The sequence below is a fragment of the Reyranella sp. genome, from assembly GCF_965229815.1.
Lineage (GTDB): Bacteria > Pseudomonadota > Alphaproteobacteria > Reyranellales > Reyranellaceae > Reyranella.
Map to the genome: position 1 here is coordinate 1,629,718 of NZ_CBDDJN010000006.1, position 228,168 is coordinate 1,857,885.

At 69.1% G+C, this 228,168-nt stretch carries 205 protein-coding genes, 1 tRNA gene and 2 pseudogenes (2 of these 208 cut by a window edge); 78 read left to right on the plus strand and 130 right to left on the minus strand.

Annotation, left to right across the window (positions count from 1 at the left end; all coding sequences use genetic code 11):
• Both ACO073_RS19160 and ACO073_RS19165 read left to right on the plus strand, forming a co-directional pair.
• On the plus strand, positions 1-426 hold the 3' portion of the coding sequence (locus ACO073_RS19160) for a class I SAM-dependent methyltransferase (RefSeq protein WP_421999377.1). Its footprint begins 243 nt before the window's first position; the window shows 426 of its 669 coding nt (coding positions 244-669); its start codon lies beyond the left edge, outside the window; its stop codon occupies positions 424-426.
• An 87-nt stretch (positions 427-513) separates the two neighbouring features.
• Entirely contained in the window at positions 514-798 is a 285-nt protein-coding gene (locus tag ACO073_RS19165; protein ID WP_421999379.1) for a hypothetical protein, read from the plus strand.
• 67 nt (positions 799-865) lie between these two features.
• Here ACO073_RS19165 and ACO073_RS19170 read toward each other — a convergent pair whose 3' ends face one another.
• Positions 866-1,219: a hypothetical protein gene (locus ACO073_RS19170; RefSeq protein ID WP_421999380.1), complete on the minus strand. Its 354-nt coding sequence runs from the start codon at positions 1,217-1,219 to the stop codon at positions 866-868.
• Between the two features lie 881 nt (positions 1,220-2,100).
• Between ACO073_RS19170 and ACO073_RS19175 the strand changes: the two genes are divergently transcribed.
• Positions 2,101-3,249 carry an adenylosuccinate synthetase gene (locus ACO073_RS19175; RefSeq protein WP_421999382.1) on the plus strand — a complete coding sequence of 383 codons (1,149 nt, stop codon included), beginning with the start codon at positions 2,101-2,103 and terminating at the stop codon, positions 3,247-3,249.
• Positions 3,240-3,938 carry a DUF7002 family protein gene (locus ACO073_RS19180; RefSeq protein ID WP_421999384.1) on the plus strand — a complete coding sequence of 233 codons (699 nt, stop codon included), beginning with the start codon at positions 3,240-3,242 and terminating at the stop codon, positions 3,936-3,938. Before ACO073_RS19175 ends, ACO073_RS19180 begins: the two co-directional genes overlap by 10 nt.
• Before the next feature lie 17 nt (positions 3,939-3,955).
• On the opposite strand, the gene ACO073_RS19185 is transcribed toward ACO073_RS19180, so the two are convergent.
• The 5 genes from ACO073_RS19185 to ACO073_RS19205 all read right to left on the minus strand — a co-directional run bounded on the left by ACO073_RS19185 (position 3,956) and on the right by ACO073_RS19205 (position 10,827).
• The gene (locus ACO073_RS19185; RefSeq protein WP_421999386.1) at positions 3,956-5,332 is read right to left on the minus strand and encodes a hypothetical protein; all 1,377 of its coding nucleotides are present in this window, start codon (positions 5,330-5,332) and stop codon (positions 3,956-3,958) included.
• A gap of 170 nt (positions 5,333-5,502) precedes the next feature.
• The gene (gene guaA / locus ACO073_RS19190; protein WP_421999387.1) at positions 5,503-7,053 is read right to left on the minus strand and encodes a glutamine-hydrolyzing GMP synthase; all 1,551 of its coding nucleotides are present in this window, start codon (positions 7,051-7,053) and stop codon (positions 5,503-5,505) included.
• Positions 7,054-7,232: 179 nt separating this feature from the next.
• The gene (locus ACO073_RS19195; RefSeq protein ID WP_421999389.1) at positions 7,233-8,408 is read right to left on the minus strand and encodes an acyl-CoA dehydrogenase family protein; all 1,176 of its coding nucleotides are present in this window, start codon (positions 8,406-8,408) and stop codon (positions 7,233-7,235) included.
• Positions 8,409-8,719: 311 nt separating this feature from the next.
• Positions 8,720-9,283, minus strand: coding sequence for a GNAT family N-acetyltransferase (locus ACO073_RS19200; protein WP_421999391.1), 564 nt, complete (start codon positions 9,281-9,283; stop codon positions 8,720-8,722).
• The gene (locus ACO073_RS19205; protein ID WP_421999392.1) at positions 9,280-10,827 is read right to left on the minus strand and encodes a methyltransferase domain-containing protein; all 1,548 of its coding nucleotides are present in this window, start codon (positions 10,825-10,827) and stop codon (positions 9,280-9,282) included. Before ACO073_RS19205 ends, ACO073_RS19200 begins: the two co-directional genes overlap by 4 nt.
• Before the next feature lie 131 nt (positions 10,828-10,958).
• Here ACO073_RS19205 and ACO073_RS19210 point away from each other — a divergent pair, with 131 nt between their 5' ends.
• Together ACO073_RS19210 and ACO073_RS19215 are read left to right on the plus strand one after the other, a co-directional pair.
• A complete protein-coding gene (locus ACO073_RS19210; protein WP_421999394.1) occupies positions 10,959-11,951 on the plus strand; it encodes an SGNH/GDSL hydrolase family protein in 993 nt (330 codons plus the stop codon).
• 24 nt (positions 11,952-11,975) lie between these two features.
• Positions 11,976-13,214: an adenylate/guanylate cyclase domain-containing protein gene (locus ACO073_RS19215; protein WP_421999396.1), complete on the plus strand. Its 1,239-nt coding sequence runs from the start codon at positions 11,976-11,978 to the stop codon at positions 13,212-13,214.
• Positions 13,215-13,398: 184 nt separating this feature from the next.
• Here ACO073_RS19215 and ACO073_RS19220 read toward each other — a convergent pair whose 3' ends face one another.
• From ACO073_RS19220 to ACO073_RS19235, 4 genes are all read right to left on the minus strand, one after another.
• The gene (locus ACO073_RS19220) at positions 13,399-13,944 is read right to left on the minus strand and encodes an REP-associated tyrosine transposase (RefSeq protein ID WP_421999398.1); all 546 of its coding nucleotides are present in this window, start codon (positions 13,942-13,944) and stop codon (positions 13,399-13,401) included.
• Between the two features lie 78 nt (positions 13,945-14,022).
• Positions 14,023-15,483 (minus strand): IMP dehydrogenase, encoded by a 1,461-nt coding sequence (gene guaB / locus ACO073_RS19225; protein WP_421999400.1) that lies wholly within the window; start codon positions 15,481-15,483, stop codon positions 14,023-14,025.
• A gap of 269 nt (positions 15,484-15,752) precedes the next feature.
• Complete coding sequence (locus tag ACO073_RS19230) at positions 15,753-16,397, minus strand: RlmE family RNA methyltransferase (RefSeq protein ID WP_422002180.1); 645 nt, start codon at positions 16,395-16,397, stop codon at positions 15,753-15,755.
• Positions 16,398-16,452: 55 nt separating this feature from the next.
• Positions 16,453-17,532 carry a Ppx/GppA phosphatase family protein gene (locus tag ACO073_RS19235; protein ID WP_421999401.1) on the minus strand — a complete coding sequence of 360 codons (1,080 nt, stop codon included), beginning with the start codon at positions 17,530-17,532 and terminating at the stop codon, positions 16,453-16,455.
• A gap of 160 nt (positions 17,533-17,692) precedes the next feature.
• Here ACO073_RS19235 and ACO073_RS19240 point away from each other — a divergent pair.
• A tRNA-Gln gene (locus ACO073_RS19240) sits at positions 17,693-17,766 on the plus strand.
• Between the two features lie 41 nt (positions 17,767-17,807).
• Here ACO073_RS19240 and zwf read toward each other — a convergent pair.
• The 3 genes from zwf to aspS all read right to left on the minus strand — a co-directional run bounded on the left by zwf (position 17,808) and on the right by aspS (position 24,060).
• The gene (gene zwf / locus ACO073_RS19245; RefSeq protein ID WP_421999403.1) at positions 17,808-19,274 is read right to left on the minus strand and encodes a glucose-6-phosphate dehydrogenase; all 1,467 of its coding nucleotides are present in this window, start codon (positions 19,272-19,274) and stop codon (positions 17,808-17,810) included.
• Between the two features lie 164 nt (positions 19,275-19,438).
• Entirely contained in the window at positions 19,439-22,162 is a 2,724-nt protein-coding gene (locus ACO073_RS19250) for an MGH1-like glycoside hydrolase domain-containing protein (protein ID WP_421999405.1), read from the minus strand.
• A 92-nt stretch (positions 22,163-22,254) separates the two neighbouring features.
• On the minus strand, positions 22,255-24,060 hold the full coding sequence (gene aspS, locus ACO073_RS19255; protein WP_421999407.1) for an aspartate--tRNA ligase: 1,806 nt from the start codon (positions 24,058-24,060) through the stop codon (positions 22,255-22,257).
• A 134-nt stretch (positions 24,061-24,194) separates the two neighbouring features.
• Between aspS and rnd the strand changes: the two genes are divergently transcribed.
• Positions 24,195-25,352, plus strand: coding sequence for a ribonuclease D (gene rnd, locus ACO073_RS19260; protein WP_421999409.1), 1,158 nt, complete (start codon positions 24,195-24,197; stop codon positions 25,350-25,352).
• 20 nt (positions 25,353-25,372) lie between these two features.
• Here rnd and ACO073_RS19265 read toward each other — a convergent pair whose 3' ends face one another.
• Together ACO073_RS19265 and ACO073_RS19270 are read right to left on the minus strand one after the other, a co-directional pair.
• Positions 25,373-26,863 (minus strand): exopolyphosphatase, encoded by a 1,491-nt coding sequence (locus tag ACO073_RS19265; RefSeq protein WP_421999411.1) that lies wholly within the window; start codon positions 26,861-26,863, stop codon positions 25,373-25,375.
• Positions 26,864-26,933: 70 nt separating this feature from the next.
• Positions 26,934-29,099: an RNA degradosome polyphosphate kinase gene (locus ACO073_RS19270; RefSeq protein WP_421999412.1), complete on the minus strand. Its 2,166-nt coding sequence runs from the start codon at positions 29,097-29,099 to the stop codon at positions 26,934-26,936.
• Positions 29,100-29,217: 118 nt separating this feature from the next.
• Between ACO073_RS19270 and ACO073_RS19275 the strand changes: the two genes are divergently transcribed.
• On the plus strand, positions 29,218-29,742 hold the full coding sequence (locus ACO073_RS19275; protein WP_421999413.1) for a SixA phosphatase family protein: 525 nt from the start codon (positions 29,218-29,220) through the stop codon (positions 29,740-29,742).
• Positions 29,743-29,883: 141 nt separating this feature from the next.
• Here ACO073_RS19275 and ACO073_RS19280 read toward each other — a convergent pair whose 3' ends face one another.
• From ACO073_RS19280 to ACO073_RS19300, 5 genes are read right to left on the minus strand one after another with little or no spacing between them, the layout of a single operon-like run.
• Positions 29,884-30,663 carry an SDR family oxidoreductase gene (locus ACO073_RS19280; protein ID WP_421999415.1) on the minus strand — a complete coding sequence of 260 codons (780 nt, stop codon included), beginning with the start codon at positions 30,661-30,663 and terminating at the stop codon, positions 29,884-29,886.
• 10 nt (positions 30,664-30,673) lie between these two features.
• Entirely contained in the window at positions 30,674-31,135 is a 462-nt protein-coding gene (locus ACO073_RS19285) for a DUF2147 domain-containing protein (protein WP_421999416.1), read from the minus strand.
• A gap of 21 nt (positions 31,136-31,156) precedes the next feature.
• Positions 31,157-31,846 (minus strand): hypothetical protein, encoded by a 690-nt coding sequence (locus ACO073_RS19290; protein ID WP_421999417.1) that lies wholly within the window; start codon positions 31,844-31,846, stop codon positions 31,157-31,159.
• On the minus strand, positions 31,843-32,925 hold the full coding sequence (locus ACO073_RS19295) for an AI-2E family transporter (RefSeq protein WP_421999419.1): 1,083 nt from the start codon (positions 32,923-32,925) through the stop codon (positions 31,843-31,845). Before ACO073_RS19295 ends, ACO073_RS19290 begins: the two co-directional genes overlap by 4 nt.
• A 22-nt stretch (positions 32,926-32,947) precedes the next feature.
• A complete protein-coding gene (locus ACO073_RS19300; protein ID WP_421999421.1) occupies positions 32,948-34,036 on the minus strand; it encodes a DUF2066 domain-containing protein in 1,089 nt (362 codons plus the stop codon).
• 84 nt (positions 34,037-34,120) lie between these two features.
• On the opposite strand from ACO073_RS19300, the gene purM reads away from it, so the two are divergent.
• The 3 genes and pseudogenes from purM to ACO073_RS19315 form a co-directional block, all read left to right on the plus strand.
• Positions 34,121-35,209, plus strand: a complete 1,089-nt coding sequence (gene purM, locus ACO073_RS19305) for a phosphoribosylformylglycinamidine cyclo-ligase (protein WP_421999423.1) — start codon at positions 34,121-34,123, stop codon at positions 35,207-35,209.
• Positions 35,197-35,847 carry a phosphoribosylglycinamide formyltransferase gene (gene purN, locus ACO073_RS19310; protein ID WP_421999425.1) on the plus strand — a complete coding sequence of 217 codons (651 nt, stop codon included), beginning with the start codon at positions 35,197-35,199 and terminating at the stop codon, positions 35,845-35,847. The genes purM and purN overlap by 13 nt, the downstream gene beginning before the upstream one ends.
• Before the next feature lie 31 nt (positions 35,848-35,878).
• Positions 35,879-36,088: pseudogene (locus ACO073_RS19315) on the plus strand (aa3-type cytochrome c oxidase subunit IV); the annotation flags it as partial.
• Between the two features lie 76 nt (positions 36,089-36,164).
• Here ACO073_RS19315 and ndk read toward each other — a convergent pair.
• Positions 36,165-36,587 carry a nucleoside-diphosphate kinase gene (gene ndk, locus ACO073_RS19320; RefSeq protein WP_421999426.1) on the minus strand — a complete coding sequence of 141 codons (423 nt, stop codon included), beginning with the start codon at positions 36,585-36,587 and terminating at the stop codon, positions 36,165-36,167.
• Between the two features lie 116 nt (positions 36,588-36,703).
• Here ndk and ACO073_RS19325 point away from each other — a divergent pair, with 116 nt between their 5' ends.
• Positions 36,704-38,614: an ABC-F family ATP-binding cassette domain-containing protein gene (locus ACO073_RS19325; RefSeq protein WP_421999428.1), complete on the plus strand. Its 1,911-nt coding sequence runs from the start codon at positions 36,704-36,706 to the stop codon at positions 38,612-38,614.
• 2 nt (positions 38,615-38,616) lie between these two features.
• Here the strand turns inward: ACO073_RS19325 and ACO073_RS19330 are convergent, their stop codons facing one another.
• On the minus strand, positions 38,617-39,837 hold the full coding sequence (locus ACO073_RS19330; protein ID WP_421999429.1) for an MFS transporter: 1,221 nt from the start codon (positions 39,835-39,837) through the stop codon (positions 38,617-38,619).
• A gap of 180 nt (positions 39,838-40,017) precedes the next feature.
• Between ACO073_RS19330 and ACO073_RS19335 the strand changes: the two genes are divergently transcribed.
• Positions 40,018-41,055, plus strand: a complete 1,038-nt coding sequence (locus ACO073_RS19335; protein ID WP_421999431.1) for a cyclase family protein — start codon at positions 40,018-40,020, stop codon at positions 41,053-41,055.
• A 10-nt stretch (positions 41,056-41,065) separates the two neighbouring features.
• The gene (locus tag ACO073_RS19340; RefSeq protein WP_421999432.1) at positions 41,066-42,163 is read left to right on the plus strand and encodes an FkbM family methyltransferase; all 1,098 of its coding nucleotides are present in this window, start codon (positions 41,066-41,068) and stop codon (positions 42,161-42,163) included.
• A 219-nt stretch (positions 42,164-42,382) separates the two neighbouring features.
• Here the strand turns inward: ACO073_RS19340 and ACO073_RS19345 are convergent, their stop codons facing one another.
• Positions 42,383-42,835 carry a DNA polymerase III subunit chi gene (locus tag ACO073_RS19345; RefSeq protein ID WP_421999434.1) on the minus strand — a complete coding sequence of 151 codons (453 nt, stop codon included), beginning with the start codon at positions 42,833-42,835 and terminating at the stop codon, positions 42,383-42,385.
• A gap of 19 nt (positions 42,836-42,854) precedes the next feature.
• Positions 42,855-44,348, minus strand: a complete 1,494-nt coding sequence (locus tag ACO073_RS19350) for a leucyl aminopeptidase (protein ID WP_421999436.1) — start codon at positions 44,346-44,348, stop codon at positions 42,855-42,857.
• Between the two features lie 155 nt (positions 44,349-44,503).
• On the opposite strand from ACO073_RS19350, the gene ACO073_RS19355 reads away from it, so the two are divergent.
• From ACO073_RS19355 to ACO073_RS19370, 4 genes are all read left to right on the plus strand, one after another.
• Positions 44,504-45,835: a UDP-glucose dehydrogenase family protein gene (locus ACO073_RS19355; RefSeq protein WP_421999438.1), complete on the plus strand. Its 1,332-nt coding sequence runs from the start codon at positions 44,504-44,506 to the stop codon at positions 45,833-45,835.
• 11 nt (positions 45,836-45,846) lie between these two features.
• Entirely contained in the window at positions 45,847-46,431 is a 585-nt protein-coding gene (locus tag ACO073_RS19360) for an NUDIX hydrolase (RefSeq protein WP_421999440.1), read from the plus strand.
• Between the two features lie 151 nt (positions 46,432-46,582).
• Entirely contained in the window at positions 46,583-47,428 is an 846-nt protein-coding gene (locus tag ACO073_RS19365; protein WP_421999441.1) for a phytanoyl-CoA dioxygenase family protein, read from the plus strand.
• Between the two features lie 149 nt (positions 47,429-47,577).
• The gene (locus tag ACO073_RS19370) at positions 47,578-48,213 is read left to right on the plus strand and encodes a hypothetical protein (protein WP_421999443.1); all 636 of its coding nucleotides are present in this window, start codon (positions 47,578-47,580) and stop codon (positions 48,211-48,213) included.
• Positions 48,214-48,221: 8 nt separating this feature from the next.
• Here ACO073_RS19370 and ACO073_RS19375 read toward each other — a convergent pair whose 3' ends face one another.
• The 3 genes from ACO073_RS19375 to ACO073_RS19385 all read right to left on the minus strand — a co-directional run bounded on the left by ACO073_RS19375 (position 48,222) and on the right by ACO073_RS19385 (position 51,775).
• Positions 48,222-48,977 (minus strand): class I SAM-dependent methyltransferase, encoded by a 756-nt coding sequence (locus ACO073_RS19375; RefSeq protein WP_421999445.1) that lies wholly within the window; start codon positions 48,975-48,977, stop codon positions 48,222-48,224.
• Positions 48,978-49,045: 68 nt separating this feature from the next.
• The gene (locus tag ACO073_RS19380) at positions 49,046-50,623 is read right to left on the minus strand and encodes a hypothetical protein (RefSeq protein ID WP_421999447.1); all 1,578 of its coding nucleotides are present in this window, start codon (positions 50,621-50,623) and stop codon (positions 49,046-49,048) included.
• Positions 50,624-50,644: 21 nt separating this feature from the next.
• The gene (locus tag ACO073_RS19385; protein ID WP_421999449.1) at positions 50,645-51,775 is read right to left on the minus strand and encodes a tetratricopeptide repeat protein; all 1,131 of its coding nucleotides are present in this window, start codon (positions 51,773-51,775) and stop codon (positions 50,645-50,647) included.
• Between the two features lie 441 nt (positions 51,776-52,216).
• On the opposite strand from ACO073_RS19385, the gene ACO073_RS19390 reads away from it, so the two are divergent.
• Positions 52,217-53,074 carry an ABC transporter permease gene (locus ACO073_RS19390; protein ID WP_421999451.1) on the plus strand — a complete coding sequence of 286 codons (858 nt, stop codon included), beginning with the start codon at positions 52,217-52,219 and terminating at the stop codon, positions 53,072-53,074.
• On the plus strand, positions 53,064-53,900 hold the full coding sequence (locus tag ACO073_RS19395) for an ABC transporter ATP-binding protein (RefSeq protein WP_421999453.1): 837 nt from the start codon (positions 53,064-53,066) through the stop codon (positions 53,898-53,900). The genes ACO073_RS19390 and ACO073_RS19395 overlap by 11 nt, the downstream gene beginning before the upstream one ends.
• Before the next feature lie 19 nt (positions 53,901-53,919).
• Here the strand turns inward: ACO073_RS19395 and ACO073_RS19400 are convergent, their stop codons facing one another.
• The 13 genes from ACO073_RS19400 to ACO073_RS19460 form a co-directional block, all read right to left on the minus strand.
• Entirely contained in the window at positions 53,920-54,927 is a 1,008-nt protein-coding gene (locus tag ACO073_RS19400; RefSeq protein WP_421999455.1) for a phosphotransferase family protein, read from the minus strand.
• Positions 54,902-55,507: a hypothetical protein gene (locus tag ACO073_RS19405; RefSeq protein ID WP_421999457.1), complete on the minus strand. Its 606-nt coding sequence runs from the start codon at positions 55,505-55,507 to the stop codon at positions 54,902-54,904. Before ACO073_RS19405 ends, ACO073_RS19400 begins: the two co-directional genes overlap by 26 nt.
• Complete coding sequence (locus ACO073_RS19410) at positions 55,504-56,379, minus strand: SDR family oxidoreductase (RefSeq protein ID WP_421999458.1); 876 nt, start codon at positions 56,377-56,379, stop codon at positions 55,504-55,506. Before ACO073_RS19410 ends, ACO073_RS19405 begins: the two co-directional genes overlap by 4 nt.
• Positions 56,380-57,393, minus strand: coding sequence for an NAD-dependent epimerase/dehydratase family protein (locus tag ACO073_RS19415; RefSeq protein ID WP_421999460.1), 1,014 nt, complete (start codon positions 57,391-57,393; stop codon positions 56,380-56,382).
• Between the two features lie 24 nt (positions 57,394-57,417).
• Positions 57,418-58,038: an SIS domain-containing protein gene (locus ACO073_RS19420; RefSeq protein WP_421999462.1), complete on the minus strand. Its 621-nt coding sequence runs from the start codon at positions 58,036-58,038 to the stop codon at positions 57,418-57,420.
• A gap of 67 nt (positions 58,039-58,105) precedes the next feature.
• On the minus strand, positions 58,106-59,629 hold the full coding sequence (locus ACO073_RS19425; protein WP_421999464.1) for a PfkB family carbohydrate kinase: 1,524 nt from the start codon (positions 59,627-59,629) through the stop codon (positions 58,106-58,108).
• Positions 59,630-59,651: 22 nt separating this feature from the next.
• Entirely contained in the window at positions 59,652-60,644 is a 993-nt protein-coding gene (locus ACO073_RS19430; protein WP_421999466.1) for an SDR family oxidoreductase, read from the minus strand.
• 54 nt (positions 60,645-60,698) lie between these two features.
• Complete coding sequence (locus ACO073_RS19435) at positions 60,699-61,364, minus strand: class I SAM-dependent methyltransferase (protein WP_421999467.1); 666 nt, start codon at positions 61,362-61,364, stop codon at positions 60,699-60,701.
• The gene (locus tag ACO073_RS19440) at positions 61,352-61,777 is read right to left on the minus strand and encodes an LIC12192 family sporadic carbohydrate cluster protein (RefSeq protein WP_421999468.1); all 426 of its coding nucleotides are present in this window, start codon (positions 61,775-61,777) and stop codon (positions 61,352-61,354) included. Before ACO073_RS19440 ends, ACO073_RS19435 begins: the two co-directional genes overlap by 13 nt.
• Entirely contained in the window at positions 61,777-62,586 is an 810-nt protein-coding gene (locus ACO073_RS19445; RefSeq protein WP_421999470.1) for a sporadic carbohydrate cluster 2OG-Fe(II) oxygenase, read from the minus strand. Before ACO073_RS19445 ends, ACO073_RS19440 begins: the two co-directional genes overlap by 1 nt.
• Positions 62,583-63,530 (minus strand): transketolase family protein, encoded by a 948-nt coding sequence (locus ACO073_RS19450; protein ID WP_421999471.1) that lies wholly within the window; start codon positions 63,528-63,530, stop codon positions 62,583-62,585. Before ACO073_RS19450 ends, ACO073_RS19445 begins: the two co-directional genes overlap by 4 nt.
• A 3-nt stretch (positions 63,531-63,533) precedes the next feature.
• The gene (locus ACO073_RS19455; protein ID WP_421999473.1) at positions 63,534-64,394 is read right to left on the minus strand and encodes a transketolase; all 861 of its coding nucleotides are present in this window, start codon (positions 64,392-64,394) and stop codon (positions 63,534-63,536) included.
• Positions 64,395-64,603: 209 nt separating this feature from the next.
• Complete coding sequence (locus ACO073_RS19460) at positions 64,604-66,169, minus strand: hypothetical protein (RefSeq protein WP_421999475.1); 1,566 nt, start codon at positions 66,167-66,169, stop codon at positions 64,604-64,606.
• 359 nt (positions 66,170-66,528) lie between these two features.
• On the opposite strand from ACO073_RS19460, the gene ACO073_RS19465 reads away from it, so the two are divergent.
• The 8 genes from ACO073_RS19465 to ACO073_RS19500 all read left to right on the plus strand — a co-directional run bounded on the left by ACO073_RS19465 (position 66,529) and on the right by ACO073_RS19500 (position 73,179).
• On the plus strand, positions 66,529-67,113 hold the full coding sequence (locus ACO073_RS19465) for an SIS domain-containing protein (RefSeq protein ID WP_421999476.1): 585 nt from the start codon (positions 66,529-66,531) through the stop codon (positions 67,111-67,113).
• Positions 67,107-68,183: a glycosyltransferase family 2 protein gene (locus tag ACO073_RS19470; protein WP_421999478.1), complete on the plus strand. Its 1,077-nt coding sequence runs from the start codon at positions 67,107-67,109 to the stop codon at positions 68,181-68,183. Before ACO073_RS19465 ends, ACO073_RS19470 begins: the two co-directional genes overlap by 7 nt.
• On the plus strand, positions 68,180-69,160 hold the full coding sequence (locus tag ACO073_RS19475) for a GHMP kinase (protein ID WP_421999480.1): 981 nt from the start codon (positions 68,180-68,182) through the stop codon (positions 69,158-69,160). Before ACO073_RS19470 ends, ACO073_RS19475 begins: the two co-directional genes overlap by 4 nt.
• Positions 69,161-69,168: 8 nt before the next feature.
• Entirely contained in the window at positions 69,169-69,885 is a 717-nt protein-coding gene (locus ACO073_RS19480; protein ID WP_421999481.1) for a sugar phosphate nucleotidyltransferase, read from the plus strand.
• Positions 69,882-70,904: a lysylphosphatidylglycerol synthase transmembrane domain-containing protein gene (locus ACO073_RS19485; protein WP_421999483.1), complete on the plus strand. Its 1,023-nt coding sequence runs from the start codon at positions 69,882-69,884 to the stop codon at positions 70,902-70,904. Before ACO073_RS19480 ends, ACO073_RS19485 begins: the two co-directional genes overlap by 4 nt.
• A 112-nt stretch (positions 70,905-71,016) precedes the next feature.
• Positions 71,017-71,823, plus strand: coding sequence for a TylF/MycF/NovP-related O-methyltransferase (locus ACO073_RS19490; protein ID WP_421999485.1), 807 nt, complete (start codon positions 71,017-71,019; stop codon positions 71,821-71,823).
• A gap of 10 nt (positions 71,824-71,833) precedes the next feature.
• Positions 71,834-72,400, plus strand: a complete 567-nt coding sequence (locus ACO073_RS19495; RefSeq protein WP_421999486.1) for a class I SAM-dependent methyltransferase — start codon at positions 71,834-71,836, stop codon at positions 72,398-72,400.
• Between the two features lie 113 nt (positions 72,401-72,513).
• Complete coding sequence (locus ACO073_RS19500) at positions 72,514-73,179, plus strand: class I SAM-dependent methyltransferase (protein WP_422002182.1); 666 nt, start codon at positions 72,514-72,516, stop codon at positions 73,177-73,179.
• Positions 73,180-73,185: 6 nt separating this feature from the next.
• On the opposite strand, the gene ACO073_RS19505 is transcribed toward ACO073_RS19500, so the two are convergent.
• The 10 genes from ACO073_RS19505 to ACO073_RS19550 all read right to left on the minus strand — a co-directional run bounded on the left by ACO073_RS19505 (position 73,186) and on the right by ACO073_RS19550 (position 84,991).
• On the minus strand, positions 73,186-73,887 hold the full coding sequence (locus ACO073_RS19505; protein WP_421999488.1) for a transaldolase: 702 nt from the start codon (positions 73,885-73,887) through the stop codon (positions 73,186-73,188).
• A 14-nt stretch (positions 73,888-73,901) separates the two neighbouring features.
• On the minus strand, positions 73,902-74,444 hold the full coding sequence (locus ACO073_RS19510; protein WP_421999489.1) for a D-glycero-alpha-D-manno-heptose-1,7-bisphosphate 7-phosphatase: 543 nt from the start codon (positions 74,442-74,444) through the stop codon (positions 73,902-73,904).
• Between the two features lies 1 nt (position 74,445).
• Positions 74,446-75,420, minus strand: a complete 975-nt coding sequence (locus tag ACO073_RS19515) for an NAD-dependent epimerase/dehydratase family protein (RefSeq protein ID WP_421999491.1) — start codon at positions 75,418-75,420, stop codon at positions 74,446-74,448.
• A gap of 151 nt (positions 75,421-75,571) precedes the next feature.
• Positions 75,572-78,355: a hypothetical protein gene (locus tag ACO073_RS19520; RefSeq protein ID WP_421999492.1), complete on the minus strand. Its 2,784-nt coding sequence runs from the start codon at positions 78,353-78,355 to the stop codon at positions 75,572-75,574.
• Positions 78,355-79,329, minus strand: a complete 975-nt coding sequence (locus ACO073_RS19525; RefSeq protein WP_421999494.1) for a Rieske 2Fe-2S domain-containing protein — start codon at positions 79,327-79,329, stop codon at positions 78,355-78,357. The genes ACO073_RS19520 and ACO073_RS19525 overlap by 1 nt, the downstream gene beginning before the upstream one ends.
• A gap of 1 nt (position 79,330) precedes the next feature.
• Positions 79,331-79,933, minus strand: a complete 603-nt coding sequence (locus ACO073_RS19530) for a class I SAM-dependent methyltransferase (protein ID WP_421999496.1) — start codon at positions 79,931-79,933, stop codon at positions 79,331-79,333.
• A gap of 126 nt (positions 79,934-80,059) precedes the next feature.
• Entirely contained in the window at positions 80,060-82,435 is a 2,376-nt protein-coding gene (locus tag ACO073_RS19535; RefSeq protein WP_421999498.1) for a hypothetical protein, read from the minus strand.
• A gap of 33 nt (positions 82,436-82,468) precedes the next feature.
• A complete protein-coding gene (locus ACO073_RS19540) occupies positions 82,469-83,260 on the minus strand; it encodes a glycosyltransferase (RefSeq protein WP_422002183.1) in 792 nt (263 codons plus the stop codon).
• Between the two features lie 122 nt (positions 83,261-83,382).
• Positions 83,383-83,643: a hypothetical protein gene (locus ACO073_RS19545; RefSeq protein WP_421999500.1), complete on the minus strand. Its 261-nt coding sequence runs from the start codon at positions 83,641-83,643 to the stop codon at positions 83,383-83,385.
• On the minus strand, positions 83,579-84,991 hold the full coding sequence (locus ACO073_RS19550; RefSeq protein ID WP_421999501.1) for a hypothetical protein: 1,413 nt from the start codon (positions 84,989-84,991) through the stop codon (positions 83,579-83,581). Before ACO073_RS19550 ends, ACO073_RS19545 begins: the two co-directional genes overlap by 65 nt.
• A gap of 303 nt (positions 84,992-85,294) precedes the next feature.
• On the opposite strand from ACO073_RS19550, the gene ACO073_RS19555 reads away from it, so the two are divergent.
• Together ACO073_RS19555 and ACO073_RS19560 are read left to right on the plus strand one after the other, a co-directional pair.
• The gene (locus tag ACO073_RS19555; RefSeq protein ID WP_421999502.1) at positions 85,295-86,311 is read left to right on the plus strand and encodes a lysylphosphatidylglycerol synthase transmembrane domain-containing protein; all 1,017 of its coding nucleotides are present in this window, start codon (positions 85,295-85,297) and stop codon (positions 86,309-86,311) included.
• A 56-nt stretch (positions 86,312-86,367) separates the two neighbouring features.
• Entirely contained in the window at positions 86,368-87,087 is a 720-nt protein-coding gene (locus ACO073_RS19560; RefSeq protein WP_421999504.1) for a class I SAM-dependent methyltransferase, read from the plus strand.
• 39 nt (positions 87,088-87,126) lie between these two features.
• On the opposite strand, the gene ACO073_RS19565 is transcribed toward ACO073_RS19560, so the two are convergent.
• The 6 genes from ACO073_RS19565 to ACO073_RS19590 form a co-directional block, all read right to left on the minus strand.
• The gene (locus tag ACO073_RS19565) at positions 87,127-87,855 is read right to left on the minus strand and encodes a TylF/MycF/NovP-related O-methyltransferase (RefSeq protein ID WP_421999506.1); all 729 of its coding nucleotides are present in this window, start codon (positions 87,853-87,855) and stop codon (positions 87,127-87,129) included.
• Positions 87,856-87,937: 82 nt separating this feature from the next.
• The gene (locus tag ACO073_RS19570) at positions 87,938-89,086 is read right to left on the minus strand and encodes a class I SAM-dependent methyltransferase (protein ID WP_421999507.1); all 1,149 of its coding nucleotides are present in this window, start codon (positions 89,084-89,086) and stop codon (positions 87,938-87,940) included.
• A gap of 25 nt (positions 89,087-89,111) precedes the next feature.
• A complete protein-coding gene (locus ACO073_RS19575; RefSeq protein ID WP_421999508.1) occupies positions 89,112-90,224 on the minus strand; it encodes a DegT/DnrJ/EryC1/StrS family aminotransferase in 1,113 nt (370 codons plus the stop codon).
• Position 90,225: 1 nt separating this feature from the next.
• Positions 90,226-91,368: a DegT/DnrJ/EryC1/StrS family aminotransferase gene (locus tag ACO073_RS19580; RefSeq protein WP_421999510.1), complete on the minus strand. Its 1,143-nt coding sequence runs from the start codon at positions 91,366-91,368 to the stop codon at positions 90,226-90,228.
• A 14-nt stretch (positions 91,369-91,382) separates the two neighbouring features.
• Positions 91,383-92,621 (minus strand): methyltransferase domain-containing protein, encoded by a 1,239-nt coding sequence (locus ACO073_RS19585; RefSeq protein ID WP_421999512.1) that lies wholly within the window; start codon positions 92,619-92,621, stop codon positions 91,383-91,385.
• A gap of 109 nt (positions 92,622-92,730) precedes the next feature.
• Positions 92,731-94,368, minus strand: a complete 1,638-nt coding sequence (locus ACO073_RS19590) for a tetratricopeptide repeat protein (protein WP_421999514.1) — start codon at positions 94,366-94,368, stop codon at positions 92,731-92,733.
• A 181-nt stretch (positions 94,369-94,549) separates the two neighbouring features.
• On the opposite strand from ACO073_RS19590, the gene ACO073_RS19595 reads away from it, so the two are divergent.
• Both ACO073_RS19595 and ACO073_RS19600 read left to right on the plus strand, forming a co-directional pair.
• Positions 94,550-95,635: a hypothetical protein gene (locus ACO073_RS19595; protein ID WP_421999516.1), complete on the plus strand. Its 1,086-nt coding sequence runs from the start codon at positions 94,550-94,552 to the stop codon at positions 95,633-95,635.
• Entirely contained in the window at positions 95,632-96,849 is a 1,218-nt protein-coding gene (locus ACO073_RS19600) for an HAD-IIIA family hydrolase (protein WP_421999517.1), read from the plus strand. Before ACO073_RS19595 ends, ACO073_RS19600 begins: the two co-directional genes overlap by 4 nt.
• On the opposite strand, the gene ACO073_RS19605 is transcribed toward ACO073_RS19600, so the two are convergent.
• Both ACO073_RS19605 and ACO073_RS19610 read right to left on the minus strand, forming a co-directional pair.
• Complete coding sequence (locus tag ACO073_RS19605; protein WP_421999519.1) at positions 96,803-97,774, minus strand: aldo/keto reductase; 972 nt, start codon at positions 97,772-97,774, stop codon at positions 96,803-96,805. The two genes, ACO073_RS19600 and ACO073_RS19605, sit on opposite strands and share 47 nt — an antisense overlap.
• A gap of 4 nt (positions 97,775-97,778) precedes the next feature.
• Positions 97,779-99,812 carry a B12-binding domain-containing radical SAM protein gene (locus ACO073_RS19610; protein ID WP_421999521.1) on the minus strand — a complete coding sequence of 678 codons (2,034 nt, stop codon included), beginning with the start codon at positions 99,810-99,812 and terminating at the stop codon, positions 97,779-97,781.
• Positions 99,813-99,928: 116 nt separating this feature from the next.
• Here ACO073_RS19610 and ACO073_RS19615 point away from each other — a divergent pair, with 116 nt between their 5' ends.
• On the plus strand, positions 99,929-100,909 hold the full coding sequence (locus tag ACO073_RS19615; RefSeq protein ID WP_421999522.1) for an NAD-dependent epimerase/dehydratase family protein: 981 nt from the start codon (positions 99,929-99,931) through the stop codon (positions 100,907-100,909).
• Positions 100,910-100,970: 61 nt separating this feature from the next.
• Here ACO073_RS19615 and ACO073_RS19620 read toward each other — a convergent pair whose 3' ends face one another.
• The 5 genes from ACO073_RS19620 to ACO073_RS19640 all read right to left on the minus strand — a co-directional run bounded on the left by ACO073_RS19620 (position 100,971) and on the right by ACO073_RS19640 (position 105,932).
• Complete coding sequence (locus tag ACO073_RS19620; RefSeq protein WP_421999524.1) at positions 100,971-102,059, minus strand: alpha-ketoacid dehydrogenase subunit beta; 1,089 nt, start codon at positions 102,057-102,059, stop codon at positions 100,971-100,973.
• The gene (locus ACO073_RS19625) at positions 102,059-102,985 is read right to left on the minus strand and encodes a thiamine pyrophosphate-dependent dehydrogenase E1 component subunit alpha (RefSeq protein ID WP_421999525.1); all 927 of its coding nucleotides are present in this window, start codon (positions 102,983-102,985) and stop codon (positions 102,059-102,061) included. The genes ACO073_RS19620 and ACO073_RS19625 overlap by 1 nt, the downstream gene beginning before the upstream one ends.
• Before the next feature lie 69 nt (positions 102,986-103,054).
• Positions 103,055-103,840 carry an SDR family NAD(P)-dependent oxidoreductase gene (locus tag ACO073_RS19630; protein WP_421999527.1) on the minus strand — a complete coding sequence of 262 codons (786 nt, stop codon included), beginning with the start codon at positions 103,838-103,840 and terminating at the stop codon, positions 103,055-103,057.
• Positions 103,841-103,954: 114 nt separating this feature from the next.
• On the minus strand, positions 103,955-104,995 hold the full coding sequence (locus ACO073_RS19635) for an alpha-ketoacid dehydrogenase subunit beta (RefSeq protein WP_421999528.1): 1,041 nt from the start codon (positions 104,993-104,995) through the stop codon (positions 103,955-103,957).
• Positions 104,982-105,932: a thiamine pyrophosphate-dependent dehydrogenase E1 component subunit alpha gene (locus ACO073_RS19640; RefSeq protein ID WP_421999530.1), complete on the minus strand. Its 951-nt coding sequence runs from the start codon at positions 105,930-105,932 to the stop codon at positions 104,982-104,984. The genes ACO073_RS19635 and ACO073_RS19640 overlap by 14 nt, the downstream gene beginning before the upstream one ends.
• Positions 105,933-106,126: 194 nt before the next feature.
• Here ACO073_RS19640 and ACO073_RS19645 point away from each other — a divergent pair, with 194 nt between their 5' ends.
• Genes ACO073_RS19645 through ACO073_RS19655 form a run of 3 tightly spaced genes read left to right on the plus strand, consistent with a single transcriptional unit; the run spans position 106,127 to position 108,764 of the window.
• Positions 106,127-107,146 carry a GDP-mannose 4,6-dehydratase gene (locus ACO073_RS19645; RefSeq protein ID WP_421999532.1) on the plus strand — a complete coding sequence of 340 codons (1,020 nt, stop codon included), beginning with the start codon at positions 106,127-106,129 and terminating at the stop codon, positions 107,144-107,146.
• Positions 107,147-107,204: 58 nt separating this feature from the next.
• A complete protein-coding gene (locus ACO073_RS19650) occupies positions 107,205-108,221 on the plus strand; it encodes a kinase (RefSeq protein ID WP_421999534.1) in 1,017 nt (338 codons plus the stop codon).
• Between the two features lie 12 nt (positions 108,222-108,233).
• Positions 108,234-108,764 carry a dTDP-4-dehydrorhamnose 3,5-epimerase family protein gene (locus ACO073_RS19655; protein ID WP_421999536.1) on the plus strand — a complete coding sequence of 177 codons (531 nt, stop codon included), beginning with the start codon at positions 108,234-108,236 and terminating at the stop codon, positions 108,762-108,764.
• Positions 108,765-108,782: 18 nt separating this feature from the next.
• Here the strand turns inward: ACO073_RS19655 and ACO073_RS19660 are convergent, their stop codons facing one another.
• Together ACO073_RS19660 and ACO073_RS19665 are read right to left on the minus strand one after the other, a co-directional pair.
• Positions 108,783-110,063 carry an AGE family epimerase/isomerase gene (locus ACO073_RS19660; protein ID WP_421999537.1) on the minus strand — a complete coding sequence of 427 codons (1,281 nt, stop codon included), beginning with the start codon at positions 110,061-110,063 and terminating at the stop codon, positions 108,783-108,785.
• A complete protein-coding gene (locus ACO073_RS19665; RefSeq protein WP_421999539.1) occupies positions 110,011-110,997 on the minus strand; it encodes an FkbM family methyltransferase in 987 nt (328 codons plus the stop codon). Before ACO073_RS19665 ends, ACO073_RS19660 begins: the two co-directional genes overlap by 53 nt.
• Positions 110,998-111,239: 242 nt before the next feature.
• Here ACO073_RS19665 and ACO073_RS19670 point away from each other — a divergent pair, with 242 nt between their 5' ends.
• From ACO073_RS19670 to ACO073_RS19685, 4 genes are read left to right on the plus strand one after another with little or no spacing between them, the layout of a single operon-like run.
• The gene (locus ACO073_RS19670) at positions 111,240-112,511 is read left to right on the plus strand and encodes a peptidylprolyl isomerase (RefSeq protein WP_421999541.1); all 1,272 of its coding nucleotides are present in this window, start codon (positions 111,240-111,242) and stop codon (positions 112,509-112,511) included.
• On the plus strand, positions 112,508-113,506 hold the full coding sequence (gene pdxA, locus ACO073_RS19675; protein ID WP_421999542.1) for a 4-hydroxythreonine-4-phosphate dehydrogenase PdxA: 999 nt from the start codon (positions 112,508-112,510) through the stop codon (positions 113,504-113,506). Before ACO073_RS19670 ends, pdxA begins: the two co-directional genes overlap by 4 nt.
• A gap of 13 nt (positions 113,507-113,519) precedes the next feature.
• The gene (gene rsmA, locus ACO073_RS19680; protein ID WP_421999544.1) at positions 113,520-114,347 is read left to right on the plus strand and encodes a 16S rRNA (adenine(1518)-N(6)/adenine(1519)-N(6))-dimethyltransferase RsmA; all 828 of its coding nucleotides are present in this window, start codon (positions 113,520-113,522) and stop codon (positions 114,345-114,347) included.
• Between the two features lie 24 nt (positions 114,348-114,371).
• The gene (locus tag ACO073_RS19685; protein WP_421999546.1) at positions 114,372-115,175 is read left to right on the plus strand and encodes a lysophospholipid acyltransferase family protein; all 804 of its coding nucleotides are present in this window, start codon (positions 114,372-114,374) and stop codon (positions 115,173-115,175) included.
• Here ACO073_RS19685 and gmk read toward each other — a convergent pair.
• The gene (gene gmk / locus ACO073_RS19690) at positions 115,150-115,800 is read right to left on the minus strand and encodes a guanylate kinase (protein ID WP_421999548.1); all 651 of its coding nucleotides are present in this window, start codon (positions 115,798-115,800) and stop codon (positions 115,150-115,152) included. The two genes, ACO073_RS19685 and gmk, sit on opposite strands and share 26 nt — an antisense overlap.
• A complete protein-coding gene (locus ACO073_RS19695; RefSeq protein WP_421999549.1) occupies positions 115,790-116,674 on the minus strand; it encodes a YicC/YloC family endoribonuclease in 885 nt (294 codons plus the stop codon). Before ACO073_RS19695 ends, gmk begins: the two co-directional genes overlap by 11 nt.
• A gap of 108 nt (positions 116,675-116,782) precedes the next feature.
• Between ACO073_RS19695 and ACO073_RS19700 the strand changes: the two genes are divergently transcribed.
• Positions 116,783-117,535, plus strand: a complete 753-nt coding sequence (locus ACO073_RS19700) for an SDR family NAD(P)-dependent oxidoreductase (protein ID WP_421999551.1) — start codon at positions 116,783-116,785, stop codon at positions 117,533-117,535.
• A 15-nt stretch (positions 117,536-117,550) separates the two neighbouring features.
• Here ACO073_RS19700 and ACO073_RS19705 read toward each other — a convergent pair whose 3' ends face one another.
• Together ACO073_RS19705 and ACO073_RS19710 are read right to left on the minus strand one after the other, a co-directional pair.
• On the minus strand, positions 117,551-118,750 hold the full coding sequence (locus ACO073_RS19705) for an acyl-CoA dehydrogenase family protein (protein ID WP_421999553.1): 1,200 nt from the start codon (positions 118,748-118,750) through the stop codon (positions 117,551-117,553).
• Positions 118,751-118,760: 10 nt separating this feature from the next.
• On the minus strand, positions 118,761-119,474 hold the full coding sequence (locus ACO073_RS19710; protein ID WP_421999555.1) for a VWA domain-containing protein: 714 nt from the start codon (positions 119,472-119,474) through the stop codon (positions 118,761-118,763).
• A 176-nt stretch (positions 119,475-119,650) separates the two neighbouring features.
• Here ACO073_RS19710 and ACO073_RS19715 point away from each other — a divergent pair, with 176 nt between their 5' ends.
• A complete protein-coding gene (locus ACO073_RS19715; RefSeq protein WP_421999557.1) occupies positions 119,651-120,652 on the plus strand; it encodes an SGNH/GDSL hydrolase family protein in 1,002 nt (333 codons plus the stop codon).
• Positions 120,653-120,658: 6 nt separating this feature from the next.
• Entirely contained in the window at positions 120,659-121,897 is a 1,239-nt protein-coding gene (locus ACO073_RS19720) for an alginate O-acetyltransferase AlgX-related protein (RefSeq protein ID WP_421999559.1), read from the plus strand.
• On the opposite strand, the gene ACO073_RS19725 is transcribed toward ACO073_RS19720, so the two are convergent.
• The gene (locus ACO073_RS19725; protein ID WP_421999561.1) at positions 121,894-122,910 is read right to left on the minus strand and encodes an FkbM family methyltransferase; all 1,017 of its coding nucleotides are present in this window, start codon (positions 122,908-122,910) and stop codon (positions 121,894-121,896) included. The genes ACO073_RS19720 and ACO073_RS19725 overlap by 4 nt on opposite strands.
• A gap of 137 nt (positions 122,911-123,047) precedes the next feature.
• On the opposite strand from ACO073_RS19725, the gene ACO073_RS19730 reads away from it, so the two are divergent.
• Together ACO073_RS19730 and ACO073_RS19735 are read left to right on the plus strand one after the other, a co-directional pair.
• A complete protein-coding gene (locus tag ACO073_RS19730) occupies positions 123,048-123,503 on the plus strand; it encodes a thermonuclease family protein (protein ID WP_421999563.1) in 456 nt (151 codons plus the stop codon).
• A gap of 92 nt (positions 123,504-123,595) precedes the next feature.
• Entirely contained in the window at positions 123,596-124,855 is a 1,260-nt protein-coding gene (locus ACO073_RS19735; protein ID WP_421999564.1) for an MFS transporter, read from the plus strand.
• Here ACO073_RS19735 and ACO073_RS19740 read toward each other — a convergent pair.
• Positions 124,770-125,720 carry a division plane positioning ATPase MipZ gene (locus ACO073_RS19740; protein WP_421999566.1) on the minus strand — a complete coding sequence of 317 codons (951 nt, stop codon included), beginning with the start codon at positions 125,718-125,720 and terminating at the stop codon, positions 124,770-124,772. The genes ACO073_RS19735 and ACO073_RS19740 overlap by 86 nt on opposite strands.
• A 26-nt stretch (positions 125,721-125,746) precedes the next feature.
• The gene (locus ACO073_RS19745) at positions 125,747-127,873 is read right to left on the minus strand and encodes a molybdopterin oxidoreductase family protein (protein WP_421999568.1); all 2,127 of its coding nucleotides are present in this window, start codon (positions 127,871-127,873) and stop codon (positions 125,747-125,749) included.
• 46 nt (positions 127,874-127,919) lie between these two features.
• On the opposite strand from ACO073_RS19745, the gene ACO073_RS19750 reads away from it, so the two are divergent.
• Positions 127,920-129,116 (plus strand): hypothetical protein, encoded by a 1,197-nt coding sequence (locus tag ACO073_RS19750; RefSeq protein WP_421999570.1) that lies wholly within the window; start codon positions 127,920-127,922, stop codon positions 129,114-129,116.
• Between the two features lies 1 nt (position 129,117).
• Positions 129,118-130,761: an AMP-binding protein gene (locus ACO073_RS19755; RefSeq protein WP_421999572.1), complete on the plus strand. Its 1,644-nt coding sequence runs from the start codon at positions 129,118-129,120 to the stop codon at positions 130,759-130,761.
• 16 nt (positions 130,762-130,777) lie between these two features.
• Here the strand turns inward: ACO073_RS19755 and ACO073_RS19760 are convergent, their stop codons facing one another.
• The 4 genes from ACO073_RS19760 to ACO073_RS19775 all read right to left on the minus strand — a co-directional run bounded on the left by ACO073_RS19760 (position 130,778) and on the right by ACO073_RS19775 (position 138,212).
• Entirely contained in the window at positions 130,778-131,344 is a 567-nt protein-coding gene (locus ACO073_RS19760) for a type II toxin-antitoxin system VapC family toxin (protein WP_421999574.1), read from the minus strand.
• A gap of 1 nt (position 131,345) precedes the next feature.
• The gene (locus ACO073_RS19765) at positions 131,346-131,693 is read right to left on the minus strand and encodes a hypothetical protein (RefSeq protein WP_421999575.1); all 348 of its coding nucleotides are present in this window, start codon (positions 131,691-131,693) and stop codon (positions 131,346-131,348) included.
• A gap of 144 nt (positions 131,694-131,837) precedes the next feature.
• Positions 131,838-133,274: a DUF3987 domain-containing protein gene (locus ACO073_RS19770; protein ID WP_421999577.1), complete on the minus strand. Its 1,437-nt coding sequence runs from the start codon at positions 133,272-133,274 to the stop codon at positions 131,838-131,840.
• A 657-nt stretch (positions 133,275-133,931) separates the two neighbouring features.
• Positions 133,932-138,212: an autotransporter domain-containing protein gene (locus tag ACO073_RS19775; RefSeq protein WP_421999579.1), complete on the minus strand. Its 4,281-nt coding sequence runs from the start codon at positions 138,210-138,212 to the stop codon at positions 133,932-133,934.
• A gap of 618 nt (positions 138,213-138,830) precedes the next feature.
• On the opposite strand from ACO073_RS19775, the gene ACO073_RS19780 reads away from it, so the two are divergent.
• The 5 genes from ACO073_RS19780 (at position 138,831) to ACO073_RS19800 (ending at position 143,843) form a co-directional block, all read left to right on the plus strand.
• Positions 138,831-140,726: an autotransporter outer membrane beta-barrel domain-containing protein gene (locus ACO073_RS19780; RefSeq protein ID WP_421999580.1), complete on the plus strand. Its 1,896-nt coding sequence runs from the start codon at positions 138,831-138,833 to the stop codon at positions 140,724-140,726.
• Positions 140,727-140,796: 70 nt separating this feature from the next.
• A complete protein-coding gene (locus tag ACO073_RS19785; RefSeq protein WP_421999581.1) occupies positions 140,797-141,042 on the plus strand; it encodes a type II toxin-antitoxin system Phd/YefM family antitoxin in 246 nt (81 codons plus the stop codon).
• Entirely contained in the window at positions 141,039-141,425 is a 387-nt protein-coding gene (locus ACO073_RS19790; protein WP_421999583.1) for a type II toxin-antitoxin system VapC family toxin, read from the plus strand. The genes ACO073_RS19785 and ACO073_RS19790 overlap by 4 nt, the downstream gene beginning before the upstream one ends.
• Before the next feature lie 491 nt (positions 141,426-141,916).
• Complete coding sequence (locus ACO073_RS19795) at positions 141,917-142,687, plus strand: ferredoxin--NADP reductase (RefSeq protein WP_421999584.1); 771 nt, start codon at positions 141,917-141,919, stop codon at positions 142,685-142,687.
• A gap of 154 nt (positions 142,688-142,841) precedes the next feature.
• The gene (locus tag ACO073_RS19800; RefSeq protein WP_421999585.1) at positions 142,842-143,843 is read left to right on the plus strand and encodes a DUF808 domain-containing protein; all 1,002 of its coding nucleotides are present in this window, start codon (positions 142,842-142,844) and stop codon (positions 143,841-143,843) included.
• A 136-nt stretch (positions 143,844-143,979) separates the two neighbouring features.
• On the opposite strand, the gene ACO073_RS19805 is transcribed toward ACO073_RS19800, so the two are convergent.
• From ACO073_RS19805 to ACO073_RS19885, 17 genes are all read right to left on the minus strand, one after another.
• On the minus strand, positions 143,980-144,363 hold the full coding sequence (locus ACO073_RS19805; protein ID WP_421999587.1) for a DoxX family protein: 384 nt from the start codon (positions 144,361-144,363) through the stop codon (positions 143,980-143,982).
• A 211-nt stretch (positions 144,364-144,574) separates the two neighbouring features.
• Positions 144,575-147,070 carry a TonB-dependent siderophore receptor gene (locus ACO073_RS19810; protein WP_421999588.1) on the minus strand — a complete coding sequence of 832 codons (2,496 nt, stop codon included), beginning with the start codon at positions 147,068-147,070 and terminating at the stop codon, positions 144,575-144,577.
• A gap of 117 nt (positions 147,071-147,187) precedes the next feature.
• Positions 147,188-148,153, minus strand: a complete 966-nt coding sequence (locus tag ACO073_RS19815) for a FecR family protein (RefSeq protein ID WP_421999590.1) — start codon at positions 148,151-148,153, stop codon at positions 147,188-147,190.
• Positions 148,154-148,257: 104 nt separating this feature from the next.
• On the minus strand, positions 148,258-148,776 hold the full coding sequence (locus ACO073_RS19820; protein ID WP_421999592.1) for a sigma-70 family RNA polymerase sigma factor: 519 nt from the start codon (positions 148,774-148,776) through the stop codon (positions 148,258-148,260).
• Between the two features lie 162 nt (positions 148,777-148,938).
• Positions 148,939-151,413, minus strand: a complete 2,475-nt coding sequence (locus tag ACO073_RS19825; RefSeq protein WP_421999594.1) for a TonB-dependent receptor — start codon at positions 151,411-151,413, stop codon at positions 148,939-148,941.
• Between the two features lie 114 nt (positions 151,414-151,527).
• Positions 151,528-152,544, minus strand: coding sequence for a FecR family protein (locus ACO073_RS19830; protein WP_421999595.1), 1,017 nt, complete (start codon positions 152,542-152,544; stop codon positions 151,528-151,530).
• A gap of 105 nt (positions 152,545-152,649) precedes the next feature.
• Entirely contained in the window at positions 152,650-153,144 is a 495-nt protein-coding gene (locus tag ACO073_RS19835; RefSeq protein ID WP_421999597.1) for a sigma-70 family RNA polymerase sigma factor, read from the minus strand.
• A 176-nt stretch (positions 153,145-153,320) separates the two neighbouring features.
• Positions 153,321-155,786, minus strand: a complete 2,466-nt coding sequence (locus ACO073_RS19840; protein WP_421999598.1) for a TonB-dependent siderophore receptor — start codon at positions 155,784-155,786, stop codon at positions 153,321-153,323.
• Positions 155,787-155,904: 118 nt separating this feature from the next.
• Positions 155,905-156,900, minus strand: coding sequence for a FecR family protein (locus ACO073_RS19845; protein WP_421999600.1), 996 nt, complete (start codon positions 156,898-156,900; stop codon positions 155,905-155,907).
• Positions 156,901-156,987: 87 nt separating this feature from the next.
• Positions 156,988-157,500, minus strand: coding sequence for a sigma-70 family RNA polymerase sigma factor (locus ACO073_RS19850; protein WP_421999601.1), 513 nt, complete (start codon positions 157,498-157,500; stop codon positions 156,988-156,990).
• A 184-nt stretch (positions 157,501-157,684) separates the two neighbouring features.
• Entirely contained in the window at positions 157,685-158,110 is a 426-nt protein-coding gene (locus ACO073_RS19855) for a hypothetical protein (RefSeq protein WP_421999603.1), read from the minus strand.
• A 107-nt stretch (positions 158,111-158,217) separates the two neighbouring features.
• Positions 158,218-160,689, minus strand: a complete 2,472-nt coding sequence (locus ACO073_RS19860) for a TonB-dependent siderophore receptor (protein ID WP_421999605.1) — start codon at positions 160,687-160,689, stop codon at positions 158,218-158,220.
• Between the two features lie 137 nt (positions 160,690-160,826).
• Positions 160,827-161,822, minus strand: coding sequence for a FecR family protein (locus tag ACO073_RS19865; protein ID WP_421999607.1), 996 nt, complete (start codon positions 161,820-161,822; stop codon positions 160,827-160,829).
• A gap of 102 nt (positions 161,823-161,924) precedes the next feature.
• Positions 161,925-162,437 carry a sigma-70 family RNA polymerase sigma factor gene (locus ACO073_RS19870; protein ID WP_421999609.1) on the minus strand — a complete coding sequence of 171 codons (513 nt, stop codon included), beginning with the start codon at positions 162,435-162,437 and terminating at the stop codon, positions 161,925-161,927.
• A gap of 157 nt (positions 162,438-162,594) precedes the next feature.
• Positions 162,595-163,344 carry an SDR family NAD(P)-dependent oxidoreductase gene (locus ACO073_RS19875; RefSeq protein ID WP_421999611.1) on the minus strand — a complete coding sequence of 250 codons (750 nt, stop codon included), beginning with the start codon at positions 163,342-163,344 and terminating at the stop codon, positions 162,595-162,597.
• A 13-nt stretch (positions 163,345-163,357) separates the two neighbouring features.
• Positions 163,358-164,335 carry a Bug family tripartite tricarboxylate transporter substrate binding protein gene (locus tag ACO073_RS19880; RefSeq protein WP_421999612.1) on the minus strand — a complete coding sequence of 326 codons (978 nt, stop codon included), beginning with the start codon at positions 164,333-164,335 and terminating at the stop codon, positions 163,358-163,360.
• A gap of 27 nt (positions 164,336-164,362) precedes the next feature.
• Positions 164,363-165,421, minus strand: a complete 1,059-nt coding sequence (locus ACO073_RS19885) for a LacI family DNA-binding transcriptional regulator (protein ID WP_421999613.1) — start codon at positions 165,419-165,421, stop codon at positions 164,363-164,365.
• 112 nt (positions 165,422-165,533) lie between these two features.
• On the opposite strand from ACO073_RS19885, the gene ACO073_RS19890 reads away from it, so the two are divergent.
• Positions 165,534-167,186 carry a flavin-containing monooxygenase gene (locus ACO073_RS19890; protein ID WP_421999614.1) on the plus strand — a complete coding sequence of 551 codons (1,653 nt, stop codon included), beginning with the start codon at positions 165,534-165,536 and terminating at the stop codon, positions 167,184-167,186.
• Complete coding sequence (locus ACO073_RS19895; RefSeq protein WP_421999616.1) at positions 167,183-167,713, plus strand: VOC family protein; 531 nt, start codon at positions 167,183-167,185, stop codon at positions 167,711-167,713. Before ACO073_RS19890 ends, ACO073_RS19895 begins: the two co-directional genes overlap by 4 nt.
• Before the next feature lie 34 nt (positions 167,714-167,747).
• On the opposite strand, the gene ACO073_RS19900 is transcribed toward ACO073_RS19895, so the two are convergent.
• The 10 genes from ACO073_RS19900 to ACO073_RS19945 form a co-directional block, all read right to left on the minus strand.
• Positions 167,748-167,936 (minus strand): hypothetical protein, encoded by a 189-nt coding sequence (locus ACO073_RS19900; protein ID WP_421999617.1) that lies wholly within the window; start codon positions 167,934-167,936, stop codon positions 167,748-167,750.
• Positions 167,926-169,095, minus strand: coding sequence for a PepSY-associated TM helix domain-containing protein (locus tag ACO073_RS19905; protein WP_421999619.1), 1,170 nt, complete (start codon positions 169,093-169,095; stop codon positions 167,926-167,928). Before ACO073_RS19905 ends, ACO073_RS19900 begins: the two co-directional genes overlap by 11 nt.
• A 6-nt stretch (positions 169,096-169,101) precedes the next feature.
• Complete coding sequence (locus tag ACO073_RS19910) at positions 169,102-171,576, minus strand: TonB-dependent siderophore receptor (protein ID WP_421999621.1); 2,475 nt, start codon at positions 171,574-171,576, stop codon at positions 169,102-169,104.
• Positions 171,577-171,709: 133 nt separating this feature from the next.
• On the minus strand, positions 171,710-172,732 hold the full coding sequence (locus ACO073_RS19915) for a FecR family protein (RefSeq protein WP_421999622.1): 1,023 nt from the start codon (positions 172,730-172,732) through the stop codon (positions 171,710-171,712).
• Positions 172,733-172,854: 122 nt separating this feature from the next.
• Complete coding sequence (locus ACO073_RS19920; RefSeq protein ID WP_421999624.1) at positions 172,855-173,358, minus strand: sigma-70 family RNA polymerase sigma factor; 504 nt, start codon at positions 173,356-173,358, stop codon at positions 172,855-172,857.
• 69 nt (positions 173,359-173,427) lie between these two features.
• The gene (locus ACO073_RS19925) at positions 173,428-174,129 is read right to left on the minus strand and encodes an O-methyltransferase (RefSeq protein WP_421999625.1); all 702 of its coding nucleotides are present in this window, start codon (positions 174,127-174,129) and stop codon (positions 173,428-173,430) included.
• A gap of 64 nt (positions 174,130-174,193) precedes the next feature.
• On the minus strand, positions 174,194-176,677 hold the full coding sequence (locus ACO073_RS19930) for a TonB-dependent siderophore receptor (RefSeq protein WP_421999626.1): 2,484 nt from the start codon (positions 176,675-176,677) through the stop codon (positions 174,194-174,196).
• A gap of 229 nt (positions 176,678-176,906) precedes the next feature.
• Positions 176,907-177,875: a FecR family protein gene (locus ACO073_RS19935; RefSeq protein ID WP_421999627.1), complete on the minus strand. Its 969-nt coding sequence runs from the start codon at positions 177,873-177,875 to the stop codon at positions 176,907-176,909.
• 75 nt (positions 177,876-177,950) lie between these two features.
• On the minus strand, positions 177,951-178,463 hold the full coding sequence (locus ACO073_RS19940; protein WP_421999628.1) for a sigma-70 family RNA polymerase sigma factor: 513 nt from the start codon (positions 178,461-178,463) through the stop codon (positions 177,951-177,953).
• A gap of 72 nt (positions 178,464-178,535) precedes the next feature.
• Positions 178,536-179,048: a hypothetical protein gene (locus ACO073_RS19945; protein ID WP_421999630.1), complete on the minus strand. Its 513-nt coding sequence runs from the start codon at positions 179,046-179,048 to the stop codon at positions 178,536-178,538.
• A 72-nt stretch (positions 179,049-179,120) separates the two neighbouring features.
• On the opposite strand from ACO073_RS19945, the gene hemP reads away from it, so the two are divergent.
• Positions 179,121-179,300 carry a hemin uptake protein HemP gene (gene hemP / locus ACO073_RS19950; RefSeq protein WP_421999632.1) on the plus strand — a complete coding sequence of 60 codons (180 nt, stop codon included), beginning with the start codon at positions 179,121-179,123 and terminating at the stop codon, positions 179,298-179,300.
• A gap of 48 nt (positions 179,301-179,348) precedes the next feature.
• Here the strand turns inward: hemP and ACO073_RS19955 are convergent, their stop codons facing one another.
• From ACO073_RS19955 to gcvA, 3 genes are all read right to left on the minus strand, one after another.
• On the minus strand, positions 179,349-181,106 hold the full coding sequence (locus ACO073_RS19955; RefSeq protein WP_421999634.1) for an ABC transporter transmembrane domain-containing protein: 1,758 nt from the start codon (positions 181,104-181,106) through the stop codon (positions 179,349-179,351).
• A 278-nt stretch (positions 181,107-181,384) separates the two neighbouring features.
• Positions 181,385-182,989: an ABC transporter substrate-binding protein gene (locus ACO073_RS19960; protein ID WP_421999636.1), complete on the minus strand. Its 1,605-nt coding sequence runs from the start codon at positions 182,987-182,989 to the stop codon at positions 181,385-181,387.
• Positions 182,990-183,105: 116 nt separating this feature from the next.
• Entirely contained in the window at positions 183,106-184,026 is a 921-nt protein-coding gene (gcvA, locus tag ACO073_RS19965; RefSeq protein ID WP_421999638.1) for a transcriptional regulator GcvA, read from the minus strand.
• A 126-nt stretch (positions 184,027-184,152) separates the two neighbouring features.
• On the opposite strand from gcvA, the gene ACO073_RS19970 reads away from it, so the two are divergent.
• Together ACO073_RS19970 and ACO073_RS19975 are read left to right on the plus strand one after the other, a co-directional pair.
• A complete protein-coding gene (locus ACO073_RS19970; RefSeq protein ID WP_421999639.1) occupies positions 184,153-185,043 on the plus strand; it encodes a TauD/TfdA dioxygenase family protein in 891 nt (296 codons plus the stop codon).
• A 13-nt stretch (positions 185,044-185,056) separates the two neighbouring features.
• The gene (locus ACO073_RS19975) at positions 185,057-186,412 is read left to right on the plus strand and encodes an LLM class flavin-dependent oxidoreductase (RefSeq protein ID WP_421999640.1); all 1,356 of its coding nucleotides are present in this window, start codon (positions 185,057-185,059) and stop codon (positions 186,410-186,412) included.
• 318 nt (positions 186,413-186,730) lie between these two features.
• Here the strand turns inward: ACO073_RS19975 and cyaY are convergent, their stop codons facing one another.
• Positions 186,731-187,030 carry an iron donor protein CyaY gene (gene cyaY, locus ACO073_RS19980; RefSeq protein ID WP_421999641.1) on the minus strand — a complete coding sequence of 100 codons (300 nt, stop codon included), beginning with the start codon at positions 187,028-187,030 and terminating at the stop codon, positions 186,731-186,733.
• Complete coding sequence (locus ACO073_RS19985) at positions 187,027-187,533, minus strand: hypothetical protein (protein WP_421999642.1); 507 nt, start codon at positions 187,531-187,533, stop codon at positions 187,027-187,029. Before ACO073_RS19985 ends, cyaY begins: the two co-directional genes overlap by 4 nt.
• 237 nt (positions 187,534-187,770) lie before the next feature.
• Between ACO073_RS19985 and ACO073_RS19990 the strand changes: the two genes are divergently transcribed.
• The 4 genes and pseudogenes from ACO073_RS19990 to ACO073_RS20005 all read left to right on the plus strand — a co-directional run bounded on the left by ACO073_RS19990 (position 187,771) and on the right by ACO073_RS20005 (position 191,705).
• Positions 187,771-188,553, plus strand: a complete 783-nt coding sequence (locus ACO073_RS19990) for a hypothetical protein (protein WP_421999643.1) — start codon at positions 187,771-187,773, stop codon at positions 188,551-188,553.
• 135 nt (positions 188,554-188,688) lie between these two features.
• Positions 188,689-189,201 carry a hypothetical protein gene (locus ACO073_RS19995; protein WP_421999645.1) on the plus strand — a complete coding sequence of 171 codons (513 nt, stop codon included), beginning with the start codon at positions 188,689-188,691 and terminating at the stop codon, positions 189,199-189,201.
• A gap of 117 nt (positions 189,202-189,318) precedes the next feature.
• Positions 189,319-189,531 (plus strand): annotated as a pseudogene (gene rpmE / locus ACO073_RS20000) (50S ribosomal protein L31); the annotation flags it as partial.
• Positions 189,532-189,668: 137 nt separating this feature from the next.
• Positions 189,669-191,705, plus strand: a complete 2,037-nt coding sequence (locus tag ACO073_RS20005; RefSeq protein ID WP_421999647.1) for a molybdopterin-containing oxidoreductase family protein — start codon at positions 189,669-189,671, stop codon at positions 191,703-191,705.
• Between the two features lie 12 nt (positions 191,706-191,717).
• On the opposite strand, the gene ACO073_RS20010 is transcribed toward ACO073_RS20005, so the two are convergent.
• On the minus strand, positions 191,718-192,029 hold the full coding sequence (locus ACO073_RS20010) for a putative quinol monooxygenase (protein ID WP_421999648.1): 312 nt from the start codon (positions 192,027-192,029) through the stop codon (positions 191,718-191,720).
• 197 nt (positions 192,030-192,226) lie between these two features.
• Here ACO073_RS20010 and ACO073_RS20015 point away from each other — a divergent pair, with 197 nt between their 5' ends.
• Positions 192,227-192,997: a gamma-glutamyl-gamma-aminobutyrate hydrolase family protein gene (locus tag ACO073_RS20015; RefSeq protein ID WP_421999649.1), complete on the plus strand. Its 771-nt coding sequence runs from the start codon at positions 192,227-192,229 to the stop codon at positions 192,995-192,997.
• On the opposite strand, the gene ACO073_RS20020 is transcribed toward ACO073_RS20015, so the two are convergent.
• On the minus strand, positions 192,994-194,418 hold the full coding sequence (locus ACO073_RS20020; protein WP_421999651.1) for an MFS transporter: 1,425 nt from the start codon (positions 194,416-194,418) through the stop codon (positions 192,994-192,996). The genes ACO073_RS20015 and ACO073_RS20020 overlap by 4 nt on opposite strands.
• A 163-nt stretch (positions 194,419-194,581) precedes the next feature.
• Between ACO073_RS20020 and ACO073_RS20025 the strand changes: the two genes are divergently transcribed.
• The 4 genes from ACO073_RS20025 to ACO073_RS20040 all read left to right on the plus strand — a co-directional run bounded on the left by ACO073_RS20025 (position 194,582) and on the right by ACO073_RS20040 (position 198,812).
• Entirely contained in the window at positions 194,582-196,171 is a 1,590-nt protein-coding gene (locus ACO073_RS20025) for an ABC-F family ATP-binding cassette domain-containing protein (RefSeq protein WP_421999652.1), read from the plus strand.
• Positions 196,172-196,221: 50 nt separating this feature from the next.
• Positions 196,222-197,271: a bifunctional transcriptional activator/DNA repair enzyme AdaA gene (locus ACO073_RS20030; RefSeq protein WP_421999654.1), complete on the plus strand. Its 1,050-nt coding sequence runs from the start codon at positions 196,222-196,224 to the stop codon at positions 197,269-197,271.
• On the plus strand, positions 197,264-197,788 hold the full coding sequence (ogt, locus tag ACO073_RS20035) for a methylated-DNA--[protein]-cysteine S-methyltransferase (protein WP_421999656.1): 525 nt from the start codon (positions 197,264-197,266) through the stop codon (positions 197,786-197,788). The genes ACO073_RS20030 and ogt overlap by 8 nt, the downstream gene beginning before the upstream one ends.
• A 79-nt stretch (positions 197,789-197,867) precedes the next feature.
• Positions 197,868-198,812 carry an LLM class F420-dependent oxidoreductase gene (locus ACO073_RS20040; RefSeq protein WP_421999658.1) on the plus strand — a complete coding sequence of 315 codons (945 nt, stop codon included), beginning with the start codon at positions 197,868-197,870 and terminating at the stop codon, positions 198,810-198,812.
• On the opposite strand, the gene ACO073_RS20045 is transcribed toward ACO073_RS20040, so the two are convergent.
• A complete protein-coding gene (locus ACO073_RS20045) occupies positions 198,790-199,749 on the minus strand; it encodes an alpha/beta hydrolase (protein ID WP_421999660.1) in 960 nt (319 codons plus the stop codon). The two genes, ACO073_RS20040 and ACO073_RS20045, sit on opposite strands and share 23 nt — an antisense overlap.
• Positions 199,750-200,038: 289 nt before the next feature.
• Between ACO073_RS20045 and ACO073_RS20050 the strand changes: the two genes are divergently transcribed.
• Positions 200,039-200,350: a hypothetical protein gene (locus tag ACO073_RS20050; RefSeq protein ID WP_421999662.1), complete on the plus strand. Its 312-nt coding sequence runs from the start codon at positions 200,039-200,041 to the stop codon at positions 200,348-200,350.
• 72 nt (positions 200,351-200,422) lie between these two features.
• Here ACO073_RS20050 and ACO073_RS20055 read toward each other — a convergent pair whose 3' ends face one another.
• From ACO073_RS20055 to cysG, 5 genes are all read right to left on the minus strand, one after another.
• The gene (locus ACO073_RS20055) at positions 200,423-201,394 is read right to left on the minus strand and encodes a ferritin-like domain-containing protein (RefSeq protein ID WP_421999664.1); all 972 of its coding nucleotides are present in this window, start codon (positions 201,392-201,394) and stop codon (positions 200,423-200,425) included.
• A 75-nt stretch (positions 201,395-201,469) separates the two neighbouring features.
• Positions 201,470-201,913, minus strand: a complete 444-nt coding sequence (locus ACO073_RS20060; RefSeq protein WP_421999665.1) for a DUF934 domain-containing protein — start codon at positions 201,911-201,913, stop codon at positions 201,470-201,472.
• Positions 201,900-203,591 carry a nitrite/sulfite reductase gene (locus tag ACO073_RS20065; RefSeq protein WP_421999667.1) on the minus strand — a complete coding sequence of 564 codons (1,692 nt, stop codon included), beginning with the start codon at positions 203,589-203,591 and terminating at the stop codon, positions 201,900-201,902. Before ACO073_RS20065 ends, ACO073_RS20060 begins: the two co-directional genes overlap by 14 nt.
• Positions 203,584-203,898: a DUF2849 domain-containing protein gene (locus ACO073_RS20070; protein WP_421999669.1), complete on the minus strand. Its 315-nt coding sequence runs from the start codon at positions 203,896-203,898 to the stop codon at positions 203,584-203,586. Before ACO073_RS20070 ends, ACO073_RS20065 begins: the two co-directional genes overlap by 8 nt.
• On the minus strand, positions 203,898-205,235 hold the full coding sequence (cysG, locus tag ACO073_RS20075; RefSeq protein ID WP_421999671.1) for a siroheme synthase CysG: 1,338 nt from the start codon (positions 205,233-205,235) through the stop codon (positions 203,898-203,900). The genes ACO073_RS20070 and cysG overlap by 1 nt, the downstream gene beginning before the upstream one ends.
• Before the next feature lie 301 nt (positions 205,236-205,536).
• On the opposite strand from cysG, the gene ACO073_RS20080 reads away from it, so the two are divergent.
• Positions 205,537-205,980, plus strand: a complete 444-nt coding sequence (locus ACO073_RS20080) for an Hsp20 family protein (protein WP_421999673.1) — start codon at positions 205,537-205,539, stop codon at positions 205,978-205,980.
• 198 nt (positions 205,981-206,178) lie between these two features.
• Here the strand turns inward: ACO073_RS20080 and ACO073_RS20085 are convergent, their stop codons facing one another.
• The 4 genes from ACO073_RS20085 to ACO073_RS20100 are packed head-to-tail and all read right to left on the minus strand — an operon-like array spanning position 206,179 to position 210,762.
• On the minus strand, positions 206,179-207,111 hold the full coding sequence (locus tag ACO073_RS20085; protein WP_421999675.1) for a fumarylacetoacetate hydrolase family protein: 933 nt from the start codon (positions 207,109-207,111) through the stop codon (positions 206,179-206,181).
• The gene (locus ACO073_RS20090) at positions 207,108-207,446 is read right to left on the minus strand and encodes a carboxymuconolactone decarboxylase family protein (protein WP_421999677.1); all 339 of its coding nucleotides are present in this window, start codon (positions 207,444-207,446) and stop codon (positions 207,108-207,110) included. The genes ACO073_RS20085 and ACO073_RS20090 overlap by 4 nt, the downstream gene beginning before the upstream one ends.
• Positions 207,447-207,472: 26 nt before the next feature.
• Complete coding sequence (locus tag ACO073_RS20095; RefSeq protein WP_421999678.1) at positions 207,473-208,420, minus strand: VOC family protein; 948 nt, start codon at positions 208,418-208,420, stop codon at positions 207,473-207,475.
• 11 nt (positions 208,421-208,431) lie between these two features.
• A complete protein-coding gene (locus ACO073_RS20100; protein ID WP_421999680.1) occupies positions 208,432-210,762 on the minus strand; it encodes a xanthine dehydrogenase family protein molybdopterin-binding subunit in 2,331 nt (776 codons plus the stop codon).
• Between the two features lie 203 nt (positions 210,763-210,965).
• Between ACO073_RS20100 and ACO073_RS20105 the strand changes: the two genes are divergently transcribed.
• Both ACO073_RS20105 and ACO073_RS20110 read left to right on the plus strand, forming a co-directional pair.
• Positions 210,966-212,018, plus strand: a complete 1,053-nt coding sequence (locus ACO073_RS20105) for an alcohol dehydrogenase (RefSeq protein ID WP_421999681.1) — start codon at positions 210,966-210,968, stop codon at positions 212,016-212,018.
• A 10-nt stretch (positions 212,019-212,028) separates the two neighbouring features.
• Positions 212,029-213,003, plus strand: coding sequence for a class I SAM-dependent methyltransferase (locus ACO073_RS20110; RefSeq protein WP_421999682.1), 975 nt, complete (start codon positions 212,029-212,031; stop codon positions 213,001-213,003).
• A 59-nt stretch (positions 213,004-213,062) separates the two neighbouring features.
• Here ACO073_RS20110 and ACO073_RS20115 read toward each other — a convergent pair whose 3' ends face one another.
• Positions 213,063-213,815, minus strand: a complete 753-nt coding sequence (locus ACO073_RS20115; RefSeq protein ID WP_421999684.1) for a TlyA family RNA methyltransferase — start codon at positions 213,813-213,815, stop codon at positions 213,063-213,065.
• Position 213,816: 1 nt separating this feature from the next.
• Positions 213,817-214,275 (minus strand): VOC family protein, encoded by a 459-nt coding sequence (locus ACO073_RS20120; protein ID WP_421999686.1) that lies wholly within the window; start codon positions 214,273-214,275, stop codon positions 213,817-213,819.
• 35 nt (positions 214,276-214,310) lie between these two features.
• Here ACO073_RS20120 and ACO073_RS20125 point away from each other — a divergent pair, with 35 nt between their 5' ends.
• A complete protein-coding gene (locus ACO073_RS20125) occupies positions 214,311-215,054 on the plus strand; it encodes an SDR family NAD(P)-dependent oxidoreductase (RefSeq protein ID WP_421999688.1) in 744 nt (247 codons plus the stop codon).
• A gap of 61 nt (positions 215,055-215,115) precedes the next feature.
• Positions 215,116-215,778, plus strand: a complete 663-nt coding sequence (locus ACO073_RS20130) for a peroxiredoxin (RefSeq protein WP_421999690.1) — start codon at positions 215,116-215,118, stop codon at positions 215,776-215,778.
• A 90-nt stretch (positions 215,779-215,868) separates the two neighbouring features.
• On the opposite strand, the gene dxs is transcribed toward ACO073_RS20130, so the two are convergent.
• From dxs to ACO073_RS20145, 3 genes are read right to left on the minus strand one after another with little or no spacing between them, the layout of a single operon-like run.
• Positions 215,869-217,782, minus strand: coding sequence for a 1-deoxy-D-xylulose-5-phosphate synthase (gene dxs / locus ACO073_RS20135; RefSeq protein WP_421999691.1), 1,914 nt, complete (start codon positions 217,780-217,782; stop codon positions 215,869-215,871).
• Positions 217,783-217,809: 27 nt separating this feature from the next.
• The gene (locus ACO073_RS20140) at positions 217,810-218,718 is read right to left on the minus strand and encodes a polyprenyl synthetase family protein (RefSeq protein WP_421999693.1); all 909 of its coding nucleotides are present in this window, start codon (positions 218,716-218,718) and stop codon (positions 217,810-217,812) included.
• 11 nt (positions 218,719-218,729) lie between these two features.
• Positions 218,730-218,984: an exodeoxyribonuclease VII small subunit gene (locus ACO073_RS20145; RefSeq protein ID WP_421999695.1), complete on the minus strand. Its 255-nt coding sequence runs from the start codon at positions 218,982-218,984 to the stop codon at positions 218,730-218,732.
• Between the two features lie 263 nt (positions 218,985-219,247).
• Here ACO073_RS20145 and ACO073_RS20150 point away from each other — a divergent pair, with 263 nt between their 5' ends.
• Together ACO073_RS20150 and ACO073_RS20155 are read left to right on the plus strand one after the other, a co-directional pair.
• Positions 219,248-220,177, plus strand: a complete 930-nt coding sequence (locus ACO073_RS20150; RefSeq protein WP_421999697.1) for an IclR family transcriptional regulator — start codon at positions 219,248-219,250, stop codon at positions 220,175-220,177.
• A gap of 88 nt (positions 220,178-220,265) precedes the next feature.
• The gene (locus ACO073_RS20155) at positions 220,266-220,742 is read left to right on the plus strand and encodes a PaaI family thioesterase (protein WP_421999699.1); all 477 of its coding nucleotides are present in this window, start codon (positions 220,266-220,268) and stop codon (positions 220,740-220,742) included.
• A gap of 123 nt (positions 220,743-220,865) precedes the next feature.
• On the opposite strand, the gene leuD is transcribed toward ACO073_RS20155, so the two are convergent.
• Both leuD and leuC read right to left on the minus strand, forming a co-directional pair.
• Complete coding sequence (gene leuD, locus ACO073_RS20160; protein ID WP_421999700.1) at positions 220,866-221,495, minus strand: 3-isopropylmalate dehydratase small subunit; 630 nt, start codon at positions 221,493-221,495, stop codon at positions 220,866-220,868.
• Positions 221,496-221,505: 10 nt separating this feature from the next.
• The gene (leuC, locus tag ACO073_RS20165; RefSeq protein ID WP_421999702.1) at positions 221,506-222,915 is read right to left on the minus strand and encodes a 3-isopropylmalate dehydratase large subunit; all 1,410 of its coding nucleotides are present in this window, start codon (positions 222,913-222,915) and stop codon (positions 221,506-221,508) included.
• A gap of 92 nt (positions 222,916-223,007) precedes the next feature.
• On the opposite strand from leuC, the gene ACO073_RS20170 reads away from it, so the two are divergent.
• The 3 genes from ACO073_RS20170 to ACO073_RS20180 all read left to right on the plus strand — a co-directional run bounded on the left by ACO073_RS20170 (position 223,008) and on the right by ACO073_RS20180 (position 224,436).
• On the plus strand, positions 223,008-223,862 hold the full coding sequence (locus ACO073_RS20170) for a helix-turn-helix transcriptional regulator (RefSeq protein WP_421999703.1): 855 nt from the start codon (positions 223,008-223,010) through the stop codon (positions 223,860-223,862).
• A gap of 64 nt (positions 223,863-223,926) precedes the next feature.
• Positions 223,927-224,196, plus strand: coding sequence for a hypothetical protein (locus tag ACO073_RS20175; protein ID WP_421999704.1), 270 nt, complete (start codon positions 223,927-223,929; stop codon positions 224,194-224,196).
• Between the two features lie 36 nt (positions 224,197-224,232).
• Positions 224,233-224,436 carry a hypothetical protein gene (locus ACO073_RS20180; protein WP_421999706.1) on the plus strand — a complete coding sequence of 68 codons (204 nt, stop codon included), beginning with the start codon at positions 224,233-224,235 and terminating at the stop codon, positions 224,434-224,436.
• A 7-nt stretch (positions 224,437-224,443) separates the two neighbouring features.
• Here the strand turns inward: ACO073_RS20180 and ACO073_RS20185 are convergent, their stop codons facing one another.
• From ACO073_RS20185 to ACO073_RS20195, 3 genes are all read right to left on the minus strand, one after another.
• Positions 224,444-225,235 (minus strand): 2-keto-4-pentenoate hydratase, encoded by a 792-nt coding sequence (locus tag ACO073_RS20185; RefSeq protein ID WP_421999708.1) that lies wholly within the window; start codon positions 225,233-225,235, stop codon positions 224,444-224,446.
• A 97-nt stretch (positions 225,236-225,332) separates the two neighbouring features.
• Positions 225,333-227,582 (minus strand): 3-hydroxyacyl-CoA dehydrogenase NAD-binding domain-containing protein, encoded by a 2,250-nt coding sequence (locus tag ACO073_RS20190; protein WP_421999710.1) that lies wholly within the window; start codon positions 227,580-227,582, stop codon positions 225,333-225,335.
• 94 nt (positions 227,583-227,676) lie between these two features.
• Positions 227,677-228,168, minus strand: partial view of an acetyl-CoA C-acetyltransferase gene (locus ACO073_RS20195; RefSeq protein WP_421999712.1) — the final stretch only. Its footprint extends 720 nt past the window's final position; only the last 492 of its 1,212 coding nucleotides appear in the window; its start codon lies beyond the right edge, outside the window; its stop codon occupies positions 227,677-227,679.

Genomic DNA, 228,168 nt, shown 5'->3' on the forward strand with positions numbered 1-228,168 from the left:
GATCTCGCCCGAACCATCCTGCCCCACCAATCACGAATTGTCCTGCAACAGGGTTATATCGACGACGCGCCGCCCGGTCCCTTCGACGGCGCCACCTGCCTGCTGACCCTGCACTTTCTCGAGCGCGCCGAGCGGCTGAAAGCCCTGCGCGCTTTGCGAAGTCGCATGCGCCCCGGCGCCCGGCTCGTTGTCGCGCACCACAGCTATTCCTCCGAAGGCGGAGCCCGGCCCTGGCTTGCGCTGTCGATCGCCTTTGCCGATCGGCCCGCCCACAATCTCCCGCGCGCTCATGCGGCGACAGAAATGATGCGCCTGCCGATCCTCTCGCCGGACGAGGACGAGGCGCTGCTCTGCGATGCAGGCTTTTCCGAAGTGTCGCTCTTCTACGCTGCGTTCAGCTTTCGCGGCTGGGTGGCGATCGCATAGGGTTGTCGGCGCCCGCCGGAACGCATCGCCGAGGCCGAGCGCCGCTTCGGCAAGCTCCACATCGCCTGCAACAACGCCGGCGTGCCGATGCACGGCACCAAGCTGGTCGACGTGCCGGTGGCCGACTGGGCCTTCGTGATCGGCGTCAACTTGAGTGAAGGTGGCGACCTCGAGACCGCGACTCTCCGACTGCCATCTGCGCGGTCAACGTTGGAACCAAATTTCCTTCACGATTTGGAGACTGCGCTTGATGCTATGGGCCGCGTACCTTGGACGACACTGAATGCGCTCAAAGGCGATGCAGACGTGCTCAAGAGTATCGACAAGGTACAGCAGATGCTGGCGTCGCTGCGCAAAAATCTGGTGGGATAATTTGGGAGTAATTGCGTGTCTTACTGCCTCGCGAGACCACGCCGCGACGCCAATAGTACGGGGAAATTCAACGCTTCTCTGTCAGTTCATAGTAGCGTTTCAAGAAGTCCCGCTTGGCAATTGGCGGGGGGAGAAATCGAACCTGGATAGGCGCAGGCACCACACCAGCGGCAGCGGCCCAGGAATTCGTCCCGGGAGGCATAATCTGTTCCTGTTCTGCGGCCAGCACTTGAAGATCGGCGCCTTTAATCGCAGACACGCTCGTTTCGTCGATGCCCAAGCGATGAAAAATTGCGGCGCCCACGTCACGCTCAATCACCTTGTATTCAGGCAGCAGCTGTTTAAGCGGACGGGTTATGTCACCCAAGAAGGCTTCCGCCGCGTCATGAAAGAGAGCCTCCATAGCGAACTCAGGCACCATGTCACTAACAAGGAGGCTATGCTCTGCAACGGAGTAAAAGTTCCGACACTGCCCTGCATAACGGCAAACGTGTGCCAACCCATGCGCGATGTCTTCAATCGTGAATTCACTATTCCATGGGTCCAACAAATCGAAACCAGCGCCGCTATGGAGAGTCATAATTGGGCCGTTTCCGTACGCGACTGCAACTACATGCTTCCGTCCCGAAATTCTGCTTCTCCTCAGCCTCTGATCTGGCGGTGCAGTCATGGCACTCCCTTCCTAGAGAGTGGTCGAGGGTTTCGTGACCACATTCTTCTGCCTCCATTCAATCTAGAACATACGCACCCACCGGAGTCGATGTGGAAAGCGTCGCCGAAGGTCAGGCAGCTTGTCACTATGGCGCACTCGCGCGTATGATGATGTAATAATTCAACCTAGGAAGCGCAATGCGGGCATTGTTCGTACTTTCGGGTCCCATCGGTGTGGGTAAATCTGAGTTCGCGCGAGCACTGGCGACAATGCTCCCGATCCACCGCGTATCCACTCGCCAGTACCTAGTTGACCATACGGGCGTTCCGAGCGAGCGCGGCCCACTGCAAGAAGCGGGAGCACGCCTCGATCGAGAAACCGGCGGTCGATGGGTGGCTGACGCAGCGAGGCAAGCGGCGGCGGCTTGTCCTGCCGATGCCCTTCTCCTTCTCGATTCAGCGAGGATCCCGGGACAGGTCGAGGCACTACGGGCCACTTTTGCCGACAAAGTGTTTCACGTCCATCTGGTCGCCGCCGAAGATGTACTTCGTGCAAGGTACGCCGCGAGGCGACACGACGTAGTCGAATATGCGACGTATGATCAAGCCCGTGCTGATCCCACGGAGGCAGCAGTCGGCGCCTTGGGGCCAATGGCCGACATAACGCTGCAAACGGACACAGCGGCCTCGGATGAATTGGCGCGTGTAGCACTTGCACTCGCGGATATCCGCCCGATTGGAGGGTGTGAGCGACTCGTAGATGTCTTCGTGGGAGGCCAGTACGGAAGCGAAGGCAAAGGAAACATATGTTCATTCCTTGCGCATCGTTACAACGTCTTGGTGCGAGTGGGAGGACCTAACGCCGGACACTTTGCGCCTGCCCCGTTATATAAGTACGTGCAACTCCCCTCCGGAACGGGCGCAAATCCGGAGGCGAAAATCCTGATCGCCGCCGGCTCAACTATATGGCTGCCACAACTAATGACGGAAATACGCGACCACGGCTTACGGCCGGACAGATTGGTAATAGACCCGCAGGCCATGATAATCGACGAGGAAGACAGGCGCATCGAGGGCGCGACTGTTGCCTCTATCGGGTCTACCCGGCAAGGCGTCGGATCTGCATCTGCAAGAAAAATCATGGGTCGTGGTAACACACCGGCTTTTGGTCCCCCCGTCGTTCTCGCGAAAAACGTGAACGAACTCGGCGAATTCGTGCGCGATACAAAGGAAGAGCTTGAGCGGGCGTTAGAACAACGCAGCAAAGTGATGCTCGAAGGAACTCAAGGAACCTCACTAAGTATTCATCACGGTTTCTACCCGCATGTCACGTCGAGAGAGACAACGGCCTCAGGTTGCCTCGCCGACGCAGGCATAGCTCCACATCGAGTGCGCAAGATTGTTATGGTCACCAGGACATATCCCATTCGCGTCGGAGGACCCTCCGGTCCAATGGGAACGGAAATTGACCTACCTACGATCGCACAGCGTTCGGGTATCGCGCTTGAGACGATGCGTACCGTAGAGAAAGGCACAATTTCGGGAACTCAGCGGCGCATCGCCGAGTTTGATTGGATGCAGCTTAGGCGATCATCGCTGTTAAACCGGCCAACAGACATCGCCCTAACCTTTGCTGACTATCATGGAATTGCGAACAGAGGCGCGAAGACATTCGCCGGTCTGTTGCCTGAAACACGAGAGTTCATCGACCGCATAGAGCGTGTCTCTGATGCGCGTGTCTCGCTCGTGTCGAAGGAGTTTGCAGCCGACGGGGTCATAGACCGGGACGGATGGCAGTGAAGGTGGAGGACCTGATATCGAAGTACCCACGCCTCTGGCATATGGCCGAATTTGGAAGTTGGCCGGCGATTGAGGCGAGAGGCCTTAGGAGTACGCGCGCCCTACTGGATGATTATGATATTCATGGAACGCGACGAAAGCAGTTGCTGTCCGAACGGCGTCCTGCATGTGTCATGCTCGAGAAGAAGGGGCTTCCAACGGCAGTCTTGAGAGACCAAATCCCTATGACGGACAAGAAGCTGGAGAACTGTCTGCAAGGTGGTCTCACGCCGTCCGATTGGTATGAGTTGCTAAATTCGCATAGCTTCTTTTGGCTGTCCCGCAACAGAATCTGGACCCTTCTGCAGGCGAGAGCGTACCGCGATCTTCGGCAAACAGTCCTTACTGTCGACACAGAAAGCCTGGTCCTCGCCTATCAGAAGAATATCTGGCTAAGCCCGATTAACAGTGGCGCAACCCTGTTCAGCCCGCAGCCCCGAGGCCCCGCGACATTTCAAAAGATAGAAGACTTTCCCTTTGAACAGCGAAGAAAAACGCGCTCGCTCCACGCCAATGTCGTCGAACTTCTTGTCCAACATTCTGTCCCCGATATTCGCGACTATGTACTGGCGGTTCACACGGTAAAGGGAGATGAAATTTTAGAAGAGATATGGCGGAGTCCACGGGCGACCGCGGCGGACCATCCTTGAATAGGGCGCAGCGACGGTCATGCTGTGACCTCTTCGCTTCTTGCAAGCCGGGCAGGTTTCGCTGCTTTCCTAGTTAGATCTGCCATGTGGCTTGTAAAGCCAATATCTCCGACAAGAACGATCCCAGCTCCATCGGGCAAAGACTCGAGAGTATACCGGAGCGCTTCCAAGCCTAGCGCGACATCAAAATTAATCCAGCTGGATGGGTCTCCGGGCACCAATATGTCCTTGCTGGTAGCTGTACCTCCGCAATGAAGCTGCACTATCCAAGCTCGCTCACCATCGTGGACCCATTCGAAGCGAACCTCGCCCAGGTATTGGGTCAGCCGAGAATAGATGGCACTCACATCTCGCGTTACCGACGTTGGAAGTATCTCAGGGCCGTCAAGCCCGAGCATGAATCGATCTCCCTCACCGTGACGCCCTTCGATGAGGAGTTCGCTCGATGCCGTGACGATGGCTGCTCCAGAAAATGCGGCTGGAACCGCGGACTGACAGAGGACAGACCTAATCGAAGTTCCTTTCGGATCTTCCGCTGCCAACAGCGCGAACGGATCGGCCCAACCCTTGACCGTAGTATATAGCCCAGGAAGAGGCTCCGCCGGGCACGTACGCGTCCACACTTCAAGAGAGCCGGTATCCGACCCAAATTGAAACGGCCTTACGCGTCGAGATATGACCAAGGTGCGAGGAACAGGTACACCTAGATACGTGGCAACGAGCAGGCCAAAGGCTTTGTCTCCGATGTGCCGACTAAACCGATTAGGCCAGGTGAATGCAGGCTTCGGCTCACCGGAAACACCTGCTTCCTTTTCCCACAAGAGCGTATGCGTTTGCCGCCAACCCCTTGGTTTTGGATGAACGCTGAACTCCAAACGTCCACCCGGCATGGATGACAATTCTGGCGCAAATCCATAGACGTTGCTCAGCATGTCAATGCCAAGGGCATAGGGCAGTGACGCTACCCCAGGCTTCTCAACGCATCGAGGAGTGTCGTCCGGCGCAAATTCGACTACATTGCCCTGCACCACGCCAGACACACCTCCATCGGCGACATCAATTGTTTCATTCACAATTAGGCAAAGGCCCGCCTTCGCAAGCCTCGCCATATTCATGAGCACCTCGTCTACAGAACCGATGCCGTAGACAAATTCCTGGCTACGTGGGCTGTTTGGGGCAAAGCTTCGAACGTTAACCGTTCCATCAGGGCTTGAGCTCAATAGAGCAGCGACCGCTGCCGCAGGATCGGAGAATTTATAGTTCGGAGGATGACCAGCGACTCTGCAGTAGGTTTGAAGGAGCACATTACTTTCAGTCGGACGAAAGCTTGCGAACTGAGCAACGTTGCCGCTCTCAGCCAATACGTCCAAGACCTCATCCTTGTAGAAAGGCATCGCTTCAATAAACCCTGTTTGGCATGCCTGCTGCGGAGCCTCGAAGAGCGATGCAGAGGCATCTGCTGCGCACCAAGTATGGCCGCTGGACCGAGTGGAGGCACGCAAATGTGCGCGGTTCTATCCACACGTTACGCGGGTTCCACAAGCGACCCAGCAAGGTTGTTCTACTATTCCCACTCGATCGTGCCCGGTGGCTTGGACGTAATGTCGTAGGTCACCCGGTTGATCCCGCGCACTTCATTGATGATGCGGTTGGCGACGCGGCCGAGGAAGGCGTGGTCGAACGGGTAGTAGTCGGCGGTCATGCCGTCGGTCGAGGTGACGGCCCTGAGCGCACACGCCTGGTCGTAGGTGCGGCCGTCGCCCATCACACCCACCGTGCGCACCGGCAGCAGCACGGCGAAGGCCTGCCAGATCTCGTCGTACAGGCCGGCCTTGCGGATCTCGTCGAGATAGACCGCATCGACCTGGCGCAGCAGGTCGAGCTTGTCCTTGGTGATCGTGCCGGGGATGCGGATCGCGAGGCCCGGGCCCGGGAACGGATGGCGGTTCACCAGGCTCGGCGGCAGGCCGAGTTCGCGGCCGAGCGCGCGCACCTCGTCCTTGAACAGCTCGCGCAGGGGCTCGACCAGCTTCAGGTGCATGCGCTCGGGCAGGCCGCCGACATTGTGATGGCTCTTGATCGTGACCGAGGGGCCGCCGGTGAAGGAGACCGATTCGATCACGTCGGGATAGAGCGTGCCCTGGGCCAGGAACTCGGCGCCGCCGACCTTCGAGGCGTGCTCCTGGAAGACGTCGATGAACAGCGCGCCGATCGTCTTGCGCTTCTGCTCGGGGTCGGTGACGCCGTCGAGCGCCTTGAGGAACAGGTCCGACGCGTCGGCGTGGATCAGCGGGATGTTGTAATGGTCGCGGAACAGGGTCACGACCTCGTCGGCCTCGTTCAGGCGCAGCAGCCCGTGGTCGACGAACACGCACTGGAGCTGGTCGCCGATCGCCTCGTGCAGCAGCACGGCCACGACCGATGAATCGACGCCGCCGGAGAGGCCGCAGATCACCTTGCCCTGGCCGACCTTGGCGCGGACCTCGGCGATGGCGCGGTCCTTGAAGGCGTGCATCGTCCAGTCGCCCTTGAAGCCCGCGATGCCCAGCGCGAAGTTGCGCAGCAGCTTGGCGCCGTCGGGCGTGTGCATCACCTCGGGGTGGAACTGCACGCCGTAGAAATGGCGCTTCTCGTCGGCGATGGCGGCGAAGGGGGCGTTCTCCGAGGTGGCGATGATCTCGAAGCCGGGCGGCAGCTTGGTGACGCGGTCGCCGTGGCTCATCCAGACCTGCTTGCGGTCGCCCGGCTGCCAGACGCCGTCGAACAGGGCGGAGGGCTTGCGGACCTCGAGCTCGGCGCGGCCGAACTCGCGATGGTGGCCGGCCTCGACCTGGCCGCCGAGCTGCTGGGCCATGGTCTGCTCGCCGTAGCAGATGCCGAGCACCGGGACCTTCGCCTGGAAGATGGCCGGATCGGCCGCCGGCGCCTGGCCCTCGATCACCGAGGCGGGGCCGCCGGAGAGCACGATGGCCCGGGGATCGAACTCGGCGAGCTTCTTCTGGTCGACGGTCTGGAAGGGGTGGATCTCGCAGTAGACCCCGGCTTCGCGCAGGCGCCGGGCAATCAGCTGGGTAACCTGGGAACCGAAATCGACGATCAGCAAACGGTCGGCCATGGGGGGATATACGGGAAGCACCCGGCGGGGTTCAATCGGGGAATCTTTGGGGGTGGCCCCCTCACCTAACCTCTCCCCCCTGAGGGGGAGAGGAACATGAAGGGGAGAGGAACATTCTTCCCCTCTTCCTCCTCTCCCCCGCGAGGGGGAGAGGTTGGGTGAGGGGGCGACCGGGAGCGTCAGCCCCAGCGGGGCTGCTCGCCGAGGTCGATGCCGAGCGCGGTCTTGGCGACGATCTCGTGGACCAGCATCGAGTTTGCCGGGTGGAAGCGGCCGCAGCGGGCGTCGCGGAAGAGCCGCTCGAGCTCGTTGGCGCGGAACATGCCGGCGCCGCCCGAGACCTCCATGGCGCCGTCGACGACCTTCCAGCAAGCCTCGACCGCGTGGTGCTTGGCCGACACGATCTTCGACGGCCAGGCGGCGCCATGGTCGACGCCCTCGACCCAGTCGCGGGCGACCTGGTCGAGATGGGCGGCCACCGGATCGAAGGCCAGCACCATGTCGGCGACCGCGTGCTGGACCTCGGGATGGTAGGCCATGCCGCGGCTGACCGCGAGCGCGGTCTTGCCCTTCACCGCCGCGGTGGCGAGGTCCAGCGCGCGCTGGGCGACGCCGCAGTAGATGTTGCCGAAGCCCAGCAGCGCCCACGCGAAGACCGCCAGGACGAAGGGATCGGCGGTGCCGGCGGGCAAGGTGCGGGCGATGTACTTGTCGGGCACGAAGGCGCCGTCGAGCTTGACGTCGTCGCTGCGCGTGGCGCGCATGCCCATCGTGTCCCAGGTCTCGACGATCGTGTACCCCATGCTGTCGCGCGGCAGGAAGCCGTGCACGATCTGCGGCCCGTTGGGCGCGTCGGCCCACAGCCCGTGCAGCCCGTAGCGCGTCCATACCGGCGCCAGGCTGCCGAACATCTTGTGGCCGGTGAAGCGGAAGCCGCCGTCGACCTTCTCGGCCTTCGCCGTCGAGAGCAGCACCGGCAGGTCGTTGCCGCGCTCGGCATGGCCGGCGGCGAAGATCTCGCCCTTCATGGCCTCGCGCAGGATCCATTCCAGCGACCTGTCGCCGGCCCGCCAGAGGTCGGCGGCGACGCCGATCCAGTAGAGGTGCATGTTGATGCCGAGCGCGGTGGCCGGCGCGTGGTAGGCGAGCCGCCGCTGCTCGCGTCCGACCTCGGCCAGGGTGAAGCCCTGCCCGCCCATCTCCTTCGGAACGTTGATGGTGAGATAGCCGGAGCGGCGCAGATCCTCGAAGTCCTCGGTGAAGAACCGGTTGTCGCGGTCGTAGGTGCCGACTCGGCCGGCGAAGCCCATGAGCGTGGTGGCGGAAAGCGTTCCGTTGGTGACGATGCTGTCCATGCGATGCCTCCTGTGGCTGCGGGACAGAGGGGGTCCGGTTGAAGAAGTCCCTGCCTTCGCCCCTCCGCCCACATCGGGGATGTTCGCCGCGCAAAGGGGCCAATCAAGGGCCGCGCCGCATCAGCGGGAAAACAGTTGCCGGAATGCTACAGGGCTGTCGCACTCTTCCGTTGCGGACCCAGCGCGTGAGTGAGCCCCTCACCTAACCTCTCCCCCTATCGCGGGAGAGGAACATGAAAAATGGAGATGGCCGACTCATGCTCCTCTCCCCCTTGGGGGAGAGGCTGGGTGAGGGGTTGACGCCCTCTTGCTCAGTCGGTCGCGAGTTTTCGGCGCACGAGGGGAGCGTCGAGGTCGCGCCAGGCGTAGGCGACCTCCTCGACGTCGCGGCCGGCGAGCGTGTCGGTGCGGTCGCCGACTCGCTGGCCGCCCATGCCCTCGTAGAAGAAGCGCGTGGGATTGTCGGCCAGCATCCAGAGCACGGCGGTGTCGCAGCCGTCGGCGCGGAGCTGGCGGAACAGCGCGTCGAGCAGGCGGCGGCCGAGGCCCTGGTTCTGGAAGTCGGGCTCGACGTAGAGCGTGTAGACCTCGCCCACCCGCACCTCGGTGCCGTCGAGCCGCTCGGGCGGATCGCGCACGGGACCGCAGGAGCCGAAGCCGACCACGCCCATCTCGGGATCGTCGGCGACGAAGATGCCGCGCGCCTCGCGCGGATCGGCGAGCAGGCGCTGCCACCAGGCCGACTGGCGAACGTCCGACATCTCCGTCAGCATCGAATCGGGCAACAGCCCGGCGTAGGTCGCCTGCCAGGTCTCGACATGGACGCGGCCGATCGCCGAGGCGTCGCCGGCACGGGCGCGGCGGATCACCGTCACGGCGCACGCTCCGGCGGGTCCACGGGCTCCGGGGCATCAGCGGCGGGCTCGTCGGATGGGGGCTCATCGGATGCGGGCTCGTCGGATGCGGACGCTTCGGATGCGGGCGCTTCGAATGCGGGCGCCTCGCTCTCCGTCCCGCCTTCCGGCTCCCAGTCGGTCCCCTCGCCGGCCAGCGCGGCGAAGTCGGTATCGACCACGACTTCCGGCTCGCCTTCCAGCGGCGGCGCCTCCCGCTGCAGCACGGCGGCGAAGAAGCCGTCGGTGCCGTGCGCCAGCGGCGACAGGCGCAGGTACGGGCCGGCCTCAAGCGCCGGCGGCGGCGGCTCGTCGCGCGCGTCGCGCCAGACCTCGGCCACCGGCACGGCGGCAAAGCCGGGATGGCGCTCCAGGAAGGACGCGATCTGGCGCTCGTTCTCGGCCGGCAGGACCGAGCAGGTGGCGTAGACCAGCCGGCCGCCCGGCTTCACCAGCCGCGCCGCGGCGTCGAGGATGGCGGCCTGCTTGGGCACCAGCTCCTCGAGGTCCTGCGGGGCGAGCGTCCAGCGGCCGTCGGGATTGCGCCGCCAGGTGCCGGTGCCGGTGCAGGGCGCGTCGACCAGCACGCGGTCGAAGGCGCCGCCCTGGCGCTTCAGCCATTTGCGGTTGTCCGGCGTGAGCGCCCGGCGCTCGACATTGTGGGCGCCGGCGCGGCGCAGCCGCAGCGCCGAGCGCTCCAGCCGGCTCTCCAGCACGTCCATGGCGACGACGCGGCCCCTGTTGTTCATGCCGGCGGCGATCGCCAGGGTCTTGCCGCCGGCGCCGGCGCAATAGTCGGCGACCTGCATGCCCGGCCGGGCGTCGACCAGCAGGGCGACGAGCTGCGAGCCCTCGTCCTGGATCTCGACCAGCCCGTTCTTGAAGGCGTCGCCGGCCACCACCGACAGGCGGCGGCGCAGGCGCAGCCCGTCGGGGGCGAGCTTCATCGCCTCGGTGTCGACGCCCTCGTCGGCCAGCGCGCGGCGCGCCTCGGCCGGCGTCGCCTTCAGCCGGTTGACGCGCAGGTCGACCGGCGGCGGCGTGTCGAGGGCGGCGATCTCGCGGCCCCAGGCCTCGCCGTAGGCCTCCCTGAGATGGGGCGCGACCCATTCCTGGACGTTGAGCCGCACCCAGTCGGGCTGGTCCGGATGGGGCAGCGAATGGCCCTCGAGCTGGCGCAGCGCGCGCGCCTCTTCCTCGTCGAGCAGGGCGGGCCGATAGCGGCCGCCGTCGTAGAGCGCGTCGATGTCGGCGAGCCTCAGCCCCTCGGTGAGCATCAGCTCGGCCGCGACCACCAGCCGGCCCGACAGTTCGGGCGCCCGCGCGCGTTCCAGCCACCAGCGCAGCTGGCCCCAGCGGCGCAGGAGGCCCCAGGCGCGGTCGGACACGGCGCGGCGGTCGCCGCCGCCGATGAAGCGACGCTGGCGGAAGTAGGCGTTGGTGACGAGGTCGGCCGGCCGCTCGGCCTGGCTGACGATCTCGTCGATAAGTTCTATGGTGGCGGCAACCCGCGCGCCCGGCGTCACGTCGATCCCTCTCTCTCGTCCCTGCCGCTACGATGAAACCGCCCGCCGCGCAACGTCCCTCTCCCTCACGGTCGCGGCATGAAGGCCTGAAGCGGGCCGGTCTGATCATAGGCGCCGTCCTTGTCGGCTTGATGGCGCTGGAGATCGGGCTGCGCGCCAGCACCTGGGGCTATCTCTTCGTCTGGCCGAACTTCGTGCTCGAAGCGCGCAGGGTCCTGGCCGAGCAGGATCGCGGCCGCTACGTCCACGACGACCGGCTGGGCTATGTGCCGCGGCCGGGCCATGCCGAGCCCGGCCTGACCATCGAGGCGGACGGGCGGCGGCGGACCGGCGATGCGGCAGGCGGTCCGCCGATCCTGGCGGTAGGCGATTCCTTCACCTTCGGCGCCGAGGTCGAGGACGGCCAGACCTGGCCGGCGCTGCTGCAGCAGATCACCGGGCGGCGGGTGCTGAACGGCGGCGTGAGCGGCTACGGCTTCGACCAGATCGTGCTGCGCGCCGAAGCGCTCGCGGCGAAGGACCGGCCGGCGGCGATCGTCGCCGCCTTCATCGCCGACGACATCAGGCGGACCGAGATGCGCCGCCTGTGGAGCGCCGACAAGCCGTATTTCGTGCTGGAGGACGGCAGGCTCGCGCTGCGCGGCGTGCCGGTGCCGCCGCGCGCCGATCCGCGCACGACGCTCTCCTTCTGGCAGGCGACGCTGGGCTATTCCTACCTGTTCGACTTCGTCCTGCGCCGGCTCGACCTGCTGCACGACTGGTTCGGCGACCATGTCCGCGTCCAGGCGCCGGGCAGCGGCGAGGCCCTGTCGTGCCTGCTGGCCGGCCGGCTGGCGGCGCTGCAGAAGAGCGCCGGCGTGCCGGTCCTGGTGGTGGCGGAGTACGATCCGGTCGTGTGGGACGATCCCGCCTTCGCCGCCGAGCAGCGCCGCATGACCGGCGGCCTGCTGGCCTGCGCGGCGAAGGACGGGCTCGCGACGCTCGACACGTTCGACGCTCTCGCCGCCACCGGCCGGCCGCGCGGCCTCTACGTCACCTGGCACATGAGCGAGGCCGGCAACCGGCTGGTCGCCGGGCTGATCGCGGCGAAGCTCGACGCAATGCTGGCGGAGAAGCCGCGATGAAGAGGTCGTGGTGAGCGCCCCGTCATGAGCGGGCGTCCGCCCCTCGCCCGCTGGCTGGCGCGGCGCGGCGAGGCGCTGCTCGACTGGGCGGGCCGGCTCGGCGCCGACGCCGCCGACGGCAACGAGACGGGGCTGCAGAAGCGGCTGGCGGTCGCGCTCTGCGTCGGCACCCTGCCCTTCACCGCGGCCTGGAGCGCGCTCTACTTCGCGGCCGGCGTGCCGCTGGCGGCGGCGATCCCGGGCGGCTACACGCTGTTCACCCTGGCCAACACCGCGCTGTTCGCGGCCACCCACAATCTCGCTTTCTACCGCTTCACCCAGCTGTTCACGATCCTGATCCTGCCCTTCGGCGTGATGCTGGCGCTGGGCGGCTTCGCGCCGTCGAGCGTGGTCGTGCTGTGGGCGGCGCTCTGCCCGCTGGTCGCCCTGCTGGTCGAGGAGCTGCGCAAGACCCTGATGTGGATCGTGGGCTACCTCGTGCTGCTGGTGGCGAGCGCGCTGGTCGAGCCCTACCTGCCGCAGCGCGACCTGCCGCCGGCCTTCGTCGCCTGGTTCTTCGTGCTGAACGTCGGCACCGTGGTGCTGGTCGTGTTCGGCCTGCTCTACTACTTCGTCGGCCGACGCAACTTCTTCCAGGAACGCTCGGAGATGCTGCTGCTGAACATCCTGCCGCGCGAGATCTCGGAGACGCTGAAGGCGGGCCCGCGCACCATCGCCGAGCAGTACGACGAGGCCAGCATCCTGTTCGCCGACGTCGAGGCCTTCACGCCGATGGCCGCCGGCATGAGCCCGCTGCACCTGGTCGAGCTGCTGAACGAGGTCTTCCAGTGCTTCGACGCGCTGGTCGAGCGCCACGACCTCGAGAAGATCAAGACGATCGGCGACTGCTACATGGTGGCCGCGGGCGTGCCGCGCCGCCGCGCCGACCATGCCGAGGTACTGGTCCAGCTCGCCCTCGACATGCAGGCCGCGGTGGCCAGCCAGGAGTTCGGCGGCCGCAAGCTCGCCTTCCGCATCGGCATCAATTCCGGCCCCGTGGTCGCGGGCGTCATCGGCAAGCGCAAGTTCATCTACGACCTGTGGGGCGAGGCGGTGAACATGGCGAGCCGCATGGAAAGCCACGGCCTGAGCGGCGCCATCCAGATCACCGACCGCACCTGGCGCCTCGTCCGCGACCGCTTCGACTGCACGGAAGGCGGCACCATCGACGTCAAGGGCGCCGGCCCCACCAAGGTCTGGCACGTGGTGGGGCGACGGGGGTGAGCCTTCGCCCGGAGCGCGCAGCTCCAGTGGCGCATCATCCTTCGGTGGGCCGCATCTCATGACGCGTCACAGACGCCCCTCCAGCAGTGAGTCTTCGCTGGGGGCGCGCCACTCCAGTGGCGCGTCATGGGTTTCCGGGTCCGCGAGGAAGACGCGCCACGGAGTGGCGCGCCCCCAGCGGGCGTCATGTCTTGAAGCGTGCGCTGCCCCAAGGCCAAAGGCGAGGCTCGGTGACCAGGCCCACCTTGACTGGATTGAGATCGATGTAGCTTTCGGTCGCCGCGAAGTGGGCCTCGTTGCGGATGAAGCGGTCCCAGTACTCGGTCTGCCAAAAGGCACCCGTCCGGCGCAGCAGCCGGTTCCCCTCGCGGGCGGTGAAGCGCTTCCAGGAGCCGACGATCGGCCCCAGCGGATGACCGGGCGAGACGCTCGGCATCGCATGCACATGGTTCGGCATGATGGTCCAGGCATGCAACCGGTAGCGCTCCCCTTCGAAGATCAGCAGCGCCTGCTCCGCGAGAGTCGCCACGCGGTCGTCCCGAAGCCAGCAGGCGCCCCATCCGCGATCGAGGAGAGCGTGCCGCATGCTTTCAGGTCGAGCGGCCTGCCGTAGGCGCAGAACCGCCTCCCGCGGCAGGCTGTCGGCCAGCCGGAACGTCACGAACTGGACGACGTCCTGGGAGTCGAAGTGCGGGAGGTATCCGCGCGAATGCCAGCCCTTGTGGCTCACGTCGTGCGCTCGTGGTTGCCGGGATGACGCGCCACGGAGTGGCGCGCCCCCAGCAAGACGAGGCGACGAGCGAGCTTGTTACATCCCGCCGCGGTAGTTGGGGGCTTCCATCATGATCTCGACGTCGTGGACGTGGCTCTCGCGCAGGCCGGAACCGGTGATGCGCAGGAACTGGCAGTTCTGCTGCATCTCCTTCACCGTCGCGTTGCCGGTGTAGCCCATGGCGGCGCGCAGGCCGCCGACCAGCTGGTGGATGATGTTGCCGACAGGGCCCTTGTAGGGGACGCGGCCCTCGATGCCCTCGGGCACCAGCTTGAGCGCGCTCTGGACCTCCTGCTGGAAGTAGCGGTCGGCCGAGCCGCGGGCCATGGCGCCGATCGAGCCCATGCCGCGGTACGACTTGTAGGAGCGGCCCTGGTAGAGGATGACCTCGCCCGGCGCCTCGTCGGTGCCGGCCAGCAGCGAGCCGATCATCGCGCAGTCGGCGCCGGCGGCGATCGCCTTGGCGAGGTCGCCGGAATACTTGATGCCGCCGTCGCCGATCGCCGGCACGCCGGCGGCGCGGCAGGCCTCGGCCGCCTCGAGGATGGCGGTGAGCTGCGGCACGCCGACGCCCGCCACCATGCGGGTGGTGCAGATCGAGCCCGGGCCGATGCCGATCTTGACGGCGTCCGCACCGGCATCGATCAGCGCCTGGGCGCCCTCGCGCGTGGCGACGTTGCCGGCCATCACCTGGGTGTAGTTGCTGAGCTTCTTCACGCGCGTGACGGCGTCCAGGACGCCGCGAGAGTGCCCGTGCGCGGTGTCGACGACGATCACGTCGACCTCTGCGTCGATCAGCTGCTGGGCGCGGCGCAGCCCGTCCTCGCCGACGCCGGTGGCGGCGGCGGCGCGCAGCCGGCCCTTCTCGTCCTTGGCCGCGCCGGGGAACTTGTTGGCCTTCTCGATGTCCTTGACGGTGATCAGGCCGATGCAGCGATAGTTGCCGTCGACCACCAGCAGCTTCTCGATCCGGTACTGGTGGAGCAGCCGCTTGGCCTCGTCCTGGCTGGCGCCCTCGCGCACCGTCACCAGCCGGTCCTTGGTCATCAGCGCCCGCACCGGCTGGGCGGTGTCGGTGGCGAAGCGGACGTCGCGGTTGGTGAGGATGCCGACCAGCTTGCCGCTCGCCTCGACCACCGGGATACCCGAGATGCCGTGCCGGGTCATGAGGGCGAGCGCGTCGGCCAGCGTCTGGTCGGGATGGATGGTGACCGGGTTCACCACCATGCCGGATTCGAACTTCTTGACCTTGCGCACCTCGTTGGCCTGGGCCTCGGCGTCGAGGTTCTTGTGGATGACGCCGATGCCGCCGGCCTGGGCCATGGCGATCGCCATCGGCGCCTCGGTGACGGTGTCCATGGCGGCCGACATCAGCGGGATGCCGAGCTCGATGGTGCGCGTGAGCTTCGTGCGGGTGTCGGTCTGGCCGGGCAGGACCGCCGACGCAGCCGGTTTCAGGAGAACGTCATCGAAGGTGAACGCGTCCTGAAACTTCATGCCAACCTCCGGGCCGGAGAAACAAAAACGGCGGCCCGTCCCTCCGAAAGAAGGCGGCCGCCGGGTTGGCGGCGCTTTGTACACGATGTGCGGACGGGCGCAAGCGCAACGTGTGGAGGAAACACAGTCATGCGTGCGGCGCCGGTCAACGGCAGGAAACTGACAATCCAGGCCATGGCCGTGACGCTATCGGAGCGCGGATCTCCCGGTCCGCATCATGAGCCTGAGCGGACCTGGAGGTCCGCGCTCCCCTGAAGGGACGCTCCCGGCTACCCCCGGAAGCCGGTCGCGACGACGTACATCTCGGCCGAATCGGCGCGGCTGGCCTCGGGCTTCACGTGCTTCACCTTGGCGAAGTCGCGCTTCAGCCGCTCGAGCAGCGTGCGCTCCGTGCCGCCACGCAGCACCTTGGCGACGAAGGCGCCGCCGGGCTTCAGCACCTGGCGCGCGAAGTCGTGGGCGGCTTCGGCCAGCCCCATGATGCGCAGGTGGTCGACCTGGGTCTCGCCCGTGGCGGCGGCGGCCATGTCGCTCAGCACGACGTCGGCCGGGCCGCCCAGCAGCTCCTCGAGCAGCCCCGGCGCGTCGTCGTCGTAGAAATCCTTGGCCAGCACCGTGGCGTGCGGCACCGGCTCGACCGGCGTGAGGTCGATGCCGACCACCGTGCCGCCGGTCTGGTGCGGCCGCACGCGCTCGACGGCGACCTGGGTCCAGCCGCCGGGCGCCGCGCCGAGGTCGACGATGCGGCCGCCCGGCTTCAGGAAGCGGAACTGGTCGTCGAGCTGCAGCAGCTTGAAGGCGGCGCGCGAGCGGTAGCCGCGCTTCTTCGCCTCGGCGACGTAGGGATCGTTGAGCTGGCGCTGCAGCCAGCGCTGCGACGAGGTGGTGCGGCCGCGCGCGGTCTTCACGCGCACCGTCGCCCGCCGTCCGGTCGGCTTGCTGGGCGGCCGGCCGGAGGAGCCGCCCGACTTACGCGTCACGGCAGCGGAAGGGATCGGCGTCGCGGTCGGCCTGCCGCATCAGGTCCATCAGGACGCCCTCGCGCAGGCCGCGGTCGGCGACCCGCACCACGGGCGCCGGCCATTGCCGGCAGACGGCCTCGAGGATGGCGCCGCCGGCCAGCGCCAGGTCGGCGCGATCGTTGCCGATGCAGGGGATGCCGGTGAGCTCGACGACCGACTTCTCGGCGAGCTCGTCGCAGATGCTGAGGATCGTGTCGCGGCCGATCCGCGAGCCGTCGACCAGGGTGCGGTTGTAGCGCTTCAGGCCGAGATGGTGGGCGCTCACCGTCGTCACCGTGCCCGAGGCGCCGATCAGCTGGACCTCGCCGCGGGCGATGGCGTCGGCGATGCCGTGGCGGGCGCAGAACGGCCGCAGGTCGGCCCGGATGCGCTCGACCATGTCGTCGTAGCAGGCGCGCGACACCCGCTCCTCGCGCGGCGTGCCGCGGACGCAGGACTCGGTCAGGGTGACGACACCCCACGGCACCGAGGTCATGTCGAGCAGCTCGGTGGCGACGCCGCCCAGCCGGCCGGCATGGCCGCGCACCCGGATCCAGCTCACTTCGGTCGAGCCGCCGCCGATATCGACCAGCAGGGCGTGGGGGATCGCGGCGTCGAGCAGGTTCTCGCAGCTCGCGAGCGCCAGCCGCGCCTCCTCGGCCGGCGGGATCACCTCGAAGTCGAGGCCGGTGCGGGTCTTCACCGTCGCCAGGAAGTCGCCGCCGTTGCACGCGCGACGGCACGCCTCGGTGGCGATGTGACGGGCCCGGCTGACCCGGTGGCGCTCGATCTTGGACGCGCAGACGCCCAGCGCCTGCAACGTGCGATCGATCGCGTCACCGCACAGCGTCCCGTTCAGCGCGACCCCCTCGCCCAGCCGGACCGGCCGGGAGTAGGAATCGATCACCTCGTAGCCCTCGATCGACGCCTTGGCCACCAGCAGGCGGCAGTTGTTGGTGCCGAGATCGATGGCGGCGAAGGTGTGCGCGAACCGGCCGCTGTGCCAGCCTCCCTTGTTCCCCGCGTGAGGGGTGGATTCCCCGGCCATCTGGAACTCTTTCCTTGGGACAATGGTAACCCACCCTGCGGGCCGGGGCGAGCCCACTGAGCCCGACCCTTGCAAACCCGGCCCGGCATCGTTAAATCCGACGCGCCGGCCCGGTCCGGCGATTCCAGCGGCAGCCACTGCCCACGCACGCGGCGGTCCTTGGGGGATAGTTTAATGGTAGAACAACCGGCTCTGACCCGGTTAGTCTAGGTTCGAATCCTGGTCCCCCAGCCAACCTTCCCACAGATCTTAGAGAAACGACCCCCGCGCGGGCCTCAGCCGCCCGTGCTGTTGGGATCGCGCCAGGCCCTTTCGAAGGGCAGGCGCCAGGCATGCGGCGCGATGAGCTGGTGGATCGATTTCGGCCCCCAGGAGCCCGGCTGGTAGAGCCGCACCGGCGGCGGCGCCTCGAGCAGCGGGGTCGAGAGTTCCCACAGCCGCTCGATGCCCTCGGCGGTCGTGAACAGCGTGTGGTCTCCGCGCATGGCGTCGAGGATCAGCCGCTCGTAGGCCTCCAGCACGTCGCCCAGCCAGTCCGTGTCGTGCATGGAGAACTGCATGCTGAGCTTGTCGAGGCGCATGCCCGGTCCGGGACGCTTGCCGTAGAACGACAAGGACATCTTCGAGGTGTCGGCGAGGTCGAAGGTGAGATGGTCCGGCCCCTGCGCGCCGACGCCCGAGCCCGCCGGGAACATGCTCTTGGGCGGCTCGCGGAAGGCCAGCGAGATGATGCGCTGCCCCTCGGCCAGCCGCTTGCCGGTGCGCAGGAAGAACGGCACGCCGGCCCAGCGCCAGTTGTCGATGGCGCACCTGAGCGCGATGAAGGTCTCGGTATCGGATTCGGGATCGACCCCCTCTTCCGACCGGTAGCCGGCATACTGGCCGCGCACGACATTCCTCGGATCGATCGGCGACATGCTGCGGAAGACCTTGTTCTTCTCCTCGCCGATCGGCTGGGGCTCGAGCGAGGTCGGGGATTCCATCGCCACGAAGGCCAGGATCTGGAACAGGTGGGTCACGACCATGTCGCGGAAGGCACCGGTCGCCTCGTAGAAGGCCGAGCGCATGGCGAGCCCCAGCGTCTCGGGGACGTCGATCTGGACATGGTCGATGAAGTTGCGGTTCCAGATCGGCTCGAACAGGCCGTTGGCGAAGCGGAAGGCCAGGATGTTCTGCGCCGCCTCCTTGCCGAGGAAATGGTCGATGCGGAAGATCTGGTCCTCGGTGAAGACCTCGTGCAGCCGCCGGTTCAGCGCCACGGCGCTGGCGAGATCGGTGCCGAACGGCTTCTCCATGACGATGCGGCTGCGCGGCACGAGCCCGGCCTCCGCGAGCAGGCGCACGGCCGACAGGGCGGCGGCCGGCGGCACGCTGAGATAGTGCAGCCGCCGCGCCTCGTCGCCCAGCGCGGCTTCGGCCTTCTCGACCGCTTCCCGCAGCGCGGCGGGGCCGGCCGACATGGGAACGTAGTCCAGCAGCTCGGCGAACGAGGCGCCGTCAGCGCCGTCGGTGGAGCGACTCGCGAACTCGTCGAGCGCCGCGCGCGCCAGCTTGCGGAAGCCCTCGGCATCCATCTCGTCGAGGGACACGCCGATGATGCGCGTGCCCGGGATGAAGCCCGAGCGGCAGAGGTGGAACAGGCCGGGCAGCAGCTTCCGGCGCGACAGATCGCCGGTGGCGCCCACCAGGACGACGACCTGGGGATTGCGCGGACCCACTCTCGAAGCATTCTTCGCCAGCATGGTGCCTCACGGGAGTTCCGGGACGGGACGGTCGGCGCAGCGCGCGACACGCCCGGCAGACCATCGAACCACCCCTGACACGGAATCGGCGTCAAGACCATGGCAGCGCCGGGACACCGCCATGACTGCCGGCGCCGCGATTCAACACAGGCCGGCGGTGTGGTTCAGCCCTGCCGGCCGAATGTGACGTCGCTTCCGCCCGCGAGGAACGAGTCGCCGTCCACCTTGCCGAAAAGCTCGATCAGGGAGCCGACGATGCCGGTCCATCCGGTCTGGTGGCTGGCGCCGATGCCGGCGCCGTTGTCGCCGTGGAAGTACTCGTAGAACAGCAGATTGTCGCGCCAGTGCGGGTCGGTCTGGAACTTCTCCGATCCCCCGAACACCGGGCGGCGCCCGTCGGCGTCGCGCAGGAAGATCGAGGCCAGCCGGTTGGCGATGTCGCGGGCCACCTCGAACAGGTTCATCTCGCGGCCCGAGCCGGTCGGGCACTCGATGCGGAAATTGTCGCCGTAGTAGAGGTAGTAGTGCAGCAGGGCGCGGATGATCAGCACGTTGACCGGTACCCAGACAGGCCCGCGCCAATTCGAGTTGCCGCCGAACATGCCCGAATCCGATTCCGCCGGCAGGTAGGCGACCCGGAACTCCTGGCCGCCGGCCGAGAAGACGTAGGGATGGTCGGCATGATGGCGCGAGAGCGCGCGGATGCCGTGGGGGCTCAGGAACTCGTCCTCGTCCAGCACCCGCGAGAGGATGCGCCGCAAGCGGCGCTCGTCGGCCAGGCCGAGCAGCCCGCGCCCGCCGACCCCGTGATGGCCGGGGCCCGTCGCATGGATCGTCTCGCGCAAGTCCGGCATGCGGTCGAGCCAGTGCAGGATGCCGGAGATCAGGCGCGGCAGGCGCTCGCGCTGCGACGGCTCGATCACGGTCGTGGCGCAAATCGGCAGCAGGCCGACCATCGAGCGCACCTTGAGCCGGGTCGCGCTGCCGTCGGGGAGGCGCAGCACGTCGTAGTAGAAGCCGTCCTCCTCGTCCCACATGCCGGCCGGGCCGAGCGTGTTGATGGCGCGGCCGATCAGCAGGAACTCGACGGCGTAGTTCGCCGCCAGCTCCTCGTAGGTGGAATCGTGCGCGGCGAGTTCCGACGCGATCTCGATCATGTTCTGGCAGAACAGCGCCATCCAGGCCGTGCCGTCGGCCTGCTCGAGATGGCCGCCGGTCGGCAGCGCGGCGCTGCGGTCGAACACGCCGATATTGTCGAGCCCGAGGAAGCCGCCCTCGAACAGGCTGCGGCCGAACCGGTCCTTGCGGTTGATCCACCAGCCGAAGTTCGCCGCCAGCCGGCCGAACAGGCGCTTCAGGAACTCGCGGTCGCCCTCCCCGCGCAGCGCCTGCTCCGTGCGATAGAGGAAGATCGCCGCCCAGGCATGGACCGGCGGATTGACGTCGCCGAAGTTCCATTCGTAGGCCGGGATCTGCCCGGTCGGATGGACGTAGGTCTGGCGCAGCAGGAGATCGAGCTGGTCCTTGGCGAAGTCGATGTCGACCGAGCCGAGCGCGACGGTGTGGAAGGCGAGGTCCCAGGCCGCGAACCAGGGATACTCCCACTTGTCCGGCATCGAGATGACATGGTCGCCCAGCAGGTGGAACCATTCGCGATTGCGGTCCGGCGCCGCGCCGCCCTCCTCGCTCCGCTCCTTCAGCCAGAGGTTCGTGTCGTAGAAATAGTACTGCTTGCTCCACAGCATGCCGGCCATCGCCTGGCGCAGCACGAGGGCGGCATCCTCGCCAACGTGCGACGGCGTGACGGCCCGGTAGAAGGCGTCGGCCTCGCTGCGGCGGCGTTCGAAGAGCTGGGTGAAGGTCCTGCCGAACGGCTCGTCCTGGCTCTCCCCGGCCGCCGCCGCGCGGAGGCGCAGCCGGATCACCGCGGTCTCGCCGGCGCCGACATCGATCCGGTAGTGCGCCGCCGCCTTGGTCCCGGTGCCGGCCGGATTGACGGCGTCCCCCCGGCCGTCGACGACACAGACGTGGAAGGCGTCCTTGACCCAGGGCGAGGCGTTGGGCGTGCCGAAGAGCCGCTCGTTGTTGCTCTCGTTCTCGGTGAAAAGAAGCGCGGGCTCACCCTCGCAATGAAGGATGAAGCGGCCGAGCTCCGCCTCGCTGGCCTCGACGGCGACGGCCGGCCCCTCCAACCGCCGCAGGACCGGCTTCTCGCGGTCGGGCCACCAGCTCCAACTGTTGCGGAACAGCAGGGTCGGCAGGACGTGCAGCGACGCGGGCTCGGCGGCGCGGTTGCTGACGCTGATCCGGACCAGGATGTCGTCCGGCGCGGCCTTGGCGTACTCGACCGTCACGTCGAAGTAGCGGTCGCCGTCGAACACGCCGGTGTCGAGGAGCTCGTATTCCGGGTCGTGGCGTCCGCGCTGGCGGTTGGTGTCCACGAGATCGGCGTAGGGAAAGGCGTCCTGCGGGTACTTGTAGAGGTACTTCAGGTACGAATGGGTCGGCGTGGAATCGAGGTAGAAGTAGTACTCCTTCACGTCCTCGCCGTGATTGCCCTCGCTGTTGGTCAGGCCGAACAACCGTTCCTTCAGGATCGGGTCGCGTCCGTTCCACAGCGCGACCGAGAAGCACAGGCGCTGATGGTCGTCGCTGAGACCGGCGATCCCGTCCTCGCCCCAGTGATAGGCCCGCGAGCGGGCCTGGTCGTGGCTGAAATAGTCCCAGGCGTTGCCGTCGGCGCTGTAGTCCTCGCGGACGGTCCCCCACTGGCGCTCGCTGAGATAGGGCCCCCAGCGCTTCCAGGCCGCCCTTCCTTCCCGCGCCTCGCGCAGCCGGGTCTCCTCGACCGTCAGCCGTTTCGTCGGACCCCGCTTGCGAGGCGGCATGCACCCTCTCCCCAGGCAAACCTGCGCCGGGCGAAGACTAGTACGGAACGCCGAGGGGCTTGAAGGGCGTCGGCGTCGCGGCCGCCGCCCGGTCAGTCCTTCTTCGGCGGCGGCAGGCGCAGGCCGATATGCAGCTCGCGCAGCTTCTCCGGCGGCAGTTCGGTCGGGGCCTCCATCATGAGGTCGACGGCCTGCTGGTTCATCGGGAAGGTGATGACCTCGCGGATGTTGGGCTCGTCGGCCAGCAGCATGACGATGCGGTCGACGCCGGGCGCCGCGCCGCCGTGCGGCGGGGCACCGTAGCGGAAGGCATTCAGCATGCCGCCGAAGCGCTGCTCGACCACTTCCCTGCTGTAGCCGGCGATCCCGAAGGCCTTGAACATGATGTCCGGCTTGTGGTTGCGGATCCCGCCCGAGCAGAGCTCGATGCCGTTGCAGACGATGTCGTACTGCCAGGCCTTGACGGTCAGCGGATCCTGCGTCTCCAGCGCCTCCAGCCCGCCCTGCGGCATGGAGAAGGGGTTGTGGCTGAAGTCGATCTTCTTGGCCGTCTCGTCGTACTCGAACATCGGGAAGTCGACGATCCAGCAGAACTCGAACGTGTTCTCGGCGATCAGGCCCATCTCCTGCCCGACCTTGGTGCGGGCAAGGCCGGCGAACTTCCAGGCGGCCTCCGGCTTGTCGGCGACGAAGAACACGGCGTCGCCGTCGCGCGCGCCGGTCAGCTCCTTCAGCTTCTCGAGCCGCTCGCCGGCCACGAACTTGGCGATCGGCCCCTTGCCCGCCCCGCCCTCGAGCACGATGTAGCCCAGGCCGGGCTTGCCCTCGCCCTGGGCCCAGGAGTTGAGCTTGTCGAAGAAGCTGCGCGGCTGGGCGGCCGCGCCCGGCGCCCGCAGCGCCCGCACGACGCCGCCCGAGGCGACGATGCCGGCGAAGACCTTGAAGTCGGAGCCTGCGAAGACCGCACCGGCGTCGACGATCCTGAGCGGGTTGCGCAGGTCGGGCTTGTCGGTGCCGTAGGTCAGCAGCGCCTCGGCATAGGGGATGCGCGGGAACGGGAACGACGTCACCTTGCGCGGCGTGTCGCGGCCGAAGCCGGCGAACTCGTCGAACACGCCGTGCAGGACGGGCTCGATGGCCGCGAACACGTCGTCCTGGGTGACGAAGCTCATCTCGAAGTCGAGCTGGTAGAACTCGCCCGGCGCGCGGTCGGCACGGGCATCCTCGTCGCGGAAGCAGGGCGCGATCTGGAAGTAGCGGTCGAAGCCCGACACCATCAGCAGCTGCTTGAACATCTGCGGCGCCTGCGGCAGCGCATAGAACTTGCCGGGATGCAGGCGGCTCGGCACGACGTAGGAGCGCGCGCCCTCGGGGCTGTCGGCCGTCAGGATCGGCGTCTGGAACTCCATGAAGCCCTGCTCGATCATGCGCCGGCGCAGGGACGCGATGACCTGGCTGCGCAGCATGATGTTGCGGTGGAGCTTGTCCTTCCGCAGGTCGAGGAAGCGGTACTTCAGCCGCAGCTCCTCCGGCGTCGTGTCGTTCTCGATGTGCACCGGGATCGGCAGGGTCTCGGCCATCGACTGGACGACCATCTCGGCGGCGTCGAGCTCGACGGCGCCCGTGGCCAGCCGGGGGTTCACGGTCGCGGCCTCGCGCGCCACCACCTTGCCGGTCACCGTGATCACGCTCTCGTTGCGCACCGATTCGGCGATCTTGAAGACGGGGCTCGCGACGTCGACCACCACCTGGGTCACGCCATAGTGGTCGCGCAGGTCGATGAACAGCAGGTTGCCGTGGTCGCGCTTGCGCTGCACCCAGCCCGACAGGCGGGCCTGCTGGCCGACATGCTCGGGCCGCAACTGGCCGCACGTATGGGTTCGGTAGACGGAGGACATCGCGCTTTTTCCGGGTTTTACGGGGCGGCAAAAGGCACGGAACACGCTGCCAAGTCAAGCAATTGGCCGTTTCCGTCCCCATTCCCGGCCGCTGCCTTTGCCCCTCCCCGCCATGCCCGCTATAGATCGGTCAAATGAAGCTCATCACCACCACCGAGGAATTGGCGGCTTTCTGCGCGCCGCTGGCCGATACCGAGTTCATCACCGTCGACACCGAGTTCATGCGTGAGCGGACCTACTGGCCGAAGCTCTGCCTGGCGCAGGTGGCGGGGCCGGAGGACGCGGCCGCGATCGACGCCCTGGCCGAGGGAATCGACCTCGGCCCGCTCGACGCCCTGATGGCAAACCCCAAGGTCCTCAAGGTCTTCCATGCCGCCCGGCAGGACCTCGAGATCTTCTACCTGCGGAACAACACGGTGCCGCAGCCGCTGTTCGACACCCAGGTCGCCGCCATGGTGTGCGGCCACGGCGAGGCGGCGTCCTACGAATCGCTCGCCACCCGGCTGGCGAAGGCCAAGATCGACAAGTCGAGCCGCTTCACCGACTGGAGCCGCCGGCCGCTCAGCGAGCGCCAGATCGCCTATGCGCTGTCCGACGTCACCCACCTGCGGGTCGTCTACGAGAAGCTGAAGCGCCAGCTCGACAAGACCGGCCGCTTCTCCTGGATCGCCGAGGAAATGGCCGTCCTGAACGATCCCGGCACCTATCGCGCCGATCCCGAGCAGGCCTGGCGGCGGCTGAAGCCGCGCGGCGCCTCGCCGCGGCTGCTGGCCACCCTGCGCGAGGTCGCCGCCTGGCGGGAGCGCACCGCCCAGCGCATCGACATCCCGCGCCAGCGCCTGCTGCGCGACGAGCAGCTTCTCGAGATCGCCAGCCACGCGCCGCGCGACGCCGAGGAGCTGGCGCGCACGCGCGGGCTCGGCCGCGGATTCGCCGACGGCTGGCAGGGGCGCGAGCTGATCGAGGCGCTCGAGCGGGCCCGCGCCCTGCCCGATTCCGACCTGCCGACCCGCGACAAGGCGCCCGAGCAGTTGCGCGCGCCCGGCCCCGTCGTCGACCTGCTGCGCACCCTGCTCCGGCTCAAGGCCGAGCAGGCCGGCGTGGCCGGCCGGCTGGTGGCGAGCGCCGACGAGCTCGACCGGCTGGCCGCCGGCAAGCGCGACCTGCCGTCCCTGAAGGGATGGCGCCGCGAGGTGTTCGGGGCCGACGCGGTCGACCTGATCGAGGGCCGCCTGGCGCTGGCGCTGGCCGGCGAGCATCCCAAGCTGATCCCGCTCGCGCCCGCCGCCTGAGGCGGCCGGACGATCCGGCATCAGCCGCGCGAGATCACCGGCTTCAGGCCGAACGCCTCGGCGGCACTCTCCAGGCGCCGCGCGGTGACGTCGCCCAGGCTGGCGCTGGCATCGGCCGGCACCGTCAGGCGCAGCTCGCGGTCGGTGCGGCCGAGCGCGATACGCGGCAGCAGGCCCGGCGCCCCGCCGCTCAGATTGTAGGCCAGCCGCAGGCAGGCGCCGAGGCGGCGGGCGAAGCTGCGGCCGCGGCTGTCCGACAGATGCAGCGCCGTATCGAGCATCGCCGCCTTGGGATCGCTCTTGTAGCGATAGGCCAGGGCCATCGCGAGCACCGCCCGTTCGCGATGGCTCATGCCCGGCGCCGGCAGATGGAGGACGCGGACATAGGCCTGCTCGGCGCGGTAGTCGGGATGGTCGTTCCACGAAATGTCGCTGAGATGGCAGGCGGCGGTGCGCAGCACGCGATCCGTGGGGGTCTCGTCGCCGAACACCGGGCTCAGCCAGTCGAAGATCTCGGCCGGCGCGAGGTCGAAGCGACGCCACCCCTCGCCCTGCTCCTCGGCGAAGGCGATCAGCGGATGGCGGGCCCGTTCGGCCTCGCTCAGGCTCGAATAGTAGAAGCCCTCGCGCAGGCCGAAGGCCGAGAAGACCACGGACCTCGGCTTGATCGTCGCCAGCAGGCGATCGAGCGCGAGGCAGGCGAGCGGCAGCGTGTCGGTGCGGCGGCGCGACACGCCCGGCATCTTCTCCAGCGACTTGGCGCTCTGCACGGCGATCAGGCGGGCCACCGCCCGCGCCTCCTCGGCCGCGATCTCGTAGTGATGGATGATGTGCAGCGGATAGCCCGCCTGCTCCATGTGGAGCCGCGCGAAGGAGCGCCACGCGCCGCCGACGGCATAGAAGGTGGAGCCGGCATGCTCGCGCAGCCACGGCACGCCGTCGACGGCCTCGACCACCATGCGCTTGGGATCGCCGCGGCCCGACGACATCAGGCGCAGCGGTCCGACCGGCAGCGTCGTCGAGTTGCCCAGCGCGCCGTCGCCCAGCGCCACCAGCTCGAGGCTGCCGCCACCCAGGTCGCCCATGACGCCCGAGGCCTCCGGAATGCCGCAGATCACGCCGTAGCCCGAGAACCGCGCCTCGTCCTTGCCGCTCACCGTGTGGGCGTGGATGCCGGGCCGCCGGGCGAGCTCGCGCATGAAGTCCTCGCCGTCCGCGGCGTCGCGCACCGCGGCGGTGGCCAGCAGGTCGAGCGACGTCACCTTCATGTTGTGGGCGAGCGTCGTGAAACGGTCGATGTTGGCCAGCGCCAGGCGCACGCCCTCGGGATTGAGCCGCCCGGTGGCGTCGAGGCCGCGGGCGAGGCCGCACAGGACCTTCTCGTTGAACACCGGCAGCGGCGCGCGGCTGGCGCGCTCGTAGACGACGAGACGGATCGAGTTGGAGCCGACGTCGATGATGCCGACCCGGCCCCGGGTCGCGCGGAGGTCCACGGTTGTCTCGCCGTCCATGCGCGTCCCCTCTATCCGAAAGCGCACGGAATTGCAGCGCCGAATCGACCGCGACGCGACGCCGCTGCCGTCAGGAGCTCAGGACCAGCCGGGGGACCGCGCCGCTCAGCTTCAGCGCGCTGCCGCGGCCCGACAGGGAAGGATTCGTCATGAAATACTGGTGGGCGATGAACGGCTCCTTGCTCACCGCGCGGCGGCTGTACGAACCGTCGGACGCCATGATCCAGCTCTGGCCGTCGTCCTTGAGGTTGGCGACCATGATCTGGTCCAGCACCTGCTCGTGCACGGTCGGGTTCTCGACCGGGCAGAACAGCTCGACCCGGCGGTCGAGGTTGCGCGGCATCCAGTCGGCCGAGGACAGGAACACCTTGGCCTCCGGCGAGGGCAGCGGCTTGCCATTGCCGAAGCAGATGATGCGGGCATGCTCGAGGAAGCGGCCGATCATGCTCTTGACCCGGATGTGCTCGCTGAGGCCGGGCATGCCGGGGCGCAGGCAGCAGATGCCGCGGACGACGAGATCGATCTGGACGCCGGCGTTGGACGCGGCATAGAGCCGGTCGATCAGCTCGGGGTCGACCAGCGAATTCAGCTTCGCCCAGATGGCGGCCGGCCGCCCGGCGCGGGCGCCGGCGATCTCCGCATCGATCAGCTCGTAGAGCCTGGGCCGCAGCGTCACCGGCGCGAAGGCGATCTTCTCCATCTTCTCGGGCCGCGCGTAGCCGGTCATGTAGTTGAACAGGCGCGCGGCATCGCGGCCCATCGCCGGGTCACAGGTGAAGAAGGACAGGTCGGTGTAGATGCGGGCGGTGATCGGGTGATAGTTGCCGGTGCCGAAATGAACGTAGGTGCGGATCGACTGGGCCTCGCGGCGCACCACCATCGAGACCTTGGCGTGGGTCTTGAGGTCGATGAAGCCGTAGACGACCTGCACACCGGCGCGCTCGAGGTCGCGCGCCCAGCGGATGTTGGCCTCCTCGTCGAAGCGCGCCTTGAGCTCGACCAGCGCCGTCACGGTCTTGCCGGCCTCGGACGCCGCGATCAGCTCCTTGACGATCGGCGAATCGGCCGAGGTCCGGTACAGGGTCTGCTTGATCGCCACCACCGCGGGATCGCGCGCCGCCTGGCGCAGGAACTGCACCACGACGTCGAAGCTCTCGTAGGGATGGTGGACGACGATGTCCTTGGCGCGGATCGCCGCGAAGCAATCGCCGCCGAAGTCGCGGATGCGCTCGGGGAAGCGCACGGCATAGGGCACGAACTTGAGGTCCGGCCGGTCGTCGACGATCACCGCCTTGACGTCGCCGATGTTGAGCATGCGGTCGAGGTGGAAGACGTGGACCGTTTGGGTCTGGGCCGGGACCTCGAGCTGGTCGAACAGGAAGTCGCGCAGCTCGGCCGGCATGGCGCTGTTGACCGAGATCGAGATCAGGTCGCCGCGGCGACGACGCTTGAGCGCGCTCTCGTAGAGCAGCACCAGGTCCTCGGCCTCCTCGTTGATCTCGACGTCGCTGTCGCGGATGACGCGGAAGAAGGCGCGCTCGATCACCTCGTAGCCGGGAAACAGGCGCGGCAGGTAAATGTCGACCAGATCCTCCAGCGACAGGAAGCGCACGCTCGCGCCCGGCAGCCGCACGAAGCGGTCGACCTGCGGCGGCAGCGGCAGCAGCGCCATCAGCGGCCGCCGGTCGTCCTTGCGCTGCAGCTTGAGGATGGCCGAGAAACCCCCGTTGGGGATGAACGGAAAGGGATGCGCCGGATCGATGGCGAGCGGCGTCAGGATGGGGAAGACCTGCTCGATGAAGTACTGGTCGAGCCAAGCCCGCTCCGTCTCGCTGAGCTCGGACGGATCGAGGACGGTGATGCCGGCCTCGCGCAGCTCGTCCTGCAGGGCCGCCCACACTTCCTGCTGGCGGTCCATCAGCGTCGACGCCCGCTGGCGGATGGCGGAGAGCTGTTCCGCCGGCGTCATCCCGTCGTCGCTGAGCAGGGTGCCGCGGGTCGGCAGCATGTCGACCAGTCCGGCGACCCGGACCATGTAGAACTCGTCCAGATTGTCGGCCGAGATCGACAGGAAGCGCACGCGCTCGAGCAGCGGATGGCGCTTGTTGCTCGCCTCCTCCAGCACCCGCATGTTGAAGGCCAGCCACGACAGTTCGCGATTGATGAAGCGCCGCGGGCTGTCGGGTGCTATCGCAAGGTCGGTAGCCTGAGTGGCGGTGGGACTGGAAGCGTCCATCGCATGCCCCTGCAGGGCACCTCCCGATTGGTTCACGCGTACCGTACCGCCACCGCATGACCATGTCATGGCAATTCAATAAGTGTCTGTCATACAACGATTTTCCAGAGTCCGGCCGGTGAAGACGATCCTCCTCCTCCGACACGCAAAATCCGCCTGGAGCGACCCTCGCCTGGAGGATCACGAGCGGCCGCTCAACCGGCGCGGCGAGCGCGCCGCCGACGACATGGCCGACCACGTGGCCCGACGCGGGCCGCGACCCGACCTGATCCTGTGCTCGACATCGATGCGGACCCGCCAGACCCTGGCGCCGATCGTCAAGAAGATATCGACGCCGGCGCCACCGATCGTCCTGGAGAAGAACCTCTATCTCGCGCCGGCGGAAACGCTGCTCACCCATCTGAGGGCGGCGCCGGACACCGCTTCCACGGTCATGCTCATCGCCCACAATGACGGGATCTGGCAGCTTGCCGAGGCCCTGGCCGGGCGCGGTCCGGCCGAGGCCCTGGCGCGCCTGAAGGAAAAGTACCCGACCGGCGCCCTGGCGACCCTGCGGGTCGCCGACCGGCCGTGGCGGGAGCTCGCCCTGGGCTCGGCCGAGCTCGTCGCCTTCGTCCGCCCGCGCGACCTCAGGGTGGGCTGAGGGTTGCCTGATGCGGGCTCGGTGTCATCCCGAGCGCCGCGAGGGACCTTTGGTTCGGCTTCAAAGGCCCCCTCCCTTCGGCTCCGCTCAGGGCAGGCGCTCCGGCTCGGGATGACAGTGACGAACAGCCTATCGCCGGTCCTAGTAGGTCCCGGGGTACTGGCCGCCGTCCATCAGCAGGTTCTGACCGGTAATGTAGCCGGCGTGCACGCTGCACAGGAAGGCGCAGGCGGCGCCGAACTCCTCGGCCGTGCCGAAGCGTCCGGCCGGGTTCGCCTTGGCGCCCGCCGCGTATTCGTCGTCGTAGCTCTTGCCGCTCTTGGCGGCGCGCGCCTTGTAGGTGCCGCGCAGGCGGTCGGTGGCGAAGGGTCCGGGCAGCAGCCCGTTGATCGTAACGCCGTGGCGAATGGTGACGCGGGCCACGCCGGCGACGAAGCCGGTGAGGCCGCTGCGCGCGCCGTTGCTGAGGCCGAGGATGTCGATCGGCGCCTTCACGGAGCTCGAGGTGATGTTGACGATGCGGCCGAAGCCCCGCTTCATCATGCCGTCGACCGATGCCTTGATGAACTCGATCGGCGTCAGCATGTTGGCGTCGATCGCCTTGATCCAGTCGTCGCGGTTCCAGTCGCGGAAGTCGCCGGGCGGCGGGCCGCCGGCATTGTTGACGATGATGTCGGGCTCGGGACAGGCGGCCAGCACCTCCTTGCGGCCCGCGTCCGTCGTGACGTCGACGGCGATCGGCGTCACCTTCACGCCGGTCTTCTTGCGAATCTCCTCGGCCGTGGCGTCGAGCTCGCTCCTGGTGCGGGCGTTGATCACGAGGTCGACGCCTTCCTGTGCCAGCGCCATGGCGCAGCCCTTGCCCAGTCCCTTGCTCGCCGCGCAGACGATCGCCTTGCGGCCCTTGATGCCCATATCCATTGCGTTTCTCCTAGTTCACCCGTGTCCAGTATTGCGTCTCGCCGAATATCGGGTTGCCCACGAACCCGCGCAGACGCAGCCTGCCGTCGGTTTCGAGGCTGACATTGGCGCTGTACACCTTGCCGTTCTCGCCGTTGTAGATCTTGCCGTCCTCGAAGGACCTGCCGTCCGTCGACGGCTTGAAGCCCCACATGATCGGCATGCCGATGACCTTGCGGGTGCGCTGCGCCGGGTCGGGATTGCGGTAGTCGGTGGCCGCGTCGGGTGCCACGGGCGCGCCGTTCGGCCCCTTGGGATTGACCAGCCCGACGACGGTGCCGCAGAGGGCGCCGGTGGCAGCCTGCGCACAGGGGGCCAGCCGCACATGCGCGAGGCCCGACTGGGTGAGCCAGACGCCCATGACGGAGGCCTGCTGGGCCGACGCGCCGGGGATGGCTGTCGCCAGTGCGACGGCGACGAGCGCCTTCTTCATTCGAATCCTCCCTGTGCGCCTTCAGGAGCGGGCCGACAGCTCCGCCAGAACGTCGGCCGCCAGGCGGCGGTCGATCTCGCGCCGCTCGACGAGCGCGCGACGGTCCAGCGCCGCCACCACCAGGCGGGCCGCGTCGGCCGACCGCTCCATGTGCGACACGAGATAGTGCACGACGCCGGCGCCGGCATGCAATTGCCGATCGGCCAGCTGCTTCAGGATGAGCGAGCCCAGCAGCTCGTCGTCCGGCGCCGCGACGCCAACTGCCGGGGCCGCCCGCAGTCGCGACGCGAGATCGGGCAAGGAGATCGTCCACTGGGCGGGCAGCGCCGGCGCCGTCAGCAGCAGGCTGCCCCGCCGTTCCCGCGCCAGATTGTAGAGATGGAACAGGGCGCGCTCGGGCGCCCGATGGGCCTCCTCGACAACCAGCGCCGGCGAGCCCGCCAGCAGTTCCGCAAGGTCGGCGACGCTCCGCCCCTCGAGGCCCGGCCCGTCCGTCCAGCCTGCGGCGGCCCGCGCCGCCCAGATGTGCGCCAAGTGGGTCTTGCCGCTTCCCGGCGGACCGCCGAGCGCCAGGGCAGGCGCGGGCCAGTCCGGCCAGCGGTCGATCCAGGCCAGCGCTTCGCGGTTGCCCGGCGTCACGACGAAGTCGGCCCGCTCGTAGGTCGGCGGCGGCAGGGCCAGATCGAAGGTGAGCTGGCTCGGCACGCTCACACCGGCTCGTCGCCGCGATAGAGGTCGCTGTCGCGGTAGCGGCCGAGCAGGTAGCGGACCACGACGCCCAGCACCGCCGCAATCGGCACCGCGACGAGGACGCCGACGAAGCCGAACAGGCTGCCGCCGGCCAGCAGCGCGAACATGATCCACACGGGATGGAGCCCCACCCGGTCGCCGACCAGCTTGGGCGACAGGACGTTGCCCTCCAGCATCTGGCCCAGGATGAAGACGACAGCCACCTTGACCACGCCCATCCACTCGGGCGGGAACTGCACCAGCGCCATGCCGAGCGCCATCACCGCGCCGACGAAGGTGCCGACGAAGGGGATGAAGGAGATGGCGCCGGCGATCAGGCCGATCACCAGGCCGAACTGCAGCCCCACGACCGACAGGCCGATGGCGTACATCGCACCCAGCGAGATGCAGACCAGTGCCTGGCCGCGCACGTAACCGGCGATGGCGTCGTTCGATTCGCGGGCGAGGTGCCGGATCGTGTCGGCATGGTCGCGGGGCAGCGCATCGTCGATGGCGGCGAGCAGCCTCTCCCAGTCGCGCAGCAGGTAGAACGTGACCACCGGCGTCAGGAACAGCAGCCCGAGCAGGTTGACCAGGGCGATGCCGCGCTGCGCCACCTGCCCTGCCACGGCGCCGAGGAAGGTCAGCACCTGTCCCGCCCGCTGCGCCACCTCGGACTGGAGCTCCTGCAGGCTGAGCGGCGGCAGGTCGAACCGCTCGCGCAGCGGGTCGATCAGCGGCAGGACATGGCTGGCCAGCTTCACCGTGTAGTCGGGCAGGTTGAGGATCAGGGACTGGAACTGGCCGAACAGCGGCGGCAGGATGGCCATCGCCACGCCGATGGCGATCAGCACGGCGACGATCGTCACCCCCGTCGTCGCCCAGGTGCGCGACAGGCCGAGCCGCTGCAGGCGGGTCACGATGGGATCCAGGAAATACGCGACGACGATGCCGACGACGAACGGCAGGAGGATGTCGTTCAGCAGCCACAGCAGCACCAGGAAGAGGGCGGCGATCGCCACCCAGAAGCGCCACCGGGCAGGTTGACCCGTCGCGCTCATCCGGAGCTCCCGGGAGCGGCGTTCACCGCGCCTGCAGCCGCCACTTGTCCCCTTCCCTGTCCAGCGACAGTCCGGCCTGCGCCAGCACGCGCTGGAGATCCTCGGTCGTGCCGAAATAGTCGAGCCGCAGCTCGGCCCGGTCCGCTTCGAGGTTGCGCACAGCGACGTTGCGCAGCGCCGGCAGGCCGCCCAGCCGCTGACGGATCTGCACCCAGTCGGCCAGGGTGCGGATCGGCACGGTGACGTCGATCGAATCCTGCGCATCGCGACGCACGACGGCGACCTCGCGCCACTGCTCGTCGAGCCGGGCATGCATCTGGCGGGCCGCGTCGGGCAGCTTGGCGGCGTCGGCCACCGTGGCGGCGGGGATCTCGCTGCGCGCGCCCGTCTGGGTGTCGTAGCGCAGCCCCTTCACCGTCAGGGGACCGCCCTCGCGCGGACCGTCGACCACCGCCACGACGATGGTCGGGGCGTTGTAGCGCGCGTTGAGGCGCGCCAGCGCCGACACGTCGCCGATATAGAGCTGCTCCGCCGTCACCGCGCCCTGGTCGGCCCGGTCGCCCCGCACCACCGTCACGGGCACGGCGCTGCCGGTCGTGTCCAGCCCGCGCCAGGCCTCGCGCCAGGGATTGCGCTCGTCGAGAGGCTCGACGCCGGACTGGTCCTTCCACAGCGGCACGACCAGCGCCGCCCGCGGCACCGTCTCGGACACCCGGGCGCCCGACCCGCCCAGCCACGCCTTCACCTGGTCGGGCTGGAAGACGACGTTGAGGGTCGCGCTGTAGCGGCCCGGGGCCGGCCGCTCGCGGACGAACTCGATGCCGCGCACCATGCCTTCGAGGTTGGCGTCGGACGGAATCGACACCCGGGCACGGTCCTGCGGCGCCACCAGGCGGTCGACCAGCATCTGGGCCGCCTTGCGACGGCCCTCCGCCAGACCGATCTGGCGCGCCTGCAGGGGGTCGCTGCCCGTGACGTCGACGTCGACGCCGGTGACGGTGTAGTTGCTGTTCTCCTGGGCCGAGACGCCCCCGGCGAAGGACAGCGACGCCGCCACGAAGGCGGCGGCCAGGAAGAACCAGCGGGTGGAAAACCTGCGCGCAGGCGGCATTGCGGGGGTCCGGTTTTTGGCTATGTTCGCGCCACCTATCTACCACGAACGAGCCCGGCTTGAAGCCCGACGACGCCCCGACCCATGAGTGACCAACAGGGCCACAATCGCCCGCCGCTGACCTACAAGGACGCCGGCGTCGACATCGATGCAGGAGACGATCTCGTCGAGCACATCAAGCCGCTGGCGCGCGCCACGAACCGGCCGGGCGTGATGGGCGGCCTGGGCGGCTTCGGCGGCCTGTTCGACCTCAAGGCGGCGGGCTTCAGCGATCCGATCCTGGTATCGGGCACCGACGGCGTCGGCACCAAGCTCAAGGTCGCGATCGAGGCGGCCATCCCCGACACGGTCGGCATCGACCTGGTGGCGATGTGCGTGAACGACATCGTGGTGCAGGGCGCCGAGCCCCTCTTCTTCCTCGACTACTATGCGAGTGGCCGCCTCGTCGTCGACACCGGACGCCGGCTGGTCGCGGGCATCGCCGAAGGCTGCCGCCGCGCCGGCTGCGCGCTGGTCGGCGGCGAGACCGCGGAGATGCCGGGCATGTATGCCGACGGCGACTACGATCTCGCCGGCTTCGCCGTCGGGGCCGCCGAGCGCGATGCGCTTCTGCCGCGCGCCGACATCGCACCGGGCGACGTCGTGCTGGGCCTCGCCTCCAGCGGCGCCCATTCCAACGGCTACTCGCTGGTGCGCCGCATCGTCGAGCGCAGCGGCCTCGCCTACGACGCCGCCTCGCCGTTCGGCACGGGGACGCTCGGCCAGGCGCTGCTCGAACCGACGCGCCTCTACGTCAAGCCGCTGCTGGCGGCGATCCGCGCCACCGGCGCCATCAAGGGGCTGGCGCACATCACCGGTGGCGGCCTGCCCGGCAACGTGCCGCGCTGCCTGCCGGACGGGCTGCGCGCCCGCCTCGATGCGCGCCAGTGGACCGCGCCGGCGATCTTCTCCTGGCTTCGTTCCGTCGGCCAGGTGCCGACCGACGACATGCTGCGTACCTTCAACTGCGGCCTGGGCATGATCGTGGTCGTGGCCGCCGCCGACGCGGCACGCGTGGCACAGGCCCTGACCGATGCCGGCGAGAGCGTCCGCGAGGTCGGCACCATCGAACGCGGCCCCGACGGCGAGGCCGGCTGCGTGGTCGATCACGCCGACAGCCTATGGCGAAGCTGAAGGTCGGCATCCTGATCTCGGGGCGCGGCAGCAACATGGCCGCGCTGATCGAGGCGGCATCGGCCCCCGACTATCCCGCCGAGGTGGCCTGCGTGGTGAGCAACGTCGCCGACGCCGCCGGCCTCGCCGCGGCGCGCGCCGCCGGCATTCCGGCCACCGCCCTCCCGCACAAGGGCTACCCCGACCGCGAAAGCTTCGACCGCGCGGTGTCGGCCGAGCTGGAGAAGCACGGCGTCGGGCTGGTTGCGCTGGCGGGCTTCCTGCGCATCCAGAGCCCGTGGTTCGTGGCGCGCTGGCAGGACCGGCAGCTCAACATTCACCCCTCGCTGCTGCCATCCTTTCCCGGCCTGCGCGTCCAGCAGCAGGCGCTCGATGCCGGCGTGAAAGTGAGCGGCTGCACGGTCCACTTCGTCACGGCCGATCTCGACGGCGGCCCGATCATCGCCCAGGCCGCCGTGCCGGTGCTGGCCGGCGACACCGCGGACACGCTCGCAGTCCGGATCCTCCGGCAGGAGCATCGCCTCTATCCGCTGGTCGTGCGCTGGTTCGCCGAAGGCCGCCTGTCGGTGAGGGACGGCCGCGCCGGGGTCGCGGGCGTGGCGCCGGGCGCCACCCTGCTCTTCTCGCCCGAGCCCTAGTTCGCTATAAGCGAGCCAGCATTCACGAGGAACAGACATGGCCGACACGCAGGACGACTACCCCGCGCACCTCCACACCTACCAGGCGTTCAACAAGCTCTGCCTGTTCGGGATCCTGTTCGTCATCCTGGTGCTGGCCTGCATGGGCCTGGGCCTGGTCGGCAACGTGCCGGTGCTGGCGCTGCTGCTGGGCATCGGCGGCACGATCGCCCTCCTGGTCGGCGCCGCCGTCCTCGACTGACGCCGGTCGCCCCGACCGGACACAGCAAAGAAAAAGCGGCCCGCGGGCCGCTTTTTTGTGCCTCGACAGGATCCGTTCAGCCGACGATCTCGGAGCCCGCGAAGAAGTAGGCGATCTCGATCGCGGCATTCTCGGCCGAGTCCGAGCCGTGCACCGAGTTGGCCTCGATCGACTCGGCGAAGTCCTTGCGGATGGTGCCGGCGGCGGCGTTGGCCGGGTTGGTGGCACCCATGATCTCGCGGTTCTTCGCGATGGCGTTCTCGCCCTCGAGGACCTGCACGACGACGGGGCCGGAGGTCATGAAGGTGCAGAGATCGTTGAAGAACGGCCGCGCCTTGTGCACGCCGTAGAACTGCTCGGCCTGCTGGCGGCTCATCCAGATGCGCTTCTGGGCGACGACGCGCAGGCCGTTCTCCTCGAACCGGGCATTGATCTTGCCGGTCAGGTTCCGGCGCGTCGCGTCCGGCTTGATGATCGAGAAAGTGCGTTCGACGGCCATAAATCCCTCTTGGGCAGCGTACTTTGTGCGTGTGGGGGCGCCTTATAGACGCGGGGTCCGGCACCGGCAAGCCGGTTGGAGGGCGCACCCTCCGCGTGCTAAAGGCCGCGACCCCCATGCTGCACGTCAACGACCTTTCCTTCCGCCACGGCGAGCGCGTCCTGTTCGATCGCGCCTCGGCGGCCATATCCGACGGCTGGAAGGTCGGTCTGGTCGGCCGCAATGGCGCGGGCAAGTCGACCCTGCTTCGCCTGATCCAGGGCCAGATCGAGGCCGACGGCGGCAACATCAACATGACCGGCCGCATGCGGGTGGGGGCGGTGCCGCAGGACCCGCCGGGCGGCGATATTCCCGTCATCGACGCCGTGCTGGCGGCCGATGTCGAGCGCACCTCGCTGCTGGCAGAGGCCGAGACCTGCCACGACGGGCTGCGGCTGGCGGAAATCCACGCAAGGCTGGACGAGATCGGCTCGGCGTCGGCGCCGGCGCGGGCCGCCTCGATCCTGCATGGGCTCGGCTTCGACAACGAGGCACAGGCACGGCCCTGCGGCGAGTTCTCCGGCGGCTGGCGCATGCGCGTGGCGCTGGCCGGCACGCTGTTCAGCGACCCCGACCTGCTGATCCTCGACGAGCCGTCGAACCATCTCGACATCGAGGCCATGCTGTGGCTCACCGAGCACCTGCGGCGCTTCCGCCACACGCTGCTGATGGTCAGCCACGACCGCGACCTTCTGAACGACGTGTGCGACCACATCGTCCACATCGACCAGCAGAAGCTCGTGACCTACAGCGGCAATTTCGACCGCTTCGAGCGCACCCGCGCCGAACGGCTGGAGCACGATGCCGCGCAGCAGGCCAAGATCGCCGCCCAGCGCAAGCACATGCAGGCCTTCGTCGATCGTTTCAAGGCCAAGGCCAGCAAGGCGCGCCAGGCGCAGTCGCGCATGAAGATGATCGAGAAGCTGGGACCGGTCGCCTCGGTGCCGATCGACGAGAAGATCGCCTTCAGCTTCCCGCCGCCCGACCAGCTCGCCTCGCCGATCGAGACGCTGGACGAGGTCACGGTCGGCTACGGCGACGGCCCGCCGATCCTGCGCAAGATCGACCTGCGCCTCGACATGGACGACCGCATCGCCCTGCTCGGCCAGAACGGCAACGGCAAGTCGACCTTCATCCGCCTCCTGTCCGACCGGCTGCAGCCGCGTGAGGGCCGGGTGCGCAAGCCCTCCAAGCTGCGGGTCGGCTACTTCTCGCAGGACCAGGAAGAGAGCCTCGACTACGAAGGCACGCCGTTCCAGCACATGGCCAACGCGCTCGGGCCGGGCGCCGGGGAAACCAAGGTGCGTGCCCAGCTCGGCCGCTTCGGCTTCAGCCGCGACCGCGCCGACCTCAAGGTCGGCCTGATGTCGGGCGGCGAGAAGACGCGGCTGTTGCTGGCGCTCGCCACCCGCAGCGCCCCTCACCTGCTGCTGCTCGACGAGCCGACGAACCATCTCGACATGGACGCGCGCGCCTCGCTGGTCGATGCGATCAACGACTTCGACGGCGCCGTCGTGCTGGTGAGCCACGACACGCATCTGGTGAAGATGGTCGCCGACCAGCTCTGGGTGGTGGCCGGCGGCAAGGTCACGCCGTTCGACGGCGACATCGACGACTACCAGAGCGCGCTCCTGCGCGAGCGCTCCGGCGGCAAGGGCGGCAAGACGGGGAAACGCGAGCGCGAGGCCGCGGCCCCCGTGGAGGCCACGCCCGAGCCGGCCCCGAAGAAGGAGCAGCGCAAGCAGTCGGCGGATTCACGGGCCCGGCGGGCCCCGCTCAAGAAGACGCTCGACACGCTGGAGAAGAGCATCGCCAGGCTCAACAAGCAGCGCAGCGACATCGAGGCCCGGCTAGGCGCCCCGGAGACCTACAGCGACCCGTCGGTCAATGTCGCCGACCTGCAGCGCGAGAAGGTGCGGCTGGAGCGCGAGATCGCCCATGCCGAGCACGAGTGGCTGGTGACGCAGGAAGCCTACGAAGCGGCCTGAGCCTACTCCGCCGCGGCGGGCGCGACGGTCGGCACCGTGTTCTGGCGAATCGCCATGACCAGGCCGGCATTGATCACGTAGAGCGTCACGGCGATCCAGAAGATCGCGCTCGGCACGCCGTGGGTCATGAGATAGCCGAACACCGGCGGCGCGAGGAACGAGCCGACGTCGAGGCCGGAATAGACGAAGCCGAAGACCTTGCCCGACGCGCCCGGCGGGGTCGCGCTGCGCACGATCATGTCACGCGACGGGCCGGTCACCCCACCGGCGGCACCGGCCAGGGCCAGGAGCGGCAGCAGCAGGCCGGCCGGCACGGTCTGGGTGGCGATCGGCAGGGTGAGCGCGCCGGCGACCAGCAGCCCCCAGGTGGCGACGCGGTCGTGGCGGCGCACCCGGTCGGCGAAGAAGCCCCCGACCAGGACGCCGGCCGCCGAGCCGACGATGAAGACGATGAGGCAGAGCGCGGCGAAGTTCTCGCTGACGCCGAACATGGTGGTCCAGGCCGGCACGGCGAACTGCTGGATGCCGACCGTGTTGGCGGCGATCAGCGCGAAGTAGACCAGGCAGAGCAGGATGGCCGGCTGCAGGAAGATCGCCCTCAGCGAAACGCCGGCCTGCGCCGCGGCCGCCCGGACCTTGACCCGGTGGTCGACCAGGGTGGTTCGGTGGGACGCGACCAGGACGGCCAGGATCAGGCCGGGCAGCGCGCCGATCACCGCCGCCCCCACCCAGCCGAACATGCTGTCGAGGAAGTACATGACGGGGGCCGCCGCCCAGCCGAGCGAGCCGCCCACGCCATGGATGCTGTAGGCTCGTCCCAGACGGCCCTGGTCGACCGAGGCGTTCAGGAGCGCGAAGTCCGCCGGATGGAAGACCGAATTGCCGATGCCGGCGAAGACCGCGATGGCCGCGAAGCCGACGAAGGAGTGCGCCAGGGAGACGAGCGCCAGGGCGATCGCCACCGTGGCGAGGCCGAACGACAGGATGGGGCGTGCGCCGAAGCGGTCGACGGCAAACCCCGCCATGGTCTGGCAGATGCCGGACACGCCGTAGAAGATGCCGCCCAGCAGGCCGATATCCTCGAACTCCAGCCCCGCCTCCTGGCGCACGATCAGGAGCATCGTGACGAAGGCGAGCTGGTAGTAGTGGCTGGCGCCGTGGGCGGCGCCGATCAGGCTGATGACGCGGACGTCGCGGGACGCGGGAACGGCGGCAACGGACATGGCGGCGGATCATAGTCCATACCGGGGGGCCGCGTCGGCGGAATTCCGCGCAGGAGCCATGCGCCCGGAATGTTGCGCTGCACTGCGATGCCGCAGCGTATCGCGGCACGACGGGCCGCGAGCGGTTCCCTCCGACCGAGAGCCGCTCTAGTCTCCCCGCCCTCTGAAGGGAGATCTGCAATGAAGCGCTGGAAGCACCGCCCCGAGGGCTCGACCTGGGGCGACTGGGGCGACGACGATCAGCTCGGCCGGCTCAACCTCATCACGCCGAAGAAGGTCCTGGAGGGCATCGCCGAGGTCAAGGAGGGCCTCTCCTTCTGCCTCTCCCTGCCCCTCGACCTGCCCGGCGGCAACGTGCTGAACGCGCGCCGCCTCCCGCCCGTCCTGTCGCCGACCGGCGACGAGAACGGCTGGCGCTTCAACTTCCACACCAGCTCGATCAACCCGCTGTTCGTCGACGTGGCGAGCGACGACCGCGTGATCCTGACGCTGCAGTACTCGACCCAGTGGGACACGCTGGCCCATGTCGGCGGCTTCTTCGACGCCGACGGCGACGGCGTGCCCGAGCCGCTCTACTACAACGGCTTCAAGGCCGGCACCGACGTGGTCGGCCCGCAGCCCGATGCCGGCCGCGACGGTTGCGGTCATCTCAGCTACGCCCACAAGCTCGGCGTCGAGAACATGGCGGCCAAGGCGATCCAGGGCCGCGCGGTGCTGGTCGACCTCGAGAAGCATTTCGGCCGCGACCACCACCATGTGAGCTACGACGACTTCCGCAAGGTGCTGGAGGCCGACAAGGTGGTGGTCGAGCCGGGCGACATGCTGCTGCTCTACACCGGTTTCACCGACGAGATCGTCAAGATGAACAAGAAGGTCGATCCCGCCCGCGCCCATGCAATGTGCAGCGTGCTCGACGGCCGCGACCAGCGCCTGCTGCAGTGGATCACCGACAGCCAGATCTCGGCGCTGATCGCCGACAATTACGGCGTCGAGGCGGTGCCGGCCCTGCCCGGCCCCGACAGCGCCGAGCACCCCTCGCTGCCGCTGCACAATCACTGCCTGTTCAAGCTCGGCCTGAACCTGGGCGAGATCTGGTGGCTGAAGGACCTGGCGCTGTGGCTGCGCGACCGCAAGCGCTCCCGCTTCCTCCTGACGGCGCCGCCGCTGCGCCTGCCCGGCGCGGTCGGATCGCCTGCAACGCCGGTGGCGACCGTGTAGTCTGGCCGGCATGGCCCTGCCGTTCGCGGCGCTCATCGCCGAAAGACTCGGGACGGACCCGTTCAGGCTGCTCGACATCGGCTGTTCGGGCGGGATCGATCCCGTCTGGCGCTCGTTCGAGCCGCACCTGCAGGCGATCGGGATCGACGCCAGCGTGACCGAGTGCCGGCGGCTCGCCGAGCAGGAGCGCAACCCGGCGGTCGCCTACGTGGCGGCCTTCGCGGCGCGGACCGCCGACAAGCCGGTCGACATCTCGGCCGGTCCGGCGGCGCCGCTGATCATGCGCATGCGCGACCGGCTGAGCTTCATGCGCACGCGCGAGATCCGCGAGGCGCGGCTCCAGTCGGCCTCGACCGAGGAGCAGCTGCGGCACAATGCCTGGGAGATGACCGGCCTCGCCGACCCGGCCCGGCCCGTCGTCGCCCCCGACCTGCTGGCCGAGCGCGGCTGGACCGACCTCGACTATCTGAAGCTCGACGTCGACGGCGCGGACTGGGAGATCCTGCAGTCCTTCGCCGGCCGCTTCGAGCCGCTCGGCGTCGTCGCCGTCCAGCTCGAGGTCAACTTCATCGGCACCGAGGGACCCGACGACCACACGTTCCACAACACCGACAGGTTCATGCGGGCGCAGGGCTTCGATCTCTTCCGGCTCGACGTGCGCAGCTTCTCGACCCGCGCCCTGCCCGCCCGCTACATCTGGCCGACACCGGCCGAGACCGTGTCGGGCCGTCCCTTTCAGGGCGAGGCCTACTACGCGCGCGACGTGCTGGCCCCGCACCGGGCGGCCGAGGCCGCCCGGTTCGACGCCGTCAAGCTGGCCAAGCTCGCCGCGGTCCTCGCCGCCTGGGACGTGCCGGACGCCGCCGCCGAGCTGCTGCTGGCGCGGCGGGCCGCGCTGGCGCCGCTGGTCGACATCGACCGCGGCCTCGACCTGCTGGCCGCCCAGACGCAGAAGCAGCGCCGCCGCCCGCTCGGCTACCGCGACTACATGGCCTCGTTCGAAGCCGACCTGCCCGGCTTCTATCGCCCCGAGGGCCCGATCCCGATGTCGGAGCGGCTGAAGTCGGCCTGGCGCGGCTGGTGGTACCCGCGCGAGAAACGGCAGTAGGGTCGCGACATGCGTTTGCTGGGAGCGCGCCGCTCCAGTGGCGCTCTTCCTCATGGCTTCGAAACCCCATGAGCGGCACAGAGTGCCGCGCTCCCAGCCGTGAGCCTTCGCGAGAGGCGCTCGTGATGTCTCATCGGAGCGCGGACCTCCAGGTCCGCTCATCTCATGAAAGCGGACCTGGAGGTCCGCGCTCCGTCAGGAGTGGCACCGGCGGTCGGATCAGGCCTTCTTCTCCCAGCCGCCGGCCGGGGTCTGCTGCCAGTAGACGACCGTGTGGCCGGCCGCCTTGTAGGCCTTCCAGCGCTCGCGCGAATCGGCAACCGCCGCCTCGTCGCGGCCGTCGAACAGCTCGAAGCAGCGGCGATAGTCGGCGACCCGCTCGGAGCGGGCGCGGTCGGCAACGAACAGGAAGCCGGCGCCGTTGGGATTCTCGTCGAGATGGGTCAGCCAGACCGGCTGGCGATCGGCCTCGCCGTCGCGCGCCGCGCCGTGCGGCAGGAACCCGTCGGGATCGTAGGTCCAGAGATGGGTGTTGAGCGCATCGACGCGCTCGGGCGAACCCAGCATCACGACGGCGCGCTCGCCCGCCTGCAGGGTCTTCGCCAGCAGGCGGGGCAAGGCATCCTCGAGCGACGAGCGGGTGAGGTGATAGAAATTGACCTCTGTCGCCATCCGCCCGTCCCCGCCTCCGTCAGCGCTCGTAGGTCTCGGCGATCCAGGAATCGAGCAGCCGGACGCCGTAGGCCGTGGCGCCCTTGGGCGTCGTGCTGTCGCCCTTGTTCGACCAGGCCACGCCGGCGATGTCGAGATGCGCCCACGCCACGCCGTCCTGCACGAAGCGCTGCAGGAACTGCGCCGCGGTGATCGAGCCGCCGTCGCGGCCGCCGCCGACGTTCTTCATGTCGGCGATGTCGGAGTCGATCAGCTTGTCGTACTTCGGGCCGAGCGGCATGCGCCACAGCTTCTCGCCGATCGCCGCGCCGGCGGCGCGGAGCTGGTTGGAAAGCGGCGTGTTGTTGGAGAACATGCCGGCACGCTCGTGGCCGAGCGCGACGATGATGGCGCCGGTCAGCGTCGACAGCTCGACCATGGCCTGCGGCTTGAACCGCTCCTGGGCGTACCACATGGCGTCGCACAGGATCAGCCGCCCCTCGGCATCGGTGTTGATGACCTCGATGGTCTGGCCCGACATGCTCTTCACCACGTCGCCGGGCCGCTGGGCGTTGCCGTCGGGCATGTTCTCGACGAGGGCGCAGATTCCCACGACGTTGACCCGCGCCTTGCGGGCGGCGAGCAGGCGCATGGCGCCCGTGACGGCGCCGGCACCGCCCATGTCCCACTTCATGTCTTCCATGCCGCCGGCGGGCTTCAGCGAGATGCCGCCGGTGTCGAAGCACACGCCCTTGCCGATCAGGGCGATCGGCTTCTGGGTCTTCGGCCCCTTCATCCAGCGCATGACCAGGAGCTGCGAATCGCGAACGCTGCCCTGCCCGACGCCCAGCAGCGCATGCATGCCCAGCTTCTTCATCTGGGCCTCACCCATGATCTCGACCTGGAGGCCGAGCTTGGCGAGCGCGCGCGCGCGCCGCGCGAACTCCGCGGGATAGAGGACGTTTGCCGGCTCGCTCACGAGGTCGCGTGCGAAGAACACGGAATCGACGATCGGCTCCAGGCGGCCCCAGGCGCGCTTTGCCTCGGCGGGCTCGGAGACGTAGACGGTCATCTTCTCGAGCGACAGCTTCTGCTCGGGCTTGTCCTTGGTCTTGTAGCGGTCGAAGCGGTAGTTGCGCAGCCGAGCGCCCAGCGCGATGCGGGCGGCGATCTCGGCCGGCGACAGCCGGCAGCCCTTCACGGAATCGACCACGACGCTCGCGGCCTTCTGGCCGCTGGCGTTGGCCTCCGCCGAGAGCAGGCCACCCATCGATTCGGCGGCCCGGGCATCGAGGTCGTTGGGCTTTCCGACGCCCAGCAGGGTGACGCGCGCCAGCCGCGAAGACGGCGCCAGCAAGGTCAGCGACTGGCCCTTGGCGCCGGTGAAGCGGCCGGACGCCATGGCTCGGCCGAGCGCCCCGCCGAGCGCCTTGTCCACCGACTGTGCGCCCGCAAGAAGCTGCTTGTCGGCCGCGACCATTGCCGCAACGTTGCCAGAAAAGGCCTTCGGAATGGCCAGAAATTCCACTTTCATTCGATTCCCCGATGATAACGCGCCGGTGAGGAGGATATTTCCCCGCTGCGACGCGGCGGCGCAAGCCGCATCTCGCCATGGCAAAACCCGCAAGATTCGGGTGGCGTCCGATGGCGGCCGACAGTATCAGTACCGGCCCCCGAATGGACAAGGAAATGACTGCAGCAACCCTTCCCCGCGTGTCGGTCGTCGGCCTCGGCAAGCTCGGCGCCCCGCTGGCCGCCGTCCTGGCCAGCCGCGGCTTCACGGTCATCGGCCTCGACGTCAGCAAGGTCCTGGTGGACTCCCTCAACGCCGGCAAGATGCCGATCGTCGAGCCGCAGCTGAACGAGCTGATCGCCGCCAACAAGGAGCGGCTCTCGGCCACGATGGACCCCAACGAAGCCATCCAGAAGAGCGACGCGACCTTCGTGATCGTGCCGACCCCGTCGGACAGCACCGGCTTCTTCTCGAACCGCTTCGTGCTGCAGGCGATGGAATCGCTGGGCAAGGCGCTGCGCGGCAAGAAGGGCTACCACATGGTCAACATCACCAGCACGGTGATGCCCGGCAGCACCGGCGGCGAGATCAAGGACGCGCTCGAGGCGGCCTCGGGCCGCAAGGTCGGCGCGGATCTCGGCCTCTGCTACAATCCGGAGTTCATCGCGCTCGGCAGCGTGGTGCGCGACATGCTCTACCCGGATTCGATCCTGATCGGCGAGAGCGACACCAAGGCCGGCGACATGCTGCAGACCATCTACCTGCAGATGTGCGAGAAGAAGCCGCCGGTGCAGCGCATGAACTTCGTCAGTGCCGAGCTGACCAAGATCTCGGTGAATACCTACGTCACGACCAAGATCTCCTACGCCAACATGCTGGCCGACATCTGCGATCGCCTGCCCGGCGCCGACGTCGACGTCGTGACCAAGGCGCTGGGCGCCGACACCCGCATCGGCTCGAAGTACCTCAAGGGCGCGATGGGCTATGGCGGCCCCTGCTTCCCGCGCGACAACGTCGCCTTCGCAGCCCTTGCCCGCAAGATCGGCGCCCGCGCCGACGTCGCCGAGGCCACCGACCGCATCAACAACCACCAGATCGAGCGGCTGACCGCGCTGGTCGGCAAGTTCGCCAAGGCGGGCACGCGCATCGCCCTGCTCGGCCTCTCCTACAAGCCGCAGACGCCGGTCGTCGAGGAAAGCCACAGCGTCAAGCTGGCGGCTAAGCTCGCCGACGCGGGCTACATCGTCTCGGTGCACGATCCGCTGGCCCAGGACGCCGCCCTGGCGGTGCTGGGCGACAAGGTCGTCGGCGCCTCGTCGTTGGAAGGCGCGGTCCGCGGCTGCGACCTGCTGATCGTCGCCACCGGCTGGCCCGAGTACAAGGCGATCGACCCGGCCTGGTGCAAGCGCGACGGCCAGCGCCTGACCATCCTCGACCTCTGGCGCACCCTGCCGGCCGAGAAGTTCGAGGCGGTGGCGGACGTCCTCTACCTCGGGTCGGGGCGCTAGCCCCGCGCGCCATGGCCGATCCGGACGGGAAGCGGCCATGGCGGGTCCTGAACACCGCCTATCCGGTCGCCGACCGCTGGCTGCGCCTGCGCACCGACCTCGTCCAGACGGCGGGCGGAAGGCGCCTGTCGCTACCGCCGGTGATCGAGCATCCGGACTGGGTCGACGTGGTGGCCCTCACCCCCGACGACACGGTCGTGCTGGTCAGCCAGTACCGCCATGCGGTGGGCGAGGTCCGCATCGAGTTCCCGGCCGGTACCGTGGAAGCCGGCGAACCGCCCCTCTCGGCCATCCGGCGGGAATTGCTGGAGGAAACCGGCTACGCCAGCGACGACTGGCACCTGCTGGGCTCGGCGCCGGTCTGTCCCGCCGTCCAGGACAACCGGATCTTCTCCTACCTCGCCCTGGGCGCCCGGCGCGTCGCCGACCAGACCCTCGACGCGGGCGAGGCGATCCGCGCCTTCGAGATGCCCCTCGATCAGTTCCTGGCGGGCGTGGAGGCCGGCGGCATCGAGCTGCCTGCCCTCCAGCTTGCCGGCCTGTGGTGGCTGCGGGCCCGCCTCGGAGGGCGTAGCGGACGCGGACCTTCCCCTTGAGCGCCTCGTCGCCCGTCGCTGCGACAAGGAGAGCCTGCGCCGAGAGGCCGACACTCGGGTTCACGCCGCGCTGCCGACTCTTTGTCGCCTTGCCGTGTCTGAAGCTCCGGTGGCACCATGAATCCGTCACGAACGTCCGGGTCAGTCGTCGATGAAGACTTCATACGAAGAGAGCGGATTTCAGTTGTTCCGGGGCGCGTGGCCTCGCGAGGAGATCGGCGCCCTGGGCGACATGGCCTACGACCTGCTGACGCCGTATCGCGGCAAGATCCTGAGGCAGAACGGCCAGCTCGAGTTCAACCAGTTCCTCCCCCAGGACGGCTATCAGCACTGGGGGACCGATCACGGCAGCTACACCGTGCTGATCTCGAATCCGATCCTGAACGGCCACATCTCGCTTCCCGAAGGACTCGAGCCTCTTTCACAGGGCTTGCGCAGGCTCATCACGTCGCCCGCGCTGTTCGAGCGGTTGCACGGGCTGGATGGCGCCAAGCACTACACCGTGCATCAGACGATCCTGTTCATCGCCTCCCAGACGACCGGCATGCATCTCGACAGCTGGTCGGTCGACACCGCTCCCCACGGCTTCTCGCACACCGTCTGGATCCCGCTGCAGGACATGACGCAGGAATCGGGCGTGCCATGCGTCGTCCCCTGGCCACGCGACAAGGTCGTCACCGAGGCGGAGCTCGGCCTCTCGTCGGACCTTTCCTTTGGCGAGCGGTACGATCGCTACCAGACGGCATTGGCGAAGAGGATCGCCGACAGTTCGCCCATCATCGTCACCTCCTTCATGCGCCAGGGCGACTTCATGGCCTGGTCGTCCCTGACGCCGCATTGCACCCTTCCGTCGCGGCCGCGCTATGCGCGACGCGTCTCCCTGCAGCTCCTGCTCCGGCCATCCCACATGCGATGGGGCAACTTCGCGACGCAGCCCGCGGAGCTGACGCCGGACCGGGCCGAGAAGGTGTCCGATCGCTTCTCGTTCATCGTCTGAAAGTGGACGAATGCTGCCGCCGTCTGCTAATAGGCCCGCGGCGCGTTCCCGAACGCACAGTCGATGGCACGCCACCTGCGTAGAGGTTGACGATGGGCATCGGCCCTGACCTGTTCCGTCGATACCTGGATTGGCATCGTGAAGGCTGGTTGAGCAAGGGCGACGGGGTCCTCGATCTCGGCGCCCAGGAGCTCGTGTGCGGCTCTGCGCCGGACTACATCAACCGCTTCGTGACCGAACTCGGAGGCCAGCCGTTTGCCGAGGACCATCTGCGGCGCATCGCCGATGGCGGCTACGCGGGCGAGGTTCTCATGCGGGCCGGCCTTCGCTACGCCTCGATCGACTACAAGGAGTTTCCGTTCACGATCCGGCTCGACCTCAATCGCGACGGCCTGCCGCCCGAGCACCACGGGCGGTACCGCCTGGTCACCAACCACGGCACGAGCGAGCACATCCTCAACCAGTGGAACGTCTTCCAGACGATGCACGACGCCGCCGTCGAAGGCGCGCTGCTGTTTCACTGCGTGCCCTTCTGCGGCATGTTCGAGCATGGCATCGTCAACTACAATGCAAAGTTCTGGTGGGCCCTGTCGGAAGCCAATGCCTACCGGATCGTGAAGATGTGGACGTGGAGCGACGGCGAGCCGACGCCGGTCCCGGAAAGCTTCGTGAGCCAGATCGACGATATCGCTTCCCTGCGGGCTTCGAGCGCGACGATCTCGGTGCTTTTCCAGAAGACGAGAAACCAGCCCTTCGCGGGCCTGATCGATCCCGCCTTCCGCTGAGCTCTCGCCTATAGTCCGAAGGCCGAGCGAATCCGCTGCAGCACGGAGGGCGATGCGTGCACGGCGGCGGGTTGCGGCGCAGCCACCGGCGTCGCGGGCGCCGGCTCGGCCGCCGGACCTGCCGCGGGTTCCGCGGCCACCGCGGCGCGGCGCTGGAGCGCGATGTCGCAATACAGTCCCTGATCGAGCGCGAACCCGACGACCTGCCAGCCGCCGTTCACGACCATGTCGTTGACGACCGGAACGATGCCGTAGTTGGCATGATTGTGGTCGATCAGCATGTAGTCGTTGAACACCAGATAGCCGGAGTCCTTGATCATCTGCGCGCCGAGCTCGGCGTCGGCCTTGACGAAATCATAGTTGTGATTGCCGTCGATATAGACCAGGTCGAAGGAATGGTCGGTGTGGCCGCGCAAGGTCTCGCCGCTCGCCCCTTCGACGACGGTGACGACGTCGCCATGGACCGCCATCTCGCGTTCGTAGAACTGGCGATGGGTCAGGCCGTCGAAGAGCTGATGGCCCGTCATCCCGTTCCAGTCCTGCTCGAGATGCCCGGTGAAGATATCGAAGGCCAGGAACTGGCGCGGCTGCAGGAGCTCGACAAGGATCTTCGAGAACGCGGCCCGCCAGACGCCGATCTCGGCAACCTTGCCGCCCTTAGGCACGGGCAGCCCGGCAATCTGGTCGTAGCGATTGGCGAAGAGCCGCGCGCCGCTGACATGTTCGGCCCGGATCGCCGGGTATGCGGGCCACCGGCTATCCATTGCGCTCTCCAAAGGCCATTCTCGAAGTCTCCCCCATCGTCCACGCGCGTCCCGGCAACAAACCCGCCTCAGAGGGCGTGGCGGCCGCGGAACTTCAGGACCTTGCCCTTGAGCGACTCGTCCTCGCGCGGCAGCCCGGCGAGGACCTGGCTGCAGAACGGGTTGATGTTGGCGCCCACGTAGTTCGTGAAGGCACTCCAGAACTTGTTGTAGATCACGTTGACGCCGATGATGCGGCGCGCCACGCGCCGGCCGGCCGGCCGGGTCTCCGCTTCCGTCGAGGCGGCCCGCTTGAACAGCCGCTCGACGACCTTGAGGCGCTTGCGGTCCACCGGGCTCATCGGACGGCCGGTGCGCACAGGCTCGGTCGCGGTCTGGGTGGCCAGGCCGAACTCGAATATGAACAGCTCGGCGACGCGCAGCTGGTCCGCGAAGGCGCCGCGCTGGACGCCCTCAAGCCCCTCCGGCATGCCCTCGCACTCGTCGGGCAGCAGGATCGGTCCGGTGAAGCCCATGGCCTTCCAGGCCCTGGCGAAGCCGGTCACGAAGTCGGGCCGCGCCGCCACCATCATCACGGCGGTGCTGCGCGGGAAGGTCAGGACCTGGTCGCAGACGAAGGGCAGCGTGTGCGGCAGGTCGTAGGTCAGGTCCTCGAACAGCTGCCATTCCAGGCTGGTCTCGACGAACGGCGCGGTGGCCGGCTCGATCGCCGTCGCAAGGCCGGTCGTGAAGCGCTCGTAGGCGGTGTCACGGTCGAGCCGGACCTCCTCGATCTCGACGTCGGGCAGGCCCCAGGACTCCGCCTGCTTGGGCACGTAGGGCGACGCCACGTTCCAGATGTAGCGGTCCTGGTCGTTCATCCGGGTCGCCCGGCCCTTGTTGTTGGCCGCGGCGACGCGCGTGTGGTCGCAATGGTAGCCGAAGACCTTGTCGATCAGCGTATCGACGCGCCCGCGATAGAGCGCCAGCCGCGCCGCCAGGTTGGAATCGCAGTGCCAGCCGAGGATCATCTCCTCGTCGAAGCCGTGGATGGCGAACATGTCGTCGCGCAGCGCCGCCTGGAAGTCGCCCAGCGCGTCGTACTTCATGGGCATGTAGTTGTGCACGACCTGGTTCAGGTGGAAGCGCACCGCCCACTCGCGCAGCTTCGCGAGGTTGCCGACGGGATCGCGGCGGTCGAACGCCGCTTCCCACAGCATCTCCGGGATCTCGAACCGCGGCACCTGGTAGAAGCCGTCGCCCAGGCCGCCCAGGATGTCGCTGAGCGATTCGTTCTCCTGGCGCGGGACCAGCAGCATGTCGGTGTTGGTGTAGAGGATCCACCGGTTGCGCGGGTTCGAGCGCCGCAGCGCCACGTTGCGCGACTGCGCCTCGAGCGCGACCAGGTGGGTCTTGAGGCGCAGCTGGGCATGCTGGTCCGGCCGCAGGCGCAGGATGCGCATGACCTTCTTGGCCTTGTCGGTCAGCGTGTCGTGGATCGCCTCGGGAAAGGTCGGGTGATCGTCCGGCGTGTTGTAGTCGACGAACAGGATCTCGTCGTCCGGGTCAGACATCACCTCGGCCAGCGCGTTGAAGCTGATGGCGGCGCGCTTGTGGAGGTTGTAGCCGTGGCTGTCGTTGCGGCCGTAGAGGATGACGGAAAACATGGGTCCTCGCGTTGGCCCGGGCTAGGAGCCGAGCCGTGCCAGTTCGTTGCTCGCGGCGGCGAATTCGATCATGGCCGGTGGCGCCCCGTCGACGACCTCCCGCCAGTGGCGGCGGGCGGCTGCCGGATTGGCGCCCGCGGCGAGCACGCCGAGCTGGAAAGCGGCCTCGGCGCGCCGTCCGGCCGTCGTCGCCTGGCACATGACCGTGTCCTCGGTGGCCCGGCCGGCATGGTGAGCCAGCAGCACGCCCGGCCAGCGTTCCGGACCGTCGGTCGCGGGCTCGGCGGTCACGCCGGCCAGACGGGCGGCCGACAGCCTATAGAGCGGCCAGTACGGGTTGCCGGGTTCCTTGGCTGCCGCCAGCCCGAACTCGTGGAAGGCCGCACCGTAGTTGGCCTGGCGCATCGCCACGCAGCCGCGGGCCGCCGACGCGGTCGGCGACAGGAGCTCGAGCTGGCGCCGCCAGTCCTCGTTGGCCTCGGCCACCCGGCCGAGCGCCATACGCGCGATGCCGCGGCTGTTCAGGGTTTCGACGTCCTTCGGATGCGCGGTGAGGACACCGTCGAAGATGGCGATCGCCTCCTCGAAGCGACCGAGCGCCAGCAGCGCCTCGGCCTTCAGCGCCAGCGCCTCGCCGAGGTCGGCCTTGACCTTGAGCGCGCGCTCGTAGCTGTCGAGCGCCTCGGCGGCACGGCCGCGGACCAGCAGGGCATTGCCGTGGGCCAGCTGCGGCAGCACCTTGCTGCGGACATTGCTGCGCACGAGCTCGTAGGCCTCGATCTCGAAGGCGAAGTAGCCGCGCCGGCGGAAAAGATAGCGGCGGTCGGCGGCGCCCGGCGGCAGGTCGGCCAGCAGGCGTCGGGCCCGCTGGTACTCGACGCGCGCCTCCTCGGTGCGGCCCTGGGCGTCGAGCAGCTCAGCGCGCGCCATGATCGCATCGGCGAAATCGGGCAGCACGGCCAGCGCCCGGTCGAAGGCCTCGAGGGCGGCCTGGGACTGGCCGCCGCGCATCTTCACCAGGCCGTCGCGAAAGTGGCCCCGGGCGACCTGCTCATCGTCGCCGGCAACGTCCGTCACCGTCAGGGGGGCGGGCCGCCGCCACAGCCGGGCCATCGGGGCGATCGCCGCCCGCAATATGCCGCTGTCAGCCACGGGAGGAGGCTCCCGGGGCGAGCCGGCCGGCGCGTCGCGCCTGGCGGCAAGGGGCGTCGGCTCTGGGAGGGGTCTTGCAGGCGGTCAAGATGGCACTTTCACCGTTCTGGTGCTTGGGGGGCGGGCAACCGGAGTCCGGGCAGGCGTCCCGCTAGCCCAACCGGTCTGGAGCGTCAAGCTTCGCCCGGCACTCGCACCGGGCGGCACAAGATGGCAGAATCGCGACGGAATTTCCCGGGGCCGCACCGGTGGAAAACCGGTGCCGGCCTCCCGGGGGCGCTACCTCACCCGGTCGCGCTGTGCTATGCGACTGCCGCAAACCGTCCCCCTCCCGCCAACCCGAACACGCCATGCCCCGCTGCGGCGAGAATTGCCCCTTCCCCGTCAATGACTGACCTCGATCATCAACGGCGTCTTCCCGATTCGCGCATCATGCATATCGTGGACGGGAAGTACGTGGACCCGCGCGACTACAATGCGGTGCAGCGCGTCGCCCGCTTCATGATCCGGCCGTTCGTCGACGGCTGGCACCATCGCGACCTGATCGCGGCCATCCTGCGCCGCGAGCTGCGCGAGCGCTTCAGCGGCTCGATGGCCGGCTGGGTATGGGCGGTGACCGCCCCACTCATCTCGCTGGTGACCTATACGCTGGTGTTCGGCGGGTCGGGCCAGCTGCCCAACGGCAAGACGGCGGCTTCGTCGATCGACTACGCGATGTTCATCTTCGGCGGCCTGGTCGCCTTCAACTTCTTCACGGAGATGGCGTATCGCGCCCCGTCGCTGCTCCACGAGTACGCTCACTACATCAAGCAGACGATGTTTCCCGCCGAGATGCTGCCCATCATCTCGACGTTGCGGGCCATGACCTACGCGACGATCGGCCTGGCGGTCATGCTGCTCTGCCAGATCGTCTTCCAGGGGTCGCTGCACGTGACGGTGCTGCTGCTGCCGCTGTGGTTCATTCCCTTCCTGCTCTTCCTGATGGGCATAACCTGGCTGCTGTCGGCGATGGGCGCCTTCACCCGCGACACCGCGTACCTGATGATGACGATCGCCCCTGTGCTGATGTTCGCGACGCCGGTCTTCTTCTCGCACGAGACGCTCAGCCCCAACATCAAGCTGCTGATGTACGCCAACATCCTCACCGGCTTCATCGAGATCATTCGCGACCTCGTCGTCTTCGGCAAACTGCCCGACGGCCTGGTCGTCGCCTGGACGATGTTCGTCTCCCTGTTCATGTTCTGGTTCGGCTACTGGTTCTTCCGCCGCCAGCAGGACGCGATCGCCGATGTCATCTGACCCCGTTTCGGCCGCCGCCACGGCCTCCGCCGGCGTGACGCCCTCGCCGATGTCGTCGGACACGGAGGTCGTGATCCGGGCCCGGCACCTGGCCAAGGCCTACAAGCTCTACGACAGCCCGAAGGACTGGGTGAAGCAGCAGCTCGTCGGGAGTGAGCGCAACCCCTACTACAAGTCCTTCTGGGCCCTGAAGGACATCAGCTTCGAGGTCCAGCGCGGCAAGAGCCTCGGCATCATCGGCCGCAATGGCTGCGGCAAGTCGACCCTGCTGCAGATCGTCTGCGGCATGACGCGCCCGACCAAGGGCGAAATCTGGGTGAAGGGACGCGTGGCGCCGGTCCTGGCGCTCGGCGCCACCTTCGACCTCGAGGCGACGGGCCGCGAGAACGTGCTGATCGGCGGCGCGGTGCTCGGCCTGAAGCGCCACGAGATCCTCACCAAGTTCGACTCGATCACCGATTTCGCCGGCATCGGCGCCTTCATGGACCAGCCGCTCAAGCTCTACTCGATCGGCATGCGCATGCGCCTGGCCTTCGCGATCTGCGCCCATATCGACGCCGAGATCCTGATCGTCGACGAGGCGCTGGCCGTCGGCGACCTCGCCTTCCAGAAGAAGTGCGTCGACTGGATCGACAATTTCCGCCGCACCGGCACCCTGCTCTTCGTCAGCCACTCCACGGCCGACCTGTCGCGCCTGTGCGAGAGCGCCCTGTGGATCGACAATGGCCGCGTCCGCGAGGCCGGCAACGTCAACGACGTGAGCCGCGCCTACCGGCGCGCCACGATGCTCGAGAAGGACAACATGGCCCGCTTCTCGGCGGCCTGAAAGGCCGCCGGCGCGCCGCTCAGGCCCCGAGTTCGGCCATCACCGCGCGGGCCTTGCCGATCTGCTCTCGTCGCGCCTGCTCCCAGGTCCCGAGCGCCGCGTTGCTTTCCTGGCGGTGGCGCCAGCGCTCCGGCAGGAGCTCGCCCAGGATGATGGCGCACCAGCGCAGGCCGTAGAGCGGCAGCAGCGCGGCAAGGCGTTCGGCCTCGGCATGGCGGCGGAAGTGTCCGAGCAGCGCCTCCCGGTAGGCGGCCTTCTGGCCGGCCGACAGCCGCATCCCCGGATGCATCACGAAGTTCGCGATGCTTGTCAGCGGATCGTCCCAGCCGAAATACTCGAAGTCGAGGAACCGAAGGCGGCCGTCGGGGCCGCGCAGCGCATTGTGGATGCCCATGTCGGACGGGATGAGCGTGCGGAACTCCGGGGGGAGATCGACCGAGAAATCGAGGCCGAGCCGCCGGTAGGTCGCGTCCGCCGCCTCCCGGTAGCGGCCGAGCGCCGGCACCAGCACTCCGTCGAAGAAGGCGGCGAATTCCGGGACCTCGTGCTTCACCGCCTCGAGGCGGGCGTAGCGCCGCTCGATCTGGGCCACGATACGGGGGCCCGACAGGCAGGCCTCGGAAGCTTCCCCTATCTCCGACCGGGCCCGCGCGTCGATGACGGCATCGAGCGCGATCTGGAAGCCCGCGAAGTCGGCGACGTCGCGGTCGCTCGCCTCGGCGACCGCCTCGCCCTCGAGCCAGGTCAGGAGCGCGAAACGCTGCTCGGGCGCCACCGCCGCGACCCGCGGCGTGCGGTCGATGTTCTGGCGCTCCATGAAGCGCAGCGCGTTGACCTCGGCCTCGAGACGGTTGCGGTTGTCGGCCGCCGGATACTTCTTCAGCGCGAAACCGCCTGAGCGGCACTGGACGCGGAAGATGCGGCTGTTCCCGCCGCGCCGGATCTCGGACATGCCGGTGACGGGCTCGCCGCACAGGGCGCGCGCCACGTCCCGGATCTCGTCAGGAAGGACGGTGGAGGGCGTCACGAATCTCGTTCCACGATGGATATTGCTCGAAGGGACAGTGCGGATCGCGGCCGAACAGGATCTTGCGGCAGCCCGCCGGCATGGCGTCGTGCCCAAGCACCTCGGCCAGGTCGTCGATGAAGACGTCGCAACCCAGCGCGCCGATGCGGCGGACCTTGTCGTCCCGCGTCGCCTCGAAATGCACCGAACCCCGGTCGAGACCGAGGCCGGCGGGGGCGAAGAAGCCGTTGTCCTCCATCCAGCGCAGCGCGGCGACGCGGAGGTCGGTGTTCTGCGGATCGTGATGGGCCTTCTCGGTCTTGTGGCTCACGATGACGATCCCGTCGCCCCGCCGCCGGCAGGAAGCGAGGAAGTCGGTCACGCCGTCGAACAGACTCGCCGCGTCGATGCGCCTTCCATAGACCAGCCCCTGCAGGCGCTCCCAGAGATAGCCGTCCGCGCGATCGGCCAGCAGGGCGCGCTTCACCTCGACCTTGTTGCCCTGGAAGGCGGCGGGGAGCAGCCCCTCCTCCCGGCCGACGCGCGAGAACGCGTGGTCGTAGCAGATCAGCGTGTTGTCGAGATCGAGGCCGACCTTCATCGCGGAAAGCCCTCGAAGAGCGCATCGAGGATGTCGCGGGCCCGCTTGGCCGGCAGGCCGAGCGAACGGCCGATCTTGTCGCAGCCGATCGTCACGTAGCGGTGGCGGAAGATCGACGGCACCTGCGCCTCGGTGACGTCCTGCCCCTCGACGAGGTCGAGCGGCAGATGCCGCTTCTCGGCCATCAGGCGGGCCGCATCGAAGTAGCCGATCGCGTCGCTCGATCCGGTGTGCCAGATGCCGCGATGGCGTGCCTCGGCAAGGCGCCACGCCGCCTCGGCGACGTCGGCGACCATGACCGGCGACAGCGCCATGTTCGTGGCGGCCTGGGCCTTCCTGCCCTGGGAGAGCGCCTCGAACCAGCCCTTGAAGACGCCGACCGGACGGTCGGCCAGGACCTTGGTGGGGCGAAGGATGGCGGCCGGCAGGTCCTCGCGGGCGATCGCCTCCTCGACGGCGAGCTTCTGCCGGCCATACTCGTTCTTGGGGGCCCTCGGCGCGTCCTCGGCCGGCGCCGGCGTCTCGCCGTCGAACACCTGGCTGCTCGACAGGAACACCATGTGGACGCCGCGGTCGGCCAGCCGCCGCGCCAGCGCCAGCGTGTTCTCGACGTTGATGCGGCGCGAGCCGTCGGGATCCTGCTGGCAGGCCTGCATGCTGGTGACGGCAGCGCAAAGGAAGGCCATCCGGTAGTCGGCGCGCCCGAGCGGCGCGAAGTCGGGATCGCTCAGGTCGAACGGGAGGCCCGCGCCAGGCCGGCGCGACGTGGCGTCGACCGCCATCCCCATCTTGCGGCAATGCTCCTGCAGGGCGGAGCCGACGAGACTGTCGCCTCCGACGACGAGGGCACGGCCGCTGTCAGCTTGCGCCATCTACTGGAGATTTACCTTCTGCATCGTCTTGATGTTGAAGTAGCGCGGATCCTCGAGCGAGTCGGGCAGCTTGCCGTCCTTGAACGCCTTGATGAGGTCGACGACGGCGTCCTCGATCGAATGGGCGGCCTCGAAGCCGAGCTCGTCTTTGATCTTCTTCGACGACACGTGATAGGAGCGCATGTCGTTGGTGTTCTGCACCTTGAGCTTGACGTGCGGCCCGACGTTGCGCTGGACCATCTCGGCGAGCTGCATGACCGAATGGTTCTCGTATCCCGCGTTGTAGACCTTGCCGTTGACCTTCTCGTCCGGCGCCTGCAGCAGCAGCATGTAGGCGTCGGCCATGTCCTCGATATGGATGTTGGGGCGGAGCTGCGCGCCGCCGAACACCGAGACCTCGCCCTTGTGGACGCCGAGGTTGGTCAGGATGTTGACCACGACGTCGAGCCGCTGGCGGGGCGAGTAGCCGCACACGGTGGCCGGACGGATGGTGACGGTGGTGAAGCCGGGCGCCTTCTCCTGCTCGAGCAGCACCTCGCACTCGGCCTTGAACTTCGAGTAGTCGGTCAGCGGCTCGAGCGACAGGTCCTCGGTGACCTCGACGCCGTCCTTGATGCCGTAGACCGACGAGGACGAGGCGTAGACGAAGCGCTTGACACCGGCGGCCTTCGAGGCGCGCACCAGCGGCACGAAGGCATCGAGGTTGATCGAGCGGCCGAGGTCGGGGTTGAGCTCGAACGACGGGTCGTTCGAGATGCAGGCGAGGTGGATGGCGGCGTCGCAGCCCTCCAGCGCCCGCTTCACCACCTCGGGATCGCGGATGTCGCCCTTGACCTCGCGCAGGTTGGGACCCCGGCTCGGCTTCAGCACGTCCTCGCCGTACATGAAGAGGTCGAGCACGGTCACCTTGTAACCGGCCTCGATCATCTTCGGCACCAGGATGGAACCGACATAGCCTGCGCCGCCCGTGACGAGGACACGATCGAGGGCGGGGTTCTTCTTGTAACGACTCATGGATGTGCCAGCTTCCTGTTCAGCTCAAGCGTTCGCGACGGCGCGGCCGTCCTTCGCCCATTCCATGCTGTAGTCGAGGATCGCATGGCAGAGGGCGAGGTGGCCGATCTCGACATAGCCGTAGGCTCCGGAATCGAGAAAGACGTTCATGTCTCCGGTCCTGCGCAGGGGATTGTCGGGCTTGAAGCCGCTCAGCGTGAGAACGGTGCAGCCGAGCCTGCGGGCCGCCGTGACGGCGCCCAGGATGTTGGGCGAGCGGCCGGACGAGCTGATCGCCACCAGCATGTCGCCCTGGCGTCCGTGGAACTCGATCTGCTTGGCGAAGACGTGCTCGTAGCCGTAGTCGTTGGCGAGGCAGGTCAGCATGCTGCCGTCGTTCATGGCCCAGGCGCGCAGGCCGCCATTCTTGCTGTAGTCGGTCGCCATGTGGCTGGCGATGCCGGCGCTGCCACCGTTGCCGGCGAAGATGATCTTGCCGCCGGCCTCGGTGACCCGGCGGGCCGCGCCGACCGCCCACTCGACCGCGAAGTCCAGGGCGACCTCCTTGCCGTTTGCGTCCGTCGCGATGGCGCTGCGCATCACCGACGACAGGACCTCGACATAGTCACCGATCAGCCCTGCAGCCGAAGCCTTGTGCTGCCTCACGAGTCACTCCCCGACAGGATTCGCAACGCGACTGAAAATACCCGGCCACAAAACGCCTTTTCCCCTGTCATTTCAAGAGCGTCGACAGGTACTTCAGGATCTCGGGCTTGGTGATCTGGTGTCGCTGGCCGACGATCCGGACCTTCATCGCGCCCACTGCATTGCCTATGAACGCCGCCAGGAAGGGATCGCTGCCACTGGCCAGCAGCGGGGCCGCCACGGCGAAGAAGGCGTCGCCCGCGCCGATCGTGTCGATCGCCTCGCCGGTCAGGGCCGGGATCCGCTTCACCCCGGCCTGCGGCGTGTAGACGATGCTGCCGAGCTTGCCGTGGGTGATGACGAACGTGTGGCAGTCGATGCGCTTCTCGAGCTTCTCGCGCACCACGGTCTCGATGGGCGCGTAGCGCTCGACCGCGGCCAGCCGGGCCTCCGGCTCGTCGATGCAGATGAAGTCCGCCCGCGGATACTTGGTGATCAGGTTGAAGCCGCGGTTGGCGCTGTTGGTCTGGGCGTTGACCGCCAGAAACTTGGCCTTGCGGCAGACGATGTCGACCAGCGCCGAATCGATCATGCCGTGGCCGAAGTCGTTCACGATCACCGCGTCGTAATTGGCGATGTTCTTCTCGACCCAGCCGTTGAGCGCCGCCTGGTCGGGCGGCGTCAGGTCCTCGTCGGTGATGTAGGCGACCTCGATCAGCTTCTTCACGTAGGCCGGATCGACCAGCCGGCTCTTCACCGTGGTCTGCCCGCCCGCGCGGTAGAAGGGCACGAGATTGATGTTGGGATGCAGGCTGGAGCGGATGAAGTCCTCGCGGCTGTCCTCCTTCCCCAGCAGGGTGACGAGGTCGACGCTCTCGCACATCTGCCCGACCAGGTTGGCGGTCGCGATCGCCCCGCCGGCGAAGATCTCGCGGCTGCGATACTTGGTGGCGATGATGTTTTCCTTGGCCGGCTTGCCCAGCGGCTCGACGTAGATGTACTCGTCGAGGATCGTGTCGCCGATCACCAGGCAGCGCCGGCCGCCGACGCCCATGACCTGCTTCGTGACGTCCTCGACCGAGATGCGGGTGCGCAGCTCCTTGAGGTAGGCCGCCGCCTCCTCGGGATAGAGCTGGAGCACGCGGTTGGAGAGGTTTGACGAGCTGAAGGTGATGTCCTCGGTATAGAGGATCTTGCCGCCGTGCTGCTCGACGGCCATCCGCTCGGTCTTGATGCGGCCGGTGACGTCGGCCTCCTCGTCGGCATACTCCGAGCCCTTCAGGTAGAGGCTGGGCTTCACCGTCTCGATGACATGCTCGGCGCCCGGGTTCGGCGAGATGCCGACATAGTCGACGCATTCCAGCGCCGCCACCATCTCGGCGCGCAGCTTCTCCGGGAAGACCGGCCGGTCCGGTCCCTTGTTGACGTGCCGGTCCGTCGTCAGCGTGACGAACAGCAGGTCGCCGTGGTTCTTGCCGATGTCGAGGTGCCTCTTGTGGCCGACATGGAGGATGTCGAACACACCGTGGGCGAGAACGACCTTCTTGCCTTTGGCCTTGGCTTCCGACGCGATCTGGCCGAGTTGCTCGAGCGTCTTGACCTTGTCCATCATGTACCGCGAAACCCCCAGACGCCTAAGATCGGCCGAGATAGGCGAACCAGTCCTTGGTCGCCTCGGCAATAGACTCGGGCGTCCAGACCGGAGCGTCCCGCCAGTAGTCGATCACCTTGAGCATGTTCTGGACGCCCTGCTCGATAGGCACGCGCGATGTCCAGCCCAGTTCCTGCTTGATGCGAGTCGTGTCGGCGAAGGTGCAGTCGGGCTCGCCCGGACGCTTCGGGATGTGGACCGTGGCCGGGGCCTCGAGAAGCTTCGCCAGGTAGTTCACCGACACGGGCTTGTCGCTGCCGACGTTGAGGCACAAGCCTACCTTGGCCGAGTCGGCGGCGCAAACCAGGGCATCAACGGCGTCCGACACGTAGGTGAAGTCGCGGGTCTGCTCGCCGTCGCCCACGATGGTCAGCGGCTTGCCGGCCAGCAGCTGGGCCAGAAACACGCCGAACACGGCGCCGTAGGTGCCGCTGGTGCGGGCGCGCGGCCCGTAGATGTTGAAGAAGCGAAGCGAGATCGCCGGCAGGCCGTAGACCTGGGCCCAGTGCATGACCTCGCACTCGCCCAGCCACTTGGTCAGGGCATAGGGGTACTGCGGACGGATCTCGGAGGATTCCGGGGTCGGATAGGTGTCCGGGATGCCGTAGCAGGACGACGAGGCGACGTAGACGAAGCGCTTGATCCCCGCGGCGCGGGCCGCCTGGAGGGTCACGAACGTTCCCACCACGTTGGCCCGGAAGTAGCCTTCCGGGTTGACGATCGACGGCACGATGTCGGCCAGGGCGGCGAGATGGAAGACCCGCTCGACCCCCTCCATCGCCTTCTTCATGGCCGCCGGATCGGCGACGTCGGCGACCTGGACCTCGAGGCGCGGATTGCCCTTCTGCTGCTCGAGGTTGCGCGGTTTGCCGACTTCCATGTTGTCGACCACACGGACCGATCGCCCGGAGGCGAGCAGCCGGTCGGTCAGGTGGGAGCCGATGAAGCCGGCTCCGCCAGTCACCAGATCAAGCATCAGTGGGGCATCCAATCGTGGAATTGTCTGGGGTGGTCGCCGTCGGTCGCCGGTTCATTCGAAGAAGATGAAGCCCCAGTCGCCCTGGTAGCCGCATTGCCGGTAGATCCATTCCCAGTTCTCGACGTCGTGGAACGATTCGCAGGTGAGCTGCCAGTACAGCAGGTTCATGCGCTCGCGCTCGTTGCGGAACGATTCGACCATGATGTATTTGCCGCGCCCCTTGCCGACCCGCTCGATCTCCTTCACCCCGTCGAACAGGGTCTTGATCGGCAGGTTGTGCAGGGTCCCCAGCGAGACGACGTAGTCGAACGAGTTGTCGGCGTAGGGCAGCGAGACCGCGTTGCCGACCTTGAGGAAGGGCTTCACCTCTTCCTTGGCATTGGCGATGGCGTACTCCGAGACGTCGATGCCCTCGACGTGGATGCCCGGCACGGCGCGCGTGAACTCGTGCAGCAGGAAGCCCTTGCCGCAGCCGACGTCGAGCACGCGGTCGCCCGCCTTCAGCCCGTAGTGCTTGGCCATCGCTTCGGCGATCGGCAGCCAGCGACCGTCGTAGCGGTAGCCGCCATAGCCGTACTGGCGCTCGCCGTCCCAGTAGTCCTGGCCGTACTTCTTGGCGACCTCGGCGCAGGACGCCTTGTCATGCTGCACGACGCGCCCGACATAGTCACGCTTGGTCCGGTTGTGCAGGGCACCGATGAAATCTACATGAGCCATCGTTCGATCTCTTGATACTCCAGGGCCCTGCAGATGTCCGAGGTCTGCAGCACGTTCTCCCAGCGCTCGGCGTCCGCCTCGTCCCGCAGGACGAAGCCCTCGACGGCGGCATGCAGGACGCAGCCGGCGTCCAGCAGCCGGGCATACACGCGCTGCCGCGCCGACGCCTCCTGCGGCAGCATGAACATCGAATAGAGGATGACACCGTCGACCGAGGCGAGGTCGTCGAGCACCTGCTCCAGGATCAGGTAGCAGCCGGGCATCGCGTACTCGGTGGCGCTCAGCAGATAGTGGAGCTTGCGCCGCGCCGCATAGTCGCGAATCACCAGGTTCTGGATGTGCTGCGGCGCCCTGTGACCCTCGACGGCCCGACTGAACACGTAGCCGCGATACCCCTTGTCGTTGCCGGGCATCAGGCCACCGACGGCAGCCTGTAGCCCGCCCCGATCCGGGTCGCGGGGCGGACCAGGATCGGCTCGAAGAACTCGCCGAGCTTCTTGTCGTGGTAGGGCGAGAAGATGCTCTTGAAGCGGCAGTTGCTCGACCAGCGGGTCTCGGGCTCGCGGTTGACGACGTTGCCGTGCATGACGTTCTGGGTGAACAGCAGCACGTTGCCGTAGGGAATGTCGAGCCAGGTCAGGTCCGGCTCGATGGTCCGGTAGAGCGCCTCCGCCGACTTGAGCTTCAGCTCGCCCATGCGCGCCTGGTACTCGGAGTCCTTGTCGCGCGGCAGGATGTACATGGTCTTGGTGCCGAAGACGTTGACGTACGGCACCCAGAGCACGACCTCGTAGGGCGAATCGCCGGCCCAGACGTCGGCATGGACCGGGAGCAGCGAGCTGTCGTCGTTGGGCAGCTGGATGCTGAGATTGATCCGCAGCTGCATCGCGAGCTCGTTGCCCACCAGGACCTCGAGGGCGCGCCGCGCGGTGTTGAAATACGCGAGCCGCGTCCACGGCTCCTCGTTCATCTCGCGGATGACGGCGAGCCTCAGGTCGTTGAGGCGCTGCACGTCGACCTTCTCGTGGATCCGATCGAGGAAGGCGCCCTTGTCCTCGGCCGGCGGCAGCTTGAGATACGAGGCCGTGATGTCGGCGATGAGGTCGCGGATGCGGTCGAGATCGCCCCGCGATTCGGCCGGCTGGATGACATAGCCCTCGCGCACGAAGGACTCCGCCATCCCGAGCTCGTCGTCCCGCCAGAAGGTCGGCAGGTTGCTCACGCCGCGCTCCTGGCGCGTGCCGCTCGGACGGTCTCGGCGATGCTCCTGGCGTCGAAGCCGAAATGCTCCATCAGCTTCTGCTGGCTGCCATAGTGCTCGGCGAAGCGGTCGGGTATGCCCAGCCGCTTCACCGGCGGCATCGGGACGGAGAGATTGTCGGCCAGCGCCTCGAGGACGGCGCTGCCGAGGCCGCCAACGACGCTGTGCTCCTCGACGGTGACGATCAGCCCGGTGCGGCCGGCCGCGCCGACGATGGCCTCGACGTCGAGCGGCTTCACGGTATGGACGTGCAGCAGGCGGCAGCGGACGCCCTCGGCGGCCAGCGCCTCGGCGGCCTTCAGCGCCTGGGTGGTCGCCACGCCGGTGCCGATCAGGAGCACGTCGGAATCGCCGGTCTGGCCGTCGATCATGTCGATCGCCTTGCCGATCGCGAAGCCGCGCTCGGGCTTGCTGATGACCGGATCGCCGCCCTTGCCCAGGCGGATGTAGATCGGATGCGGCCAGTCGAGCGTCGCCTCCATGAGTCGGGACATCTCCTCGGCGTCGCAGACCGCGGTCACGGTCATCCGCGGCAGGGCGCGCATGATGGCGATATCCTCGATCGCCTCGTGCGTCGGGCCGAGCGGCGCGTAGACGTAACCGCCGCCGTTGCCGATCAGGCGCACCGGCAGGTCGTGCAGGCAGAGGTCGATGGCGACCTGCTCGTAGCAGCGGCGCGTGATGAACGTCGCGATCGTGTTGACGTAGGGGATGTACCCGTCCATCGCCATGCCGGCCGCCATGCCGATGACGTTCGCCTCGGCGATGCCCTCCATGTAGTAGCGGGAGGGAAATTCCTTCTTCATACCGCCGAGCAGGCCGGGCGAGAGATCAGAACCGATGAAGACGACGCGCTCGTCGCGCTTGGCGAGCGTATGGACCATGTCGAGGCTGCGCTTGCGCATGGTTCAGCCCGCCAGTGCCGAGCGGATCGCCGCCCGGTCGCTCTCTGATAGGTCCGACTTGTGATGCCAGGAGGCATTGTTCTCGGCGACCGGAATGCCCTTGCCCTTGACCGTATGGCAGATGACCGCCCGCGGCCGGTCACCGGCCCAGGCTGCGGCCTCGCGGAACACCCGGCCGAGCTCGACCACGTCGTGACCGTTGCACTCGAACACCTTGAACCCGAAGCTCGTCCACTTGTCGGCCAGGGGTTCCATGTTCTGGATCTCGAACACGCTGCCGGCGGACTGGATCTTGTTGTAGTCGATGATCGCCGTCAGGTTGGACAGGCGATGCTTGTCGGCACAGGCCGCCGCCTCCCAGACCGATCCCTCGTTGATCTCGCCGTCGCCCATCAGGACATAGACCTTGCTGTCGCGCCCCGACATGCGGGCCGCCAGCGCCATGCCGATTCCGATCGACAGGCCGTGGCCGAGTGCCCCCGTGCAGGCCTCGACGCCCGGCACCACCGTCTCGGGATGGCCGCCCAGGAACGAGCCGAAGTGGCAAAACCGGTCGAGCTCGCCGATGTCGAAGAAGCCGCGGTCGGCCAGGACGGCGTAGAGCGCCAGGCAGCCATGGCCCTTGCTGAGGATGAACCGGTCGCGGTCGCGCCAGTCCGGACGGGCCGGGTCGTGGCGGAGGAAGTCGTCGTAGAGGACGCGAATGATCTCGACCAGCGACAGGGCGGGCCCGACGTGCCCGCGGCCACCGTTCTCGATGGCGCGAAAGATGAGGGTTCGCAGGAAGCGGCTGCGGTCGTCCAGGGGCGCTTGCTGGACCGAATCGAGGTCCGTCGCATAATTGAGCGCTGTCTGATGCTTCATGCCAACAGTCATCTTTCGGGTCAGGTCCGTGCGCACGTCTCTAGCACGGCTCGCGACGAGGGGGGAACGAGGTTTGGCAGACGCCATACAGAAACCACACGGGGCTGTCCATGCCCGCTCCGATGCCCGCCGAATCAGCGCATGCGCAGTCCGCCGGCGCCCGTCACCCCGGCCACGGTGGCCCGGCAAATGCATCGTCGCGAATGCTTCTAAGCAACCCTGCCCTGCGGGATCCGGGCCCGCCACCGCAGCATCGCGGCGGCCGCCGCCCAGCAACCGCCGAAGGTCGCCAGGATGAACACCAGCAGGAGCGAATCGGAGATCGTGTGGGCCGAACCATAGGCCCACATGTTGGGAAGAAAGGACACGACGAACGCCCCCAGGACGGTCATGAAGGGTGCCCTGAACTCGCGCGCACCGATCGCCGGAAAGGCCACGACGAGCAGCCCGGCCAGCAGGGTCGCGCCCAGCAGTGCGACCAGCCAGGCCTCGACCGGCACCCGTTCCACGACGTTCGTGAACACCGCCCAGATCTGGATGGGTTTCCAGTAGAGGTAGAGGGCGATCGTCTCCTTGGGATGTCCCGCGACCAGCCCGAAGAACACCCGCCGCATGATGTTGTCGTGGAGCCTCATCTTGAAGGTCTTGGTCCACGGCGAAAGGTAGTCCTGCTCGAGGTGGATGAACTTCCGCTCCTTGAGGTAGGCCAACGCCGCCTTGTAGCCCAGCGAATCGGCGTGGGCGGCGGCCCCGTCGACCACGCCGGTCAGGGGCCAGAAGTCCGGCGACGTGTTGAGGCCGAGGAACGCCGAATGCCAGGCGCCGTGATAGGGCAGGACATCGTCGGTGAAATAGACGGGATGAAGCTTGGAACTGGTGTAGAGCCAGTTGGCGGCAATGCCCGCCAGGACCAGCACGAAAGGCCACTTTACGGCGAGCCTGGCGAGCGACGGGAGGCTGCGCTCGTCCGCGCTCCGGCGCCAGGTCGACCAGGCGAGCAGGAGCGTCAAGCCGGCCAGGAAGAGGACGGCCCATAGCGCAGTCCCGCGCATCTTCATGGCAAGGACCAGGATGGCCACCTGCAGCGCGGCAAGGGCGAGCGCCACGAGATTGAGCCGGCACCTGTAGATCAGCAGCAGGGCCAGATGCAGCGTCGGCACGAGGGCGAGCGTGGAACCATGCCGCATCCCCCAGAAGGTCGGCATGTCCACCGAGAAGACGCGGCTCTGCAACTCGATGATGAACGCCGAGACGCTGCAGACCATCAGCACCTGCGCCAGCGGCCGTCCCCAGAACTGCAGCGAGAAGGCCAGGGTGCTGAGCGTCAGCGCGGCGAAGAACAGGAAGTAGAGCGATTCGATCCTGAAGCCGAACGTGGCGAAGGCGACCTTCATGAAGTCCACGATCCCCACGTCGTCGTAGACCATGGTCCTGAGGCCCCCGTCGAAGACGAAGACCGGGGCAAGCGAACCGAGCCTCGTGGCGTTCTCGATCCCTTCGTTGATGAGCGCGCCGTTGCGGAGGTTCGGCTGGATCCGCGGGTCGTTCGCCCCGCTGGCACCGCGGCTGATCGGCTCCTCCAGCGCTTCCAGGACCTTGTAGTGAGTGAGGTAGCCGTCCAGGCCGTAGACCAGCTCGGATATGGCGACCGCGATGGCGTTCTCCTCCGACTGCGGCCCGAAGCTCAGGGCCTTGTCCATCCCGCGCTGCAGGCCGATCCAGCAGGTCAGGCCGATCGCCAGGAGGGCCAGGCCGGTCGTGACGTACGGAAACAACCTGGCCGGGAGGGCGTTGAAGGACCGGACGTGAGAACCGGGTTCACCGATAGCCGAGTCCATTGTCAGGTATCCCTCCTCAACGCGCTGACAGTGTGCTACTTCAACCCGACGAAGAACACCACCGGCGGGCTCATGGGCCTTCATGGCAGGGCACGGCAGAGCCAACGATATAGCAACCTGGAATTGCGTGCCTCGCATACCTTCAATCCGTCCGCCCTGCCCCGGCGTCTCCGGCCGGATCGCGACGAGCCTACCGCCGTTCTCGCCCCAACCAGGCCCGAGCTTGGCCCGGCGGCCTTGGTGGCGCCGCGACCAGCGGCTTTCGAATGCGACGATTCGTACGTAGGGTTTCGCCCATGAGCTTCACGCAGACATTCCTCCGCCAGGTCGGCGAGATCGCCGCCAGCATCGACGTCGCCGCCGTCGACGGTATCGTGGACGGGATCGCCGACGTGCGCGGCCGCGGGGGACGCCTCTTCATCCTCGGGGTCGGAGGAAGCGCGGCCAACGCATCGCACGCCGTGAACGATTTCCGGAAGCTTTGCGACGTCGAGGCCTATGCGCCGACGGACAACGTCTCCGAGCTCACCGCGCGCACGAACGACGACGGGTGGTCGAGCGTGTTTGCCGCCTGGCTGAAGACCAGCCGTGCCAACGACAAGGATGCGATCCTCGTCCTGTCGGTCGGCGGCGGCGATCGCGAGCGCAATGTCAGCCCGAATCTCGTCGAGGCGCTGGACGAGGCGCTCCGGCGAGGCCTCGCCGTGTTCGGGATCGTCGGGCGCGACGGCGGCTACACCGCCAGGGTCGCGCATGCCGTCGTCAAGATCCCCGTGGTCGATGCCGGCCTGGTGACGCCCCACAGCGAGGCCTTCCAGGCCGTCGTCTGGCACTGCCTGGTGTCGCATCCGAAACTGATGGTCAACCGCACAAAATGGTAGAGCAGCCGGCCGAGCCCACGATCCTGGGCGCCCCCCGGAATGGTTCATCGGACGCGGCAGACGCGAACCCGCCCGACATCTCCCTCGTCGTCCCCGTCTTCCGCGAGGAAAAGAGCATCCGGATCTTCCTGGCGCGCGTGGAGCCCATTCTCGCGTCCATCGGCAGCTACGAGATCCTGTTCTGCTACGACCCCTCGCCCGACCGGACGAAGGAGGTGATCCTCGAGGAGATCCTGCGCAATCCCAGGATCCGGCTGCTCAGCTTCAGCCGCCGCTTCGGCCAGCCGGCGGCCGTCATGGCGGGCCTGCATCATTGCGTCGGGCGCAGCTGCGTCGTGCTCGACGTCGACCTGCAGGACCCGCCCGAGCTCATCCCCCAGCTCCACGAGAAGCTGCGGCAGGGCTATGACGTCGTTCTCGCCAAGCGGCGACGGCGGAGCAAGGAACCGGCGGTCCGGCGCCTCATGTCCTTCGTCGGATACCGGGTGATCAACGCCCTCTCGGATGTCGAGATCCCGAAGGACACCGGCGAGTTCCGGATCATGAACCGCCGGGTGATCGACGAACTCTGCCGGCTCAAGGAGGGACACGGCTTCCTGCGCGGCCTCGTGGCGTTCGTCGGCTTCAACCAGACCTTCGTCGAGTTCGATCGCAGCGAGCGCGCCGTGGGGGACAGCAACTACCCGCGATACTTCGGCTCGATCCGCATCGGCCTCAACGGCATCATCGGCTTCTCGACGGCCCTGCTCACGGGCACGCTCTTCGCCGGGCTCGCCATCGCGGGCGGGGCCCTGCTCATCGGTCTCTACGTCGCCGTCGAGAAGCTGGTCTTCGCCAAGGACTATCCGCTCGGCCTGCCGACGATCACCCTCCTGATCGCCCTGCTGGGGGGCGTTCAGCTCGTGGCGATCGGCATCCTCGGCGAGTATATCGGCCGCGTGTACGACGAGGTCAAAGGCCGGCCGTCCTACATCGTCGACCGCTTCTTCAATCCGCCCGCTCCGCCGCCGCCCGCGCAGGTCGCCCACGGTGACAAACCGTCGGCCACCGAGCCGGAGATCCGGTCGTGATCCTGACGCGCACGCCCCTCAGGATATCGATCGCCGGCGGCGGCACCGACCTGCCCTCCTACTACCGCCGCTTCGGCGGCTCGCTGATCTCGGCGGCGATCACCAAGTACATCTATGTCGGCGTCAACCAGACGTTCAGCCCGGGCTACCAGGTCAAGTACTCGAGGTTCGAGCACGTCGACACGATCGACGAGATCCAGCATCCGATCGTCCGCGAGGCGCTGCGCCGGCACGGCACGCCGCCATCGATCGAGATCATCAGCCTGGCCGACATCCCTGCAGGGACCGGCCTCGGCTCGTCCGGCACTTTCGCGGTGGGCCTGCTGCGGGCCCTCCACGCGGCCAAGCGCGGCTACGTCACGGCCGAGGCCCTGGCGGAGGAGGCGTGCCACATCGAGATCGACGTGCTGCGACATCCGATCGGCAAGCAGGACCAGTACATCGCCTCGTACGGCGGCGTCACCTGCTTCGAGTTCAACCCGGACGACAGCGTGACGGCGTCGCCGCTCGCGATCTCCAACCAGACGTTCACCGATCTCGAGGAGAACCTGCTCCTGTTCTTCACGGGCTACTCGCGCGCCGCGACCGACATCCTGTCCGACCAGGACAAGCGCACGACCGGCAACGACGCCGCGATGATCGAGAACCTGCACTACGTCAAGCAGCTCGGGGCGGAGATCAAGGTCGCCCTGGAGCAGGGCGACACCCACGAGTTCGGCCGGCTGATGCACGATCACTGGGAGATGAAGCGCAAGCGCTCGGCGAACATGTCCAATGGCGACATTGACCGATGGTACGAGGTGGGCCGCGACGCCGGTGCCATCGGAGGCAAGATGGTGGGCGCCGGCGGCGGCGGCTTCCTCCTGTTCTACGCCACCGACCGCACCCGCCTCCGGGCCGCCATGGCCCGGGAGAACCTGATGGAAGTGCCGTTCCGCTTCGACCATGACGGCTCCACCACCATCATGAGGGACTAGGCCGGACGATGCAGAGTGTGATCCTGGCCGGCGGCCTCGGCACGCGGCTGCAGGCCATCACCAAGGAGATCCCCAAGGCTCTCGTGCCGGTCCGGGGCCGGCCCTTCGCCGCCTACCAGCTCGACTGGCTCGCACGGCAGGGCGTCACCGAGGTCGTCTACTGCATCGGCTACAAGGGCAGCCAGATCGTCGACTTCGTCGGCGACGGAAGCGCCTGGGGCCTGCGGGTCAGCTACGCCGACGAGGGCCGCGAGCTCCTCGGCACCGGCGGCGCCCTTCGGCATGCCCTGGCAACGACCGGACTTCGCCCCTCCTTCTTCGTCCTCTACGGCGATTCGTTCCTTCCCATCGCCTACCCGCCGGTCCTCGAGCGGTTCGCGCGCAGCGGCAAACCGGCCCTGATGACGGTCATGCGCAACGACAATCGCTGGGACCGCAGCAACGTCGTCTACGATCCTCCGCTGGTGGCGCTCTACGACAAGCACTGCGACGAGCGTGTCCGCGCCACGATGACGCACATCGACTACGGCCTGCTGGTTCTGTCGAGCAACCTCGTCGAGACGGAGATCCCGAAAGCGGCCGTGGTCGACCTCGCCGACGTCCTGGGCAGGCTCAGCCGCCGGGGTGCGCTCGCGGGATACGAGGTCGCCCAGCGCTTCTACGAGGTGGGATCGCCGACCGGCCTCGCCGACTTCACCCGCTATGCCGAACAGGAAGGGCTGTGACCGCGGCGGCGCCGGAGCAGGCCCGAACCGAGACCGCGCGGGATGGCGCCGCGCCGCAGGCCACCGCGTCGGTCCGCTGGCGCCTCGCCCTCAAGGTCGCGCTTTCCGCGCTCATCCTGGGGCTGCTGCTCCACACCATGGACCTCGGGAGGCTGTCCGTCCTGCTGGCGGGGGTCGATCCCTGGCTGGCCTGCCTCGCCATCGTGGTCCTCATGACCGTCCCCGCGATCAGCATCCCGCGCTGGCGGGCCATTCTCTCCAGCCTCGGAGAGGAGCTCCCCACGCCGACCGTCGCCCGCGCCCTCTATGTCGGCGCGTTCTTCAACCAGGTCCTTCCGTCGTCGGTCGGCGGCGATGCCTGGCGGATCTGGTTCTGCACGCGGGCCGGCGTGCCGCTCGGCGTCGCCGCCAACAGCGTGCTGATCGAGCGGCTCGTCGGGCTGGTGGCCGTGGTCCTCTGCTTCTGCCTGACCATTCCGGTCCTGCTGGGCCGCGTCGGCGACCATCCGGCGCGCTGGCTGCTCTGGCTGATGCTCGCCGGCTGCGTCGGTGTCCTGCTCGGCCTCGCCGTCCTCGCCGCGATCGCCGGCCGGCTCGACCGGAGTCCGCTGCTGAGGCCCCTCGCCTCGCTGGGCCGCGCCCTTTCGACCGTCGCCCGGTCCTCGCATGTCGGCCTGCTTCTGTGGACGGGCCTCCTTGGCCAGGCCGCGGCGATCCTCGCCTTCTACCTGGTCAGCCGCGGCGCCGGCGCCCCGCTCACCCTCGTCGACTGCGCCGTCACCCTGGCGCCGGGCCTGCTGATCGCGCTGGTCCCGGTGTCGCTCGGCGGCTGGGGCGTGCGGGAAGGCGCTTTCGTCCTGCTGCTCGGCTTCTACGGCATGAGGCCCGAGCAGAGCCTCGTCGTCTCCGTACTCTTCGGCCTCGCCCTCCTGGCGGCGTCCATGCCCGGCCTGGTCCTGTGGCTCCGCCTGCCCGCCGCCGCGTCGCGCCGGACGGATCCGTCGCCGGACCGGCGATGAACCGGAACCCGCCATCGTTTGTCGCCGTCGAGCGGTCCATGTTAGTCAAAAGCGCGCAGGACGGATGTCGTTGGCCGCGCCCCGATCGTCGGGTCCAGGAGTAGCGGACTTCATGTGGCTTTCGAACCTGATGTCTTCGGTCACCCGCGCGGTCGCCATCGAATCCCTCGGCCTGCTGGCCCGTATTCCCGGCATGGCCGCCGCCCTCCCCGAGGGCAGGCTGCGCCGGCTGCTCGCGACGGCCGCCATTCCCGATCTCAAGTACGAGGGCATCTATAGCCAGTCGGCCTACGCGCCGTGGCTCGCCGACGTCGACTTCCGCACGGCGCTGAACGCCATCCGGCGCAACACGCTGGTCGACGAGTACCGGTGCTGGGAACTGTGGAGCCTGGTCGGCCAGCTCCGCGACCACGAAGGAGACATTCTCGAGGTCGGGGTCTGGCGCGGGGGGACCGGCTGCCTGATGGCCCGGCGCAGCCAGCTCGACGGCAACGGGGGCAAGGTGCATCTCTGCGACACGTTCGAGGGCGTCGTGAAGGCCGGCAGCCGGGATTCCAGCTATGTCGGCGGCGAGCACGCCGACACCAGCCTGGAGGAGGTCCAGTCGCTGGCCCGCCGGATGGAGCTTCCCAACGTGCTCGTGCACAAGGGCATGTTTCCCGACGACACGGCGCACGAGATCGGCAGTAACCGGCTGCGGCTCTGCCACATCGACGTCGACGTCTACGAATCGGCGAGCCAGACCTTTGCCTGGGCCTGGCCGCGACTGGTCGTCGGCGGCGTCATCGTGCTCGACGACTACGGATTCTACTCCTGTTCGGGAGTTACCCGCTTCGTGAATCAAATGATTGGACAAAGCGACAGGGTTGTAATCTACAACATCAGCGGACACGCGATCGTCGTGAAGCTGGCCGACTGAGGATTCCATCGTGACCCCCTTGCCCTCGTCCACATTGCGCAAGCTCGAGATCGGCTGCGGGCAGCGCCCGACCCCGAACTACATCCACAACGACGTGAACGCCTTCGAGGGCGTGGACATCGTCGGCGACCCCTGGGAGATCGACTTTCCGGACGGCTCGCTCGACGAGGTGCTGGCGCTGGGCGTCGTCGAGCACCTGACCTATCAGCAGGTGGCCGAAACGTTCCGCAACGTCCATCGCATGCTCGAGCCCGGCGGCTCCTTCTACTTCGACGTCCCCGACGTCCCGGTCTGGTGCGGCTACGTCGTCGACCATTTCGCCGGCCGCGAGATCCCGTTCACCATCGACCATGTCTTCGCGACGCTCTACGGCTGGCAGCGCTGGCCGGGCGACGAGCACAAGTCGGGATGGTGGCAGACCCGCCTCGACGAGGAACTCCGCGCGGCCGGCTTCAACGACCTTAAGTACGGCGTCAATCTCCTGCTCGACAAGGGACACTCGCGGAACCGCTTCATGCGGCCCCACGACGCCCACATCTACTGCTGCGCCACCAAGCTCGTCGGCGCGGCCGCCTAGCCCTCGGGACGGCCCCGCTGTACGCCTACAACAACCGCTTCTTCGAAACGGCCGACCGGACCGCCGCGATCTCGGCGGACCATGTCATTCGCCACCTGGCCGAGCTGGTTCCCATCGAGAGCGTCCTCGATCTCGGCTGCGGCCGGGGTGTCTGGCTGTCGGTCTGGCTGGAGCACGGCGCCCGCCTGGTCCAGGGCGTCGACGGCCCCTATGTCGACCAGGACAGGCTGCACATCGCGAAGGATCGGTTCCTGGCCCGCGACCTCTCGCTCCCCCTCGACGTCGGCCGTCAGTTCGACCTCGTGGAGAGCCTGGAGGTCGCCGAGCACATTCCCGAACAGGCGGCCGACACGTTCATCGACAGCCTGACGCGCCATGGCCGGCTCATCCTGTTCTCCGCGGCGACGCCGGGACAGGGCGGCGAACACCACGTCAACGAGCAGCCGCCGCGGTACTGGCAGGCCAAGTTCGCCGCGCGCGGCTTCCAGCTCTTCGATTTCCTGCGGCCCAGGCTCCGGGCCAACAAGGCCGTGTATCTCTGGTACCGGCACAACGTGTTCGTCTACGCCCACGAGTCCATCGTGGACTCCCTGCCCAAGGCATTGACCCAGACACGCGTGCCGCCGGGACAGGCTCCGGCCGAAACCCTTCCCTACTGGGCGCGCCTGCGCAAGGCGGCCGTCCGTTGCTTGCCCCGACCGATGGTCGACCGGCTGGCGCGATCGACACACATGATGCGCAACGGCCTCAGCGCTCTTCGCGCCGACCGGCCGTCGTAACGCCCCCTAGAGGCGATAGCCCGCGGCCGCCGCGTCGCCGTGGAACATCTTGACAGTGTCCAGCGAATATTCGTCGAGGTTCCGCCCGAGCAACGGCAGCTTGCCGAGGATGTCGGCGGTCACCGTGATGATGTGGCAGCCGATCTCGCTCGCCTGCACCAGGTTCAGCAGTTCCCGCGGGCTCGCCCAGATGAGCTCGATGGTCGGCGATGGCCGGACGATCTCCAGCGCCTGCCGCATCAGGGGGACGGGATCGATGCCGGTGTCGGCGATGCGCCCGGCGAAGATCGAGATGTTGCTGGGCGCCCCGCCATGCAGGCTTTTCGCCAGCGTCTCGACCTGGGCCAGCGTCATGACCGCGGTCACGTTGACCCGGACGCCCGACTGCGAGAGCCGCCGCGCCAGGTCGGCGGCCGATACGCCCCGCGTGTTGGTCACCGGCACCTTGACGTAGACGTTGCTGCCCCAGCCCGCGAGCGTGCGCGCCTGGCGCTCCATCTCGTCCAGTTCGTCCGAGAAGATCTCGAAGGAGATCGGGCGGTCCCCGACGAGGTCGAGCGCGGAGCGGGCGAAGGCGGCGTAGTCCGACACGCCGGCTTTGCGCATGAGCGTCGGGTTGGTCGTGAAGCCGCGAATGGCCGGGTTGGCGCAAAGCGCCTCGAGGGTCGGCAGGTCCGCGCCATCGGCGAAAATCTTGGTCCGCAGCATCGTCCTCGCCCCCGTCATTTCTCCGGCCGGCCCTGGCTGACGATCCAGGGTACGGCCTCAAGCAAGCTCGCCACCGTGAGATTCGCCGGCGGCTGCGGCCGTTGTCCATAGCCCCCATCGACGAACACCGTCGCGCAGCCTGCCGCTCGCCCGGCCTCGATGTCCTTGTCGCGGTCGCCGACCATGATGCTGCTTGCCAGCTCGATATCGTGCGCGCCGGCGGCCGCGAGCAGCATGCCAGGCCTGGGTTTGCGGCAGTCACAGCCATGATGGTCGTCGTGCAGGCACATGAGGAGATCGTCGAGCGCCAGCCGGTCACGAAGCTCCCGATTGAACCGTTCGACCATCTCCAGCGACTGGCGGCCGCGCGCCACATCGGGCTGGTTGGTCACGACGATCAGCTTGAACCCCTCCCGGCGCAGTGTGGTGCACGCTTCCTCGACGCCCGGCAGGATCGCGAACTGCTCGAAGGTCTGGGGTGGCCGGGGGACACCGTCGACGACGGAGACGCGATTGAGCACGCCGTCCCGGTCCAGGAAGACGGCACGGGCCGCCATGCTACAATTTGCCCGCACGAAAGTCGTCGACCATGCTCGACATGGCGGCGCGAAGCGCTTCGCGGGAATTGCGGCTGCATCGCCAGCCGGTCCGGCGGATCCGCTCCGTCGCCAGGCGGATGACCGGCACGTCGCCCTTCCAGCCACGATCGCCGCCGGCATAGGACAGCGTCACGCTGCCCGGAGCGAGCCCGACGCATTCCATCGCCAGCTCGGCGATTTCCGTGACGGTGATGTAGTCGCCGGTCGCGACGTTGAACACGTCGTAGGCAGGGTCTGGTTCGGCGTGCGCCGCCAGCACCGCGTCGATGACGTCGCCGACATGGATGTAGCTCTTGCTCTGCCGGCCGTCGCCCAGGATCGCGAGCCTCGTCGGATCGTCGAGCAGCCGTCTCACGAAATCGAATCCCACGCCGTGGGTCTGATGGGGCCCGACCACGTTGCCGAAGCGGAAGGCCCTGCCCCGCAGCCCGAACATGAAGCAGTAGGCGCTGATCAGCGCCTCGCCGGCGAGCTTGCTCGCGCCGTAGGTGGAGATCGGAGCGCCCACCGCATGCTGCTCGCTCGCCTCGGTCTCGCCCATGTCGCCGTAGACGCCGCTGCCCGACGCATAGAGGATCTTGCCCGTCCCCGTCCGGCGCATCGCCTCGACGACCTGGTGGGTGAGGCAGGTGCCCTCGTAAAAGTCGACGTCCGGCTCGGTCGCCGCCTTGGCGATGTCCGGGTTCGAGGCGAGGTGAATGACCGTCTGGTGACCCTTCATCGCCTCGGTCAGGGCGGCCAGGTCCTTCACGTCCGCCTTGACGATCGAGAAGCGGGGATCGCCGACATGCCGCTCGACGTGCCAATGGCGTCCCGACGAGAAATTGTCGTAGACGGTCACGCCTTCGGCCTTGCCGTCGTCGAGCAGGCGGTCGACGAAATGGCTTCCGATGAAGCCTGCGCCTCCCACGACGAAGTATCGCTGCAATTTCACTGGACGGACCGTCGGCGCTCTCCCCGCGAGAGCGCTCCACTTCTAGAGATTCCGCCGGCTGGCGTCCAGCGCGCGCCCCGCCGGGGCCGGCACCGGCGGTTGCAACGGGAACGATCGCGCGACCGGACCCGCGCCTTCATGCCAGCGCCCTTCATATGCCGTTTCGCCGCAGTGCACCCTGAATGAGCGCGACCTCTTCGGCATAGGCGGTCGACGGCGCATACGGGACCCGTGCGCAGGGGAAGAACTGCCGGTGCGGGAAGAAGCGCCGGTGGACGGCATAGTCGTACCGGTGGGCCTCGATGAACGACTTGATGGAGAAGCCGCCCTCCAGATAGGCGTTGCGGGTCGGCGGCGCTCCGAAATGGGCCAGCGTCGCCTCGCGCCCGTCCTCGATGATCTTCAGACGGCCGTCGCCCTGCAGGAGGCGGGGCAGCGTGGCGTAGTCGACATTCTCGTGATGGAGATGGAACGGCCGCGCCAGCATGCGGGCGGAGACCGAAAGCGGATGCATGTAGACCGAATGGATCGCCATGCCGTCGGCGAACGGCCAGACCAGCTCGCGGGGATGGGCGCAGAACTGGATGTTGTCCGGGTTCATGACCATCGACCGGAAGTAGCGGTCCGGCCGCTCGGCGGCGCCCTCGATCAGCGCCTCGCCCGAGACCTCCAGCACGTCGGGCCGACGGCCGGGCTTCGCGTCCAGCCACGCCTTCATCGAGGCTTCGTCGCATTCGAGGGCCCCGATCGAGGCGCCGTCCCAGTCGGTCAGGTACGCACTGAAGTTGGCCAGCGTCTCGGACGAGTACACGCAGTCGATCGGCAGCAGATAGAGATCCGCCGCGAGGGCCTTGGCGAGGAAGATGTTCTGATGGTCGAGGAGGCCGTAGAAGAAATAGAAGTTGTACCCGTCTTCCTCGCGCCGCCGCAGGAACTCCGCCGGAAAGCAGGTGAAGACCGGCTCCGCGACCTCCTTGAGGCGCGCGAATGCCGGATGGGTGATCATGCGGTCGCGATCGGCCTCCGTCGTCACGATCGACACGACCGCGCTGCCCTTCTTAGCCAGCGCCGGAATGTTCCCCGGCGCGAGCAGCGACGGCAGGCAGTAGTTCATGAACTTGTCGACGAAGCTTTCGCCCCAGACGATCGTTCCGACGACGGAGACGTGCCGTCTGCGGAAAGTCACCAGCATTCTCTTGGCGTGCGCCTCGTTGACGGTCCTGAGGCTGCTGGTCAGGGACAGGAAGTCGTCGATGAAGGCCGTGCCGGCCCCACCCGACCGCGCGAGGGCCACCGCGTCCTCGAAGGAATCGAAGTTGAGCGCCGCGCGGATCAGGTCCCGGCGCTGCGCATCGTCGAGCGCGACATCGGCCGACCGGGCCATGGCCAGGATGCGACGGCCCTCGGCGATCACGGACGCCATGTCGTCGATGCCGTAGTCCGACATCTCCAGCTGGTGCAGGGTGCTCAATGCCGTGAGCGCCTGCCCGGCCTTCGGTGCCGAGGCCATCTTTGCGAGCGGCTCGAAGATCGACGCCATCCGGGTCGCCAGCTCCGGCCGAACCTGCCACGGCGCGGGCTGGGCGCGCACGACCGGCAGCGACACCGGCTGGCGGAAATAGTCGGCCTGACGGGGACGCAGCGAATCGAGCATCCCCTCGGTGAAATCGGCGAAGTCGATGTCGGCTTCGCTCTTCACGTCCTTGTGGTTGCCGAGATCGACGATGGCCAGTCCATCGTCCCGGCCCGCGAAGTGCGGCTGCGACGCGGCCGGCAACATCCGGTCGACGTCGGTCGACGGCTTCATGAAGAAACGGTCCGGCATCCGCTCGAGCGCGCGATACGACAGGAAGGCGATCTCGTGCTGCGTGCTGTGAAGCTCGACGCCGTTCTCCTGCTCCAAGGCCAGCTGAAAATGCGCCATCGGTCCGCCGAAGTAGCCATTGTCGCGGATCACCTTCAGCCCGTCGACCGGCTCCCGGCCGTGCAGGCCGATGCCCATCAGCTCTGCCGGCGGGACGACGAGCGACTTGTTACGCCAGAACGGCGCCAGATGCTCGCGCACCTGCTGTTTCATTGCATAGACCGACGCGAGCAACACTGCGTCGACCCCGCGCCGCCGCAGCCGGGAAAGCCCGTCGAAGTAGCCGGTTCCATACAGCCCGTTGGGATTGATGCCGTGGAAGTCAGCCCTCTGGCGCCTCGCCTCGAGCAGCAGCAGGCATTGCAGCGCGCCCAGCAGCCATTCGGTCTCGGGTCCCGGCACGCCCTCGGCGCGCCGCGCCAGATCCTCCGGGATCGGCCGGTAGACGATGTCGCAGGGAAGCGCGTAGCCGTCGAAGCGCGCCTGCAGCCCGGCCAGGTCGTGTTCCCGATGGAAGACGTGAAGGGCCACGGCGCGCTTGCGGCACAGCGCCTTCAGGTCGTCGCCATTGAGCGACGACACGCCGAACTCGAAGAAGTTCTCGGTCGACGGACCGTCGAACAGGACGACGCCGAGGAGGGCCGGAAGCCGTCGGCCAAGCCAGTCATACTCGCGCGCTCCGCCGGCGATGCTGGCGACGTAGCGCATGAAGGGGGACTTGCGTCGCTCGGCGGCGGCTCGATCGGCGGCCTCCAGGGCGTCGACGAGGTAGCGTACCAGTTCGAGCAGGAAATGGCCGCGCACGTCGCCTTCGAGGAAGCCTTCCTCGGCAAGGACGCCGTAGATGCGCAGGAAGCTCCGGAGGTCGCCCGTCTCGTGCAGGAGCTGACGGATGCAGAAATCCTTCAGCTGCGGCATGACCTGGACGGGATCGGAAGTCTCGTCGTAGCCCACGGCATGCCGCCACCACTCCGACGCGCCGCCCTTCATGGAGGCCTGCACGGCAACAAGGTAGAGGTCGAAGATTTTCTGGCGCCGCCTTTCCTGCGGCAGCCATTCGACGTCGCGCATCAAGATGCCGTCCGTCGGACGGCCGTTGTCCAATCCGCCTGCGCCGTCTTCTCGCTGAGTGCGACGGGTTCGATCCTGAGCTCGCTGCCGGTCACGACGAAGCGATGGAACGGACCGGCGAATGCCGACGGCCCTTCGCTCAGGGGGAACCGGACGATCGGTCCGAACCGGCGCCCGTGCCAGCAGCACGACAGGCTGCTCGCCTTGAATTCCTTCTGGTCGAGGCAGGCGCCCTCGTGCGGGCACATGCGCGGGAAGATCTCGATCACATCGTCGCGCCGCACGACCTGCAAGCCGTAATTGTCGCTGCGGCCGAACAGGATCGGCACGCCGGGGGACAGCGATGCGAGCGGGATCGAGGCCGGCTCCGGCACCGCGACCTGCTCGGTCGGGACGACGTGGCGGGCGGTGAGGTCGAGCGTGTCCTGGAACGGGTAGCTCGTCATGGGCAGGCGCATGCCCCAGCGCCGAAGCTCACCGCGGCGGTCCCGCATCGGAACGTCGCCCTCCATGAGGACGTGGTAGTTCCGCGTCAGCAGCCACTTCAGGACCGGGAAGACGATCGGCAAGAGCAGTCTCGGCGCCCCGATGCCGTAGGTCGTCGTCACCCTGACGCGATGATCGGCGAGCGGATCGGCCACGACCTCGCTGGTCAGCAGCACGTTGAGGAAGGAATCGTGGAAGAACAGCCGGTTCTCGGCGAGCTGCAGCGCGAGATGGGTGAGCGGGAAATTCAGGCCGAACAGCCTCTGCATCACCACGCAGCTCTGCACGTCGTCGCTGATGTGGGAATAGAAGATGTCGAACGTGTTGTGCACGACCTTCAGGTGCGCCAGGTCCTTGTAGTTGAACACCACGTCGATCACGTCGCCGCCGGTCTCCAGCACCAGGTTGAAATAGCGGAACCGGTAGTTGGTCCGCGCGAACGAGGCGGCGAACTTCGCCTGGCTTTCGACTGTCCAAGAAGGCTTCACGTCACGATCCCTTCCGGGCGATCAGCAGCAGGTTCGACGGCCAGCCGACGAGCGACACCGTCTCGATGCGGAAGCTGCCGATGCCCGCAGCACGGGCGGCAGCGCCGAACGACGATGCCGACATCAGGTTGAGGTTCGCCTCGTCGGCGAAGAAATCCCGCCCGAGGCCGCGCAGGATGCCGCGGAACGTCGACGGCGGCAGCCAGTGGATCAGGGGCAGCACCGTATGGACCTCGATCGGGAACCAGCGGTTGGGCGTCGTCACGAAGATGCCGCGCCGGGCGACACGCCACAGTTCCTTGAGGAACGCGACCTGCTGCTGCTGGCTGCCGACATGCTCGATGACGGCGCTGGAATGCACGTAGTCGTAGCTGCCATCGTCGAACGGCAGGTCGCGGGCGTCGGCCTGGACGAAGCGGACGCCGGGATAGGCTTCCTCGAGGAAGGAGGCATCCTCCAGCCCGGCCGCGACGATGCGATCCTTGTGGGGATACCACGCCTCGAAATAGTTGGAATGGTCGTGCAGCCGGTCGCTGGTGACCCCGACATCGAGCATCTGGTCGTCGCGCGAGGGCGCGAGGGCGCTGACGAACCGCTCGAACATCGCCCGGCGTTGACGCTTCGCGACCCGGGTCGGCAGAGAACCGGGACTCGCATCGCCCCAGATCGCCGTATCCGCGCTGTCTCCCCTTTCAGTCATCCCTGTCCCGCCTTCCGGCACCCTCGAGTCTCACTTCGGCCGCTCGATGTCGTGCCCCCAGCGCTTGCCCTTCACGACCTCGTCGTGGATGCGCCGTCCGACATGGCTGAAGGCTGGCCCCTCGCCGCTGCAGTCCGGCGTGTTCGGGCTGTCCTTGAGAGCCTTGCGATATTTGTCCACCCACTCCTGCGAGAGCGGCGCGATGCCGGGTCCCTTCCAGGTCAGCAGGGCATCCGTGCCGTCGCTCCACTTGACGCCAAGATAGTCCCGGATCGTGTCCGGGGAAAAGAGCGGCGTGCAGATCATCGGATCGCGGATGTCGCGCCGCGTGGCGATGAAGAAGTAGTGGAGCCCTTCTTCCTGCAGCACCTTGCGCGCGACCTCCGGTGATCCGTACAGGATCTCGGTACGGCGGGGCGACAGCCGCGACGAGATGTGCGATTCGGCCCGGCAGCCCGGCAGCATGCAGTAGGTGTGGACGTTGAAGGTCCACAGCCGCCGGCCCGGCCCGATGCTCTTCCAGGCTTCGTGCATGCCGGGATAGATCGCCGTCGAATCGGGCAGCGCCGGCCAGCCCGACTGGTCGCGATAGGCGTCGAATATGCTGTAGCGGCCGTCGGCGAAGCGGATGGCCGTGGCCATCACCACCGTCAGCGTCTTCTTCTGGCTCTCGTAGGCCTGCACGAGGGTCACCGCGGCAAGCGCCACCGGGACGACGGCGCCCAGCACGATGCGCCCCACCCCCCGCCAGTCGGCCCCGGCCAGGGCGAATTGCCAGGCGATCGCCGCCAGCGCGATCGTGAGCGGCAGCATGAACGAGCTCGCCCGGACGTAGGACACCGGCTCCGACGCGCCGACCGTGATCGTGACCGCGCCGATCGATGCCACGAAGGCGAGCACCAGCGCCCCGGCGACGCGGTTCGAGGCGTCCGCGGCGGTCGCGTCCGCCGTCGCGCGCCGCCGCAGCACCGCCCGCCCGACCAGCCAGGCCGCGAGGCCTGCCAGGCCGCCCCAGGCAAAGGTCGCCAGGATGTCTAGGCGCGAGGCGTTGCGCACGAAGTCGAGCATGTCGAAGCCGCGGAAGGACACGCCGCGCGCCACCGCGTCGGTCCGCCGGTAGGCGGCGTTGACGATGTCGTACAGGATTCCCGCCTTGTCGAGTGCGTGGAAGTCGATGATCGGCCACCAGATCTCGAGCCCGATATCCGACGGGATGGAAGTGGTCACGTAGTTCAGCACGAGGACCGACGCCAGTCCGCAGCCGGCGGCGACGGCAAGGCCGAAGAAGCTCCTTGCGCTGGCCCGGTCGAGGAAGAAGAACACCACGGTCGCCACGACCGCGAACAGCCCGACGATCGCCGCGGAGATGACCAGCAGGTAGGGCGCGATGACCGCGCACGCGGCCGCCGCCGCCCACCAGGCGCGCCGCTCCAACCCCGTGGCGCGGACCATGCCGACGCTCATCCAGAGGATGCCCAGGAGCAACGGAGCGTTGAGCTCGTGCGGCTTCTGGAAATGCCCCCAGCCTCCGTTGGCCGCATAGAAGCCGGTTCCGAGCGTATGCACGTCGAGGGCGAGGTAGAGCGCCACGGCCACCCACGGCCAGACGGTTCGCGAACAGAACCGGTCGACCAGCGAGAACAGGGCGAGCGCTCCCGCGCAGGCGAAGCAGAAGGCGACGAGGGAGGGCGCCAGCGCGTCGCTGAGCAGCATGCCCAGGAACGTCACGCCGAGGCCCTTCGAGTAGTAGTATTGATACCAGAAGTCGTTGAGCCAGATGTCGTGGCGTTCGACCACCAGCGTGTAGAACTGCGAGTAGTGCTGGTAGTAGTCGTGGCCCCCCTGCGGATAGAGCCCCTTCACCAGCAGCAGCGCCGCGCCGCAGACGAACACCAGGACGACCATCGCCGCCGCGAGGATCGCCTCGGCCGTCGAGCTCTCGCGCAGGAAGCGGCCGATCGACGTCCGTGCCTCGCCGCACGCCGCCACGAAGTCGCGGCACGACAGGGCCATGACCGGCAGCGCGGCCGCGACCGCGATCCAGCGCCAGTACAGTCCGAGATAGCCCGCCGCGAGCATGACCACGGTGACGACCGCGGCACCGGCAAAGAACCCCAGGGCCAGGCGCTCGTGGAGCGGGATGCCGGCCACGGTTGCGCGGCCCGCGGCCGCGCCCAGGAAGACCTGGCCGACATAGGCCAGCAGCCAGAAGAAGTACCCTGCGAACACCACGCGCAGGGCGTTGTAGAGCGCGCTGTAGCCGGTCTCGAAGAAATGCGCGTCGTAGAAGTCGACCAGCCCGAAGAAGGCGAGGACGGCCGCGAAGCCGCCGACGAACGCCAGCTGGCCGATCAGCGACGGGCGCGCGCGCGAGCCTTCCGCCGACGGTTCGCTCTCAACGTTCATGATCGCCGGGCCGGGTCGCGGGATCGGCCGGCCCTAGCCGACGCGCTGCGAGTTCGAGACGACACCGCGCGCCGAGACCTCCGCCGTCCACGGCTCCGACGATCCCGCGAGGCCTCCGTCGATGCGGCCGTAGACCCGGTTCGACATCCGGCGCAGCCAGATCTCGCTCAGCGTGTGCGTGACCGACAGCAGGTTCCGCAGGGTCAACGCGTTCGACGAGCCGGCGCGCCGCTCCTGCGCCGACAGGGCGACTTCCTTGTAGGTCGCCCCCTGCCCCAGCAGCAGGCAGAGGATGTAGGCCTGGAAGCCGAAGCCGCGCGTGTCCGGGTGGTAGCGCATGACGTTGAAGCGCCGGTGGATCGGCAGGCCGTTGTAGTAGTGCAGCCTGTTGCCGCTCAGCAGGTTGACGATCGTGGTGTAGGCCGTCGACACGATGTGCCGGAACATCGGCTTGTCCTGCACGTGCTCGTAGTACGGAATGATGATGTCGGCCTGCCCCAGCGGCTTCAGGACGGCACGCAGCGTCGACACCATCTCCGAATTGTCGCCGCAGATCGCGCGGTGGTAGCGGCCTTTGCCGATGAAGGTCGAATCGATGTAATTCTGCGCCCAACCCTTGTTGCGGCTGTTCTGCCGGAAGACGATGTCCATCTCGGGATGCCGTTCGATGTAGTCGCGGACCAGCTCCGGCGACCGGTCGCGCGAGCCGTCATCGATGATCACGACATCGTAGCTGAGGCCCGTCTCCTCCATCGCGGTCTTCACGGTGTCGAGCGTGGCCACGATGAACTCTTCTTCGTTGTAGCACGAGACGAAGAAGGTGATGTCGTACCTGTCCGCCGATGTTGCCCGCGGCGATGTCGGTGGCGTCGTGGAAGCGCGCGGCGGCGGGACTGATGGTGAACCTGTCGCTCATCGAGACCTCTCCACTGGCGAACGGCTTTGCCTCACGACGGGCTTTCCTGCGGCCGACGATCCGGTTCCTGCGATGCCTCGGCGACGCCGAATCGCGCGATGATCGTGCACACGTCCTGGGCGACGTCCGTGTACATTGTCCAACCGTTCAGGCGGCACGGCAACATCTGCGGCTGGTCGAAAAGCCCCTTCTGTACGGGATAGGTGTAGTCGTGGCAGCGCAGGAAGTCATCGACGGTGAACGGTCCACCGATCGTCTCGTAGCGTCGTCCCGCGGCGGTGAAGTTGTTCACGTAGGCCTGTCGCGGGTCCATGACCTTGATCGTCGCCGGGCTCGAGAACATGCGCGGAATCATGCCGTAGTCGACGTTGGCGAAGTGCTTTCGATTGTACTTCGCGAGGCCCGAGGCACTGGTGAACAGCGGATGGATGAACACGGAGTGGATCTCGACCCCCGCCCTCGACCGGCCAGAACAGCTCGCGCGGATGCTTGCCGAAATCGACATTCTCGCTCGCCAGCACCTGCGAGCGGAAATAGTGGTGGGCGTGCTCGACGGCCAGCGTCGCCAGATCCTCGGTCGAGATGAGGATCGCCCCCTCGTCGCCGAACCGGCTGTCGAGCGCCGGCAGGAACGTCTCGGTCTCCGCCACGATGTTGCCGCCGCCGCAGCATTCGTAGCCGAGGCGCCGGTAGTTCGCCATGTTGTTCAGCGATCCGTCTGCGACGATGGCGTCGACGGGAATCATGAACAGGTGAGAGCGCGCGCCCTGCGCGAAGTAGATCGAGCAGTGATCGAGCATCCCGTAGAGGATGTAGAAATGCTGGACCAGGTGACCCTGCCTGAGGATGCCGATCAGCTCGGGCGGAATCAGGGTGAACTCGACGTCGGCGTAGCGGGCCAGCTCGTGGAACACCGGATGCTCGCGCATGCGGCGCTCGCCGTCGGCGTCAGTCACGATGCTCATCACCAGCCGGCCCTGGGTCCTGAGCGCCGGCACGTTGCCCGGCGAGAGCATCGAGCGGAGATTGTACTTCAGAAAGTTGCCGACATACTCCGCTCCCCAGACGATGCATCCCATGGTGAAGATGTCCTCGTCGGGATGCCGGGCGCGATAGGCCTCGCCGCGTCGGCGGTTTTCCTCGTACTGGCGCTCGCAGAACTCGGAGAAGGTCTTGACCTCGGGTCGAAGCGGCAGGTCGAACCGCCGCACGAGATGCAGCAGCTCGGAAAACAGGCCAAGCCGCAGCATGCTGACCCAGAGCCAGTCGAGCGCCTGGTGCTCGGCCTCCGTTCCCTCGTAGACCACCGCGTCGCGCAGGATGAGCCTGCGAAGCTCCTTGACGCGCCTTTCGACCTCGAGCGTGCACCCGTCGTTCACCTCGATCTTGATCAGGGCGTCGGTGTCGCTCGCGAGGCTGCCGAGGCTCGGCGGTGGGGTTGGCGCGGCCGCTTCGATCGGCTCGCCGCGATCCTGATTCAGTCCCAGAAGCGAGCGGATCTGCCGGATCAGCTTCTCAACGAGCGCAAGCACACTCCACCGCCCCTGTCGGCCTTCGTTCGCGGAATTTGCGGCATTGTCCGACAGCCAACCACATCCCTGAGAGTCTCGATGCCTGGGTCCGCCCAGGGCGTCCGGCACCGCCAGCCACCCCGTGCTCCCGCCGCCCGTCCTCGTTCGAGGCGCGCGAACCGGTAGCTTCGCCAAGCATGGGCAGACGGTTGCACTACCATCGCGCCGGGCAGGGGGCAAGCCGGCCGCCCCGGCACCGCTCCCTCGACGCCGCGAATCAGCGGCCGGTGCGCCAAGAAGCCGCTGTTTCCCGCGTGGCGCGTATTGTTTGATGGCGACCGTGGCGCTTTCAGTGGAATCGGCTATCATTCGATGGCCGCGCCTCGGCCGGCCAATCTGCATGCTTTTCGAGGCAATGAACCGCAACCTGCGATGTTGAGCGACGAGGGCAATGCCGCGATGGCGGGCGACGGGGCAACCCGGACGACGCAGCGGCGCAGGGGAGCCGGTCTCGTCACGATCGCCAAGGTGGCGGTGACGCTCCTGATCCTCGGATACATCGGCTCGACCGTCGACCTGTCCGCCGCGGTGAGGCGCGTCGCCACCCAGAACCTGCCGCTGGTGGCCCTGGCGGGATTCATCCTGGTGGTGCAGGTCGGGCTCGGCGGCACGCGCTGGTTCATCATCCTTCGCTCCCTCGGCGCCCGCCCCCCGCTGTTGGAGACCCTGAAGCTCTTCTACGTCTCCATCTTCTTCAATGCGTGGGTGCCCGGCGGCATCGGCGGCGACGTCATGCGCGCCTGGCTGTCCTACCGGAGCCAGATCGGCGCACAGACGGCCGTCACCTCCGTCATCCTCGACCGCGTGGCCGCGCTCGTCGCCGTCGCCGTGCTCGTGCTGCTGACAGCGCCTCCCTTCCTCGCCCGCGCCGGCGTCTCGATGACCATGCTGGCGCCGATCCTGATCTCGATGATCGGCCTGGTCGGCATCGTCGTGGCCGCACAATTCGAGCGGTTGCCCACGCGATGGCTGCGGTTCCGCCCCCTGCGGCTGCTGGCCGACCTGGGCGGCTCCGTCCGCTCGGTGTTTCTGCGACCGGCTGCCTCGTTTCCGCTGGTCGCCGTCGCGGTCCTCAGCCAGACTGCACTCGGGGTCGCCACCTACGCGATGGCCGTCAGTCTCAACATGAACATCTCGTTCCTCGAATGCGTCGTCCTGATGCAGCCCGTCGCGCTCGTGGGCAACCTGCCGATCACCGTCGGCGGCTGGGGGGTTCGCGAAACGGCGATGATCACCCTTCTCGGCCTGGTCGGCGTGCCCGCCAGTGCCAGCCTCGTGCTGTCGGTGCAGCTCGGCCTGCTGCTGCTCGTCGTCGCCCTGCCCGGCGGCCTGCTGTGGCTGGCGATGAAGCCGGCGGCGTCCCGTCCGGCCGCGACATCGCCGCCGTGAGCCACGCGTTCGTCATGCCGGGCCGGCCTGCCGCTTTTCAAAGGTGAACTGCTTCCATGCTGGTGACCAACTTCCACGTCAAATACGTGCTCTACAAGATCGTGTGCGCGTTCTACCAGCTGGCGGATGTCGGCCGCGTGCATCCTGCCCGGGAACGCACGCTGCGCGCTCTCGACCGCACGGTCGACTATGTCGAGCGTGCCATGCCCGACGCGCTGGGCTTCGAGAACCAGCGCGAGCTGACCGCCTTCGCCCTCTCGGAGACCAAGGTCGAGGGTCACTATCTGGAGTTCGGCGTCTTCACCGGCGGCACGATGCGCTTCATCGCCAAGCGCATCGGCGGCCGCAAGATCCACGGCTTCGACAGCTTCGAGGGCCTGCCCGAGGGCTGGGGCGGCTTCAACCTCGGCCGCAAGGCCTTCGATGTCGGCGGCCGCCTGCCGCGCGTTCCGTCGAACGTCGAGCTCCATCGCGGCTGGTTCGACGCGACGCTGCCGGCCTGGGTCGCGGCCAACCCGGGGCCCGTGGCCTTCATCCACGTCGACTGCGACCTCTACAGCTCGACCAAGACGATCTTCGACCTGCTGGGCGACCGGATGGTTCCCGGCACCACCATCCTGTTCGACGAGTACTTCAACTACCCGAACTGGGAGAAGCACGAGTTCAAGGCGTTCCAGGAGCTCGTGGCGGAGCGGCGCATGAAGTACACGTACCTCGCCTATGCGCGCCAGCAGGTCCTTGTCCGCATCGATTCGATCGGCGGCGCGGACGGCTGAGCCGCGTCGCGCGCCGGCCGCCCGCGAGGCCGCTTCCGATCAGCGGTGCAGGATGAACTTGCGCCCGACGATCGAGTACGGTCCCCAGTCGGTGTAGCGGACCTTGTACTTCGCCGTGTAGTCGGCCCACGCCTTCTGCTCGCCGAAGTCCGGCGACCCGCGATTGCAGTACCAGTCGTCGAAGAAGACCGCACAACCGTCCGAATAGGTCTGCTTGCCCAGCAGGTACTCCAGCACGCTCGCCGTGCTCTCGTAGAGATCGCAATCGACGCTCACCAGGGCGAAGCGCAGGTCGCCCGACAGCTTCGGCAGGGTCTCGTTGTACCAGCCGGGCACGACCCTGACTCGGTCGCCGCCCATGATCGCCGCGCATTCTCCGTGCAGCTCCTCGGCCGTCAGGCCGCGCGCCACGCCGGGCCCCCAGACGTTGGTGGCGACGTGGGGCGAGGCCGCGTCGACGGCGTTGCTGGTCTTGGGAAATCCCTCGAAACTGTCGAACAGGTAGAGCAGGCGCTGGTCGATGCCGTGCATGCGCTCGGACAGCGCGTAGCGGTGGTCGCCGTCGACCATGGCGTGGGCGATCGTCTTCGCCGTCGAGCCCGACATGGTGCCGAACTCGGCGACATGGCCGGGAACGGCGCTGATGTAGGCATATTCCACCCCCAGCGTGAGGGCCTCGAAGGCCAGGCGTTGGCCCAGCCCCGTCTCCGGCCGCACGACGCTGCGGACAGGCTCATCGGGCGATGCGGTCGGATCGGTCGAAGTCATTGCGCTCGTCGTTCAGGTGGGTGGATGGGAACACGCCGCAACCTAGTGCAGGCCCGCCGCCGGGGCCAGCTTCCCGGGCGGCTCAGATCGGCCGGTTCGAGGCGACGAAGCGGAAGTCGATCGGCAGGTCGCGCCAGCGGTCCATGATCTTCTCGGCGACCGCGACCGACATCGGGATGAAGACCAGCGCGCCGGGCGGCACCTGTGCCGGCGACAGGATCGGCAATCCCGTCAGCGTATGCCCGACACGATGGGGATCCTCGTCGACGAAGAAATCGACGGCGCCGGCGAGCTCGAGCTTCATCCAGCAGGCCGCGATCGACGAGCCCATGATGCCGAACGGCCGCTTCTCGGCGGCGGCCGCGCGGCCGGCCGACCTGACCTCCTCGAGCAGCCGGAAATAGAACAGGCACCGCTCCTTCGCGGCGCTCGCATCCGCGGCGGCGGCGGCGCGCGCGGTGCCCTGCGGCGCCAGGACGGCCACCAGCTCCTTGGGCAGCAGGCGGGAGGACAGGAGCTCGGCGTTGAGCCCCGCCCGGTCGACGACATAGGACAGGCTCTGCTCGTCGAAGTGCGTGCAGTGGTCGGCGATGACGAGATCGATCGAGTTCTGCCGCAGGTCGGGCGACGCCACGAGGATGCGCCCGTTCGGGCCGAGGCGTCCGGAGATGTCCTGCAGGAACGCCGCCGGATCGCGCACATGCTCCAGCACGTGCGACACCGAGACGACGTCGAACGTCCCCTCGTAGCCGGGTGCGGGACCGCTGTAGAAGGCTTCCACGCCGGGCAGGGCCAGAACGGTGTCGCGCCAGGTGTCGACCAGCTCGTAGCCGGAAAGCGTCCAGTCGGGCCGCAGGGCGTGGAAGCTCTTGAGCAGGTTGCCGTTGGAGCAGCCCATGTCGAGCAGCCGGCCCTGCCGCGGCAGGTCGACGAGATCGAGGAAGTTGCGCAGCAGGATCATCGACCGCGGGCCGCTGCCCTTCGCGGTGTCGAAGATCATCGGCTCCGCGCCGTGGCTCTGGTGGTTGATGTCGTAGCTGGCATAGATGCCGTCGGCCATCGCCTGCCACTCGGCCGTCACCGCCTTCTGCACGGTGGAGCAGTTCAGGCACAGCAGGTACTCGGCCGTGCCGACCACCGGCTGGACGTCGGACGACACCAGCCGGAAGGGCATTCCGTCCTGGGGGAGCCTGTCGACGTTCGACGAACCGCAGACGTGGCAGCGGGTCACGGCAAGCCTTTCCCCGCCCTGCCCGTCACTGCCTGACAAAGGCCAGGACCTCGTTCGCCACCGTCTCGACGTCGGCCTCGGTCATGTACTGGTTGACCGGCAGGGTGAGGATCCGGTCGGCCTGCCGCTCGGTCATCGGGAAGTCGCCCATCTCGTGGCCGAGCGACTTTGCGGCCGGCTGCAGGTGGATCGGCACCGGATAGTGGATCGCCGTCTTGATCCCGATGCTCCTGAGATGCGCCTGCAGCTCGTCGCGCCGGTCGACCTGGATGACGAACGTGTGGAAGGTGTTGAACTCCTCGTTGCGGCACGACGGCACGTAGACGCGCTCGTCGCGCAGGAGCTTCTGGTAGAGCGCGGCGTTGGCGCGGCGCTTGGTGATGACGTCCGGCAGCTTGTCGAGGCGATAGCCCAGCACCGCCGCCTGCAGCGTATCCATGCGCGAGACCAGGCCCCATTCGTCGATGGTCTGCCGGTCGGCCATGCCGTGGGCCCGCAGGCGGCGCATGCGATCGGCCGCCGCGCTGTCGTTGGTCGTGACGAAGCCGCCGTCGCCCAGCGCATTGAGGTTCTTCAGCGGATGGGCCGAGAAGCAGCCGAAATGGCCGATCGATCCGGCCAGCCGGCCCTTGTACATCGAGCCGATCGCCTGGGCGGCGTCCTCGATCACGACGAGGCCGTGGCGCTCCGCGAGATCCATGATCTCGTCCATCTGGCAGACCCGGCCCGTCAGGTGGACCGGCATGATCGCCCTGGTGCGCGGGGTGATCGCGCGCGCGACCTTCTCCGGGTCGATGTTCTGGTCGGCCAGAACGTCGGCGAAGACCGGCTTGGCGCCGACCTGCACGATCGTCGCCGTCGAGGCCACGAAGGAGTTGGGTGGCGTGATGACCTCGTCGCCCTCGCCGATCCCCGCCACCTTCATGGCGAGGAACAGCGCGTCGGTTCCCGAGTTGAGCGCCACCGCCTCGCTGGTGCCGCAGTACTCGGCCAGCCGCTTCTCGAGCAACGCCAGGTCGTCGTGCGTGCCCACGAACGAGCCCTTGAGCACCACCTGCTCGAGGATGCGCTTCAGGTCGTCGAGCTGCTCGCGGCCCTGGGCCGGAAGATTGACGTAGGGAATGTCGTGCTTCGCCATCTCAGGCCTCATAGAACTCTTTGACCGTCTGCACGGTGTAGGCGAGCTGCTGCTCGGTCAGGTGCTCGTGCGCAGGGAAGGATATCATTGTGGCGGCGTGGCGGTCCGTCACCGGGAAATCGCCCTTCTTGTAGCCGTATTGGCGCAGCCCCTCCTGCTGATAGAGCGGCACCGGATAGTGGACCTTCACCTCGACGCCGGCCTTCTTGCAGTGCGCCACCAGCTCGTCGCGGCGCTCGGCGAACACGATGTAGAGGTGGAACACCAGCTTCCGGTTGTTGAAGCGCTGCGGCAGCCTGATGCCGGGGATCTTGCTCAGCTCACTGTCGAGGTAGGCCGCGTTCTTGATGCGGGTGTCGGTGATGAAGTGGACCTGCGGGATCAGCCAGTTGCCGACCACCGCCTGGATCGAATCCAGCCGCGAGTTGCAGCCCATGCGCACCACGCTGTCGCGCCCGGCGAGGCCGTGGTTGCGGAGCTGGCGCAGCTCGGTGGCGAAGGCGTCGTCGTCGGTGACGATCATGCCGCCGTCGGACCAGACGTTGAGGTTCTTGAGCGGGTGCAGCGAGAAGGCGCCCGAGCGGCCGTACGTGCCGGAATTCCTGCCGTCGATGTTGCCGAGGATGCACTGGCAGGAATCCTCGACGACCGGGAGGTCGTGCTGCTTCGCGATCTCCATCAGCGCCGGCATGTCGGTCATCTGGCCGGCGAGATGGACCGGCACGATGGCCTTGGTCTTCCTGGTGATCCTGCTCTCGACCTGGCTCACGTCCATGCAGAAATTGTCGGTGCAGTCGACGAAGACGGGCTTGGCGAAAAGCTCGCCGATCGCGCCGACCGTGGCGATGAAGGTGTTGGCCGTGGTGATGACCTCGTCACCCGGGCCGACGCCCAGCGCCTTCAATCCGAGCTTGATGGCATCCGTGCCGGAGTTGACGCCGATGGCATGGCGCGTGCCGATCATGGCGGCGAACTTGCCCTCGAACTCGGCGACGGGCTTGCCGAGCGTGAAGTCGCCGGTCGGGACGAACTTGCGGAACAGGTCGAGGATCTCCTCGATATTGTCGGCACTGAACTGCTTGGGCAGGTAGGACCACTGAACCTTGTAGCCGTTGGGCTGGGGTGGCAGGTCGATACGCGACATCGTCAATTCTTCCTTCACTGGGGGCCCATGATGCTGCGGCGCGCCTCGGCCACGCTCTGCAGCGTGTCACGGGGCGAGAACAGGCTGACGAAGACCGGCTCGCCGGCCGCCGCCGCCTCGACCTTGCCGCGGACCTTGAACTCGTTCTCGGAGCCGACCCCGAGCAGGCAGAGCAGCTTGTCGTCGACCGAATCGGCGACCCGCGCCAGCGCCCGCACCGCCCGGTCGGTTCCCGGCATCAGCCGGTCCTGGATGTCGTCGCGGTCGTCGACCACGAGATCGATCATCCCGGCGATGCCGCTCGCGGACGCCACCAGGCACGATCGCGGCGCCGCCCCGTACATCATCACCTTGTACCCCCTCGCCCGGGCCAGCGACACGAGCTCCCGGATCGCGTCGCCCTGCCGGCGCAGACGGTCGGCGAAGCCGCGCAGCAGCTCGAGCGTCGCCGCCGGGTCGGGCGGCGCCTCGGCGCGCGCCGGCCGCTCGACCATCTCGGCGACGAAGGCGAAGGACCCGCCGCCGAACACGTACTGCCGGCGGTCCAGGATGGCGAACCCGAAGCGCTGCAGCAGGTACTCGGCCAGCGCCTGCGTGTAGTAGCCGACATGCTCTTCCCAGAGGATCGCCGGGCTGCCCAGGCGGAGGCCCTGCTCGACCTCGGGCAGCTCGAGCACCAGGAGGCCGCCGGGCCGCAGCAGCGCCCGCACGGCCCCGAAGAACTCCTCGAGATCGCTGACATGCTCGACGACGTGGCGCATGTAGGCGGCGTCGAACGGCCCGCACTCCGCGACGATCCGGCCGGCCGCGTCGCGGTCCAGGAAGGACGCATAGACCTTCTGGCCCTGGGCGCGGGCGAGCTCGGCGGCGACCCGATTCGGCTCGACGCCGACCACCGGCCCGTAGCCGGCGCGTCCCAGCGCGGCCATGAGCGCACCGTCGTTGCAGCCGATGTCGATCACCTTGCCGGGATCGCGGCGGGCGATGGCGGTCGTGATCAGGTCGTCGAGATGGCGGGGCTTCTGGAAGCCGGTCGTGTAGGTGTCGGCCTGCTCGTAGATCAGGTGGGCCGGGATCGGATCGACGATCTGCAGCAGGCCGCAGTCCTGGCAGGCCTCGAACACGACCGCGAAGCGCGGATCGGGATCATCGGCCCGCTTGCGCAGGTAATGGGAGATCGGAAGATCGTCCAGCTGGAGGAGTGGAAAAAACCGGGTTCCGCCACACAGACAACAACGCCTCTCCTTGCTCATCGCCTGACCTTATGATCGTCCCGCGGGCGGCCTGGAAGAGGCACATGCCGCGCCGGTCGTGCCTGCCCCGGCTGGCTCGCACGCATCGTTCCCGTTCTCCGCACCCGGCCTATTTGCCACTCCGCCGGGCCTCGCACAACCAGCGACTGGACAGCGACCAGGAGCTGCGGCGAGGCCGGCCGGCCTCCATCGCCGACGCTCCCTCGACGATGTCGCCGATCAGGGCCGCGGCTTCCGTCTCGGCCTGCCGCCAGGCCTCGGGCGGTGCGTCCCCGAACCGGATCGGCGAGCGGAAGAGCCAGCCGCGCAGCCGCCCCCAGTAGCCCCACAGCCACAGGGAGGCCATCGGGACGGACAGCGACGAGGCCGCGCCGGGCGGCTCCAGGATGGGGTCGTCGTCGATGCTGAAGCAGGCGATGCTGGCATCGGTGACGAGATGGATTCGAGAGGCCTGCAGCGACGTTCGGTCGAGGAAGCGGCTGTCGACGGGGTCGATCGTCAGGCGCAACGGATGGTCGAAGGAAGCGGGCCGGAGGCAGAACGGATGGTAGTGGTTGCCGTGCACCAGCAGCCCCTGCTCCCCGACCCGCCAGGCGACGCGCAGCGGCGGATCGAGCCGGCGCTCCGCATCGGCGAAGTTGCCCGCCGGGATGTGCTCGACGTAGAGGCGCTCGCAGCTCTCCGACGTCAGGCACAGCGTGCCGTCGGGCTGGCGGAACCGCTCCTCCAGGAGCGGCCGGACGGACGTGCCCGGCATCTGGACGGCATGGACGAGCACGGCGTCGGCGGTCGCCATCAGTCCCGCCATGCGCGGCAGGGCACCGTCGCTCAGGACGGCGTCGGCGATCAGGCAGCTCACCAGGGCGTCGGTCCGCCGCCCGGCGGCGAGCGCGGCGTAGTGGGCGCAGGACATCAGCGCGAACTTGCAGTTGCGCGCGTAGTAGAAGGCGAGCGATTCCTGCGAATAGAAGACCGGCTGCTGCCCGTAGCAGGCCTCCATCAGCGCCGGATAGTCGACGAGCTCGCGGCCGTAATGCACGACATCCACGGTCGCGTGTTGCAGCAGACGGTCGAACAGCGGATCGGCGTGCAGCGACTTCTCGACCTCCTCCGTCGTGAACAGGACGACGTGCACGTCGTGACCGGCCGCCATCGCCGGCAGATTGCCGGGCGACAGCAGCGTCGCGCAGAGATAGCGGAGGAAGTACGAGCCGTGCGCCTCGCCCCAGACCGGGAGAGCCAGCACGAACGGCCGTCGCGCGCTTCGCCGGCCCTCGATCGCGGCGGCGATCCGGTCGACCCAGCCGTCGTAGCCGTCGAGGAGGCGCACGATGAAGCGGGCGAAGGCATCGTCCGGATCGACCTCGAGGACGCTGTCGAAGAATGCCCGGACGTCGTCGGGCCGACCGTGCCGCAGCAGCGTGATGGCCGCGTGGTGGCGGACCAGCGCATGGCGCGGGTCGTCGGCATGGGCCTCGCGCAGGACGGTCAGCGCGTCGTCGTGCCGGTTCGCCTTGTCGTACATGGTCGCGAGCTGGATCGCGACCGCCGGATCGCGGCCCAGTCCCCAGGCCCGCTCGACCTTGTCGATCGCCTCCTGGACGCGCAGGGGCTCGGCCGCCCACAGGGCGCTGCCGTCGCGCAGCAGCCGTCCCGCGACGAGCGCCGACGCCCGGCGCGACAGCCAGTCGATCGGCCGGCTCCCGGGAAACAGATCGGCCAGTCGGGACCTCTCCGCCGCGCTCATCTAGATTTGACCATTCTGTGCGGAAGGTGCCACTATGCCTTGAGTTGGCAGGCTCGGCCAAGGGTGCGACGGATCGACATGAGACGTCCGATGAGACCCTCGATCAGACTGGCGGCATTTACGGTCGCGGGGCAAATCCCGTATATCCCTGACGGTCGTCTAGTCATTTGAGCAGTTCATCGTGAACGCGGCACGGCCCTACGTCTCTTTCGTTTCGTACTTTCGCAACGACAATTATACCAGCGATTTCGACTTGCGCGTCAGGCGGGCGACGGCATTTCTCGCCCGTCAGCTCCAGAAGGCGTCGATCCCGGCCGAGATCATCCTGGTCGAGTGGAATCCGCCCGCCGGCCGTCCGCTGATCGTCGACTCGCTGGGCCCCCTGCCCCAGGGCGATTGCGTCCAGGTCCGCGCGATCGTCGTGCCGGGCGCACACCACGCGCCGTTCGCCGGTGCCGACGAGTGGGGCATGAATCCCGCCGCCGCCGCCAATGTCGGGCTGCGGCGCGCGCGCGGCGCGTTCGTGTCGCCGAAGGCCGCCGATTCCTACCTGTCGAACGAGCTCGTATCGGTCCTCGCGCGGCGCGACCTGAGCGAAGACGCCATGTACCGCTGCGACCGGCTCGACGTGGTCCTGTCGAGCGACGACCTCGACCGGCTCGACGATGCGGCGCTGCTCGCACGGCTGCAGAGCGTCGAGAGCCATCGCCACGAGCGCCTCGCCCGGCTGCCGCAATGGCACGTTCGCGATCTCCACACCAACGCCTGCGGCGACTTCCTGCTGATGAGCCGCGGCATGTGGCACACGCTGCGCGGCTTCCCGCTCGACGGGACCATCCTCTCGCTCGACTGCGATTCGCTGATCATGCACGCCGCGGCCGCGCTCGGCATCCAGGAGGTCTGCCTGCCGCCCGCCTGCTGCGTCTACAAGGGCATCCACGCCCATCTCTTCTCCAACCGCATCACGCAGGTCTTCACGCCCTGGCAGGCCAAGCTGGACGCAATGCTCATGCGCGCGCGCTGGTGGCGGATGCTCACCGTGACCCGCGGCGCCTTCAACTACCCCAAGCGCAAGGTGCGCGGCGTCGAGAGCGTCGTGGCGCCGTCGATCGAATGCAACTTCGTCAAGCGCGCCGAGGCCTGGGCGCAGGGCGTCGTTCCGGAGCTCCATCAGCCGGAGAACTGGGGCCTGGGCGACCAGCCCCTCGACGAGCGCATCGTCTGCCGCGCCGCCTGGGATGCGCCGAGCGGCGTCGCCGCGCAATGAGCGTCGAGCAGGCCGTCTTCCTCGTCGGTGGCCTCGGCACCCGGCTGCAGGCGCTCACGGCGTCCGCGGCCAAGCCCGCGCTCGACGTCGGCGGCCGGCCCTTCCTGGACTATCTTCTCGACGAGGCGAGCCGCCATGGGCTGCGGCGCGCCCTGCTGCTGTGCGGCTACCGCGCCGACGAGATGATCCGCGCCTATCACGGCCGCGTCGTGCGCGGCATGCGGATCGAGGCCGTCGCGGAGGCCGAGCCGGCCGGGACGGCCGGCGCCCTCGCCCTCGCGGCCGACCTTCTCGACGAGGAGTTCTTCCTCGTGAACGGCGATTCGCTGTTCGACTTCAACTGGCTGGCCCTCGCGGCGCCCGACGGCCCGCGGCGCGGCCTGGCGCGCATGGCCCTGGCGGCCGGCGTCGCGGGCAGCCGCTACGGCCGCGTCGGCCTCGACGGCGGCGCCGTGCGCAGCTTCCTGCCCTCGGGCCCCTCCGATCATCCCATCAACGCCGGCGTCTATCTGATGCGGCGGGGCATCCTGACCCGGATCGACCGCATGCCCTGCTCCCTGGAGCGCGACGTGCTGCCGGCGCTGGCCGCCGAGGGGCTGATCGAGGGCTGCGTCGTCGAGGCGCCCTTCATCGACATCGGCGTGCCCGAGGATTTCGCGCGGGCGCAGCGCCTCGTGCCGCGGCTCCTGCGCCGGCCCGCGGCCTTCCTCGACCGGGACGGCGTGCTGAACGAGGATACGGGCTACGTCCACCGCAGCGACCATTTCCGCTGGGTCAACGGCGCCCCGGAGGCAGTGCGCTGGCTGAACGATGCCGGGTACTTCGTGTTCATCGTGACCAACCAGTCCGGCATCGCCCGCGGCTACTACACCGAGGACCATGTCACCGACCTGCATGCCTGGATGAACCGCGAACTGGGGAAGCACGGCGCCCACTTCGATGCCGCCGAGTACTGCCCCTACCATCCCGAGGGAACGGTCGAGCGCTATCGGCTGGTGTCGGACCTGCGCAAGCCCGGCCCCGGCATGCTGAGGAAGCTGCTGGCGGAATGGCCGATCGACGCGTCGCGCTCGTTCATGGTCGGCGACCGCACCACCGACGTGGAGGCGGCGGCGGCGGTCGGCATTTCCGGCCACCTGTTCAGCGGCGGCAACCTGCTCGACTTCGTCAGGCCGCTGACGGCCCGGCGACGAAGAACTTCCGACGACGATTGATCTCGAGGACGGCGGCGACCGCCTCGGCCGGGAGCGGGCCGAGCGCGCTCGCCGCGGCATTGGTGTCGGCCTCGGCCGGCGTCAGGATGCCGGGGATCGTGCTCGAGAGCTCGCGGAAGGCGAGGCAGAAGCGCAGCGCCGCCTGAACGGCCGCCGCCCCGGGCGCGGCGCCCACCGCGGCCAGCAGGTCGCGCGCCCCGTCGATCCATTGCGCGAGCTGGACCTCGGGCCAGGCGAGACGGTGATCGCCGGGCGGGAAGCGCGTCTCGCGCGTGATCGTGCCCGACAGGAAGCCGAAGCAGAGCGGCGTGCGGCCGATGAATCCCGTGCCGCGGCGCGCGACCTCCCCGAACAGGCCATCGAGGGCGCGGACGTCCATCATGTTGAAGTTGGCCTGGAGGACGGGCACGTCCATCGCCTGCAGCGCCGCCAGCGCCTCGGCCGGTCCCTTGGCCGACAGGCCCCAGGTCCGGATCTTGCCGGCGCTGCAAAGCCTCGCCAGGACGTCCTGCAGGTCGTCGGCCTGCAGCGCCTCCAGCGGCGCGTTGTGCAGGAACAGGACGTCGACCCGGTCGCTGCCGAGGCGGCGCAGGCTGCGCTCGACCGAGGCGACGACCGCGGCGCCGGAGAAGTCGGGCGGCCGGTCCCACGACTCGTAGCCGGCCTTGGTCGCCACGACGACCCGGTCCCGGACGCCGCGGAACGCCTCGCCGATCAGGGCCTCGCTGTGCCCGTCGCCGTAGGCCGCCGACGTGTCGAAGAAGGTGATGCCGCGCTCGTGGGCCCGCGCCAGCGCCGCGAGCGACGTGGCGTCGTCGGTATCGCCGTAGGACGTGCGGTCGGCGGTGCGGCCGCCGATGCCCCAGCCGCCGAAGCCGATCTCCGACACGGCGAGACCGGTCCGGCCGAGGGGACGCTCCTGCATGCGCTCAGTAGTGGCCCGCGAGCTCGGGCGTGATGGCGGCGGCGCGCGGCGCGTAGAGATAGGCGCCCTTCTTGTTGCCCCACCACACGATTTCCCGGCACCACTTCTGGAAGTCGTCGTAGGGCCGGCTGGTGCGGTCGACCTCGACCTCCATGGCCGCTTCCGCGAGCACCGCCGGCTCGCCGCCGCGCACCCGGTGCCAGTAGTCGATCAGGTTGTGGCGCAGGCGCAGGCTGACATTGCCCTTCACGAAGGGCTGGTGGACCAGCGCGTGGTTGAGGCGGATCGCCTCGTCGAGAATGTCCATCGGCAGGTCGGCGGCGCGCGCGCGCACGGTCTCGGCGAGCAGGCGTCCCGCCTCGGCGTAGAAGGAGTCGAACTCCCCCTTGGCCGTCAGCTCGACGAAGATGAACTCGTCGGCCGGCCAGTAGATGCCGAGATACTCGCGGGAGTACACGTACTCGGCCCCGCCCTGCTGGATCGAGTGGGCTTCCTTGTGGAAGAACTCGTTGATGCCGGCGATCAGCGGGTAGCGGGCGGGATCGGCGGCCATGAAGGCCTCGATCATCTCGCGGTAGGAGATGCCCGAGATGCCGTGCGCCAGGATCAGCGGGATCTGGAACAGCTTGTCGAAATGCAGCAGCGCGGTCATCCAGCAGAAGACGCGGGTGCGCCGCCAGTCGGCGGCCGGCATCGCGGCCGTCGCCACGACGAGGTCCTGGACCTCCGGCACGTCGTCGTCGAGCTCTATGCGCTCGCCGTGGATGTTGATGATCTTCGATTCGACCGTGACCATGCCGAACCGCGCCTGGTAGGCGGGGTCGCCCATCTCGGCGTTGGGCAGGATCGACAGGTTGTTGAACTGGATGCGGTTGTGCTGGCCGTTCTCGATCAGCTGGTCGACGCCCTTCACGAACGACTCGTAGGTCTCGCCGGGCAGGCCGAGGATCAGGTCGGAATAGGTCTCGACCTTGTCGCGCGTGAACCGCCGCTGCAGCTCCATGTAGGTGCCGAGCGAGATGTTGTCGCGCTTGATGGCCTCGAGCGTCTTCATGTCGACGCTCTGCATGCTGAGGGCCACGCCCTTGTTCAGACCGGCGTCGGACAGGATCTTCTGGGTCTCGTAGGCCCGTTCGGTCGCGTTCTTGGTGTTCTGCACCGACAGCGCCACCGGAAAGCCGGTGTCGCGCTTCACGTTGGCCACGTAGTTGGCGATGTCGACGTCGCGCTTCTGGATGCCGAAGTTGGCGTCGCAGCAGAAGATGTACTCGACCTTGTTGGCGGCGAACCAGTCGACCTCGCGGTAGAGCCGCTCCTCGCCGAACTTGGTGACCTTGGCCGCCGTCGCCGAGCCCCAGTCGCAGAAGGTGCAGCGGAAGGGGCAGCCGCGGTTGGTCTCCCACAGGCCGATCCAGCTCTCCTGGGGATTGGCCGCCATGATGGAGGCGAACGCGCCCTCCAGGAACGGCGAGGGGATCTCGTCGAGGTCGCGCACCCGGTCGATGTTGGGATTGCGCACGAAGCTGCCGTCCGGCCGGACCATGCTGACGCCGGGCAGCGCCGCCCAGCCGTCCCGGTCGGGGAAGGCCTCGAGCAGTTTCAGGAACGTCCGTTCGCCCTCGTTGTGGACGGCGAGGTCGATCTGCGGATGGGCCCGCAGGAAAGCCTCGGGCTGGTCCGGCACGTGCGGCCCGCCGAAGACGATGGCGATGTCAGGCCGCGCCGCCTTCAGGCGGCGGGCGATCTCGAGCGAGATCCGGCCGTTCCAGACGTAGGTGCTGAAGCCCACGAGATCCGCGCCCTTGAGCGCCTCGACGGCGTCGGCGATGCGGACCCGCTTGTAGAGCGGCGGCAGGAAGTCGTAGCGGCCGGCGTCGGGGGCCATCTTCTGCACATAGGTCTGCAGCAGGGCGACCGAGTACGGCAGGTAGTTCTGGCCCGAGAAGGAGTTGTTGATCTGGACCAGCCCGACTCGGACCCGCTGGCGTCCTGCTGGGGTCTCTCCGGCGGATGGCATCGGATCGGCGCGACTGGACATTGCCATAGACCTAAGCCCCCCGCCCCGATTGTGCAATGCCATAACCGTTGGCAATCCCTTGAGTTAGAAGGCCTTATCGTGGTTTCTCGCAGTCGGCGGACGGCGACGGGCGGAGCATGGATTTCACAGGAAAGAATGTACTAATCGCGGGCGGGGCCGGTTTCATCGGCACCAACCTCGCCCTCGCGCTGGCGGGCCGCGGGGCGCGCCTGCGCCTGACCGTTCACGACAAGCCCCTTCAGGCCGCCATCCCGGGGGCCGAGGTGATTTCCGCCGACCTGCGCCGACCGGAGGATTGTGCCCGGGCCGTGCAGGGAATGGACCTCGTTTTCCTGTGCGCGGCCCACACGTCGGGCGCCGCCGTCATCCGGGCGACCCCCCTGGTCCATGTCACGCCCAACGTGCTCATCAACACGCTCATGCTGGAAGCCGCGCACCGCGCCGGCGTCGGCCGCTTCTGCTTCGTGTCGAGCGGCGCGGCCTACCCGCCGACCGGCGACCGGCCGGTCGCCGAGGACGAGATGTTCGACGGCGACCCGCACGAGGTCTACTTCGCGGCCGGCTGGATGAAGCGCTACGCCGAGATTTTGTGCCGGACCTACGCCGAGAAGATCGCCCGTCCCCTGCCCTGCGTCGTGGTGCGGCCGTCCAACGTCTATGGCCCCTACGACAAGTTCGATTTCGCGGTCAGCCACGTGACGGCGGCGCTGGTCCGCCGCGTGGTCGAACGCCAGTCGCCGCTCGAGGTCTGGGGCACCGGCGAGGACATCCGCGACCTGATTTACGTCGACGACTTCATCGAGGGCCTGCTGGCGGCCGTCGCGGCGGAGCAGCCCTACCTCGCCGTCAACATCTGCGCCGGCCAGGGACATTCGGTGAAGCAGATCCTGCAGACGATCCTGAAGGTCGACGGCTACGACCGCGCCGACGTTCGCTACGACCCGTCGCGGCCCAGCACCATTCCCGTGCGTCTCATGGACAACAGCCTCGCACGCGAGCAACTCGGCTTCGAGGCAAGGACGCCGCTGGAGGAAGGCCTGCGCCGAACGCTCGCCTGGTATCGGAACAAGCGACTTCGGATTCCTCTCCCCCGCTAGGGTCCCGCTAGGGGGAGAGGAACTCGAGAATGATCGTGGCCAGCGGTGATGCTGGCACCCTCTAGAACGGACCGCGGAAGCGCTTGTAGCCCTCGGTCATCGAGCGCTCGACCGGGAGGTCGATGCCGTGGCCGGCGCCGCGGACCTGGGTGAGGATCGCGTCCACCGTCTCGTGCTGGCTCGGATAGTAGATGTCCTCGAGGCTCTTCGCGGTCGGGCACGGCGCCGGCGCCATCCCGAGCAGCGAAGGTGGCTGGCGCAGCAGGCCGGGGTCGCGGACGACGAGCTGGCGGCAGACCTCGGCCGCGACGCCGTACTCCAGCCACGACGTGTCGGCGACGACCAGGCGGCCGGTCTTCTTGACGCTGGCGGCGACGAGATCCCAGTGGGGATGGCTGATCGAGTTGAGGTCGATGACCTCGACCGACACGCCAGCCTTGTCCTCGACATACTGCGCCGCCCGCAGGGCCTCGAGCACCATCACCGAGGTCGCGACCACGGTGACGTCAGCGCCTTCGCGCGCGACGTAGCTGGTGAGCGGCACCGGCCGGGTCGCCTCGCCGACGGTGAAGTCGAGATTGTAGAGCAACCGGTGCTCGATGCTGATCACCGGCCCGGGATGGCGGGCGATGATCGCCGGGTACATGTCGAGGATCGCCTGGCTGGTCGACGGCATGACCACGGTCAGGCCGGGATAGTGGGCGAAGGTCGCCTGCGGGCTCTGCGAATGCTGCGCGCCCTGTCCCCAGCTGCGGCCGACGACGATGCGGATCAGCATCGGGCAGCTCATCAGCCCGCCGAACATGTAGCGGTACTTGGCGGCGAGGTTGAGGATCTGGTTCATCGCCAGGAAGGCGAAATCGGCGCGGATATGCGTGGTGATCGGATAGTCGCCGGCCAGCGACGCGCCGATCGCGATGCCGGTCATGCCCTCTTCCATCAGCGGCACGTCGAAGACGCGCGCCGCGCCGTACTTCTCGGCAAGGCCCGTGGTCGAGCCGAAGATGCCTTTGAAGTCGTCGACGCCCTGACCCATGATGAAGGCGCCGGGATGATCGGCCAGCGCCGCATCCATCGTCTCGAGCAGCGCGCCGGCATAGGAGAGCACGCGGCCGGCGGTTGCGCCGTGCTTGCGAAGGACCGCGCCCATCAGATCACGTCCGCCAGCAGTTCGACCCGCCCGGGCGCGGCGCTCGCCTCGGCGAAAGCCACGGCGGCGTCGATCTCGGCCTCCAGTTCCGCCGTGAGCGAGGCCGCGAGCGCGGCATCGACGATCAGCGGGTCGCGGCGCTTCCAGGCATCGACCGCGTCGCTGGTGCGGTAGTTGAAATGGAAGTCCTCGCCGACGCCGACATGCTCCTTGTAGCGCGACGTGGCGATCTCGAGCACGAACGGCGCGCCGGCCCGCACCGTCGCGGCGGCCTCGAGCGTGGCGCGGCGGACCGCCAGCATGTCCCAGCCCTCCTCGACGCGGCGGCCCGCGATGCCGAAGGTCGCCGCATGCTCGACGAGCTTGTACGACTGGCGGATCGGCCGGTGGCTGTGCACGGCGAGGCCGTTGTCCTCGCACACGAACAGCACCGGTACCTTCATGATCGCGGCGAAGTTCAGGCTCTCGTGATAGACGCCTTCCTCGGTCGCGCCGTCGCCGAACACGGCGACCGCGATCCGCGGGATACCGCGACGCTTGAAGCTCAGCGCCGCGCCGACCGCATGCGGGATGGTGCTGGCGACGACCGCCGACGAGCCCATCAGGCCGACCTCGGGCGCCGCGAGATGCATGGATCCCGCCTTGCCGCCCGAGATGCCGCCCTTGCGTCCGTAGAGCTCGGCGAACATGGCGTCGAGCGGCCCACCCTTGGCGATATAGAAGCCATGGCTGCGGTAGGTCGCGAACACGAGGTCGTCGGGCAGCAGCCCGTCACAGACGCCGACCGCGACGGCCTCCTGGCCGATCGACAGGTGGACGGGGCTCTGGATCTTGTCCGAGGGGTAGAGGGCAATGATGCGTTCCTCGACCAGCCTGATCAGCAGCGCCGTCCGGAACAGCCGGCGATAGATCGCTTCATCCTTCACAGACAGACGCTCCCCGGGCTTGGTCTGGGCAGCCGACAGCTAACGGAGGCCGCGCGATCTGGCAATTGCTCAAAAGGCGCGGCTCTGGCCGCCGTCGACGGTGATGTTGGCGCCGTTCACCAGGCTCGCTTCGGTGGAACACAGGAAGGCCACGACGGCGGCCACCTCCTCGGGGGTTCCGAGGCGGCCCAGCGGGTACAACTCGTCGACCACGCGCTGGAAGCGCTCGGGATCCCGCTTCTTTTCCTCCTCGAAGCCCGTGCCCGGAATATAGATGCCGCCCGGAGCCACCGAATTGAAGGTGATGCCCTCGCGCACCAGGTAGGTCATCGACGACAGCGACTTCATCAGCCCGGTCTCGGCCGCCTTGGCCATCGTGAACCACGGCCGGCCGGCGCCTTCCTTGCCACCGTAGATCGAGGTGATGGCGACCACCCGGCCCCATTTGGCCCTGCGCATGTGGGGCAGGCAGCGACGGGTGAAGCGCACGGCCGCCATGGCGTTCTTCTCGTAGACCTCGCTCCACACGTTGAGATCGGTGTCCTCGACGATCTCCTTGCCCCAGCGTCCGCCGCCGCCGACGTTGTTCACCAGGATCTGGACGCCGCCCCATTCGCGATCGACGACGTCCATCACCCGATCGGCCGCATGCTCGTCGAGCATGTCCGCCGCGACGGCCAGCAGCTTCACGCCATGGGTCTTGAGCTCCGCAATCGCCGCATCCAGCCGCGCTTGAGAGCGCGAGCAGATCGCGACATGGCAGCCTTCCTGAGCGAGGCGCTTGGCGCAGGCCAGCCCAATGCCGTGACTGCCGCCCGTCACAAGGGCGAACTTTCCGGAGAGGCCCAGCTCCATCTAGGACGCCCCGCGTCGAGGATCATGCTCTTCCGGACCGCGAGCCTCCGGCTCGCCCCGGCGCCCGAGCGGGCCGGAGGCTCGCGGTCCGAACGAGGATGAGCGGCGCATGACCTAGAAGGGTCCCTTGAAGCGGCGCTCGTGGCTGAAGAAGTCCTCCTTCTCCAGATTCGCCGGCTCGAGGCCCAGCATGTCCTCGACCGCGCGCACGATGGTCCGGGCATTGGGATAGAACTCGTTCTCGAGCTCGCGCACCGTCGGCGCCGGCGTGTGGGCGAAGCCGATGCGCTTCACCGGCGCCTTCAGGCTGCCGAAGCACTTCTCGTGGATGCGCGCCGACAGCTCGGCGCTGAAGCCGCTGTCGACCCAGTCGCAGTCGGCCACGATGCAGCGGCCGGTGCGCCGGACCGACTCCACGATCAACCCTTCGTCGAGCGGCGCCAGGGTGCGCGGATCCACGAGCTCTAGCGACACGCCGCGCTTGGCGAGGATGTCGGCGGCGAGCCGGGCCTCGACGTTCATCCACGACAGGCCGACCACCGTGACGTCCTTGCCCGGCCTCAGGATGCGCCCCACGCCCAGCGGCACCTCGTAGGGTTCCTCCGGCACCTCCTCCTCGGCCCAGTACAGCCAGCGATGCTCGAAGCAGATCACCGGATTGTCGTCGCGGATCGCCGCCGTCAGCATCCCCTTCATGTCGGAAGGCGTCGTCGGCGCGATCACCTTCAGGCCCGGGATGTGGGTGAAGTTGGAGAACAGGCTCTTGGAATGCTGCGCGCCCTGGCCCCAGCCGCGGCCGATCACGGCGCGCACCACCAGCGGCACCTTGAGACGGCCGCCCGTCGAGTAGGTGTAGTTCGACACCATGTTGATCAGCTGGTTGGTCGCCAGGATCATGAAGTCGACGCGGATATGCACATGGATGGGCCGCAGCCCGCGGATCGCCGCGCCCAGCCCGAAACCGGTCATCGCGTCCTCGGAGATCGGCGTGTCGAAGCAGCGCTCGGCGCCGAACTTCTCCACCAGGCCCCTGGTCGTGCCGAAGATCGACGACCAGGTGGGCACGCCGATGCCGTAGACGAACACGCGCTCGTCGCGTTCCATTTCCTGCGCCATCGCCTCGCGGATGGCGCCGGCGTAGTCAAGCTTTCTCATGGAACACACCTGCGTGCAGCCGCTCGGGCGTGGGGATCGGCGCCTGCGACGCGCGCTTCACGCTGGCTTCGATGGCCCGGTCGATCTCGTCCTCGATCGCCGCGATCGCAGCCTCGCCGAGCTGGTGCTCGGCCAGGCGCGCCCGCTGCAGCTTGAGTGCATCGCGGCTGATCCAGTCGCGCTCCGTCGCGGCCTGGTCGCGGTAGCCCCAGTTCCAGTCGGTGCCGATGCCGACATGCTCGAGGTATCGGCAGCACTTGATGTCGAGGAAGGCCGGGCGGCGATCGCGATGCGCCTTCTCGGCCGCGGCGCGCGCGAGCGCGTAGACGCTCTCGACGTCGGCGCTGTCGTCCTCGTAGGCATCGCACCCGAACGGGCGCACGGCCTCCGCCAGCGTCGTGGCGGCCGCGTGATGGGCGCCCCGCGGCGTGTCGACGGCATAGCCATTGTCCTCGCAGACGAAGAGGACGGGCAGGCGGTAGAGGGCGGCGGCGTTGATGCTTTCCCAGAACACGCCGGCATCGGTCGCGCCGTCGCCGAAGAACACCACCGCCGTGCGACCGGTTTTCAGGCGCAGGTTGGCGAAGGCCGCGCCGACCGCAACGGGGATCTGGGTGGCAACGACACCGCTCGACAGCAGGTGCCCCTTCTCCGGGGCCGAGAGGTGCATCGATCCGCCCTTGCCCTCCCCGGTGCCCGAAGTGCGGCCGTAGAGCTCGGAGAAGAACAGGTCGGTGTCGTGCGTCTGCGCCAGGAACGCGGCATGGCTGCGATAGGACGCGAACACGTCGGCCTTGCCCTCGAGCGCCGCGCAAACGCCGACGGGCACGAATTCCTGCCCCATGGACATGTGCATCGGCGTCCGCATGAGGTTCTCGGGATAGTGCTTGACGATGTACTCTTCGGACCGTCGAGCCAGGAAGAGGCTCCTGAACAACTGTACCGCTGTGGCTTTGGGAAGGGGCTCGCGGGCAGAACTCATCGTGATTGTCGTTGTTTTCGGGTCGCCCGGACCATAGAGACGTCCGACTTTCAAGGCAATGTCGGGCGCGGCCCGGCGGGCCCGGGGTGGCCTTTTGCCATGGCCTCGACTAAGTAGACCGCGACACCGAGGCAGGACTGACGGGGAAGATGGCCGGCCGGCGCGCGCTTATCACTGGCATCACGGGAATGGTGGGCTCCCACCTCGCCGAGTTCCTGCTGGACAGGACGGACTGGGACGTCGTCGGCATGTGCCGCTGGCGCAGCCCCCTCGACAACCTGGTCAACGTCGCGCACCGCATCAATTCCGGCGACCGCGTCTCCCTGCTCTACGGCGACCTGCGCGACACGCTGTCGATCCAGAAGGTGGTGGCCGACGCCCGGCCCGACTACGTCTTCCACCTCGCCGCCCAGAGCTTCCCGCGCACCAGCTTCGACTCGCCGATCGACACCATGGACACCAACGTCCAGGGAACCGTGCGCGTCCTCGACGCGCTGAAGCAGCATGCGCCGAAGGCGGTCATCCACGTCTGCGCCTCTTCCGAGGTGTTCGGGCGGGTGCCGAAGGAGAAGCTGCCGATCGACGAGGAGTGCACGTTCCACCCGGCCTCGCCCTACGCCATCTCCAAGGTCGGCACCGACCTGGTCGGCCGCTTCTATGCCGAAGCCTACGGCATGACGGTGATGACCACCCGCATGTTCACCCATACCGGCCCGCGGCGCGGCGACGTCTTCGCGGAATCGACCTTCGCCAAGCAGATCGCCATGATCGAGCACAATCGCATCCCGCCGATCGTCAAGGTCGGCAACCTGCAATCGCTGCGCACCGTGGCCGACGTGCGCGACGCGGTGCGCGCCTACTACATGCTCGTCACCGTCGATCCGACGCCGGGCGCCTACTACAATATCGGCGGCACCCACTCGTGCACGGTGAAGGACATACTCGACACGCTGATCTCCTTCTCGCCGGCGCGGGACGCGATCAAGGTCGAGGTCGATCCCGACCGCCTGCGCCCGATCGATGCCGACCTCCAGGTGCCGAACACGTCGAAGTTCCACGCCCATACCGGCTGGACACCCGAGATTCCCTACGAAAAGACCCTGCGCGACCTGCTCGACTACTGGCGTGGCCGCGTGTCGACCGAAGGCAACCGTTTCCTGACGCGCTGAGGCGTCGGAGAGGCAAACCGGACGGGCTCCCAGAAAGGCTGATGACCCCAAGATGCTGATGGCAATCTCCCGTACGCCGTACCGGGTGTCATTCTTCGGCGGCGGCACGGACTACCCGGCCTGGTTTCGCCGCCACGGCGGCGCGGTCCTTTCGATGGCCATCAACAAGTACTGCTACATCGGGACCGGCTTCCTGCCACCCTTCTTCGGCATCAAGCATCGCATCATCTGGTCCCACATCGAGGCGGTGAACGCGGCGGCCGAGATCCAGCACCCGGCGGTGCGGGCCGGGCTCGCGACGCTGGGCTACGACGACGACGAGGGCATCGAGCTCTTCCACCAGGGCGACCTGCCGGCGCGATCGGGCATCGGCTCGAGCTCGGCGTTCGCCGTCGGCCTGGTCAACGTGCTGACCGCCATGCGCGGCCGGACGCTCGACGCGCACGAACTCGCCGTGAGCGCGATGGACCTCGAGCAGAACAAGCTCAAGGAGGCGGTCGGCTGCCAGGACCAGATCGCCAGCGCCTATGGCGGCATGAACATCATCAAGTTCGAGCGCGACGATTCCTTCTCCGTGACCCCGCTCGGGCTGAGCGAGGCCCGCCGCGACGACTTCGAGAAGTGGCTGATGCTCTTCTACACCGGCTCGAGCCGCCTTTCCTCGGACTACGCGAAGAAGCTGATCAACAACCTCGAAGCCAACGCCCGCCACATGAAGCGCATGCGCGAGATGGTCGAGGCCGGCGCCGAGATGCTGCATGGCGGCCGGATCGAGGAGTTCGGCCGGCTGCTGCACGAGAGCTGGAAGCTGAAGCGCGGCCTCGCCAACGGCACGAGCACCACGACGATCGACCGCATCTACGACGACGCCCAGCGCGCAGGCGCGATCGGGGGCAAGCTGCTCGGCGCCGGCGGCACCGGCTTCATGGTGTTCGTGGTGCCGCCGGATCGCCAGCCGGCGGTCGCCAAGGCGCTGTCGGACCTGATCACCGTGCCGGTGTCGGCCGACTTCACCGGATCCACCATCATCTACAGGAAGGAAGAGCTGCTCGGGATGGGCCGCTCCGCCACTTGACAGGGGGCAGGGATGGAAGTCTTCACGACCAAGCTCGAATCGGTTCTTCTGATCAAGCCGCCGACGGTGTTCGAGGATTTCCGCGGTCATTATGTCGAGACCTACAATCGCAAGGCCTACTTCACGGCCGGCATCCCCATCGAGTTCATCCAGGACGACATCTCGGTCTCGCATCGCCACGTGCTGCGCGGCATCCATGGCGACACCAAGACCTGGAAGCTGATTTCCTGCCTGTACGGCAGCTTCTACATGGTGGTGATCAACAACGATCCGACCTCGTCGCAGTACCGCCAGTGGGAGGCGTTCACGCTGTCCGACACCAACCGGCTGCAGGTCCTGGTCCCGCCCAACTTCGGCAACGGCCACCTCGTGATGAGCGAGCGCGCGATCTTCCACTACAAGCAGAACACCGAGTACGACCGGGCCGGTCAGTTCACGCTGCTGTGGAACGACCCGGCGCTGAACATCTGGTGGCCGGTCAGCGACCCGATCGTCTCGGAGCGCGATCAGGGACGGACGCCCGACCCGCGCCGCGCGGGCTGACCGGCAGCCGTCGCCGGTTCAGGCGGTCGGGATCGGCCCGTCTTCCAGCTTGATCGGATGCCCGACCGTCGGAGGGCGAGAGGCGCCCGCTGCAGCCAGCTCGTCGACGGCGCCCACCAGGTGGTAGAGCGTGCTCGCCGGCATGAACTGGCTCAGTGTCCGGCCGTCCTCGTCCCGCCTGTCGATCCAGCCGCCGGCCGGCTGCCGCGTCAGGAACCGCTGCCGCAGGACGGCGGCCAAGGCCGCGGCACGCTCCGCCGCCTCGATGCGGCCGTGGCGGGCCTCGACGACGTGGGCGCGGATCGCCTCGGTGAGCGGCCAGATGCGGCGCAGGCGCCCGGGCCTCGATCCGTCGGCCAGCACCTGGTCGACGACGAGGCCGCCGGAGTCGACGCCGAAGCGGACGGCATGGTCGTACAGCGCGTCGACAAGAGCCTGCACCGGCCGGCCGGTCGCCCCCTCGTAGCGGCGCAGCAACCAGATCCATTCGTGATGATGGCCCGGCTCGACGAGCCGGCCTTCGATGCCATCCGCCGGGTCGAGGCCGGCCGTGAAGTATTCGACCACGACACCCTCTCTGGGGCGGAAGAAGCGCGAGGCGAAGAGCTCGAACAGCTCGTCGACCCAGCGACCGTGCCGTGCCTCCCCCGAGACCTCGAAGAGGGCGAGCGCACCTTCGAACAGGTGCATGTGCGGGTTCTGCCGCCGCGGGCCCGGCGTCTCCGGGAGCTGCTCGACGAATCCGCCGCCCTCGCGCGCCCTCATGCGCGTCTCGATGAAGGCGAGCGTCTCGTCGGCCAGAGCGATCGCCTCGGTCCGGCCGGTCGCCGCGACATGGGAGGCGATGGCCAGCAGGACGAAGGCATGGGCATAGAGGTCGCGGCGCGGGTCCCTCACCGCCCCGCTGGCGTCGATCGAGAACGCCCATCCGCCCTCGCCGTCGCGGGCGTGAAAATCGCGGACCATGGCGGCGAAGCCGCGCTCGGCCACGGGGCCGGCGTCGGCGTACCAGCCGCGCCGGGCCGCCAGCGCGAAGGCATGGACCTGCCGGGCCTGCGACATCAGCCGAAGGGGCGCCTCCGCCAGGGGCTCGCCCTGCAAGGTCAGTCGCTCCGCGAACCGCCCCGTTGCCTCGTCGAACCCCGCCGTCGCCCACAGCGGCAGGGCGGCGTCGGCCAGCCAGTCGACCAGCGCCGTTGACGCTCCATCGAGGCCAGGCCCGGTCCAGGACGTGCGTGAAGGTGCCCTAGAGGGCGGCGACGATGTCGGCAACGCGCTCGCTCGGGATGGCCACGACATTGGCGGACAGCGGATCGCCGTCGCACCGCGCCTCTAGGCGTCCCGTCCTCGGGGAGAACACGAAGATCTCGTAGCCGAATTCGTGGCGCAGCGTGCCGATCAGCGAATCCGCGCAATTGCCCTGCGCCCGCAGCGCCTTGTCGTTGACCTCCAGGAGCATCAGCGGCCGCATCGTTCCCAGCACGGTGGGCGCGCCGGCGATGACCCGGGCCTCGGCGCCCTCGACATCGATCTTGACGAAATCGACGCGCGGCAGCGACAGCCGCGCCGCCACCGCATCGAGCGGCTCGATCGACACGCGCTCGAGACTGGCGCGGACGACGTCGTCGTGAGCGAAGCTGCCCAGCGTGTTGTGGCCGGCATGGACCCCGTGCGCGAGATGCAGGTCGGCCAGTCCGGATGCCGCGCCGATCGCCGCCGGCACGACGGTGACATTGTCGAGGCCGTTGCGGCCGAGATTGCGCTGCAGATGGGCCCGCTCGCGCGAGCTCGGCTCGGCGGCGATCACGCGCCCCGTCGGTCCTACCCGCCTCGCGGCGAAGATCGTGTAGTAGCCGTCGTTGGCGCCGACATCGATGAAGACCATGCCGGGCTTCAGGACCCGGTCGAGGAAGGCGAACTCGTTGGGCTCGAAGGAGCCGCACACGTAGAGGCAGAGGCTGTTGTCGTTGCCGAGCGTCAGGTCCACCGTCGTGCCGCCGTGCCAGCGCACCGTGATCGGCACCGCCAGCTCCTTCTCGCGGGCGGCTTCCCACAGGGCGCCGCGCCGGCAGGCCAGCCAGCGGCGCTGCTCGTAATATTCCTCGGCGAACATCCAGCCCGGCCGCGGCCGCAGCCGCGGCACACCGGGCGCCAGGAACGCGGCATAGCTCGACCCGATGGAGGGAGCATTGACGATCAGCCACCGGCCGAGATTGTCCAGATGATAGCCCACGCCGGAGCAGATTCGGTCCCAGGCGCTGGGGGCATTGATCGATCGGCGAGCAGTCGTCATTCGTCGGATCGTTGCCCCTGTCTTGTCCCTGTCCCAAGCCGTGCGTGTTCGGCTAAACCACTGGCTGGCAAGCGTCAAGCGCGCCCGTATCTTGCCATAGTCCACCGCTAAGGCACTCCACTTCCGTTGCGGCATGAAGGTCGCGGCATATAATGACCAACCCTCTACCAACTGCCGGTGCAATGTCCGCGCTGATTACCCGACTGACGGTGGCACTCCTCGTCGTGCTGCTTCCCTCCCTCGCTTCCGCGCAGGGCCTGCGTGTGCTGGCGCGTGTCAACGACGATGCCATCACCGACTTCGACCTCTCGCAGCGCGTCCTGTTCGCCATTCGCACGACGGGCCTGCAGGACAGTCCCGACCTGCGCCAGCGCATGGCGCCGCAGGTCCTGCGCCAGATGATCGACGAGCGCCTGCAGCTCCAGGATGCCAAGCGGCTGGGGCTCAAGGCGTCCGATGCGGAGCTACAGCAGCGGCTGAACGACATCGAGCGCGCCGCCGGCATGGCGCGCGGCCAGTTCCGGCAATATCTCCAGAGCATCGGCGTCCCGCCCGAGATCGCCCTTCAGCAGATCGAGGCCCAGATCGCCTGGACCAAGATCGTGCGACGCAAGGTCCGTCCCCAGGTCGACGTCTCGGAGGCCGAGATCGACGACACGCTGAACCGCGTGCGGACCAACGTCGGCAAGACCGAGTATCGCGTGGCCGAGATCTTCGTGCCCATCGACCGGGCCGACCTGGCCGACGAGGCCAAGCGCAACATCGACCGCCTGGGCGACCAGGTGCGCCGCGGGGCGCCGTTCGGCGCCGTTGCCCAGCAATTTTCCCAGGGCGCGACGGCCCAGGCCGGCGGCGAGCTGGGCTGGGTCCTTCCCGGCACGCTCGATCCGCAGCTCGATGCGGCGCTCGGCCGGCTGCAGCCGCGGCAGGCGTCGGAGCCGATCCGCACCACCGCCGGCTGGCACATCCTCTACCTGATCGACAAGCGGCAGTTCGCGGCCGCGCGGCCCGACGACGTGCGTCTCAATCTCACCCAGATGACCCTGCCGCTGCCGGTCAACGCCACGCCCGACGAGGTCGCGAGGGCCACGGCCGATGCGCAGAAGGCGGTCGCCGGCGTCCGCAGCTGCAGCGACCTTCACGCCCGCTCGCACGAGCTCAAGGGTGCCACGTCGGGCGATCTGTCGGGCATCAGGGTCGGCGATCTCCAGGCGAACCCGCAGATGTACGAGCAGATCCCCAGGCTCAGCGTCGGGGGGACGGCCGGTCCGTTCCGCGTCGCCGAGGGCCTGCAGGTCGTGGCGCTGTGCAGCAAGGTGGGCAGCGACGGCCTCCCGACCCGGGATGCCATCTCGCAGCAGCTTCTGATCCAGAAGCTCGATGCGGCCGGCCGCCGCTACATGCGCGACCTGCGCCGCCAGGCGACCATCGACATCAAGCAGCCCCAGCAATGAGCCCCGCCGCGCCGCTCGCCGTCACCATGGGCGAGCCGGCCGGGATCGGCGGGGAACTGACCCTCAAGGCCTGGGCGCGGCGCCGCTCCGGTGACCGCCCCTTCTTCGCCCTGGACGATGCCGCACGGCTCGCGGACCTCGCCCTCAAGCTCGGGCTCGACGTATCCGTCCGCGAAGTCGATCGTCCCGCAGACGCCGTCAAGATGTTCGCGTCGGCCCTGCCCGTGCTGCCGGTCCGGCTGCGCGCGCCGGTGCAGCCCGGAAAGCCCGACCCCGCCAATGCGCCGGCCACGCTCGAGGCGATCGAACGGGCCGTGGAGCTCGCGACGGCCGGCCAGATCGCCGGCATGGTCACCAACCCCATCCAGAAGAAAACCCTGCAGGACGCGGGCTTCCGCCACCCCGGGCACACCGAGTACCTGGCCGAGCTGGCGGGTGGCGTCGACGTCGCCATGATGCTCGCCTGCCCCGAGCTGCGGGTCGTGCCGGTTACGATCCACCTGTCGCTGGCCGAGGCTGTGCGCGACCTTGACGCTGACAAGATAGTCCGTGCGGGACGCCTCACCGCGGCCGGTCTCAGGACGCTTTTCGGAATCGATCGTCCCCGCCTCGCCGTGGCCGCGCTCAACCCGCATGCCGGCGAGCAGGGCGCCATGGGCGACGAGGAACGGCGCGTGATCGCGCCGGCCATCGAGACGCTTCGGCGGGAGGGAATCGAGGTCAGCGGACCGGCGCCGGCCGATACGCTGTTCCACGCCGCGGCGCGGACCGCCTACGACGCCGCGATCTGCATGTATCACGACCAGGCGCTGATCCCGATCAAGACCGTGGACTTCGCCGGCGGCGTCAACGTCACCCTGGGACTGCCCTTCGTGCGCACCTCGCCCGACCATGGGACCGCGCTCGACATCGTCGGCACGGGTCGGGCCGATCCGACGAGCCTGATCGCGGGGCTGCGCATGGCCGACGACATGGCCCGCCGGCGCGGCACCTGACCGGCGCGCCGGCATGGACCCGCTCCTGCACCTGCCGCCGCTGCGGGAGGTCATTGCCGACCACGGGCTCGACGCCCGCAAGCGCCTTGGCCAGCACTTCCTGCTCGACATCAACCTGACCCGCCGCATCGCCCGCGCCGCGGCGCCACTGGCCGGCGGCACGGTGATCGAGGTCGGGCCGGGCCCCGGCGGGCTCACGCGCGCCCTCCTGCTGGAGGGAGCGGACCGGGTCGTCGCCGTCGAACTCGACCCGCGGGCGATCGCCGCGCTGGCGCCGCTGCAGGAGGCCGCCGGCGGACGGCTCACCCTGGTCGAGGCCGACGCGCTTTCGGTCGACCTGGCAGCGCTCGGCCCGCCGCCGCGCCGCATCGTGGCCAACCTGCCCTACAACGTCTCGACGGCCCTTCTGGTCCGCTGGCTCCATCGGGCCGACGACATCGCCGACATGGTGCTGATGTTCCAGAAGGAGGTGGCCGAGCGTCTGGTCGCGGTCCCCCGCACCAAGGACTACGGACGGCTGTCGGTGCTGACCCAGCATGTCTGCTCGGTCAGCCGGCTGTTCGACATTGCGCCCTCGGCCTTCGTGCCGCCGCCCAAGGTTGTCTCGACGGTCGTGCGGCTGACGCCCCGGCTCCGGGACCAGCGAGCCCCGGACCTCGCGCCCCTGGAGAGGCTGACCGCCGCGGCCTTCGGCCAGCGCCGGAAGATGCTGCGCAGCTCGCTCGCCGGGGCATTTGCCGATCCGACCGCCGTCCTGGGCGGGCTCGGCCTGGCCGCGACCGCCCGGGCCGAGGAGCTTTCCGTCGCCGACTTCACCCGGCTGGCCGAGATTGACAAGTGAGCACTCACTCACTATAGTCGGGGCATGATCCGCTCCCTGGCCTTCAATCTCTATTTCTACACCCTCACGGTCCTGACGATCCTGGCCGGCCTTCCCCTGCTGGCGATCCCGGGGCCAGCGCCGCTGCGCGGCCTGCTCCATCGCTGGGCGCGCGCCGTCGTCTGTGGCATGCGCGTCATCGGCGGCATGAGCATCGAGATCCGCGGCCGCGCCAACCTGCCGGCGCGCGGACCGGTGCTGCTGGCCAACAAGCATCACAGCGAGGCCGACGGCATGGTGCTGGCCGCCCTGATCCCCGGCATCGCCTTCGTCGCCATGCAGGAGCTGTTCCGCGTGCCGGTGCTGGGCAGCCTCCTGCACCGCCTGCAGATGATCCGGGTCGACACGTGCGGCGGCGGCCGCGAGCGCGAGAAGCTCGCCCAGTTCGCCCGCCGCGCCTACGACAGCGGCCGGCATATCGCCATCTATCCCGAAGGCCATCTCATGGCGCCGGGCGAGCGCGAGCGCTACCGCTCGGGCATCTTCTATCTCTATCGCGACCTCGACCTCGCGGTCGTGCCGGTCGCGACGTCTCTCGGCCTGCTGTGGAACCGCCGCGACTGGCGCAAGCGGGCCGGCCGCTGCGCGATCGAGTTCCTGCCGCCGATCGCGACTGGCCTCGACAAGGACACCTTCATGCGCCGGCTCGAGGACACGATCGAGGCCGCCAGCGACCGGCTGATCGCCGAGTTCTCCGGCCGGCCCTGCGTGCCCTCGCAGCTCGTCCTGCGCTCGCAAGGCCAGACCGGCATCGGACAGCCGGTCAGCGCCCCTCGCGCAGCCCTTTGACGAACACCGAGAGGCCGACCTGGCGCTCGCGCTTCAGACGCTCGGCCGTCAGGATCGCCTTCAGGCTGGTCAGGCTGGTGCCGATGTCGCTGTTCACCACGACGTAGTCGTACTCCGCCCAATGACTCATCTCGTCGGCCGCCTTCATCATACGCAGCGCGACGGTATCCTTGGAATCCTGGGCCCGCGTCAGGAGCCGCTTCTCGAGGTCGCGGGTCGACGGCGGCAGGATGAAGACCGTGACCAGGTCGGCCCGGCCCTTGTCGCGCAGCTGCTGGGTGCCCTGCCAGTCGATGTCGAACAGGACGTCCATGCCGGCGCCCAGGATCTCGTCGACCGGCCCCCGCGGCGTTCCGTAGTAGTTGCCGAACACCTCGGCATACTCGAGGAACTCCCGGCGCTCGATCATGCCGCGGAAGGTCGGCGGATCGACGAACCGGTAGTCGACGCCGTCGCGCTCGCCCGGCCGCTTCTGGCGCGTCGTGCACGACACGCTCAGCCGGATCTGGTTGTCGTTGTCCAGGAGCTGCCGCGACAGCGTGGTCTTGCCCGCCCCCGACGGCGAGGACAGGACCAGCATCAGCCCGCGCCGCTGGATCGCCGAGGTGCCGTTGTCATTCGACATTCTGGACCTGCTCCCGCAGGCGCTCGATGGCGCCCTTCAGATCGATGCCGATGCGCGTCAGCTCGATGTCGGCGGACTTCGAGCACAGCGTATTGGCCTCCCGGTTGAACTCCTGGCAGAGGAAGTCGAACTTGCGACCGACCGGATTCTGCGGCTGCGCCGTCGCCAGCAGCGTGCGCGCCTGGGCGATATGCGCGGCGAGGCGGTCGAGCTCCTCCCGCACGTCGGCCTTGCCGACCAGCAGCGCGACCTCCTGGGCGAAGCGTTCCTCTGACAGCGCCGGCGCGCGCTCGAGCAGTTCCCCCAGCTGGCTCTCGAAGCGCGCCCGGATGATGCCGGTCTGCGCGGCCGCCCGTTCGGCCGCGCGCCCGCACAGTTCCTCGATCTCCGCGACATGCCGGTCGATCACGACGGCGAGCGCCTCGCCTTCCGCCGCGCGCGCCGCGGCCAGCGCCTTCAGCACCTCGTCCAGCGTGCCCGAGATCGCGCGGTCCAGCGCCGACAGCGCATCCTCGCTCTCCGCGCCGACCTCCTCCTCCTCGATCACGCCGCGGACCCGCAGCAGCCCGTCGGCCGACGGCGCGGCGGCGCCCGTGGTCCGGCGGACCTCGTCGACCATCCCTGCCAGCTCGGCCAGCAGGGCCCGGTTGATGCGCAGCGGATTGCCGCGCTGCTCGCTCGCGATCGTGAGGGTGAGGGAAACGTTGCCGCGCTTCAGGCGGCCGCCGACCGCGGTGCGCGCCGGATTCTCCAGACGGTCGAAGCCCGCGGGCACGCGGCAGCGAATCTCGAGGTTCCGACCGTTGACGCTACGCGCTTCCCAGACCCAGCGCCGCCGTTCATCCGCTCCCTGCGCCCGGGCGTATCCCGTCATGCTCGCGATCAAAAAAGACTCCCCGATACCCGCCACTGGCTGCGCCGCGGCGCGGCACTCTAGTATCCGGTCCCGTCGCATACAACGCGCCCGCCCGAAGGTTATCCCATGAAGCGTTTCACCAGCATCGTCATCACCGGCGCCTCGAGCGGAATCGGCGAGGCCCTGGCCGTCGACTATGCCGGCCCCGGCATCGCGCTTGCCCTGACCGGCCGCGATCGCGAGCGCCTCGACGGCGTCGCCGCCGCCTGCCGCGCCAGGGGCGCCACTGTCGTCGCGGAGACGGTCGACGTCGTCGACCGCGCCGCCTTTGCCGACTGGCTGGTCGCCTTCGACGACGCCCATCCGGTGGATCTCGTGATCGCCAACGCCGGCGTGTCGATCGACAAGGACAATTCGTCGCTCGGCGACTTCTCGATCATCCGCAAGACCTTCGACATCAACGTCGGCGGCGTGCTGAACACGGTCGAGCCGCTGCTGCCGCGGCTGCAGGCGCGCCGGCGCGGCCAGATCGGCATCGTTTCCTCCCTCGCCGGCTTCATCGGCCTGCCCTACTCGGCGTCCTACAACGCCTCCAAGGCCGCCGTGCGGGTGTGGGGGGAGAGCATCCGCTACGTGCTGCGCAAGGACGGGATCGGCGTCAGCGTCATCTGCCCGGGCTTCGTGGTCAGCCGCATCACCGCCAGCGCGCCCTTTCCCATGCCGTTCATGATGAGCGGCGCGAAGGCGTCGGCGATCATCCGCGCCGGGCTTGCGCGCGACCGCCCGCGCATCGCCTTCCCCTTTCCCACCAAGGCGGCGGTCTGGCTCGGCCAAGTGCTGCCCGGACGGTTGACCGCGCGCCTGCTCGGCGCCGCCTGAGCGAGCCCGTCGCGATCAGGCCGGAGGCAGCGTCACGTACGGCGAAGCGGCCACCGTCCAGCGGGCCGGCGGCTCCTGCCGGAAGATCTGCCGCAGATGGACCTCGTCGGGCCCATCGGCGATGCGCAGCAGACGGGCCATCGCGAAGGCGCGGTGGATGGGCACGTCGTCGCTGCCGCCCATTGCGCCGAAGATCTGAATCGCCCGGTCGGCGACGCGCTGGGCCATCTCCGGCACGGCGACCTTGGCCATCGACACGTCGCGCCACGCCGCCTGGTGGCCCTCGGCGTCGAGCCGCTCGGCCGTGCGCAGCACCAGGAGCCGCGCCTGCTCGACGTCGATGCGCGAGCGGGCGATCGCCTGCTGGGTGGCGTCGTAGTCGATCACGGCGCGGCCGAAGGCGCGGCGCTCGGCGGCGCGCGCCATCATCAGCTCGATCAGCACCTCGCAGGTGCCGATGGCCCGCATGCAGTGGTGCAGGCGTGCCGGACCGAGCCGCACCTGCGCGGCGGCGAAGCCCTCGCCTTCGGCCCCCAGCAGATTCTCCGCCGGCACGCGCACGTCCTCGAAGGCGAGCTCGGCGATCGGCGCGATGCTGTCCTCCCAGCCGAGGAAGCGCAGCTCGCGCACGACGCGCAGGCCCGGGGACGGCATCGGAACGATGACGCAGGAATGCCGCCCGGTGCGCGCCGCCTCCGGGCGCGACACGCCCATGACGATGACGAAGGCGCAGTCGGGATGGGCGGCGCCGGTGATGTACCATTTGCGCCCGTTCACCACCCACGACCCGCCGTCGCGGCGCAGGGTCGTGGCGATGTTGGTGGCGTCGGACGAGGCCACGTCCGGCTCGGTCATGCCGAAGGCCGACCGCATCCGCCCGTCCAGCAGCGGCTGCAGCCAGCGCTCGTTCTGGGCTGGCGTGGCCGCGTGCTGCAGCATGATCATGTTGGGCACGTCCGGCGCCTGGCAGTTGAACACCTCGGGCGCCCACGGCAGGCGGCCGGTGATCTCGGCGATCGGCGCGAAGGCGCGGTTGCTCATCCGGTCCGGCAGGCCGAGGTTCCACAGGCCGGCCGCCCGCGCCCGGTCGCGCAGGCCGGCGAGGAACGGCACAGGCCCGCGCCGGTGGGCCACATGCTCCGACCAGGCGCGATGGCGCGGCAGGATCTCGCGATCGAAGAACGCCGCGACCTCGGCGGCCAGGGTGTCGGTCATCGATCCATCGTCACTTCATCTGGCGGGTCAGGAGTGCGGCCGCCCCGCCCTGCTGCTGACCGTATTTCAGGAGCGCCGACCGGCCGCCGGCGGCATAGGCCGCGACCGCGCCCAGCAGGCGCTTCAGCTGCTCGGGGCTCGACCGGTCGAACACGCAGTGCGCGCCGCCGGTCAGCTTGGCAATCTGCGGAAAGAGGCGCGAGGCCACGCGGTCGTTGCCCTCCTGGAAGACGAATACGGGAAGGCCGATCAGGCCGAGCTTCCCGGCCTCGTGGCCGATCTCGTCGACATCCTCCTCGCAGCAGTCGCCGACGAAGACGACGGCATCGACGCGGCTCTCGCGCCGCTGCTCGGCGGCGTAGCGCAGCAGCCGCGCGATCTGGGTCCGCCCGGCGAGGCAGCGCACGGCGCCCATCAGGCGGGCGAGCTCGCGGCCGTCGCTCGTCCAGCGGCTCACCTTGAACTCGTCGAAGCCGCGGTAGAAGGCGAGCCGAACCTCGAGCCCGCCGATCTCGCCGGCCGCCAGGAACATCTCGCCCTGCTGGGACGAGGCGAGGTCCCAGGTCGGCTCGCGGCTCGCCGTCGCATCCATCGCGAACAGCAGCCGCCCGCGGCTCGCGTCGCCGGATTTCGGCGGCAGGCGTGCAACTTCGCGCGTGAAGGCATCCACCGCCGAGGGGGCGCCGGCGTCTCCGGTACTGGGTAGGTCGGGTTTCCTGGCCACGTCTGTCCGCTCAGCCTCGAACGCCATGCAAGGAAAGAAGCACTACCTTGTCAATCGGTTGTGACGCGAGGGCGCACGCCCGGTGCCGGTGACGCCGCGGACGGGACAGGCTATGAGAGGCGCCCATCCTCCGGCCGCCGGGCCGCTTCGACCGGGTCTTCCGACGACAACGATCAATGAAAGTCGCGTTCAACATCTGCCTGATCCTCGCTGCGTCGTTCATCTGCCTGCTTGGCTTCGAGGCGCTGACCCGCCTGGTTCTCGACGACGGCATGCTCTACGAGCTCGAAATGTGGAAGTACGCGCGCGAGGTCAAGGTGCGCGACCTGCAGCCCGACCTCGGCCATCGCCACCGGCCCAAGGCCGACGCCCAGCTCATGGGCGTCGACGTCCGCACCGATTCGCACGGTCTGCGCGGCGCCGAGATCCCGGCGACCACGCAAGAGGGCGTGGCGCGCATCGCCTTCGTCGGCGATTCGACGACCATGGGCTGGGGCGTCGCCGAAAAGGACACGTTCGCCCGCCAGGTGCTCGACCTGCTGGCCAAGGCCGGCCGCAAGGTCGACGGCTTCAACCTCGGCGTCGGCAACTACAACACGCTGCAGGAACTGACGCTCTTCAGGGAGGTCGGCGCGGGGCTCAAGCCGGACGTGGTCGTGCTGTCGTACTTCATCAACGACGCCGAGCCGATGCCCAACTACGCCGAGAACGGCTGGCTCACGGAGCATTCCGCCGCCTGGGTGGTGCTGACCTACCGCGTCGATTCCGTCTTCCGCCAGTTCGGCGACGTGCCCGACTGGCGGCACTACTACCGCAACCTTTACGAACCCAAGGCGCCGGGCTGGCTGGTGACCCAGAAGGCGCTGGCCGACTTCGCCGTCGAGGCGAAGAAGATCGACGCCAAACTGCTGGTGTTCAACATCCCCGAGCTGCGCGAGCTCAAGCCCTATCCCTTCGCCGACATCACCGACAAGGTGCGCAAGGTCGTCGAGGCCCAGGGCGTGCCCTTCTACGACCTGCTGCCGGGCATGGAGAACCTCGATCCCCGGACGCTCTGGGTCACGGTGCCCGACCCGCATCCCAACGCCAATGCCATGACCGCGATCTCGAAAGACATGGTAGCGCGACTCCTGCCCGTGCTCGACGAGCTCTGCCGCACCAAGGGCAAGGGCTGCTGACCGGCCGTGGCCGCGGGAACAGCGAGAAGGCGCTGGTTCTGGGCGGTCTACGCGGTCCTGCTGGCCGGCCTCACGCTTGCCTGCATGGAGGCGGCCGCCTCGTTCCTGGTGCCGTCCTGGCCGGCGCGCGACATCCGGCCGATCGCCGTTACCTCCACGCCGACCATCACCTACAATGACTGGGCGCTGCGCGACCGCCCGCGCACCTTCCCGTGGCCGCCGGGCGTTCGCTTCCGCTCGGTGCTCGTCGGCGACAGCTTCCTCGAGGGTGCCTTCGTGCGGGCGCCGCTGTCGGCCTTCGTCGAGCAGCGCTGGACCGACGCCGGCCACACCGGCATGGAGGCAATCAACTTCGGCGTCTCGGCCACCGGACCGCCGCAGTACTATTACCGCATCCGCGACGTCGCGCTGAGGCTCGAGCCTGACGTCATCCTGCTGGCCGTCTATGCCGGCAACGATTTCCTGGCCGAGCCCTACGGACGCTGGATCCCGCCAGCGATCGCCGAGCTTCCCCTGCCCTCGCTGCTCGGCGCCGTGGCGCCGCGCAGCACCTGGTTCGTCGTCAACCGGCTCGGCCTCTCCGAGTTCGGCGGCGCCAACAAGCCGATCGAGGGCGAATTCGAGCAGCTGAACGCCTGGCTCGAGCTGCCGCCGGCCGAGCGCCTCGACAGGCTCGCCGGCCACATGCACCGCCACTACTTCCCGAAGCTGCCGGAGGCGACGATCCGCGAGATCCTGTCGCGTGGCGGCGAGCGCTTCTGGGCGGCCTTCGACAAGCGGCGGAAGGATCCCGAGTTCCTCGCCGGCTGGCTGCTGTCCGGCATGATCGACTGGGAGACCGGCACCTGGACGATGCCGCGCGATGCCGCCGAAGCCGACCGGCTGGACGGCAGGCGCATGGTCGACGAGACGCTGAGCTGGCTGGTGGCCGCCCACCGGCTGGCCGCGGCCAACGGCGTCAGGCTGATCGTCGCCCTGATCCCGGTCGGGACCGTCGATCCGGACTATGTCGACTTCTGGCGGCCATGGCCCAAGTACTTCAGCACCTCGCTCAGCGCCGATGCCCGCCATCGCGCGCTGGCGGCGGCGCTCGGCCGCTCGTCCGTGCCGTTCATCGACCTGCGCGACGTCCTCGCGGGCCGGCGGGGCACCTACAGGATCGCCGACGGCCACTGGACCGAGCGCGGCACCGAGATCGTCGCCGACCGCGTCGCCCGCGAGCTCCTGAAGCTGGCGCCGAACTAGGTCGAGGGAACGGCGACGATGTTGGCCGACGGGCTGCCGTCCGGCGCCATCGGCACGACCTCGCCCGTGCTGTCCGAGAAGACCTCGATGCGGTAGCCGAGCTCCCGCAGCGTGGCGAGCAGGGCATCGGTGCTCGCCCCCTGCCCCTTCAGCGCGCCGTCGTTGGCCTCGATCAGCAGGATCGGCCGGTGCGCCGCGAGCAGGGCGCGGCCGCCCGACAGGACCTTCACCTCGGCGCCCTCGACGTCGATCTTGATCACGTCCACCTTGCCCAGGGCCAGTCGCGCGGCGAGGGCATCGAGCGTCTCGACCGCGACCTCCTCGACCGCCACGGCATCGACATCGTCGTAGGTGAAGGCGCCCAGCGTGTTGTGACCGCCATGCAGCCTGGCGGCGATCTGCAGGCGCGCCGATCCCGGCCGGTCGGCCAGCGCATGCGGCACGACGGTGACGTTGCCGATGCCGTTGCGGCGGAGATTGGCCTCGAGGCTGGCGCGCTCGCGCGAGCTCGGCTCGACGGACACGACGCGTCCCTGGCGGCCGACCCTGCGCGATGCGAACAGGGTGAAGAGTCCCTCGTTGGCGCCGATGTCGACGAAGGTCATGCCCGGCCGCACCACGCGGTCGAGGAAGGCGAACTCGTTGGGCTCGAACGAGCCCGCGACGAACAGGCACAGGCTCTGGTCGTTGCCCAGCGTCACCTCGACGCGCGTGCCGCCGTACCAGGCGACGGTGAGCGGGAAGACGAGCTGCCGCTCCAGCGCGAACTCCCACAGCGCACCGCGGCGCAGCGCCATCCACCGGCGCTCGACGAAATACTCGCAAGCGAAGGTCCAGCCGGGGAAGAGGCGCGGCCGCCCGCGCCGGCCGGCCAGGACCCAGGCATAGACCCGGGCAGCCGCTGGCGCGCGCACGAGAAGCCGTCGCCCCATGTCGTCCAGATGCTTGCCGATCTTCCAGCAGCGGTCCGCCCACCATTTGCTGAGACCGGTCGTCGAAGCGGCGCTGTTCATTGAAGGATGCAGAGTTGTTTGGAGGCCTCGACCAGGGTCGCGGGGACCCTAGCAGAGAGACGAATGCATTGCCTCGCGCGATTTAGTCCGTATCTTGCGACGTGACTCGCAAGCCGTCGCGCGGGTCGGGGAGGCCCTTGGGCACCGCACGTCTCATCGCTGCCGTCTCGCTCGTCGGGCTGTCGCTGCCGGCCGTCGCCCAGGACGCGACCGGCTCCGATGTCGTGCGGCTGAACGGCGCGACCTGGCGGCTGCACGGCATAGAGCTTCCCGCGCCCGGCCAGACCTGCGCCGACGGCTGGAAGGCGGGCGAGGCCGCACACAAGGCGCTGGACGAGATGGCCGCCAGCCGCAAGCTCGACTGCCGCAACACGGGCAAGGACCAGTACAGCCGGCCCGTCGCGACCTGCACCCTGGACGGCGAGGATCTGGGCACGCTGCTCGTGCGCCGGGGACTCGCCTGGGCGTCGCTGCGCCGCACCTGGCGCTACGTCCTCGACGACTGGATCGCCTGGTTCAACGGCGCCGGCGTCTACGGACACAAGTGCGAGTCTCCCGCCGACTGGCGCGCCCACCACAAGAGCGGCGGCTGAACTAGCGCCTCGACGCGGCACGTTTCGATGCTTTGACGCCATGGCGGCGCCCGCCTAAGGTTCGCGCCGCGCCACGCGCCAACAAACGAAGCATGACCGGAAACGCCCCGACCGTCGCAACGCTGTTCCTGCGGGTCTTCCTGCCGTTCGCGTTCGCCTATTTCCTTTCCTACATCTTCCGCGGCGTGAACGCCGTCATCTTTCCGTACCTCGAACGCGACGTCGGCCTGTCGGCGGGCGATCTCGGCCTGCTCACCTCGGCCTTCTTCCTGTTCTTCGCCGGCTGCCAGCCCGTGCTGGGCGTCATGCTCGACCGCTACGGGCCGCGCCGCGTGCAGACCTTCCTGCTGGTCATGGCCGCGGCCGGCTCGGCGCTGTTCGGGCTCAGCCTCTCGCTCGGCGAGCTGGTGGTCGCCCGCGCGCTGATCGGCCTGGGCTTCGCCGGCGGGCTGATGGCGGCAATCAAGGCGATCACGCTCTGGTATCCGCCCGAGCGCTGGGGCCTGATCACCGGCTTCCACATGATGGCGGGCGGGCTGGGCTCGATGGCCGCGACCCTGCCGGTGCAGTGGTCGCTCTCGGTGATGAGCTGGCAGGGACTGTTCTTCTGGCTGGCCGGCGTCTGCCTGCTCACCGCCGCGATCCTGTTCACCGTCGTGCCCGACCGCGCGGCATCGTCGTCCGGCGGCACGCTCGGCGAGCAGTTCCGCATCACCGGCACGGTGCTGACCAACGGCTTCTATTGGCGCATCCAGCCGCTGCTCTCGATCCAGCAGCTCGCCTTCATCGGCTGCATCACGCTGTGGATCGGCCCGTGGCTGCGCGACATGGGCGGCATCGCCGACAAGGAGGCGCGGGCCGACATCCAGCTCTGGACCACCGCCGTGATGACGCTGGGCTTCGCGCTGAGCGGCGTCGTCTTCGGCGCCTTCCAGCGCATCGGGCTGAGCGGCTTCGCCACGGCCGGGATCACCAGCCTGCTGTTCGCCCTGGTGTGCGGCTGGCTCGCCTTCCTGCCCGGCTTCCATCCGGCGCTCGCCTGGATCCTGTTCGGCTTCCTGGGAGCGCTTCCCATCCAGTACATGCCGCTGATGGTGCAGTCCTTCCCGGCCCACTATGCCGGGCGCGTCAGCACGTCGAGCAACCTCGTCGTCTTCAGCGTGATCTTCGCCGGACAGTGGGCGATCGGAAAGATCGTCGACCTGTGGCCGCGCACCGCCACCGGCTATGCGCCCGACGGCTACACCTGGGCATTCGGCGCCCTGTTCATCCTGCAGCTTGCTGGTCTGGCGTGGCTGGTTCTGTGGCGGGCTCAGCCGATGGCGCGTCCGCATCTCGTCGCGGCAGATTGAGCGCCGCCACGAGGTCGCGCACCTCCTGCCGGGCCGCGACGTGGCTGAGCGTCAGCGACGGGCTGCCGTCGGCGCGCCGGCCGCTGCCGCGCTTGAGGTCGAGCAGGGTGAGGCCGTTCAGGAACAGCTCCTTGTAGATGACGCGCTCGCTCAGTCCCGCGGCGACGCGGAAGCCGATGCGGCGCGACAGCGAGTCGAGCACCGAGGCCATGTCGCGCTTGTTGCGCGCGGCCAGCGACGACAGGCGATTGCGCATCACCACCCAGTCGACCGGCCGGCCGCCCTGCACGGCGCGGATCTGGCGCTGCTTCCAGACCTGCTCGGCATAGATCGACGGGCGCACGACCTTGAGCGTGTCGGGATCGACGCGCGCCAGCAGGTCGAGGTCGATGAAGCTGTCGTTCAGCGGCGTCAGCAGCGTGTCGGCCCAGGTATGGGCGAGCCGCGACAGGTAGGTGTCGCTGCCCGGCGTGTCGATGACGACGAAGTCGACCGTGTCGATCACCCGTTCGAGCGCCGCCTCCAGCCGGGTGCGCTCGTCCGCCTGGGCCTCGGCGCGCTCGGGCAGGGTCGAGAGCGGCACCGCGGCATGGATCGGCATCGGCAGGTCGATGCCCTTGCGCGCGGCGAAGGCGGTGCGGTTCTCGATGTAGCGGCCGAGCGTGCCCTGGCGGGCGTCGAGGTCGAGCGTGGCGACGCGCGCGCCCTCGCCCAGCAGCGCCACCGCGATGTGCAGCGCCGTCGTCGACTTGCCCGAACCGCCCTTCTCGTTGCCGATCACGAGGACGTGGGCGCGCTCCGGCGCCGGCGTGCTCTGCGCCTGGGCGATGCTGGGATTGGGGGCGGGTCGGAAGTCTTCGTTCATTGCTGCAAAATGAAGATGGAGCGAGGTCACGCCGGCTTGCGGATCCAGACGGCGGTGTCGTGGAACACCGCGCCGCCGTTGGGCCAGCCGGGATCGGCGGAGGTGAGCGCGTTGATGCCCATGCCGGTCTCGAAATTGCGGTTGGGCCAGATGCCCTCGACCACCACGACGCCCCTCTGCTGCCCGGCCCGGGGCCGGCAGTGCACGATGGTGGCGCCGCGGTCGTTGCCGATCTCCAGCCGGTCGCCCTCGGCGAAGCCCAGCGCCGCGCAGTCCTCGGGATTCATCATCACCGTGGGCCTGCCCTCGCGCTTCTGGCTGCTCGCCGTCTCGGTGAAGGTCGAGTTGAGGAAGGTGCGCGCGGGTGCGGCGACCATGCGGAAGGGCCGCTCCGGCGTCGGCCCGTCGATCACGTCGAAATGGTCGGGCAGCACCGGCATCTCCTTGCCGCGCGGGCCCCAGGCCGCCCAGTCGGGCTTGAAGCGGAACTTCTTGTCCGGCCAGACGAAGCCGTCGAGGAAATGCGAGGTCTCGAAGCCGAGATGGAAGTCCTGGCCGCCCTTCCGCCAGTTGGTCTCGGCATCCCACATGCCGGATTCCTTCAGCGATTCGTCCATGATCTCCCACGGGGTCATGTCGAAGCCGCGATGCGTGGCCCCCAGCCTTTTGGCCAGCTCGGCGATCACAAAGTGGTTCTCGCGGCATTCGCCCGGCGGCTCGATCACCGCCTTGGTCACCTGGAAAAAGGTGTGGCCGCTCGCCGTGTAGAAGTCGTCGTGCTCGAGGAACATGGTGGCCGGCAGCACGATGTCGGCGAAGGACGCCGTCTCGGTCAGGAACTGCTCGTGCACGCAGGTGAACAGGTCCTCGCGCGCGAAGCCCTTGTGGACCAGCTCGAGCTCGGGACAGACCATCGCCGGATTGGTGTTCTGGATCAGCATCGCCGTGACCGGCGGCCCGTCCTTCAGCGCCTCCCGGTCGCCGGTCAGGATGGGGCCGAGCCGCGACTGGTCGAGCTCGCGGATCGAGGTATCGACCATGTCGAGCCCCTCGATCAGGGTCTTCTTGATGGGATACATGCCGCTGTGGCCGTAGAGCGCGCCGCCGCCCTTGTGCTGCCAGGCGCCGGTCACCGCCGGCAGGCAGGTCACGGCATGCATGTTGGCCGCCCCGTTGCGCGTGCGGCTGAACCCGTGGTGGCAGCGGATGAACGCGGCCTTGGCCTGGCCGTACAGCCGCGCGAAGGCAACGATCTCCTCGACGGAAAGGCCGGTGATCTCCGAGGCCCATTCGGGCGTGCGCGTGGCGACGTGCGCAGCCAGTTCATCGGGGGCATCGGTATAGCGCCGCAGGTAGTCCCAGTCGGCGAAGCCCTCCTTGAACAGGACGTGCATCACCCCGACCGCCAGCGCCCCGTCGGTGCCGGGCCGCACCGCGAGGTGCATGTCGGCCTGCTCCGCCGTGCCGGTGCGGTAGGGATCGACGACGACCAGCTTCGCCCCGCGCTTCTTCGCGCGCATGGCGTGGGTCATCACGTTGACCTGGGTGTTGACCGGATTGCCGCCCCAGATCACGACGAGGTCGGAATGCTCGTCGATCTCGCGCACGTCGGCGCCGCGCTTGGCGCCGACCCCGGCGATCCAGCCGGTGTCGCTCAGCGTCACGCAGATGGTCGAGAACCAGCGCGAGTACTTCATGGCGTGGCGCAGCCGGTTGATGCCGTCGCGCTGCACCAGGCCCATCGTGCCGGCATAGTAGTAGGGCCACACCGTCTCGGCGCCGTGCTGCCGCGCCTTGGCGATGAACTGCTCGGCGACGATGTCGAGCGCGTCGGCCCAGGAGATCTCGGCGAACTGGCGCGAGCCCTTGGGCCCGACCCGGCGCAGCGGCTTCATCAGCCGGTCCGGATGGTGGATGCGCTCGGCGTAGCGCGCGACCTTCTCGCAGATCACCCCGGCCGTGTAGTCGTTGCGCATCGAGCCGCGCACCCGGCCGATGCGCTTGGCATCGAGACGTTCGACGTCGAGCGCGCAGGTGCTGGTGCAGTCGTGCGGGCATACCGACGGCACGGTGGTGACGCCGGCCTCGCCGCTGCGGGACCGCGCGCGCGCGGCGGTCGACCCGGGCGCGGAGGCATGATCGTCGGGGGACATTCTGGACGCTCCGAGAAAACTGCCGCAGCATACCGTGGCCCCCCGCATGCGAACACCCCACCCCCGTCGCGCAACTGTTGAGGATTTCGCCAGCCTGGCGGCGCTTTCGGCCGACCTGGTCCCGCACGAATCCGACGATCGCGCGGTGTTCGTGATCGACGGGCCGCAGGGGCCGGTCGCGGCCATCGACCTGGTGCGCCATCCCGACCATCTCCAGGTCGCGCATCTGGTCGGTGGCCGACACGAGACGGCCCGCCTGCTGGCCCACGCCGCCGCCGCGGCGCGCGCCATGGGCCTCGCCGAGCTGCGCGGCCCGGTGTTCCCCGGCGGCCGGCGCCGGATACGCAACGGCCCGCTGCAGCGGCTCGCCGACCATGTCGAGGCCGAGGGCGTGCCCTTCGCCCGCGACGGCACCGCGCCGCTCACCCAGACCGTGTACTTCCGCGGCACCTGGGCGGCGTTGGCGCTGCTGGTCGGGCTGGGCAGCGTCTCGGCGGCCGTGTTCAGCGGCCTCGCCGTCAGCTTCGCTCATGTCGCCGTTCCGGCCCTGCTGGCAGCGGCTTCGGTCGCCTTCGCGCTGTGGCAGCTCGGGCTGATCGTCGTGGCCGCGCAGCGCCGCGCCAGCCGCGCCGTCTTCGCCGCCACGGCCGCGCTGGCCGCCGCCGCGATCGTGGCCGTCGGCGCCGTGGTGCGCGACCGCACCGTGCCGCCGCTCGCCGAGCTCTGGAACATCTATACCGGCGATTCCGCGCTCAACGACCTCACGGTCACGGTCGGCCCGGCGGGGCACACGCTCTACGTCGAGGGTTCCTATGGCGTGGGCAGCGAGGCGGCGGTGGAACAGGCGCTCGACCGCCATCCCGGCATCCGCACCGTCGTGCTGGCGGGGCCCGGCGGCCGCGCCTCGGTCGGCGTCGATCTCTTCACCCTGTTCCGCGAGCGGCGGCTGGCGACGCGGGTCGAGGGCGGCTGCGCCTCGGCCTGCACCATCGCCTTCCTGGGCGGCGTCGAGCGCAGCGTCTCGCCCACCGGGCGGCTCGGCTTCCACCGCGCTAGCTTCCCCGGCATGAGCGAGGAGGCGATGTACGGCTCCAACCGCGACCTGCGCCGGTTCCTGATCCTGGGCGCCGGCGTCACCCCGGCCTTCGCCGACCGCGTGTTCGACACGCCGCCCGACACGCTGTGGGTGCCGACGCCGCAGGAACTGCTGGCGGGACGGGTCGTCACCCGCGTAAACCGCTGACATGATCCCCCGCGGCGTCCCCTACGACGAGGCCATGCGCCGGTTCCGCTGGCCCAAGCCGGAACGCTTCAACATCGGCCGCGCCGTCTGCGAGCGCCATCCGCGCCAGGCGCTGGCGCTGATCGTCGAGGCGGCCGACGGCAGCGTGCGGCCCTGGACCTTCGGCGAGCTGCTGGCGGCGAGCTCGCGGCTCGCCAACGCGCTCGGCGCGCGCGGCATCGGCCGCGGCGACCGCGTCGGCGTCTTCCTGAGCCAGGGCGCCGAGCTCACCCTCTGCCATCTCGCCGGCTACCGCATGGGCGCCGTCGTGCTGCCGCTGTTCACGCTGTTCGGCGAGGAGGCGCTGGAGTACCGGCTGGCCAATGCCGAGGCCTCGGCGGTGATCACCGACATGAGCCAGCTGCCCAAGCTGCTGGCGGTGCGCGATCGCCTGCCGCATCTCCGGACCATCGTCGTCATCGGCGCCGGCGCGCACGGCAGCGCCTTCCTCGACTGGGACCGCCTGCTGGCCGCCGCCTCCGACGATTTCCGCACCGTCGACACGGCGGCCGAGGATCCGGCGCTGCTGATCTACACGTCGGGCACGACCGGCCAGCCCAAGGGCGCGCTGCACGCGCATCGCATGCTGCTGGGCTCGATCCCGCCGGTCGAGCAGTGGCTCGGCCACTGGCCGCAGGGCAACGAGGTCATGTGGACGCCGGCCGAATGGGCCTGGATCGCCGGCCTCTACGACGCGCTGTTCCCGGCCTGGTACTACGGCACGCCGGTGGTCGCCCACCGCTTCGCCAAGTTCGATCCCGAGCGCGCCTTCGCGCTGCTCGAGCGGCACGGCGTCGGCGTCGCCTTCATCCCGCCGACGGCGCTCAAGATGATGCGCCAGGTGCACCGCGCGCGCGACCGCTGGCGCTACGACCTGCGCGCGATCTCGACCGGCGGCGAGGCCATGGGCGAGGAGCTGCTCGACTGGGGACGCGAGACCTTCGGCACCACGATCTCCGAAGGCTACGGCCAGACCGAGATGAACCTGATGCTGCTGAACTCGCCGGGCTGGTTCGACGTCCGGCCCGGCTCGTGCGGCCGGCCCTGTCCCGGCCGCAAGGTCTCGATCGTCGACGAGGCGGGCAACCCCGTGCCGGCCGGCACCGAGGGCCAGATCGCCGGCTGGCGGCACGATCCCATCGTCATGCTGGAATACTGGCACAACCCCGAGGCGACGCAGAGGAAGTTCGCCGGCGACTGGCTGCTGACCGGCGACCTCGGCCGCATGGACGAGGACGGCTACGTCTTCTTCAAGAGCCGCGACGACGACGTCATCACCTCGGGCGGCTACCGCATCGGCCCGGGCGAGATCGAGGAATGCCTGATGCGTCATCCCGCCGTCGCCATGGTCGGCGTGGTCGGCATCCCCGACCCGGTGCGCACCGAGATCGTGAAGGCCTTCGTCCAGCTCCGCCCCGAGATCGTCGGCACCGACTCGCTCAAGGCCGACCTCGCGACCTTCGTGAAGACCCGCCTCGCCGCCCATGAATATCCGCGCGAGGTCGAGTTCCTGCGCGAGCTGCCGCTCACCACGACGGGGAAGATCCTGCGGCGGGAGCTGCGCCGGATGGATGCCGAGCGGAAGGCGGGTCCGCGCCCCGCATGAGCATGAGCCGGCGACTTCATGTCCGACGATAGAAGAGCACCCGCCCGGCGGGGATGAGCTGAAGAAGGACATCGTAGTCGCCGACGTTCGAGGTGAGCACGACCAGGCCGAGCTTCTGCGCCTGCAGGAACAGGACGCAGTCCTGCAGGGCCCTCAGCCTGCCGTCCCCTCGATATCCCTGGACGCGACAGAGGATGCCCGAGAGCAGCGCGCCCCTTCCGAGGACCTCTACGTCCGGCGCAAAGACCCGATGAGGCGGCATTGCCTTGATCTGCCTACCGATCTCGACGACGACGCCGGCGGTCCGTCTGTCCGACGGATCGAGCACGCCGACCGTGTGCATCAGCTCCTGGATCGCGACCGTCGAATGATTGACCGGGCGCCGCGCGATCAGGTCATCCAGGACCGGGGGCGACCGATCCTGCATCTGGTCGATGTAGACACACGTATCGAGCAACAGGCCTTGACCGCCGGTCGACGCGGCATCGACGAAGGGCAGCGCGTCATCGTCCCGTCGCGCGAGAGTCCTTCGCGGATGGAAGCGCGCCCACCGCCGCGCCGCCTCGAAGTCGAACTCCGCCACGTCAGAAGCCGAGCTTCAGCTCCGGGTCGACCTTGCCGCGCGACGTCCTGAAGGCCTGCGCAAAGTTGTCCTCCAGCGCCACCGTCGCCAGGGCAAACTCGATCAGGTCGGTATCGGCCTCGATCCCCGTTTGCCGCTTGGCCTGCCGGACCAGGACCGGACTCACCCGGCCGCCGATACGGCCTCCCTTGCCGTGCAGGAGCCCGGCTTTCCGGGCGGCCTGCATGACCGCCTCGACGCGCGCCTCGCTTCCGCCGAGCTGGCCCGTCCCGCCCTCTCGGGTCAGCCTCGCGACGCGCCGTGCCGGCTTCGGGCCCGATGTCGCGGACTTGCCTGTCGTCTTTCCCATGGCAACACCGTTGTTGGACAAAGTGCCCATTTGTTCAACATAGCGCGCGAAAGGCGCCAATTCCAGAGGCCCACCGCCCCGCGTCCTGCTCCTCGCTCCTTCGCTGTCTCACCCAAGGGGGCAGTTCAGGTTGAATTAAGATAGTTACGCAAGTTTCGCTGATGGTTCTGGCCCCTCGACCAGCGCCGGATTGACCTCCCAGTGGGTGGTCGGCCGGCCGGGCCCGCCGCGGCGGGCGACATCGGGCTGGACGTAGCCCAACATCTGCAGGCGCCGCAGCGCGCTCTCGGTCTCTTCGGCCGTAGCGCTGAGGCTGAGCGCGCGGCGGCGGATGTCCTCGCGCGACACGGTGGCCGGCCGATGGTCGAGCAGCCATCGCGCCACGCGCCGCACGCGCCTCGTGTGGTCCGAGAGCTCGGCGCTGTCGAACACCGCGGCGGCATGCGGGCGGAAATAGTCGCGCCACAGGGCGGCAGCCGCCTCGACCTGCTCGGCGCCGATCGCCCCGGGCCGCGGCGTCCTGCCGTCGACGGTCGCCATCAACTCCAGCACGCCCGCGAGCCGCACGATCAGCGACCGGCTGCGGCCGAGCCACGCCGCCTCCAGCCCCTCGGCCGCCCGGCGATCCTCGTGCAGGCCGGCCAGGACCGTGTCGAGCGCGGCCCGCCCGCGGGCGTCGACGTCGAGCACGCAGGGATCGTCGGCCCCGCGCCCCAGCCGCGACAGCGCCCGCAGCCGCTGCAGGACCATCTCGTCCGTCGAGCGCTCGACGACGGCCAGCGCGCGGTAGGGCTGCGGCCCCGGCCAGGCGAACAGGAAGCGCGCCGCGACGCCGCCGTCGCCGGCCTCGAGCGCAGCCCTGAGCCGCTCCGGCCGGACCGTCTCCAGGAGGCTGAGCGCGAAGCGGTCAAGCGACCGCGCCGGACGGCGCAACGCGCCCAGGGTGAGCGGGTCCGCCGCCCAGCCGGCGAGCCAGCCGGCCATTCGACCGGCCCCGCCCTCGCCAGCCTCGCCGATCCAGTCGGCCGCGCCGTCGCGCCACAGCAGGATGCCGCGCGGGTTGCCGGCCACGATGTCCGCCAGCGCCGCCAGGAGACCCGGCCGGGCGGCCGGATCCTCGCCGCCGGTCGCCACGATCTGGGACGGCACGAAGGGGCTGTCCTCCCCGCTCTCCCGGCAACGCGCAGCGTGCGCTGCCCGCCGCTCCTCGTCGCCCAGCCGTCGTTCCTGCTCGATCGCCTCGAGCAGCCGGCGCATGGGCGCCAGCGCCGCCGACTTGCCCGACGAAGGCTCGCCGACCGCCGCCAGCCAGAGGACCAGCGGCTCGTCCCAGGCCGGCGTCACGCGGACCCGCACGCCCGCGCCGCACACGGAAGCGACGCCCGCCAGCACCGACTGCAGCACATAGTCGGCGGGCGCGCCGGTCGCCTGCTCGGTCTCGGCGATCCACTCGCGCCAGGGCGACGGAATCAGGGCCAGCGGGACCGAGGGCACGGGCCCCCGCCGGTCGTCGACGAGGCTGAGGTCGGGGTCGCGCCAGGCCGGCTCTTCGGCTCCGTCGTGATAGGTGTGGAAGGACATGGATCTCCTTTTCCCGAAAGGAACGAAAATAGAACATCTCAATAACTTAGTCAATAACTGGAGTGACATTCGTTGCTTCGAGCGCCGTCGAACGTGAACCTCCCAATGGCAGGAGGGTGAAATGGGAGCGCGGACCTCCCGGTCCGCTCATGATCATGAGGCGGACCGGGAGGTCCGCGCTGCAATGACGCTCCATGGAGTGGCGCGCCCCCAGCGAGGAGTCGCTGCAAGGCCGATGCTTGGGAATCTCGACGAACTCCCTGCAATGTCCGCGGGGGAGAACAGACGGCACCATCATTCACTTGGCCCCCGTGGGCGGCCCACATGGCTGGCGCTGTCAGCGGCGGCGGCTGCTTTGGCAACCGCCGGCACCGCCATCGCCCAGCAGGTCGGCGGCGGCATGATCCTGCCCGACGGCCAGGTCGTGAGCGAACCCGTCTACCGCCGCAACGGGACCACCGTGCCGTCGAACACGACCCGGTGGGCGCTTCGTCGCGCCGGCCAACACGATCCGCGGACTGACCGAGGCGCAGGTGCGCGACGTGCTCGCCCTGCCCTGCCTGCCCAACTCCCCGACCCTCGTTCAGGTGGCGGCCGGCACCTTCGCGGCCCGCGCGAGGTCGAGTTCCTGCCCGAGCGCCGGTCGGATGACGATGGCTACCAGGAAAATCTCAGGCCGATATTGAGGGCATGGTTGTCGGTACCCGATCCGATGTCGCCGTCGTAACGGAAGTAGATCTGGGTTGCCGTGGCGACACTGGTGCTGGCCTGGAAGCCGATCGCCGCCGCGTCGCGCTGCGGCGTCGCGCCATAGACAGTGAAGGCGCTGGCCGGCGCGCCGGCGAACGCCGCCGTGACCGGCCGGGCGGTGTCGGCGTACTCGTGCAGCCAGCCCAGGCGAAGCGCCATGTCGAGGGTCCGCGTGTCGCCCAGGCCGATCGACCCGTTGAGCTGGACTCCCAGGGTCGAGCGTACCGAGTTCGTCGTCTGCTGCTGCACGTCGAGGCTGAGGCTGTTGGCGCCCCATTCGCTGAACGCCGCCTGGTTGACGCTCATCACCTGCAGCCGGGCGAATGGCGTGATGGATGCGGCGGCCGGCGCATACACCGGCACCTGGTAGCCGATCTCGGCCTGGCCCAGGAACTGGTTGGCGCCGGTGCTGCCGTTGGCGGTGCGTGGCTGAAGGCCGGGAATCGAGATCTGCCGCTGCAGCTTGTTGTTGGCGTAGGCGTAGCCCGCCAGCAGGTCGGCATAGAAGCCCGCCATGGTGAACGAACCGTAGGCCGCCACGCTCACCGCATTGGTCCAGCCCTTGCCCTGGAAGCTGTCGGCCCATTGCGTGCCGGTAGCGTAGCCCGCGGCGATGCCCAGGAGCAGGTTCGGCATCACGCGATAGTCGATGCCGGCCGCCGCACCGCCGAGATTGTAGGTGAAGGTCTGGCTGTTGCCGTCGCCCTGCACCGAGCCGAAACCGCCGAGGCCGCTCGCCCAGACGCTGAACGGGCTGGCGCCATCGCAGGCCTCGACGTCGCAGGCCTGGGCCAGCGCCAGGCGCTGGCCGCTGCCCTGCCCGCCGCGCGCCATCGCCATCTGCTGGCCGAGTGCGTTCATGAACAAAGTGTTGCCGGCAAGATTGGCCGTGCCGAAGTCGGCATAGGGCTGCCCGCTGATCTGGTTCAGCATGTAGGGGCCCTGTTGCGTATTGAGGCCCGCCAGGGCGCCGATCACGGTGGCGAAGTCGCCGGTGGCGGAGGCGTAGGATTGGTCGAGGGCGCCCCCGACGGCGCGCTGGTTCCCGGTACTGCCGCCGAAGCCCGAGAAGGCATTGCCCTGCAGGGCCAGGGTCAGGAAGACGTTGTTCGCGTCGTACGACAGCGACGGCGTCAGGAACGCGAAGTTGCTGGTGACGCCGGCGTAGCTGCCGCTGACCCCGCCGCGGGCGCTCACGATCGTGTAGGTGGTGCTGTTGCCGTAGCTGCCCGGCGCCGCCACGAGCTGCACCGTCGTGCCGCCGATGGTTGCCGTGCCGGTGACGTTGATGCGGTCGCTCTGGCCCTGCGGGTTGGCCTCGACGACGTAGGTGCCGCCGCTCTGCGCGAGGTTGCCGCCGACGTTCAGCGTGCCGATGGAGTTGCCGGGCGCGATGGTGGCGCCGTTGGACACCAGCCCGCCGATCATGCCGTTGCCGCCGATCGTGCTGCCGCTGTCCAGCGTCACGGTGCTGGCGAGCGAGCCGTTCACCACCAGGCTGCTGCCCGTCACCGTGGTCGGGCCGGTGTAGAGGTTGTTGCCGGTGATCGAGAGGAGGCCGCCGCCCTGCAGACGGACGCCGCCCGTGCCCGTCATGGCGCCGGCATAGGTTCCGCTGCCGGTCTGTTCGAACACGACCGACCCGTTGTTGACGATGTCGCCCTGCAGGCTCGCGCTGTTGCCCTGCAGGACGCCGCCGCCGATCGTCGTGCCGCCGGTGTAGCTGTTGACGCCGGTGAAGCTGATCGCTCCGCTGCCACCGATCACCAGCGCACCGCTGCCCGACATGTTGCCGGCGTAGGTGCCGTTACCCGCCTGGTTGAACGACACCGTGGCATTGTTGACGATGTCGCCCTGCAGCGACGTGGTCGTGCCCTGCAGGATGCCGCCCGTCACCGTCGTGCCGCCCGCGTAGCTGTTGCTGCCCGAGAGGATCAGCGTTCCGGCGCCGCTCTTGGTCAGGCTGCCGCTGCCCGACATGGCGCCGCCGTAGGTGCCGCTGGTCGCCTGGCTGAAGATGACGCCGGCGTTGTTTGTGATGTTGCCCTGGAGGCTGGCGGCGTTGCCCTGCAGCGTGCCGCCCGACACCGTCGTGCCGCCCGCATAGGTGTTGAACCCGCTGAGGATCAGCGTGCCGGTTCCGATCTTGGTCAGGCTGCCCGCACCGCCGATCGCACCGCCGAGTGTCAGGCTGTTGGCCTGGGTGTCGACCGTGCCGGCGCCATTCACCGTCATGGCGTTGCCGACCGTCAGGCCGTTGGCGGCCGCCTGCAGGGTCGTGCCGGCCGCGAAGGTGAGCCCGCCGGTGCCGAGCGCGCTGCCGTTGCCGATCCCCAGCGTGCCGGCATTCAGGGTGGTGCCGCCGGCATAGGTGTTGACGCCGCTCAGCGTCAGCGTGCCGCTGCCGGCCTTGACCAGACCGCCGTTGCCGCCGGCGGCGTCGATGATGCCGGCGAAGACGGTCGAGGCCGCCGAACCCGCCGTGAGGCTGTTGTTGCCCAGCCGTACCGCGCTGCCCGCGACGCCGCTCAGGGCCTGGATCGTCTTGGCGCCGGCGCCGGCCGATATGTCGAACACGGTCGACGCGCCAGCGAGGTTGATGCCGCTGGAGGCGGCGATGCTGCCGCCGCCCGACAGGGCCAGGGTGCCGGCATTGACGGTCGTGGCACCGGTATAGGTGTTGGTCCCGGTGAGGATGAGCGTGCCATCACCGGTCTTGGCCAGCGTTCCGGTGTTGCTGATGGTGCCGCCGACGGTAAGTGTGGTGCCGGTCACCGTCTCGAAGGTACCGGCGCCGTTCAGCACCACGTTGCGCGCCGTGCCGAAGCTCGCCGTCGTCCGCAGCGTACCGCCGTTGAAGCCGATGTTCCCGGCCGCATCGCCGAGATTGGCGTTGGCCGAAACCGAGAGCGTGCCGCCGTTGACGGCGGTGCCGCCCTGGTAGGTGTTGGCGCCCGTCAGGGTGAGCGTGCCGGCGCCGGTCTTCCTCAGGCGGCCGGCGCCGCCGATCGCCCCGCTCATCGTGGCATTGAAGCCGTTGGTGTCGAGGTTGCCGCCGCCGGCATCGAGCGTGACCGTACGGGCCGTGTCGAAGGACGCATCCCAGCGCAGCCCGCCGCCGCTGCCGCCGCCGGTGCCGAAGGTCAGGGTGTTGGCGGCGTTGCCCAGCGCGCCGTCCGACGCGACGGCGAACGCGCCGCCGTTGATCTGCCAGGCCATGGCGGCCGCGGTCGTTCCGGTCAGGACCCAGGTGTTGCTGGTCCCCTTGCGAAAGACGTTGAAGCCCTGGTACTGCGCGGCGGCGCCGACGCTCGACATGTCGAAGCTGATCGTCCCGCTGCCGCCGAAATTGAGGATGTTCGTGACGCCGGTGGCGACGACGTTGCCGACGATCACCGAGCTTTCCGTGATCTGCAGGCTGTTCTGCGTGCCGCCGGAGAAGGTGATGGCGTTGGCGCGCGTCACGCCGTCGCCGGACAGGCCGCCCGCGATCGTGCCGAAGTTCGCGACCGCAATGTCGGTGCCGAAGATCGCGACCCCGCCGGCGCCGGCCGTGCCGTCGCCGACCGTGCCGATGCCGCCCGCGCCGCCGGCGCCGCCGGTGATGGTCCCGGAATTGATGAAGAGGGACACGACCGCGCCGGTGAACTGGACCGCACGGCCCCCGTCCCCGCCATTGCCGCCGCGACCGTCCGCGGCATTGCCGCCGGCGCCGCCGGCACCGCCCAGGATCGACGCGCCTTCCGCGTTGCCCTGGATTCCGGTGCCCGAGCTGATCGCGCCGTAGCCGCCCGCACCGCCGCCGCCCGCACCGCCGATCGCATTGCCGCCCCGGCCACCGCTGCCGCCCGTGAGCGTGCCGGTCTCATTCTGCAGCGAGCCGGTGGTGAGGGCCTGGAAGCCACCGCCGCCACCACCGCCGCCGCCAATGCCTGCGACGCCGTCGCCACCGTTGAGGCTTCCCGACGTTCCGCCGGTGCCGCCGGACGCGCCCGCGGCGCCGACGCCGCCGGCGCCGCCGCTGGTGTCGCCGCCGCCGCCGCCGCTGTCTCCGGTGCCGGCGCCGCCCACTGCACCGAAGCCGGCCCCACCCGCGCCGCCGGTACCGCTGCTGCCATCGCCGCCGTCGCCGCCGCGCGCCCAAGCGGGCGAGAATGGTGAAACGACCGTAAGCGCGGTCGAGGACATCAGGACCAACGACACCCAGGCGGCCGCCGGCAACAATCCGGCCGCGCGCCAGGGGGCGCAACCGGGACGCGAAAGGACGCTATACATTCAACTCGATGGACCCCAAAGACCGCGGCATCTTGGGGGTGACGCCAGCACGGTTCAACAAAAGTCGCCTGCAGCGAAGCTGCGAAGAGTGGCTTCAAGAGCCACGATGACGAAATCATCATCTCGGGCGGCTCCGCCCCGAGATCGTCGGCACCGATTCGCTCAAGGCCGAACTCGCGACCGTCGTGAAGACCCGCCTCGCCGCCCACGAACATCCGCGCGAGGTCGAGTTCCCGCGCGAGCTGCCGCTCGCCACGACGGGGAAGATCCTGCGGCGGGCCGGAGCGCGGACTCCCGGTCCGCTCATGATCATGAGGCGGACCGGGAGGTCCGCGCTCCAATGACGCGCCAAGGAGTGGCGCGCCCCCAGCAATGAGTTTTTGCCGGGTGCGCGGCACTCCGTGCCGCTCTTCTTGCTCGGCTCCACACCGCATGAGCGTCACTGGAGTGACGCGCTCCCGGCGAGGAGTCGTTGCAAGGCCGATACTTGGGAATCTCGACGAACTCCCTACAATGTCCGCGGGGGAGAGCATGACGGCACCATCATTCACTTGGCTCCCGCGGCGGCCGACGTTGCTGGCGCTGGCAGCCGCCGCGGCCGGCTCGGTTGCCACCACCGACACCGCCCTCGCCCAGCAGGTCGTGGGCGGCATGATCCTGCCCGACGGCCAGGTCGTGACCGGACCCGTCTACCGGCGCAACGGAACGACCGTGCCGTCGATCACGACCGGCGCCGGCGCCAACCTCTATATCGGCAGCGTGCCGCCGACCGCGTCGTTCGTCGCCGGTGCGCCGGCCGCGGTCGTGCGCACGTCGGTGCCGACGCTCTACGTGCGCGTCTACACGGCCGGCGTCACCAACCCGGTCGGCGGCTTCATCGCGCCGTCCAACACGATCCGCGGGCTGACCGAGGCGCAGGTGCGCGACGTGCTGGCCCTGCCCTACCTGCCCAACTCGCTGACCCTCGTGCAGGTGCCGGCCGGCACCTGCATCCTGTTCGGCCAGGCTGCGCCCATCACCGGCACGTTCGCGGCCAATCCGCCGTCCATCCCGACGCCGGGACCGTGGGGCAATGGCGGCGTGCTGCAGGGCAGCCTGATCGGCAGGTCGAGCAGCGCCAACTGCCAGAACCCCGCCTTCCTGCCGGCGGCGCGCTACATGAACCGGCAGTCGATCAACGGCTATGCGCTCGCCTACCGGCCCAACGCCGGCGTCGGCAACACCTACGCGGTCGCGGCCGCCCTCGATGTCGGCGCCTTCCCGGCCCAGTTCTCCGACATGGACACGATCTACAACAGCCTCGACGTGCTGAACTACGGCGCGCCGGATTCCCTGCAGGCGGCGCTGAAGCAGCTCGACGGCGAGTCCTATGCCGACTTCGGCTACCTGCAGATGATGGCCGGGCGGGTCTTCCTCGACGTGATGCACCAGCAGATGCGCGCCGCCCGCACGCGGCGCCTGCCGCCGTCGGCGAGCACGGCCGGCGGGGCCGCGGCGCCGCCGCTCAGCCTCACCGACCCGCCGGCGCCCGCCGTCGATGTCGCCGACCTGAAACGGCCCTTCGCAGGCGCGGGCGCAGGCGCCCGGCGGACCGAGGCCGGCGGCGTGTGGCTGGCTCCCTACGGCGCCCGCGGTGCGCTCTACGGCGATGCCCTGACGCACAGCACCACCTACGCGCTCTACGGCTTCGCGGCCGGCGCCGACCTCGAGATCCTCGAGGACCTGCGGCTGGGCGGCGCGCTCGGCTATTCGAGCACCGGCCTGTCCACCAGCCTGCCCGCCTCCGGCACCAACGAGGCCTTCTCCGTGGCGGCCTATGCGAGCTACGCGCCCGGGCCGTGGTACGTCGATGCCGCCCTGGGCTACGCCTACAACTGGGGGAGCCTGACGCGGACCATCGCCTATCCCGGCGTCTTCCGCACCGCCGAGGGGAGCCCGACGGCCGGCCAGTTCATCGGCAGCGCCGAAGGCGGCTGGGGCTTCGCCCTGGCCCCGAGGATCGCGCTGACGCCGTTCGCCCGGGTCGAGGTCGCGGCGACCAGCCAGAACGCCTTCACCGAGACCGGCGCCGGCGCGATCAGCCTTTCCGCCGCGGCCGCGAGCACGACGGGCGTGCGCAGCATCGTCGGCCTCGAACTGTCCGGCGCCGTCGAGCTCGGCGCGGCGCAGGACCTGTCGATGGCGCTGCGCCTCGGCTGGGCCCACGACTATGCCGACCTGTCGGGTTCGCTCAGCGCCCGCTTCGTCGGCAAGCCCGACACCGGCTTCACGGTCTACGGACCCACGCCCGACCGCAACGCCGCGACCGTGGGCGTGAGCCTCGCAATGCCCTTCGTCCTCGGGCAGGCCTTCCTGAACTACGATGCCAGCCTGGCGCAGGGCTACACCGCGCATGCCGCGACGATGGGGCTGAAGATCGTGTTCTGAGGCGGCGGCCGCACTTCCATTCCCGGATCAATAGACTTAGTTGAGTAAACTAAGTCATGGAGCCACTGCCATGCGCAAGGTCAACATCCACGAGGCCAAGACCCACCTGTCCCGCCTCGTCGAGCGGGCGGCAAAGGGCGAGGGCTTCATCATCGCGAAAGCCGGGAAGCCACTGGTCAAGGTCGTGCCCTTGTCTGCCCGGGAGGCGCCCGCGATACGCCGACTCGGCTTCCTGGCCGGGGAGATTTCGGTGCCCGACGACTTCGACCGTATGGGGCGGGACGAGATCGCGACGACCTTCAGCGGCGACAAATGACCCTGCTGGTCGACACGCACCTGCTGTTGTGGGCGGCCGGCGAGCCGCAGAAGCTGCCGAGAAAAGCGCGCCGCCTGCTCGACGATCCCGGCACCGCGCTCTGGTTCAGCGCGGCAAGCCTGTGGGAAGTGGCGATAAAGCATGGCCTGGGCCGCGAGGATTTCCGCGTCGAGCCGCGCCGGCTGCGCCGCGGGCTGATCGACAATGGCTGGCGCGAGCTGGCGATCACGAGCGAGCACGCGGTCGCCGCCGGCGACCTGCCGGTGCTTCACAAGGATCCGTTCGACCGCATGCTGGTCGCCCAGGCCCGGGTGGAGGGGCTCACGCTCGTCACGTCGGATGCCTCCGTCGCCCGCCATGACGGCAATGTCCTGAAGGTCTGAGGGCACGGCCGACGGTAGCGGACGGCGGCGTCCGATGCGCGGTTCGACACGGCCGACGAGTCCTTGAAGCTCCTCTCCGTCGCTCGCGGAAAGGAAGGCGGCAGAGGGATCGCGGACGGCCTTCGCGGCCCCCTCTCCCAACCTCTCCCCCTCGCGGGTCAGGGCTATCGCATTTGATCAATTTCTCCGTCATCCCGAGCGGCTCCGCCTGAAGGGCGGCGAAGTCGAGGGACCTTTCTTGTCGGCACTGCGCCAAAAAAAGGTCCCTCCACTCCGCCGCGCTACGCGCGGCTTCGGTCGGGATGACGGGGATTTGCGGTCAAATGCGACAGCCCCGCCATCGCGGGGGAGAGGAACATGACGGTGATCGAGCGGGTGCGGCCGAAGGCGCCTTGGAAGGCCGGCCCGCGGCGGCTATATCAACCACAGCCACCGCCAATTCCCACAATCCGAGCAATGTCAGCCGGGCCTGCCGCCCGCGGAGGCGCGTTTTGAGTGCGTTGAGGAACGAGATCGTGCAGTCGGTCCACCACTGGACCGACGAGTTGTTCAGCTTCCGGACCACCCGCGACAAGGGCTTCCGGTTCGCCAGCGGCCAGTTCGCCATGATCGGGCTCAGGATCGAGGGCAAGCCGCTGCTGCGCGCCTACTCGATCGCCAGCGCCCACTACGACGACGAGCTGGAGTTCTTCTCCATCAAGGTGCCGGACGGGCGGCTGACCTCGCGGCTGAAGGACCTGGCGCCCGGCGATTCGATCCTGGTCGGGTCGAAGGCCACCGGCACGCTGCTGCTCGACAGCCTGACGCCGGGCCGCAACCTCTACCTGCTGGGCACTGGCACCGGCCTCGCGCCCTTCCTGTCGATCGTGCGCGACCCCGAGGTCTACGAGCGCTTCGAGAAGGTGGTGCTGGTCCATGGCTGCCGCCACGTGCGCGACCTCGCCTACCGTTCGAAGCTGGCCGACGAGCTGCCGGCCGACGAGATCCTGGGCGATCTGGTGCGCGACAAGCTGGTCTACTATCCGACGGTGACGCGCGAACCGTTCAGGTATCGTGGCCGCATCTCCCACCTGATCGAGAACGGGACGCTGGCGCGCGACGTCGGCCTGCCGCCGATCGGCGCCAAGGACGACCGCTTCATGCTGTGCGGCAGCGTCCAGATGCTGGCCGACATCCGCGCCCTGCTCGAGGGCGCCGGCCTCGCCGAGGGCAGCACGACGACCCCGGGCCAGTTCGTGGTAGAAAAGGCCTTCGTGGACTGATCGAAGCCGGCGGCGCGGCCCTGACGTCGCCGACGGCCCCGCGAAGGATCAGGGCCTCACGATCCGGCACCGATGGAGCCCCTGTGCGTTGTAGCCCGCGGGACCATCGCGCCGGCAGGACGTGGTCGCCTGGAAGATCGACGAGCGGGGATTCATGAGCGTTGGCCTGATGGCTCTCTTCGACGACGTTGCGACGCTGGCGAAAACCGCGGCCGCCTCGGTCGACGACGTCGCCGGGCAGGCGGCCAAGGCCGGCTCGAAGGCCGCGGGCGTGGTCATCGACGATACGGCCGTCACGCCGCGCTACCTCGTCGGCTTCAGCGCGGCGCGGGAGCTGCCGATCATCGGCAAGATCGCCCTCGGCTCGCTCCGCAACAAGCTCCTGATCCTGCTGCCGGCGGCGCTGGCCTTCAGCTTCCTGCTGCCCCAGGCGATCACGCCGCTCCTGATGCTGGGCGGCGCCTATCTCTGCTACGAGGGCGCGGAGAAGGTCTATGCCGTCCTGTTCCCGCACGGCGCGCACGCCCACGAGGCGAAGCTGGAGACGGTGGCCATCGACGCCCGGACCTTCGAGGACGAGAAGGTCGCCAGCGCCATCAAGACCGATTTCATCCTGTCGGCCGAGATCATGGCGATCACGCTGGCGGCGATTCCCGGCGGCAGCTTCGTGAACCAGGCGCTGGTCCTCGCCATCGTCGGCGCGGGCATCACGGCGGCCGTCTACGGCGTCGTCGCCCTGATCGTCAAAGCCGACGACCTCGGCCTGGCGCTGGCCGGCCTGTCGCCGGCCTCCGCCTTCGCCGCGCCGCTGCGCCTCGCCGGCCGCGCGCTCGTGCGGGGCATGCCCTGGCTGCTCGGCGGCCTGAGCCTCCTCGGCACCGCCGCCATGATCTGGGTCGGCGGCGGCATCGTCCTCCACGGGCTGGAAGAATTCGGGCTGGGCGGACCCGCCCATGTGCTGCAGGACGCGGGCGCCGCCGTCGCGCGCGCCGTTCCCGCGGCCGGCGCCTTCGCGGCCTGGCTGGTGGAAGCCGCCGGCGCCGGCGTGGTCGGCTTCGCCCTCGGCCTGCTGGCCATCCCGCTGACCAGCCGGGTGCTGTCGCCGCTGTGGCGGCAGGTCAAGGCGATGATCCGGCGCAGGCGCACACCGACGTAACGGGCGATGCTCTACAGCGGGATGAGATGAGGTGGAATCGCTTGCGATTCCACCTCATCTCATCCGCGCGTACGACTGTCGTAGGTTGCCGGAGGGCATGATGAGATTGGCTGTTTCCAGCCAATCTCATCATGCTTTAGGTCCGCAGCGGCAGCAATGCCCGGATCAGCGGGTAGCGCAGGAACAGCCCGCCCCACGCGAGGAGCGCAATCACCAGGCAGACGATCTGCGGCGGACTGACGAAGCCGCCGGTGCGGAAATGGACGCAGATCGCACCGCCGAAGAAGCCGGTGATGAGGATCGCGCCCAGCACCGCCGTGCGCGGATAGGCGTAGAGGGCAGCGCACGCGAGCATCATGACGCCCAGGATCGGCGCGCGCTCGGGCGGAAAGCCCTCGGCTTCCATGGTCGCCTTCAGCAGCTCGGGCCAGAACAGATTCACCGCCGCATCGGCGAGGAGCACGAGGACGACCAGGCCGCTGAGGACGCGGCCCGTCCAGATCTGCATGTTGCCACTCATCGAAGACTCCCGAACCACGCGTCCCTGGACGCGCCTCGGGACCGGACGGACGCGCCCATATCGGACGTCGGCCGGGGTTGCAAGGGGATGCGACGGCTCCGAAGGACGGGTCTTCCTTGCCGTCGCCTCGACGATCCGGCGGCTGGTCGTCGACGCAAGGCCTCTCCTCTCCGCTTCGCTCCGGTCGAGACGGCGGCTCCGTTCGGTCGGATCAGAAATCCGCGGTCAACGACAGGCGGAAGGTGCGCGGCGTGCCCTGCACCAGGTAGCTGTTGGTCACGGTCGCCCAGTAGTTCGTGTCGAGCAGGTTGTCGATGTTGAAGCGGAAGATGAGAGGCTGCCCGGTCGGACTCGTGGCACTCTCCAGTGTGTAGCGGGCGCCGACATCGAGGCGCGCCCAATCGGGAATGGTCCGACGAGGCCAGGTCGTGTCGACGTATTGCACGCCGGTGTAGATGACGCGGCCATTGAGGGTCAGGCCGCGAGCGAACGGCGTGTCCCATTCGCCGCCAAGATTGAGCTGAACGCCCGGCACGCCGGGCGCCCGCCAGCCGTCGGTCAGCCCGCCTGCCGTCTTCGCCAGCACGGCATTGATAAGCATGATGCCGCCGAGCAGGCGGACGCCCTCGGCGGGCTCGCCGAACAGATTGAGCTCGAGGCCCTGGTTGCGCTGCTCGCCGTTGGCCGAAAGGGTGTTGGTCGCCGTGTTCGTGATGGTGCTGGGCTGCGTGATCTGGAAGATATTCGCGGTCGTGCCGAACTTGCCCCAGTCGACCTTCACGCCGACCTCGAACTGGGTCGACTTGTACGGTGGCAGGATCTGCCCGGCATTGGCGAAGGCCGTCCCGACGATCGTGCCCTGCTGAAGTCCCTGGATGAAGTTGCCATAGATGGAAACGTTGCTCCACGGCTTGAACACCAGGGCCGCCGACGGACTGAACGCGCTCTGGGAATAGTTGGACGTCTGCACGCCGCTCGTCACGTTGTAGTTGGCCGCGTCGATGCCCTGGAAGCGTCCACCGACCGTGAGCTGGATGCGCTTCGCAGCCGCCGACAACGTATCGGCAAAGGCTATGCTGGACAGCGTGCCGGTGCTGCTCTTGCGCGCGGGGGGGTCGCCGAGGTTCGGTCGCGGCACGAAGGTCGGCGTGTAGATGCTCGACGCGAAGGCCGTGCCGTTGACGAAGCCGTAGCCTTGCGCCTGCTGGTACGTCGTCGCGCTGACGGCAAGCTCGTGGTCGATCGGGCCGGTGTCGACCAGCGCCCGCACGCCGACCTCTCCCGTCCATGCGTCGTAGTAGTCGTTCTCGACGTTGGGCCTCTGGGTGGTGCTGCCGTTGACGTTGACGATGGTCGGGAAGCCTCCCGTCAGATAGGTGTTGCGACTGTCGATCGTGCCGTACGCCGCGTAGGCGGTGACGTTCTCGAACAGATCGATTTCGCCCCGGACGGCACCGAACACGTCAGCGCGCTGGTAGTAGCCCCAAGGCTGACCGAAATTGTTGCTGAGCGTCGGCACGCCGGGGATCGGCACTCCCGCCGCCACGATCGGCATGGCCACGAGCCAGCCGACCTTCTGGTACTGGTAGCCGAAGTCGCCCGAGAGGCGGACACGCTCGCCGCGGAAGTCGACGCCGAGAGACGCCAACGCCAGCTCGTCGGTATTGCCGGATATGGCTGTCTGGCCACCGCGATAGACGCCATTGAAGCGCACGCCGAACTGCTTGTCCTGGCCGAAGCGGCGGCCGACATCGGCATGCGCGCCGAACTGCGCGGCCGAGGCATAGCTTGCCGTGAGTTGAGTCAGGGGCTCGTCGGGCGCCCGCTTCGGCACGAGATTCACGGTGCCACCGATGGAGCCGTTCGGCGCCATGCCGTTCAGCATCGCGCTCGGTCCCTTGAGGACCTCCACCCGTTCGGGCAGCTCGGCGGGCACGGTGACGCGCGGCAGGATTCCGTAGAGGCCGCCGAACGTGTAGTCGCCGCTGTTCACCCTGAAGCCTCGGATGGTGAGGTCGTCGCGCGTGCCATTGCCCGATGCCCAGACGCCGCGCACCGACGGGTCGTCGATCAGCACGTCCTTGACCGACTGGGCCTGCTGGTTCTGCGCCTTCTTCGCGGTGTAGCTCGTCTGATTAAACGGCGTGTCCATGACGTCGCGATTGCCCAGCAGGCCGAGCTGGCCGCCGGTCGCCACCTGCCCTCCCGCATAGGGTGGCGGCAGGTTGTCGATCATCGCCTGCGCCGGCACCGGGAACGCGCCCTGGACCTGAACCGGATCGAGTTGGATGGCGCCGGTCGGCGCTGCAACGGCGGAAACCGTGACGGCCCTCGCCGAAGTGAACTGATAGAAAAGGCCGCTCGCCCCGAGCAGCTGGCGCAGCGCCCGTTCGGGCGTCATCGTGCCGCTCACCGCGACGCTGGTCTTGCCGGCCGCGGCCGCCGGATCGAACGCGACCTGCAGGCCGGACTGCCGCCCGAAAGCCGTCAACGCCTGCGGCAGAGGCTGCGCCGGAAGGTCGAACGAAGCGGTGCGGTCCCTTTGCGCTTCGAGCCGAGGTGGAATCGTCGGCCGGTCGTCCTGCGCGGCGGCGGGCGCCGCAAGGGCCGAGGCCGCGACGATGGCTGCAACCGCCAGGCCGCATGCCTGCCCCGCCGCTGCGCGCGCACGCACGCGCCGCCGCTCCGTCCGGTCGATCGAGATCACGTCCAGCTCCCTACATGGCGTGCGCATCGGGCGGCGGCAGCACACATGGGAGAGACTCGCGACCCGTGCGCGATTCAAGGGGGGGCGCCGCGTTTTCTCGCGCGGGGCGATGGGCGCTCAACGCGCCGAAATCACCACGAGGTAGGGCGTGATGCGGGTGACCGTCCCGTTGTGCGTCCGCACGGCAGCCTGCAACGCCTCGATCGGTTGGCGGAGATCGAACACGCCCGAGATCCGTTGCCCGGCCAGCGCGCTGTCGCGCAGCACGATCACGCCGCGATAGTGCCGGCCGAACTCGGCGACCACCTCCGCGACGGTCGCCTTGTCGACGATCAGCCGACGCTCCCGCCACGCGGCGACATCGGCGGGCTCGATCTCCGACCGGGCGAACCGGCCGGACTTGCTCTCGATCTCGAGCCGGTCGCCGCGCGTCAACGTCGCCCGGTCGCCGCCGCCTCCGAGCGCGACCGCGACGGTGCCCGACCGTACCGCGACGGACAGAGTGCCCGGGGACAGGGCCACATCGAACGCCGTGCCGAGGACGGTCACCCTGGCGTCGCCCGCGACGACCACGAACGGCCGGTCGGCAGCCGGCACGACGTCGAAGAATGCCCGGCCCGCCAGCAACACGACCTCGCGCCGGCCTGCGGCATAGCGCACGGCAATCGCGCTCTCGGCATCGAGGGACACGACGCTGCCATCGTCCAGGGTGACGGAGCGCAGCTCGGCCGTGGCCGTGCGGTGGTCCGACGCCAGCCAGAGCTGGACGGTCGGCAGGAACAGAAGGGCAAGGCAGGCGGCCAGCGCGACCGCCGCGAAGGCAGCCCTGCGACGCCATGGCCGCGGCCGATGCGCGCCCGCGCCGAGGATCGCGCCCCGGGGATCGGCATAGTCCGCGGGCAGGGCATCGGCGACGCGCGCCAGGCGCTCGACCTCGCGCCACGCCGACCTGTGCGCATCGCTGTTCGCAAGCCAGGCGTCCCGCGCCGCCCGCAAGGCGTCGTCGCCGGGCGCCGCCTCGATGCGAAGACGCCAGTCGACCGCTTCGGCCAGCAATTCGTCTTCAGTCGAGTCGCCTGTCATCCCCACCAACGGATCATGCGCGCGGCCTCGAGGGACACCGCCTCAGGAGTAGGACTGACTCGGGAACGCCGATTCAAGGGCGGACGCAAAAGAAAACGAGATCGTCACGTGCGGTCCCGCAGCCGCCTGGCTCCATGGACCATGGCCGCCTTCACCAGCTGCTGGGCGCGCGTGATGGAAATGCCCAGCCTGTCGGCGACCTCGCGCAGCGGGCGACCTTCCAGGCGGTGCATGTTGAAGGCCATCCGCGTGCGCTCGGGAAGCTCGACCAGGGCGGCCGCCAGCGTGCGCAACTCGTCACGATGCACCAGCACCGTCTCGATCGACGGCGTATCGCTGACCGCCGAGGCGATCTCCTCGCTGGCGGGCGACACCACCGTCTCCACCGTCGAGCGCCGCGCCCATGTCAGCGCGAGGTTGCGCACGATGGCGTAGAGATAGGCCAGGGGATTGACGATCGGCGGGCTTTGCTCGGCCGAGACCCGGCCGTTCGCCGCGCTGAAGCGGATGTAGGCCTCCTGCACCACGTCCTCGGCCTGCGCGCGCGAGCCCAGGATGCCGGCAGCATAGTCGACCAGCGAACGCCGGTGCTCGATGAACAGGCTGGTGGTGTCGGACGGCACGACTCGGACTCGATCCCCACTGTCGCTTCCCGCGACGGTACGAGACCCTATCTCAGTTGCGAATTGTTCGCAATTCGGTTTGGGCGACGCGGCATGGTCGGACGATCCACGCCACGACGAAACAGCCGCCAGCGAGGCGAGATCGGCTCGAATTGCCGGAGCCTAGAAGTCCGCGCTCAACGACAGGCGAAAGGTCCGCGGCGCGCCGAGATAGAGGGCCGACACGTCGATGCCCCCGGCCCAGTAGTTGGCATCGAGCACGTTCTCGACGTTGAGGCGCGCCACCAGGAGCTTGCCCCTGGCCGCGGGATTGTCGAAGGCATAGCGGACCCCGACATCGAACCGCGTCCAGTCCGGCAGGCTGCGCCGCGGGTAGCTCAGGTCGACATACTGCGATCCCGTGTAGACGACGCGCCCGTTCAGGGTCAGGCCGCGCACGTACGGCAGGTCCCATTCGCCCGCCAGGTTGAACTGGAAGGCCGGCGAGAACGGCGCGTTCCAGCCGTCGGTCAGCCCGCCCTGCGTCTTGGTCATGACGGGGCTGAGGAACATCGCGCCGCCGAGCAGCCTGACGCCCTCCGTCGGCACGCCGAACACGTTGATCTCCAGTCCCTGGTTGCGCTGCTCGCCGGCGAGGCTCAGGGTCGGAAGCGAGGGTCCGGGCACGGAGATCGTCGTGGGCTGGCTGATCTGGAAGGCGCTCACGGTGGTCGTGAACTTGCCCCAGTCCGCCTTCACGCCGACCTCGTACTGCGTCGACTTGTAGGGCGCGAACACCTCGCCGGCATTGGCGAAGGCCGTCCCCACGGTGATGCCCGGCTGCAGCCCCTGGATCCAGTTGCCGTAGACCGACACGTTCTCCCAGGGCTTGAAGACCAGCGCCACCGACGGGCTGAGCGCGCTCTGGTCGTAGCTCGAGGTCTGCGCGCCGCTGGTCGCGTCGTAGTTCGCGGAGACGACGCGCTGAAGCCGGGCGCCCACGGTGAGCTGGATGCGCTTGTCCGCGGCCGACAGGGTGTCGGCGAGCGCCAGGCTCGAGAGTTCCTGCATGGAGTTCAGGTTCGAAACCGGCACGGCGGCATTGGGCCGGGCGATGACCGTCGGGTTGTAGATGTTGGTGGCAAAGTTCGCGCCCTGCTGGACGCTGGCGGCGCCGCCGGTCTGGTCGTAGGCCGTCGCCGTGAAGGCGAGCTCGTGACCGATCGGCCCGGTATCGGCGAGCGCCCGCAGGCCGGCTTCGGCCGTCCTGAACATGCGCCAGTAGCTCTGCGCGTTCGGGGCGAAGCCGGTGGCCGCGCCGCTCCCGTCGGTGATGTTGACGCCGAACGCGATCAGGTTGTTCATGCGCCAGTCGTGGGCGCCGCCCATCACGTAGGCGGTCACGCCCTCCATGAGGTCGACCTCCGCCCGGAAGGTGCCGAACAGGTCCTTGTGCTCCGAAACGTTCCAGGGCTGGCCCGCCGGATTGCTGCGGGCATTCGGCGCCCATGGCAGGGGCACGCCGGGCGCGAGCCCGATGAAGCCCAGCACGCCGCCGGTGTAGCGGTACTGGAAGCCGAAGTCGGCCGAGAACCGCGCGTGCTCACCGCGGAAGTCGAGGCCCATCACGCCGAGCGCCCGCTCGTCGCTGTTCCACTTCACGTCCGTCTGGCCGGCGCGGAAGACGCCGTTGACGCGGACGCCGAACTGCTTGTCCTCGCCGAAGCGCCGCGCGACGTCGGCGTGGCCGCCGAACTGGCTGCCCGAGACGTAGTTGGCCGTCGCCTGCGTCAGGGGCTCCTCCGGCGCGCGCTTGGGGACGATGTTCACGGTGCCGCCGATGCCGCCGCGGGGCTGCATGCCGTTCAGCATGGCGTTGGGGCCCTTCAGCACCTCCACGCGCTCGGCGAGTTCGGCCATGATGCTGTAGTGCGGCGTGATGCCGTACAGGCCGCCATAGGCCATATCCAGCGTGTCGACCAGGAAGCCGCGCACGCTGATGGCGTCGGAGCCGGGCGTGCTGCCGGGCAGGAGCACGCGCACCGACGGATCGTCGACCAGCACGTCCATGACCGTCTTCGCCTGCTGCTCCTGCGCCTTCTTGGCCGTGTAGCTGGTCTGGTTGAACGGCGTGTCCATGACGTCGCGATTGCCCAGCAGGCCGAGCTGGCCGCCGGTCGCCACCTGCCCTCCCGCATAGGGTGGCGGCAGGTTGTCGATCATCGCCTGCGCCGGCACCGGGAACGCGCCCTGCACCTGCACCGGATCGAGCTGGATGGCGCCCGATCCCGCGGGCGGCCGCTCGACCGCCACCATCGAACCGCTGGCGCGATAGACCAGGCCCGTGCCGGCGAGCAGCGCCGCGAGCGCCTGCTGCGCCGTCATGCGTCCCCTGACGCCGGGCGTCTGCAGGCCGCGCACGACGTTCAGGTCCACCGAGACCTGCAGGCCGGACTGCCGGCCGAACACGATGAGCGCCTCGCCGAGGCCTTGCGCGGCGATGTCGAAGCCGCGCACGCCGGCCTGGGAGATCTGCGACGTGTCGGCGCCCTGCTGCGCCCACGACGTGCCGGCAACAGGTGCCGCCACGCACGCCGCGGCCGCGACCGCACGAACGAACAGCCGCCGACCGGCGACACTTGTCCTTCTCCCCGCCATCACGCCACTCCCCGACAAGTCCCACGCCGTGCCGGCAACGGCACGTCGCGCAACAGACGGATGGGCCCGGGGCTTTTCCTGCGGCGGCTCGAACTTTGTTCCGCGGCGATCCGTTCAGCGCGCCGTCACCACGACCAGCCAGGGCGAGACCTGGCGCAGGACGGCGCCGTGCAGCGAAGCGAGATTGCGCAGCGTGGCGACGGGATCGCCGAGGTCGTAGATGCCGCTGACCCGCAGGCCGGCGAAGGCGTCGTCGCGCACGACGATGGCGCCGTCGTAGTACGGGCGCAGCATGTCGACGATCTCGGCGATCGACTTGTCGCGCGCGACGATCAGGCCCCTCGTCCATCTGCCCACGTCGTCGGGCTCGACGCTTTCCGGCCGGATTGCGCCTGACGCCGCGACGCGGATCGACTGCCCGGCGGCGAGCCGGCGCGACACCGGCGGCTCGCGTCCCGTCACGTCGACGCGTACCAGCCCGTGGCGCACGGCAACCGAGCCGCCGCCCTCCTCCAGGCGGACGTCGAACGCCGTGCCGAGCACGGTGATCGCGATCCCGCCGGCGAGCACGCGGAACGGCCGCCGCACGTCCGGCGTCACCTCGAAGAAGGCCTGGCCGGCCAGCAGGCGCACCGTGCGCCCGTCCTCGGCGTAGGCGACGTCGAGCGCACTTTCCGGCGCCATCACGACGCGGCTGCCGTCCTGCAGGTCGAGCGTGCGCCGCTCGGCCGTCGCCGTGACCTGGTCGGCCTGCAGGCGCAGCAGCATGCCCGGCGCCACCGCCACGGCGAGCCAGGCGAAGAGCGCGAGCGCGACGCCGCCGGCGACGAGGCGGCGGCCATATGGCCAGCGGCCGGCGGCGACGACGGCGGCGGCTGTGGCGGAAGGCTCCGGCGACGGCCGCCAGTCCGCGGCATGGCGCGGCGGCGCCTCGCCGATCAGGCGATAGGCCTGCCGGGTCCGCTCCCAGACCTCGCGATGAAGCGGGCTGCGGCCGCACCAGGCCTCCAGCCGCGCCCGCAGCATCGGATCGTCCGGCTCGTCCGAGAGGAGCAGGAACCAGTCCGCGGCCTCGTCGTCGATGCGCTCGCGGTCATGGTCCGCCTGCTGCCGGGTGGGAGGAACCGTCATGCCTCTGCCTTGTGCGCCGCCTGACGGGATTGCAAGGAACTTCCGCCGGATTCCCCAACAGACGAACGGGTCGGACGCTTTTCCTGCCGCAACGACAGAATCCGGTCAGAGGCGCCGCTGGCAGTGCTTCAGGCCTTCCTTGATCAGCGCGTGGGTGAAGGAGATCGAGAGGCCGAGATGGGCGGCGACGTCCTTGAGCTTGCACCCGCCCAGGCGATGCATCTCGAGCGCGATGCGCGTGCGCTCCGGCAGTTCGTCGAGCGCCGCCATGATGCGGCGCAGGTCCTCGCGCGCGATCAGGGCCGCCTCGGCCGACAGGCCGTCGCCCTCCCCGGCAGCGTCGTCGAGGGAAGCGGCGACGTGCCGGCGCTCGATCGACAGGCGCCGCCGCAGGTCGAGGGCGAGGTTGCGCACGATGCGATAGAGGTAGCCGACCGGCTCGTCGACCCGGCGGTCCGACGACGCCGTTCGGTAGCGCAGCCAGGCCTCCTGCACGAGGTCCTCGGCGCGCCCGTGGTCGCCCGTCAGGGCGCTGGCGTAGTTCACCAGGGCGCCGCGATGGGCGAGAAAGATCTCCAGGGTGACATCGCCTTGGGGCAACGCGCGTCCTTCGCGTGGTCGAGCGGCCGCAGAGATAGCGCAAATGCGAGTCGTTCGCAATCAAGAACCGGGCATCCCCGCGTGCCTGGAGCGGCGGCGCTCCGCCGGGATGAACCCGACAGGGCAAAGCGCCCGGCATTCCCCCGCACAACCATGGGCGGGCGTTCGGTCGGAATCTAGAAATCGCTCGTCAGCGCCAGCCGGAAGGTGCGCGGCGTCCCCAGCGACAGCGTGGTGGCGCCGAAGCCGGACGCCCAGTAGTCGTTGTCGAGGACGTTCTCGACACTGAAGCGAAGGGCCACGGGCTTGCCGGTCGGGCTCACGGAGTCGGCAAGGAGATAGCGGGCGCCGAGGTCGAGGCGCGTCCATTCCGGCAGGCTGCGGCGCGGGAAGGTCGTGTCGATGTACTGCGCCCCGGTATAGATCACGCGGCCCGTCAGGGTGAGGCCGCGGGCGAACGGGAGATCCCATTCGCCGCCCAGGTTGAACTGCGCGCCGGGCGAGAACGGCGCGACCCAACCGTTGGTCAGGCCGCCCTGGGTCTGGGTCAGCACGGCGTTGAGAAGCATGGCGCCGCCCAGCACGCGCACGCCTTCGCCCACCTCGCCGAAGAAGTTGAACTCCAGCCCCTGGTTGACCTGCTGGCCGGCCAGGACCTGCGTGTTGCTCGCCACGTTGGTGATGACGCTGGGCTGGGTGATCTGGAAGACGCCGAGGGTGGTCGTGAGCTTGCCCCAGTCGACCTTCACGCCCGCCTCGTACTGCGTCGAGACGAAGGGCGGAAACACCTCGCCGGCATTGGCGAAGGTCGCCGGCACGACGCTGCCGGGCTGCAGGCCCTGGATGTAGTTGGCGTAGACCGAGACGTCGGCCAGCGGCTTGAAGACCAGCGCCACCGAGGGGCTCCAGACGGCCTGGTCGAACTCCGACGTCTTCACGCCGGTCAGGGCGTTGAAGTTCGCCGACTTGACCTGCTGGAGGCGAACCCCGGCCGTGAGCTGGATGCGCTTGTCGGCGGCCGAAAGCGTGTCGGCGAGGGCGAGACTGTTCAGCTGCAGGGTGGCGGTCTTGTTGGCCGCGCCGGTCGGGATGCTGGGCCGCGCGATGATGTTGGGGCTGTAGACGTTGGTGGCGTACGGCCTGCCGTTGACGGTCGCGATGCCGCTCGCCTGCTCGAAGATCGTGCCGACCAGGGCGAACTCGTGCCCGATCGGACCGGTGTCGGCGAAGCCGCGGAAACCCGCCTCGGCCGTCAGGAACTGATAGTACTGGCTGATGTTGCCCGGCGTCGCCGTCGCGTTGCCGTTGATGTTGTTGACGGTGACGATCGGCCCGCCGGACAGGATCCCCAGCCGCCAGTCGTGGGCGCCGAACGAGGCGAAGCCGGTGATGCGGTCGGTCAGGTCGACCTCGCCGCGGATGACGCCGAACAGGTCCTCGCGGTCGATGTTGCCCCACGGCTGGCCCCAGTTCTTGCGCGCGTCCGGCGCCCACGGCAGCGGCACGCCGTTGGCCAGGCCGATATAGGGAACCATGCCGCCGATATACTGGTGCTGGTAGCCGAGATCGGCCGACAGGCGCGCATTCTCGCCGCGGAAGTCCAGGCCGAGCACGGCCAGCGCACGCTGGTCCGAATTGCCGTCGACCGCCGTCTGCCCCCCGCGGAACACGCCGTTGAACCGCGCGCCGAACTGCTTGTCCTCGCCGAAGCGCCGCGCGACGTCGGCGTGGCCGCCGAACTGCGCGCTCGAGGCGTAGCCCGCGGTAAGCTGGGTCAGCGGCTGGTCCGGCGCCCGCTTCGGCACGACGTTGACCGTCCCGCCGATGGTCGACTGGGGCGCCATGCCGCTGAGCATGGCGCTCGGCCCCTTCAGGACCTCGATGCGTTCGGCGAGCTCGGGCATGATCGTCGAGTACGGCAGGATGCCGTAGAGGCCGTTGTAGGCCGTGCTCGCCGCGGCGACGGAGAAGCCGCGGACACGCAGCTCGTCGTTGCCGATGCTGCCGTCGGGGAAGTAGCCGCGCACGGAAGGATCGTCGGCCAAGGCGTCCCGAATTGTCTTGGCCTGCTGGTCCTGCACCTTCTTCGCGGTGTAGCTCGTCTGGTTGAACGGCGTGTCCATGACGTCGCGATTGCCGAGCAGGCCGAGCTGGCCGCCGGTGGCCACCTGCCCTCCCGCATAGGGCGGCGGCAGGTTGTCGATCATCGCCTGCGGCGGCACCGGAAAGGCGCCCTGGACCTGCACCGGGTCGAGCTGCATCGCGCCCGACGGATCGCGGCCCTGCGGCCGGGTGAGCATCACGGCACGAGGCCCGGTGTAGCGGGCGACGAAGCCCGTGCTGGCGAGCAGCAGGCCGAGCGCCTGGTCGGGCCGCATCGTGCCCGAGACTCCCTGCACGGTGATGCCCCTCGCCTGCGCGGCATCGATCGAGATCTGGAAGCCGGACTGCCGGCCGAAGGCGTTGAGCGCCGTCACGAGGGGCTGCGCCGGAATGTCGAAGGCGCGCGGCTCGGCCAGCGGCGAAGGCTGCTCCTGGGCAACGGCGCCGGCGCTCCCGGTCTGCGCCTTCGCGAAAGAACCCGCCATGACCGCGGCCGTCGCCATCGCCGCCGCCGCCACCATTCCCGCCCGTCCACTCATCAGCCGTCCTCGTACACCGGTGTCGACACGGCTGGCTTCGGCTGCGCGTCCCTGCTCCCACTACGAGCGACGGCGATCTTTTTTTGACGGTGGCCGCGATTTCGCGCGGCCGCCCTCGTCACGGCCCCGAGACGATGCGCAGCAGAGGCGTCACCTCGCGCACGCGGCCGCCGAACGGGCCAACGAGGATGCGCAGGGCCTGGTCGGGATCGCGCAGGTCGTAGAGGCCCGCCACCTGCCGGCGCGCCAGGCCGTCGTCGGCCAGCACGATCCAGCCGCTCCGGTAGCGGCGGAGAACCTCGACCACCTCGGCGACGGTCGCCTGCTCGACGAACAGTCGGTGCTCGCGCCACGAGCCGACGTCCTCGGGCGGCACGCTGCCGCGGCGCGCCGTCCCGCTGCGGCGATCGACGGTGAGGCGGTCGCCCGGTCCCAGCCGGACGGCGGCGGTCGCCGTCGTCGCGGCAGCCTCCACCTCGACCGAGCCGTGCTTCACGCCGACGTCCAGCGCATCGCCCAGGAGGCGGACGTCGAACTCCGTGCCGGTCACCCGCACGGCGAGGCCGGCGGCACGCACCACGAAGGGACGGTTCCGGTCCGCCGTCACGCTGAAGAAGGCCTCGCCCGCGAGCAGCGCCACCTCGCGCCGGCTTTCGGTGAAGCGGACATCGAGCGCGGTCTGCGGCGCGAGCGTGACGGTCGAGCCGTCCTCCAGCACGACCTCGCGCAGCTCGGCGGTCGCGGTGGCGACGTCGGCGCGGAGACCGGGCAGCAGCGACGGCAGCCAGAGCACCAGCAGCGCCGCAGCGATGGCCGCGATGCCGCCGGCCTGCCAGCGCCGGCCGGCCGCGGAACGGCGGCGCCGGGGCGCGGTGGGCGGCAGCGGCAGGACCGCCGCCGCGTCGCGGCCCGGGGCGACGCGATCGGGAACGGGATCGCCGAGCCAGGCCCATGCCTTCTCGGCCCGCTTCCAGGCGAGGGCGTGTTCGGGCGTTGCGCCACGCCAGGCCTCGGCCGCGGCACGCAGCGCGGCATCGGCCGGCGCCTCCGCCAGCCGGATCAGCCAGTCGATCGCCTCCCGCATCAGCGGATCGGCAGGTCCACCTGTCTTCACGTTCCCTCGAGCCGCCTCGACCGCCGGCATTGGCCGTTCATCCACCATAGACGAGCATCGCGTGCATTTGTTTGATCCCGCCGGCCGTCAGTCGTCCGACGACAGGCGCCGGGCAACGACAAGGACGGCATCGCGGATCATGCGGTGAACCATGTTGACCGACACGCCATACCGATCGGCGATCTCCTGCAGCGTAAAGCCGCCCAGCCGATGCATCTTCACGGCCAGCCGGACCCGCGGCGGAAATTCGGCGAGGACCTCGTCGATCTGCCGAAGCTTCTGACGGAAAGCCAGAAGCTCCTCCGGCGTCCGTGGCGTCTCCGGCACCATCCACCAGTCGGGCTCGGCCTCCCGGTGGCGCTGCTCCAGCCGCCGCCGGCGCGTCAGGTCGTAGGCGAGATTGCGGACGATGCGATAGAGGTAGCGCAGCGGCTGGTCGAGCGCCGGATCGCCGGGCGCCGGCCGCCCGGGGGCGAAGCGCAGGAACGCCTCCTGCACGACGTCCTCGGCGCGCATGCGGTCGCCGACGATCGGCAGGGCGTACTCGACCAGGGCCGCCCGGTGCGACAGGTAGAGTTGCAGCTTCTCGTCGATGGACACGCGACCGCTTTCGATTGCGAATGGTTCTCAATCGAAATTAGTCGCATCCCGCTGCCGGAGCAACGACGAGCGGCCTCGAATCCGACGCACGGCAAATTTTTTCGGATTCTGTCGGCCCGGCTCAAAAAAGCCGGCGCGCCATTCGTATGGAACTGGATGGGGGCACGAGCCGACGCCCGACGGGTCAGCCCGGCGGCGGCGAGCTGTGGATGGTGACCGATCCGCAGCCGCTTCCCTGCCAGCGATAGGAACGGGTCGCGCCGTCCGTGACCGTCCATTCGACGATGCAACCCTGCCGGACCAGTGTCGGCGGGATGCCGCCGAGCGGCATCCAGGGGCCGCTCCAGCCGTATCCCGCATAGGGCCATCCCCAGCCGCCGACGAAGACCGGCGCGACGCCCGGGCTGATGTACGAGGTGTCCCAGCGCCACTGCAGGATCCGGGTGCCGGCGTTCAGCTGGTAGGTGTTGTCGGGAATGCGGCCCATGCTGCCCAGCAGCTGGCGCTCGTCGCTGCCCGCCATGTCGCGCAGCCGCGTGTCGAACTCCTGCGTCTGGTCGCCACAGGCGGCGACCGCCAAGACAATGACGCCAGCAAGGATGCCCCGCATGCGTGAACTCCGGCCGAAGGTGGCGACACGCTGAGCGCCATCGCCATCGCCCGTCAAGCGCCGCGACTGCGTCGCCCCTTCACGGCGGCGCGAGCGGTCGGCGGCCGCTAGAAGTCCGCGGTCAGCGCCAGCCGGAAGGTGCGCGGCGCGCCGATCACCAGGTTGCTGGCCGACGAGCCGCCCTGCCAGTAGTCGTTGTCGAGCACGTTCTCGACATTGAAGCGCAGCGCCACCGGCTTGCCGGTCGGGCCAAGGCGATCGAAGACGTAGCGCAGGCCGAGGTCGAGGCGCGTCCATTCCGGCAGGGAGCGCCGCGGCGCGGTCGTGTCGATGTACTGCGCGCCCGTGTATGTGATGCGCCCCAGCGCGGTCAGGCCCCGCGCGAAGGGCAGGTCCCATTCGCCGCCCAGGTTGAACTGGGCGCCCGGCGCGAACGGAGCGATCCAGCCGTCGGTCAGGCCGCCCTCGGTCTTGGTCAGCACCCCCTTCAGGAAGGTGGCGCCACCCAGCACGCGCACGCCCTCGGCGAGCTCGCCGAAGAAGGCGAGCTCCAGCCCCTGGTTGCGCTGCTCGCCGGCCAGGGTGAGCGTGTTGGCCGCGACATTGCTCACCACGCTGGGCTGCGAGATCTGGAACAGGCTCGCCGTCGTGGTGAGCTTGCCCCAGTCGATCTTCACCCCGGCCTCGTACTGGGTCGTGATGTAAGGCGCGAACACCTCGCCGGCATTGGCGTAGCTGGCCGGCACAACGGTGCCCTGCTGCAGCCCCTGGATGAAGTTGCCGTAGAAGGCGACGTTCTCCCAGAACGGCTTCAGCACCAGCGCGACCGACGGGGTGAGCGCGCTCTGGTCGTAGGCCGAGGTCTGGACCCCGGTCACGTCGTCGAAGTTCGTCGCCTTGACCTGCTGCAGGCGCAGGCCGGCGGTGAGCTGGACGCGCTTGCCGGCCAGCGACAGCGTATCGGCGAACGCCAGGCTGTTGAGGTTGGTGACGCTCGACACGTTGGCCTGCGGCGTCGCCAGGTTGGGAAACGGCGCGTAGGTCGGGCTGTAGATGTTGGTCGTGTAGCCGCTCCCGAAGGAGCCGCCGACGCCGAAGATCTGCTGGACCGCCGTCGCGTTCAGGTTGAACTCGTGGCCGACGATGCCGGTATCGGCGAAGCCGCGGACGCCGGCGGTGGCCGTCAGGTTCTGGAAATAGAAGCTCAGGTAGCCGACGCTCGCCGTGGCGTCGCCGTTCACGTCGGTGATCGTGAACCGCCGGGGCATCTGGTACTGGTCGCGGTTGTCGCGCGCGCCGGCCGCGGCGTAGAGCGTGATGCGCTCTGTCACGTCGACCTCGCCGCGCAGGACGGCCCAGGCATCCTTGCGCGCGATGTAGCCCCACGGCCCGCCCTGGCTGGTGCGGGCATCGGGAGCCGCCGGCAGCGGCACGCCGGTGTCGAGCCCGAGAGCCGGAATCGCGCCGCCGACGAACTGATCCTGGTAACCGAGGTCGGCCGCCACCCGCACGTGCTCGCCGCGGAAGTCGAGGCCCAGCGTGGCCAGCGCGCGCTTGTCGGTGTTCCACTGCACCGGCGTCTCGCCGCCCCGGAAGACGCCGTTGAAGCGCACGCCGAATTCCTTGTCCTTGCCGAACCGGTGCGCGAGGTCGGCGTGGCCGCCGAACTGCGTGCCGGAGGCATAGTCGGCGGTGAAGCGTGCCAGCGTCTCGTCGGGTGCCCGCTTGGGGACGACGTTGATGACTCCGCCGTTGGTCGGCACGACCGTCATGCCGTTCAGCATCGCGCTCGGACCGCGCAGCAGCTCGACGCGCTCGGCCATCTCGGTCATCACGGAATGAAACGGCGCCATGCCGTACAGGCCGCCATAAAGGGTCGCCGACGGCTCGACCTGGAAGCCGCGGATCCAGACGCTGGCGCCATTGTCGTTCATGTCGGACGCACCGAAGCGCACCGACGGATCGTCGGCCAGCACGTCGAACACGGTGCGCGCCTGCTGGTCCTGCATCTTCCGCGCGGTGTAGCTCGTCTGGTTGAAGGGCGTATCCATCACGTCGCGATTGCCGAGCAGGCCGAGCTGGCCGCCGGTCGCCACCTGCCCGCCCGCATAGGGCGGCGGCAGGTTGTCGATCATCGCCTGCGGCGGCACCGGAAACGCGCCCTGGACCTGCACCGGATCGAGCTGGATGGCGCCGGGAGATCCGGATTGCCCGGGCCGCTGCAGGGCGATCGTCGCCGCCGATCTCCTCACGAAGACGAGGTTGGTGCCGGCGATCAGCCGCTGCAGCGCGTCCTCGACGGTCATCGTCCCCTGGACGCCCGGCGTCGAGAGGCCCTGCACCAGCGACGCATCGACGGTGATCTGCTGGCCCGATTGCTGGCCGAACAGGACGAGCGCGCTGGAGAGCGCCTGTGGCGGGATGCTGAAGCTCCGCGGCCCGGCCGCCTGCGCGGTGTCGACGGTTGCCGTCCGGTCCTGCGCGCGGCCTTCAGGCCCGACGAACCCCACCGCCGCGAGCACGATCCACATTCCCGACGCGCTGCGCCGCAGCTTCGAGCCCACACCGGTCTTCCTCACGCCAACGCTCCTCTTCCCAGGAGGGGAGCTGGCGCGACGGATGGCGGCGGCTTGCCCGAGCGGGCCTCGCGATCGTGCTCCCTTGCTGGTGCGACGCCGGTGCCGGCAAAAATTCTTGCAGAAAGAATCGACCCGGATCAGTCCGCCAGGACGACGAGCAGCCAGGGCGTGATCCGCCGCACCCTCGCCCCGTGCGCATCGGCGATGGCGCGCAGCGCCTCCTCCGGTTCGGCGAGATTGTAGACGCCGGTGATGCGGCGGGCGCCGAGCCCGTCGCCCGCCACGACGATCCTGCCGTCATAGTAGCGGCGCAGCTGGTCGACGGCGTCGGCCAGGCTCTGGTTCTGGGCGAGCAGCTTGCCCTGCCGCCAGCCGGCGGCGATGGGCGTGGGATCGGTCGCCCGCACGGCCGTGCCCTTCCAGTCGACCCGCGCGGAATCGCCGGCCTCGAGGCGCTCGCGGGCGCCCGACTCGGTGGACGACACCTGGACGGTGCCCTGCTCGACGCTGACGGTCACGCCGGCCTCCTCGCGGCGGACGTCGAAGCTCGTCCCCACGACGGTCGTCCTCACCGAGCCGGCCACGACCCGGAACGGCCGCGCCGCATCGGGCTTCACCTGGAAGAAGGCTTCGCCGTCGACCAGCGTCACCTCCCGCTCGCCGCCGGTGAAGGCGACGGCGATCGCGCTCGCGCCGGCGAGGGTCACCCTGCTGCCGTCCTCCAGCTCGATCGTGCGAAGCTCGGCCGTCGCGGTGCGGTAGTCGGACTGAAGGCGCACGAGGAGAGCGGGTCCCACGACCAGCGCGACCACGGCCGCCGCGGCGAGGCCGAGCCCCGCCACCATCCATCGCCGGGACGAGCGGGCGCGCGGCGGAGCTGGCGCCTGCGCCTGGCGTCGGCTGGCGACGAAGCCGGCCCAGCGGTCGGCGTGCTGCGGCTGCAGCCCGGCCGCCAGGCCGATCATGCGCTGCGTGCGCTGCCAGGCCGCCTCGTTCAGCGGGCTCGCCTTGCGCCAGGCCTCGAAGCGGCGGCGCAACCGGCGATCGTCGGGGTCCTCCTGCAGCGCGATCAGCCACGAACCGGCTTCCTCGGCCGCGCGCTCGCTTGCCCGGTACTCGCGTGTCGCTTCCATCCCTTCTCCCGCGCGGCCCGTGGCGTTCGCCGGGCCAGCCGCCAGCAGAGTCATACTCTCTCGACGATCCAGGGGCGGGAAATTCTGCAACCCGCCTCGCCCTCAGGGCCAGCCCAGGCGCTTGCGGCAATGCCGCAGGGCCTCCGCCACCAGGGCCTGCGCGAAGGGCACCGAGATGTCGAGGCACTCGGCGATCTCGCGCAGCTTGCAGCCGGCGAAGCGATGCATCTCGAAGGCGATGCGGGTGCGCTCGGGCAGCTCGTTCAGCGCCTCGGCCAGGAGCAGGAGCTGCTCACGGTAGAGGGCCCCCGCTTCCGGACTGGTTTCGTGACCGGCGGATGCCTCTGCCGCCGCCTCGGGATCGGTGCCCGGGAAGATCCTGCCCTCGCGCGCGCGGCGGCGGCAGACATCGAGCGCGAGATTGTGGACGATGCGATAGAGGTAGCTGAGCGGCTGGCCGAGGAGCTGCCGGCGCGACGCCTCGTCGAAGCGCAGCCAGGCCTCCTGCACGACATCCTCGGCGCCGGAGCGGTCGCGAACCAGGCGCCTTGCGTAGATCAGGAGGCTCTCGCGGTGCTCCATGAACACCGCCAGCCCCGACTCCGGCGCGGCCATCGGCAGCCTCAGATGAGAATGCTTCGCATTGGCGCGTTATAGGCCCGAGCGACGCCGCAGGACAAGGCGCTTGCTCGCCGTCGCCATCCAACGCGTTACCGCGAGGCCATGGCGCGACTGGCGCACGGACCTCCCGGCCCGCGGTTCAACGACGCGATCAGTACGTCGCGCGGCCGCCGGAGATGTCGAAGGTGACGCCGGTCGAGAAGGAGCAGGCCGGCGAGGCGAGCCACAGGACCAGCTCGGCGACCTCGTCGGGCAGGACCATGCGGCCCATCGGCACGTTGGCCAGCAGGCGCCCGCGCCGCGCGTCGCTCAGCGGGCCGAAGATCGCCGTCTCCGAGGCCGAGGGCGAGATGGCGTTGACCAGCACGCCGGTCTTCGCCAGCTCCTTGCCCATCGACTTGGTGAGGCCGATCACGCCCGCCTTGGAGGCGACGTAGGCGGCCACGAACGGGTTGCCGTCCTTGCCCGCGATCGAGGCGATGTTGACGATGCGGCCGTAACCCGCCGCCACCATGCCCGGTACGGCGGCCTGGCAGCAGCGGAAGGTGCCGTTGAGGTTGACCTCCAGCACGCGCTGCCACTCGGCCTCGGGATAGTCGGCGATGCCGGCCGAGGGGCCGAGGATGCCGGCGCTGTTGACCAGGATCGCCGGCGTCCCCAGCGCCTCGCGCGTCGCGGCCATGGCGGCCCGCACCGAATCGGTGCGGGTCACGTCGGCCTCGACGGCGCAGGCGCCGCCGCCCACTTCCTCGGCTGCGCGTCGGGCGCCGTCGAGGTCGCGGTCCCACAGCGCGACCCGCACGCCGTCCCGCGCCAGCCGGCCGGCGACGGCGCGGCCGAGGCCGCTCGCCGCGCCGGTGACGATGGCGGCCTGGTCCTTCAGCGTCTTCGCTGCGGTCACGTCGGTTCTCCCGCTACGGCTGGACCTTGGCGTCGACTGCGAGCTTGTGCAGCTTGGCGATGTCGGCGGCGGTCTGGGCCTTGAGGTCGGCCGGGCTGATGGTCGAGGCGGTCATGCCGAACTCCGCCCAGCGCTCCTTGATGTCGGGCATGGCGAGGATCTTCATCAGCTCGGCGTGCAGGCGATCGACGATCGGCTTGGGCGTGCCCGCCGGCGCCATCAGGTCGTAGCGCCACACGAAGTCGAAATCGACGCCCTGCTCGACATAGCCCGGCACGTCGGGGAAGTTGATCGAGCGGCGGGTGCACGAGGTGATGACCTTGACCTTGCCCGACTTGGCCATCGGCACGACCGACTGCACGTCGGCGAAGCCCAGCTTCACGTGGCCGGCGACGACGTCGTTCAGCACCGGCGCGGCCCCCTTGTAGGGCACATGGGTCATGTCGATGCCGGTCGCGGCGCGCACGATCTCGGCGCAGAGATGGCCGGTCGAGCCGTTGCCCCAGGTGCCGTAGTTCAGCTCGCCCGGCCTGGCCTTGGCCATGGCGATGACGTCGCGCAGGTCCTTCGCCGGGAAATCGGGATGGGCCACCATCACGATCGTCGCCGAGCCGATGTCGGCCAGGTGCTCGAAGTCCTTGACCGGGTCGTACGGCAGGTTGGGCAACACGGCCGGATTGACGACGACGGTGCTGGCCGATCCCAGGACGAGCGTGTAGCCGTCGGGCGCGGCCTTGGCCGCCGCCTCCATGGCGATGGCCCCCGAGGCGCCGGGCTTGTTGTCGACGATGATGGTCTGGCCGAGCGCGGCACTCAGCTTGTCGGCGAGCGCGCGCGCCACCAGGTCGGTGCCGCCGCCGGCCGCGAACGGCACCAGCAGGCGGATCGGCTTGCTCGGCCACTTGTCGGCCTGAGCCAACGCAGGCTGCACCATGCCCGAGACACCGAGGGCCAGGGCGCCCAGCACCACTACTCTACGCAACGCTGTCATCGTTTCCTCCTGATTGAACGGGTCTGGCTACACGAGCCCGACGGGTGGCGGCGCGCACGACTGGCGCAGCACGAGATCGACCGGCAGCAGGGCGCGCGACTGGACGGGACCGCCGCCGCGCAGCCGCTGCAGCAGCAGCTCCGCCGCGGCGCGGCCGACCTCCTCGAGGTTCCAGCGCAGCGCCGTGATCGCCGGCGTGTGCATGGCGGCGAGATCGGTGTCGCCGACCGAGAGCACGGAAAGATCGCCCGGCACCGAGAGGCCGAGGTCGCGCGCGGCGCGCAGCGCGCCCGCCAGGATGCGGGTGCCGAGCGCGATCAGCGCCGTCGGCCGCTCCGCCCCGCCGAGCAGCGCCAGCGCGTCGCCCTGCGCGAAGTCCATCGAGGATTCCTGGATGCAGACCGGCGCGGCCGCCGGATCGATGCCGGCCTCCGCGAGTGCGTCGCGGAAACCGGCGATGCGCTCGCGCCCCGGCCGCATGCCGCCGCCCGGCGTCAGAAGCGCGATGCGCCGGTGGCCGAGGCCGACCAGGTAGCGCGTCGCCGCCCGTGCGCCCTCGCGATGATCGACCAGGACGGCGGGCCACGGCGTCTCGCCGGCGTCGATGGGCGGCGAGTCGCGATCGAGGATCACCACCGAGGTCCCGGCCGCGGCGAGCGCGTGCCAGGTCCGGTCGTTGGCGGCATTGCCCGGCGCGACCAGCACGCCGTCGAGCCGGCGGCCAGCGAACTCCGCCACCGCCGCGCGCTCGCGCCCCGGATCGTTGGCGGTGCTGGCCACCACCAGCAGGTACCCCGCCTCGCTCAGCCGCCGCTCGGCCGCCTGGACGATGCCGGCATAGAGCGGGTTGGAGATGTCGGAGACCAGACAGCCCACCATGCCGGTCGTCCGCGTGCGCAGGCTGCGCGCCAGGATGTCGGGCTGGTAGCCCAGCCGGTTGGCCGCCGCCGCCACGTCGCGGGCCACGCGCGCGCTCACGTTCTTGCCGCCGTTCAGGGCGCGCGAGACCGTGCTCAGCGACACGCCGGCCGCCTGGGCGACCTCGCGGATCGTGACGGAGGCATTCCTGGAAACGATTTCCTCCAAGCGAGACCGCTATTCTTGATCCGTCTCTAGCATATCGAAAAATTCCTGGAAACGTTTTCAACGGGCATGATACGGGTTCGTGACGCCCGTACCGGATCAGCGAGAGTACCCAATGAGCACCCTTTCCCCGGAAACCGCCCACCAACCCGCCGACAGGCCCCTCCTCGACGCGGAAGTCGACGCCGTCGTCGTCGGCGCCGGATTCGGCGGCCTCTATGCCGTCCACCGCCTGCGCGAGCGCGGGCTTTCCATCGTCGGCTTCGAGGCGGCGCCGGACGTCGGCGGCACCTGGTACTGGAACCGCTATCCCGGCGTGCGCTGCGACGTGCCGAGCCTGCTCTACTCCTACACCTGGACGGACGACGTGCGGCGCGAGTGGCGCTGGTCGGAGAAGTACGCCACCCAGGCCGAGATCCTGCGCTACATCGGCTTCGTCGCCGACCGCTACGGGCTGCGCGAGCCGTTCCGCTTCGAGACCCGCATCGTCGAGGCGGCGTTCGACGAGGCCGACGGGATGTGGACCGTGCGCAGCGACCGCGGCGACCGGGTGCGCGCCCGCTTCTGCATCATGGCGACCGGCTGCCTCTCGGTGCCCAACACACCGACCATCCCCGGCCTCGAGAGCTTCGGCGGGCCCGTCTATCACACCGGCCGCTGGCCGCACGAGCCGGTCGACTTCTCGGGCCTGCGCGTCGGCGTGATCGGCACCGGCTCGTCGGGCATCCAGGCGATCCCGCTGATCGCCGAGGCGGCGAAGCGGCTCACCGTGTTCCAGCGCACGCCCAACTACTCGATGCCGTCGCGCAACCGGCCGCTCACCGAGGCCGACCATGTCGAGTTCGAGGCGGCGTGGGAGACCTACCTGCTGAGCCTCGATGGGCCGACCTTCGGGCGCGTGCCGCCGACGGCCCACACTGCGCCCGTGCCGCCGCGCGAGGAGCAGTGGCAGCGCTACGAGGCGCTGTGGCAGGAAGGCGGCGGCGCCATCCTCTACGCCTATCCCAACATCCTGACGAACCACGGCGTCAACGACGTCGCCTGCGAGTTCGTGCGCCAGAAGATCCGCGAGACCGTCGCGGATCCGAAGACGGCCGCGGCGCTCAGCCCGACCGACTATCCGCTGGGCGTGAAGCGCATCTGCATCGACAGCCGCTACTTCGAGACGTTCAACCGCCCGAACGTCGAGCTGGTCAACCTGCGCGAGGAGCCGATCGCCCGCGTGACGGCCGACGGCGTCGAGACCGACGCGCGCCGCTTCGAGCTCGACGCGCTGGTGCTGGCCACCGGCTTCGATGCCGTGACCGGCGCGCTGCTGGCGATGGACATCAGGGGCCGCGACGGGGTCACGCTGAAGCAGGCCTGGGCCGAGGGACCGCGCACCTATCTCGGGCTGGGCGTCGCGGGCTTCCCCAACCTCTTCATGGTGACCGGGCCCGGCAGCCCGTCGGTGATCGGCAACGTGATCCACAATTGCGAGCATCACGTCGACTGGCTCGTCGCCTGCATCGACCATATGCGCGACCGCAACCTGCACACGGTCGAGCCCGACCCGGCGGCCGAGGAAGGCTGGGTGCACCATGTCGGCGAGGTCGCCGGCCGCACCCTCTTCCCGGAGGCGAATTCCTGGTACCTGGGCGTCAACATCCCCGGCAAGCCGCGCGTGTTCATGCCCTATGTCGGCGAGGGCTACCGCCATCGCTGCGCCGAGGTCGCGGCCGACGGCTATCGCGGCTTCCGCTTCGACGACGCGCCGGCCGCGGCATGAGCGGCGCGCTCGGCCCGGTGCGGCAGAACGGCTATGTCGTGCGCGACATCCACGCCGCCATGGACCGCTGGATCAAGGTGCTGGGCGTCGGCCCGTGGTTCTACATCGACCGCGTACAGACGGACCATTTCCGCCATCGCGGCCGCGACTCCGCGGTCGAGATGAGCATCGCGCTGGCCAATTCGGGCGAGCTGCAGATCGAGCTGATCCAGCAGCGCAACGACGCGCCCTCGCTCTACCGCGAGTTCCTCGACTCGGGCCGCGAGGGGCTGCAGCACGTGGCCTACTGGCCGGCCGACTACCAGGCGGCTTACGACGCGATGCTGGAGCGCGGATACGCGCTCGGCCACGAGGGGCAGATCGGCGGACCGCAGGGCCGGTTCTCCTACTTCGAGACCGAGGCCGCGCTCGGCACGGTGATCGAGCTGTCCGACGTGTCGGGCAGCAAGGGCCGCTTCTTCGAGAAGGTGCGCGCGGCGTCGATCGGCTGGGACGGGTCCGACCCGATCCGCGAACCGAGGCGCTGAGCGCCGGATCGGCGGTCGCCGCCGGCGTCGCCGTTCAAGGAATACCCGCCCGCGAAACGATGGCCTTGGCGCTGCACCAGCCGATCACGAGCAGCGGCATCGACAAGGCGGCCCACGACAGGCCCCACCACACCCCGCCCTCCCCGAGCAGCGCCGACAGCAGGCCGAAGGACGTCACGGCCGCCAGCGCCGTCGGCCAGCGCCAGACCGTCCTAGGTTTCATTCCCGAGTTCCTCCAGCTCGGCCAGCCGCGCTTCGATCGTCGACCTTCGGCGCGACAGCCAGAGATAGAGGCCGGTTCCCAGCACGACGATGGTCACGCCATCGAGCAGCGCCCAGATGATCTTCAGCGGCAGGCCCCCGTAGTCGCCGAAATGCAGCGGTCGCGACACTTCGAGCGCGCGCAGGTACCACGGCATCCGCACGACGGCGGTCAACTCGCCTGTCCGGGCGTCGACCAGCACCGGAGAGAAGAGCCGTGAAGTGAGCGGCGTGCCGCCCTTGGCCCAGATGAGGAAATGGTGGGAGCTGCCGAGCTCCGCGCCGGGAAAGGCAGCGCTCAGCACAACCATGCCCGGGAGCGCCCGCCGGCTAGTATCGAAGGCAGCCTGCACCGATACCAGATCGGCCTGGCCAGGTGGTTCCCTGCCCCGCCACGGTGCAATCAGGCCATCGATGTCGGTCCGCTTCCACAAGGCGAAGAGCGGCCCCGACAGCTCGTTCATGACGCCGGTTGCACCGACCACCAGCGCCCAGGCCAGGGTCACGATGCCAAGAAGGTTGTGGATGTCGAGCCAGCGCACGCGGCGCGGGCGATGCATGCGGATCTCGCCGAAGTCGATCTTGCGCGCGATCGGCCCGTAGAGGACCACGCCCGAGACCACGGACACGACAAGAAGCACGCCCATGGCGCCCATGAACAGCGCGCCCGGCAGTCCCGCGAACAAGTCCACGTGCAAGCGCAGCATGATGCTGACGAAGCTCCGACGCCGTTCCTCGCGGGGCCTGGACTGCTCCAGCACCACCGCCGTGCGGGCATCGAACTTGATGAAGTGATTGGACTTCGGATCGTCGCGCGAGGCCTTCCAGGACGGCGCCATCGCCACGATCACTTGGGGCTCGTCGTCGTCCGAAAAGATCGAGGTGACGATCTCCCCGGGAAACAGGCGCCGGGCCCGCGCAATAAGGTCGTCCAGGCTGACACGGGGCGTCTCCGCTGCCAGTTCGGCGAAGGGCGGATCGGGGTCCAGCCAGTCCTGGATCTCGTGACTGAAGACCAGCGGCAGGCCGGTCAGGCAGATCAGCAGAAGGAACGCCGTGCAAACCAGGCTCGCCCATTTGTGGACGAGGACCCAAGGTCTCAGGGAGCGGATGGAACGCATGGGCGTTCAGAAATTCACGGTCGTCGACAGGCGGAAGGTGCGCGGCGCGCCGAGAACCAGCAGGCTGCTGTTGGTCGTCGCCCAGTAGTTCGCGTCGAGGACGTTGTCGACGTTGAAGCGGACGGCGATCGGCTGCCCGGTCGGGCTCCTGAGATTGTCGAACGTGTAGCGCACGCCGAGATCCAGCCGGGCCCAGTCCGGTATGCTGCGGCGCGGCGTCTGCACGTCGAGATACTGTGAGCTGGTGTAGATGACACGCCCGGTCAGCGTCATCCCGCGCACGAACGGCGTATCCCATTCCCCGGCGAGATTAAGCTGGAGGTCGGGCGACGCCGGCGCCCGCCATCCATCGGTCAGCCCGCCCTGCGTCTGGGTCAACACGGCATCGAGGAACATCACGCCGCCGAGCAGGCGGACGCCCGCCATCGGCTCGCCGAAGAAATTGAACTCGAGGCCCTGGTTTCGCTGCTGGCCGGCGAGATTGAGCGTGTTCGTCGCGGTGTCCGTGACCGTGGACGGCTGGGTGATCTGGAAGGCGCTGAGCGTCGTGGTGAACCTGCCCCAGTCCACTTTCACGCCTGCCTCGAACTGGGTCGACTTGTAGGGCGCGAAGATCTCGCCGGCATTCGCGAAGGTCGAGCCGACGATCGTTCCCGGCTGCAGGGCCTGGATGAAGTTGCCGTAGATCGACACGTTCTGCCACGGCTTGAAGACCAGGGCCGCAGCCGGCGTGAAGGCGCTCTGATCGTAGTTCGACGTCTGCAGGCCTGTCGTGGCGCTGAAATTCGCCGACGCGACGCGCTGGAAGCGGCCACCGACCGTGAGCTGAATGCGCTTGTCGGCGGCCGACAGGGTGTCGGCAACGGCCAGGCTCGAGAGCTGAAAGCTCGCCGTCTTGTTGACGACGGGATTGGCCACGTTGGGCTTTGCAATGACGGTCGGCGTGTAGATGTTCGTGGCGTAGGACGTGCCGACGAAGTTGAAGACCGAGCCGGTTTCCTGATCGACGGTGGAGGCGCTGAAGTTGAAGGCATGGCCGATCGGACCCGTGTCGACCAGAGCGCGCAGGCCCGCTTCGCCGGTCCGGTAGATATCGTAGCCGCCGTTGACGCTGGTCGATGCCGTGCCGTTTCCGTTGGCGTCCGTCACGGAAATGGTGGTGCCGCCCATCAGCGTGTTCAGCCGGCTGCTCCTGGCGCCGAACGCGACATAGGCCGTCACGCCTTCCGTCAGATCGAGTTCGCTACGGAAGACCCCGAACAGATCCTTGCGCTGGCTGTAGTTCCAGGGCTGTCCGAAGTTGTTGCGGGCCATGGAAGGACCAACCATCGGCACCGCCGCCGTCGACAACGTCACGTACGGGATCACGCCGCCGATGTACTGGTACTGATAGCCGAGATCGGCCGAGAAGCGCACGCGCTCGCCGCGGAAATCCAGGCCGAGCAGCGCCAGGGCGCGCTCATCGGTATTCCTTGCGACGGAGGTTTCCCCCGCACGGAACACCCCGTTGAAGCGCACGCCGAACTGCTTGTCCGTGCCGAAGCGCCGCGCGAGGTCGGCATGGCCGCCGAACTGCGCGGTGGAATTGTAGCCTGCGGTCGCCTGCGTCAGCGGCTCGTCGGGCGCGCGCTTGGGCACGACGTTGATGGTGCCGCCGATGCTGTTCGCGTTGGGCGCCATGCCGTTCAGCATGGCGCTGGGTCCGTTCAGCACCTCGATCCGTTCGGCGAGCTCGGCCATGATCGAGTTGCCGGGCAGCACGCCGTACAGTCCGCCATAGGTCGTGTTGGAGGGAACGACCAGAAATCCCCTTATGATCGTGGCGTCCGCGCCGGGACCGCCGTCGGGCCACGCCGACCGCACCGACGGATTGTCGATCAGCACGTCCCGCACCGTCTTGGCCTGCTGGTCCTGCGCCTTCTTCGCCGTATAGCTCGTCTCGTTGAACGGCGTGTCCATGACGTCGCGGTTGCCGAGCAGGCCGACCTGGCCTCCGGTAGCGACCTGGCCGCCGGCGTAGGGCGGCATGATGTTGTCGATCATCGCCTGCGACGGCACCGCATTGCCCTGCACTTGCACCGGATCAAGATGGATGGTTCCAGGGTCGCCGCCGCTCTGCCCCGGCCGCTGCAAGGCGATTGTCGTCGCACTGGGGAAGGTCCAGAGAAGTCCCGTGCCAACCAACAGGTGGCGCAGCGCTTCCTCGATCGTCATCGTCCCGCGTACGCCGCGCGTTGAAAGGTTCCGGATCAGGGCGGCATCCACGGTCACCTGCCGGCCGGACTGCTGGCCGAAGACACCGAGCGCCGGCGCCAGCGGTTGGGGCGCGATGTCGAACGCCCGCTCCTCCGCCGCCGGCGAGCCTCGGGTCGTGCCGGCGGGCCCCTGTGCCCACACCGCCGATGCGTCGGCAAGCAGTACCGCACCGGCCACGATGCCGAACATGGCCTGAAGGCGGCCCGCCCAAACTCTCTGCCTCACCCCGAAACTCCGTTCCCCGAGCCAGGGCCTTCGGCACGTCGGCATCACCGGATGATGCGAATGCGTCGCGCTTGCCCCTATTCGAGAAGACGAGCGGTCGAGTCGCCTTTCTAAAAATCGGAGGTTCCCTGCCCTACGATCCTGACAATACGATCAGCCATGGCGTGATGCGCCGGACCGTGGCGCCATGGGCGCGGGCGATGCCGCGCAACGCGTCTTCCGGATCATCGAGATTGTAGACGCCGGTCACCCGCCGCTCAGCCAGCGCCTCGTCAGCAAGGATGATTGTGCCGGCATAGTAGCGCCGGAGCTGGTCGACCGCGTCGCGCAATGTCTGATCCTGCAGGTAGAACTGGCCACGACGCCACGGCGCCACGAGTTCGAGCGGCACGCTCGTACGCGATACCCGGCCGCCCTCTGATACGCGCGCGGCCTGCCCTGCCGTCAGCTTCGTCGGGGCTGCGGCTCCAGTGACGACGGACGCGACCTCGACAGTCCCCTTCGCTACCGCGACGCTCACGCCGTGTCCTTCAAGGCGCACGCCGTAGCTCGTCCCCAGCGCCCGTGCCGTGACCGTCGATGCGACGACCCGAAAGGGTCGCCCGGCATCGGGGACGACATCGAAGAACGCCTCGCCAGTCAGCAATCGGACGCGCCGCTCGGCGGCGTCGTAGAAAACGGCGATGGCGCTGTCGGCGGCCAGCGTGACCACGCTGCCGTCCTCAAGACCGACCCGGCGCTGTTCGGCGGTGCCGGTGATCTGGTCGGCCTCGAGCCGCAGGACCAGCGCCGGCCCCGCGACGATGGCGAGGCACGCAGCGAGAGCCAGGACGATGCCGGCCAGCGCACGACGCCGTCGGGCGCCTGCCGTCCCACGGGTCTCCGAGTCCCGGCGGCGCACATCGCCGCGCTGCCCGGCGCCTCGGTTCGCGGCGCCGGACAGCCACCGATCGGGAAATTCGGGCTGCATGGTACGAGCCACGGCCGACACATGTCGGATGCCGGACCAAGCCTCGACGTTGAGCGGGCTTGTCGCCAGCCACTCCTCGAAACGCCGACGCAGATCCTGGTCGTCGGGATCCTCCTGCAGGAGGATCAGCCAGCCCGAGGCTTCTCTCGAAGCCTTTGCCTGCGCCGAAACCGGCCCGTCCTCCATCCCATCCTCTCGTGCGCTGGCTGCCGCCGATCTTGCAGGGCGTCGGACCGCTGTCGCACCGTCCCTACACTGCTAGACGAGCCATCACGACGAACTTACAAAAATATTCCAGTGCGCTGGGCTCATGGCCAGCCCAGCCGGTGCTTGCAGTGCTGCAGCCCGTCCATCACGAGAAGCTGTGCCATCGGCGTCGAGATGTTGAGCACCGTCGCGATCTCGCGGAGCTTGCACCCTCCGAGGCGATGCATCTCGAAGGCCACGCGCGTCCTCTCCGGCAGTTCCGCCAGGGCTTCGCGCAAGAGTTCGAGATCTTCCTTGTAGAGCGCGACCATCTCCGCGCTCGGGCGAACATCCGGATAGGCGGCGATGACGTCGTCGGCAGCGCTGCTGAAGATGCGCTTCTCGACCGCAGTCCGGCGCTGCCCATCCAGCGCCAGGTTACGCACGATGCGGTAGAGGTAGCTCAGGGGCTCCCTGAGAAGCTGCTGGCGTGCGGCATGGTCGAGGCGCAGCCAAGCCTCCTGCACCACGTCCTCGGCCTGGGTGCGCGATCCGATCAGGCCGGTGGCGTAGTCGATCAGCGAGCGCCGGTGCTCCATGAAGAGGGCCGTGATGTCTGGAGACACAGCGTGCACTCGATGCCTTTGCCGATGCCGCCAGCGAGCCGGGCGCCCGGACGGGAGGCAAGGGTATCGCTATTGCGACTTGTTCGCAATTGGAGATCGCACCGAGAACTCCAGCCCACCCGCGAAAGGCAGCGTCAGGGTTCGGAATCCGTTGGCCGGATCGTCGATGAAGGCGAAGTAGTCTGCGTAGGCGTCGCGATGGGCCGCGGTGTTGTCGCACACCACGACGGCCTCGCGGGCGAGATGCGGCGCCACCCGTTCCAGGCCGGGGCGCGCCATGTCGGTCCAGATGTCGACCAGCACGAAGTCGACCGGGCCCTCGAGGGTCGTGAGGGTCCGCCTGAGATCGTCCTCGCGCAGCTCGACGAAGCTTTCGAATCCCGCCTCGGCAAGGTTGGCGCGGGCCTCGGCGAGCTTGCCCGGTTCATGCTCGGTGCCGATCACGAGGCCGGTCCCGCCATGAACGGCGACCGTGTCGCGCACGGCGGCGGCGAGATAGAGGTTCGAGACGCCCCAGGACGTGCCGATCTCGACGATGCGGCGCGCCCGGAAGGCGCGGCACATCTGGTAGCAGAACTCCGCCTTGTCGCGGTCGAGGGCGACCAGCTTGTCGCTGACGAAGACCTTGGCGCGGGCCAACCGCTCCTCCACCGAGCGCGCCGCATCGGCGGGATCGGGCCGGCGCCGGCTCATCTCCTCGATCTGGGCGTCGCTGCGGGCATGCAGGCGGGCCAGCAACGCCTCCGGACGTTCATCCCCAAGCACACCCATCGATTCCTCCTCGCTTCGTCACCACTGAAGACGTGCGAGAGGCCGATGTTTCCGAGTCCGCCCGCTAGAAATCCGCCGTCAGGGCGAGGCGGAAGGTCCGCGGCGCGCCGATCACCAGGTTGCTGGCCGACGAGCCGCCCTGCCAGTAGTCGTTGTCGAGCACGTTCTCGACATTGAAGCGCAGCGCCACCGGCTTGCCGGTCGGGCCAAGGCGATCGAAGACGTAGCGCAGGCCGAGGTCGAGGCGCGTCCATTCCGGCAGGGAGCGCCGCGGCGCGGTCGTGTCGATGTACTGCGCGCCCGTGTACGTGATGCGCCCCAGCGCGGTCAGGCCCCGCGCGAAGGGCAGGTCCCATTCGCCGCCCAGGTTGAACTGGGCGCCCGGCGCGAACGGAGCGATCCAGCCGTCGGTCAGGCCGCCTTGCGTCTTGGTCAGCACGCCGCTCAGGAACATCGCGCCACCCAGCACGCGCACGCCCTCGGCGAGCTCGCCGAAAAAGTTGAGCTCGATACCCTGGTTGCGCTGCTCGCCCGCCAGCACCAGCGTGTTGGTGGCGACGTCGGCGATCGTGCTGGGCTGCGAGATCTGGAACACGCTCGCCGTCGTGGTGAGCTTGCCCCAGTCGATCTTTATGCCGGCCTCGAACTGGGTCGTGACGTAGGGCGGGAAGACCTCGCCGGCATTGGCGTAGGAGGCGGAAACGACAGTCCCCTGCTGCAACCCCTGGATGAAGTTGCCGTAGAAGGAGACGTTCTGCCAGAAGGGCTTCAGCACCAGCGCGACCGACGGCGTCACGGCGCTCTGGTCGTAGTCCGAGGTCTGCGCCCCGGTCGTGGTGTTGTAGTTCGTCGACTTCACCTGCTGCAGGCGGACGCCCGCGGTGAGCTGCACGCGCTTGCCCGCGAGCGACAGCGTGTCGGCGAAGGCCAGGCTGTTGAGGTTGGTGATGCTCGAGATGTTGGCCTGCGGCGTCGGGATGTTGGGAGACGGGATGTAGCTCGGGCTGTAGATGTTGGTGGCGTAGCCGGTGCCGAAGGCGAAGCCGACGCCGAAGATCTGCTGGATGGCCGTGGCGTTGACGTTGAACTCGTGCCCGATGATGCCGGTGTCGACGAGGCCGCGGATGCCGGCCGTGCCGACCAGGTTCTGGAAATAGTAGCTCAGATTGCCGATGCTGGCCGTGGCGCTGCCGTCGATGTTCGAGATCCGGACCGATCGCGGCAGCTGGTACTCATCGCGGTTGTCGCGCACACCGCCGCTGGCATAGAGGGTGATGCGGTCGGTCAGATCGACCTCGCCGTTCACCACCGCCCAGGCATCCTTGCGCGCGATGTATCCCCACGCCCCACCCTGGCTGGTGCGCGCGTCGGGTGCCGCGGGCAGCGGCACGCCGGGCGCCAGGGCGAGCTCCGGCAGCGCTCCGCCGACGAACTGGTACTGGTAGCCGAGGTCGCTCGACACCCGCACGCGTTCGCCGCGGAAGTCGAGGCCGAGCGTCGTCAGGGTCCGCTTGTTCGTGTTCCATTGCACAGGCGTCTCGCCGCCGCGAAAGACGCCGTTGAAGCGAACGCCGAACTGCTTGTCGGCCCCGAAGCGGTGCGCAAGGTCGGCATGGCCGCCGAACTGCGAGCCGGAGGCATAGTCGGCGGTGAGCTGCGCCAGCGTCGGCTCGGGCGCCCGCTTGGGGATCACGTTCACGATGCCACCATTGCTGGAGCTGGCCGTCATGCCGTTCAGCATGGCGCTCGGCCCGCGCAGCAGCTCGACGCGCTCGGCCAGCTCGGTCATGGTCGAGTAGTACGGCATCATGCCGTAGAGCCCGCCGAACAGGATGGAGCTCGAGTAGGTCGGGAAGCCGCGGATCCACAGGGCACCGCTGTTCTGGGTCAGGTCGGAGCCGCCGAAGCGCACCGACGGGTCGTCGGCCAGGACGTCGAACACGGTGCGCGCCTGCTGGTCCTGGATCTTCTTCGCCGTGTAGCTGGTCTGGTTGAAGGGTGTGTCCATGACGCCGCGGTTGCCCAGCAGGCCGATCTGCCCGCCGGTCGCCACCTGGCCGCCGGCATAGGGCGGCGGCAGGTTGTCGATCATCGCCTGCGGCGGCACCGGATAGCCCTGGACCTGCACCGGGTCGAGCTGAAGGACGCCGCGCGGCGCCGGCGCGGGGCCGCTCACCGTGACGGTGTTGCCGCCCGTCACGCTGGCCACGAGCCCCGTGCCGGCGAGCAGGCGGGCGATCGCCTGCTCGGGCGTCATCGTGCCGCTGACGCCGGTGCTCGCCTTGCCCTGCACGAGGTCGCCATGGGCGGAGACCTGCCAGCCGCTCTGCTCGGCGAACTCCATCAGCGCCGTTGCCAGCGGCTGGCCTGGAATCGCGAAGGACCGCGGCGTCCCGCCCTGCGCCTGCTCCGTCGGCGCCTGTTCTCGCTGGGCCTGTGCCTGTGCCTGCGCCGTGGCGGACGCCATCGCGAGGGACATCATCGCCGCCGCCGCCGGCAGGGTGCAGCACCCCTTGAGCCTTCGCGACCTCACTCCGTACACGCGCATGCCGTTCGCTCCCCCCGACCCAACCGGAGGTGAGGCACGCGGCCGCGGCCTCGCGCACTCACCTGACTAGGGTGACGACGCGACGGTGGAAGCGTTCAAAAAAAGACTCGATCGAGACGACGGAAGCCGATGCGCTAAAGCAGCTTGCGATAAATCGGGAACGCATCAAGTCGGGCAGCCCCGCCTCGGCATCGAGCGTCCGGCCGATTCCGACCGAACGCTCGATGCTCTAGTCGCCGGCGATCACGATCAGCCACGGCGAGACGCGGTGGACGCTCGCGCCCTGCGCGGACGCGACGGCGCGCAGGGCGCCGACCGGGTCGCTGAGCGTGTAGGCGCCGGTCAGCGGCTGGCGCGCGAGACGGTCGCCCACCAGCACGACCGTGCCCGGGAAGTAGGGACGCAGGGCATCGACCACGGCCGCCACCGGCCGGTTCTCGACCATCAGGCGGCCCCGGCGCCAGGCACCCACCGACTCGGCCTCGACCTGTCCCCGCCCCGTCGCGCCGGACCGCTCGATGCGGACCCAGTCGCCGGCGCGCAACTCGGCGGCGCCGGGCGCTCCCGGCCGCGTCACCTCCACGATGCCCTCGCGCACCGCGACCTCGGTCGCGTCATCGGCCGTGGCGACGTCGAACGCGGTGCCGATGTCGCGCGCCTCCGCGCCCCGCGTCGCGACGATGAAGGGCCGGCGATCGCCGGCCGCCACGACGAAGAAGGCGCGGCCCTGAAGAAGGCGCAAGCGGCGCTCGCGAGCGGAGAAATCGACGGCGACGGCGCTGCGCGGCGCCAGCTCGACGCGGCTTCCGTCGTCGAGCACGAGGCTGCGTACCTCGGCGGTGGCGGTCACCTGGTCGGCCTCGAGGCGCAGGAGGAGATCGGGCCCCCAGGCGAAGGCGAGGCCGAGCGCGACGGCGAGGCCGGCGGCGGCGCCCAGCGCGCGTCGGCGCACGCGCCGCGCCGGCAACCGTTCGCGCGTCGTGCCGCGATCCTCGCCGGCCAGCGTCCCGATCTCGCCCAGGCCCTGCCAGAGGGCGCTCATCTCCTCCCAGTCGCGGCGGTTGGCGGGACTGGCGGCCAGCCATCGCTGCAGGCCGGCGCGCAGCGTCTCGTCCTCGGGATGATCGGCGAGCGCCACCAGCCATTCGCTGGCCCGTGCGGGCAGGCCATCGTTCGCTGGCGGGGATGTGCTGTGCATGCTCGTCCTTGGCTCGCCGGTCGCCCCTTCATATAACGCGCGCGGCTTCGGCCCATTCAAAGAATTCGCCGCCCCTCAGGGGCGCCGCTGGATGCGGTCGCGGCAATATTCGAGGCTGTCGACGATCAGCCCGTGCGCGGCGCCGACCGAGATGCCGAGGCGCGCGGCGACCTCCTTGATGGTCTGGCCTTCCAGGCGGTGAAACTCGAGGGCAAGACGCGCGCGCGGCGGCAGTTCGGCGATGGCGGCGCGCAGCGCAACGAGATCGGAGCGGCCGGCCGCCTGCGCCTCGGGCGACGGACGCGCATCGACGGCGCGATCGGTGTCGGCGGCGTCGGCCGGGATCATGAAGCGGCTCTCGCGCGTGCGCTGGCGCAGGCCATCGAGCGCGAGATTGCGAACGATGCGATAGAGGTAGGCCAGCGGCTCGTCGAAGGGCCGGCCGCGGCTGGCCGAATCGAAACGCAGGTAGGCTTCCTGGACGACATCCTCGGCGCGGGAATGGTCGCCGACGATCCGCTGCGCGTAGTCCACCAGCCGGAGACGGTGCGCCAGGAAGACAGACAGGGTTCGGGACTCGTCAGGCATGCCGGCGCGCATAGTGCGGCAAGTGATAATCAGTCGCAATATATGCTTGCAGCACGGGTGCGCGCGCGTCCCTCAGTGGATGCGGCCGGAGGCCCCGCCGGCGCCCGCCGATCCGAGGCCGGCATCGACGAGATGGCGCGCCAGCCGCTTTACCTCCGCCGTCGCCACCGGCCGGCTGTCGGGCGCGAGCAGTGCGGCGAGGCAGGCCGCGAGCCGCGCGTCGAGACCGTCCTGCGCCATGGCCGAAAGCGCCAGCAGCACGCCCTCGTCCGGCCCGACGATCAGCACTTCGGCCGACAGGATCTCGGGCGGCCGCCGGGCGCCGCAGAGGATGGCGTCCATCAGCATCGCGAAGTGCGGCAGGGCCCGGCCGAGGCCCGCCTGCTCGAAGCCCCGCCGCAGCGGCGAGGCGTCGCCCGCCTTGCGCGCCCCCATCTCCCAGGCGACGACCTCCTGGTGCCATTGCCGGATCGCCCAGAGAAGAAAGCGGTCGCCGAGCGGCAGCACGTCGATGGCGGGCGCGAGCGTCGCCGACGGCGCGGGCCGACGCCGCGGAGGGAGTGCGTGACGATCCTGATGTTTCATGGCCATGCCCCGGTTGACGAGGGCTCCACTATATGTGATTAATAATCACTCGCAATACAGGAGGCCCGGCCCGTGGAAGCTGCACAACCCATCGCGATGAACCGTCCCGCTCCCGAGGCCGACGATCCGTCCATCCGCTCGGTCGAGAGCGCCGAGCTGCTGAACGGCAATCGCGAGCTTCTCATTCGCCACGGCGACAACACCTACCGGCTGCGGCTGACGCAGTCGGACAAGCTCATCCTCACCAAGTAGCGGGCCGATGCGGCGTCCCTGCCCCGCCTGTCGGGGCCGGGCGCACCCCTACTCGGCAGCGGCGGCGGACTGGTTGAACTGCAGCTCCGCCAGCCGGGCGTAGAGCCCGTCGCGCCGCACGAGGTCGGCGTGACGGCCGACATCGACCACGCGTCCCTGGTCGACCACGACGATGCGGTCGGCCTTCTGCACGGTGGCGAGGCGATGGGCGATCACCAGGGTGGTGCGTCCCTTCATCAGCCGGTCGAGGGCCTGCTGCACGGCGAGCTCGCTCTCGGCATCGAGCGCGCTGGTCGCCTCGTCGAGCAGAAGGATGGCGGGATTGCGCAGCACGGCGCGGGCGATCGCGATGCGCTGGCGCTGACCGCCGGACAGGCGCAGGCCGCGCGCGCCGAGATCAGTGTCGAAGCCCTGCGGCATCGCCTCGATGAAGGCGAGCGCCGAGGCCGCGCGGGCGGCGTCCCGCACCTCCGCGTCGCTCGCCTCGGGACGACCGTAGCGGATGTTGTCGGCCACCGAGGCGGTGAACAGGACCGGCTCCTGCGGCACGATCGCGAGCGCCCCGCGCAGGTCGGCGAAGGCGAGGTCGCGGATGTCGATGCCGTCGATGCAGAGCCGGCCCGCCTCGGGATCGTAGAAGCGCAGCAGCAGGTTGAAGACGGTGGTCTTGCCGGCGCCCGACGGGCCCACGATGGCGACCGTCTCGCCCGGCGCCACGTCGAGGTCGAAACGATCGAGCGCCAGCGACTCGGGTCGCGTGGGATAGCGGAACGACACCTGCTCGAAGCGCACAGCACCCTTCACCGGCTGCGCCAGCGGCATGGGCTGCGCCGGCTCGACGATGGCGGGCGACTCGGCGCGCAGCTCGGCCAGCCGCTCGGCGGCGCCGGCGGCGCGCTGCAGGTCGCCGATCGTCTCGCTGATGGCGCCGCCCGAGCTCGCGACCAGCACGGCGTAGAAGACGAAGGCGGTGAGGTCGCCGGCCGAGATGCGGCCGCTCAGCACGTCGTGGCCGCCCATCCACAGCAGGAAGCCGACGGCGGCGAAGACGATGAAGATCACCATCGTCGTCATGATGGCGCGCTGGGCGATGCGGCGACGGGCGGCGTCGAAGGCGCGCTCGGTCGCCTCGCCGAAGCGCAGGGCGGCACGCTGCTCCTGGGCGAAGGCCTGTACGGTGCGGACCGCATCCAGCGTCTCGCCGCCCTCGGAGACGAGATCGGCCATGCGCGCCTGCGATTCGCGCGACAGGTGCCGGACCTTGCGCCCGAACAGGACGATGGGCGCGACAACCAGCGGCACCACGCCCAGCACCATCAGGGCGAGCTTGGGGTTGGTCACCACCAGCATGACGACGCCGCCCACGCACATCAGCGTGTTGCGGATCGCCACCGAGGCCGAGGAGCCGATCATCTGCTCGATGAGCTGCGCGTCGGCCGAGATGCGGCTCATGATGTCGCCGGACCGCTTGATCTCGAACCAGGCGGGTCCCAGCCGCACGACATGGGCGAAGAGATCACGGCGCAGGTCGCCGACCACGCGCTCGCCCAGCCACGACACGAGGTAGAAGCGCGCGCCGGACGCGACCGCCAGCACGACGGCGACGGCGATCAGCGAGGCCAGCGCATAGTTCAGCACGTCGGGCCGGCCCTGGGCGAAGCCGCGGTCGATCAGCGCCCTGAGGCAGGCGCCGAAGGCCAGCACGGTGCCTGCCGCGACCACGAGCGACAGCGCCGCCAGCACGGTGCGCCTTGCATAGGGCCGCAGGTACGGGGCGAGGAAGGCGAGGCCGGAAAACCGGTTCATCGCCCAACCCCGCAGGCCCCGGCCGTGTGCGGCAGGAAGTCGACGACAGGATCGCTCATCGCTCAGTCCGGTCTATAGGCCCGTTCGGCGATGGGCAAAAGGGACGGTTTGTCACCGGCTCCCCGCCCCCCTCATTCCTCATGCTCCTCTCCCCCGCGAGGGGGAGAGGCTGGGTGAGGGGGACACGCACAGCCTCCGAAGTCCCCTCACCTAACCTCTCCCCCTCGCGGGGGAGAGGAACATGAGAGGAGAGGACCATGAGCGCGCGCCCGCGAGGCTCACTTCTTCTCGACGTTCCAGAACACCGTGACCGGCGCGGTGAGGTTGCCGGTGACGCCCTTGCGGCGGGCCATCGGCTGGACGTACTGGCCGAGCGGGATCGTGACGCCCTGCCCGATGATGCGCTCCTGGACCTTCTTCGCGATCTCGAGCTGCTTGGCCGGATCGCTCTCGCGGATGAAGGCGGCGCGCAGCTTCTCGATCTCCTCGTCGAGCGGCCAGCCGAACTGGGCGCGGTCGCCGCTCGCCTCGGCATAGTGGTTGTTCACCGGATCGAGCAGCAGCACGGCGGTCGAGGCCGTCATGGCGATGTTCCAGCCGCCCTGCGCCACCGGCACCTTCTTGGCCCGCCGGCCGACCAGCGTCTGCCAGTCCATCGACTGCATGTCGACCTTGAAGCCGCCGCGCTCGAGCAGCGTCTTGGCGACGGGTGCGAGGTTGGTGAGCACGGCGAGGTCGGTCGACTGCAGCACCACGATCGGCGTGCCGTCGTAGCCCGCCTCCTTCAGGATCTTCTTCGACGCCTCGAAGTCGGAGTTCAGCACGCCGTCCATCCCGGCCGAATTCTCGAGCGGCGTGCCGCAGCCGAACATGGTCCGGCAGACCTGGAAGTAGCGTGGGTCGCCGATCACCGCCTTGAGGAAGTCCTCCTGGTTCAGCGCCAGCGCCGCCGCCCGGCGGTAGCGCACGTCGTCGAACGGCGGCTGCTTCCAGTTGAAGCGCAGGATGTAGGTGTTGCCGAGCTTGTCGGGGATGATGATCTCGACATTCATGTCCTTCTCGAGCAGCGGCAGCAGGTCGTGCGCCGGCTGCTCGATCATGTCGATCTCGCCGTTGGCCAGCGCGTTGATCGCCGTCTGCGAATCGGGCATCGACACCCATTCGACGCGGTCGAGCCTGGCGACCTTGCCACCCGCGAGGCCCGAGGCGGGCTCGGCGCGCGGCTTGTAGTCGGGGTTGCGGACGTAGACGACCTTCTCGCCCGGCTTCCATTCGTCCTTCTTGAAGATGAACGGCCCCGATCCCGTCGTGTCGGAGATCTGCTGGCTGATCGGCGTCTCGGCCACGCGCCTGGGCATGATGAACAGCGGCACCGAGGACGGCTTGGCAAGCGCCTTCAGCATCAGGCCGAACGGCTCCTTCAGCGCGATCTGGAACGTCCGGTCGTCGATCGCCTTCATCTCCTGCGTCGACTTGGCGAGCAGGCCGCCCAGCGTGTCCTTGTCGGTCCAGCGCTTGATCGAGGGCAGCACGTCGGCGGTGGTCACCGGCTGGCCGTCCTGCCACTTCAGGCCCTCGCGCAGCTTGAAGGTCCAGGTGAGCTTGTCGTCGCTGACCGTGAAGCTCTCGATCATCTGCGGCTGCGGCTGCAGCTTCTCGTCGAGCGCGAACAGCGTGTCGTAGATCATGTAGGCGTGGTTGCGGCCGATGTAGGCCGTCGTCCAGACCGGATCGAGGATCTTGAGATCCGAGTGCATGACGACGCGCAGCGTCTTGGGGTCGTTCGCCAATGCCGGCGCCGCGACCAGCAGCGCCGCCGCGGCCAGCACCACGCGCCGGCCGAGGCCGGAGGCCGCCGCGCGCCTTCCGAAGTCTCGCGTCATTGCCTGTCCTCCTCGATGCGCCCGGTCATCCGGGCGGCGAACGTTCCCCCGTGCCAATCTCGACACAAGGCCGGCGCCCCGCCAACCCTTTTGCGTCCGCCCGCGGAATTCCGCTCTCAGCCCGCGGCGACCGCCGGCGCGCCGGCGACGGGGTCCGGAACGGCGCGGGCTTCGGCGAGGATCCAGTCGCGGAACAGCTCGACCTTCTGCTTGCGCACGTTGCGGGGATAGACGAGGCACCAGGCGCGCTCGCGCGGCACCCGCAGGCCGAACGGCGCCACCAGCCGGCCGCGCCGCAGATCGTCCTCGACGAAGGGCTCCCAGGCCATCGCCACGCCCCAGCGATGGCACGCCGCCTCGGCCGCCAGGGCGTAGGAATCGAAGCGCGGCCCGCGCTCCAGGTCGACCCGCTTCACCCCCGCCGCGTCGAGCCAGATCTTCCAGTCGCTCAGCGAATTCAGCACGTGCAGCAGGGTGACGCGGCGCAGATCCTCCGGCGTGCGCAGACCCTCGTCCTCGTACAGCGCGGGGTGCATCGCCGGGAACATGCTGCCGCGCAGCAGCGGCTCGAAATGGAGGTGGGCCGCCTCGCCCTCGAAGCGGATCGCCACGTCGATCTCGTCGTGCAGCGCCTCCAGCGGGCGCGGCGCCGTCAGCAGCTTGATGCGGATGCCCGGATGCAGCGCCTGGAAGCGCGGCAGGCGCGGCACCAGCCAGCGCAGGGCGAAGTTCGGCCGGGCGCTGATGGTCAGCATTGCCCCGCCGTCGATGCCCTTCAGCCGGTCGGTGCTCTCGCGCAGCCGGTCGAAGGCCTCGCGCACCGTCGGCAGGTAGAGCTCGCCCTGCTCGGTCAGGACCAGCGCGTTGTTCAGGCGGCGGAAGAGGCGGAAGCCCAGCCACGCCTCGAGGACCTTCACCTGGTGGCTGACCGCCGTCTGGGTGACGTTGAGTTCCTCGGCCGCCTGGGTGAAGCTGCAGGTCCGCGCGGCGGCCTCGAAGGCCCGCAACGACTTCAACGGCGGCAACCGGGTCGACATGCTGGGGCTCCAGGGCCGCCGGACGCGGCCTGTTCTGCCCAAGCTGTACTTGGGCAGACTGAAGATTATCGCCTTCGTGCCTTCGGGGAAATGGGGGAGGATCGGCCAACCGCCGGAGGAACCGCCATGCCGCTCGACAGCCAAAGCACCACCGTCTGGGTCCAGCCGAGCGGCGGCCCGCTGGGCGCCGATGTCCACGGCATCGACCTCGCGCGCGAGATCGACGCGGAGACCCGCGCCGCGCTTGTCGACGCCTGGTCTCGCCATCTCGTCCTGCGCTTCTCCGGCCAGCGGCTCGATGATGCGGCGCTGATGCGGTTCAGCCGCCTGTGGGGCGAGCTCGACCGGGTGCCGATCGGCACCGGCGCCGAGAAGGTGAACGGCATCGCCGCCGAGGCCCGCGACTGGGTGACCGTGATCTCCAACGTCAAGGTCGGCGGCAAGCCGATCGGCGGGCTGGGCGCCTACGAATCGGTCTGGCACGTCGACATGTCCTACAACCCGCTGCCGCCGCGGGCGAGCCTGCTCTACGCGATCGAGTGCCCGGCCGAAGGCGGCGACACCGGCTTCAGCAACATGGAGCTGGCCTACGACACGCTGAGCGACGAGCTCAAGGCAGCGATCGTCGGCAAGACCTGCACCCACGACGCGAGCCGCAACTCGGCCGGCGAGTTCCGCCGCGGCTTCCAGGAAGAGACCGATCCCCGCCGTACGCCGGGCGCGCATCATCCGCTGGTGCGCCGGCATCCGGTGACGGGCCGCACGTCGCTGTTCCTCGGCCGCCGGGTCGGCGCCTACATCCACGGCCTGCCGGTCGAGGAGAGCGAGGCGCTGCTGAACGCGCTGTGGGCGCATGCCACCCAACCGCATCTCGCCTGGTACCAGCGCTGGCGGGTCGGCGATCTGGTGATGTGGGACAATCGCTGCACCATGCACCGCCGCGACGCCTTCGACGAGACGGCGCGCCGGCTGATGCACCGCACGCAGATCGTCGGCGAGCCGGTGATCGCCGCCTGAGCCGGTCGGCGTCATGACGCGCCAGCTCCATCTCAATCTCTTCATCCAGAGCCGCGGCCATCACGAGGCGTCGTGGCGGCATCCCGGCGCCTCGCCGCTGCCCCTGACCGACATCGACTACTATGGCGGGCTGGCGCGGCAGGCCGAGGCGGGCCTGTTCGATTCGATCTTCCTCGCCGACACGCTGGCCATGCTCGACACGGTGGCGCAGGCGCCGTCGAGCTGGCTGGAGCCGATCACGGCGCTCGGCGCGCTCGCCGCCATGACGCGGCGGATCGGGCTGATCGCCACCGCCTCGACCACCTATACCGAGCCCTACAACCTCGCCCGCCAGTTCGCCTCGCTCGACCATATCAGCCGCGGCCGCGTCGGCTGGAACATCGTCACGACCTGGCTCGCCCCGGCGGCGCGCAACTTCGGCACGATCGGCCTGGTGGATCATGCCGGCCGCTACGAGCGCGGCGAGGAGTTCATGGAGGTCGTGAAGGGCCTGTGGGACAGCTGGGCCGACGATGCCGTGCTCGACGACCGCACCGCCGGCCGCTACGCGCGCGGCGAGCGCATCCGCGCCATCGACCACGCGGGGCCGCACTACCGCGTCGCCGGCCCACTCAACATGCCGCGCGGACCTCAGGGCCGACCGGTGTTCGTGCAAGCCGGCTCGTCGGAGACCGGCCGCCGCTTCGCCGCCCGCCATGCCGAGGCGGTGTTCACGGCGCAGATGGAGAAGAAGACGGCGCAGGATTTCTACGCCGATCTCAAGCGGCTGGCGGTTGCCGAGGGTCGGGCACCGGAACGTATCCTCATCCTGCCCGGGTTGAGCCCGGTGATCGGCGGGACCGAGACGGAAGCCAGGCGTATCGCGCAGGAGCTGAACGACCTCACCGATCCCGAGGTCGGCCGCAAGCGGCTGAGCGGCCGCTTCGGCGGTCACGATTTCTCGCACCTGCCGCTCGACCGGCCGCTCCGGCCCGAGGACTTCCCCGATCCCGGCACGGTGCAGGCTGCGCGCAGCCGCACCGAGGTGATCGTCGGCCTGGTGAAGCGCGAGACGCCGACGCTGCGCCAGCTCCTCGCCTACCTCGCCGGCGCGCGCGGGCACTACACGACGGCCGGCACGCCCGAGCAGATCGCCGACCTGATCGCGGACTGGTTCGCCGACGGCGCGGCCGACGGCTTCAACCTGATGCCGCCGGTGCTGCCGTCGATGCTCGACGCCTTCATCGCCGAGGTGATCCCGCTGCTGCAGCGCCGCGGCCTCTTCCGCACCGCCTACGAGGGCGAGACGCTGCGCGACCATTTCGGGCTCGAGCGGCCGGGCGACGGCTTCGCCGCGACAGCGCGGCCGGCAGCAGCCGCCGACGACTGACGGCCGCCCAAGCGGCCGCGTCCTCGCTAGGGGCGCGCCACTCCGAGAGTGTGAAGCTATCGGAGCACGCCCGAGTAGCGACAATCGGGTTCCTCTCCCCCGGTAGGGGCCCGGTAGGGGGAGAGGCCAGGTGAGGGGGTAGAAGGCTGTCTGCAGCCCCCTCATCCAACCTCTCCCCCTAGCGGAGGAGAGGAGCATGAGGAAGAGCGCGTCCTTTCGCTGCCTGGGCACGCCGCTCCGATAGCTTCACACTCTCGGAGTGGCGCGCCCCCAGCGCAAGAGCGATGAGCCTCGAGGGGGTCCGCGCTGCGGCGGCCGTCAGCTCAGCGCGACGCCAAGTTCCTGCGACAGCAACGTCAGAAGGTCCGGACCGCCGCGCGTGTCGGTCCACAGGCCGGACGCGGCATCGAGGGCGTAGTGGCGGGCGCCGCTGATCGGCGAGCTCAGCCAGATCTGCGACGTCGGCGCATGCTTGTTCACCACCCAGGTGCCCGCTTTGCCGTCGACCGTCAGGATCCCGCCCTGCAGCTCGGCATCGGCGTCGCTGCCGGCGCCGATCCCCTCCTCGAGGGCAGCGAGCAGATCGTCGGCGAGGGATTCGAAGGTCGAGTGGCTCATGGATGCAGGTTCCCCTCGGCAGCCAGGAACTGCCGGCGCAGAAGGAAGAGCAGGACGACGGCATGGCGGATCAGCAGCAGGCCGCCCACGCCGACCATGATACAGCCGGCCGCCACCAGCCAGTCGTCGACCTCGCCCGTGTAGATCACGCTGTTGGGGATCTTGGTCAACTCGATGGAGATCTCGGCGAACAGGCCGAGCACGAGCTGGCCGAGGCCGGCATGGTGGCAGTTGTGGTCCAGGTGGGCCTGCCAGGCCTCGTCCGGCGCCGGCGCCAGCCCGAAGATCTGGCGCAGGGCGCCGCGCTCCTCCAGCACGACGCCCAGCCCGATCATGATGATCCCGAGCCCCCCGATCGTCTCGATCTGCTCGTGAAGGTCGGGCTGCTGCCAGAGCCTGCTCCAGACCTCCCGCACGCCGAGCGCCATGGGCACGGCGATCACGAGCTCGATGAACGCGATCGAGAAGCGGGAGATCAGCACGCGGACGACGGGGCGGAGCATGGACACACTCTCTTGACGGCACGACGCTTCGGCTCGCCGCGGGGCCGATGGCCCAGGAACTCCACGCTGCATCCGACGGTCTGGGCCGGAGTCCTACGCGCAACGCCGCCGACAAATCAATCGCCGCGATAGCTCTGGCTCACCATCCGCGGCGATTGCCGCCCCTCCGGCGCAACCTATAACGGTCGCCGCAGCGGCCCAATCGCGGCCTCGCAGGCGCCCACCGAGAGAGTGACCATGATCGACTGGCTCTACACCCTCCCTGAAGTTCTTCTCGTTCTCGTTGCTGCCGGCATCCTCGCCGCCGTCATCACGTCGCTGCCCCGGCTGGTGCGCCACGTGCCGGTGCTGGCGCCGAGCGACGTCAACACAGACTTCGTGATCCGCGTTCAGGCGACCCTGTTCACGATGTGCGGCCTGATCCTGGCCTTCACCCTGGTCGAGGCGGACGGCAACTTCCGGCGCGTCGACGCGCTGGCCTCGGCCGAGGCCTCGCACATCGACCGGCTCGACCGCCTGCTCGCCCGCTACGACGGCGCCGCCACGGTGGAGATCCGCGGCGACCTCGCAGCCTACCTGCGCTCGATCCTCAAGGACGACTGGCCCGAGATCCTGCGCGGCAGCGAGAGCGACAAGACGCGCGAGGCCTTTGCCCCCGTCTCGCGCGGCATCCTGGCGCTGGCGCCGACCCCTGGCCGCCAGACCGAGATCTATTCCGAGATGCTGCGGGCCTTCGACGCGGTCGCCGAAGGCCGCGACGCGCGGATCAATGCCGCGGCGACCGGCCTGCCGCGCATCTACTGGGTCGTCATCCTGTTCGCCGCCATGACGCTGCTGTTCGTGTCCAGCACAATGCACCCCAGCCCCTTTCGGAAGGTGATCCTCGCCTGCCAGATGGCGGTGCTGGGCGCCTTCATCGGCTTCGTGTTCGTGATGGACCAGCCGTTCAAGGGCGAGACGGCGGTGCAGACCGATCACTACACCCGCGCGCTGAAGCACATGGAGGCACGGAAGCAGTAGGGCCCGCGAGCGGGGTGGTCCGGGCCGCCCATCTGCTCGTATCCCTGTCGAGTCGGGGAGATCAGCGCACTTGCAGGCAGCCATTTGCCGCCGACCGGCGCTACAATGGCCGACGGGAGCGCAGGAAACGGACGTATGCCCATCTACATGGAGATTTCCCCGCTGCATCGCCTCGTGACGATCGTCGCGCGGGGGACGATCGGCGCCGACGAGATCCGGGGCGCGGTCCAGAAGCTGGCCGACGCCAATGTCCGCCGGTTCGGCAAGATCGTCGAGATCGCGGGCGCCACCGCCGAGGTCACGCCCCAGCAGATCGCCGGCCTGGCGCAGATGCTGCGCCGCGACCCGGCCGCCCGGGGGCCCGTGGCCTTCGTCGTGCGCTCGAAGAACCCCCAATTTGCCAGCCTCTTTGCCGCAGAGACCGCGCAGGAAGGCCCCATCCAGATCTTCCTGAGCATCCACGAGGCGCGCCGCTGGGTCGCCGCGACGCAGCAGGCCGCCGCCCAGGCGGGCCAGAAACCGGCCGCGCCGGTGCAACCCGCCCCGCAGGACATCGACATCTGGGCCGACCCCCGCCGCGAGGGCACCCTGTTCCGCGGGAGTCGCCAGCGCGACGTGCTCCTGCAGGAAAAGGTCACCAGCGAATAGGGCCCAAAGGCGGCTTGTCCCCGGCCGGCATGGCCTGTATACCCCCCGGGCCTGTCGCGCCGGCCGTCGACGCCCGAAAGGGCGCGGACCGGCCCTTTCGGCGCTGGAGATCTGGTCATGAAAGAGAAGATTCATCCCGACTACCACAAGGTCACGGTCGTCATGACCGACGGCTCGTCCTTCGAGACCCGCTCGACCTGGGGCAAGGAAGGCGCCAGCCTGCGGCTCGACATCGATCCCAAGACGCACCCCGCCTGGACGGGCGTGCGCCAGTCGATCGATCGCGGCGGCCGCGTGCAGCGCTTCAAGGACCGTTTCGGCATGACCGGCAGCGCCGAAGGCGGCATGGGCGCCGGCACCAAGTCGAGCGGCACCAAGCCGGAAGCCGCTCCCGCCAAGAAGAAGTAATCGGGGCTTTCCACGAGCCTCTGCTACACTCCGTCTTCCAGTTTCGGGGAGACGGTGTGGTGAAGTCGCAAGTCCGAGTCGTCTGTGCGCACGATTGTCCCGACATGTGCTCGCTGCTGGCGCATGTCGAGGACGGCCGGATCGTGCGGGTCCAGGGCGACCCCGACCATCCGTACACGGCGGGCTTCGCCTGCGGGAAGGTCAACCGCGACGCCGACCTCGTCAATTCGCCCGAGCGCCTGGCAACACCGCTGAAGCGCACCGGCGCCAAGGGCTCCGGCCAGTTCGCGCCGATCGGCTGGGACGAGGCGCTCGACGAGATCGCCAGCCGCTGGAAATCCGTCATCGCCGAGAGCGGCCCGCTCGCCCTGCTCGGCTACGCCTACTCCGCCCACCAGGGGCTGATGAACCGCGGCCTGGTCAACGGCCTGTTCCATGCGCTTGGCAGCTCGCGCCTGCAGGCCGGCACGGTCTGCGACACGTGCTGCGAGGCGGCGTGGGACGTGACGGTCGGCCCGGTCGGCGGCGCCGATCCGGAGGACGTCGTCCATTCCGACCTGGTGATCTCCTGGGGCGCCGACCTCGCGGCGACCAACGTCCATTTCTGGGCGCTGGCCGAGGAGCAGAAGAAGAAGCGCGGCATGCCGATCGTCGTGATCGATCCCCGCCGCACCCGCAGCGCCCGGGCCGCCGACCTCTACCTGCCGATCCGCATCGGCACCGATGCCGCCCTGGCGCTCGGCATCATGCACATCCTGGTGCGCGACGGGCGCGCCGACCGCGGCTACATCGCCCGGCACACGCTGGGCTTCGACGCGGTCGAGCGCGACATCCTGCCGAAGTTCCCGCCGGCCCGCGTCGCCGAGATCACCGGCCTCGCCGTCGCCGACATCGAGAAGCTCGCCGCGATGTACGGCCAGGCCAAGGCCGCCCTGATCCGGCTGGGCGAAGGCATGACCCGCCTCACCCATGGCGGCCAGGCGCTGCGCACCGTGGCGCTGCTGCCCGGCGTCTCGGGCCATTACGGTGTGAAGGGTGGCGGCGCGCTGCTGCTGACCGCGGCCTCCTGCGACCTCAACTACGCCGCGGTGCGCCGGCCCTCGGGGCCGGCGGCGACCCGCAACATCAATCATCTGCGCCTGGGCGACGCGCTCCTCACCCTGTCCGATCCGCCGATCCGCGCGCTCTACATCTCGGCCAACAATCCGGCGGTGACCTGCCCCGAGGTGCACAAGGTCCGGAAGGGCCTGATGCGCGAGGACCTGTTCACCGTGGTCCACGACCCGTTCATGACCGACACCGCCCGCTACGCCGACATCGTGCTGCCGGCGGCGAGCTACCTCGAGACCGACGATCTCTATCGCGCTTACGGCGCCTACTGGATGCAGTGGGGCCGGCAGGCGGCCAAGCCCCGGGGCGCAGCGCGCTCCAACTTCGACGTCGCCCAGGCGCTGGCCAAGCGCATGGGCCTCACCGATCCGATCTTCGGCCTGGCGCCTCAGGACGCGGCCCTCGAGCTCTTCAAGGGCGCCACCGGTCCCGCCGCCGCAGCCGACAAGCAGAAGCTGTTCGCCGGCGAGCCGATCTCGATCAAGCACCAGCGCGAGGGTCAGCCGTTCGCGACGCCATCCGGCAAGCTCGAGTTCCATTCGGAGCAGCTCGCGCGTCAGGGCCTGTCGCCGGTCCCCGACTGGAGCGAGGATCCCGTCGAGGCGGCGGAGGCGGCGACGTGGCCTCTCCGCCTGCTCACGGCACCCGGCTACTTCCAGGCGCACACCGCCTTCTCCGGCGTCGACTTCCTGCGCATCCGCGAGGGCAAGCCGCATTGCGTCCTGCATCCCGAGGAAGCCGCGAGGCGCGGCCTCAAGGACGGCGACGCGGTGCGCCTGTTCAACGGCCGCGGCGAGATCGGGCTGGTCCTGCAGGTCGCCGACGACGTCCAGCCCGGCGTCGTGCTGGTGCCGGGCCAGCGCCCGACCGGCGAAGCGGTGTCGGGCACCATCAACATGCTGTGCTCGGACCGCTACACCGACATGGGCGAAGGCGCCACGTACCAGAGCACGTGGCTCGAGGTCGGGCCGTGGCAGGGAGCGTAGGGCCGGCGGGACCTACACGAAGCGGTGCTGCGTGCGTTCGCGCCGGGCGAGCCTGGGCAGCGCCTGACCGGCGATCAGCTCCTTGAAGTGCGCGGTCTGCTGGTGCTCGGCGAAGGCCGCCTCGTCCCGGAAGACCTCGTAGAAGAAGAACTTCTGCGGATCGCTGGTCGACTGGTGGATCTGGAAGGCCTTCACCCCGGGCTCGCGCTGGGCCTGCGGCAGGAAGCGGCGCACGATGGCGAGCAGGGCGTCGGCCTCGCCGGGATTGGCTTCCCACTGGGCGGTGACGACGAGGCCGTCCTTGAGGTCGTGAAGATCGGTCATGGCTCTCTCCTCTGTGGCAACGGCCCGGAGACTAGCCCTGCCGGGCGGACCCTCGTTTCGGCCGCGGCCGAACCGGTACGAACCGGCCCCGATTAGTTTTCCGATGGCTGACCTGCTGGCGATTCTCTTTTCCCTTGGCATGAAATGAGCTAGCTCCGTGGGCGAAGGAGACGGAGTCGAGCGCGAGTGGCTGTAACATGAAGAGACCGGTGGTCGGCGTGATCGGAAATGCGCACGTCGTGAACGACCGACACAACGTGCAGCTGGTGGGCCAGCGCAACATGAAGGCGGTCGCCGAGGTGGCGGGCGCCCTGCCCCTGATGTTCGCGGGAACGCCCGACATCACCGACATCGACGCCCTGCTGCAGGCGGTCGACGGCATCCTGCTGACCGGCGCGCGGGCCAACGTCCATCCGACCCATTTCGGCGTCGAGCCCGATCCCCGCCACGAGCCCTACGACCACGAGCGCGACGCGATGGCGCTGTCGCTGATCAAGGCCTGCGTCGAGCGCAGCGTGCCCCTGCTCGGCATCTGCCGCGGCTTCCAGGAGATGAACGTCGCCTTCGGCGGCACGCTGCATCCGGAGATCCGCGACATCCCCGGCCGCATGAACCACCGCATGCCGCGGCTGGAGAACGGCGAGATCCATCCCGATCCCGACGTCGTCTTCGCCGATCGCCACGAGGTGCGCCTGGCCGAGGGCGGCGTGTTCGCCCGCCTGATGGGCTGCGACTGCATCCGGGTGAACTCGCTGCACGGCCAGGGGATCCTCGAGCCGGGCCGGCGCGTGGTCATCGAAGGCGTCGCCGAGGACGGCACGATCGAGGCCATCCGCATCGCCGACGCCCCCTGCTTCGCGCTCGGGGTGCAGTGGCACGCCGAGTACGATCCGCAGTCCAACCCGGTCAACCGGGCGCTCTTCAAGGCCTTCGGCGAGGCCCTGGAGAGCCACCAGAAGGCGGCTTAGGCGGGCCGCCTCTCGGGCAGGCGCAGCCGCGCCAGCCGCAGGCCGACCAGCACGGCCACCACCGCCGCGGCGGCAAAGCTCATCGGCACCCAGAAGGCCGCCGACGCGATGTCCGCGCGGTTCAGCCCGGCCGACAGGCCGGCGGCATTGGCGGCGAGGCCCGCGAGCGCGGCCCCCAGCGCGAAGCCGGTCTGCTGCACCGTGGCCACGGAGGAGGCCGCGAGGTTCTCCTCGCCAGCGCGCGCGCCGGTCATCACCCGCTGGGCGATGAACGCCCAGCAGCCACCGATGCCCGCGCCCACGAGGGCGATCGCGGGGAAGACGAGCAGCACGGGCTCGCGCTCCATCAGCAGGGCGACGCCCAGCAGCCCGGCCAGCATCATCAGCGGGCCGGCGACCAGCAGGCGCCCGGTGCGCTCGGGCGGCGTCTCGGCCACCACGAGCGACATGCCGGTCCAGCCGAAGGAGGCGCCGGCCACCATGTAGCCGGCCCCCAGCGGATCGAGCCCGTGCAGGCCCTGCAGGAAGATCGGCACGAAGATCTGCAGCGGGCTGTAGGAGATCGCGACGGTGAGGGCGAGCCAGAGGCCGAGGCCGGTCGGGCTGCGCAGCGAGAAGGCGTCGGTCGGCAGCAGCGGCTGATGCGCCCGGCGGTCGACCGCGAGCGCGACCGCCAGCGTCGCGACCGCCAGCGCGAGCAGCGCCGCCTTGGCGGCCGCGCCCGGGACGACGGCCATCGCCGACAGGCCGGCGATGGCGCCGCAGATCAGCGCGATGCGCAGGACCGGAACGCGCGCGCCCTCGCCGCTGGTGGCGCTGCGCGGCAGGGCGCGCAGGGCCACCAGCGACAGCAGGGCGGCGATGCCGGTGACCGCGAAGAACGCGCCGCGCCAGTGGCCGTAGCGTGCGAACAGGCCGCCAACCAGCGGGCCGACCAGGATCGACAGGCTCCAGGCACCGGACAGCAGCGCGAAGCCGCGCGCCCACAGAACCTGCGGAAAGGTGCTGCGCACCAGCACATAGGCCATGGCGGTGAGCAGCCCGCCGCCAAAACCCTGCACGAAGCGGCCGGCCACGATCAGCGCCATCGACGGCGCCAGCGCGCAGGTGAGCGCCCCCACGCCGAAGATGACTGCGCCGGCGGAAAACACCGTGCGCGCGCCGAGGATCGAGGTGAGGTAGCCGGTGCAGGTCGCCGCCACGATCGACGAGGCGAGGAAGGCGCTCGATGTCCAGCTCATGAGCGTCGCGCCGCCGAGGTCCTCGACGACGCTCGGAAGGACGGTCGCCAGCATCAGCACGTTCATCGAGTGCAGCAGCACGCCGCCGACCAGGACCGCCACGGCGGGCAGCCAGGCCGGCCGCAGCATCGCGCTCCAGCCCGTGTCCGCCGTCCCTTGCGGCGCCGTTTCCTCCGACATGGGGGCCGAATGATCATGTTCCCGCGGCGCGGTCAAATGACCTTGGTCGCGCCACGATTGGCCGTTACAAGGACCGCTCCCGTTCTCCAGAAGGAAGTGTGCGCCGTGGATCGTCTGCCGACCGCAACCCTCGCCCGTCTTGCCGTCGCAGAGATCCGCTTCGATGTCCCCTTCCGTCATCCTTTCCGGTCTGGCCTGGTCGCTTCCCGACGGCCGTCCGCTCTTCACTGACCTTACCCTCGGCTTCGAAGCCGAGCGCACCGGACTGGTCGGACGCAACGGCGTCGGCAAGTCGACGCTGCTCGCCCTGATCGCCGGGCGGCTGCGGCCGCACGCCGGTTCGGTCGCCATCCATGGCCGCCTCGCGGTGCTGCGCCAGCTCGTGCAGGTCGCCGACGGCGAGACGATCGCCGACCTTTTCGGTGCCCGCGCGGCGCTCACGGTCCTGCGGCGTGCCGAGCGCGGCGATGCCGGGATCGACGAGCTGACAGGCGCCGACTGGACGCTGGAGAGCCGCATGGCGTCGGCCCTGGCGCGGACCGGGCTCGCGGCCGAGCCCGACACAAAGCTCGCTCGCCTGTCGGGTGGCCAGCGTACGCGCGCCAGCCTGGCGGCGCTGCTGTTCGCCGAGCCCGACTTCGTCCTGCTCGACGAGCCGACCAACAATCTCGACCGCGACGGACGGCGCGCCGTGCTCGACCTGCTGGCCGGCTGGCAGGCCGGCGCGCTGGTGGCGAGCCACGACCGCGAGCTCCTCGAGACGGTCGACGCCATCGTCGAGCTTGGCCCGCTCGGCGCGATGCGCCATGGCGGCAACTGGAGCGTCTACCGGGAACGCCGCGACCTCGCGCTGGCCGCCGCCCGGCACGATCTCGAGACCGCCGAGCGGCGCGTCGCCGCGATCGAGGAGCGCGCGCAGGCGACGGCCGAGCGACAGGCCCGCCGCGCCGGTGCCGGCCGGCGCCAGGCCGCGCGGGGCGGCACGCCACGCATCCTGCAGGGTGCGCGGCGCGACCGCAGCGAAGGCACGAGCGGCGGCCAGGCGCGCCTGGCCGACCGCCGGCGCAGCCAGGCCCTGGCCGACGCCACCGATGCACGGGCTCGTATCGAGGTGCTGCAGCCGATCGCGGTCACGCTGGCGGCAACCGGCCTGCCGTCTGGACACACGGTGCTGGAGTTCGAGGGCGTGTCCTTTGCTCATACCGGTGGACCGCCGATCATCGACGGGCTGTCGCTCTCGATCACCGGCGCCGAGCGCGTCGCCGCTACCGGACCGAACGGCAGCGGCAAGAGCACCCTGCTCGCCCTCGCCGCCGGTCGGCTCGACCCCACTGCCGGCAGCATCCGGCGCGTCGCCGACGTTGCCCTCCTCGATCAGACGATGAGCCTGCTCGATCCCGCGGCATCGATCCTCGACAACTTCCGGCGGCTCCATCCCGGCAGCGACGAGAATGCCTGCCGGGCCGCGCTGGCCCGGCTGATGTTCCGCGCCGACGCCGCCCTTCAGGCCGCGGGCTCGCTGAGCGGTGGCCAGCAGGTGCGCGCCGCGCTCGCCTGCGTGCTGGGCGGCGGCCGCCCTCCCTCGCTGCTGATGCTGGACGAGCCGACCAACCATCTCGACCTCGACGCGCTGGAGGCGGTCGAGGCCGGGCTGCGCGCCTACGACGGCGCGCTGCTGGTCGTCAGCCATGACGAAGCCTTCCTCGAAGGCATCGGCATCACCCGACGGGTGGCACCGACCGCGGCGGCATAGAGGTCCGAAAACCGCGAGCCGACCTGACGCCCGCAGACTAGAGTCGATCCATGGAACTGCTCGACCGCCGCACCTACTACAGGGCCTTCCAGACCCACGACGTCCGCTTCGACGGGCGCGTCTTCGTCGGCGTCACCTCGACCGGCATCTACTGCCGGCCGATCTGCCCGGCGCGCTGTCCCCGGTTCGAGAACTGCCGCTTCTTCGTCTCGGCCGCGGCGGCGCAGGAGGCCGGCTTCCGGCCCTGCCTGCGCTGCCGGCCCGAGATCGCCCCCGAGCTCGCCTTCTGGCGCGGCACGGCCAACACGGTGAGCCGCGCACTGGCGCTGATCGCCGATGGCGCGCTCGACGGCGACGATGCCGATGTCGAGAGGCTGGCCGAGCGGCTGGGCGTCGGCGGCCGCCAGTTGCGCCGCCTGTTCCAGCGCCATCTCGGGGCCTCGCCGATCGCCGTCGCCCAGACCCGCCGCGTGCTGTTCGCCAAGCAGCTCCTGCATGACACTCACCTGCCGATGGCAGAGGTGGCGCTGGCCTCGGGCTTCGGCAGCATCCGCCGCTTCAACGAGACCTTCCGCGACCTGTTCGGGCGGCCGCCGAGCGCGCTCCGCCGGAAAGGCGGCGCCTCGGAGTCGGCGCGCGAGGGCGTGACGCTCCGGCTCGCCTATCGTCCACCCTACGACTGGCCGGGCATGCTGGCGGCCCTGTCGTCGCGCGCGGCGGCGAAGACCGAATGGATCGACGACGACGTCTGGCATCGCCGCATCGACCTCGACGGCCGGCAGGGCAGCGTCGCGGTCGCCCATCTCGGCGCGCGCAACTCCGTCCTGGTCACCATCCACTTCTCCTGCGTGAAGGCCCTGCCCGCGATCGTGGCCCGCGTGCGCCGCGTCTTCGATCTCGGCGCCGACATCGCCACCATCGACAGCCATCTCGCCCGCGATCCCCGGCTGGCGCCGCTGATCCGCCGCCGCCCCGGTCTGCGCGCGCCCGGCGACTGGGAGCGCGACACGATGCCGGCCGCGGCGAGCGACGGGCCGCCGGCCTGGCGGCCCTGGCAGGCCTACGCCACCCAGCACCTCAGGATGGCCAGCCATGCGTGAGCCTCTCGCCCTGCTCGTCGACCGGCTCGACACGCCGATCGGCGAACTGCTGGTCGTTGCCGACCGCGACGGCCAACTGCGCACCGTCGACTGGACCGACCACGAGGCGCGCATGCGCCAGCTTCTCGACCGCTACTATGGACGCGACGGCTACACGCTCGAGGCCGCGCGCGATCCCGGCGGGCTCACGCGGGCGATGCGCGCCTACTTCGCCGGGGATGTCGACGTCATCGAGACGCTGCCGGTGGCCACCGCCGGCACGCCGTTCCAGACCAGCGTCTGGCGCGAGCTGCGCCGCATCCGCCGTGGGGGGACCATCAGCTACGCCGAACTGGCGAGCCGCATCGGCAAGCCGCGGGCGGTACGTGCCGCCGGCCTCGCCAACGGGCAGAACCCGATCAGCATCGTCGTGCCCTGCCATCGCGTCATCGGCTCGGACGGCACGCTGACCGGCTACGGCGGCGGCCTGCCGCGCAAGAAATGGCTGCTGCAGCACGAAGGCGCCTGGGCGGCTTAGAGCATTTCCCACGAGCGCGCCGGACGGGGTTTTGGGGTCAAATGCGATAGCCCTGCGATCTGTCCAACTGGAGCACGCCATGCGCTACGGCTTCTACCTCCCCACCCGAGGCCCCACCGCCACCCGTGATGGCATCCTCTCGCTGGCCCGCGCCGGCGAGCGGCTCGGCCTGCACTCGGCCATGGTCGCCGATCACATCGTGTTCCCGGTCGAGAGCGACTCGCCCTATCCCTACACGCTGGACGGCAAGCATCCCGGGACCGGCGACGCGCTCGAGACCTTCACCATCCTGGGGCTCGTGGCCGGCGCGACGGAGAGGCTGCGGCTCGTCACCTCGGTGCTGGTGCTGCCCTACCGCAACCCGGTGCTGACGGCGAAGCTCGTGGCGTCGCTCGACGTGCTGTCGGGCGGCCGCGTGACGCTGGGCGTCGGGGTCGGCTGGCTCAAGGAGGAGTTCGAAGCCCTGGACAGCCCCGACTTCGACCGGCGCGGCACGGTGACCGACGAGTGGCTCACCATCTTCAAGCAGCTCTGGACGACGTCGCCGGCGACGTTCGATGGCAGGTTCTACCGCTATGCCGACATACGCTGCGAACCTTTCCCCTTGCAGAAGCCGCATCCGCCGATCTGGGTCGGCGGCCATTCGACGGCCGCGCTGCGCCGCACCGCGCGGTACGGCGACGGCTGGCACCCGGTCGGCGCCATCGCCGCCTCGCCGCTGCCGCCGCAGGAGATGACCGCGCATCTGCAGCGCCTGAGGCAGATGACGGAAGCGGAGGGCCGCGACTTCGACGCGCTCACGATCTCCTACAAGGCGCCGCTCTACGACACGTCCATTCCCGATCGCGACGGCAGCCGGCGCAGCTTCTCCGGCACGGCCGAAGAGATCGCCGACGACATCCGCGCCTTCGCCGCCATCGGCGTGCATGAGCTGATCTTCGATTTCCGCGGCAGCGCGATCGCCGAGAGCATCGAGCGGCTCGAGCGCTTCGCGGCCGAGGTCATCCCGCTGGTCGGCCGCTGAGGGGCGCTGCCCCACCAAAGATGCCGCGCGCCCAGGCGCAGGCATCCTCGAGGGCGGCGTCGGCGCCGCCCACCAGGCCGACCCAGAACAGGAACCCATGGTTCATGCCGGGCCGGCGGGTGATCTCGGCCGGCACGCCGGCCGCGCGCAGGCGCTCGCCATAGCGCTCGGCCTCGTCGCGCAGGGGATCGTACTCGGCGCTCAGCACATAGGCTGCCGGCAGGCGCGAGAGGTCGGGCGCGCGCAACGGCGAGGCATGCGGATGGGAAGCATCCCCGGTCTCGCCGAGATAGTGCGCCCAGAACCACTCCATCGTGTCGCGCGTCAGCCCGTAGCCGTCGGCATTCTCCGCGTAGGAGGGCGTGCCGGGCGTGTGATAGTCGGTGACGGGATAGAGCAGCATCTGGCCGACCAGCCCCGGTCCGCCCTCGTCGCGCAGGCGCAGCGCCGTCACCGCCGCCATGTTGCCGCCGGCGCTGTCGCCCGCGACCATGATGCGCGCGGCATCGGCGCCGAGCTCGGCGGCGTGTGCCGCCGCCCAGCGCGTCGCCGCCAGGCAGTCGTCGGGACCGGCGGGGAAGCGGTGCTCGGGCGCCAGCCGATAGTCGACCGAGACCACCAAGCAGCCGATGCCGGCGGCGAGGTTGCGGCACATGCCGTCATGCGTATCGAGGCTGCACAACACGAAGCCGCTGCCGTGGAAGAACACCATCAGCGGGAACGGCCCCTTCCCCTGCGGCGTGTAGATCCTGAGGCGCATCGGCCCGGCCGGACCGTCGATCGTGCGATCCTCGACGCGCTCGACGGCGGCCGGTTGCGCCATCACCGCAATGCGCGCCTCGTACAGGCGGCGCGCCTCCGCAACGGACAGCGTGTGCGTGGCCGGCACGCCGGTGCCCCTGTCGAGCAGGGCCTGGATCTGCGGATCGACGGGCATGCTTCCTCCTGAGCGTCTTGCTGCGGACGGTGCGCCCGGCAGAGCAGCGTGGCAATCCTCGCCGTCACCGACGACCGCGCTGCGGGCCGCGACGAAAAGGAGCCGGCCACGTTGATGTCACATTCGCGGATTTAATCGCGCGACTTTTGCCGGAACGGGTTGACCGTGCGTCAACCACGGCTAGGGTGAACAGGCGTCGCGGCCGCTTCCCTCTCGATACCGCCTCAAGGCGGGAGGCCGACGAACTGCACTCTCTCCACCGCAAAACGACCATCCACAGGAGCGTGCGATGAAGATGAATGCCGCACAGATCGAGCGGACGCTCGACAGGCTGAATTCCGAAGCCCTCAACGCCCAGACCATTCCGCCGGAACATCCGATCATCCCGCAGCTCGAGCGGATGTTCGGCGAGCATACCTACTTCCTGGACGGACGCGGACTTTCCATCGTCGAGCCCGTCGACGCCGAACAGTCGGACGCGAGGCGTGGCGTCGTGATCAACATCGCGAGCTGGGCCGATACCGGCGGCGACAAGCTGCAGCCGCACGGGCCCGAGCCGACGGCCACGGTCGTCGAGCTCGACGTCGACACCCGTCAGTAGACGGACCATCGACCGATCGCGGGCGCCGCGGCGTCCGCCATCTGTCGATGCCTGATTCGCCGGAGGCTCCGGTCAGGCCGCGAGCCTGATGCCGAACGACTGCAGGCTGGGAACGATCCGTTCGCTCAGCAGCCCGACCTTGCGCAGGTTGCGGACCAGCCCGTCGTGCAGGTCGCGGCGGAAGAACTTGCGGAACGCGGTCTCGTCGCCGCCGGCGGCGCGCTCGCGGCGATAGCGCTTGATCTCGTCGAGGTCGGCCTTGCCGAAGCCCATCTCCTGGTAGGCGGCGAGCGGGAAGATGCCGGACAGGGTGCGGCTGAGCGCCCACACGGCGAACTCCTCCATCTCGCGGCGCTCGGCGTCGCTCGCGCCGGCGACCATCGCCGGCAGCGACAGCATGGCGAAGCCCATGTGGCGCGCCTCGTCCTGCAGGATGCGGCGGCACACCTGGCGCAGCACCTCGTCCTTCGACGATTCCGCCAGCATGCGGAACAGCGACACCGCGAAGGTCTCGGCGACGAGCTGCAGGCCGATCGTCTTCAGGTGCCAGGACGAGGTCGACAGCAGCGTGTCGAAGATCTCCTTCACGTTGCCGCCCAGCGGATAGATGCCGCCGTCCAGGCGCAGCTCGAGATAGCGCTGCAGCACCTCGTTGTGCCGCGCCTCGTCGGCGACCTGGGTCGACTGGAAGAGCTTGGCGTCCTGCCCCTCCACGCAGTCGACGAGCTGGCTGCACAGCAACATGGCGCCGTGCTCGCCCTGCACCAGTGTCGAGAGCCGCCAGCGCGTCACGCGGCGGTTGAGCTCGATGCGATCCGCCTCCGACAATGCGTCCCAGAAACGCGTGCCATGAATGTCGACCAGATCGTCGGCGATCAGACCGCCATCGCCGGCCAGCGCGACGTCCCAGTCGATGTCGCGGGCGGCGTTCCACTGGTCGACCTTGGCCTGCTCGTAGAGCCGCCGCAGGTCCGACTGGTCGCTGCTGTAATCGTGACGGAAGTGCGCTGTGTTACGCGTCTCGACCTGGTGTCCGCTGGTCACGGCATTCCTCCATGTCGTTCTTCTTGCGAGGAACGCTAGGAGGAAATGCCGTGGCTGGCAACGCCCGCCGCAGCGTCAGGCGGGTGGCGCGCCGGCCTCCGCCAGGCGCAGCAGCGCCGCCGGCGCCCGGCCGTCTTCGGTCGGCTGGTAGACGACGCTGAACAGGCCGCGCGCGCTGGCCAGCGCCTCGCCGAAGCCCTTCTGCTCGCTGTCGAAGGAATCGAAACCGCAGCGCAGCAGGAAGGGAAGCTGGTCCTGCAGCACGTTGCCGGTGGCCCTGAGCTCGCCGGCGTAGCCCAGCCGGCCGCGCAGCAGGCGGGCCTGGCTGTAGGCGCGGCCGTCGCTGAACTTGGGAAAATTCAGCACGACCAGGCGCAGGCCGCCGACATGCGGGGTGAGCGCCTCGACCTCGTCGGTGTTGGACAGGGACACGGCGGGCCAACCCGTCCGCTTCTGCCATTCGGCCAGCGGCAGCGGCTCCAGGATGGAGGCGCCGCCCTTCTCGCTAAACAGTGCCATAGACCGTCTCCTTGAAGGGTTGGATGCCGATGCGGCGGTAGGTGTCGACGAAGCGCTCGCCGTCGGCGCGGTGCGCGAGGTAGGTGGCGACCAGGGCATCGACCGCCTCGACCACCTGGTCGGCGCCGAGCGCCGGCCCCAGGATGGTGCCGAGCGCGGTGCGGCCGAAATCGACGTCGCCGCCCAGGCTCACCTGGTAGAGCTCGACGCCGTTGCGGTCGACGCCGAGGATGCCGATGTGGCCGACATGGTGATGGCCGCAGGCGTTGATGCAGCCCGAGATCTTGATCTTGAGGTCGCCGATGTCGTGCTGGCGCGCGACGGCGGCGAAGTGCGTCGAGATGCGCTGGGCCACCGGGATCGAACGCGCGTTGGCGAGCGCGCAATAGTCGAGGCCCGGGCAGGCGATGATGTCGGTGACCTTGCCGACATTGGCCTCAGCGAAGCCCAGTCGGCCGAGCGCCCGCCACACCGACGGCAGGTCCTCGACCGCGACATGCGGCAGGACGAGGTTCTGCTCGTGGCTGACGCGGATCTCGCCCTGGCTCCAGGCGTCGGCGATGTCGGCCACGCCCTCCATCTGCGCCGCGCTGGCGTCGCCCGGCGGTGCGCCGGCGGGCTTCAGCGAGGCCGTGACGATGCGGTAGCCGGCCATCCGGTGCGGGGCCACGTTCGCCTTCAGCCACAGCGCGAACTCGGGCTCGTCCAGCCGCAGCGCTTCGACCGCCGGCACGACGGCCGGCCGGTGCGGCAGCGGAGGCGGCGCGAACTGCCGCGCGATCGCCTCGATGGTCGCGGCCGGCAGGCGCAGCGCCCCGTCCTTCAGCGCTGCGTACTCGGCCTCGACCTCCTCGCGGATATTCTCGGCGCCGACCTCGTGCACCAGGATCTTGATGCGCGCCTTGTAGAGGTTGTCGCGCCGGCCGTAGCGGTTGTAGACGCGCAGCGTCGCCTCGAGATAGGCCAGCAGCTCTTCGCGCGGCAGGAACGCGCGCAACGTCTTGCCGATCATCGGCGTGCGGCCGAGGCCGCCGCCGACGATGACCTCGAAGCCGACCGCGCCCGCCTCGTTGCGCCACAGGCGCAGGCCGATGTCGTGCACCCGCACGGCGGCGCGGTCGTTCGGCGAGCCGGTGATGGCGATCTTGAACTTGCGCGGCAGGAAGCTGAACTCGGGATGGAGCGTCGACCACTGGCGCACGATCTCGCACCAGATGCGCGGATCCTCGATCTCGTCGATCGCCGCCCCGGCGAAATGGTCGGCCGTGACGTTGCGGATCACGTTGCCCGAGGTCTGGATGGCGTGCATGTCGACCTCGGCCAGGGCCGCCAGCGCGTCGGGCGCATCCTCGAGCCGGATCCAGTTGAGCTGCAGGTTCTGGCGCGTCGTGAAGTGCCCGTAGCCGCGGTCGTAGCGGCGGGCGATGTCGGCGAGCTTGCGCAGCTGGTGCGACGACAGCGTGCCGTAGGGGATGGCGATCCGCAGCATGTAGGCATGGAGCTGCAGGTAGAGGCCGTTCTGCAGCCTGAGCGGCTTGAACTGCTCCTCGGTGAGCTCGCCGGCCAGCCGCCGGCGCACCTGGTCGCGGAACTGGGCGATGCGCTCGGCCAGCAGCGTCCGGTCGTAGGAATCGTAGCGGTAGAAGTGGTGCGGAATCGGCAGGTGGGTGTCAGGCATAGCGCACCGCGTCGGCGGCGATGGCCGCGAAGGTGAGGCCCGAGGCGCGGATGCGCTCGCGCAGGCTGAGCGGCTCCAGCGCGCCGTCGGCGTCCTGCGCCACCGCCACCAGGAAGGGATCGATGACGCCGAATGCCTCGGCCCGGGCGCGTTCGAGCAGGATCTCGCCCGCGCGGCCACCACTCGCCACGGCGGCGCGGTCGAGCCGCGTCGTCCACTGGCCGGCATCGTCGAGGAACACGACCATGCCGTCGCCCAGCCGGTTGGCGGAGGCGATCGTGAGATCGCCGTTCAGGTTCTTGGCCATCAGGACACCTTCGCGAGGGGAACGGGTTCGACCGCGGCGAGGCCCACGACCTCGCCGACCAGGATGAGGCTCGGGCCGGCACCGTCGCGCGCGTGGGCAGCGGCGAGTCGCGCCAGGTCGCCGAGCCGGCCGGTCGTGACCCGCTGGTCGGGCCGCGTGCCGTTCTCGACGACGGCGACCGGCGTCGCGGGCGGCGTGCCGGCGTCCAGCAGGCGATCGCGCACGGCGGCTGCCTCGCTGGCGCCCATGTAGATCGCGAGCGTATGACCGCGGGCGGCAAGTGCCGGCCAAGCCGGCTCGCGCCCGCCCTCGGCGCCTCTCGCCGTCACGAAGGTGACGGCCGAGGCCAGCCGGCGATGGGTGAGCGGGATGCCGGCGGCGGCCGCGCAGCCCAGTGCCGCGGTGACGCCGGGCACGACCGTGTACGGCAGGCCGGCGGCGCGCAGCGCCTCGACCTCCTCGCCGCCGCGGCCGAACACGAAGGGGTCGCCCGCCTTCAGGCGGACCACGGTCTGGCCGGCCGTCACCCGGCGTACCAGCTCGGCCTCGATCTCGGCCTGCGACCAGCCGGGCCGTCCCTTGCGCTTGCCGACCGCAATGCGCTCAGCGTCGCGACGGGCGCGGTCGACCACGGCGGCGGGAACGAGATCGTCGTGCAGGACGACGTCGGCCTCGGCCAGGAGCTGGGCGGCGCGGAGCGTCAGCAGGTCGGGATCGCCGGGCCCGGCGCCCACGAGATGGGCGATGCCGACCGGCGCCAGGCCGCGGCGCGCGGCGTCGAGTTCGGCCAAGGCGGCGCGACGGGCGCCCGGACCATCACCGGCCAGGGCCAGCCGCGCGGCGGGCCCGTCGGCCAGGCGGCGGAAGAAGGCGCGGCGCTGCCGCGGGTCGCGCACCAGCGCCTTGGCCTGGGCGCGGAAGGAAGCCGCCAGGCCGGCCAGGGCGCCGAGCCCCGCCGGCAGCACGGCCTCGAGGCGCTGGCGCAGGCTGGCGGCCAGGCTGGGCGAGGCGCCGCCGGTCGAGACCGCGACCACGACGTCGCCGCGGTCGACGATGGCCGGCAGGATGAAGTCGCAGAGGGCGGGACGATCGGCCACGTTCACCGGCACGCCGGCGCCGCGCGCGGCCTGCCAGGCGGCGCGATCGCGCGCCTCCTCGCCGGTCGCCACGAACACCGCCGCGACACAAGCGAGGTCGGCCGCGGCCAGCCGCTCGAACCGCACGATCTCGGCGCCGGCGGCGCGGGCGAGCGCGGTACGCGCCTCGGCGACGGCCCCCTCGCCCACCACCGCGACGCGGCGGCCGGCGAGGTCGAAGAACAGCGGCAGGTGCCTCATGACGGGCGGCCTGCCGGGGCGCCGTGGGGCGCGCGGGCGAGGTCTGACAGGGTGGGAAAACGCGGCATGCTCGGGGCTCCGGCGGCGATCGTCTCGATCTGGCGTGTCTTCGCACATCCGCCACGAGTTGAATTACCGAAGGTGCCGCGCGGGGGAGCAATTCTTGCCGGCCACCGAGCCACGAAGGAAATTTTTCCTCCCCTTGACGCGCCGGAAGCCGTTCCTAAATCAGCGCTGTCCCCCGTGCCCATCCCGGGGCGGGAACGACGACAGACACATCGCTCACTGGAGGATGATGACCATGCGTACTTTCGATTATTCCCCGTTCTATCGCGCGACCGTCGGCTTCGACCGGGTGTTCGACCTGCTCGATTCCGTGGCAAGCCAGCCCGGCGCGAACGGCTACCCGCCCTACAACATCGAGAAGGCCGGCGACAACGCCTACCGGATCGTGATGGCGGTGGCGGGCTTCGCCGAGGCCGAGCTCAACGTGACCCAGAAGGAGAACGAGCTCCTGGTCACCGGCCAGACCGCCCAGAACGGCCAGGACGAGAAGCAGTACCTCTATCGCGGCATCGCCGGGCGCAACTTCGAGCGCCGCTTCCAGCTCGCCGACCATGTCAAGGTCACGGGCGCGAAGCTTGCCAACGGCCTGCTGACGATCGAGCTGCAGCGTGAGATCCCGGAGGAGAAGAAGCCCCGCGCGATCCCCGTCCAGGCCGCCCAGGCCGCGCTGACCCACTAACGGCCGCACCACGAACGAAAGGCGCCGCGGGCAACCGCGGCGCCTTATTCGTTGGGCCCAATGACCCCTCCGCCCGCTGGCACGCAGGGAGGAGTCGAGAGCGCCCCCCCCTGTCATCCCGAGCGCAGCGAGGGACCCTTCGGGATCAGGGAGGGTCCCTCGGCCTGCGGCCTCGGGATGACAGCGTTGCCGTGGCGCTTACTTGGGCGCGTACTTGCCGCCGGTCTGCGGCGTATGCGGGCCCTCGCCGCCCTTGTCCTTGTGCTGCGAGCGCGTCGTGCGCTCCCAGGTGCGCTTGTGCTCGTCCTTCACCGACACGTGCAGCGTGCCGACCTTCTCGATCGTGAGCTCGATCCTGTCGCCGTCCATGAAGGCGTTGAGCCCGCGATGGTTGGTGCCGGTGGCCAGGATGTCGCCCGGCTCCAGCGTATGGGTCGAGCTCGCCCATTCGATGCAGCGCGGGATGGCGTGGGCCATGTCGTTGGTGTTGAACTTCTGCATCACGGTGCCGTTGTTGGTCAGCGTGACGCCGAGATTCTGCGGGTCGGCGATCTCGTCGGCGGTGACGATCCACGGGCCGATCGGCGCGAACGTGTCGCGCGACTTCACCTGGAAGAAGACGTTGTTCGGCGGCGGCAGGCCGCGCGCCGAGCCGTCGATGAAGCACGTGTAGCCGAAGATGTGCTTCATGGCGTCGGCCTGCGGCACGCGGGTCGACCGCTTGCCGATCACCAGGGCGAGTTCGGCCTCGCCCTCGAAGATCGTTGCCGGCACGTCGGGCAGCACCATCGTGTCGCCGTCGCCGATCACCGCCGTCGCCGCCTTGTGGAAGGCGTTGATCGACGGCTTCTCCTTCAGCGTGCCGTCTTCCATGTAGTTCACCGCCATGCAGACGATGTTGCCGGGCTTCGGAACGGGCGGCCGCAGGCGCACGTCCTTCAGCGGCACGCCCTTGCCGTCGGCGGCCGCCTTCTCGACCTTGGCCTTCCACGACTCCCAGCGGTCGATCAGGCCGATGATCAGGTCGCGGTTGTGCAGGTGCGGGATCTCCTTCACCGCATCGGTGATGTCGACGACCGAATCGCCCTTGATGACGCCGAGCCGGAAATCGTTGAAATAGCAGAGCTTCACTTCTTGTCCCCTTGTTCGAACACCTTCTTGGCGACGTTCGCCGCCGACATCGCGACCGGCCATCCGCCGTAGAAGGCGAGATGGGTGATGACCTCGAGCAGTTCCTCCTTGGTCACGCCGTTGTTGAGGGCGCGCTGGAAATGGCCGACCTGCTGCTCCGTGCGGTTGAGCGCGATCAGGGTGGCGCAGGTGATCAGGCTGCGGTCGCGCTTGGACAGGCCCTTGCGCTCCCAGACGTCGCCGAACAGCACGTTGTCGGTGAGGTCGACGAGCTTGGGAGCGAACGAGCGCAGCGCGTCGCGGGCAGCCGACGAATCGGCGGGTCGATCGGACATGGTTTCTCCTTCGGTTGGATGGCGATCTACGGGCTGGCGTGGCCGATGAAGTGTGCCGGCGGCCGCTCTCCCCATTGCGACTGCAGCCCCTCCTCTGCGCTCACCAGATTGCCGCCGTTGGCGGCGTTCAGCCGGTCGGTGTCCGCCCAGCGCTCGTGCACGCGGCCCCAGGGATCGGCCCAGTAGTCGTAGACCTGGCTGCCCAGCAGGTGGCGGCCGATGCCCCACATGTGCCGGTACTTGCCCACGCGCTTCAGATGCTCGTGGTCCTGGAAGACGGCGTCGATGTCCTGCGCCTCGTAGGACACGTGGTTGAGGCCGGTCTTCTCGTTGTGGACGCAGAACAGCACGTGATGGTCGACATATTCGTCGCCGCGATCGAGGCGGCTGAAGGCGCCGATCAGGTTGTCCTTGTCGCCGGCATAGACGTCGTCCGAGCGGATCATGCCCAGCGTGTCGCGGAACCAGGCCACCGTCTCCTTGACCTTCGGCGTCGCCAGCACGCCGTGGCCGATGCGCTGGATGGTGGTCGGCGACTTGCCAAGCCGCATCAGCCGGCCCTTGCGGCGTAGCGGCTCGCCGCCGGTGTTGACGGGATCGCGCGCGACCTCGATCGGCGCGACCGTCTGCATGCCGTGGATGACCTCGACCTGGTAGCCGTTGGGCTCGGTGAGGCGCACGCGGCGGCCGCCTCCCGGCTCGTTCACCGTCTCGATGCCCGAGGCGCCCGGCAGCGCCGCCAGGCGCTCGAGGTCGTCCTCGCTCGCGGCGTGGTAGGCGAAGCCGATGAAGCGCGTGCCGCCCTTGTGCACGGCGTGCAGGTGGTGATGGCCGTCGGCGCCGCGCATGTAGAGCGCGTCCGGCGTCCGCTCGGCCCTCACCAGGCCGAAATTCGTGAGGAACTCCTCCATCTCGTCGAGGTCCGGCGCCTCCATGCGCGGAAACGCGAACTCCGCGGCCTTGATCGCGACCATACCTGCACTCCCTAGTTCCTGGCCTGCTGGATGGCCCGCCAGACGTTGAGCGGCGTGGCGGGCATGGCGACGTCCGTCACGCCGAGCGGCGCCAGGGCGTCCATGATGGCGTTCATCACGACGGGCATCGCGCCGACGGTACCGGCCTCGCCGGCGCCCTTGGCGCCCAGCGGGTTGTACTGCGTCGGCACCGGGTTGCTCTTCACTTCCATGTTCGGGACCATCTGGGCGTGCGGCATGGCGTAGTCGAGGAAGCTCGCGGTGAGCAGCTGGCCCGATTCGCGGTCCCACACGACCTGCTCGCACAGGATCTGGCCGATCCCCTGGGCGACGCCGCCGTGAATCTGTCCCTTCAACCCGATCGGGTTCATGACCGTGCCGACATCGTCGACCACGAAATAGCGGTCCGGCGTGACGTCCCCGGTCTCGGGATCGACCTCGACCTCGCAGACATGGCAGCCGTTGGGGAACGTGTCCTTCTGGCCGAGATAGGTCGCGTTCTCGTATAGCCCGCCCTCGAACCCCTTGGGCCATTTGGCCGGGCTGAAGGCGGCCATCGCCACCTGCTTCAGGGTGACGCTGCGGTCGGTCCCCTTCACCTTGAAGACACCATCGGCGAAATCGATGTCCTGCTCGCCCGCCTCCAGCAGGTGGCCGGCCAGCCGGCGGCCCTTCTCGATCACCTTGCCGGCGGCGAGGTAGAGCGCCGAGCCGCCCAGCACCGTCGACCGCGAGCCGTTGGTGCCCATGCCGAAGGCAACGCGGTCGGTGTCGCCGTCGATGTACTGCACGTCGTTCGGGTCGATACCCAGCCGCTCGTGCAGGATCTGCTTGAACATCGTCTCGTGCCCCTGGCCCTGCGCCTTGGTGCCCATCAGCAGGGCCGCCGTACCGCCGGGATTGAAGCGGATCTCGGCATATTCCGGCTGCGCCGTACCGGCCGCCTGCTCGATGGCATTGACGATGCCGAGGCCGCGCAGCCGGCCGCGCTTCAGGGAGGCGGCCTTGCGCGCCTCGAAGCCCGCGACGTCGGCCAGCTCGATGGCCAGGTCGAGGTTCTTCTCGAACTGGCCGCAGTCGTAGAACGGGCCGACCGGGCTCTGATAGGGCAGCGCCGATTCCGGCAGCATGTTACGGCGGCGCAGCGCGATGCGGTCGACGCCGAGTTCGCGCGCGGCGTCGTCGATCAGCCGCTCGATCAGGTAGATCGCCTCCGGCCGCCCGGCGCCGCGATAGGGTGCCGTCGGGTTGGTGTTGCTGAGGACGCCGACCACGTCGATGTAGGCGGTCGGGATGCGGTAGACGCCCAGCACCGTGCCGATCATGCCGAACGGCGACAGGAGATTGCGGTCGGAGCCGACGTAGGCGCCGATATTGGCCAGCATGTTGAGCCGGAGCGCGACGAAGTTGTTGTCCTTGTCGAGGGCGAGCTCGATCTCTCCGACATTGTCGCGGCCGTGCTCGTCGGCCATCACCGCCTCGCTGCGCTCGCAGGTCCATTTGACCGGCCGGCGCAGCTTGCGCGCCGCCCACAGCGTCAGCCGGTGCTCGACATACTGCCACCCCTTGGTGCCGAAGCCGCCGCCGACGTCCTGGGCGATCACCCGCATCTTGCTCTCGGGGACCTTGAACACGCTCTGCGCCAGCATGTTGCGCACGCGATGGGGATACTGGACGTCGGCATGGAGCACCATGCGGTCCTCGCCCTCATCGTAGCTCGCCAGCGCGCCGCGCGGCTCCATGTACTGGGCGTGCACGCGGCTGATGACGTAGCGCCGTCGCACGACCCGGGCCGCCGCCTTGATCGCGGCGTCGGTCGCCGCCTTGTTGCCGCGCTCGACATGGTTGGAGACGTTGTCGGGACACTCGTCCCACACCGCCGGCGCATCGGGCTTTACCGTGTCCTCTGTCGTGGTCACCGACGGCAGCGGATCGTAGTCGATCGCCACCAGCTCGGCGGCATCCTTCGCTTCGGACAGCGTCCCGGCGACCACCATGACGACCGGGTCGCCGACGTAGCGCACGCGGTCGACCACCAGCGGCGGCCGCTGCGGCGCGAACATCGGCTTTCCGTCCGGACGCTTGCGCGGCATGTTGGCCTTGGGCATGCCGAGCCCGTCGGCCGCCACGTCGTGGCCTGTCAGCACGGCCAGGACGCCCGGCGCCGCCTGGGCGGCCGCGACGTCGATCGACCGGATGCGGGCATGGGCGTGGGGCGAGCGGACGAACACGGCGTGGGCCTGGCCCGGCAGGTTCACGTCGTTGACGAAACGGCCCTTGCCGCGCAGCAGGCGCGGATCCTCGAACCGCAGGACCGGCTGGCCGATTCCGTACTTGCTCATGACGCTTCCATCCCGTTGTGGCGGCGACTGTAGCCCGAACCGCACCGTTCGCTCAAAGTCATCATCCGGTCATATCCGCCCCGGCAGCCCGATATCCGCCCCGGCAGCCCGCCGACGGACGACCGAGCCATCGCGTGGCGAACCAGTAGCCCCGGAGCCGCCCGGATGCTTTAAGCTGGGCGCGCAAGACACGGGAGCAGGTCATGAAGAGCTACAAGGTGGTCGAATTCGGCAAGCCGCTCGAGAAGGTCGAGGAGCCGAACCCCGCCCCGCAGGGCACCGAGGTGCTGGTCCGCATCACCGCGGCCGGCGTCTGCCACAGCGACGTCCATCTGTGGGAGGGCTACTTCGACATGGGCGGCGGCAACAAGTTCTCCACCCAGAAGACGATGAACCCGCCCCGCACCATGGGCCACGAGATCGTCGGCGAGGTCGTCGCCGTCGGTCCCGACGCTAAGGGAGCGAATGCCGGCGACAAGGCGGTCGTTTATCCGTGGATCGGCTGCGGCACCTGCTGGTACTGCACTCACGGCAGCGAGCATCTCTGCCCGGCGCCGCGCGCGCTCGGCGTCAACAAGGACGGCGGCTATGCCGACCACGTCCTCGTGCCGCATCCGAAGTATCTCTATCCCTACGGCGACCTGCCGATCGAGCTCGCCTGCCTCTATGCCTGCTCGGGCATCACCGCCTTCGGCGCGGTCAAGAAGGCGGTCGGCCAGGATGCCGGCAAGCCGATCCTGGTGATCGGCGCGGGCGGCGTCGGCCTGATGGGCGTGCGCTTCGCCAAGTCGGTGCTGGGCCGCGAGCCGATCGTCGCCGACATCGACGAGGGCAAGCGCAAGCTTGCACTGGAGAACGGCGCCTGCGCCGCGCTCGACCCGCGCGACAAGGACGCGCGCAAGCAGGTCATGGAGCTGACCGGCGGCACCGGCGTCGGCGCCGCGATCGACTTCGTCGGCGCCGAGGCCTCGGCGCAGTTCGGCGTGCGCGCGCTCGGCCGCGGCGGCCGGCTGGTGATCGTCGGCCTGTTCGGCGGCACCTTCACGCTGCCGCTGCCGATGTTCGCCTTCACCGGCTGCCAGATCGTCGGCTCGGTGACCGGCAGCCCGGCCGAGATGAAGGAGATGATGGACCTCGTCGCCACGGGCAAGGTGACGCCGGTGCCGATCGTCAAGCGCCCGCTCGACGAGGCCGACGCCGCCCTGCAGGACCTGCGCAAGGGGCTGATCATGGGACGCGCCGTCCTGGTGCCCTGACGGGCCGGCCGTGAGCCAGGCCGGCCGCGCGCTCGCCCACGCCTTCGACACGGGAGCGCTCGCGCCGCAGCGGGCGTTCTTCCTGCGGGCCGAGCTCGCCCCTTTCCGCGACATCGACGCCGAGCAGTCGTTCCGGCCCGAGTTCCTGCGACTGGGGCGCGCGGGCTGGTCGGTGGTGCCGCGGCTCGAGCGCGGCGGCTACGCGCTGGGACAGGTGCTGCTGACCAAGCACAAGGAGGAGAACTTCGCCAACGTCGCGCGCGGCTGGTCGCTGCTGGCCGAGGGCGGCACGCTGGTCTGCACCGGCTCGAACGACGACGGGGCCGCCAGCCTCGAGCGCCATGTCGGCAAGGCGTTCGGCCTCGACGGCCAGCTCTCCAAGTTCCACTGCCGGGTGTTCTGGCTGACGCGGGGCGCTCGCCGCCCGCCCGACTACTGGCAGGCGCTCGCCCGCCTGCAGCCGGTCGGCGACGGTACGTGGCTCAGCCAGCCCGGCATCTTCTCCTGGGACCGCATCGACGACGGCTCGGCCCTGCTCGCCCGCCACCTGCCCGACGATCTCGCGGGCCATGTCGCCGATTTCGGCTGCGGCTGGGGCTACATCGCGCGCGAGGCGCTGGCGCGCGCACCCGGCATCGCGCGCATCGACCTGATCGACGCCGAGCATCTCGCCATCGAGGCGGCGCGGGCGAACGTCGCCGATCCGCGTGCCTCGTTCCACTGGCTCGACCTGGTCCAGGAAGCGGCGCCGGCGACCTACGACGCGATCCTGTGCAACCCGCCCTTCCATGCCGGCCGCGCCGCCGAGCCGGGCCTCGGGCAGAACATCATTACCGCCGCGGCGCGGGCGCTGCGACCGGGCGGCCGGCTCTTTCTCGTGGCCAATCGCGGCCTGCCCTACGAGCCGCAGCTCAAGGCGAACTTCGGGTCGTTCGAGACGCTGGCCGACAACAACAAGTTTCGGGTGAGCCGAGCGGTGCGATAAACGGAAACTGTCATCCCGAGCGCAGCGAGGGACCTTTCCGTAACCTTAAAGGCCCCTCGCTACGCTCGGGGTGACAGCGCGTACGTTCCCGCAATCAGGAACTCCCGGTTGCCCTCGGCGCCCTCGATCGGGCTGTCGGTGACGCCGAGGACTGTCCAGCCGGGCTGCTCCGCCAGCCACGCCGAGATCGCGGCGCAGACCTCCTCGTGCAGTTCGGGGTCGCGGACGATGCCGCCCTTCCCCACGCGGCCGCGGCCGACCTCGAACTGCGGCTTGATCAGGGCCACGAGATGGGCGCCCGGTGCCGCCAGCGCCAGCGCCGCTGGCAGGGCGGTGCGCAGCCCGATGAACGAGGCGTCGCATACGATGAGGTCGACGGGCTCCGGCACCTCGCGGCGCGTGACATCGCGGATGTTGGTCTTCTCCATCGACACGACGCGCGGATCGGAGCGCAGCTTCCAGGCGAGCTGGTTGGTGCCGACGTCGATCGCATAGACCCGGGTCGCGCCGCGCTGCAGCAGCAGGTCGGTGAAGCCGCCGGTCGAGGCACCGACATCGAGGGCGACGCGGCCTTCGACCGGGATGGCGAAGTGATCCAGCCCCTTCTCGAGCTTCAGTCCGCCGCGCGACACGTAGGGATACGGCTGGCCGCGCACCTCGAGCGCCGTTTCCTCGGCGACCGCGTGGCCTGCCTTGTCGAGCCGGCGGTCGCCGGAGAAGACGAGCCCGGCCATGATCAGCCGCTGCGCCGCGGCCCGCGTCTCGGCCAGTCCGCGCTCGACCAGCGCCACGTCGAGGCGTGTGCGCGCCATCTCAGACGGCCGGCGGCGGCGCGCGGCGCTCGGCCGAGACCGGGCTCATCAGGCCGACGGCGACACCGTCGGGATCCTCGACGATGGCATAGCGGGCGCCCCAGAAGGCGTCGAAGGGCGGCTGCAGCCCGCGATGGCCGGCCCCGGTCATCTCGCCGTAGAGCCGATCGACCTCCTCGCGTGACTCCACGCCGAAGCCGACGACCACGCGGCCCGCCAGGCCGGCCTGGCCCGCCCAGGCGGCGTTCCAGAACGGCGCGAAGGCGGCGCTGTCGATCTCCAGGCTGGCGGCCTCCGCCGAGGAACGGCGGATGGCGCTGACATGGTGGGCGCCGCTTTCCGTCCTCCAGATCTCCGCCGCGGGAATGTCGAGCCCCAGCCGCCGATAGAAGGCGATGGATGCGTCGGCGTCGCCGCTTACAATGTTGACCTGATTGAGCGTCGGCCGCGTCCGGTCCATGGGCTCACTCCAAATCGAGGGAAGAAACACTTAGCATGAGCACGAAGCTTCTGGAGGGCGAACGCGCCCTCGTCACCGGCTGCGCCGGCGGCATCGGCCGCGGCATCGCGAGTGCGCTCAAGGCCGAGGGCGCGACGGTGCTGGGCAGCGACATCGCCGCGCCGCCGGCCGAGGACGGGATCGACTTCCTGGCCGCCGATCTCGGCCGGCCCGACGGCTGGAAGACGCTGCTCGCCGGCGCGCTCGACCGGCTGGGCACGGTCTCGCTGTTCGTGCATGCCGCAAGCCCGCGGCGGCGCGAGGTCGACACGCCGCTGTCGGTGAGCGAAGAGACGTGGGATGCCATGACCGGCATCAACCTGCGCGCCGGCTTCTTCCTCGGCCGCGAGGTCGGCCGCCACATGCGCGACAAGGGCATCAAGGGTCGCATCCTGCTCATCACCTCCCAGCATCGCGAGACGCCGCGCAACCTGCCCCACTACAGCGCCTCGAAGGCCGGGATGACGATGGTGATGAAGGAGCTGGCGCGCACGCTGGCGCCCTCGGGGATCCGCGTGAACGCCCTCGCGCCGGGCGCCATCCCCGGCGGCGGCTTCGTCGCCGACAACCTTGCCGACCTCGTGAAGCAGATTCCGATCGGCCGTGCCGGCACGCCGGACGACGTCGCCCAGATGGCGGTCGCCGTCCTGTCGGAAAGATTCGGCCGCTACGTGGTGGGGACGACGGTGGAAATCGATGGTGGACTGGGCCTCATGAGCTGGATTCCCGCCAAGGCTTGACCCGGCGCGGGCGAACCCCAATCTAGGCGGGGCGGCGTACGCCGCCAGGGGGGTTAAGACCATGACGCTTCGAATCAATTCCACCGCGCCGGACTTCAAGGCGGAGACCACGCAGGGGCCGATCGAGTTCCACAAGTGGATCGGCGACGGCTGGGCCATCCTGTTCTCGCATCCCAAGGACTTCACGCCGGTCTGCACCACCGAGCTGGGCTACATGGCCGGCCTGAAGCCGAAGTTCGACGGCCTCAACACCAAGATCATCGGCCTCTCGGTTGATCCGGTGACCAACCACGCCAAGTGGGCCAAGGACATCGAGGAGACCCAGGGCCATGCCGTCACCTATCCGATGATCGGCGATCCCGAGCTCAAGGTGGCGACGCTGTACGACATGCTGCCCGAGGGCGCCGGTACCTCGTCGGAGGGCCGCACGGCCGCCGACAACGCCACCGTGCGCTCGGTGTTCATCATCGGCCCCGACAAGAAGATCAAGGCGATGCTCACCTATCCGATGAGCACCGGCCGCAACTTCGACGAGGTGCTGCGCCTGCTGGAGTCCTGCCAGCTCACCGCCAAGCACCAGGTGGCGACGCCGGTGAACTGGAAGAAGGGCGAGGACGTCATCATCGTCCCGGCCGTGTCCGACGAGCAGGCGAAGGCCAAGTTCCCGGGCGGCTGGAAGGCGCCGAAGCCCTACCTGCGCATCGTGCCGCAGCCGAAGGACTGAGCGTCGGGGGTTCCTTGAGGATTCCGGGCCGTCGGCTCGCTCGTGCGACTTGAGCGAGCCGGAGGTTCGCCGTCCGGAAGAGCCTGAGGCCTATCCCCGCGCCCGCTCGGCCTCGCGGCCGAGCGCGGCCAGCGCGGTGGCGACGATGGACGCCGCGTCGAGCCCGGCCTGGGCGTATTGCTTGGCCGGCGCGGCGTGGTCGATGAACCGGTCGGGCAGGATCAGCGGGCGGATCTTGAGCCCATGGTCGAGCGCCCCGGCCATTGCCAGGTCCTGCAGCACCTGGGCGGCGAAGCCGCCGATCGCCCCCTCCTCGATCGTGATCAGGACCTCATGCTCGCGCGCCAGCCGGCGCACGAGATCGGTGTCGAGCGGCTTGGCGAAGCGGGCGTCGGCCACCGTGGTGCTGAGCCCCTTGGCGGCCAGGTCCTCGGCCGCCACCAGGCACTCCTGCAGGCGGGCGCCGAAGTTCAGGATGGCGATCTTGCTGCCCTCGCGCACCACCCGGCCCTTGCCGATCTCGAGCGGCGTGCCGCGCGCCGGCAGGTCGATGCCGACGCCCTCGCCGCGCGGATAGCGGAAGGCCGAGGGCCGGTCGTCGATGTGCGCGGCCGTCGCCACCATGTGCATCAGCTCGAGTTCGTCGGCCGCCGCCATGACCACGAAGTCCGGCAGGCAGGCGAGATAGGTGATGTCGTAGGAGCCGGCATGGGTTGCGCCGTCGGCGCCCACCAGGCCGGCGCGATCGATGGCGAAGCGCACCGGCAGCTTCTGGATCGCCACGTCGTGCACCACCTGGTCGTAGGCGCGCTGCAGGAAGGTCGAGTAGATGGCGCAGAACGGCTTGAAGCCCTCGGTCGCGAGGCCGGCGGCGAAGGTGACGCCGTGCTGCTCGGCGATGGCGACGTCGAAGCAGCGCTCGGGGAAGCGCTCGGCGAACTTGTCGAGGCTGGTGCCCGAGGGCATGGCCGCGGTGATGGCGACGATCTTCCTGTCGACCTCCGCCTCGGCGATCAGCGACTTGGCGAACACCGCCTGGTAGGCCGGCGCATTGGCGACCGGCTTGGCCTGCTTGCCGGTGATGACGTCGAACTTGACGACGCCATGATACTTGTCGGCGCTCTTCTCGGCCGGCCCATAGCCCTTGCCCTTCCGGGTGACGACATGCACCAGGATCGGCTTGTCGAGCTGGCTGTCGCGGGCGTTCTTCAGCACCGGCAGGAGGTGGTCGAGATTGTGACCGTCGACCGGGCCGACATAGTAGAAGCCCAGCTCGTCGAACAACGTGCCGCCGGCCACGAAGCCACGCGCGAACTCCTCCGCCCGCTTGGCGGCCAGCTCGAGCGGCTTGGGCAGCGCCTCGGCGACCGAGCGGCCGAGGTTGCGCAGGCTGACATAGGGTTGCCCCGACAGAAGCCGGGACAGGTGGGCCGACAGGGCGCCGACCGGCGGGGCGATCGACATGTCGTTGTCGTTCAGCACCACGACCAGACGGCTGCGCAGGGCCCCGGCATTGTTCATCGCCTCGTAGGCCATGCCGGCGCTCATGGCGCCGTCGCCGATCACCGCCACGACATTGTTGGTGCCGCCGGCCAGGTCGCGGGCCACCGCCATGCCCAGCCCGGCCGAGATCGAGGTCGAGGAATGGGCGGCGCCGAACGGGTCGTACTCGCTCTCGCTGCGCCGGGTGAAGCCCGAGAGACCACCCTCCTGGCGCAGGGTGCGGATGCGGTCGCGCCGGCCGGTGACAATCTTGTGAGGATAGGCTTGGTGGCCGACGTCCCAGATCAGCCGGTCGCGCGGCGTGTCGAAGACGTAGTGCAGCGCCACCGTCAGCTCGACGACGCCCAGCCCCGCGCCGAGATGGCCGCCGGTCACGGAGACCGCGGAAATCGTCTCCTGCCGCAGCTCGTCGGCGAGCTGGGGCAGCTGCTCCGGCCGCAGCCGACGGATGTCGGCTGGCACGTCGACGGTGTCGAGGAGCGGTGTGCCTTGGACTGTCATGACGCCATCATACTCCCGCAACGACCCTCAGGTCCGCCGCGCAACCACGAAATTCGCCGCCTGCTTCAACAGGTCCGCCGCGGCGCCGAAGGGCTCCAGATGCACGGCCGCCTGCCGGGCCAGCAGCTCGGCCTGGGCCCGCGCCCGCTCCTGGCCCAGGATCGACACAAAGGTCGCCTTGCCCGCCGCGGCATCCTTGCCCGGCGTCTTGCCGATCTCGGCCGCACTGCCCTCGACGTCGAGCAGGTCGTCGACGATCTGGAAGGCCAGGCCGAGATCATGGGCATAGGCGGACAGCGCCCCCCGCAGCTGCTCGCTCGCCTTGCCCAGGATCGCACCCGATGTGCACGAAAACGAGATCAGGGCCCCGGTCTTCAACCGCTGCAGGCGGGTGATGGCGCCGATCGACATCTCGCCGCCCCGGCTCTCGGCCAGCAGGTCGAGCATCTGGCCGCCGACCATGCCCCGGGCGCCGGCGGCGCGGGCCAGCTCGGCCACCAGATGGGCGCGCACCGTGGCGTCGCCGTGCGTGTCCTCGTGGGCCAGGACCTCGAAGGAAAGCGCCTGCAGCGCGTCGCCGGCCAGGATGGCCGTCGCCTCGTCGAACTGCCGGTGGCAGGACGGCTTGCCGCGCCGCAGGTCGTCGTCGTCCATCGCCGGCAGGTCGTCGTGGATCAGCGAATAGGCGTGCAGGAACTCGATGGCGCTGGCCGTCCGCAGCGCCGACAGGGGCGCGACCTTGAACAGGGTGGCCCCGCCCAGCACGAAGAAGGCGCGCAGGCGCTTGCCGCCGCCCAGGCTGGAATAGCGCATGGCCTCGAAGACGCGGGCCTCGTCCGAATCGCCCTTGGGCAGGAGGCGATCCATGGTGTGTTCGACCGAGGAGGCGGCGAAGGACAGCGCGGCCTCGAAGTCGCGATGCGACGACAGTGGCATGATCGGGGGACTTAGCTCAGGTCGGCGGGCTGGGTGCCGACGGCGCCGTCGGACGAGAAGACGATCTTTTCCACCTTCATCTTCGCCTCGGCAAGCTTCAGCTCGCAGTGCTTCTTCAGCAGCGCGCCGCGCTCATAGGCCGAAATTGCCTCGTCGAGCTTCACCTGCCCCTGCTCGAGCTGCTTCACGATGCCTTCCAGCTCCTTCAGGGCGTCCTCGAAGGACAGGCCGGCAATGTCCTTGGGCAGTGGGTTGTCTTTGGCCAATTCTTGCCTCTCAGAGGTAGGGGAAGGCGATGGTAGCCGCCGGCCTCCCCAAGAGCCAGTGACCCGCGCCAACGGTGTGAAAAATGCCCATGCCGCGCGGCCTTTCCGCCTTCCTCAACCCTCGATAGCGACACCCGCGCCTGCGGCATGGCGGCTTTGCACGTTCGCAGGTCAAAACCGAGGCGTGCGCATTGCGGCATATGAGAGGCGATGGCACGTTCCGCTCCGCAAGGAAATAAACGGCCATTCACGGAGTAACGCTCATGGGCAATGTCAGCCATCTCGTCACACGAACCGCAGCCTTCGAAAGCTCGGTCGAAAATGGTCTCGAAGGTGTCACCGGCAAGGATCGTCAGTTCGTCACGGCGCTGGCCCGCGGCCTCGACATCCTGCGCGCTTTCCATGCCGGCGAAGGCATGCTGGGCAACCAGGAGATCGCCCACCGCACAGGCCTGCCGAAGCCGACGGTAGCCCGCCTCACCCACACGCTGACCGAGCTCGGCTACCTCAACTACATCCGTCGCTTCCGCAAGTACGAGCTCGGTGCCTCGGTGCTGGCGCTGGGCTATGCCGCCATCTCGAGCATGGACGTCCGCCGCGCCTCGCGGCAGCCGCTGGAGCAGCTCGCCCATGCGCTGAACGCCTCGACCGCGCTGGGCGGCCGCGACCGCCATTCGATGATCTACCTCGAGGCCTGCCGCGGCCCCTCGGTCGTCGCGATCACCCATGATGTCGGCACGCGCGTGCCGATGGCGACCACCGCGATGGGCCGCGCCTATCTCTTCTCGCTGCCCGACGTCGACCGCAACAAGCACATCGACGCCATCCGCCGCCGCTGGCGCGACGACTGGACGAAGGTCAAGACCGGCCTCGAGCGGTCGTTCAAGGAGCTGGCGGACCGCGGCTTCTGCGTGACCTGGGGCGAGTGGCTGCCCGAGCTCTGCGGCGTCGGCGCGCCGCTGCGCAATTCCGACGGCACGGCGGCCTATGCCATCAACGCCTCGGCGCCGATCTACCAGATCAGCCGCGACCGGCTCGAGGCCGACTGGGGCCCGCGCCTGGTGAAGGTCGCGCGCGACATCCGCACCGGCATGGCCGCCCAGCCGGCGGCCAGCACGGCCCCGGCGGCGCTGCGGCCCGTCACCAACGGTCACGGGCACCGGCCGCCGATGTCGGCGATGGCGCGCCGCTAAGCTAAAGCGACTTCCGGTCCGATCGAACCGCGTGTGGCTCGATCGGACCGGACCTGCGCTTGCGTTCCTATCCGGCAGACTTCCCCAGATGCCCATCCAACGACCGGCCGATGCCCGGCCCGTCGCTCCCTACGAGTTCCGCGGCTTCAATGGCGTGATCGGCCACGAGGTCGTGGCCTGGCGCCACGGCTTCGTCGAGATGCGCCTCGCGGTGCGTCCCGAACTGTGCAACGCCAACGGTTTGCTGCACGGCGGCGTGCTGATGACGCTGCTCGATTCGGCCAGCGGCTTCGCCTGCACCTTCAACGAGACGGCGACCGCGCGGCGGCTCAGCGTCACCCTCGCCTTCACGACGCAGTTCATCAAGGCGGCGCGCGAGGGCGACGTGCTGGCGATCCTCGGTGCCTGGCGGCCCTCGACCAGCCAGAGCACCTTCGCCGCCGAGACCGAGATCTACGACCAGAACGGCGACCTGATCGCCACCGGCGCCGGCACCTTCCGCTATCTCAAGGGCGAGCGCAGCGACGGCGTGCTGACCTTCCTCGACAAGCAGGCGGCGGACTGACGACCCCCTCCTCCCCATCGTCTCCGATGGGGAGGTGTCGCCGTCCTACGGCGACGGAGGGGTCAGGGGCATCAGTCCTGTCAGTCATGACCCTCCGTCCGCTTCGCGGACACCTCCCCAGATTCACTGGGGAGGAGTGAGCACCTCCGCCCGCCACGGCTGGCGCTCGGCCAGCGCCGCTTCGAACCCGTCGATCCGGTCGGTGCGGGCCAGCGTGGCGCCGATCTCGTCCAGGCCCTGGAGCAGCCGCTCGCGGCGGAACGGCTCGATCTCGAAGGCGATGCGCTCGCCGTCGGGGCGGACGATCTCCTGCGTCTCGAGATCGATCGTCATCGTCGCGTTGGCGCCGTGCTCGGCATCCTTCATCAGCTCCAGGCACTGCGCCTTGGGCAGCGCCACCGGCAGGATGCCGTTCTTGAAGCAGTTGTTGAAGAAGATGTCGGCGAAGGACGGCGCGATCACGCAGCGGATGCCGAAATCGCGCAGCGCCCAGGCGGCATGCTCGCGGCTGGAGCCACAGCCGAAATTGTCGAGCGCGACGATGATCTCGGCCTTGCGCCAGGCCGGCCGGTTGAGCACGAAGTCGGCGCGCTCGGCGCCATTCGCCTCGTAGCGCATCTCGGCGAAGAGATGCCGGCCCAGTCCCGTGCGATCGGTGACCTTCAGATAGTCCTTCGGGATCACCATGTCGGTGTCGACATTGGCCATCGGCAGCGGCGCCGCGACGGCGGTCAGGCGGACGAACTTTTCCATCATTCTCTCCTTACCTCATGAGGTCGCGGACGTCGGCGAGGCGGCCGGTGACCGCGGCCGCCGCGGCCATTGCCGGGCTGACCAGGTGGGTGCGCCCGCCATAGCCCTGGCGTCCTTCGAAGTTGCGGTTGGAGGTCGAGGCGCAGCGCTCGCCCGGCAGCAGGCGATCCTCGTTCATCGCCAGGCACATCGAGCAGCCCGGCTCGCGCCAGTCGAGGCCGGCGTCGCGGAAGACGCGGTCGAGTCCTTCCGCCTCGGCCTGGCGCTTGATGAGACCGGAGCCGGGGACGACCATCGCCTGGACGTGACTTGCGGCCCTGCGGCCGCGCACGACCGCCGCCGCCGCCCGCAGGTCCTCGATCCGGCTGTTGGTGCACGAGCCGATGAACACCCGGTCGATGCGGACGTCGGTCATCGGCGTGCCCGCCGTCAGCCCCATGTAGGCGAGGCTGCGCGCTATCGCAGCGCGGCGCTCGCCGTCGGCGGTGTCGGCGGGATCGGGCACGCGCCCGCCGATCGGCACGACGTCCTGCGGGCTGGTTCCCCAGGTCACCTGCGGCTCGATGCGGGCCGCCTCGAGGGCGACCTCGCGGTCGTAGCGCGCGCCGGCATCCGACGGCAGCGTCCGCCACGCGGCGACCGCCTGCTCCCAGGCCTCGGTCGGCGGCGCCTGCGGCCGGCCCTTCAGGTAGGCGAAGGTCGTCTCGTCAGGCGCGATCAGACCGGCGCGCGCGCCCGCCTCGATCGACATGTTGGAGACCGTCATGCGGCCCTCCATCGAGAGCCGGCCGATCGCCGACCCGGCATACTCGATCACGTATCCCGTGCCCCCGGCGGTGCCGATCGTCCCGATCACGGCCAGGACCAGGTCCTTGGCTGTCACGCCGAAGCCCAGCTCGCCCTCGACGGTGATGCGCATGTTCCGCGACGGTGTCGTGATCAGCGTCTGGGTCGCCAGCACATGCTCGACCTCCGAGGTGCCGATGCCGAAGGCCAGCGCGCCGAAGGCGCCGTGGGTGGCGGTATGGCTGTCGCCGCACACCACAGTCATGCCGGGCTGGGTGAAGCCCTGCTCGGGTCCGATCACGTGCACGATGCCCTGGCGGATGTCGTCCATGCCGAAGAACGGCACGCCGAACTCGCGCGTGTTGCGCTCCAGCGTCTCGACCTGGTGGCGCGACAGCGGATCGGCGATGCCCTGGCTGCGGTCGGTCGTGGGGACGTTGTGGTCGGCGACGGCGATGGTGGCCTGCGGCCGCCGCACCCGGCGGCCCGCCGCGCGCAGCCCCTCGAAGGCCTGCGGGCTCGTGACCTCGAGCAGCAGGTGGCAGTCGATGTAGAGCAGCACCGTGCCATCGTCCTGCTCCTCGACGACGTGGCTCTGCCAGATCTTGTCGTACAGCGTGCGCGGCCCGGTCATGCGCTGGTCCCTCCTTCGGTGTCCTTGGCCCGCTGATGCGCCGTTCTTTACCCTGGTACCAGTGCGCAATTTATCCTGGTATAAACTGTCCCATGACGGCGGCCGACACGCTGGAGACGAGGCGGCGCGAGCTGGGCGACTTCCTGCGCGCCCATCGCGACCGGCTGGTGCCGGAAAGCCTCGGCTTGCCGGGCGGCGGGCGGCGGCGCACGCCCGGCCTGCGCCGCGAGGAGGTCGCGCAGTCCTGCGGCATGAGCGCGACCTGGTACACCTGGCTCGAGCAGGGTCGCGAGGTCTCGGCGTCGGCCTCCGCCCTGTCGGGGCTGGCGCGTACGCTGCAGCTCACGCCGGCCGAGCGTGCCTATCTGTTCGAACTCGCGGGCAAGCGCGATCCCAGCCTGCCCGCGCCGCCGGACGGCGACGGCATGGACGTCGCGGCCTCCCTGGGGCGGGCCGTCGCCGCCATCGACGCGCCGGCCTATATCCTCGATTCGCTGTGGAACGCGCGGGCCTGGAACCGGCCGGCAGCGCGGCTGTTCGTCGGCTGGCTCGACGGCAACAGCGACCGCAACCTGCTGCGCTACGTCTTCCTGAGCCCGACCGCGCGCACGGTGATTCCCCAGTGGCAGGAGCGGGCCCGCCGCGTGCTGGCCGAATTCCGCGCCGATTCCAGCCGCCACCTCCAGGACGAGGGCCTGCAGGCGCTGGTCGAGGAGTTGCGCCGGCGCAGCCCGTACTTCGCCCGCTGCTGGCGCGAGCACGATGTCGTCGACCGCACCGGCGGCGAGCGCACCTTCGAGCACCCGCGGCGCGGACGGCTGTCCTACGAGCAGGTGGGCTTCGCCGTCGCCACCCGCCCGGACTTCAAGCTGGTCATGCTGGTGGGCCCGGCCGCCTCCGGTCGGGGCCTCGCCGCACCCGCCAATCGACGGTCACGGGACCTGTAACGCTCCGCCGCGTCGCCCCGTCTCCCTTCCGAGACCGGCATTCACCGCCGGGGGGGAGACCGACATGAAGCGATCCGTCGACGCCGCCGCCATCAGCCTTCTGGCCCTGATTGCCCTCGGCATCACCGTTGGAACCGGCGTCATCGTCAACGCCTGCGGCCTGCATCGCAGCCTACCATCGCTGGACTCGGTGGCCGGCCTCGACGCCGACACCATCGTCGCCAGCGGGGTGCGCGTCCTCGTCGCCTACGACTACGACGGCAACGGCCAGCGCATCTGCCGCCAGGTGGTCAGGGTTCAGTCCGGCAAGCTCGTGCCGGCCAACTGCCCCTGACCATCCCTCTTCCCATCAGACCCACAGGAGACCGTCATGCAGCTCTTCTTCGTCACCGCCCTCGCGACCATCCTGATCGCCGGCCATCCGACCGCCGCGACCGCCGGCCAAAACGGCTCGCCTGGTTTGCAGACCCGCTCTCCGGCCTTTCACGTCGTGAGGTTCGGCCTCCCCCGGCTGCCTGGCGTGCCGCGCCTGCCCTCAATCCCCAAGCGGCCGAAGATGCCGCGCTGGCCGTGAGCGGCCGTCAGTTCACCGTGATCTCGGTGCCGCCGATGCCGACGAACTCCGTCTTCGCGACGCCCGGCCCGGGCAGGAAGACCGGCGGATGCACCGAGCCGGTGAGGATCACGTCGCCCGCCTTCAGGTGCGTGCCGTGCTCGTTGAGCTTGTTGGCGAGCCAGGCGAGCGAGATCAGCGCGCCGCCCATGACGTTGGTGCCGGGACCGGCGCCGATCTCCTTGTCGTCGAACAGCGAGCGGCCCTTGAGGCCGGCGAAATCGACGGCCTGCCAGTCCTTCACCTCCGTGCCGACGATGCAGGCGGCCTGCAGCACGTCGTCGGCGATGCGGCCCGGCCCGCTCACCTTGGTGACGTCGCCGTAGCGGTTCTCGACCACCTCGGCGCCGCAGTTGAACGAACGAACCATCGGCTTGATGGTGTCGGCGGTCCAGGCGGCCGTACCCTTCGGTGCGTCCTTGCCCATGGTCGCCACCATCTCGCACTCGATGCCGGCCTTGAGGGGCCAGCCCTTCTCGAACACCGCCCCGCTCGGCCGCACGCCGCTCCTGTAGATGCCGGCGAAGACCGGCCCGGAGAGCTTCAGCGGCTCGTACTGCGAGGGCAGCGTCAGCGCGACCTTCCAGCCGGCCAGCGGATCGCCGGCCGCCGCCAGCCGGTCATGCACCGCGAACTGGACCTTGTAGGACTCCGCCTCCGACAGGCCGGCCGTGGCCTCGGCCAGGAAGTCCATCACCTTGCGGCTGCGCCGGCCCTCGGCGATGCGGTCGGCGAGTGCGGCGATGTCCTTGTCGTTCACGGCGAGTCCTCCAGCTGGGGGCGCACCACTCCGTGGCGCGTCATTGCTTATACCAGCCAAGACGCGCGACGGGAGTCGCGCGCCCCCGGCGGAAGAGCTACGCCGCCTTGGCCGGATGGTAGTTGCCGTAGAAGCTCTGGCCCTTGGCGGCCATGTCGCGCAGCAGCTTCGGCACCTCGAACTGCGGCCCGTACTTCTTGGCCAGCTCGTCGCACTCGGCGACGAACTGCTTCACGCCGACCTGGTCGATCAGGCTGATCGCCCCGCCGGTCTGCGGCGCGAAGCCCAGGCCCATGATCGAGCCGACGTCGCCATCCTGCGGGTCGGTGAGCACGTTGGCCTCGAGGCAGCGCGCCGTGTCGACGGCCTGCACGTAGAGCAGGCGCTTCTTGATCTCGGCCTCCTTGGCGCGCTTCTCCTCGCCCTCGCCGTACAGCAGCGTGGGATCGGCCGGGAAGTGCTTTTGCAGATCCGGCCACAGGCGCTTCTTGCCGTCGGCCGGATACTCGTAGAAGCCCTTGCCGTTCTTGCGCCCGAAGCGCTCGAGCTTCTTCACCATCAGCTCGAGCATGTCCTCGGTGCCGGAGGCCTCGTACTTCTGGCCCGACGCCTCGGCGTCGCGCCGCGTCTGGTCCATGATCTTCCACGACAGGTCGATCGCGACCTCGTCGTTGAGCGCCAGCGGCCCCACCGGCATGCCGGCGAAGCGGGCGCAGTTCTCGATCATCGCCGCCGGCACACCTTCCTTCAGCAGGCGATGGCCCTCGCTGATGAAGGCGCCGCAAACCCGGCTGGTGAAGAAGCCGCGGCTGTCGTTCACCACGATCGGCGTCTTGCGGATCTTCTTCACGAAGTCCATCGAGCGCGCCAGCGTCTCGGGCGAGGTCTTCTTGCCGACGATGATCTCGACCAGCGGCATCTTCTCGACCGGCGAGAAGAAGTGCAGGCCGATGAAGTTGGCCGGCCGCGACGACGCTTCGGCGAGGCCGGTGATCGGCAGGGTCGAGGTGTTGGAGGCGAACACCGCGTCGGCAGCCAGCACCGCCTCGGCCTTCTTCGTCGCCTCGGCCTTGACCTCGCGGTTCTCGAACACCGCCTCGATCACGAGCTGGCAGCCCTCGAGCGCGCCGAAGTCGGGGGTCGCGGTGACGCGGCCCAGCGCCTCGTCGCGCTTGTCCTGGGTGAGCCGGCCGCGCTTCACGAGCTTGTCGAGCTCGCCCGCGATGTGCGCCTTGCCCTTGTCGGCCGAGGCCTGGTCGCGATCGACCAGGACGATCTGGAGCCCGGCCTGGACCGAGACGGTGGCGATGCCGGCGCCCATCAGGCCCGCGCCCAGGATGCCGATCCTGTCGTAGGCTTGGGTCGGCACGCCCTTGGGCCGGCGCACGAGCTTGTTGGCCTCCTGCAGGCCGAAGAACAGGGTGCGGATCATGCTCTTGGCCACGGGATCGCGCAGCAGCGAGACGAAGTAGCGGGTCTCGACGCGCAGCGCGGCGTCGAACGGAAGCTGCAGCCCCTCGTAGACGCAGCTCATGATAGCCTTGGGCGCGGGATACACGCCGTTGGTCTTGCCGGCGATCATCGCGTTGCCGCCGATGAAGGTCTGCACGCCGACCGGGCTCCACACCTGGCCGCCGGGGAAGCCCGGGGTCTTGAAGCCCTTGCGGTCCCACGGCTGGACGGCGCGGCCGTCGATTGCCTTGGCGCCCTTGCCGGCATATTCCGGCGCCACCTGCTCGGTCGACGGCGCCGTCAGCCAGGCCTTGGCGCGGGCGAGCAGCGTATCGGCCGGCACGACCTCGTGGATCAGGCCGAGCCCCTTGGCCGCGTCGACGGTCAGGTCCTTGCCCTCGAGCAGGATCGGGGCGGCGTTCATGACGCCGATCAGGCGCGGGATGCGCTGGGTGCCGCCGCCGCCCGGCAGCAGGCCGAGCTTGACCTCGGGCTGGCCGATCTTGGCCTTGGGGTTCACCGCGGCGATGCGGTAGTGGCAGGCGAGGCAGATCTCGAAGCCGCCGCCCAGCGCCGTGCCGTTGATCGCGGCCACGATCGGCTTGCCGCCGGTCTCCTGGCGGCGGAACAGCTTCTGCAGCCCGCTGAACTGCTCCATCAGCTTGGCGGCATCCGACGTGTCGGCGCCCAGCAGCATCTCGAGATCGGCGCCGGCGATGAAGTCCGCCTTGCCCGAGGTCAGGATGATGCCCTTCACCTTCTCGTCCTTGAGCGCCTCCTCGAGCGCGCCGGCATAGGCGGTGATCGAGGCCTCGTTCAGCACGTTCATCGTGCGGCCCGGCATGTCCCAGGTGATGGTGGCGATGCCGTCGCTGTCGACGTTGTAGTTGATCATGTCATGTCCTCGTTGCTGGGGGCGCGCCACTCTCCGTAGCGCGATCATTCTTGCGGCCAGGGACGACGCGCGATCGCAGTCGCGCGCCCCCGGCTCAGACGCGCTCGATGATGGTCGCGGTGCCCATGCCGGCGCCGACGCAGAGCGTGGCGAGGCCGGTCGACAGGTCGCGGCGCTCCAGCTCGTCGAGCAGCGTGCCGAGGATCATGGCGCCGGTGGCGCCCAGCGGATGGCCCATGGCGATGGCGCCGCCGTTCACGTTGATCCTGTCGTGCGGCATCTTGAGGATCTGCAGGTAGCGCAGGACGACGGCGGCGAAGGCCTCGTTCAGCTCCCAGAGGTCGATGTCCTTCACCGACATGCCGGCGCGCTTCAGCGCCTTCTCCGAGGCCGGCGCCGGGCCGGTCAGCATGATCGCCGGCTCAGAGCCGATCGAGGCGAAGGAGCGGATCCGGGCGCGCGGCTTCAGCCCGGCCTTCTCGCCGAACTCCTTGGTGCCGATCAGGATGGCGGCGGCGCCGTCGACGATGCCCGAGGAATTGCCGGCATGGTGGACGTGGGTCACCTTCTCGACCTCCGGATAGCG

Coding starts and splice junctions, on each gene's coding strand:
- ACO073_RS19165 (WP_421999379.1), top strand. CDS start 514: ATGCACGGCACCAAGCTGGTCGACGTGCCGGTGGCCGACTGGGCCTTC.
- ACO073_RS19170 (WP_421999380.1), bottom strand. CDS start 1,219: ATGGTGCCTGAGTTCGCTATGGAGGCTCTCTTTCATGACGCGGCGGAA.
- ACO073_RS19175 (WP_421999382.1), top strand. CDS start 2,101: ATGGCCGACATAACGCTGCAAACGGACACAGCGGCCTCGGATGAATTG.
- ACO073_RS19180 (WP_421999384.1), top strand. CDS start 3,240: ATGGCAGTGAAGGTGGAGGACCTGATATCGAAGTACCCACGCCTCTGG.
- ACO073_RS19185 (WP_421999386.1), bottom strand. CDS start 5,332: ATGCCTTTCTACAAGGATGAGGTCTTGGACGTATTGGCTGAGAGCGGC.
- guaA (WP_421999387.1), bottom strand. CDS start 7,053: ATGGCCGACCGTTTGCTGATCGTCGATTTCGGTTCCCAGGTTACCCAG.
- ACO073_RS19195 (WP_421999389.1), bottom strand. CDS start 8,408: ATGGACAGCATCGTCACCAACGGAACGCTTTCCGCCACCACGCTCATG.
- ACO073_RS19210 (WP_421999394.1), top strand. CDS start 10,959: ATGGCGCTGGAGATCGGGCTGCGCGCCAGCACCTGGGGCTATCTCTTC.
- ACO073_RS19215 (WP_421999396.1), top strand. CDS start 11,976: ATGAGCGGGCGTCCGCCCCTCGCCCGCTGGCTGGCGCGGCGCGGCGAG.
- guaB (WP_421999400.1), bottom strand. CDS start 15,483: ATGAAGTTTCAGGACGCGTTCACCTTCGATGACGTTCTCCTGAAACCG.
- ACO073_RS19235 (WP_421999401.1), bottom strand. CDS start 17,532: ATGGCCGGGGAATCCACCCCTCACGCGGGGAACAAGGGAGGCTGGCAC.
- zwf (WP_421999403.1), bottom strand. CDS start 19,274: ATGCTGGCGAAGAATGCTTCGAGAGTGGGTCCGCGCAATCCCCAGGTC.
- ACO073_RS19250 (WP_421999405.1), bottom strand. CDS start 22,162: ATGCCGCCTCGCAAGCGGGGTCCGACGAAACGGCTGACGGTCGAGGAG.
- aspS (WP_421999407.1), bottom strand. CDS start 24,060: ATGTCCTCCGTCTACCGAACCCATACGTGCGGCCAGTTGCGGCCCGAG.
- rnd (WP_421999409.1), top strand. CDS start 24,195: ATGAAGCTCATCACCACCACCGAGGAATTGGCGGCTTTCTGCGCGCCG.
- ACO073_RS19265 (WP_421999411.1), bottom strand. CDS start 26,863: ATGGACGGCGAGACAACCGTGGACCTCCGCGCGACCCGGGGCCGGGTC.
- ACO073_RS19270 (WP_421999412.1), bottom strand. CDS start 29,099: ATGGACGCTTCCAGTCCCACCGCCACTCAGGCTACCGACCTTGCGATA.
- ACO073_RS19280 (WP_421999415.1), bottom strand. CDS start 30,663: ATGGATATGGGCATCAAGGGCCGCAAGGCGATCGTCTGCGCGGCGAGC.
- ACO073_RS19285 (WP_421999416.1), bottom strand. CDS start 31,135: ATGAAGAAGGCGCTCGTCGCCGTCGCACTGGCGACAGCCATCCCCGGC.
- ACO073_RS19295 (WP_421999419.1), bottom strand. CDS start 32,925: ATGAGCGCGACGGGTCAACCTGCCCGGTGGCGCTTCTGGGTGGCGATC.
- ACO073_RS19300 (WP_421999421.1), bottom strand. CDS start 34,036: ATGCCGCCTGCGCGCAGGTTTTCCACCCGCTGGTTCTTCCTGGCCGCC.
- purM (WP_421999423.1), top strand. CDS start 34,121: ATGAGTGACCAACAGGGCCACAATCGCCCGCCGCTGACCTACAAGGAC.
- purN (WP_421999425.1), top strand. CDS start 35,197: ATGGCGAAGCTGAAGGTCGGCATCCTGATCTCGGGGCGCGGCAGCAAC.
- ndk (WP_421999426.1), bottom strand. CDS start 36,587: ATGGCCGTCGAACGCACTTTCTCGATCATCAAGCCGGACGCGACGCGC.
- ACO073_RS19325 (WP_421999428.1), top strand. CDS start 36,704: ATGCTGCACGTCAACGACCTTTCCTTCCGCCACGGCGAGCGCGTCCTG.
- ACO073_RS19330 (WP_421999429.1), bottom strand. CDS start 39,837: ATGTCCGTTGCCGCCGTTCCCGCGTCCCGCGACGTCCGCGTCATCAGC.
- ACO073_RS19335 (WP_421999431.1), top strand. CDS start 40,018: ATGAAGCGCTGGAAGCACCGCCCCGAGGGCTCGACCTGGGGCGACTGG.
- ACO073_RS19340 (WP_421999432.1), top strand. CDS start 41,066: ATGGCCCTGCCGTTCGCGGCGCTCATCGCCGAAAGACTCGGGACGGAC.
- ACO073_RS19345 (WP_421999434.1), bottom strand. CDS start 42,835: ATGGCGACAGAGGTCAATTTCTATCACCTCACCCGCTCGTCGCTCGAG.
- ACO073_RS19350 (WP_421999436.1), bottom strand. CDS start 44,348: ATGAAAGTGGAATTTCTGGCCATTCCGAAGGCCTTTTCTGGCAACGTT.
- ACO073_RS19355 (WP_421999438.1), top strand. CDS start 44,504: ATGACTGCAGCAACCCTTCCCCGCGTGTCGGTCGTCGGCCTCGGCAAG.
- ACO073_RS19360 (WP_421999440.1), top strand. CDS start 45,847: ATGGCCGATCCGGACGGGAAGCGGCCATGGCGGGTCCTGAACACCGCC.
- ACO073_RS19365 (WP_421999441.1), top strand. CDS start 46,583: ATGAAGACTTCATACGAAGAGAGCGGATTTCAGTTGTTCCGGGGCGCG.
- ACO073_RS19375 (WP_421999445.1), bottom strand. CDS start 48,977: ATGGATAGCCGGTGGCCCGCATACCCGGCGATCCGGGCCGAACATGTC.
- ACO073_RS19380 (WP_421999447.1), bottom strand. CDS start 50,623: ATGTTTTCCGTCATCCTCTACGGCCGCAACGACAGCCACGGCTACAAC.
- ACO073_RS19395 (WP_421999453.1), top strand. CDS start 53,064: ATGTCATCTGACCCCGTTTCGGCCGCCGCCACGGCCTCCGCCGGCGTG.
- ACO073_RS19405 (WP_421999457.1), bottom strand. CDS start 55,507: ATGAAGGTCGGCCTCGATCTCGACAACACGCTGATCTGCTACGACCAC.
- ACO073_RS19410 (WP_421999458.1), bottom strand. CDS start 56,379: ATGGCGCAAGCTGACAGCGGCCGTGCCCTCGTCGTCGGAGGCGACAGT.
- ACO073_RS19415 (WP_421999460.1), bottom strand. CDS start 57,393: ATGAGTCGTTACAAGAAGAACCCCGCCCTCGATCGTGTCCTCGTCACG.
- ACO073_RS19425 (WP_421999464.1), bottom strand. CDS start 59,629: ATGATGGACAAGGTCAAGACGCTCGAGCAACTCGGCCAGATCGCGTCG.
- ACO073_RS19430 (WP_421999466.1), bottom strand. CDS start 60,644: ATGCTTGATCTGGTGACTGGCGGAGCCGGCTTCATCGGCTCCCACCTG.
- ACO073_RS19435 (WP_421999467.1), bottom strand. CDS start 61,364: ATGGCTCATGTAGATTTCATCGGTGCCCTGCACAACCGGACCAAGCGT.
- ACO073_RS19440 (WP_421999468.1), bottom strand. CDS start 61,777: ATGCCCGGCAACGACAAGGGGTATCGCGGCTACGTGTTCAGTCGGGCC.
- ACO073_RS19450 (WP_421999471.1), bottom strand. CDS start 63,530: ATGCGCAAGCGCAGCCTCGACATGGTCCATACGCTCGCCAAGCGCGAC.
- ACO073_RS19455 (WP_421999473.1), bottom strand. CDS start 64,394: ATGAAGCATCAGACAGCGCTCAATTATGCGACGGACCTCGATTCGGTC.
- ACO073_RS19465 (WP_421999476.1), top strand. CDS start 66,529: ATGAGCTTCACGCAGACATTCCTCCGCCAGGTCGGCGAGATCGCCGCC.
- ACO073_RS19470 (WP_421999478.1), top strand. CDS start 67,107: ATGGTAGAGCAGCCGGCCGAGCCCACGATCCTGGGCGCCCCCCGGAAT.
- ACO073_RS19480 (WP_421999481.1), top strand. CDS start 69,169: ATGCAGAGTGTGATCCTGGCCGGCGGCCTCGGCACGCGGCTGCAGGCC.
- ACO073_RS19490 (WP_421999485.1), top strand. CDS start 71,017: ATGTGGCTTTCGAACCTGATGTCTTCGGTCACCCGCGCGGTCGCCATC.
- ACO073_RS19505 (WP_421999488.1), bottom strand. CDS start 73,887: ATGCTGCGGACCAAGATTTTCGCCGATGGCGCGGACCTGCCGACCCTC.
- ACO073_RS19510 (WP_421999489.1), bottom strand. CDS start 74,444: ATGGCGGCCCGTGCCGTCTTCCTGGACCGGGACGGCGTGCTCAATCGC.
- ACO073_RS19520 (WP_421999492.1), bottom strand. CDS start 78,355: ATGCGCGACGTCGAATGGCTGCCGCAGGAAAGGCGGCGCCAGAAAATC.
- ACO073_RS19530 (WP_421999496.1), bottom strand. CDS start 79,933: ATGTTCGAGCGGTTCGTCAGCGCCCTCGCGCCCTCGCGCGACGACCAG.
- ACO073_RS19535 (WP_421999498.1), bottom strand. CDS start 82,435: ATGAACGTTGAGAGCGAACCGTCGGCGGAAGGCTCGCGCGCGCGCCCG.
- ACO073_RS19555 (WP_421999502.1), top strand. CDS start 85,295: ATGTTGAGCGACGAGGGCAATGCCGCGATGGCGGGCGACGGGGCAACC.
- ACO073_RS19560 (WP_421999504.1), top strand. CDS start 86,368: ATGCTGGTGACCAACTTCCACGTCAAATACGTGCTCTACAAGATCGTG.
- ACO073_RS19565 (WP_421999506.1), bottom strand. CDS start 87,855: ATGACTTCGACCGATCCGACCGCATCGCCCGATGAGCCTGTCCGCAGC.
- ACO073_RS19575 (WP_421999508.1), bottom strand. CDS start 90,224: ATGGCGAAGCACGACATTCCCTACGTCAATCTTCCGGCCCAGGGCCGC.
- ACO073_RS19580 (WP_421999510.1), bottom strand. CDS start 91,368: ATGTCGCGTATCGACCTGCCACCCCAGCCCAACGGCTACAAGGTTCAG.
- ACO073_RS19585 (WP_421999512.1), bottom strand. CDS start 92,621: ATGAGCAAGGAGAGGCGTTGTTGTCTGTGTGGCGGAACCCGGTTTTTT.
- ACO073_RS19590 (WP_421999514.1), bottom strand. CDS start 94,368: ATGAGCGCGGCGGAGAGGTCCCGACTGGCCGATCTGTTTCCCGGGAGC.
- ACO073_RS19600 (WP_421999517.1), top strand. CDS start 95,632: ATGAGCGTCGAGCAGGCCGTCTTCCTCGTCGGTGGCCTCGGCACCCGG.
- ACO073_RS19605 (WP_421999519.1), bottom strand. CDS start 97,774: ATGCAGGAGCGTCCCCTCGGCCGGACCGGTCTCGCCGTGTCGGAGATC.
- ACO073_RS19610 (WP_421999521.1), bottom strand. CDS start 99,812: ATGTCCAGTCGCGCCGATCCGATGCCATCCGCCGGAGAGACCCCAGCA.
- ACO073_RS19615 (WP_421999522.1), top strand. CDS start 99,929: ATGGATTTCACAGGAAAGAATGTACTAATCGCGGGCGGGGCCGGTTTC.
- ACO073_RS19620 (WP_421999524.1), bottom strand. CDS start 102,059: ATGGGCGCGGTCCTTCGCAAGCACGGCGCAACCGCCGGCCGCGTGCTC.
- ACO073_RS19630 (WP_421999527.1), bottom strand. CDS start 103,840: ATGGAGCTGGGCCTCTCCGGAAAGTTCGCCCTTGTGACGGGCGGCAGT.
- ACO073_RS19635 (WP_421999528.1), bottom strand. CDS start 104,995: ATGAGAAAGCTTGACTACGCCGGCGCCATCCGCGAGGCGATGGCGCAG.
- ACO073_RS19645 (WP_421999532.1), top strand. CDS start 106,127: ATGGCCGGCCGGCGCGCGCTTATCACTGGCATCACGGGAATGGTGGGC.
- ACO073_RS19650 (WP_421999534.1), top strand. CDS start 107,205: ATGGCAATCTCCCGTACGCCGTACCGGGTGTCATTCTTCGGCGGCGGC.
- ACO073_RS19655 (WP_421999536.1), top strand. CDS start 108,234: ATGGAAGTCTTCACGACCAAGCTCGAATCGGTTCTTCTGATCAAGCCG.
- ACO073_RS19660 (WP_421999537.1), bottom strand. CDS start 110,063: ATGTCGTGGCCATCCCGAGCGAGCGCGTTGCCGACATCGTCGCCGCCC.
- ACO073_RS19670 (WP_421999541.1), top strand. CDS start 111,240: ATGTCCGCGCTGATTACCCGACTGACGGTGGCACTCCTCGTCGTGCTG.
- pdxA (WP_421999542.1), top strand. CDS start 112,508: ATGAGCCCCGCCGCGCCGCTCGCCGTCACCATGGGCGAGCCGGCCGGG.
- rsmA (WP_421999544.1), top strand. CDS start 113,520: ATGGACCCGCTCCTGCACCTGCCGCCGCTGCGGGAGGTCATTGCCGAC.
- ACO073_RS19685 (WP_421999546.1), top strand. CDS start 114,372: ATGATCCGCTCCCTGGCCTTCAATCTCTATTTCTACACCCTCACGGTC.
- gmk (WP_421999548.1), bottom strand. CDS start 115,800: ATGTCGAATGACAACGGCACCTCGGCGATCCAGCGGCGCGGGCTGATG.
- ACO073_RS19695 (WP_421999549.1), bottom strand. CDS start 116,674: ATGACGGGATACGCCCGGGCGCAGGGAGCGGATGAACGGCGGCGCTGG.
- ACO073_RS19700 (WP_421999551.1), top strand. CDS start 116,783: ATGAAGCGTTTCACCAGCATCGTCATCACCGGCGCCTCGAGCGGAATC.
- ACO073_RS19705 (WP_421999553.1), bottom strand. CDS start 118,750: ATGACCGACACCCTGGCCGCCGAGGTCGCGGCGTTCTTCGATCGCGAG.
- ACO073_RS19715 (WP_421999557.1), top strand. CDS start 119,651: ATGAAAGTCGCGTTCAACATCTGCCTGATCCTCGCTGCGTCGTTCATC.
- ACO073_RS19725 (WP_421999561.1), bottom strand. CDS start 122,910: ATGAACAGCGCCGCTTCGACGACCGGTCTCAGCAAATGGTGGGCGGAC.
- ACO073_RS19735 (WP_421999564.1), top strand. CDS start 123,596: ATGACCGGAAACGCCCCGACCGTCGCAACGCTGTTCCTGCGGGTCTTC.
- ACO073_RS19740 (WP_421999566.1), bottom strand. CDS start 125,720: ATGAACGAAGACTTCCGACCCGCCCCCAATCCCAGCATCGCCCAGGCG.
- ACO073_RS19745 (WP_421999568.1), bottom strand. CDS start 127,873: ATGTCCCCCGACGATCATGCCTCCGCGCCCGGGTCGACCGCCGCGCGC.
- ACO073_RS19750 (WP_421999570.1), top strand. CDS start 127,920: ATGCGAACACCCCACCCCCGTCGCGCAACTGTTGAGGATTTCGCCAGC.
- ACO073_RS19755 (WP_421999572.1), top strand. CDS start 129,118: ATGATCCCCCGCGGCGTCCCCTACGACGAGGCCATGCGCCGGTTCCGC.
- ACO073_RS19765 (WP_421999575.1), bottom strand. CDS start 131,693: ATGGGAAAGACGACAGGCAAGTCCGCGACATCGGGCCCGAAGCCGGCA.
- ACO073_RS19770 (WP_421999577.1), bottom strand. CDS start 133,274: ATGTCCTTCCACACCTATCACGACGGAGCCGAAGAGCCGGCCTGGCGC.
- ACO073_RS19775 (WP_421999579.1), bottom strand. CDS start 138,212: ATGTCCTCGACCGCGCTTACGGTCGTTTCACCATTCTCGCCCGCTTGG.
- ACO073_RS19780 (WP_421999580.1), top strand. CDS start 138,831: ATGACGGCACCATCATTCACTTGGCTCCCGCGGCGGCCGACGTTGCTG.
- ACO073_RS19785 (WP_421999581.1), top strand. CDS start 140,797: ATGCGCAAGGTCAACATCCACGAGGCCAAGACCCACCTGTCCCGCCTC.
- ACO073_RS19790 (WP_421999583.1), top strand. CDS start 141,039: ATGACCCTGCTGGTCGACACGCACCTGCTGTTGTGGGCGGCCGGCGAG.
- ACO073_RS19800 (WP_421999585.1), top strand. CDS start 142,842: ATGAGCGTTGGCCTGATGGCTCTCTTCGACGACGTTGCGACGCTGGCG.
- ACO073_RS19805 (WP_421999587.1), bottom strand. CDS start 144,363: ATGAGTGGCAACATGCAGATCTGGACGGGCCGCGTCCTCAGCGGCCTG.
- ACO073_RS19815 (WP_421999590.1), bottom strand. CDS start 148,153: ATGACAGGCGACTCGACTGAAGACGAATTGCTGGCCGAAGCGGTCGAC.
- ACO073_RS19825 (WP_421999594.1), bottom strand. CDS start 151,413: ATGGCGGGGAGAAGGACAAGTGTCGCCGGTCGGCGGCTGTTCGTTCGT.
- ACO073_RS19830 (WP_421999595.1), bottom strand. CDS start 152,544: ATGACGGTTCCTCCCACCCGGCAGCAGGCGGACCATGACCGCGAGCGC.
- ACO073_RS19840 (WP_421999598.1), bottom strand. CDS start 155,786: ATGAGTGGACGGGCGGGAATGGTGGCGGCGGCGGCGATGGCGACGGCC.
- ACO073_RS19855 (WP_421999603.1), bottom strand. CDS start 158,110: ATGCGGGGCATCCTTGCTGGCGTCATTGTCTTGGCGGTCGCCGCCTGT.
- ACO073_RS19865 (WP_421999607.1), bottom strand. CDS start 161,822: ATGGAAGCGACACGCGAGTACCGGGCAAGCGAGCGCGCGGCCGAGGAA.
- ACO073_RS19870 (WP_421999609.1), bottom strand. CDS start 162,437: ATGGCCGCGCCGGAGTCGGGGCTGGCGGTGTTCATGGAGCACCGCGAG.
- ACO073_RS19880 (WP_421999612.1), bottom strand. CDS start 164,335: ATGACAGCGTTGCGTAGAGTAGTGGTGCTGGGCGCCCTGGCCCTCGGT.
- ACO073_RS19890 (WP_421999614.1), top strand. CDS start 165,534: ATGAGCACCCTTTCCCCGGAAACCGCCCACCAACCCGCCGACAGGCCC.
- ACO073_RS19895 (WP_421999616.1), top strand. CDS start 167,183: ATGAGCGGCGCGCTCGGCCCGGTGCGGCAGAACGGCTATGTCGTGCGC.
- ACO073_RS19900 (WP_421999617.1), bottom strand. CDS start 167,936: ATGAAACCTAGGACGGTCTGGCGCTGGCCGACGGCGCTGGCGGCCGTG.
- ACO073_RS19905 (WP_421999619.1), bottom strand. CDS start 169,095: ATGCGTTCCATCCGCTCCCTGAGACCTTGGGTCCTCGTCCACAAATGG.
- ACO073_RS19915 (WP_421999622.1), bottom strand. CDS start 172,732: ATGGAGGACGGGCCGGTTTCGGCGCAGGCAAAGGCTTCGAGAGAAGCC.
- ACO073_RS19925 (WP_421999625.1), bottom strand. CDS start 174,129: ATGGGTGTGCTTGGGGATGAACGTCCGGAGGCGTTGCTGGCCCGCCTG.
- ACO073_RS19930 (WP_421999626.1), bottom strand. CDS start 176,677: ATGCGCGTGTACGGAGTGAGGTCGCGAAGGCTCAAGGGGTGCTGCACC.
- ACO073_RS19935 (WP_421999627.1), bottom strand. CDS start 177,875: ATGCACAGCACATCCCCGCCAGCGAACGATGGCCTGCCCGCACGGGCC.
- ACO073_RS19940 (WP_421999628.1), bottom strand. CDS start 178,463: ATGCCTGACGAGTCCCGAACCCTGTCTGTCTTCCTGGCGCACCGTCTC.
- ACO073_RS19945 (WP_421999630.1), bottom strand. CDS start 179,048: ATGAAACATCAGGATCGTCACGCACTCCCTCCGCGGCGTCGGCCCGCG.
- ACO073_RS19955 (WP_421999634.1), bottom strand. CDS start 181,106: ATGAACCGGTTTTCCGGCCTCGCCTTCCTCGCCCCGTACCTGCGGCCC.
- ACO073_RS19960 (WP_421999636.1), bottom strand. CDS start 182,989: ATGACGCGAGACTTCGGAAGGCGCGCGGCGGCCTCCGGCCTCGGCCGG.
- gcvA (WP_421999638.1), bottom strand. CDS start 184,026: ATGTCGACCCGGTTGCCGCCGTTGAAGTCGTTGCGGGCCTTCGAGGCC.
- ACO073_RS19970 (WP_421999639.1), top strand. CDS start 184,153: ATGCCGCTCGACAGCCAAAGCACCACCGTCTGGGTCCAGCCGAGCGGC.
- ACO073_RS19975 (WP_421999640.1), top strand. CDS start 185,057: ATGACGCGCCAGCTCCATCTCAATCTCTTCATCCAGAGCCGCGGCCAT.
- cyaY (WP_421999641.1), bottom strand. CDS start 187,030: ATGAGCCACTCGACCTTCGAATCCCTCGCCGACGATCTGCTCGCTGCC.
- ACO073_RS19985 (WP_421999642.1), bottom strand. CDS start 187,533: ATGCTCCGCCCCGTCGTCCGCGTGCTGATCTCCCGCTTCTCGATCGCG.
- ACO073_RS19990 (WP_421999643.1), top strand. CDS start 187,771: ATGATCGACTGGCTCTACACCCTCCCTGAAGTTCTTCTCGTTCTCGTT.
- ACO073_RS19995 (WP_421999645.1), top strand. CDS start 188,689: ATGCCCATCTACATGGAGATTTCCCCGCTGCATCGCCTCGTGACGATC.
- ACO073_RS20010 (WP_421999648.1), bottom strand. CDS start 192,029: ATGACCGATCTTCACGACCTCAAGGACGGCCTCGTCGTCACCGCCCAG.
- ACO073_RS20015 (WP_421999649.1), top strand. CDS start 192,227: ATGAAGAGACCGGTGGTCGGCGTGATCGGAAATGCGCACGTCGTGAAC.
- ACO073_RS20020 (WP_421999651.1), bottom strand. CDS start 194,418: ATGTCGGAGGAAACGGCGCCGCAAGGGACGGCGGACACGGGCTGGAGC.
- ACO073_RS20025 (WP_421999652.1), top strand. CDS start 194,582: ATGTCCCCTTCCGTCATCCTTTCCGGTCTGGCCTGGTCGCTTCCCGAC.
- ACO073_RS20030 (WP_421999654.1), top strand. CDS start 196,222: ATGGAACTGCTCGACCGCCGCACCTACTACAGGGCCTTCCAGACCCAC.
- ogt (WP_421999656.1), top strand. CDS start 197,264: ATGCGTGAGCCTCTCGCCCTGCTCGTCGACCGGCTCGACACGCCGATC.
- ACO073_RS20040 (WP_421999658.1), top strand. CDS start 197,868: ATGCGCTACGGCTTCTACCTCCCCACCCGAGGCCCCACCGCCACCCGT.
- ACO073_RS20045 (WP_421999660.1), bottom strand. CDS start 199,749: ATGCCCGTCGATCCGCAGATCCAGGCCCTGCTCGACAGGGGCACCGGC.
- ACO073_RS20050 (WP_421999662.1), top strand. CDS start 200,039: ATGAAGATGAATGCCGCACAGATCGAGCGGACGCTCGACAGGCTGAAT.
- ACO073_RS20060 (WP_421999665.1), bottom strand. CDS start 201,913: ATGGCACTGTTTAGCGAGAAGGGCGGCGCCTCCATCCTGGAGCCGCTG.
- ACO073_RS20065 (WP_421999667.1), bottom strand. CDS start 203,591: ATGCCTGACACCCACCTGCCGATTCCGCACCACTTCTACCGCTACGAT.
- ACO073_RS20070 (WP_421999669.1), bottom strand. CDS start 203,898: ATGGCCAAGAACCTGAACGGCGATCTCACGATCGCCTCCGCCAACCGG.
- cysG (WP_421999671.1), bottom strand. CDS start 205,235: ATGAGGCACCTGCCGCTGTTCTTCGACCTCGCCGGCCGCCGCGTCGCG.
- ACO073_RS20080 (WP_421999673.1), top strand. CDS start 205,537: ATGCGTACTTTCGATTATTCCCCGTTCTATCGCGCGACCGTCGGCTTC.
- ACO073_RS20090 (WP_421999677.1), bottom strand. CDS start 207,446: ATGTCCGATCGACCCGCCGATTCGTCGGCTGCCCGCGACGCGCTGCGC.
- ACO073_RS20095 (WP_421999678.1), bottom strand. CDS start 208,420: ATGGTCGCGATCAAGGCCGCGGAGTTCGCGTTTCCGCGCATGGAGGCG.
- ACO073_RS20100 (WP_421999680.1), bottom strand. CDS start 210,762: ATGAGCAAGTACGGAATCGGCCAGCCGGTCCTGCGGTTCGAGGATCCG.
- ACO073_RS20105 (WP_421999681.1), top strand. CDS start 210,966: ATGAAGAGCTACAAGGTGGTCGAATTCGGCAAGCCGCTCGAGAAGGTC.
- ACO073_RS20115 (WP_421999684.1), bottom strand. CDS start 213,815: ATGGCGCGCACACGCCTCGACGTGGCGCTGGTCGAGCGCGGACTGGCC.
- ACO073_RS20120 (WP_421999686.1), bottom strand. CDS start 214,275: ATGGACCGGACGCGGCCGACGCTCAATCAGGTCAACATTGTAAGCGGC.
- ACO073_RS20125 (WP_421999688.1), top strand. CDS start 214,311: ATGAGCACGAAGCTTCTGGAGGGCGAACGCGCCCTCGTCACCGGCTGC.
- ACO073_RS20130 (WP_421999690.1), top strand. CDS start 215,116: ATGACGCTTCGAATCAATTCCACCGCGCCGGACTTCAAGGCGGAGACC.
- dxs (WP_421999691.1), bottom strand. CDS start 217,782: ATGACAGTCCAAGGCACACCGCTCCTCGACACCGTCGACGTGCCAGCC.
- ACO073_RS20140 (WP_421999693.1), bottom strand. CDS start 218,718: ATGCCACTGTCGTCGCATCGCGACTTCGAGGCCGCGCTGTCCTTCGCC.
- ACO073_RS20150 (WP_421999697.1), top strand. CDS start 219,248: ATGGGCAATGTCAGCCATCTCGTCACACGAACCGCAGCCTTCGAAAGC.
- ACO073_RS20155 (WP_421999699.1), top strand. CDS start 220,266: ATGCCCATCCAACGACCGGCCGATGCCCGGCCCGTCGCTCCCTACGAG.
- leuD (WP_421999700.1), bottom strand. CDS start 221,495: ATGGAAAAGTTCGTCCGCCTGACCGCCGTCGCGGCGCCGCTGCCGATG.
- leuC (WP_421999702.1), bottom strand. CDS start 222,915: ATGACCGGGCCGCGCACGCTGTACGACAAGATCTGGCAGAGCCACGTC.
- ACO073_RS20170 (WP_421999703.1), top strand. CDS start 223,008: ATGACGGCGGCCGACACGCTGGAGACGAGGCGGCGCGAGCTGGGCGAC.
- ACO073_RS20175 (WP_421999704.1), top strand. CDS start 223,927: ATGAAGCGATCCGTCGACGCCGCCGCCATCAGCCTTCTGGCCCTGATT.
- ACO073_RS20180 (WP_421999706.1), top strand. CDS start 224,233: ATGCAGCTCTTCTTCGTCACCGCCCTCGCGACCATCCTGATCGCCGGC.
- ACO073_RS20190 (WP_421999710.1), bottom strand. CDS start 227,582: ATGATCAACTACAACGTCGACAGCGACGGCATCGCCACCATCACCTGG.